The organism is Caballeronia sp. KNU42 (assembly GCF_053760385.1).
Map to the genome: position 1 here is coordinate 3,493,552 of NZ_CM132388.1, position 230,686 is coordinate 3,724,237.

Consider the following 230,686-nt stretch of genomic DNA (forward strand, 5'->3'; position numbering starts at 1 on the left):
CGAACATGGCGGGTGCGGGTCAGCAAGGTTTTGGCGGATTCGCCGACGCGTTCGGCGATATTTTCGGCGACATCTTCGGCCAGGCGGCCGGCGGTGGCGCGGGAGCCAGCCGCGGGCGCGCGGGTCCGCAGGTTTATCGCGGCGCGGATTTGCGCTACAGCATGGAAATCTCGCTGGAGCAGGCGGCGCACGGCTACGACACGCAAATTCGCGTGCCGAGCTGGGTGAATTGCGAGATCTGCAAGGGCTCGGGCGCGAAGCCCGGCACCAAGCCGGAAACCTGTCCGACGTGCCAGGGACAAGGCACCGTGCGCATGTCGCAGGGCTTTTTCAGCATCCAGCAGACTTGCCCGAAGTGTCATGGAACCGGCAGCCACATTCCTGATCCGTGTGGACACTGCCATGGCGCGGGCAAGGTGAAGGAAACGAAGACGCTGGAAGTGAAGATTCCGGCGGGTATCGACGACGGCATGCGGATTCGTTCGTCGGGTAACGGCGAGCCAGGTATCAACGGCGGTCCGAGCGGCGATTTGTACGTCGAGATTCACATCAAGCAGCATTCGGTGTTCGAACGCGACGGCGACGACCTGCATTGCCAGATGCCGATTCCATTCACCACGGCGGCGCTTGGCGGTGAGATCGAAGTACCTACGCTGGCCGGCCGCGCGAGTTTCACCGTGCCGGAAGGCACGCAGTCCGGCAAGACGTTCCGGCTGCGCAGCAAGGGTATCAAGGGGTTGCGCTCGAGCATCGCCGGGGACCTGTATGTCCATGTGCAAGTCGAAACGCCGGTCAAGCTCACCGACCAGCAACGCGATCTGCTCAAACAGTTCGAGCGTTCACTGACAGAAGGCGGCGCGCGTCATAGTCCGCAAAGCAAGAGCTGGTTCGATCGGGTGAAGAGTTTCTTCGATTGAGATTTCTTCGTTCAAGGAAATGCTGATGCAGCAACGCAGCGAGGTTTTCGCGCTGCTCGACGATTGCGACTCGACCGCCGAAAGGCGGTCGAGTCGCCTTTACGCCAGCTTTTCGCACGAATGCTCGTGTCGTGACCCCGCGCAACTCGACGAAGTGTGCGCGAGTGTTGAAGCAGACCTGCGCAACGGATTGCACGCCGTCGTGCTCGCAGACTATGAATTTGGCCGCAACCTCCAGTTAGCGCAGCCCGGCAATGCCGCGCTGCGCTTTTTGCTGTTCCGCGAGTGCACGTTGTTATCGCGTGAAGAGGCGAATCAATGGCTTGTCGCGCGTGATAACGGCCTGGCTGATCGGCCCTCAGTGGCGGGTGTAGCGAATATTGAAGCGAGTGTGTCGCGCGATGCATTCGAGCAAGCCATCGCGACCGTTCAGGACGCGTTGCAGGCCGGCGATTCGTATCAGATCAACTACACGTTCCGTCTCGCCTTCGATGTCTTCGGTTCGGCGGTCGGTTTGTATCGACGGCTGCGGGAGAGGCAGCCCGTGCAATACGGCGCGCTGATTGCGCTGCCCGATGGAGGCGATGTGCTCTCGTGCTCGCCCGAGTTGTTCATCCAGCGCGAGGGCGACGTGCTGAAAGCGCGACCCATGAAGGGTACGGCGCCCCGCAGCGCGGACCCGGAATGGCTGCGGCTCGATCCGAAGAATCGCGCCGAAAACGTGATGATCGTCGACCTGCTGCGTAACGATATGTCGCGTGTTGCGGTCACGGGAAGCGTGCAGGTGCCGCACTTGTTTTCGGTTGAGCCGTACAAGTCGGTTTGGCAGATGACATCGACGGTGGAAGCGCGGTTGCTTGCCGGCACCACGTTCGCCGATATCCTCCGCGCGCTGTTGCCCTGTGGCTCGATCACGGGTGCGCCGAAGCACAAGACGATGCAATTGATCGATGCGCTGGAAAGCACGCCGCGCGGCATTTATACGGGCGCGATCGGCTGGCTCGAAAAGAGCCGCGACTTCTGTTTGTCCGTGCCGATCCGGACACTGGAAATACAGCATCGCAGAGGCAAGATGGGTGTCGGTGGGGGCATTGTGCTGGATAGCGTTGCCGCCGATGAATTCGAGGAGTGCCAATTGAAGGCTCAATTCCTGACCGGCTCCGATCCTGGTTTCCAGCTCTTCGAGACAACTTTTGCGACGAAGGAAGAAGGGATTCGGCATTGGGATCGCCATCTTGCGCGGCTTGAGGCTAGTGCGCAGTGGTGCGGTTTTTCGCTCGACCGGACGCTGTTGCACAAGCGTATCGATGAAACCTGCGCGGGCTTCGAAGCGAAGGCGGGTTATCGGTTGCGGATTGCTTTAAGTAAAAGCGGCGAGATTATCGTAACGAGTGCGCCGCTCGCGCCGTTGGCGGCGTCAACGGTCGATGTTTTGCTGGCATCGGAATATGGCTTCGCCGCGCGATCGGCGGATGATCCGTTGCTCAGGCACAAGACGACGTCGCGTGAAGAGTATGACCGTGCGTGGCGCGAGGCCGAAACGCTGGGGGCGTTCGACATGCTGTTTTTTAACGAGCGTGCAGAGCTGACGGAAGGCGGGCGATCGAACGTCTTCGTAAAACGCAATGGCCGCTGGAGCACGCCGCCGCTCGACGCAGGATTGTTGCCGGGTGTGATGCGTGGCGTGTTGATCGAAGAACTGGACGCAGAGGAACGCACGCTGACGCGCGAGGATCTGGATCACGCGGAATCGCTGATGATTTGCAACGCGCTGCGTGGTGCGGTGCCGGCGCGATTGAGGCGGTTGGGCTAACGCCAAAAGAAGGTAAACGGCCAGATACGTTGCCGCGTAACGTAGACCTCCACGCAGCCTCTCGCGCCGCGCTGGCTAATCCGGGTAAAACGCTTGAGAGAGCGCCTGCTGCATGCTCCACGGACAGGCGTCCGGGAAGATCGCAAACCCGATTTCTGTTTCCTGGCTGGCCGTCTGGCGCGCGTCGGCCCACATATCCATGATCCACTCCGGATCCACCAGCATTGGCGCCAGGCTTGGCGTTTTCTTCAGCCGTAACTCGATGCGCTCGCGCTGAACCTCAATCGTGCGCCTCCAACTGCTGCCGCGCCTATCCGGTTGATATTGCCACTTGAGCAGATGGGCCAATAGCACAGCCATGCGGCTGGCCAACTCGCGTTGTTCGCTCTTGCCCACGTCCTCAATCTCCTCGGCGATGTGTTCGATGTCGATAGCCGACAGCTGTCCCGCACGCAGCAATGCCGCCTGCTCGCTCGCCCAGGCCACCACGTCTTCTTCGTAAGTCGTTCCCATGACATCCCCCGGCTTTCGGATGAACTTATGTTAGCTCGTAACGCGGAGTGGCTCAACGAAGCTAGATGCGAACACGAACGCCGCCTCGGCCCAGCCAACAACCCCCCCTTAAAACGTATGCTCCGGCCCCGGAAAAGTCTTTTCCCTGACCGCGCGAACATACGCCTCGACCGCTGCAAGAATACTCGGCTGCCCTTGCATGAAATCTTTGACGAAGCGCGGCCGTTTTCCTGGAAAAATCCCAAGCATGTCGTGCAGCACCAGCACCTGGCCCGAGCACTCGATGCCAGCGCCAATGCCAATCGTAGGGATGACCAACTGTTGCGTCACCTCGCTGGCCAGCAGCGTAGGCACCGCTTCGATCACGATCAATTGCGCGCCGGCATCCTGAACCGCCTGGGCATCGCGGCGCATCTGCTCTGCGCCGGCATCGGTTTTCCCTTGCACCTTGAAGCCGCCAAACGCGTGCACCGATTGCGGCGTCAATCCCACATGCCCGCAAACCGGAATTGACCGGTCGACGAGAAACTTGACGGTATCGGCGACCCATTCACCGCCTTCGATCTTCACCATCTGCGCGCCCGCACGCATCAACTGCACGGCGTTCGCATAGGTTTCCTCGCGCGAGCCGACCGTACCAAACGGCATATCGGCGACCACCAACGCGTTCTTGTTGCCTCGTGCCACTGCTGCAGTGTGATATGCAATATCGGCCAGCGTGACGGGCAGCGTCGTGCCATGTCCTTGCAGCACGTTTCCAAGTGAATCGCCAATCAGCAATACATCGACGCCCGCGCGATCCAGCAACGCGGAAAAGCTCGCATCGTAGCAAGTGAGCATCGCGATTTTTTCGCCGGCTTCGCGCATGGTCCGAAGCTTCGGGACGGTGATCGCGGAGCGGCTGGTTTCCTGCAAATAAGCCATGAGAATTTCCACATCGACTAGATATGAGACGGCACGCCTGCGCGCAAGCCGGACGGACTTAAAGTGACGTGCCCTTGACAAAGAATTCCTTGCGCCCACGCATGGTTTCAATGCGGTCTACCAGCAGCGCCAGATCGGCGTCCGATTCCAGCGGATTCAGGTGCTCGGCGTTCACCGTCAACAGCGGCGTGGCGTCGTAGTGATAAAAGAAGTCATTGTAGGCGTCGCAAAGGGCGCGCAGATACGCGTCCGGAATCTGCAGTTCCATGGGCAGCGCGCGCTTTTGAATGCGCGCGAACAATACCTCGGGACTGGCCTGCAAATACACGACCAGATCGGGTGCGGGAGCGGGGGTATCGAAGCGCCTGGCGACTTCACGAAACAACTCGAATTCGTCGTCGGGGAGCGTCAGGCGTGCAAACAGCGCCGTTTTTTCGGTGATGAAATCGGTGATCAGCGGAGCGTTTGCGACTTGTCCAGGAAGTCCCAGCCCTCCCAGCAGCGCCGCTCCGACTTCTTGCGATAGCTGTGCGCGCTGCAACGCGAACTGCAATTGCGTAGGCAGCGCGTAACGCGTGTTGTCGCGATAAAACCGCTCGAGAAACACGTTCTCCTGCGGGCGTTCGAACAGCGTGCGCATTGACCATCGTTCGGCGAGCAAGCGCGCAAGCGTAGTCTTGCCGACGCCAATGGGCCCTTCAATCGCGATGTACCGATGCGGCGGGCGCAACTGCGGCGCGGTGACGGTGAGGGGCGACATGCTCATGGGCTATTCACCTTTCAGGCTTCGCGTCGTGGAATTCCAGGCATCGCGTCGCAGATTTTCAGGCTTCGCGTCGCCAAATTCAGGCTTCGCGTCGCGAAGTACAGCGGGAAGCGAATAACGGGCACTGATGTGTCGCCACTTTTTCGATTCGTTGATCCTGAACCGAGGCGAGAAACGCATCGGCGCGGCCGCGTTGTGCGATGACCACATCGCGGTCGAGTTCGATCAGCGGCACGAGTGTAAACGCGCGCTCGGTGAGACGGGGATGGGGCACGACGAGATCGGCTTCCTCGATGCAGGAATCGCCGTAAAGCAGGATGTCGATATCGAGCGTGCGCGGTGCGTTCCGGTACGGGCGCTCGCGTCCGAAATGGCTTTCTATGCCGTGGCACAGCCGCAGCAACTGGCGTGCGGCAAGCGTGGTGTCGATCTTGACGACGCAATTGAAGTAGTCGTCGCCACCGGCGTCAACAGGCGCGGTGCGATAAAGGCTCGACTTCGCGAGCACGGAGATCGTGTGTTGCTGGGCAAGACACACCACTGTGTCTTTCAGGGTCTGGCGCGCGTCACCAAGGTTTGCGCCCAGGCCCAGATAAGCTACCGTCATGGCATGAATCCTACGACTGTCGTTTGGCGTTACAGGACTCAAACGCGTTGATCGAAACGATCAGAAAACGCGCTCGGTCCGTGTCAATCGTCGCGCTGGCCACCGCTTTCGTCGCCATACCGTACGTCACGTTCTTCGCGATTGTCGCGAGCTGCCCCTTCCACGGTGCTCGCGCCGCCTTCCATTCCGTCACCCGGCCTGCGGCTTTTGGCGTTGCTGCTACGCCGCCGTCGTTTCTTGGGTGCCCGGTCCTTCCCGCCTTGCGAAAGCAGTGACTCGCGCGCAGCAGCGTCTCCTTCTATGAAATCCGTCCACCACTGGCCAACTGATGCATCCAGTTCGCCGGATTCGCATCGCAGCAGGAGGAAATCATAACCCGCCCTAAACCTTTGGTGTTCCAGCAGCTTCATCGCGCTTCTGCCCGAACGTTTTTCGAGCCGATGTTGCAGGCCCCAAATCTCGCGCATATCCGATGAAAAGCGCTTATGGATAGCGAGCTTTTCGGTCTGCATGTCGAGCACGTCGTCCATGGCACGATGCAGCGCCGGCACCGGGAATTCACCGGCCGCCGTGTACTGCTCCCAGCGCGTCTGCATGTCGTTCCAGAGCAGCGTTGCAAACAGGAAGCCTGGCGATACCCCCTTGCCGGCGCGCACGCGTTCGTCGGTATTGGTCAGCGCGAGCGTGATGAATTTCTCGCCGTGTTGCGATTCGAAGATCACATCGAGCAGCGGCAATACGCCGTGATGCAAACCTTCCGCGCGCAGCCGCGTCAGGCACGCGAGCGCGTGGCCTGAGAGCAGCAGCTTGAGCATTTCATCGAAGAGACGGGCGGCCGGAACGTTGCTGATCAGGTCGGCAAGTTCCGCGATGGGCGCGCGCGTAGCGGGTTCGATCTCGAAGCCGAGCTTCGCGGCAAAACGCACGACGCGCAGCATGCGCACCGGATCTTCGCGATACCGTGTGGCAGGGTCGCCGATCATGCGCAGCAAACGTGCGCGGACGTCGGCCATGCCGTCGTGATAATCCAGCACAGTTTGCGTGGCCGGATCGTAATACATGGCGTTGATGGTGAAGTCGCGGCGCGTGGCGTCTTCGTGCTGCTCGCCCCACACGTTGTCGCGAAGGACGCGGCCGCTGGCATCGACTGCATGCGTGCGTGTGTCCATCTCGCCGCGCCGCAGACGAGGCGGAGGCGGTGAGGGTGGTGCATCGGCGGGGGTATCGACGAGCGCTCGAAAAGTCGATGTCTCGATGATGTCCTGCCCGAACTGCACGTGCACGATCTGGAACCGCCGGCCAATGATCCGTGCGCGGCGGAACAGCTTTTGCACCTGGTCGGGCGTGGCGTCCGTTGCAACGTCGAAATCCTTCGGCGCCACGTTCAGCAGCAGGTCGCGCACGGCGCCGCCCACGATAAACGCACGATGCCCGCCTTGCTGCAGCCCTTCGGTCACGCGAATCGCGTTCTTCGAGATCAGCGACGGGTCGATGCCATGCACGTCCGCCGCCAGGATCACCGGCACGTTGGGATCGCGTTTGGCCACAGCCACGGCGGGCGTGGCTTTCTTGCGCGTGCTCTTGCGGGCGGGTTTTACATCGTCGGAGAGCGGGGCGGTGGCCGGGGTCTCTTCTTTGGCGCTTTCCTGGCCGAACAGCTTGCGGATGAGTTTTTTAATCACGTGGGGAGAAGATTTCCAGGATGCGCCAGCCGCGGGCTTGCGCATGCGCGCGCAAGGTGTCGTCGGGATTGGTCGCGATCGGGTCGGTGACTTTCTCGAGTAGAGGAATGTCGTTGTGCGAGTCGCTGTAGAAGTAGCTGTGTTCGAAGTCGTTCAGGTTTTTTCCCATGGACGCGAGCCACGCTTCGGTACGCACGATCTTGCCCTCGCGATAGCTCGGCGTGCCCGTTGCGCGGCCGGTCAGCTCGCCGTTGGGGATATTGTCGACCGTTTCGACCTCGCACGCGATCAATGCTTCAATTCCGAACGCCCGGCCGATCGGCGCCGTAATGAACGCGTTCGTGGCGGTGACGAGGCAGCAGAGATCGCCGGCTTCCTGGTGCTTGCGCACGAGTTCCAGCGCGGCTGGAGCAATGGTCGGTGTGATGACCTCGCGCATGAATTGCGCGTGCCAGTCGTCCAGTTGAGCGCGCGGGTGCCGGGCGAGCGGTGAAAGCTGGGCTCTCAGGTACGCGTGGATATCGAGCGTACCGGCTTTGTAATCTTCGTAGAACGCGTCGTTTTGCTTCGCGAACTGGTCGGCGTCGACAATGCCGAGCTTCGCCATGAAGCGGCCCCATTCGTGGTCGCTATCCGTCGGGATGAGAGTGTGATCGAGATCAAAAAGGGCTAGGTTCATGGGAGCGCATTTTACTTGAAGCGGGTGGAAGCGTTCCGCTGGCTGCTCGCGGCGGGAAGATGGGCTTGAAAAGCGGCTAAAAAAGCTCGGTCTGCGGGCGCGGCGCATCGCCTTCTTTTGCGGCGAGCATCGTGCGCAATAAGGTCAGCGTCACGGCGCGCTTTTGTTCCAGCGAAAAGCGGTCGAGTTCATCGAGCAAGGTCATGAGGCTTGGCATGTCGCGTCGAAAATGCGTGAGCAGATAAGCGGGGACGTCGTCGGCCATCGCGAGGCCGCGCTCGTGCGCCGCGTGTTTCAGCGCGCTGGCCTTGCTTTCGTCGGAGAGGGGCGTGAGCTGGAACACCAGCCCCCAGCCAAGGCGCGTGCGCAAATCTTCCCTCACCGATAACCCCAGCGGCGCCACATCGCCCGTTGCCACCAGGGCGCTGGCCGGATGCGCGCGCACCTCGTTGAACAGGTTGAAGAGCGCGATTTGCTGCGCGCCCGAGAGCCGTTCGCAGTCGTCGATGGCGTAGATGCTCGCCTTGGGGTCAAACGTGAAGGCGGCCAGCGGCGCTTGCGGGCTCAGGAAGCGCGCCCGGCCGTTTGCTTCGTGCACCAGCGCCTGCAGCAGATGGCTGCGGCCGCTGCCGGCTTCGCCCCAGACGTAGAAGGTCCGGTCGGCCACCGGACCGGCTGCGAGCGCACCGTCGAGTTCGCGCAGACGGGTCACCAGTTCGTGGTTCCCGGCGGCAAAAAAATTATCGAAGGTGGCGAGCGGCGGCGTGCCGAGATCGAGCGTCAGTTGGCGTTGCACGGGCAATCGGTTCCGTCAGGGCGTATCTTGAAAAGCGGCACGCCCAGTATGCCGATGCCCGGATTAAACCGTAGCGAAAGGCGTTGAGCGCAGGGTCGAGTTTCCAGCCGGATGGGCGCGAGTCTCGAAAAGGGTTTGATGCGGTCTTTCGGAGTCAGGGCCGCGAACTGCGAGAAATCCGGCCGGGCGGCTGGCATCGGTTAAAATCTCATTTTACCGACCTTCTCGCCGATCCCCCATGAATCAACCGAAATCCGCCCCAGACGCCCAAGGTTTGTCCTATCGCGACGCGGGCGTGGACATCGATGCCGGCGACGCGCTCGTCGACCGGATCAAGCCCTTTGCCAAGAAAACCATGCGCGACGGCGTGCTGGGCGGGATTGGCGGATTCGGTGCGCTGTTTGAAGTACCTAAACGATACAAGGAGCCGGTGCTGGTATCCGGCACGGACGGCGTGGGTACGAAGCTGCGGCTGGCGTTTCAACTGAACAAGCATGACACGGTGGGCCAGGATCTGGTCGCGATGAGCGTCAACGACATCCTGGTGCAGGGTGCCGAGCCCTTGTTTTTCCTCGATTATTTCGCTTGCGGCAAGCTGGACGTGGATACGGCGGCGACCGTGGTGCAAGGAATTGCGCAGGGTTGCGAGCTGGCCGGTTGCGCGTTGATCGGCGGCGAGACTGCTGAGATGCCGGGCATGTATCCGGACGGTGAGTACGATCTGGCCGGGTTCGCGGTGGGCGCGGTGGAGAAGAGCAAGATTATCGATGGCTCGACCATTCAGCCGGGTGACGTCGTGTTGGGTCTTGCTTCTTCCGGTATCCATTCAAATGGCTATTCGCTGGTGCGCAAGATCATTGAGCGTGCGCAGCCTGACCTGAACGCCGATTTCGATGGCCGTTCGCTCGCCGACGCGCTGATGGCGCCTACGCATATCTACGTGAAGCCGTTGTTGTCGCTGATGTCGCAACTGCCTGTGAAGGGCATGGCGCATATCACGGGCGGCGGGCTGGTTGAGAACATTCCGCGGGTTCTGCGCGACGGATTGACCGTCGAACTCGATCATCGGGCGTGGCCGTTGCCGCCGTTGTTCTCCTGGCTGCAGAAACACGGCGGTGTGGCCGACGCGGAAATGCATCGCGTGTTCAACTGCGGGATCGGGATGGTCGTAGTGGTGGCCGCTGGCGACGCTGAAACCGCTACGGGGCTTTTGTCGGCGGCGGGTGAGCAGGTTTGGTCGATCGGCGTGGTGCGCGAATCCCTCGCTGGGGAAGCTCAGACTGTAGTTGTTTAGGTTTTCGCTCGCGGTTTGGGTTTTCGCTCGCGCCGGTGGACCGGATGGGATTGCCGGTGCGGGAGGTTAGAGGTTGTCGCTGGGCTGCCAAGTTCCTGCGTTAGCGGTCGGGGTCTATGCCGGGTTGCTGCTTTCGGCGTTTGTGGTCTGCTTGAGTTGGCTCATTTCTTTAGCACTATTAGCCACTGTGCGTGGCGGCACGTCATTTCTTTGTCCAAAGCGACAAAGAAACGAAGCAAAGAAAGCGCTTTCAAAACGTGGGCTCGTAAGTTGACCCAGCGTGCAGTCTCGAAGTTTTTGGCACCCCAAAAGCACGGTGCTCGCCAGAGCGACGGATGTGTGAAACCCTCCTTCTCCGAACACGGATACCCACACGCTTCGCCACCAGTGACTGAACCTGCCACAGGTGCACCCCGCGCTATCCGCGTGAACCACCCATCGAATTTGTACGGATGCCGAACCACGTCGCCAACCCACCTCGAAGCGAGGCCGCTAGAGGGGTGAGGCTGTAACCCAAAAAATAACAGCGCAGATCAAGAAGTTAACCCATCAAGAATGAAGCAGTAAATACGCGTGGGGCCGTGCGGGTTTCTTGGCAAGGGTGCTTGCCCGAGAGCGTACGGGGCGAAGCGTGTGCGTGTAAGAATTCGCGAGAAGGAGGGGTTCAAACATCCGTCGCTCTGGCGAGCACCGTGCTTTTGGGGTGCCAAAAACGCAAAAACTGCACGCTAGGTCAACTTACGAGCCCTCGTTTTGAAAGCGCTTTCTTTGCTTCGTTTCTTTGTCGCTTTGGACAAAGAAATGACGCGCCGCCACGCGCAGTGGCTAATAGTGATAAAGAAATAAGCTAACCTAAGCAAACCACCAACCTGGAGAGCAGCAACCCGGCATTGACCCAGACCGCTAACGCAAGAACTTAGCAACCCGGCATTGACCCAGACCGCTAACGCAAGAACTTAGCAACCCGGCATTGACCCAGACCGCTAACGCAAGAACTTAGCAACCCGGCGCCAACCCTGACCACTAACGCAAGCACCCAGCAACCCCTTCCCGTCCGCCGGCGCGAGCAACCTCACCCCACCGGCATTGGCGCCAGCAACGCCTCAATATCCTCGGCAGAAAACTTCGCTGCTCCGGCCGCGTCCTCGCGCAAGATGCTATCGGCGAGAGCGGCTTTTCGGCTCTGCATGGCCACAATCCGTTCTTCAATACTCCCCGCCACAATCAGCTTGTACACGAACACCGGCTTCAACTGCCCAATCCGATGCGCCCGGTCCGTCGCTTGATTTTCCGCCGCCGGATTCCACCACGGATCGTAGTGAATCACGGTGTCCGCAGCGGTCAGATTCAACCCTACGCCGCCCGCCTTCAGGCTGATCAGGAATAACGGCACCTCGCCGTCCTGAAAGCGCGTCACCGGCGTGATCCGGTCAGTCGTATCGCCCGTCAAAGTAACGTACGGAAGCCCGGCTTCATCGAGCGCGGCAGCAATGATCGCCAGCATCCCGGTGAACTGCGAAAACAGCAGCACCCGACGCCCTTCCTCAAGCAACTCCGGCAGCATATCGAGTAACAAATCGAGCTTCGCCGATTCCTCCACACGCCCAGCCCGCGCGAGCTTCACCAACGCCGGATCGCAGCAAACCTGGCGCAGCTTCAGCAACGCCTCGAGCACGACAATATGGCTGCGCGCCAAACCCTGGTCCGCGACCGCCATCCGCACTTTTTCCTGCATCGCGATCCGCACGGTCTCGTACAGATCGCGCTGTGCACCTTCGAGCGCCACGGTCCGCACGATGGTCGTTTTCTGCGGCAATTCCTTCGCGACCTCATCCTTCCTTCGACGCAGCATGAACGGCCGAATCCGGCGCACCAGCAAATCTCGGCGCACCGGGTCGTCGTATTTTTCGATCGGTGTGCGCCAACGCTTCGTGAAATCCTTCTGCGTCCCAAGGAAGCCAGGCAGCAGGAAATCGAATTGCGCCCACAACTCACCGAGGTGGTTTTCCAACGGCGTGCCAGTCAGGCACAACCGATGTCGCGCGCTTAAATCGCGGATACCCTTCGCGGCCTTGGTCGCGACGTTCTTCACGATCTGCGCTTCATCGAGGATCAGCAGGTGGTACTCGTGCAGCGACAGCATTGCCTGATCGCGCCACAGCAGCGGGTACGTGGTCAGCACGAGATCGTGCTCGCCAATCTGATCGAACCGTTCCTTGCGTTGCGGCCCATGCAGGTCGAGCACTCGCAGGTCGGGCGCAAATTTTTTAGCTTCCTCACGCCAGTTGTGAACCAGGGTGGTCGGCAACACCACCAGCACCGGCCGGTCCAGCCGTCCCGACTCCTTCTCGACCAGGATGTGCGCCAGCGCCTGCACGGTTTTGCCGAGACCCATGTCATCGGCGAGAACACCCGACAGATTGCGCTCGCGCAAATACTGCATCCAGTTCAGCCCTTCGCGCTGATACACCCGAAGTTCGGCGTGCAAACCAAGCGGCACGGGTACTTCCCGCAACCCCGGCCCTTCCTGCAAACGCTGCGCGAGCTCGCGAATGGAAAGGTCGCCGTGAAACTCCCAGCGCGCCGTGTTGCTGAGCGCTTCCAGCCGCCCCGCGTCCTGTTCGGAAACACGCAACGGATGCGTGCCGATGGTATCGAAGAGATCGATCAGTACGCGCACCACCGGCTTGATCCGTGCCGCCCGAACCCGCAGCCGCTCGCCGAGATCCGTCTTCAACTCGATGCCTTCTTCGTCCGGGATTGAATCGATGGCGCCTGCCAGCCAGCGCCGGTCACGCTGGAACAAATCGGCCAGAAGCGGTTCGAGCCGAACGCTCCGGTCGCCCACGGCAATGCCGAGTTCCAGGTCGAACCAGCCGTCGGTGCCTTGGCGCGCGCTGCCCTGGATATCGTCGATCTCAATGAAGTCGAAGCGAAATTCCGGCGACATGCTCACGCGCCAGCCGTCCTCGCGCAACGCGGGCAGCGCGTCGTTGGTGAACACGGCCCACGCGTCGGGCACGGGCAGGCCGAGCACGCCGCTCGGGATGGGCTTCGGTCCGAAGCGTTGATTCGACGGAATCTGGCGAAAGCCAAGATCGTAGAGCGCGGCCAGGTAACGCGCTTCCACGTCGTGACGGCGCCTGACCTGAACCATCTCGCCGGACGCGGCGCGCATGACCGTGGTGGCGCGCGTGGGGTCGATGTTGAAACCGTCGTAGTCGAAACTCACGATAGCGAAATCGAGCACGTTTGCGGCGGTGCGATCGTCGCGGGGACGCCAACTGCTGTTGACGGGCCGGGTGTCGAGCACGAGCACCGGCACCGGTTCCGTATCGATGATCCGCACGTTCAGCGTTTCCGGCTCCGGCGGCGGGGGCAGGTCGGAGTCGACTTCACGCAGCATGGCGCTGACCAGCGGCGCTTCGGCGAGCGAGATGGGCGGCATCGACAAATAATCGGCCAGTTGCCGCGCGGGTTGCGGCATATCGACGATGCCCGCTTCGCGCGTTTGCGCGTCGGCGAACCACAGCGGTTCGGTGGGAATGACCAGCGTGGCGGGCGGTTCGGTTTGCAGCACGGGGCGCACGCGATCGTCCGGGTCCGGCGTCCACTCGATGCGTCCCGGCCGTTGCTCGCCTTCGCGTAGCGGCCGGCGCGGCTCCGATGCATCGTGGTCGGCCGGCATGGCGCTGAACAATCGTCCCGTCGCCAGCATGCGCTGGAGCAGATCCGCGCCTTCTTCGCCGTGCAGCCCGAAGCCGCCGAAATCGTTACGGGATCGTCCAATGACGAGTCCTCGCACGATGCTCATATCATCGTCGCTGACGAACTTCGGCTGCTTGACAAGCGCGGCGTCCAGGTTGGTCCACGGCCGGTCGAGGCTCTGGAACGAACCGTCCGGACTGAGCCGCACCTTATGCAGCGCAACCTCGGCGGTGCGCATGATGCGCGACGTTCCCAGCACATAAACGAGTGCAAGCGCACCGGCCGTCTCACCGGGTTTTTTTGCGGAAGCGCTTCGAGTGGAGGCGAAACGCGAGCGGAATCCTTCAAGCCAGCCCGCCACTTCCGGGCGCACGGTTTCGGACTCACGCGGTCTGTCCGCGGCGCTCGCGAGCAAGACGGCGGCGGCGTGCTTGCAGCCGAATCCGACCGGGCACGAACAATGGCCTTGCGCGGAAAGCTTGCCGTGGTTCTCGCTGAACATCACCTCGACGGTATAAGGCTGGCGTTGCGTGCCTTGAACACTGGCGCGCAGTACGTCTTCGTCCCAGTGCAGGCGCTTGACTTCGTCCACGTAGCCGCGTGCCTTGGCAACGGTATGCGAGCCGAGCCATTTGATGATTTGAGCCGTGTCGTACACAAACGCCGGCATCAGCAACCCCGCCCGCGCACGGCTGTTCCTGTCTTACTCTGTCTAGCTCTTGCCGCCATCCGTTCGATCACCGTCTACTCACCGTTCCCTGCGTTCCAATAGTTCCAGCAAGCCGCGCAGCGCGTACGCCGCCGCCTGCGTGCGGATCTGTTCGCGATCGCCCTTGAATTGCTGCGTCTCCACCGCCGTGTGCAAGCGGTTGCTCCACGCAAACGACACCATGCCGACAGGCTTCGTTTCCGTACCGCCGCCCGGGCCGGCCACACCGGTAATCGACAGCGACACCTGCGCCCGGCTATTGCGCAGCGCGCCTTCCGCCATGGCTTTGGCGACCGGTTCGCTGACCGCGCCGTGGCGTTCGATCATGTCGGCGGGCACGCCGATCATCTCGGTTTTCGCCAGGTTCGAGTAGGTGACAAAACCGCGCTCGAACCACGCGCTGCTGCCGGAAATATCGGTCATGGCGGCGGCGACCATGCCGCCCGTGCACGATTCGGCGGTCGCGAGCATCAGCCGCTCGTCGCGCAATTTATTGCCGGCACGGATGGCGAGCTGGTGGACGACTTTATCGGTAGCCATGGCAAAGCCTCGGGTGGGGGCGGTCGGAAACGTGAGATGCAGGCACGGCGGGTGTCAGTACGGAAATCAGCACAGAAATCAAATGGTCATGCGCCATAGCGCGATCACGAGCAGCGTGAAGAACGCAGCGGCAATGTCGTCGAACATGATGCCGAAACCGCCTTTCAACCGGCGGTCGAAATAGCTGATGGGCGGCGGTTTCACCATGTCGAAGAAACGGAACACGATGAACGCCCACAACTGCCCGGTGAACGTGGCGGGCGTGACGAACAGCAACACCAGCCAGAACGCGATGATCTCGTCCCACACCACCGGCGACGGATCGGAAATGCCCATTTTCTTCGCCGTGAAACCGCAGAACCAGCAACCGGCCACGAAACCCACGCCGATCAGCACGGCCCATTCGGCGACCGTCAGGTGCGGGTTGAACACCACGAACGACGCCCACGCGAACAAGGTGCCGACCGTGCCGGGCGCGATGGGCGACAAGCCGCTGCCGAAGCCGAGCGACAGGATATGCAGCGGATGCGACAGCATGAAGCGCGCGCTTGTCCGGCGCGATGGTTTCGGGCGTGGTGTGTCGTCGATAGTGTCGATGATCGGATCAGTCTGCATGAAAATGGTCGAAGCCCGTGTCTGGCATGAAAACCGGACCAGTGTTGTCGCGCCAGTCGATGAGCGGCTGGTCTTGGGGCGTGCCGGACGTGCCGGAAGCCGCTCGTCCTTCAGCGGCCAGACCCTCGATTGTACCGATACGCGTCAACAAAACTTTCTGCGCCTTTCCGATCCGCTCGATGTCGGCCCTCACGGAGGCCGGCGCGGTGAAGCAGAGCTCGTAGTCGTCGCCACCCGCCACGATGCAATGCAGCTGCGCGGTGTCGGGCAGCGCGGCGAGCGTGCCGGAGCGCGGTATCTGATCGATATTCACCGTCGCCCGCACGTTCGAGCGCTTCAGGATATGGAGCAGGTCGCCGGCGAGACCGTCGGAGATATCGAGAGCCGCGTGCGCGATTCCCCGCAGCGCGATGCCCAACCCCACGCGCGGTTCCGGTTGTTCGAGCGCCTTGATCGCGATGGCTTCGTCGGCAGGATCTTTCATCGACCATTCGCCGCGGCGGATGCCGAGCCCGGCACGCGCGCCGCCGAGCACGCCAGACACCCATATGTCGTCGCCCGGGTGTGCCGCGTCGCGACGCAGCGCCTGCGCGGCCGGGACGTCGCCGAACACGGTAATGCTGATGCACACGTGAGGGCCGCCGGTTGTATCGCCGCCAATCAGCTCGCAGCCGTGCTGCTTCGCCATGTGGAAAAGACCGCTGCTGAATGCTTCGAGCCAGCTTTCATCGGCTTTCGGCATCGATAACGCAAGGGTGAACGCGCGCGGCTTCGCGCCCATGGCGGCCAAGTCCGAGAGGTTCACTGCCAGCGCCTTGTAACCCAGCGACCACGGCGAGACATCGGGGAAAAAATGGCGGCCCGACACGAGCATATCGGTGGAGATCGCCAGGTGCTCGCCGTGCTTCGGGGCGAGCAGCGCGCAGTCGTCGCCGATGCCGAGCGTCGCCTTCGGCTCGTCGTCCGTTGCCGGGAACGCGGCGGCGGGCTGGGAGAAATATCGGTCGATCAGGGAAAACTCTGAGAGCATCGGCGATCCGGCAATGTCGAGGAAGAGAGTAAGAGACGTATATGACGATGCGCGCCTGTTGACGCGCGTTTCATCTCAATAACGGAATTTTGCGGCGTGAACCCGCTGCCGGCGTGGCGGTCATGCTGCTTTTCCAGGCCTTGTCCGAATGGGCTATGCGCCGTGAATAGCCGGTATTGCCATCCGGAGAGCCCGTTGATTGGCGCTACAATGCGTTCGAACATCTATTCTAATCTCGCCTAAAGCCAGACGCCTCATGACCACTCCAGCCGATAACGCCAAAGCCAAACTCCGCGAAGCCGCGCTCGATTACCACGAGTTTCCGACCCCTGGCAAAATCGCGATTGCCCCCACCAAGCAGATGATCAACCAGCGCGATCTCGCGCTGGCCTATTCACCGGGCGTGGCTTTCGCGTGCGAGGAAATCGTCGCTGATCCGCTGAATGCCGCGCGTTTTACCGCGCGCAGCAACCTGGTCGGCGTCGTGACGAACGGCACCGCGGTGCTCGGGCTTGGCAATATCGGCCCTCTCGCGTCGAAGCCGGTCATGGAAGGCAAGGCAGTGCTGTTCAAGAAGTTCGCCGGTATCGACGTATTCGACATCGAGCTGAACGAGATGGACCCGCTGAAGCTCGTCGACGTGATCTGCGCTTTGGAGCCCACGTTCGGCGGGATCAACCTGGAAGACATCAAGGCGCCGGATTGCTTCATCGTGGAGCGGGAATGCCGCAAGCGCATGAAGATCCCGGTATTCCACGACGACCAGCACGGCACGGCTATCGTGGTCGCGGCGGCTCTTACCAACGGCCTGGTCGTGGTCGGCAAGAAGATTGAAGAAGTGAAGCTGGTTGCTTCGGGCGCGGGCGCGGCGGCCCTGGCCTGCCTGGACCTGCTGGTCGAACTCGGCATGAAGCTTGAAAACATATTCGTGACGGATCTGGCCGGCGTGGTCTACAAGGGCCGCGTGGAATTGATGGACCCGGACAAGGAACGTTTTGCGCGCGAAACCTCGGCGCGTACGCTCGCTGATGTCATGGAAGGCGCCGACGTGTTTCTCGGCCTGTCCGCCGGCGGCGTGTTGAAGCAGGACATGGTCAAGGGCATGGCGCAAAAGCCGCTGATTCTCGCGCTCGCCAACCCGACGCCGGAAATCCTGCCGGAACTCGCGCTGGAAGTGCGCCCCGACGCCGTGCTTGCTACGGGCCGCACCGACTATCCGAACCAGGTCAACAACGTGTTGTGCTTCCCGTTCATCTTCCGCGGCGCACTCGACGCAGGTGCGAGCACGATCACGCGCGAGATGGAAATTGCTGCGGTGAACGCGATTGCGGAACTGGCGCGGCAGGAACAAAGCGATATCGTGGCGACGGCTTACGGCATCCAGGACCTGTCGTTTGGTCCCGAGTACCTGATTCCGAAACCGTTCGACCCGCGCCTGATCGTGAAGATCGCGCCGGCCGTGGCCAAGGCCGCGATGGAGTCAGGCGTGGCCACGCGTCCCATTGAAGACATGGACGCCTACGAACAGCATTTGCAGCAGTTCGTCTATCACAGCGGCACGACCATGAAGCCCGTGTTCCAGCTCGCCCGCAGCGTGGAGCCGGACAAGAAGCGCATTGTGTTTGCCGAAGGCGAAGAGGAGCGCGTGCTGCGCGCCGTGCAGATCGCGGTAGACGAGAAGATCGCCAAGCCAATTCTGATCGGACGCCCGGCCGTGATCGCGCAGCGCATCACGAAGTACGGCTTGCGTTTGACGCCGGGCGTGGACTTCACCGTTGTGGATACGGATCACGACGAGCGTTATCGTGACTTCTGGCAGACGTATCACACCATGATGGCCAGGAAGGGCATCAGCGCGCAGATGGCGAAGCTGGAGATGCGCCGCCGCACCACGCTGATCGGCGCGATGCTGGTGAAGAAGGGCGAAGCGGACGGCATGATCTGCGGCACGATCAGCACGACGCACCGCCACCTGCATTTCGTCGATCAGGTGATCGGCAAGAAGGAGGGCTGCAGCGTCTACGCGGCAATGAATGCGCTGGTGCTGCCGGGCCGCCAGATTTTCATTGTCGACACGCACGTGAACGTGGACCCGACCCCCGAGCAGCTTTGCGAGATCACGATCATGGCGGCGGAAGAAGTGCGCCGCTTCGGTATCGTGCCTAAGATCGCGCTGCTGTCGCATTCGAACTTCGGCACCAGCAACGCGCCGACAGCCATCAAGATGCGCGACACGCTGGCATTGCTGCGCGAGCGTGCGCCGGACCTGGACGTAGACGGCGAAATGCACGGCGACGTGGCGCTGGATGCCAACCTGCGTCGCGAAGTTTTGCCGGAGTCTACGCTGGTGGGCGACGCGAATTTGCTCGTACTGCCGAATATCGATGCTGCGAATATTTCGTACAACCTGCTCAAGACGGCGGCCGGCAATAACATCGCCATTGGGCCAATGCTGTTGGGCGCGGCTCAGCCGGTGCATGTGCTGACGGCGTCGGCTACGGTTCGCCGGATCGTCAACATGACGGCGTTGCTGGTGGCGGACGCCACGGCGGTGGCGCGGTAGGGGTTCAAAACCCGCGCGGGAGCGGCGGGTGCGAGTAGAACGCCGGGAAGTGAGATGGCAGAAGAGGGATTGCGACGAGAGGGATTGCGACGACTAGCCGCAATCCCTCTTTCAATTTGTACTATCTTTGCCCAGCCTGGACGGAGCATCCGCTCGACTTCACTGTCCGAATCATCCGGCTGGCTGCGGTCCCCGGACGAAAAAAAGGCGTGCCGGCTGAACCGGCACGCCACGAGGCATGCAAGGGGATTTGCTTTCTCCTCCAAACAGCGATGATGCCGGCTTTGCGCCGTGGGAGCTTCGCGAGAGAGGCGACGCTGGTTCCACTCCCCAAATCACGCATGAAGTCATTATTCAACCAATCAGGATAAATGTATCTCAGTTTAGTCCTAATCATGATCGAGACCTATTTTTAAATCGTCATCGAAAAAGCGCTGGCGAGCCGCATATAACGGGCAGATACGAGGCGAAAAGCGCCTGAAAAACGGGCATCTTCCGAACCAACGTTGATTCCCGGTGTCATTAGCGATACCCTTACGTCTTTCATGGTCGTCATATTTTTGGGTTCAAAGCGGGGACAGGTTTCGTGAAGCGCGCGTGGTTTTGTGGATTTATCGTGGCGCTTTCCTGGGTGTTGAGCGGCTGCGGGAAAAGCGGGCCGGATTCCCAAAGCCCGGCTGCGAACGCCTCTGCAGTAGCGTCGCAGGCAGAACCGCCGCACGTGTTGCAAGACAAGGACAAGCTGAAAAGCGATCCGCGCGCAGAGAGCTGGCGCGATACCGCCTCAGCGGGTTCGGAGCCGTCGCAGACTACCGTCGACGCCGCGCAATTGCCGAAACAGGCCATTGTGACGCTGCGGCGGATCGAGGCTGGCGGGCCGTTTCCGTATGAGAAAGACGGCGTCGTGTTTGGCAACCGCGAGCGTATGCTGCCGCCGCATCCACGCGGCTTTTACCACGAGTACACCGTTCCTACGCCGCGCGCCCGCGATCGCGGCGCACGTCGGATCGTATGTGGCGGGCCCCGTCGGCAGATCGACAACTGCTTCTATACCGACGACCATTACGTGAGTTTTAAACGCATTGCGGGATCAACTTCGGGATGAACGGCATGAGCGACAACATCTACGCGCACGACAACGGTGTCGCGGGTGATCTTTTCGCCGGCGATGGCAACATGTTCCAGCGAGTTTTGCGACTCCGCACGACAGACGAAAATCGACCCGACGACGAACAGAGCACGGCGCTGTCATCATTGAACGAGGGGTCTATGAGTCTTTTCAAGACGGTGCGATCGAATATCGTGCAGTCGATCCGTGCTTTCAGGGTTCAGGATCTCGCCGACGAAGCGAGCAAGCTGGGCCAGCATTTCCTTTACGCGTACTGCGGCCAGGCTCAGAGCAAGCAGGAAGTGCTCGAGACCATCGCCACGTCGTTTCTGTTTCCCAAGCACTTTGGGAAGAACTACGACGCGCTGTACGACAGTCTCACCGACCTCGTGCACAAAGCCGGTTCCCAGCCGGGTTTCGTGATCGTGCTGGAAGCGTTGCCTGTTGCGCAGAAATTTGACAAGGAAGGGCGCGAGACCCTGCTCGACGTGTTTCGCGAAGCCGCGGAATTCTGGGCGGAACGGCGTGTGGCGTTCAGGGTGTTTTACTCGTTCGCCTGAGCCGTTCACGCCTGCGTTCCGGACCTCGTTCCGCACGCAAGGCTCTGCAGCTTTGGCAGCGCATAGTGGTTAGAAAGCCAGTTGTCGTCTGTTGAGCGCAGGCGTCGACTGGCTTTTTTGCGTTTTATTTCGAGACAGATCGGAGCGGGGGGGGGCTATTCCCTTCACCAGCCGCCCCAGCGTGCGGCGAGCGCCCCAAGGACTGCTATACCTGCCGTTTCGGTGCGCAGTACGCGAGGTCCGAGGCCGAGGGTGGCAAAACCGGCATCGACAATAGTTGCTTCCTCTGCCGGCGAAAACCCGGCTTCCGGCCCGATAGCGATGGTCACCGGCGCGCTAGGCGCGCTTGCAGGTAAAGACGCAAACCCAAGTTGAGCCCGTGGAGACAGCAGCAGCCGCAACTCGCCGGGTTCGGCGGGCGGCAGATTCCCGAGCCATTTATCCAGGTCCAGAGGCGCCGCGACATCCGGCACCCGATTTCGTCCGCATTGCTCACACGCGGCGCGCACCAGCGCTTGCCAATGCCCCTGCCGGCGCGCCGCGCGATCACCCGACAGCCGCACCACGCCACGCTCGGCCGTGAGAGGCACGACGGACAACACTCCCAGTTCCACCGCCTTCTCGATCAGCCAATCCATCTTGTCGCCGCCCGCCACACCTTGCGCCAGGGTGATTCGATACGGCGGCTCGGCTTCGCGGTCGATGAATTCATCGAGTTGCACGGTCGCGGTGCGCTTGCCGATTTCAACCAGACGTGCACGATATTCACCGCCCGAGCCGTTGAAGAGATGGACGGTGTCGTCCGATTGCAGGCGCAGGACGTGAACATGGCGGACGACATCGTCGGGAAGGGACAGGATTTCACCGGCGACAAGCGGTGCGGCAACAAAGAAACGTGGCATGAAGTAGTGACTCGCCCGGATGCTGCAAAGCGCGCGGGCAGGGAAGTGGCAGGTGTTTGGGTGCTATCCGTTCTGCGTTCGATAATCGACGCAGAACGCGACGGACCCAGCCTAATTCAAATGCCGGGCGATTGCCCAGCGATACCCGTCCGGGTCTTCGAACTGCGCAAAACGATCGCCCCAGTACTGGTCCTGCGGTTCGATCAGCGGCTTCGCGCCGACCGCGATTGCACGTGTGAACGCGGCGTCGACATCGTCGACATAAAGATAAAACGATTGCGGCGCCATCAGGCCCGTGCTTTTTGGCGTCTTCGCGTGCGAGCCATACGCGCCTTCAGGGGCGAACATCAGGATCAACTGGCCCCGATATGTCATTTCGACGTGGATCACGGCGCCGTCGTCGTTGACGCTGTCACGCACCGCAAAACCTAGCGCCTGTTCGTAGAAGCCGGTGGAGACACGGGCGTCGCGAACGGTCAGGTAAGGCGTGAGCCACGGCACATCGGCGGGGCGGGGGTCGGACATAAGGGCTTCTCCTCGAGCTCGGCTTGATCGATGCATTGTGCCATGGCGCCCCTTGGCACAAGGGCCGGGCCACGGAGGCTGCACGGGTTTCTGTTGCTGCGCTACGTCGCGTCGGCGCGATCGCTACGCGCAGTGTCGATGCAGGGAGCGTGCCCGCCGACAGCATTCGTTATGATTCATGTTTCCGACGGCCGATTCCCTTCGGCGCCCCCTGCTTCTGCGCTGCCCTCGCGCCAGCGTCTCAAAGTCGTCTGCTAGAATGACCGGCTTCCGATCCTCTTCGTTTCTCGTCGCTCCGGGTGTTGAAAACGTAGCTTCATCGTTCGCTCCGGTGCGTCGCCCAGAATCATCCCAGGATCTTTTCAGGACCTACCGGACTCGACATGACGACCCCGACTTCCAGCCAGACCACCCTGATGGCCAACGCAATCCGTGCGTTGGCAATGGACGCCGTTCAGCAAGCCAACTCCGGCCACCCGGGCATGCCAATGGGCATGGCGGAAATCGGCGTCGCGCTCTGGTCGCGTCACCTGAAGCACAACCCGGCCAACCCGCACTGGGCTGACCGCGATCGTTTTGTCCTGTCGAACGGTCATGGTTCCATGCTGCTGTACTCGTTGCTGCACCTGACCGGCTACGACCTGCCGATCAACGAACTCAAGAACTTCCGCCAACTGCATTCGAAGACGCCGGGACACCCGGAATACGGCATGACGCCGGGCGTTGAAACGACGACCGGCCCGCTTGGCCAGGGTCTGGCGAACGCGGTCGGCATGGCGCTCGCCGAAGCGCTGCTCGCGGCGGAGTTCAACAAGGACGGCACGAAGATCGTCGACCATCACACGTACGTGTTCCTTGGCGACGGCTGCATGATGGAAGGCATCTCGCACGAAGCCTGCTCGTTCGCCGGCACGCTCAAGCTGCACAAACTGATCGCGCTGTACGACGACAACGGTATTTCTATCGATGGTCACGTCGAACACTGGTTCCACGACGACACCCCGAAGCGCTTCGAAGCGTACGGCTGGAACGTGATCCGCGCGGTCGACGGCCACAACGTGGACGCGGTGGACGCGGCCATTGCGCAAGCCAAGAACTCCGATAAACCCACGCTGATCTGCTGCCGTACGACTATCGGCAAGGGAGCGCCGACCAAGCAAGGCAGCCACGATTCGCACGGCGCGCCGCTGGGCGCCAAGGAAATCGCCGACGCCCGTGCCGGTATGGGCTGGAGCTGGGAACCGTTCGTGATTCCGCAGGAAGTTTATGCCGCGTGGGACGCGAAGGAAGCGGGCGCGCACGCGGAAAGCGAATGGAACAAGCAATTCGATGCCTACCGCGCAAAGCATTCGGCCGAAGCCGCCGAGTTCGTGCGCCGGATGAACGGCGAACTGCCGGCTAAGTGGGTACAGGACGCGAAGGACATTATTGAAGCCGCGAACCAGAAGGGCGAAACCATTGCCACGCGCAAGGCGTCGCAGCAGACGCTGGACGGCTTGGCCGCCGCGCTGCCGGAACTGCTCGGCGGTTCCGCCGACCTGACGGGTTCCAACCTGACCAACTGGAAGGCATCGAAGCCGGTGCGTGCTGGTGAGAACACCAACGAGATCCAGTGGGGCAACCACATCAACTACGGTGTGCGCGAATTCGGCATGAGCGCGGCAATCAACGGTCTCGTGCTGCATGGCGGCTATCGTCCGTTTGGCGGCACGTTCCTGACCTTCTCTGACTACAGCCGCAACGCACTGCGCGTAGCTGCACTCATGAAGGCGCCGTCCATCTTCGTGTTTACGCACGATTCGATCGGCTTGGGCGAAGACGGTCCGACGCACCAGTCGGTCGAACAAACGTCGAGCTTGCGGCTGATTCCGCACCTGCAAGTGTGGCGTCCGGCAGATACCGTCGAGACCGCCGTCGCATGGACGCACGCCATTGAGCACAAGGGGCCGTCGGCGCTGATTTTCACGCGTCAGAACCTGCTGTTCTCGCCGCGTAACGACGTGCAGATCGCGAACATTTCGAAGGGCGGCTATGTGCTGCGTGACTGGAACGACGATATCCCCGCACGCAAGATCATCCTGATCGCGACGGGCTCGGAAGTCGAACTGGCGCTGAAGGCCGGCGAGAAACTGGCGCAGGAAGGCATCGGCGCGCGCATCGTGTCCATGCCGTGTACGAACGCGTTCGATCTGCAAGACCAGGAATATCGCGACCGCGTGTTGCCGAAGGGCGTCGTGCGCGTGGCGATCGAAGCCGGCGTGACCGATTTCTGGCGCAAGTATGTGGGACTCGAAGGCGGCGTGGTGGGTATCGATTCGTTCGGCGAATCAGCACCCGCCGGCGAGCTTTTCAAGTATTTCGGCTTCACCGTCGAGCATGTCGTGGAGACGGCAAAAGCCGCGCTCGCGGGCTGATATCGGGCGCTGGGCGAGGAGCTTTCACGGCTCTCACCCGGCGAACCGGCAGCAGCGAACTGGAACTTTTTTTCAGCCATCAGGAGATAGACCATGACGATTCGCGTTGCAATCAACGGCTACGGCCGGATCGGCCGCAATACGCTGCGCGCCTTCTATGAAAACGGCAAGAAGCACGACATTGAGATCGTTGCGATCAATGACCTCGGAGACGCCGCCACGAACGCGCACCTGACGCAGTACGACACAGCGCACGGCAAGTTCCCGGGCGAAGTCTCGGTGGATGGCGATTACCTCGTAGTGAACGGCGACCGCATCCGCGTGCTGGCCAATCGCAACCCGGCCGAATTGCCGTGGGGCGAACTGAACGTGGACATCGTGCTGGAATGCACGGGTTTTTTCACGACGAAAGAGAAGGCCAGCGCGCACATCAAGGGCGGCGCGAAGAAGGTCATCATCTCGGCGCCGGGCGGCAAGGACGTTGATGCGACCATCGTCTATGGCGTGAATCACCATGTGCTGAAGGCGTCGGATACGGTGATCTCGAATGCATCGTGCACGACGAACTGCCTGGCGCCGCTTGTCAAACCGTTGAACGACAAGATCGGCCTGGTGAATGGGTTGATGACGACGATCCACGCGTACACGAACGACCAGGTTCTGACGGACGTGTATCACGAGGACCTGCGCCGCGCGCGCTCGGCCACGCACAGCCAGATCCCGGCGAAGACGGGCGCTGCGTCGGCGGTGAGCCTGGTGCTGCCGGAACTGGCGGGCAAGCTGGACGGTTACGCCATTCGCGTGCCGACCATCAATGTGTCGATCGTCGACCTGTCGTTCATCGCTGCACGCGACACGACCGTGGACGAAGTGAATTCGATCATGAAGGAAGCATCGGAAGGCGCGTTGAAGGGCATCCTGGGCTACAACACGGCGCCGCTGGTGTCGATCGACTTCAACCACAACCCGGCTTCGTCCACGTTCGACGCCACGCTGACGAAGGTGTCGGGCCGTCTGGTGAAGGTCTCGAGCTGGTACGACAACGAGTGGGGCTTCTCGAACCGCATGCTGGACACGGCTGTGGCATTGGCGAATGCGAAGTAATAGCGCGCGATAGAGCCGCAAAGTAACGCGGTGAAATCAAGCCGAAAAAAAGCCGCCGGTTTGCAAGAACCGGCGGCTTTTTCACGCTTGGCGCGCAAACGTCACGAGCCAGGAACGGTCTTTCGAAATCAGTTCTTCCTGTGCGGGCAATGATCCTTCGTGCAGGTGCCATACAGCGCGAGCGCATGCTCATGCAGCTTGAAGCCGCGTTCTTTGGCGATATCCTGCTGACGGCTTTCAATCTCCGCGTCGAAGAACTCTTCCACCATGCCGCAGTCCAGACATACCAGATGGTCATGATGAGTGCCTTCGTTCAGCTCGAAGACAGCTTTGCCCGACTCGAAGTTGCTGCGGGAAAGCAGGCCTGCTTGTTCGAACTGCGTGAGCACGCGGTAAACGGTCGCCAGACCGATGTCGAGCTCCTCATGCAACAGGTTTCTATACACGTCTTCTGCAGTCAGGTGACGCACAGGACTATGCTGGAAAATCTCAAGTATCTTGAGCCGGGGCAAGGTTGCCTTCAGCCCGATATTTTTCAGATCGGCGGGATTGGTCATCGCTAGGCATCCCTAGAGTACAATTCAAGGTTCTCATAGTAATGCGTTTTTACCGTTCCGGTCACCATCCGAACGAAATGGCGCGATCTCCGAAAGACTCCGAAACTTCTTGCGCCCCCACGGGCGATGGGCCAGGCGAAGGGTGAAATGAAGGGTGAAATGTTTCTAAAATCTTTATTGAATAGCCGGGAGAGCCGTCGTATGCGCGGAACTTTGATCGCTGCCGCCACTATGACCATCCTGGCCGGTTGTTCCACTTACGATAGCGTTACGCAGAGCTTCGCGCAGCACATCACACCGTATCGGATCACGGTAGTGCAGGGGAACTTCGTTTCGGCGGAAGCGGCGAGCCAGATGAAAGTCGGCTTGACGCGTGACCAGGTGAAGGCGCTGCTCGGCACGCCGTTGCTGGCGGACATGTTCCATGCGGACCGCTGGGACTACGTCTTCTATTTCAAGCGCGGTTCCACGTCGGTCGTGCAGCAGCGTGATTTCGTCGTGCTGTTCGCGGGCAATACCGTCGCGAGCTGGTCGGGCGGCGAGAATTTGCCGTCGAATCTTGAGTTGCTGGCTGAAATTGACGGCGATAAGGGCGTCAAGCTGGCCGCCGCTACGGCTGCGGCCACGGCCGCGTCGGCCAAGGGCGCCAGCGCAGCAGACGCCGTTGCCGCAGCGGGTACGTCCGCCGGCGGGACGGGGCTCACCGCAGGGGCAAGTGCGCCGGGGCTCCAGCCGGATGCATCGAATGCGTCGAACGCATTTGCCGGCGACGCGAACCAGCAAGCCGCCCAGGCCGCCAATCGCGCGACCGACGCCGTGCAGACACCGACGGGCCGCACCCGCTCGTCGGCCATGCCGACCGTGCCGGGCAACCCGGGATTGCCGCCGAATGTCAGCGCCACGGGCAACTCGCAGATCCAGTTGCAGCGTCGCCCGAACCCCGTCACGATCCCGGACAGCAGCGCTGTAGGTCCGCAAGGTACGTCGCCTGTTCCTTCGAACACCGGCAACGGTCTGGGCGCGTCCTCCGTGCCCGCGACGACGACCAACTAAGCAGAAGGGCGGGCTTTGCCCGCCTGTTTCACGCGGTTGCGTCGAGCTCTTTCCTGTTCGGGTGGCCGCGTGCCAAGCGGCGGCGGCCGCAGCGCTTGCATGCTTCTGACTTCGTAGCCCTTCGTAGCACTTCGTAGCTTCAACTCACGCGAGACACGCCATGAAAATCGCCATTGCCGGCGCATCGGGCCGCATGGGCCGCATGCTGATCGAAACCGTTCTCAAGGACGCCAACACCACGCTGGCCGGTGCGCTCGACCGCACCGGAGCGCCGCAACTCGGCCAGGACGCAGGTGCGTTCCTCGGGCAAGAGACGGGCGTTTTGCTGACGGACGATATCGAACAGGTTTTCGCGAACGCGGACCTGCTGATCGACTTCACGCGTCCCGAAGGCACGCTAGTGCATCTGGAAGCGGCGTTGCGGCATAACGTGAAACTGGTCGTCGGTACGACCGGTTTCGACGATGAGCAGAAAGCCCAATTGCGCGCCGCCGGTGAAAAAATCGGTATCGTGTTTGCGCCGAACATGAGCGTGGGCGTGAACGTGACGCTCAAGCTGCTCGAGTTCGCGGCTCGGCATTTCGCCGAGGGCTATGACATCGAGATTATCGAGGCGCATCACCGGCACAAAATTGACGCGCCGTCAGGCACCGCGCTTGCGATGGGTGAAACCATTGCCCACGCGCTCGGCCGCGAGCTGAAGGACTGCGCCGTGTATGGCCGCGAAGGCGTGACCGGAGAACGCGATCCATCGACCATCGGTTTCGCGGCGATTCGCGGCGGCGATATTGTCGGCGATCACACCGTGCTGTTCGCGGGCATTGGCGAGCGGATCGAGATCACGCACAAATCGGCCAACCGGCTGTCATACGCGCAGGGCTCGTTGCGCGCCGTGCACTTTCTCGCGGGCCGCGAGCGCGGGTTCTTCGACATGCAGGACGTGCTCGGTTTGCGCTGAGCCTGAGGCTGCTTCTCAGTCTGCTTCTGAGCCAACAACATCCGGGGTTTTCGTCCGATGGCTACAACCGGCATCATCCATTACTTGCAGAGCAGCGACGGCATTACGCATGGCGTCGCGGGCGTGCTTCTGGCCATGTCGGTGGCGAGCTGGTGTTTTCTCATCGTGAAGGCCTGGGTCCTCGTGCGAGCAAAGCGTCAGGGGCCGCGCGCCGTGCAGCGTTTCTGGCAAGCACCGACGCTGGCCGAGGGCATCGCTGAATTGCGTAAGGTGGATCGGGAAGGCGTGTATTTACCGCTTGCGGTTGCTGCATGGCGAGCCACGGAAGCTGAGATGCCGGGCGCGCTGATCGCGCATGTGGAACCCGGCGAGCGCGTGTTGCGCGCGTTGCGGCATGCATTGCTGGCATCGCAAAGACGGCTTGAGTTTGGGCAGGTTCTGCTGGCGTCGGTGGGAAGTACTGCGCCGTTTGTCGGACTGCTCGGCACCGTGTGGGGCATTTATCACGCGCTCGGCAGCATTGCAGCGAGCGGGCAGGCGATGATCGAAAACGTCGCGGGCCCGGTGGGTGAGGCGCTCATCATGACAGCGTTTGGTCTGGTCGTGGCCATCCCGGCCGTGCTTGCCTACAACGTGCTGGGCCGGCTTGTACGGCAGATATCCGAGGAACTGGACGGTTTCGCGCACGATCTGCACGCTTACACGAGCGGCGTGGCGCCGCGCCGCGCCAAGAGCGCGCCGGTTCAAGACCGCGTGGTTTAACCAAGGTCCACGCACCAGCCGGCCCTTCAATACCCCGCACCCGGACGAGCACATCATCATGGCATTCGGCGGACTTGACAAGAAATCGAACGGCGCTCCCATGGCGGAGATCAACATGACGCCGTTGATCGATGTCATGTTGGTGCTGCTGGTGATTTTCATCATCACGGCACCGTTGTTCACGCACGCAATCCGGCTGGATTTGCCGAAGGTCGCGTCGCAAGTCGCGCGTGAGACGCCGGAGACGATCACGCTTTCCATCGACGATTCCGGCAAGCTCTACTGGAATGACAAGCCGATCAGCTTCGACCAGATGCGCCAGCAATTCGGCGACGCGGGTAAACAACCGACACCGCCGGAGATTCATCTGAGAGCATCGAAAGAAACGCGCTATGACGTAATCGCGCAAGTGATGGGCGCGGCGCAGGCTGCGGGTTTGAGCAAGATTGGCTTCGTGACGGAGCCAGGCAAACCGAGCCGCTGATTCTCGACCTAATGACCTATTGATATGACATCGTGAAGGTCGCCAGCGCCTTGACCGACCCCGGCGTCACCGCGCCGGTGCGAACGTATTGCGCCGATAGCGGTAGCGTCAGCAAGCCATCGGGAGACGCACCAATCAACCATTGGTTCTGGACGTTCGGACCGGCTGCGTCTGGGCCGAATAGCACGGTGGTGCGTTGATCCTTCAGGACTTGCACACCGATTCCCTTGGCCGTGGATTCGGCTCCGAGCGTCAGAACATCGGTTCGATTCGAGGGCGAGACGGCATCGGTGATCACGATCGATACCTTCGCGCCTTGCGCGCACATAAAGCTCAAGTTAAAGCCTGTCCGGCCTGCCGTCGCACCGATCCCGCTGCCGAACGCGTTTGTCGTCACATTGGGAAGGGTTACGGCCAAGCCGGGCGTCTGAACCGAGCAAGTGGCTGTACTGAGCGTGCCGCTTGCCACGCCTGTGTACAAAGCCGGCTTGCTCCAGGTAGTTCCGCCAACCGGGTCGAAAACGGTTGTTGCTACCACAGGAATGCTCGACAGCGTTGAGGCTCCGGATTGGATCGGGCCGGTCGTGACAAAGCTGACTGTCACCGACATGGGGACGGAGAAATAAACATTGATACCGGAACTGCTTTCGGTACATTTGATATTCAACGTCCCTTGTATGGTGGCGCTGACCGTGTCGCACCCTGGCCCGCCCCCAACCGTATAGCGCACTCCCAGACCGCTGACATTGGTTGGATAAACGTCGTTGAATCCCGCGGCCGGCGCCGTACTGATGGCCAATCTGACGCCGAACGTATCGGTCAGCGGTAGCTTCTGAAAGTAGCAGTATCCCGCGAAAGCGGCCGGTGCCAGCGTCATCACCGTCGTTCCGGGCGCAGCGTTCACGGGGACTGAAATTACGCCCGCTGCCGGGACTATGCCGGTGCCGTTCACTTCGCAAGCGATCGATATCGCGTGTGCGGGCGATGCGACAAGTGCAGCAAGCGTTGCAAGCAATGCGGCTAAAAAGAATCGCACACCCCGCACTTGCCAGCGCGTTCCCACCGGTAAATCCCTTGGACGCTTCAAAGCCCGCGCATAACTCAAGATCATGAAATCGTTGGCCCAGTGAGGTTTGCCCGGAAAAAGTCTGCCGTCGCCCACGACCGATCTTTCCTTCAGGGGACTCTCTGGGTCAATCTCCACTTCGTACATACTGAAATTCGTTTTGCGATTCCCGGGTCGCCCGTGTCAAGCCGATGCGTATTGCCAGCGCGCCCTGTTCAATTTCATCACGCGCAACGCGGCCCCCGCGCCGCGCCGCCCTTGCGTTCGCACCCGGTATAATCGTTTTTTGCCGTTGGCAAGCCTGTTGGCGCGCCCGTTTGCAAGCCCGGCCTGAGCCAGGTTTCCATCGTAATCACGGCAAGCAACCGCTGGCCAGTCCGCCGTCTGCCCAAGCCAAAATCATCCAAAGACCATGCAAGATAAATACGTACCCGCCGACGTCGAATCCGCAGCGCAAAGCGACTGGCGCGCGAAAGACGTCTACCGGTCGACTGAAACCAGCGACAAGCCCAAGTTCTATTGCGTGTCCATGCTGCCGTACCCGTCGGGCAAGCTCCACATGGGGCACGTGCGCAACTACACCATCAACGACGTGATGTACCGGTTCCTGCGCATGAACGGCCACAACGTGCTCATGCCCATGGGCTGGGACGCGTTCGGCATGCCGGCGGAAAACGCCGCCATGGCGAACAACGTGCCGCCGGCGAAGTGGACTTACGACAACATCGACTACATGAAGAAGCAGATGCAGTCGATGGGGCTGGCTATCGACTGGTCGCGGGAAATTGCGTCGTGCAAGCCTGAGTACTACAAGTGGAATCAGTGGCTGTTCCTGAAGATGCTGGAAAAGGGCATCGCGTATAAAAAAACCGGGACGGTGAACTGGGATCCTGAAGACCAGACGGTGCTCGCAAATGAACAGGTGATCGACGGGCGCGGCTGGCGCTCGGGCGCGCTGGTGGAAAAGCGCGAAATCCCGATGTACTACATGCGCATCACGGATTACGCGGATCAGTTGCTCGGCGACCTGGAAGGCCTCGGCTGGCCCGAACGCGTGAAGGTGATGCAGCAGAACTGGATCGGCAAGAGCTTCGGCGTGAATTTCGGCTTCCCGTATGAGATCGACGGCGAGAGCAAATTGCTGCGCGTGTTCACCACGCGCGCCGACACCATCATGGGCGTGACCTTCGCCGCCGTTGCCGCGGAACATCCGCTGGCCACACGCCTTGCGCGCGATAACGCTGACCTGCAAGCGTTCATCGAAGAATGCAAACGCGGCGGCGTGGCCGAAGCCGATGTCGCGACGATGGAAAAGAAGGGCATGCCCACGGGCTTCTTCGTCACGCACCCGCTGACGCAGGAAAAGGTCGAAGTGTGGGTCGGCAATTACGTGCTGATGAGCTATGGCGAAGGCGCCGTGATGGGCGTGCCGTCCCACGATGAACGCGATTTCGCGTTCGCGAAGAAATACGCGCTGCCGATCAAGCAAGTGGTGGCGGTGGAAGGCAAGACCTACAGCACCGACGCGTGGCAGGAGTGGTACGGCGAGAAGGGCACGGGCACGCTGATCAATAGCGGCAAGTACGACGGACTTGGCTTCGAAGCGGCTACTAGTGCAATCGCCGCCGATCTGAACGCGTTGAACCTGGGCGATAAACAAATCACCTGGCGTCTTCGCGACTGGGGCATTTCCCGCCAGCGTTACTGGGGCACGCCGATCCCGATCATCCACTGCGCGACCTGCGGCGACGTGCCGGTGCCGGAAGCGGATCTGCCGGTCGTGTTGCCGGAAGACCTCGTGCCGGATGGCACGGGCAATCCGCTCGCGAAGTCCGAAGCGTTCGTCAATTGCACGTGCCCGAAATGCGGCGCGCCGGCGAAGCGTGAAACCGACACCATGGACACGTTCGTCGATTCAGCCTGGTATTTCTCGCGTTATGCCGCGCCGGACGCGAAGACCATGGTCGACAAACGCACCGATTACTGGATGCCGATGGATCAGTACATCGGCGGAATCGAGCATGCGATTCTCCACTTGCTGTACTCGCGTTTCTGGACCAAGGTCATGCGCGATCTGGGCCTCGTCACGTTCGATGAACCCGCGAAGAACCTGCTCACGCAGGGCATGGTGCTGAACGAGACCTACTTCCGCGAGGACGCGGCGGGCAAGAAGACCTGGATCAATCCGGCCGACGTGACCGTGTCGCACGACGACAAAGGCCGCCCGGTCGGCGCGGTACTGAACGCCGATGGCAAGCCGGTAGTGATTGGCGGCGTGGAGAAGATGTCGAAGTCGAAGAACAATGGTGTCGATCCGCAATCGCTGATCGATGCTTATGGGGCGGACACCGCGCGCCTGTTCGTGATGTTCGCGGCGCCTCCGGAGCAATCGCTCGAATGGTCGGGCACGGGTGTGGAAGGCGCAAGCCGCTTCTTGCGCCGCGTGTGGCAATTGGCGCATGGTCGCGCCGACACGATCAAAACGCACGCGAAGCTGGATGCATCGAAGTTCAACGACGCCGACCGCACGCTGCGCCGCGAGATCTATACCATCCTGAAGCAAGCCGATTTCGACTACGGCCGCTTGCAGTACAACACGGTCGTCTCGGCGGCCATGAAGATGCTGAACGCGGTGGACAGCGCGAAAGATGCAACGCCCGGCGTTCTCAATGAGACCTTCGGCGTATTGCTGCGCGTGCTGTATCCGGTCGTGCCGCACATCACGTTCCAGTTGTGGCAGGAACTTGGTTACGCCAATTTGTACGGCGGTTTGCTCGACGCGTCCTGGCCGAAAGTGGACGAAGCCGCGCTCGAACAGGCTGAGATCGAACTCGTGCTGCAGGTCAACGGCAAGGTGCGCGGAACGCTCACCATGGCGAAGGACGCGTCGCGCGAGGACATCGAAAAGGCGGCGATTGCGCACGAGATGTTCGAGAAGTTTTCGGAAGGGCGGGCGCCGAAGAAGGTCGTCGTGGTGCCGGGCCGGCTGGTGAACGTGGTCGTATGAGCCGGAGATCGCGCGCCATGAAAATCCTGGAGGACGTTGTGAGCGGGAAAACTGTCAGCTTGAGTTCGACCAACACGAAGGCAACGCGCACAATCAGCCGGCGCTCCATCCTGACGCTGGCGTGCAGCGCGATGCTGCTTTCCGCATGCGGTTTCCAGTTGCGCGGGCAGCAGGACTATGCATTCAAGCGGCTCGCCATCAGCGGCGGCACGCCTGAAATGCTCGGGCGCCTCCAGCGTGTAGTGGAAGGCGGCAGCGACACCGTGATCGTCAAGGCGTCGGAAAAGCCCGACGCTATCCTCTCACTGGCCGGCGGTACTGGCATGAAGACTTTGAGCCTGAATGCGCAAGGCGTCGTGCAGGAGTACGAACTCGATTACAACCTGGGCTACTCGATGGTAGGCGCCGACGGCACCTTGCTGATTCCCCCGAGTACGATTTCGCTGAACCGGGCGCTGACGTATAGCGATCAGTTCACGCTGGCGAAGGGTATTGAAGCGCAAACGCTGTTCCGTGACATGCAATTCGATGCCGTTGACCAGTTGACGCGCCGCCTCGCGGTCGTGCGTTCGCTGCATCCATCGCCGAACGAAGCAGCCCCCGGCATCGTCCCGCGTGCGCCGTTGCCTGTACCGCCGCTGTAAGCGCGGGGACGCCGCTCAAAACCATGCAACTTCGACTCGACGCGCTCGATGCGCACCTCGCGAAAGGGCTGAAAGGCCTGTACGTCGTTTATGGCGACGAGCATTTGCTCGCCCAGGAAGCCTGCGACAAGATTCGCGCGAGCGCGCGGGCGCAGGGTTTCACGGATCGCTCGGTGTTCGTGGTCGACCGTTATTTCGACTGGAGCTCGTTGTTGGGCGCGAGCCAGTCGATGTCGCTCTTCGGCGACCGCCAACTGGTCGAGTTGCGGATTCCCACCGGCAAGCCCGGCAAGGAAGGCGGTGAGGCGCTGAAAACCCTCTCTGCAGCCGATAACCCAGACGTCCTCACCCTCATCACCTTGCCACGGCTCGATGCGGCCACGCAGAAGTCCGCGTGGTTCACCGCGCTGAGCGGCCCGGGCGTGATGATGAAGATTGATCCTGTTGAACGCGCGCAGTTGCCCATGTGGATCGGCCAGCGGCTGACTCTGCAAAACCAGCGTGTCGCGCCGGGCGAGGATGGACGACGGGCGCTGGTGTTTATCGCGGAACGGGTGGAGGGCAACCTGCTCGCCGCGCATCAGGAAATCCTCAAGCTAGGTTTGCTTTATCCCGCAGGCGTGCTCACCTTCGAACAGATCCACGAAGCTGTGCTGAACGTCGCGCGTTACGACGTGTTCAAGCTCAATGAAGCCATGCTGACCGGCGATGTCGGCCGGCTGACACGCATGCTCGACGGCCTGAAGGGCGAGGGCGAAGCCGGAACGCTCGTGATCTGGGCGCTGGTGGAGGAAATCCGCACGCTGCTGCGGATGAAACGCGGCGTCGCGGCGGGCAAACCGCTCGCCACGCTGCTGCGCGAGAACCGCGTCTGGGGGCCGCGTGAACGGCTGATCGGTCCGGCGCTCACGCGCGTCACGGAAGCGGCGCTCGAAAAGGCGTTGTCGCTGGCCGCGAAGCTGGATCGGCAAGTGAAAGGCTTGTCCGGCGGCACGGGTCCGAGAGGCAGCGCCAATCCGGGCGACCCGCCGCCCGATCCGTGGGACGGCATGTTCGAACTCGCGATGACCGTCGCGTCGTCGGGCGGGCCGCTCCAAGCCAAACCTCCGGCAAAGCGCCCGGCGTGACATCGGCTTAAAATTGATATTTTTCGGCTCCGACAAGCCGAAAGCCGCGCTCCACAAGCATCGAACGAATCCAAGAGAATGACGATGACCGACATCGACGACTACATGACCGAACTCGGCCGCCGCGCGCGCCGCGCTTCACGCGCGATGGCGCGGGCATCGACGGCGGCGAAGAACGCCGCGCTCGGTGCGATCGCGAACGCAATCGAACGGGAACGTGCTGCGTTGAAGAGCGCGAATGCGCGCGATCTCGCCCGCGCCAGGGATAAAGGTCATGACGCCGCGTTCATCGACCGCCTGACGCTCTCCGATAAAGCCCTGAACACCATGGTCGAAGGTTTGCGGCAAGTGGCGGCGCTGGCGGACCCCATCGGTGAAATCAGTGGTCTTAAATATCGTCCGAGCGGGATTCAGGTAGGGCAGATGCGCGTGCCGCTGGGCGTGATCGGGATCATTTACGAATCGCGGCCGAATGTGACTATCGACGCTGCCGCGCTATGTCTCAAGTCAGGGAACGCGGCTATCTTGCGTGGCGGTTCCGAGGCGCTGGAATGCAATACGGCGCTGGCTGCGTTGATCGGCGAAGGGCTGCAAGCGGCCGGCCTGCCGCAGGACGCGGTGCAAGTGGTCGGCACGGCGGACCGCGCGGCCGTCGGCAAGCTGATCACCATGACCGAATTCGTCGATGTGATCGTTCCCCGCGGCGGCAAGGGCCTGATCGCGCGCCTGATGGAAGAAGCGCGCGTGCCCATGATCAAGCACCTCGACGGCATCTGCCACGTTTATGTGGATGACCGCGCCGATCTCACCAAGGCGCTGAACGTCTGCGAGAACGCGAAGACGCATCGCTACGGAACCTGCAACACGATGGAAACGCTGCTGGTCGCCGAGGGTTTTGCTGCCGACGTATTGCCCGCGCTTGCCAAGGTGTTCCGTGCGAAAGACGTTGAACTGCGCGTGGACGCAGCGAGCCGCGCCGTGCTGAAAGACGCCGGCTACGACGGCCCGCTCACTGAGGCCACCGAAGCCGACTGGAGCACCGAATACCTGGCGCCGGTGTTGTCGGTGAAGCTGGTGAACGATCTGGACGAGGCTATCGATCACATCAACACCTACAGCTCGAATCACACCGACGCGATCATCACCGAAGACCACGACCGCGCGATGCGTTTCCTGCGCGAAGTCGATTCAGCGAGCGTGATGGTCAACGCATCAACGCGTTTTGCCGATGGCTTCGAATTCGGCCTCGGCGCGGAGATCGGCATTTCGAACGACAAACTGCATGCGCGTGGACCGGTAGGACTGGATGGGCTGACGTCGCTGAAATACGTCGTGCTCGGTCACGGCGAAACACGAGAATAAGCGAGACCGCCATTCCAATGCTCTGGATCAAATCGCTGCATATAGTATTAGTGGCTTCGTGGTTCGCAGGCCTGTTCTACTTGCCGCGCATCTTCGTCAATCTCGCGATGGAAACCGAGCCGGCGGCTACTGCGCGTCTGTTGCTGATGGCGCGCAAGCTGTTCCGCTTCATGACGTTCATCGCGGTGCCGGCGCTGGCGTGTGGATTGTGGCTGCTGCTGGTGATGGGCATTGGCCAAGGCCAGGGCTGGATGCACGCGAAACTGACTATTGTGGTCCTGATTATTATCTATCACGCGTATTGCGGCGTTTTGCTGAGGCGCTTTCAGCGCGGGGAAAACACCCGTTCCGATAAGTGGTACAGAATGTTTAACGAATTGCCGGTGCTCGGGCTGCTGGGTGCGACTTTGTTAGTGGTCGTCAAACCGTTCTAACCGTGTTGCAGTAGACGAAACGCCGGCTCGCCAAAGCCGGCGTTTCTGCATCTAAGCTCTACGAACCTGCGCGATGCAGTCGTTCCCAAGCTTCATTCGCCTCGGCGACCAACTGTCTCACCAGCTCAGCCGACGTCTCCACGATCGCGTATTCATCCTGCCCGGGGCCGCCCATCTTTACGCGCTCGTTGCGATAACGCATGCCGCTGGCAAAAGGTGCGCGGCCGGAAGTGTGATATTCGACGCAGCCCGTTTCAGAGACCAGCCGCGCAATATTGTTCAGCCGCACGCCTGCCCCGGGCATGACCACGAGCCGCTCCCCTGCGGCCGTGCGCAGTTCAGCGATGAGTGCGGCACCTTCGGGTGCGCTGGCTTCCTGCCCGGAGGTGAGGAGACGGTTGCAGCCTGTATCGATGATGTCTTCGAGCGCTTTGAACGGATCACGCGCTACGTCGAACGCCCGGTGGAAAGTGACCGGCATGGGCGCGGCCAGTTCAACCAGACGTCGGGTACGGGGTATATCGATATCACCGTCGGCGGTGAGCAGCCCGATCACCACGCCATCGACGCCCAGCTTCTTGCAGGCGATGACGTCGCGCTCCATGACGTCAAATTCGATATCGGAATACAGGAAATCACCCCCGCGTGGACGGATGATCACGTTCAACTGTATGGTCAATTTCGCTCGCGCGCTGGCGATGGCGCCATAAGAAGGCGTGGTGCCGCCTTCCAGCAGGTTGTCGCAAAATTCGACACGGCCCGCGCCGCCTTCCTGCGCCGCCAAGCACGAGGTGACAGAACCGGCACAGATTTCCAGCAGAACAGGTGGCTTGGACATGCAACTGAGTTTCCTGGTTAGTAAGGCCAGTAAGGCCTGATCTTGCAGCTTAAAGCAAGCGTCACCCGAATGGTCGTGAAAAGCCGCGCGGCTAATCTGCTAGATATAAGAATATATAAGGTGTTTCTCACGTTATCCGAGTTTGAACGCGGTTTTGCCTGATGACGTTTATTGGGAATCTGGTCCTTATCAAGCAATCCTGTTTGATTTTCTGAATTGCAATGATCAGCACGCTCACCGCAAGCGCTGCCGCTATCATCACTGTCTTGGCGCTTCACCCCTCCCCGCTGCCGCTGCTCGCATTCCCCCCGCGTAAGTCCCTGATCCAACTCGAAAGATACGCCTCCATTCGCACTGTTCGGCATCCGTTTAATTAGGACGTATCTCATGGTTCTCTGAGGCCTCGACGCCGAGAATCAACTCATCGCATTAATCCAGTGCGCAGAGTTGTAATTACGGATTCCTTTCTTGGTTTGTATTTAGGACGCTTCCGATTTTCCGCGTCAAGTGCCGTGCAGATAATGCACGCGCTGAAATAAATGCATTCCGCGACGAATCGTTTCGCGTTGATTACGAACGACGTATCCACCCGCCCGGTCGACAAGCGCAAGCCCTCCCACCGGACGCTAAAAAGTCAAAAGCCATGAAAAACGAAGTACCGGGCGCGGTAACGCCCATTCAGCCGGACGGCGGTGACGTGTTGACAGTGTCGCCCAAGGTAGACGACACGCTCTTGAAGAGTCTCGTATGGATGGCGGCGTATCACGGCAAGCCGACCAGCGAAGCGGCGATGCTGTCCGGCTTGCCGGCAGGACGTTTTATCTCCCCTAAGCAGGCACAGCTTGCCATGGAGCAGTCGGGTTTCAATGTAGGCGTAGTCGAGCGCCAGCCCAACGAAGTCTCGCCGATGCTGCTGCCGGTCATCTTGTTCCGCAAGGACCATGGCGGTTGCGTGCTGCTCGGCCGCGCGCCCAACGACGTCAAGGTCATCAAGCCAGCCGGCGAGATCAAGGAAGGGCAGCAACCAGAGCAGGACGAAATGGAAGCTGCCTATCTAGTAGTGCTGCCGGAGACGGGCTCGAAGGTTGTCGCTATCGGCGTTAGCCAGCTCAAAGCCAATTACACCGGTTATGCCATGCTGGTGAAACCGGTTGGCAAAGTCGACACACGAGCAGGCATGCCCGAAGAAGAGTCGGACGGGCATTGGCTGTTGAGCACGTTGTGGCGTTACAGGCGTTACTACTGGAGCGCTGCTCTCGGCGCGCTGCTGATCAATGTGCTTGCTCTTGCCGGCACCTTCTTCACGATGAACGTCTATGACCGGGTGGTTCCCAACCAGGCCTTTGTGACCTTGTGGTCGCTTGCTATCGGCGTAGCGATCGCCATGCTGTTCGAGTTCATTGCAAGGAACGTCCGGGCTCACGTGCTCGATGTCGCCGGCAAAAAAGCCGACCTGGTCATGGGCGCCATGCTGTTCAAGAAGGCGCTTGCGATTCGCCTGGAGCACAAGCCGGCATCGTCGGGCTCGTTTGCCAATCAGTTGCGCGAGTTCGAATCGGTGCGCGACTTTGTCGCTTCAGCCACGCTCGCCACGCTATCGGATTTGCCTTTCACGTTCTTGTACATCGCGGTGATCTTCATGATTGGCGGCATGCTCGGGTTCATCCCACTGCTGCTGGTTCCGGTGATCATTGGTGTGAGCGTGATGATCCAGTGGCCGCTCAAGAAGGTGATGAAGGAAAATCTGCGCGAATCTTCGCTCAAGCAAGGAATCCTGATTGAAACCGTGGAAGGCATTGAAACGCTGAAGGCCACGGGCGGCGAGCGTTACATGCAGGAGCGCTGGGAACTGTTTTCGGCCAAAGCGTCCGATACCTCGATGAAATCCAAGCGCCTCTCTGCACTCGCGATGAACTTCGTATCATGGATCACGCAGTTCGAGACCGTGATGATCGTGGTGGCCGGCGTGTATCTCATTTCGGACGGCAAGTTGACGCAGGGTGCGTTGATCGGCTCCGTGATCCTGGCCTCTCGCGCTCTCGCGCCTCTCGCGCAAGTCGCCGGTCTCGCCGTGCGCTTCCAGCAAGCCAAGGCCGCGCTGGACTCACTCAGCGGGTTGATGAAAAAACCGGTGGAACGCGATCCGGAAGTTCAGTACCTGGACAACCCGGGAATCAGCGGCGCGATCGAACTTCGTCAAGTGGGCTTTCACTATCCCGTTCAGAACGGCATGAAGCCGCCCGAATTCCTGAAGAACATCAACATCAATATCCGTGCTGGCGAACGCGTCGCGATCCTCGGCCGAGTGGGAAGTGGCAAGTCTTCGCTGCTGCGCGTCATGTCGAATCTTTATCGTCCCACGAGTGGGCAGGTGTTTATCGATGGCATTGATCTTACGCAAGTCGATCCGGCCGACTGGCGCGAAAATGTCGGCTATGTGTCGCAGGACAGTCGCCTGTTCTACGGATCGCTCCGCCAGAACGTGATGATTGGCCGTCCTGACGCAACGATCCACGAGTTGCTGCGCGTCGCCAAACTGACCGGGCTCGATTCCATTGCCGCCGGCAGTCCGCACGGCTGGAACATGCCGATCGGCGAAAACGGCGATGGTTTGTCGGGCGGTCAGAAGCAGCTCGTCGCGCTGGCTCGCTGCCTGATCGCGCGTCCTGCGCTCATCTTGATGGATGAGCCGACCAGCGCGATGGACACGCAGACCGAAACCGCATTTATCCGGGATCTGGCTGAAGCCACCCGCGGCACCACGCTCGTCGTGGTCACTCACCGGCCTTCACTGCTGCAACTGGTGGATCGCATTGTGATTCTCGACGCAGGGAAAATTATCACCGATGGCCCGAAGGAAGAAGTGCTCGCTGCGTTGCGTTCCCCTGCCGCCCCTGCCATAAGCGACACGCAGGGAACCGATACACAGGCGCACGGCGCCATCAAGGAAGCATCATGAAAATATTCAGCAAATTAGGATATTGGGCCCGCTCTCTGACGCCGGGTGGCCGCAGAAAGAACGCTGCGCCGTATGTCCATCCGGCTCACACGGCCTACATGAACGACTTGCGCGAGTCCATGCTTGCACAGTCTATTCCCGGCACTATGGTCGTGCTTTACCTGGTTGTCGCGGTGATCTTTGGCGGGTTGATGTGGGCGAAATTTGCCCGTGTCGAAGAAATTACGCAAGGGCAGGGCAAAGTGGTTCCGGTCATGCGCGAGCAGATTATCCAGAGCCTCGAGGGCGGGATTCTTGCCGACATGCACGTAAAAGAAGGTGATGTCGTAGAGAAGGGCCAGTTGCTACTGAATATTGACCCGAAGCGTGCTGATTCGTCGTACTCCGAAGGTCATTCCAAGCTGATCGGCCTCGAAGCGAAGGTGGCAAGGCTGCGTGCTGAAGCCAACGGTACAGCACTGGTTTTCCCGGCCGATGTCCAGAAAGACAAGGCTCTTGTACTGAGTGAGACGCAGACGTATCAATCTCGCCGCCATTCCCTTGACGACACCATCGCTTCGCTTCAACGAAGCTATGGGCTGGCAATGAACGAAATCAACATGACTGAACCGCTCGCGGCACGTGGCCTGATTTCGGAAACTGAAGTTTTGCGCATGAAGCGCAGCGCCAACGAGTTGCAATCGCAAATGGTAGATCGCCGCAACAAGTACAAGTCGGACGCCAACGACGAAATGTCGCGCCTCGACCTCGAGTTGTCGCAGACGAAGGAAAACCTGGTAGGGCGCGCCGATGTGCTCGAACGCACCACGCTGGTCGCGCCGGTCAAGGGCACGGTCAAGGATATCAAGATTACGACTATCGGCGGAGTGATCCAGCCGGGCGCGCAGATCATGAGCATCGTGCCTTATGCCGACCAGTTGATCGTAGAGGCGCGCATCCAGCCAAAGGACGTGGCTTTTCTCCATCCGGGGCTTCCGGCCATGGTGAAGATCTCCGCCTACGACTTCGGGATTTACGGTGGCTTGAAGGGACATGTCATTGACGTGAGCCCGGATACCTTCCAGGACGAGAAAGCAGCGCCCGGCAAACCCGATTCCATTTATTACCGGGTACAGGTCCTGACCGATAAAAGCGAACTGACGGCTGCCGGCAAGCATCTGCCAATCATTCCCGGCATGACCGGCAACGTCGAAATTCGCACTGGCGAAAAGACCGTGCTGTCGTACCTGTTGAAACCCATTTTCAAATCGCGTGAAGCGTTCCGCGAGAGATAAGCCAAAATGTCAACACACACAAATAAAGCGCGGTTGGTCCGCGCCGGAAACAAGCTCGATGGCGCGCTTCCGTATTGCATCACCCCAAGCCGCACTTTGTTCTCCGCAATGAGCGTGCTGGCCGGCAGCGGCGTTATCGTGTTGGCGTTCGGCGCGACGGACGCGAACGCGAGGTCGGCACTCGACGACATGGCGTGGGCGCCGCAGCAGTCACAAGCTACGCAGACGCAGGTTCCAGGCGCCAACAACATGGCGACCGCGGTCGCTCTGGCTCACGCTTTGGCGTCGGGCGCGGCACCGGCCTTGTCTGACCCGCCACAAGCCACGATGGCATCGCGGGCTATCGAAGCGAATTCCCTGGTCACGCAACCTTTGCAGTTGAGTGCCAATGACGTGGTGCTGCCCGAGTCTCCGCGTTCGAGCACAAGCGCGCCGCAGCTATCGGGCAGTTTCGCCAGCGCTTTTGCAGGCGCCGACGTGACGCAGGCCGTTGCGCCGCAAGCGGCTGTCGCTGTGTCCACTCCTCCTGCCGCGAGTACAGCGCGCATCGGCATTGCGGCGTCGCCCATCCGGACCGCCGGCTCAAGCCGGACGCCTGACGTTTTGGGAGATCTGCAGTCGCTAAGAGTCCCGACTCCACCGTCCGGGGACACTGGCACAGTCGTGGCGAGCAAGGTACCGGGGCCGGTCACGCTCGATGCGCGGTCGGCCATGGTGATGAACAACCCGCCTGCCGGCATTCGCCGGACTGTGCGCACCATGCGCTCGAATGACCAGACGTATTCTGACTGGCTGGACGATGGCGGCGCGTCGCGGGCCGTTATCGATACCGCCATCGTGCCCGAGCAGGCGGTGCGGGCGGCATTGCGCAACGCCGCAGACGCCGCTGCCGCGCGCAGCCCGGCGCTCAGGCAGGCACGCAATGACTGGGACGCGGCAAAGTTTGACGTCGATCAGGTGAAGGGTCAGCGATATCCGCAGGTCCAGGTTGGCGCGAACTCGCCTTCCATTACTGGCGACAGCGCGAGCTTTAACCAGTACAACCGTCCGACGGCGAGCGTCGCGATCACCACGCTGATCTATGACTTTGGCAAGACTAGCAAGAGCATCGACAGCCGCAAAAAATCAGCGGAGGCTGCAGAGCTCTATTACCAGGCCATGGCGCAACAGAACGCCTACGATACGTCGATGAACCTTGTTGATCTGGCCAAGTACCGCGCCGTATATGCGATTGGCGAGAACTACGTGAGGCGCATGTCGCAACTGGTTCAAATGCTGGAGGAGATTGTCAAGGCTGACCCGGGGCGCCTGAGCGAACTGACGCAGGCGAAGGCCCGCTTGCTGCAGGCCCAGACTTCACAGGAAATGGTGGCGGCCCAAGTCCGCACGCAGGAAATCGCGGTTCGCAAGCTGGTCGGTGAGGAGCCCACGCCAATGCCTCGCGGCGTTCACTGGCAGTTCATGCTCGATGGCGTTGATTCAGCGGTGAGCGCTGTAGCGCAGAACCCGGCAGTTGCCCAGGCCGATGCGGAAGCGCAAGCGGCGAAGTTGAACGCGCAGTCCGTGCGGGCGGATTCAATGCCCAAGCTGAACTGGGTGATCAACAAAAATACGGCTCCCGATGTGTTCGGCAACCGTCAGCCGTGGTCAACCATGCTGCAGATGACTTGGACGCCGTTCCAGGGCGGCAGTCAGCGCGCAGCCGAGCGGGCGGCGCTGTCGCGTGCTTCATCTAGCCTCGAAAAGCGCGACCAGGTGGCACTGGACTCGGAGTTCAAGGTTCGGGATGCGTACCACGACGCGCTGGCCATGAGCACGCGCGCTAAGCTCTATGACCAGCTCTCGACCGAATCTGATCTGATCCGCAAGCAGTTCTTCGAGCAGTGGTATCACCTGAACCGCCGGACGTTGCTGGACGTGTTGTCCGCTGAAAGCGATTTCTACAACAATCAAGTCAGCGCAACGACAACGCAGTTCGATGCCTATCAGGCGGTTCTTAAAGTTCATCTCAATAATGGCACGCTGGATTCCTGGTTGCGAGGCGCTTGACGGCCCGATGTCCCTGTAAGTCAAAACGTTGAATGCCCCATTTATAAAATGCTTGGGTGAATGAATTGATCTGTATTTAAAAGGCCAATTAACTTATTTTAGTTAATTGGCCTTTTTGTTTTAATTAGCAAACCGATAACAATGATCGATGATAATCGAGTTAATACATTTATTAGTAACTTATATTTTACAATTATCGTCAATTTATGACGAAATCGACGTTGTGTCGGTTGTCATCGTGCAACGCATCTGTTTTATAAGAATTATCCTAATTAATTCAAGATAGATCGAACGGGCTGCTGGTCTAGCACCTCAAAGCCTTTGCCCGCAATGGATTAGATCCAACCAACCGCGCGGTAGTTTTCCGGTACATGGCCGCAAGGATTCGTAAAAAATAGCGATTTAGTTTGCGAGACGCAAATTAGGAGTTTTCGCATTAAGTCGCTTCGCTTCCAAATCTATAGTTCGTTTGCGTTCACAAGACCGGGCCTCAGAAATAATCCCGGTTCCAGTGCTTCGGGATTAAAGAACCGCAAGTGGCATCGAACGCCGAGCGTTACGCGGAAGCTGCAAACGCATTGACCATTCGGAATATAGATGGCGATCGATCTCTGCCGAGTCGTAAGGCGATTTTCTATTTTTGTAAAAAGGTATTCATAGCATGAACAAGTCATACAAATCAGTCTGGAATGAGTCGACGGGATCATGGGTCGCGGTTTCGGAACTCGCAACTGGACGCAGCAAGAGCAAGCGCGCAAAAACAGCTATTTCCAAAGCCATTCTGACGCAGATCGCAGTAGGCGGCATGAGCCTGGCGGGCGTGAGCGTTGCAATGGCTGACGACACCGTCAAGTCGGGCACGAACGCGACGGTCAATATTGCCGACGGCGTGGCGATCGGTGTCGATTCGCAAGTGGATCCTGATGCACAGGCGCCGGCCAAGATTGGCGGCATCGCCGTTGGCGATTCAGCATATGCAGTCGGTTCAGGTGTTGCAGTCGGCCAGGCTAGCTCAGCCGCCTCAGACAGCGCCGCGTTCGGTTCGGCCGCAACTGCGGGCAACGGTGGCACGGCTATCGGGGCCAACGCATACACCATCAACAACGGCGGCGTCGCGCTTGGACAAAACGCTACGGCAACGGGCGGTGCCGGCGTGGCGTTGGGTCAGAACAGCCTGGCATCGGGCGCAGGTTCGGTAGCATTGGGCCAAGGTTCAGTCGCCACCGACATGAACACGGTATCGGTTGGTAACGCAACAACGCAGCGCCAGATCGCGAACGTGGCTGCCGGCACGCACGCTAACGACGCAGTGAACGTGGGCCAACTCGCCAAAGCAGGCTTGAACCTGGACACCAGCGGTAACGCAACGAACGCATTCGTGGCGTATGACAGTACGGCCAAAACCGGTGTGACGCTGGGCGCCGGCTCGGCGGGCGCGCAGATTCATAATCTCGTTGCAGGGTCCGCTGACACTGATGCAGCGAACGTTTCTCAATTGAAGGCCCTGGGTGCGACCATTGGCACGAGTGGCACGGTGACGAACTCGTTCGTCTCGTACACCGGAGGCAACCAGGACCTGATCAGCTTGTTGGGCGCATCGGGTACGAAGATCTCGAACGTAGCAGCGGGCGCAGTTGGAGCAGGAAGCAAGGATGCTATCAATGGTTCGCAACTGTATAACGCTGAAGCAAGCGTAGCTTCCGTGTTGGGCGGCTCGGCGGGCGTGAATGCTGACGGCACGATCAAGGCACCGGTCTATACGATCGACGGCAAGACTTACAGCAGCCTGGACAAGGCGCTGGAGGCTGCAGCAGCAACGGGCAGCTCGGGCGCAGGTCCGGTCAACGGCGTTGTGTATGACCAGGACGCTCATACTTCGTTGACCCTGGGTGCCACTGGCACGCCGGTCAAAATTTCGAACGTAGCGAATGGCGTTGCTCCCAATGACGCGGTCAACAAGTCACAGCTCGACGGCGTGTCGAATTCAATCGCTTCTGTTGCCCCCTCGTTGAAGTTCCTGCGCTTTGGCCCGAGTACAGCTCAAGTGGCGAACGCTGTCGGTAACGACTCCGTGGCAATTGGCGGTAACGCATTTGCTACGCAGACTCAAGCAGTGGCGATCGGCCTCTTTTCAAATGTGTCGGGTCTCGCTTCAGTCGCGATCGGCGCGCGAGCAACTGCGGACGGAAAAAATTCGGTGGCAATTGGGTCGGATTCCTCGGCAGAAGATGACAACGTGGTATCCGTTGGCGGTTTGGGTGTACAGCGCCGTATTACCAACGTTGCGACCGGAACATCTACAACAGACGCTGTGAATCTCGGTCAGGTTGAAGATTTGATCAAGAACACCAACACCGTGGCGTCGCAACAGCCTGTCAAGGCCACGCGTAACCTCTTGGGGGCAACAGTGCTGGGCGCGCAGGCCGCGCCGGTATTGTCGGACGTGGTCGCGATCGGTACCACGGACAAACTCGGCCAGGCTGAAGCAATCGGTACGGATGCGATCGCCATCGGCCTGGGTGCCCATGCAGCCAACGACAATACAGTCGCCATCGGTACGAACGTTGCCGCAGGTGGTGTCGGTAGTGTCGCAATCGGCAATATAAGCACTGCGGGTGGCGTGAACGCCACGTCGATCGGTGTCAACGCGCAAGCAATGGGTGACACCTCGGTCGCTGTCGGTACTGGGGTGAAGACCCAGGGAACGAATGGCGTTGCGCTCGGTAACGCCAGCTACGTTGGCGTGAACGCCACGAACTCGGTTGCAATCGGCTACAAGAACTCGGTAACAGCCGCAGGCACGGTCGTGCTCGGCAATCAGGTCACCGGAACCGGCGCAAACTCGGTCGTCCTGGGTACAGGCAGCGATGGTACGCAAAGCAACGTGGTGTCAGTGGGCGCGAAGGGTTCGGAACGCAAGATCGTGAACGTCGCAGCGGGTGCCACGGCTACGGACGCGGTGAATGTGAGCCAGTTGACCGCTGCAGGCCTGACTGTCGACACGACCGGCAAAGTCACCAATTCGTTCGTATCGTACACCGGCTCGACCAAGGATCTGGTCACGCTGGGTGGCACGGCAGGCACGACGATTTCTAACTTGAAGGCCGGTGTTGCGGCTACTGACGCAGTCAACGTAGGCCAGTTGACCGCAGCAGGTCTGTCGATCGACACGACGGGCAAGGCGACGAATTCGTTCGTGGCGTACAACGATGCAACGAAGGACAAGGTCACGCTGGGCGGCACGGCAGGCACGACGATCTCGAACGTGAAGGCCGGTACGACCGACATGGACGCGGTGAACTTCAAGCAATTGACGGACGCGGGCATTGTCGTGAATTCGAGCGGCGTGGTTCAGAACGCGTTCGTGGCGTACGACAACAACTCGTCGATGGACACGATCACGCTGAAGGGCAAGAGCGGTTCCACGAAGATCACGAACCTGACGGCCGGCACGCTGAGCGCAGCGAGCTCGGACGCAGTGAACGGTTCGCAGCTGTTCAACGTGGCATCGAGCGCGGCAGACGCAATTGGCGGCACGTCGAAGGTCGATCCGCTTACGGGCAAGATCAGCAAGCCGTCTATCGTGGTGGGTGGTACCACGTATAACGACTTGTCGGGTGCAATCGAGGCCGTCGCGAGCTTGCCAGCAGGTTCGCCTGATGGCGTGGTGTACGACACCTCGGCACATGCCAAGGTTACGCTGGGTGGTACGGGTTCAGCCACGCCAGTCGTGTTGACCAACGTTGCAACAGGTGTTGCGGCTACTGACGCAGTCAACGTAGGTCAGTTGACCGCAGCAGGCTTGGCATTCGACACGACGGGCAAAGCGACGAATTCGTTCGTGGCGTACAACGATGCAACGAAGGACAAGGTCACGCTGGGCGGCACGGCAGGCACGACGATCTCGAACGTGAAGGCCGGTACGACCGACATGGACGCGGTGAACTTCAAGCAATTGACGGACGCGGGCATTGTCGTGAATTCGAGCGGCGTGGTTCAGAACGCGTTCGTGGCGTACGACAACAACTCGTCGATGGACACGATCACGCTGAAGGGCAAGAGCGGTTCCACGAAGATCACGAACCTGACGGCCGGCACGCTGAGCGCAGCGAGCTCGGACGCAGTGAACGGTTCGCAGCTGTTCAACGTGGCATCGAGCGCGGCAGACGCAATTGGCGGCACGTCGAAGGTCGATCCGCTTACGGGCAAGATCAGCAAGCCGTCTATCGTGGTGGGTGGTACCACGTATAACGACTTGTCAGGTGCAATCGAGGCCGTCGCGAGCTTGCCAACAGGTTCGCCTGATGGTGTGGTGTACGACACCTCGGCACATGCCAAGGTTACGCTGGGTGGTACGGGTTCAGCCACGCCAGTCGTGTTGACCAACGTTGCAACAGGTGTTGCGGCTACTGACGCAGTCAACGTAGGCCAGTTGACCGCAGCAGGCTTGGCATTCGACACGACGGGCAAAGCGACGAATTCGTTCGTGGCGTACAACGATGCAACGAAGGACAAGGTCACGCTGGGTGGCACGGCAGGCACGACGATCTCGAACGTGAAGGCTGGTATCGCCGACATGGACGCGGTGAACGTCAAACAACTGGCGGACGCGGGCCTTGTCGTGAATTCGAGCGGTGTGGTTCAGAACGCGTTTGTGGCGTACGACAGCCTGGCCAAGACGGGCGTGACGCTGGGCGAAGGTACGGCCGGCGCGCAGATTCACCAGTTGGTGGCGGGTACATCAGCAACTGACGCAGTCAACGTAGGCCAGTTGACCGCAGCAGGTCTGTCGATCGACACGACGGGCAAGGCGACGAATTCGTTCGTGGCGTACAACGATGCAACGAAGGACAAGGTCACGCTGGGCGGCACGGCAGGCACGACGATCTCGAACGTGAAGGCCGGTACGACCGACATGGACGCGGTGAACTTCAAGCAATTGACGGACGCGGGCATTGTCGTGAATTCGAGCGGCGTGGTTCAGAACGCGTTCGTGGCGTACGACAACAACTCGTCGATGGACACGATCACGCTGAAGGGCAAGAGCGGTTCCACGAAGATCACGAACCTGACGGCCGGCACGCTGAGCGCCGCGAGCACGGACGCAGTGAATGGTTCACAACTGTTCAACGTGGCAACGAGCGCGGCAGACGCAATTGGCGGCACGTCGAAGGTCGATCCGCTTACGGGCAAGATCAGCAAGCCGTCTATCGTGGTGGGTGGTACCACGTATAACGACTTGTCAGGTGCGATCGAGGCCGTCGCGAGCTTGCCAACAGGTTCGCCTGATGGTGTGGTGTACGACACCTCGGCACATGTCAAGGTTACGCTGGGTGGTACGGCTGCAACCAAGCCGGTGTCCTTGACCAACGTCGCGGATGGCGTCGCTCCCACGGACGCGGTCAATAAGTCGCAGCTTGATGGTGTTACAAGCGGCATCGCGGGTCTTAATGCGAACTTGAAATACCTGCGCTTCGGCTCGACCACTGCTGCGACGGCGCTCGCTATTGGTACCGACTCGCTGGCGATTGGCGGTAACGCATTCGCAACGCAGAGCGGCGCCTTGGCGATCGGCGTAAATACAAACGTGTCGGGTGTCAATTCGACCGCTATCGGAAGAAATGCAACTGCGGACGGCGACAGCTCCCTGGCATTGGGAGCCTTCTCAGCAGCAAACGAATCCAACACGGTTTCCGTGGGTAGTGCGATCGACGGCATCACGCGTCGAATCGTCAACGTCGCAAACGGTACGTCCACGAACGACGCCGTGAACCTGGGCCAGGTCGAAAGCTTGATCACCGCCGCCACCGCTCAGCAGCCCGTCAAGGGCACGCGTAACCTGTTGGGCGCAACGGTGCTGGGTGCGCAGGCAGCGCCGGTGTTGTCGGATGTGGTCGCAGTCGGGACCACGGACAAGCTCGGCCAGGCTGAAGCAATCGGCACGGATGCTGTGGCCATCGGTCTCGGTGCCCATGCCGCCAACGACAATACAGTCGCAATCGGTACGAACGTTGCTGCAGGCGGTGTGGGCAGTGTCGCAATCGGCAATATAAGCACCGCGGGCGGTCTCAACGCAACGTCGATTGGCGTCAACGCGCAAGCGATGGGTGATACGTCGTTGGCTATCGGTACCGGCGTGAAGACCCAGGGAACGAATGGCGTCGCGCTCGGTAACGGAAGCTACGTCGGCGTGAACGCCACGAACTCGGTTGCTATCGGTTACAAGAACTCTGTAACGGCAGCGGGTACGATTGTCCTGGGTAATCAGGTCACTGCAAGCGGCGCAAACTCGGTAATCCTGGGTAGCGGCAGCGATGGTTCGCAAAGCAACGTAGTGTCAGTTGGCGCGAAGGGTTCGGAACGCAAGATTGTGAACGTGGCTGCTGGCACGACAGACACCGACGCAGTCAACCTCGGTCAGATGACCACCGCAATCTCGAAGGCTTCCGTTGGCGGCGGCGGTTCGACGCTGATCACGCAGGCGGCAGCAGGCGACGACCTTCTGGTGGGTGCTGCAACGCAAGGCACACATGTGAATTTCGCCGACAGCACGGGGACTGCCCGCGAACTGACCGGTGTAGCAGCAGGCACGAAGGATACGTCTGCGGTGAACCTGAGCCAGTTGAAGCCTGTGGTTGATGCTTTGGGCGGCGGTGCAAAGATCGACGCAGCGGGCAACGTAACTGGTCCGTCGTACACAATTGGTACCCATTCGGCAAAGAATAATGTTGGCGATGCTTTCAAGGACGTCAACACGGACCTGTCTACCCTGAATGCTTCAGTTGCAGCAATCTCGGCAGACGCGGGTGGCGCAGGACTGGTCGCTCAAGACTCCGTGAGCCGTAACCTCACCGTCGGCGCAATGACGGATGGAACCGTTGTCGACATGACGAACAAGTCGGGCGTTGCACGCACGATCACCGGTGTGGCCGCCGGTGCCGTGAACCCGAATAGCCTGGACGCGATCAACGGCTCGCAACTGGCTGGTGTTTCATCAAGCTTCGCAACTGCAATTGGTGGCGGCGCAATGGTGGATGGGAACGGTCTGATCACGCAGCCGGCGTTCACCGTGGGTGGCAAGACGGTGAATAACGTCGGCGATGCGATCAGCAGCCTCGACACCAATGTCACCAACAACTACACGAAGCTGCAGACCCAGATCACCAACATCAGCAACAATGGTGGTGTGGCTACGCCGAACGCAGTGGCGTACGACTCGGCAGCGAAGGACACGCTGACGTTGGGCACAGCTGATCAGAAGACCAAGCTGACGAACCTGCAAGACGGCGCTGTCGCAGCCGGCAGCACGGACGCGGTGACGGGTGGGCAGTTGTACGCAACGAACCAAGACGTCGCAGCGCTGCAAAACTCGGTGCAAAACATCGCAGCGAATGGTTCCGCGAGCATCGGCGTGAACGGTGCGAACGGTGCCGACGGTAAGCCAGGCACAGCAGGTCCGGCAGGAGCCACTGGCGCAGATGCAATCGCCATGGGTGACAAGGCATCGGCTTCTGGCGATCATTCGGTCGTGATTGGTGGTGGTGCAACGGCTTCAGGAGACGGCACGACCGTCATCGGTGGCAACGGCAGTGCGACGGGCGCGAACTCGACGGCAATCGGTAGCGGCTCAAACGCTACTGGCGCCAACTCTGTTGCAATCGGTGCGGGTTCGGTCGCAGATCGTGACAACAGCGTTTCGGTCGGTTCCGACGGTCACGAGCGTCAGATCACCAACGTGGCAGCTGGTACGCAGGGTACGGACGCAGTCAACCTGAACCAGATGAACTCGGCGGTGGGCGGCATTGCTCGCAAGGCGTACAGCGGTATCGCGGCAGCTACAGCGCTGACGATGATTCCGGACGTCGACGCGAACAAGACGTTGTCGATTGGTATCGGCGGCGGTACGTTCCAGGGCTATGCAGCAACGGCCATTGGCGGTACGGCTCGTATCACGCAGAACATCAAGGTGCGCGTAGGCGCAGGTTGGTCGGCAGCGGGTACGACGGTTGGTGCAGGTGCTTCGTACCAGTGGTAATCAGGGCTTGAGCTCACTGCCCGGTTCGTCAAGAACCGGGCAGGTACAAGGGCTTTTGCACTATAAGTTGTTCATGTTGTAGCAGTACCTGAGAGCAGTACTTTGAAGCGGGTTCTTCTTCGGAAGATCCCGCTTTTTTTTGCCTGCGCAAAACTCCTAATTACCCACGCGGCGTCGATCCAGCACGCCCTTCGCGTCGGCTAGTCTTTCTGCAAACTCTGGCCCTCTCGCCAGCGCTACTCCCACCGCGAGAATGTCGCCGATAGCCAGATGCGACACGCGCGATGTCATCGGGGAAAAGATGTCGGTGTCCTCATCGACGTTCGCGAAGAGGCCTACGCTTGCAAGCCGTGCCAGCGGCGAGCTGCCATGCGTGATCGCGATGACTTTCGCGCCGCCCTGGAGCGCGGACTTCACCGCATCGAGAATGTCGCGCGTGCGTCCCGTGTTCGATACCGCCACCACCACATCCCCCGCGCCAAGCAGCGCAGCAGAAGTCGTGTAGGTGTGCGGGTCCGAATAGGCCACACTGGGCACGCCGAGCCGGAAGAATTTGTGCTGGATATCGAGCGCGGCGATGCCGGAGCCCCCGGCGCCATAAAACTCGATACGTCGCGCTTCGGCCAACAAAGTGATGGCCGTGGCGACGCTATCCGATGACAAACTGTTGCGCACCTGCAGCAGCGCGCCAATCGTCCTGTCCAATACCTTTGCAGCGACGCCGGCCGCAGGTTCATCAGCGCGGACGTCGCGAAAGACGGCGGGGGCGGGGACATCGGAAGCAATGCTTTGGGCCAGCCGGATCTTGAACTCGCGGAAGCCCGAAAATCCCAACGCCTGGCAAAAGCGCGCAATGGTCGGCTGGCTAACGCCGGCGCGCTTGGCGAAATCGGTCATTGCAAGATCCAGCACCTCTCGCGGGGCGTCGATTACATAATCGGCAAGCTTGCGCTCGGAAGGGCGCAACTGCTCGCGCATTGCTTCGACTTGGGACAGCAACATCGTGAATCTCGCCTATGCTGGAATTGAACGGACTATAGCTGAACTGCCGTTATGTACAAAAACTACATAACTAAATCGTGTGTTCAATAACCCATGGTTGTACATCAATCCATGTGGGTGCTGCAAACAAAGCAGTTAGGGTTTTCCAGATGGTAAAAATGTAGTTTTTCTACTAAAATACGTTTGGTCCACTCGGTTGCCGACAGTCCTAAGAGCCGAGCTTCTACACGTCCCGGCACCCCCGGATGCTCGCCGACCCCAGGCGAAGGAGTTTCGATGGTTTCCCCGCATTCACATCTCAACAAAGTGACGAAGCGCGTGATCGAGCGCAGCAAGCCGACGCGCGCGGCTTATCTGGCGCGCATCGACGGCGCACAAGGACATTTCCCCGCTCGCGGCGCGTTATCGTGCGCCAATCTCGCGCACGGTTTCGCCGGGCTGGAAGGTCAGGAAAAGATCGCGATCAAGGCGGTCCGCGAGCCGAACATTGGCATTGTTTCGTCTTACAACGAGATGCTGTCGGCCCACGCGCCGTTCAAGAATTATCCCGACATCATCAAGCACGCGGCTCGTGAAGCGGGTGGCGTGGCCCAGTTCGCGGGTGGCGTGCCGGCGATGTGCGACGGTGTTACGCAAGGCAATGCGGGCATGGAGTTATCGCTGTTTTCGCGCGAAGTCATTGCCATGAGCACGGCGGTGGCGCTCACCCACAATATGTTCGACGCCGCCCTGTGCCTGGGCATCTGCGACAAGATCGTTCCTGGCTTGCTGATTGGCGCGTTGCAATTTGGTCACTTGCCGACCATTTTTGTGCCGGCTGGTCCCATGACGAGCGGCCTGACCAACGACGATAAGGCCAAAGTCCGCCAGCAGTTCGCCACGGGCGGCTGCGACCGCGAGGCGTTGCTCGAAGCTGAAGCCGCGGCGTACCACGGCCATGGCACATGCACGTTCTACGGCACGGCGAATAGCAATCAGATGCTGATGGAAGTCATGGGGCTTCACTTGCCGGGCTCGGCCTTCATTCATCCGCACACGCCGCTGCGGGATGCGCTCACCGCTGAGGCGGCGAAGCGCGTGCTGGAGCTGACCGTCGAGCGCGGACACTACACGCCTGTCGGTCACGTGGTCGACGAAAAAGCCATCGTGAATGGCATTGTTGCGTTGCTGGCAACAGGCGGTTCGACCAATCATACGTTGCACCTGGTGGCGATTGCGCGGGCGGCGGGGATTCTGATTGATTGGAATGACTTCGATGAACTGTCGCAGGCCGTGCCGCTCACGGCGCGGATTTATCCGAACGGCAAAGCCGATGTGAACCACTTCCACGCGGCCGGCGGCATTGCATTCCTGGTGCGTGATCTGCTCGAAGCCGGTTTGCTGCACGAAGACGTGCAAACGGTGGCGGGCCACGGGCTCAAGCATTACACCCGCGAACCCAAACTGATCGACGGCAAGTTGCAATGGATTGATGGTCCGGAAACCAGCCACGATACAAAAGTGCTGCGCAGCCACAAGGAGCCGTTCGCGCCCGATGGCGGCCTGCGCCTGATGCAAGGCAAGTTGGGCCGTGGCGTGATCAAGATCTCTGCGGTGGCTGATGCGCACCGGCACGTCAAGGCGCCGGCGATCGTTTTCGATTCGCAGGAACAGGTCCAGGAGGCATTCGACAACGGCGAGCTGAAGCGCGACTTCGTGGCTATCGTGCGATTTCAGGGAGCGCGGGCCAACGGCATGCCGGAGTTGCACCGGTTGACGCCGCTTCTCGGCGTGTTGCAGGATCAGGGTTTCCACGTTGCACTCGTCACGGACGGGCGCATGTCGGGCGCGTCGGGCAAAGTGCCCGCAGTGATCCATATCTCGCCGGAAGCCTTGTTGCAAGGGCCGTTGGGCAAGGTGCGAACCGGCGACATGATTGTTATCGATGCAAACAGGGGTGTGCTGGACATTGAGATCGATGCAAGCGAATGGAACGCTCGGGCGGTCGAACAACCCACGCATCAGGCGGAGAACGAGGTCGGATTCGGGCGCGAATTATTCGGCGTGTTCCGCAGCGCGGCCATGCCGGCGGAACTCGGCGCGTCGGTGTTCGGTCCCTTGGTCGGCGAAGCACGCTAATAGCACGCCAAAGACCAGAACCACAATCAGGAGCAGAAGATGAAATCAGTAAGTGACATTGTGCGTCTTGGGCCGGTCATTCCCGTCCTCGCGTTTGAATCGGCGGAGCAGGGTGAGAACGTGTCGCGCGCATTGCACGCGGGCGGCGTAAAGGTACTGGAAATCACGCTTCGCACGAAGGCGGGACTCGAGGCGATAGAACGCGCATGCGGCCTGGCCGATGACATCGTGGTCGGCGTAGGCACGATCACGCGGCCGGAACATTGTGCGCAGGCAAAAAAAGCGGGCGCGCAGTTCGGGGTGTCGCCGGGATTGACGAAGGACATTCACATGGCCGCTCTCGATGCCGGCTTACCGCTGCTGCCGGGCGTGATGACGCCGACCGACATCATTGTGGCCATTGAACTGGGTTACGAGATCGTGAAGCTATTCCCGGCGCAACAGGCGGGTGGCGTCGCGATGCTTCAGGCGCTCAACGGACCTTTCCCTGGCCTGAAGTTCTGCCCGACAGGCGGCATTACAGCCGAAACCGCGCCGAACTTCCTGGCATTGCCGAACGTGGTGTGCGTCGGCGGTTCATGGTTGACGCCGAAGGCGGCGCTGGCATCACACAACTGGGAAGAAGTCACGCGCCTGGCGCGCGCTGCGAGCACGCTGGCGCCCCCACAGTAAGGGCCAAGCTTCGCGGCACACAAGGAATGGCCTCAGGCCCCGGCGCTCAACCCGCCGGGGCTTTTCTTTTTCGCAATGGGACACGGTCGAAAGACACGTTTCCCTACCTGCAAGTAAAATCCTCGGGTTGAACCTCGACTGCGCCCAGGCTTTCGACTCAGAGCGCCGCAGCGCACCATATCCATAGAACAAACCGGAGGCGTTTCATGGAGCCAGTCCACGGCAGCATGCTGCTGGTGTACGCGGTCATCGCCATTGCATTGCTGATCCTGATGATCACACGGTTCAAGGTCTACCCGTTCCTTGTCCTGATCATCGTTTCGCTGTTGCTGGGCCTCGCGGTCGGGATGCCGATGGAAACCATCGTCAAGGCATTCGAGACCGGCAACGGCAACACACTTGGTCACATAGCAATCGTGGTCGGACTGGGAACCATGCTCGGCAAGATGATGGCCGAATCCGGCGGCGCCGAGCGAATCGCGAACACGCTGATAGACAAGTTTGGCGAAAAGCATATCCACTGGGCAATGATGTTCGTGGCGATCATCGTCGGTTTGCCAGTGTTTTTCGAAGTGGGCTTTGTGCTGCTGATTCCAATAGCGTTCAACGTCGCGAAACGAACCAACAAGTCGCTGCTGCTGATTGGATTGCCCATGGTCGCCGGGCTGTCGGTCGTGCACGGACTCATCCCTCCGCACCCCGCCGCGATGCTTGCGGTGCAGGCATACCACGCGGACATCGGTCGCACGATTGCATACGGGCTGATAATCGGCATTCCAACCGCGGTTGTCGCGGGTCCGCTGTTTGCGCTGCTGATCAGCAAACGCATCCAACTGCCCGAACACAATCCGCTCGCGGCGCAGTTTGTCGACTCGGGCAAGGAAAGCGAAGCGCGCGAGTTGCCGGGATTCGGAATCACGTTGCTGACCATCTTGCTCCCTGTGATCCTCATGCTGATTGGAAGCTGGGCGGATCTGGTTTTCACGCCCAAGTCGCTGCCGAATAGCTTGTTGAAGTTTGTAGGCAACGCAGACGTTGCATTGCTTATCGCCGTTTTGTTTAGTTTCTGGACCTTCGGCGCTTCGCGTGGCTTCAATCGGGAACAAATTCAGAAGTTTTGCGGCGATTGCCTCGCGCCCATTGCGGGCATCACGTTGATCGTGGGCGCCGGCGGCGGCTTTGGGAATGTGCTGCGCGAAAGCGGGATATCGCAGCAACTGATTGCGAGCGCGTCGGCTGCCCATTTGTCGCCGCTGCTGCTTGGCTGGTTCGTGGCGGCTCTGATCCGCCTGGCCACGGGCTCGGCCACCGTTGCAATGACCACGGCATGCGGGATTGTGGCGCCTATAGCGGCGGCGTCGCACGGCGCGGTCAGCGCTGAATTGCTGGTGCTTGCCACGGGTAGCGGATCGTTGATTTTCTCGCACGTGAACGACGGAGGCTTCTGGCTCGTCAAGGAGTATTTCGGCATGACCGTAGGTCAGACATTCAAGACGTGGTCGCTTTGCGAAACGATCATTTCCCTCATGGGTTTAGGCTTGACCTTCGCGCTTGCGACGGTCGTGTAAGGAGATTCTGATGATATTGATCGTGATGGGCGTGTCCGGAAGTGGCAAAACCACGATAGGCGAGATGCTGGCCGACCGGCTGAAGTGCGATTTCGCCGATGCCGACAGTTTTCATAGCCAGGCCAACAAGGACAAGATGCATCAGGGCATTCCCCTGACGGACGATGATCGCTGGCCGTGGCTGAACGCCATCCGGGCTTCAATTGTCGCGAAGCAGGCGGATGGCATAACGCACGTGTATGCATGCTCGGCTTTGAAGCGGGTCTATCGGGATATTCTTCGCGATGGCGACAAGGACGTGACATTTGTCTATTTGAAGGGGTCGGCGGAGTTACTGAAAGAGCGCATCAAGACCCGTAAGGGTCATTTCTTCGACCCCGCGTTGTTGCAGAGCCAACTCGATACATTAGAAGAACCGGGGCCCGACGAGGCCATTGAGGTGGACGTGGCGTGGGCGCCTGAAAAGATCGTGGACACGGTCGTCAATGAAATGAAAAACGGGCGTGCCTGATTTATGAGGGCGTGTGCTTTAGTCGTGTTTCAAAGCAACTCTGCGCGGCAATTCTGAAGCAAAACAGGCTCAGTGCAATGCTGAGCCTGCTTCCCGTGTCCGAAGTAATGAATTTTCGTTTGCTTCGGTTTGCTCTGCGTGAGGCAGTCAACTGCTGATTGTTTCAGCTTCGGTCCAATTCCACTCGTTTGCTACTAGAAAGTCATGACGCCGTCTTTGTATGCGGTTGCGTCGTTGCATGCCCGTATTTATTCAGGATGCCAAAATTCAAAAAGATTAATCCAGTGACTTGTCGCAAATCGATCATGACGGTGAGAAATTGAGCGTTTCAGCGTTGTGCTGGAACGTTGCACGCGGCTCCTATATCGTCGAACGCGACCAAGATATCAAGCATCCTAGATGATGAATATTCTGAAACTATTTTTTCAAAAATTGCAGAGGGGGCAAGGGTGTTGGATTGCCGCCTGCAGCACGCTGCATTTAGGACTATTCCTGTAGGTACACCTTGCCTAAGCAGTCAGAATCGCCCATTCGCGCGTTGGAAACCCCTTGCTATCCGGTTGTCCGACTCGTCTTTTTTGGGCGGTCAGTTTGTCTCGCGTCAAGTGGGTCAACGTCGGCCCTTCTTATTTCACTGTACTAAAAGGTAAGAATATGGCACTCCAAACAATGCAGCCATCTGCAGCCGTCATTTCGTCTGTCGGGTCGGCTATCAGCGGCGGCTCGATCACCAGCACCACGCCGGTTATCAAAGGTACGGCAGACGCTGGTGACATCGTCAGCGTGTATGACGGCGTCCGGCTGATTGGCACGGCGCTCGCCGACGCAAATGGCAACTGGACGTTGACGCCCACCGTGGCGCTGAAGGCCGGCGCGCATAACTTCGCGGCAATTCCACAAGACAGCCACGGCAACTTTGGTGCGTCGTCGAACGTCGTGGGTATCCAGATTGCCCCGAATTCCACGCCTGCACCGGTCATCACCGACGTGCTCGATACCAAGGGAACTTCTTCCGATCTCGTAAGCATTCCGTCTGGCAGCGCATCCAATGGCGCCCAGCCCACCGTTAGCGGCACGGGCGTGATTGGCGACACAGTCACCCTTTACCAGAACGGCACGGCATGCGGCAGCGCCGTGGTCGACGCCACCGGTCATTGGTCCATCAATGTCTCACCGGCACTGTCGAACGGCGCGCATGTAATGCAGGCAACCCAGGTTGGCAACGGACTGGCGCAAAGCGGGTCGTCGAATACCTGGTCGATCATTATCGACACCACCACGCCGGCTACGCCGAGCAACCCGTCCATGACGGACGACAATGGCAAGGCGATCCCTGCCGGCGGCACCACGAACGACCCGCATCCGCACATCGACGGCAAGGGCACGCCGGGCGACACCATCACGGTGTACGACAACGGCACGGTAATTGGCTCGACCACCATTGGCGGAGACGGCAATTGGTCGTTCACGCCGTCGCCGGACCTGGGCCCGGGCGCGCATGACATCGTGGTCGTCGAAACGAACCCGGCGGGTACGCCGAGCCCGGCGTCTGATCCCATTCATGTCGTGATCGACACGAGCACGCCGGCTACGCCCGCTGCACCTACCATGACGAACGACAGCGGCGTTGCAATTCCCGCTGGCAGCACCACAGCAGACGCGCATCCGCACATCGCGGGCACGGGCACGGCTGGCGACATCATCAAGGTGTACGACAATGGCGTGGTGATCGGTTCGACCACGGTGGGCGGTGACGGCAAGTGGTCGTTCACGCCGGCCACGGACCTGTCCAACGGTTCGCACAGCATCACTGTAGTGGACGTGAACGCGGCCGGTACGCCGAGCGCGGCTTCGGCACCCATCAACGTCGTGATCAATTCCACAACGCCGGCTACGCCTCCCGCGCCGACCATGACGAACGACAGCGGCGTTTCAATTCCGGCTGGCAGCACCACGGCCGACGCACACCCGCATATCAATGGTACGGGCACGGCAGGCGACACCATCAAGGTGTACGACAATGGCGTGGTGATCGGTTCGACCACGGTAGGCGCAGACGGCAAATGGTCGTTCACGCCGTCCACGGACTTGTCCAACGGCACGCACAGCATCACGGTGGTTGACGTGAACGCGGCGGGTACGCCGAGCGCGGCGTCGAGCCCGATCAACGTGGTCATCAACTCCAGCACGCCGGCGGCTCCTCCTGCCCCCATCCTGACTAACGACAGCGGCGTGACCATTCCGTCCGGCAGCACCACGGCCATCACCGTTCCGCACATCGGCGGCACGGGTGTTGCCGGTGACATCATCAAGGTGTACGACAACGGCACGGAAATCGGTTCGACCACGGTTGGCGGAAACGGCAAGTGGACGTTCTCACCGAGCACGGACCTGTCTGTGGGCACGCACAGCATCACGGTGGTAGACGTGAACGCAGCGGGTACGCCGAGCCCGGCTTCGCTCCCGACCACCATCACGGTCAACACGAGCGTTCCGGCAACCCCCGCGGCGCCGACCCTGACGGACGATCTCGGCGGAGCCATTCCGGCCGGCAGCACGACGGTTGACGGACATCCGCACATGAGCGGTACGGCCACCGCCGGTGACATCATCAAGATTTACGACAACGGCACGCTGATTGGCTCGACCACGGTGGACGGAACGGGCAAATGGACGTTTACACCGTCGACAGACCTGTCCAACGGCACGCACAGCATCACGGTGGTGGATGTGAACGTAGCGGGCACACCGAGCGCAGCTTCGAGCCCGATCAGCGTCACGATCAACTCCAGCACGCCGGCCACCCCGGCCACGCCTACCCTCACGAACGACAGCAGCGTGGCTATTCCGGCCGGCAGCACGACGGCAGACGCGCACCCGCACATCAATGGCGCGGGCGTTGCCGGCGACATCATCAAGGTGTACGACAACGGCACCCTGATCGGTTCGACCAAGGTGGCAGGAAACGGTACGTGGACATTTACGCCGACCACGGATCTCACCGATGGCGCGCACAGCATCACGGTGGTTGACGTGAACGCGGCGGGCACGTCGAGCGCGCCTTCGAACCCAATCAGCATCACGGTCAACACCAGCACGCCGGCTACGCCGTCCGCGCCGGTCATGACGAACGACAGCGGCGCTACCATTCCGGCTGGCGGCGCAACGAACGACCCGCATCCGCACATTGCGGGCACGGGCACGGCTGGCGACATCATCAAGGTGTACGACAACGGCGTGGTGATCGGTTCGACCACGGTGGGCGGTGACGGCAAGTGGTCGTTCACGCCGGCCACGGACCTGTCGAACGGTTCGCACAGCATTACCGTGGTGGACGTGAACGCGGCCGGTACGCCGAGCGCGGCTTCAACTCCCATCAACGTGGTGATCAACACCAGCGTACCGGCTACGCCAGCTGCGCCGAGCTTGACGAACGACCTCGGTGCAGCCATTCCGGCTGGCAGCGCGACCGCAGACGCACATCCGCACATCAACGGCTCGGGAGTCGCTGGTGACATTGTCAAGGTGTACGACAACGGCACGCTGATCGGATCGACCACGGTGGACGGAACCGGCAAATGGACGTACACGCCGGCTTCGAACCTGGCCGACGGCACGCATAGCATCACGGTGGTCGAAGTGAACGCGGTGGGTACGCCGAGCGCGGCTTCGAATGCAACCAGCGTGGTGATCAACACCAGCACGCCGTCTACGCCGAGCACCCCGTCCATGACGGACGACAGCGGCAAGGCGATTCCTGCCGGTGGCACCACGGCCGACCCGCATCCGCACATCAACGGCAATGGCACGGCGGGCGACACCATCACGGTATACGACAATGGCGTGCCAATCGGTTCGACCACGGTGGGCGGAGACGGCAAGTGGTCGTTCACGCCGTCGCCGGACCTGGGCCCGGGCGCGCATGACATCACGGTAATTGAGACGAACCCGGCGGGCACGCCGAGCCCGGCGTCCAATCCCATTCACGTGGTGATCGACACCAGCACGCCGGCTACGCCGTCCGCACCGGTCATGACGAACGACAGCGGCGTCACCATTCCTGCTGGCGGCGCGACGAATGACGCGCATCCGCACATCGCGGGCACGGGCACGGCTGGCGACATCATCAAGGTGTACGACAACGGCGTGGTGATCGGCTCGACCACGGTGGGCGATGACGGCAAGTGGTCGTTCACGCCTACCACGGATTTGGCTGACGGCATCCACAGCATCACGGCGGTAGAAGTGAATGCGGCCGGTACGTCGAGCGCGGCTTCGGCTGCGGTCAACGTGGTGATCAACACCAGCAAGCCTGCCACGCCAGCCGCACCCGTCTTTACGGACGACAACGGCCATACCATTCCCGCAGGCAGCGTCACGGCCGACGCTCATCCGCATATCTCGGGCACGGGCACGGTAGGCGACACGATCATGGTGTACGACGGCAGCACGCTGCTGGGCTCAACTGTGGTAGCCGCAAACGGCACGTGGACGTTCACACCGTCAACGGACCTGCCGGCCGGCACGCACAGCTTCAATGTGACGGAAACGAATGCAGCGGGCACGGCTAGCGACCATTCGGCTAGCGCAACCGTTATTGTCATGCCGATACCTGGTACGCCAGCGATTCCTTCCTTGACCGACGACATGGGGGGGGCAATTCCCGCGGGCAGCTCGACGACCGACGGTCATCCGCACATCAGCGGAACGGGAACTGCCGGCGATACCATCACTGTGTACGACGGTCAGACCGCAATTGGGTCGACCACGGTTGGTGCAAATGGTACCTGGACATTTACACCGTCTACCGATCTTGCCACCGGCGCGCATAGCATAAGCGTGGTCGAATCGAATCTGGCGGGGTCAAGCGCGCATTCGGGTAATTTTGCGTATACGCAAACAAGCTCGATTTTGCCGCCAGCGAATCTGTTTGGTCCTTCTTCCGCGCCCGCGTATAAGTCGTATGCTGTGGGTACCAGCTCGACCGGGTTGATGTTATATAACTCAAAAATCGCCGGTTCTTACTTTTTTCCATCAAGCGTTAACGGCAAGTCTGTTTTGTGGACATGTCAAGTGTATGATCCGAATGGGAATTACTTAACGACTCTGGTCCGTGACATATCATTGCAAAACGGATTTGTTGACATAAGCGTAGACAATGCACTCTTTAAAAGTGGACTCGCCAATGTGTTTGTTTTCACGTGCAGGCTGGCGGGCGAGACAACCACATATGTGGTCGCTATAGAGACTGCTGCCCAACTGCTTGCGGCGCCCCAGCCTGTGACCGCTGATACGAACCCAGCACTTTTACCGTCTGGCTATGCAGCAAATGCGTTGAAGGCGGTGTACGACCCGAACGCCAGTCATGACGTAGCCAACGGTACGCATACCGGCGAAGACGCGCTGCTGACTCCGGTTGCGGAACAAGCGGCTACGGAAACACCACTCGCTCATGTCACTGTCAATGACCATGACGCCGTCACGGGTAAAAGCGGTCATGACACATTTGACCTGAACGTGGATCCGACCTCGTACTTCCAGGAATCGACCGCGCACATTCAAGGCAGCACGGCGCACCCAACTGAACCCGCAGGCACGGCCCCTGCCGTCAACACCCTGCACCTGACGGGCGACCATCAAGTGCTGGATCTGACCTCGCTGACGGGCAAGACTGCGGCAGCGAAGATCTCGGGTATTGAAGTGATCGACCTCGGCGGTCACGAGAACCACCTGAAGCTGTCGCTCTCGGACGTGCTGAACCTGGGCGAACAGGACCTGTTCGTGAAGGATGGACACCAGCAAGTGATGGTGAACGGTTCGAATGGCGACACCGTGGACTTGTCGAATGCGCACATTGCCGGCGTGGCTGACGGTCAGTGGCAAGCTGAAGGCACCGCTGTAGTTGGCGGCGTGACGTACAACGTGTACGAGCATTCGGGCGCGCACACTGAGTTGCTGGTTCAACAAGGCGTGCAGATCGCATTGCATAACTAAGCCAAGTCTCAGACAGAACGGCCGGTTGATTCGAAACAAAAAACGGGCGCTCTGAAAGCTGATAAAGCACGAAGCCGTTGCGGGAGCAATCCCGCAACGGTTTTTTTACGTGCGTCGGGCGAGCGCTGTCCTGCAGACATAACTCATCCCGCGAGTCATGCCGGTCCAATCCGCTGAGTCCAAAACGGCACTTTGATGCTGTTAATAAACATCACACAGACCCCCCCTTGAGCCTTTGCGTCTGATCACTCTTTTTTGGCCAATGTATTTAGGAATGCTCTGGTATGTGATTTTTGCTGCGCCGCGCAAAATCTACCTCCAAAGGGCGACGTCACGCGTCGGCCTTTGACGTGGGCGGCGAGGGGCATCGCCGCTCCAGCGTTTCATCAGTGTTTCAAGCAGACAGGATCAACTAAATGGCGAATCAAGCACAAAACTCGAACCAGGCGACTATCAGGTCGGTCGGCACGGCAATCTTTGGCGGCACGGCGAACAGCGCGAAGCCCGCGATCGTGGGTACGGCGGAGCCCCACAGCAGTGTCGAGATCTTCGATGGCGTGCGCCTGATCGGTACTGCCGGCGCCGAGATGTACGGCAACTGGACGTTCGCGCCGCCCAGTAACATGAGCAGCGGTGTGCACCAGTTCACCGCTCTCGCGATTGACGCCACCGGTGCGTCCGGACAAATGTCCACGCCAGTTTCGGCATCCATTCCGGTGGTGGCTCCGGTGGTGCAGGCACCGCCGGTCATCGAAAGCGTCATTGGAACAGCCGGTACGGCGCAAGGCAATGTTCCATCGGGTGGCACGACCGAAGATGCGCGACCGACCATCTCCGGCACGGGCATTCCGGGCGACACGGTGTATGTGTTCCTGGCAAATTCGAGCAACTACGGCGGCCAGACTTACGGTGCGGGCGATACGGTTGTAGACGCCAGCGGCCACTGGTCTATCAGGTTGAACACGGGCATGCCGCTCGGACTCAACACGATCACCGCGACGCAGTTTGCACCGGGCGCGGCGCAAAGTGCAGCATCGGCGGCGTGGGCGGTCACGGTTGCAGCGAGCACGCCTGCGACGCCCGCCGCGCCGACCCTGACGGACGACAACTCCAACGCGATTCACGCAGGCAGCGCGACTTACGATGCGCACCCGCACATCAACGGCACGGGCGTAGCAGGCGACATCATCAAGGTGTACGACGGCAGCGCGGTGCTGGGTTCGACCACGATCGGCTCGAATGGCCAATGGACGTTCACGCCGGCGAATCTGCCAGCGGGTTCGCACAGCATCAACGTGACGGAAACGAACGCGGCGGGCACGTCGAGCGCGCATTCTGTGTCAACTGCTTTCTCGGTCGATCCGTCGTTGATTTTCCCCGCGATCACGTCGATAGCCGACTCGGTCGGGCCGATTCAAGGGAACATCGCGCAAGGCGGCGTAACGGATGATCCGCGCCCGGTGTTTCACGGCACAGGCGTACCCGGCGACGTGGTGACGGTAGGGGATGGCTGGTACACAATCCTCGGATCGGTGGTGATCAATGCGTCGGGGCAGTGGACGTTTCAGCCAGCTGCGAATCTGTCCAATGGCATCCATTCTGTCGTTGCCATAGGGAAACTTGCGGGCAGTTGGTCGGGCGTATGGAATTTCACAGTCGACACCACCACGCCGGCGACGCCTGCCGCACCAACTTTGACTGACGACAACGGCGCGGCGATTCCGGCAGGCACCACGACGAACGACAACCATCCGCGTATCAACGGCACGGGCAAGGCGGGCGACATCATCACGGTGTACGACGGCAGCACGTTGCTGGGTTCGACCACGATCGGCACAAATGGTAAATGGACGTTCACGCCGGGGAATCTGCCGGTCGGCTCGCACGCCATCAACGTGACGGAAACGAACGCGGCGGGTACGGCGAGCGCGCACTCGGGCAGCATCGGATTCACCTATTCGAACCTGGCGTTGCCGCCTGTGATCACCAACGTGGTGGACGCGGTCGGTCCTGTCCAGGGCACGATTCCAAACAACGGCGTAACGGACGACTCGCATCCTACGGTGAGCGGCACGGGTACGGCCGGTAACACGGTGTACATCTTTCAGAATGGCAGCAGTTGCGGTAGCGCGATCGTGGATGCAACAGGTCATTGGTCGGTGACGATTTCCGGCGCCTTGAGCAACGGCGTGCACGCCATGTCGGCAACTCAATTTGCCAGCGGACAAGACCAAAGCGCGTCATCGAACACGTGGACGATTACGATCGATACCACGACGCCGGCCGCGCCCGCCGCACCGACGCTGACGGACGACCACTCCAACGCGATCGCCGCAGGCAGCACGACTTACGATGCACATCCGCATATCAACGGCACGGGCGTAGCGGGCGACATCATCAAAGTGTACGACGGCAGCACGTTGCTGGGCTCGACCACGGTCGGCACGAATGGCCAATGGACGTTCACGCCGGCGAATCTGCCAGCGGGTTCGCACAGCATCAACGTGACGGAAACGAATGCCGCAGGCACGTCGAGCGCGCATTCTGCATCTACCGCTTTCTCGGTTGATCCGTCGTTGGCCATTCCCGCGATCACGTCAGCCGTTGACTCGGTCGGGCCGATTCAAGGGAACATCGCGCAAGGCGGCGTATCGGACGATTCGCGCCCGGTGTTTTACGGCACGGGTGTGCCGGGCGACGTGGTGACGGTATGGGACAACTGGACGAATCCTCTTGGTTCGGTGGTGGTCAATGCATCGGGGCGATGGGCGTTTCAGCCCGCTACGAATTTGTCCAACGGCGAACACTATGCTGTTGCGCTGGGGAAGCTTGTGCCTGGCTGGACCGTCGCATGGAACTTTACGGTTGACACCAGCACGCCCGCGACGCCTGCCGCACCGACCCTGACGAACGACAACGGCGCGATGATCTGGGCGGGCAGCGCGACAGCCGATGCGCATCCGCACATCAACGGCACGGGCAAGGCGGGCGATCTCATCAAGGTCTACGACAACGGTACGGCAATCGGCTCGGTCACGGTGGGTAGCGACGGCAAGTGGTCGTTCACGCCGTCCGCGGACCTGTCCGATGGTGCACACCGGATCACGGTGGTAGACGTGAATCTGGCTGGCACGTCGAGCGCGGCGTCGGCCGCAACCAGTGTGGTGATCATGACGGGCACGCCGGCAACGCCCGCCGCCCCAACTTTGACGGACGACAACTCCAACACGATTCCTACAGGCAGCACGACTTACGACGCACATCCGCACATCAACGGCACGGGCGTAGCGGGCGACATCATCAAGGTGTACGACGGCAGCGCGTTGCTGGGCTCGACCACGATCGGCTCGAATGGCCAATGGACATTCACGCCGGTGAATCTGCCAGCGGGTTCGCACAGCATCAACGTGACGGAAACGAATGCTGCGGGCACGTCGAGCGCGCATTCTGCGTCTGCTACCTTCTCCGTCGATTCATCGATGGGTATTCCCGCGATTACGTCAGTCTTCGACTCGGTCGGGCCGATTCAAGGGAACATCGCGCAAGGCGGCGTATCGGACGATCCGCGTCCGGTGTTTTATGGCACGGGCCTGCCGGGCGACGTGGTGACGGTATGGGACAACTATACCAATGCTCTCGGATCGGCAGTCGTCAATGCCTCGGGGCGATGGGCGTTTCAGTCAGCCACGAATCTCGCCGACAAGTCACACACGATTGTTGCGGTAGGGAAGCTCGTCTCCGGCTGGAACGCCGGCTGGAACTTCACGGTTGACACCAGCACGCCGGCGACGCCTGCCGCACCGACCCTGACGAACGACAACGGCGCGATGATCTGGGCGGGCAGCGCGACAGCCGATGCGCATCCGCACATCAACGGCACGGGCAAAGCGGGCGATCTCATCAAGGTCTACGACAACGGCACGGCAATCGGCTCGGTCACGGTGGGTAGCGACGGCAAGTGGTCGTTCACGCCGTCCGCGGACCTGTCCGATGGCGCACACCGGATCACGGTGGTAGACGTGAATCTGGCTGGCACGTCGAGCGCGGCGTCGGCCGCAACCAGTGTGGTGATCATGACGGGCACGCCGGCAACGCCCGCCGCCCCAACTTTGACGGACGACAACTCCAACACGATTCCTACAGGCAGCACGACTTACGACGCACATCCGCACATCAACGGCACGGGCGTAGCGGGCGACATCATCAAGGTGTACGACGGCAGCGCGTTGCTGGGCTCGACCACGATCGGCTCGAATGGCCAATGGACATTCACGCCGGTGAATCTGCCAGCGGGTTCGCACAGCATCAACGTGACGGAAACGAATGCGGCGGGAACCTCGAGCGCGCATTCTGCGTCGACTGCGTTCTCGGTTGATCCATCGTTGATTTTCCCCGCGATCACGTCGATAGCTGACTCGGTCGGGCCGATTCAAGGGAACATCGCGCATGACGGCGTAACGGACGATCCGCGTCCGGTGTTTCATGGCACGGGCGTGCCGGGTGATGTGGTGACGATCGCAGACGGCTGGTACGCAACCCTCGGATCGGTAGTGGTCAATGCATCAGGTCAGTGGACGTTGCAGCCAGCCGCGAATCTGTCCAACGGCATACATTCTGTCATTGCCTTGGGGAAACTTGCGGGCACTTGGTCGGGCGTATGGAATTTCACGGTCGACACCACCGTGCCGGTGACGCCTGCCGTACCGACCTTGACTGACGACAACGGCGCGGCGATTCCGGCAAGCACCACGACGACCGATGCGCATCCAAACATCAGCGGTAAAGGTGCGCCTAGCAACGTGATCAAGGTGTACGACGGATCAACGCTCATTGGGTCGACCACGGTCGATTCCAGCGGCCATTGGACCTTCAAGCCGTCGAGCGATCTGGCTAGCGGGTCGCACAGTATCTCGATAACCGAGATCGCTCCAAGCGGGACGAGTTCATCGTCGAGCGCCATTGCAATTGCGGTGGGTAAGGTTTTCGCGACCTTCGACCCGGCTGTCCACGCTAACGACTCATCGCAAGCGGCGTTGGTTGGTGATGCGAATCAATCCGCGACGCAAACCAATCACCATACGGTTGTCGGCGAGCACGACGCGTTCGTGGGTAAGCTTGCCAATGGCAATGAGACGGTGGACTTGAACGCGGACCCGGCTTCCTACTTCAAGGAAAGCACCGCGCATATTCAGGGTGCGGGTGGTAGCGCCATCGACACCTTGCACTTGTCGGGCGGTCACCAAGTGCTGGATCTGAGTTCGCTGACGGGTCAAACCGCAGCGGCAAAGATTTCAGGTATTGAAGCGGTGGATCTGGGTGGTCAGCACAACGCGCTGAAGCTGTCCCTGACGGACGTGCTCAATCTGGGCGAAACCGACCTGTTCCAGAAGGACGGCAAGCAGCAGATGATGGTTCAGGGAAAGGAAGGCGACACGGTGGACTTGTCGAACACGCATATCGCCGGTCTGGCTGACGGCGAATGGGCGGTGCACGGCACGGCAGTGGTTGGCGGTGCGACGTACAACGTCTACGAGCATTCGGGTGCGCATACCGAATTGCTGGTTCAGCAAGGCGTGCAGGTCGCATTGCATAACTAAGCAAAGTTTCAAACAGGGCTGCTGATTCGCAACAGGAATCGGCGGTCATGAAACCAACCGAAGCACAAAGCCGTTGCGGGAATGCCCCCGCAACGGCTTTTTTTATTGGTGCGCCTTGCCGGGCACGATCCTGGAGGTGCAAGTCTTTCCGCGAGTCCGGCACTTCGATTCTGCTGTTAAAACCGCTCGACTGCTGAATGAATAGAAATTTAACCTTCAGTGCGGTTGCCCTGCGGATTATCCCTGCGGCGGGCTGCATTTAGGAATTTTCGTGTAGGTACTCCTCGCCGTAATCGTCAAGATCGCGCGACGACGCGCCGGAAACTCACGGGTACTCAGTTGCCCTACTTGTCTTTCGGGGCGGTCGGTTTGTCTCGCATCAATTGGTTCAACGCTGGCTCCTCTCATTTCACTACACAAAAAGGGAAAAACATGGCACTCCAGACATTACCGCCATCCGCGGCCGTTATTTCGTCTGTTGGCTTGGCGGTGAGCGGTGGCTCGACCACCAGCACTACGCCGGTCATCAAAGGTACAGCGGACGCCGGGGACATCGTCAGTGTTTATGACGGCATCCGGCTTCTCGGTACGGCACTCGCGGGCGCAGATGGCAACTGGTCGTTCACGCCCACCGTCGCGCTGAAGGCCGGAACGCATAACTTCGCGGCGATTCCCCAGGACAGCCACGGCAACGTTGGCGCGTCGTCTAACGTAGTGAATATTCAGATCGTCCCGAATACCACGCCTGCACCGGTTATCACCAACGTACTCGATACAGTGGGGACTTCCGCCGACCTCGTGACAATCCCGTCCGGCAGCGCGACCAACGGCAACCAGCCCACGATCAGCGGCACGGGCGTGATCGGTGACACGGTCACTATCTACCAGAACGGCACGGCATGCGGCAGCACCGTAGTCGACGCCACCGGTCACTGGTCCATTAAAGCTTCACCGGCAATGTCGGACGGTACGCACGTCATGACGGCTACCCAGATCGGCAACGGACTGGCGCAAAGCGGATCGTCGAACGCCTGGTCGATCAATATCATCACCAACGCGCCAACCACGCCAGCTGCGCCGACCCTGACGGACGACAGCGGTGCGGCGATTCCGGCTGGCAGCACGACGGCCGACGCTCATCCGCACATCAACGGCACAGGCGTTGCGGGCGATGTCATCAAGGTGTACGACAACGGCACCGAAATCGGCTCGACCACGGTGGGTGGCGACGGCAAGTGGTCATTCACGCCGAGCACGGACCTGTCCAACGGCACGCACAGCATCACGGTGGTGGACGTGAACGCAGCAGGCACGCCGAGCGCGGCGTCGGGCGCAATCAGCGTGGTGATCGCCGCCGGCACGCCGGCCACGCCCGCCGCACCGAGCCTGACGGACGACAACGCCAACGCGATTCCCGCGGGAAGCGCGACCTACGATGCACATCCGCACATCAACGGCACGGGCGTAGCGGGCGACATCATCAAGGTGTACGACGGCAGTACGTTGCTCGGTTCGGTCAAGGTAGCAGGAAACGGCACCTGGACGTTCACGCCAACGACGGACCTGTCGGCGGGCTCGCACAGCATCAATGTGACGGAAACGAATGCGGCGGGCACGTCGAGCGCGCATTCCGCGTCGACTGCCTTCTCGGTCAATCCGTCGCTGGCGCTTCCCGTGATCACGTCGATAGTCGATTCGGTCGGGCCGATCCAGGGCAACATCGCGCAAGGTGGCGTAACGGACGATCCGCGTCCGGTGTTCCACGGCACGGGCGTGCCGGGCGATGTGGTGACGGTGGGAGACAACTGGAACAATTTTCTCGGATCGGTCGTCGTGAATGCATTGGGGCAGTGGACGTTTCAGTCAGCCACGAATTTGTCCAATGGCGCACATTCTGTCGTTGCGATGGGGAAACTTGTGTCCGGTTGGTCGCCCGTATGGAGCTTCACGGTCGACACCACCACGCCGGCTACACCTGCCGCACCTTTACTGACGGATGACAACGGCGCGACCATTCCGGCGGGCAGCACGACCAACGAGGGCCATCCGCACATCAGCGGCACAGGCAAGGCGGGCGACATCATCACAGTGTATGACGGCAGCACCGTGCTGGGCTCGACCACGGTAGGCTCGAATGGTCAATGGACGTTCACGCCGTCGTCGGATCTCTCGAAGGGCTCGCACAGCATCAACGTGACGGAGACGAACCTGGCGGGCACACAAAGCGCGCATTCGGCCAGCGTTTCGTTTACCTATGCTGTAGTCACCGCCCCCACGGAGACGGTCGTGATCACGAACCTGATCGACCATACGGGGGGCGGCAACGTTCCTTCGGGCGGCTCGACCAAGGACACCTCGCCTGGGGTTCAGGGCACGCTGTCTTCTGGCTTGCTGGCGGGAGAGACGGTGGTGATTTATCGCGACGGCGTGAAGGTGGGCAATGCGACGGTGTCAGGTACGGGCTGGACGTTCCAGGACTCGGGCCTGGCTGTGGGTAGCCACTACTACGAAGCGCGAGTGGAAAGCAGCGCGGGATACGGTCCGACGTCCAATCACTTCACCTTCAACGAGATCGCCCCAGCCCCCGTGGCCCCCACGGAGACGGTCGTGATCACGAACCTGATCGACCATGCGGGGGGCGGCAACGTTCCTTCGGGCGGCTCGACCAAGGACACGTCGCCTGGGGTTCAAGGCACGCTCTCTTCTGGCTTGCTGGCGGGAGAGACGGTGGTGATTTATCGCGACGGCGTGAAGGTGGGCAATGCGACAGTGTCAGGTACGAGCTGGACGTTCCAGGACGCGGGCCTGGCTGTGGGTAGCCATTTCTACGAAGCGCGGGTGGAGAGCGGCGCGGGATACGGTCCGACGTCCAATCACTTCACCTTCAACGAGATCGCCCCAGCCCCCGTGGCCCCCACGGAGACGGTCGTAATCACGAACCTGATCGACCATGCGGCAGGCGGCAACGTTCCTTCAGGCGGCTCGACCAAGGACACGTCGCCTGGGGTTCAAGGCACGCTGTCTTCTGGCTTGCTGGCGGGAGAGACGGTGGTGATTTATCGGGACAATGTGAAGGTGGGCACTGCAACAGTGTCAGGTACGGGCTGGACGTTCCAGGATTCGGGCCTGGCTGTGGGTAGCCATTACTACGAAGCGCGGGTGGAAAGCAGCGCGGGATACGGCCCGACGTCGAATCATTTCACCTTCAGCGAGATCGCCGTCCCCACGGATCCGATCGTGATCACGAACCTGGTCGACCATACGAGTGGCAGCAACGTATATTCGGGCGGCTCGACCTCGGACAAATCGCCTACAGTTCAGGGCACACTGGCTACCGGCTTGCAAGCGGGAGAGACGGTGGTTGTTTATCGGGACGGCAATAGGCTCGGTCAGGCGACGGTATCGGGTACGAGCTGGACGCTCCGGGATTCTGGCGTGGGTGCGGGAAGCCACTACTACAACGCGAGGGTGGAGACCACCAGCATTGTGGTGGCGACGTCCAGTACGTTCAACTTCACCGAGGCCGGCTCGGTTCCCGTGACTCCCACGGAGACGCTATCGATATCGTATCTGATCGATCATTTGACGGGCGGCGCCGTTTATTCGGGCGGCTCGACCAAGGACACGTCGCCTGGACTTTGGGGCACGCTGTCTTCTAGCTTGCTGGACGGCGAGAAGGTCTCGGTGTACAGGGACGGCAGCTACGTTGGGGTCGCGACGGTGTCGACTTCGGGCTGGTTGTTCCAGGACTCTGGCGTAGGGCAAGGCAGCCACTACTACGAAGCGCGAGTGACAAACAGCGTCGGAAGCGGCCCGATGTCTAGCCGTTTCTCGTTCAGCGAGGGTAGCGCGACCCTCCCGGCCCCTACGGAGACGGTCGTGATCACGAACCTGATCGATCATACGGGGGCTGGCAACGTTCCTTCGGGCGGCTCGACCAAGGACACCTCGCCTGGGGTTCAAGGCACGCTGTCTTCTGGCTTGCTGGCTGGAGAGACGGTGGTGATTTATCGCGACGGCGTGAAGGTGGGCAATGCAACAGTGTCAGGTACGGGCTGGACGTATCAGGACTCGGGTCTGGTTGTGGGCAGCCACTTCTACGAAGCGCGGGTGGAAAGCAGCGCGGGGAACGGCCCGACGTCCAATCACTTCACCTTCAATGAGATTGCCGCGGGCCCCGTGATCCCCACGGAAACCGTGCAGATCACAAGTCTGAATGATCACTCGTCGGGCGCGAATATTCCGGCGGGCGCCACGACGTCGGATACTGCACCAGTAGTTCATGGCTCGGTGAGTTCGACATTGCAGAGCGGCGAGACGTTGGTAGTCTATCGTGACGGCAATAAAGTCGGCAACGCGACCATGAGCGGAACAAGCTGGACGTTCAACGATTCTGGTGTGGGAGCTGGAAACCACACGTATACCGCGCGCGTGGAGAATAGCGCAGGAAACGGCGCGTATTCGTCGGGGTATGGTTTTACTGAGGCTCCTGTCGTTACCAACATTTCAGGGGTCCTACTGATTGATTGCCAGGGGATAAATCCGAGGGGAGATGTGTATACTACGGGGTATAGATTCTATTCAGGAGTCACCGGACCTTTTGGACAGTCATATCTTGAGGTGGTTGGCCGGCCCGGTGCGACTGTATACACTTACGATAACGGCCGGTTAATCGACACAAAAGTTATACCAGCGAACGGTACACCGTTAAATACTCCCCTTGGTAATGGTCTCTGTAGTTGGTTCGTCATGTTGAATAAATTATCCAATGGAACCCATGCGTTTACCACGAAGCAAGTACTGAACGGACAGACGCAGGATGGTTTATTTCCGTTCATAGTTAATTCAGGTGGCACCGTGACTTATGATACGAATGTTAACAGCAATTCCTTTTCAAATGGCACAACACCACCCGTTGTCCCTGTCCAAGCCACGCGAAACGTCGCGGCCAACGAGGCCGACGCGGCGTCAGTCGTAGCGGATCCAACGCAAACGGATTCCAATAAGGTTGCGCCTGTAACGTCGAATCAGGAGCCGTCTGAACAACCGCAACACGTCGCAGTTGGCGATCACCAGGCCTTCACCGGTACATCCGGACACGACACGGTGGACCTGAACATGGATCCGGGCTCCTACTTCAAGGAAACGATGGCTCACATTCAGGGCAGCACGGTTCATCCGGTAGACGCAGCGGGCATTGCACCGGTGGTTAACACCCTGCATCTGGCAGGCGATCATCAAGTGCTCGATCTGACATCGCTGACTGGCAAGACGGCGGCGGCAAAGATCTCGGGCATCGAGGTCATCGACTTGGGCGGCCATGAAAACAGCGTGAAGCTGTCGCTGACCGATGTGCTGAATCTGGGCGAACCGGACTTGTTCGTAAAGGACGGTAAGCAGCAGATGATGATCAACGGGTCGGATGGCGACACGGTGGATCTGTCGAACGCGCACATTGCGGGCGTGGCCGATGGTCAGTGGCAGCAGGAAGCCACCGCCGTGGTGGGTGGCGTCTCGTATAACGTCTACGAGCATTCGGGTGCGCATACCGAATTGCTGGTTCAGCAAGGCGTGCAGGTCGTAGTGCATTAACTGAGCAAAGTCGAAAAACAGGACAGCTGGTTCGTAACAGGAACCAGCTGTCCTGAAACCAGGCGAAGCACAAAGCCGTTGCAGGCATGATCCCGCAACGGCTTTTTTGTGTGCGTCGTTCAAAGGGCGGCTCTGGAGGTAGAAGTCATCCCGCGAGTTGTGACCGACCGGCGCGTCCAGTCCAGACGCAAGCTGTCAATTCCCTCATGCTTTTGCCGCGTACAAATGGCACTGTCTAAACAAGAAACTCATGAACACAGAGGAGGGGTTGGCCGAAGCGCGTGTGGAGCGAAAAAAATTGACATTCGGTCGTTGACGAAACGCGCCATATGTTTAAAGACGGTAGCAAAGGACGTTCAGTTGCTTCGGTCGCGTGCTTATGGAGTCAGTGCGCACCGGGTTTTGGACTGGCGTAAGCAACGCCATCTAGGGCTGGTGAGCCCTAATGTGACTGACACGTCGTCTCCGCCGGTTGGTGCGATACAAAAGCAACGGCCGTTCGAAAAACTCAGAACGGCCGTTGCTTTGCTGCTATTCAGTCGGCTTCGCCAAGCAAGCAAAAAGCCGACGTTCAACGCTTAGTGCACGACGAACTGCACGCCTTGCTGAACCAGCAGTTCCGTATGTGCGCCCGTATGTTCGTAGACGTTGTACGTCACGCCGGCAACCACCGCCGTGCCGTGCGCCTCCCAGTCACCGTCAGCCACATTGGCAATATGCGTATTCGACACGTCCACCGCGTCGCCGTCCTTGCCCTGAACCATCATCTGCTGCTTGCCGTCCTTCTGGAACAAGTCCGTTTCGCCGAGATTGAGGACGTCGATGAGCGACAATTTCAGCGTATTGTGCTGGCCACCAAGATCCACCACTTCAATGCCCGAGATCTTCGCTGCTGCAGTTTTACCCGTCAGCGAGGTCAGATCCAGTACTTGATGGTCGCCCGTCAAATGCAGCGTGTCGATCGTACCGCCCTTCGCACCTTCAATATGTGCTGTGGCTTCCTTGAAGTACGTTGAAGGATCGGCGTTCATGTCTACTGTCTCGTTGCCGTTAGCGGCTTTGCCAACGAATGCGTCGTGTTGGCTGACAACGGTGTGGTGCTCCGGTTGCGGCGAGGCAAGCGCGCTCGCATCACCGTGATCTGGAACAGCAACGTCAGACGCCATGACTTGCATGGTGGCGCTGACCCCTGACAGATTCGCGTAAACAGTCCAATCAACCGAAGGGGCCGAGGATGTACTGGCATACAGGTGCGCCGCCCCTGGCTGATTGACCGCAAAGTCGATAGTGAAGTTTCCGGACGTAGAGGTAAAGCCATGCCCACTCCAGAAATCCTTTGTCAAAGTAAAAGTGATCAGGCCATTTGTGACGACAGGGCGATCGGCGCCTAGCATATTTTCGCCTTTAAACCCGCCACCGGTAAGGTACACACCCACAAGGGAGCCATTAAACGATGGGTCGACATACGCCGTGAACGTCACCGGTCCGCTGCATGAGCCGCCTTTTGCAATAGCGTTTCCTCTGGAATCCTTGGCGCCGGTAATCACAACGTACTGCGTCGCGAAGCCGAAAACCGCAGATGCACTGCTTGTTTGTCCCGCACCGTTGGTGTCGGTAGCAGTCAAATTGTGGTTGCCGTTCGCCAGCATTGCAGACGGCTTGAAGGACCAGGTTCCATTCGTGGCGACTGTAGTCGAACCTAACAGCGTACTGCCGTCGTAGAGCTTGATGATGTCACCCGCGTGGCCCGTGCCTGTGACGGTCGGTTGGCCATCGGTGGTCATGGCGCCCGGTGCTACGTTGCCGGTCATAGGGCCCACCGCTCCTGCCACGGAGACAATCGCGGGCGCGAACGCGACCGTGCTGATCACAATGTTGACGGCACTCGACGCCGCGCTCGAAATTCCTGACGGGTTCACTTCAATGACATTCAAGCTATGCGACCCGCCGGACAAGTCGGTCGACGGCGTGAACGACCACTTGCCGTCCCCACCAATGGTTGTCGAGCCAATCAGATAACCGTTGTCGTAGACCTTTATTATGTCCCCTGCTTTGCCCGTGCCGTTGATATGCGGATGGCCGTCGTTCGTCGTCGAGCCTGCGGGAATCGCCGCACCACTGTCGTTGGTCAGGGTTGGCGTGGCAGGCGTGGCCGGCGTGCTCGTGTCAACCGTCAACACCCAAGCCGTCGATGCCGCGCTTTGCGCCGTGCCCGGTGCAAACTGTGTCGCGGTGATTGTGTTCAGGCCCGATGGCATGTCTTTGTTCAGCCTGATGGACCAGTGGCCGTTGGCGTCGACAACGGTATCGCCTGCACCGTACGGCTGGCCGTTGTAGTTACTCGAATTCGCCAGGTAGATGTACAAGGTGTCGCCCGGAATGCCGGTACCCGAGATGGTCGGACGCGTATCGTCGGTCGTGCCGCCCGACGGAACGTTACCTTGCACCGGACCGACTGCATCGACCACCGATGTAATCACCGGCGAGGGCGCCACGTTCGAGTATGTGAAGCCGATGCTGCCCGAATGTGCGCTCGACGTACCTGCCGCGTTCGTTTCCGTCACGTTGATGCTGTGCGGGCCAACCGACATGTTCGCCGGCGTGAACGTCCATTTACCGTTCGGGCCGATTGTGGTCGAGCCCAGCACCGTGCTGCCGTCATACACCGTGATGATGTCGCCTGTCGTGCCCGTGCCGTTGATGTGCGGATGATTATCGCTCGTCGTGCTGCCAGCCGGGATTGTCGTACCGCTGTCGTCTGTCAAAGTTGGCGTGGCAGGCGTCGCTGGCACGCTAGTATTGACCGTCACGACGATTCCATTGGAAAAGTTGCTGAACGTACCAGCCGCGTTCACCGCAACTGCCTGAAGGCCGTGCAGTCCGTCGCTCAAGTTCGATGGCGTGAACGTCCATTGGCCATTCGTACCGACCGTAGTCGAACCGATTACCTTGGCGCTGTCGAGCACCATGATGGTAGTGCCCGCGGCGCCTGTTCCGTTGATATGCGGATGATTATCGGCTGTCGTGCTGTTCGCGGGAATGATGGCGCCATTGTCGTCGGTCAGGTAGATGACAGGCGTTGCCGGTGCGCTCGTGGCAACCGTCACTACAATTCCATTGGAAAAGTTGCTGAACATCCCTGCCGCGTTCACTGCATATGCCTGGAGGCCATGCAAGCCGTCGTTCAAGCTCGACGGGGTGAACGTCCACTGGCCATTTGCACCGACCGTAGTCGAACCGATCAGCTTGGCGCTGTCGAGCACCATGATGATGTTGCCTGCAGTGCCCGTACCGTTGATGTGCGGATGATTGTCGCTCGTCGTGCTGTTCGCGGGAATGATGGCGCCGTTGTCGTCGGTCAGATAAATGACCGGTGTCGCCGGCGCGCTGATATTAACCGTCACATGAACGGGGTCGGACGCCAGGCTCGGCGTGCCTGCCGCATTCGTCTCGGTTACGCGGATGTCATGCACACCGGGTCCCAGGTCCTGCGACGGTGTGAACGACCATTTGCCGTCGCTGCCAATGATGGTCGAACCGATCATCGTGCTGCCGTCGTACACCTTGATGGTGTCGCCCGCCGTGCCGGTACCGTTGATGTGCGGGTGGGCGTCGGTGGTCGTGCCGCCTGCCGGAATTGTCGCGCCGTTGTCGTCGGTTAGAGTCGGACTTGGCGGCCTAGCCGGCGTGCTGGTGTCCACGATGAATTTGAAATGCGTGGATTGTCCGCTGGTTGTGCCGGCCGTGTTTGTGTCCGTGGCGTAGACATCGTGAATGCCGTTCGCCAACGCGCTGACCGGCTTGATCGACCATGTGCCGTTCGAATCCACCATCGCTGAACCAATCAGCGTGTTGCCGTCATACAACTTGACGATGTCTCCTTTCGCGCCCGTGCCCGCAAATGCCGGACGGGTGTCGTCGGTCGTGCCCCCAGCGGGAATCTGGCCTTGCACCGGACCGACCGAATCTGTCGCGCTGGTGATGACGGGTGGGACGGGAACACTGGCATCAATCACTACCGGATAGTGCCCCGACGGAACACTCGGAACACCCGCCGGGCTGGTTTCGATCACGTAAAAGTCGTGCGGACCGGAGGCCAGGTCCTTGTTCGGCATCACCACCCAATGTCCCGTGCCGTCGATGATCGCGGTGCCAACCGGCGTCACACCGTCGTACATGGTGATCGTGTCGCCCGGTGCGCCTGTGCCGTTCATTTTCGGATGCGGGTCATTGGTTGGATTGGAGAGCACGTGGCCCGCGTCGTCCGTCATGCCGCTGACTACCGGCGTCGCAGGCGTGACCGGCGTACCGCTCGGCACCGTGACCGACACTGGCGTGGAAGACGGACCGAATTCGCCGTCGCTGTTAACCGAAATCGCGGCGAACGCGTGCTTGCCTGCCTTGAGGTCGGCTGGCGGTGTGAACGACCATGTTCCGTTTGCCGCAACAACTGCCGTACCAATCATGCGTACGCCGTCGTAAATATCGACGATTGTGCCCGCATCCGCCGTGCCCGTGATGACCGGGCGTGTGCTGTTGGCAATGCCTCCGTCAACCGCAAGCCCAACCGATGTAATGACTGTTTTAGATGGGGTTTGAAGAATTGTAGTCATATATTTACCTGTTTCGATGAGAATCGATAAGGATTCCTGATCGCGCGTCATTCCATGCGCGCCCAGCCCGCGGAAGGGCCGATAGCGTAAACATCGACCCGGGAGCGGCGATTCTGACCGTGTCGACACCAAAGAAATACGAGAATTGTCCTAATTACTTCGGCTTGCTTGTGTGCTCCCACCGAAAAAATCGGACCAGCCAGTCCTGGTGTGACAATTGTTTGCAATCTGGAGAGTAATAGAGTGGGCGGCCTCAAAAGTGAACTGCAACACCTGTCTCGTATAAGGTGTCGCGATGTCCGAAAAAACTTCTTACCAACAACTGCAGCCTGAAGAACGCCTAACCATTGCAAGCATGCATCTGCAGGGTTCGAGTATGCGGGCCATGGCCCGCATACTCGGGCGCTCACCGGGAACTATTAGCCGCGAGTTAATGCGAAACAGCTCTTCTGTTGGCTACGCATCGGTGCCCGCTGCGGCGCTTTGCAGCGCACGCCGCAGTGCGTCGCGCCACCCCGCCAAGCTTTGCCCGCAAAGCGTCTGCTGGCGCATCGTGCTCACCTTGCTTGAGTGGAAATGGTCGCCCCAGCAGATATCGGGCACACTGAAGCGCATGTATCCAACCGACTCGACCCAGCACGTCTCGCACGAAACCATCTACACGGCGATCTATGCTCAGCCGCGCGGTGAACTTCGCCGCCAACTCATTGCCTGCCTGCGCCACGGCCACAGCACGCGCATGCCACGCACGCGGGGCACAGACCGGCGCGGACAGATTCCCGACATGGTCAGTATCCACGTGCGACCGCCCGAAATCGAAGACCGCCTGCTGCCCGGTCACTGGGAAGGAGACTTCATCAAGGGTGCGAACAACCAATCCTCTGTCGGCGTTCTGGTCGAGCGCACCAGCCGCCTGGTGCTGCTTGCCAAGATGGAGGACGCCACCGCTGCCTCAGCGCTAGCGGGCTTCTCCGCCAAACTCAATTCGATTGTTGCGCCGTTACGGCAAAGCTTTACTTACGACCAAGGCAAAGAAATGTCGCGCCATCAGGAACTCACCGCCGCCACCGGCGTGAATGTGTACTTCTGCGACCCGCACAGTCCCTGGCAACGCGGTACTTGCGAAAACACCAATGGGTTGCTGCGCCAGTATTTGCCTAAAGGCACGGACCTATCGGTCTACAGTCAGGACGAACTCGACGCGATCGCCGACAGCCTGAACAGCCGGCCGCGCGCCACTCACGCGTTCCATTCTCCGTTCGAAGTCTTCGCTGCAACCCTTGCTTCAGCAAGCCAATCTCCAAGCTCTAAACACTAAACCCACTGTTGCACTTCACCCTTGAAACCGCCGTGCGAAAAATCGACTTCGATAACCGTCTGCTATCAAAGCACTGCAGCAGTTTCATTGAAACACCACGGCACCTGCGAGGCAGAGTCATGGCGGTTGACCGGTTTTTGGCGGGTTCTGTTCGCACCTTGGCGGCGGGTTGTCGAAGCCGCAGCGCGCATATTTTTTTGAACCAAGACTTGCAACAGGCTATTTCACCGTTCTTCTGGCTTTGGCCGTCGCCTGCAAGTAACTTAGCCGTTCAATTGCGGTATGTCTCGCCAGGCGCGCGATCGATGAAACTTTGAAATCTCGACTCGAGACCTGGGTTATTGAGGCGAGGAAGATGCCCTTGACTTGCGCATCGTCGGGCAAGAGCGCTTTTCGCCGCTTCAAATGGATCACCGAGTAAGCAAAGCATCGATTTTCTTTCTATAAGGATTCATCCGATGGCTTCCGACTCAAGTGTTCGCGCATGGGCAGTTATCACAGACGTGCATGGTGTAACGAATGGCGGCACCATTGCCAGTGGGACACCCCTGATTAACGGCAAAGCTGAACCCTTTGCGACTATTGACGTGTACGACGGCGCAACGTTGCTCGGCGTGATTGCGGCGAACGGACAAGGCGGTTGGTCGCTGCAACTATCAACGCCGCTCTCTAGCGGTCTTCATCATCTTTCCGCGGTTCAGCTCAACGACTTTGGCGCCAGTCCGAGCACGAGTTATTTCGCTATTACCGTTGATGCACTAGAGAGTGCGGGAGTAGCCGAAACAGATGACGCATCGGTTGACCACGTGAACAGGGTTTTGAATAACCGAACGGGTAGCACCGTGCCATATTTTCCGCCGAACCTTTTCAAAATTCACTCAGCACCATCTAGCGCCGTTGTCAACGGTAGCGTTGCCGACAAGACCGCCTTTAAGTCTTGCTGATCCAACAGGTGAACGACGGTCGCTAGTCAGGCGAGCATCCACGTCTTCGGGAAGTGGCAAGGGCTGCAATGTGATTTTGCTTTTTGCAGATCACCAGGTTATCAATCCGAGCAACTTCACGGAACACTTCACCGTCGCAGCCAGTCAGGCCAGCAATAAAAAAGGCCGTTCAAAAAACTTGAACGGCCTTTCATGGTCGTCAAAGTCAAACGCGTTACTTAATGCGTTTCGCCAGTTCCACGGCTTTCCCAACATACGATCCCGGTGTCATGTCGAGAAGCAGTTTCTTCGCGTCATCGGGAATAGCCAGGCCGTTGATAAACGTCTGCAGACCTTCACGCGTGATGCCTTTACCGCGCGTCAGTTCCTTCAACTGCTCGTAGGGATTTTCCACGCCGTATCGGCGCATCACGGTTTGAATCGGTTCAGCCAGCACTTCCCAGCAATTATCCAGGTCTTCATTCAAGCGCGCGGCATTGACTTCAAGCTTGTCCAGTCCACGAATCAGCGAGTCATAAGACAGCAGCGAGTAACCCAGCGCCACGCCAATATTGCGCAACACGGTTGAGTCCGTGAGGTCGCGCTGCCAGCGGGAGATCGGGAGTTTATCGGCGAGATGGCGCAGTAGCGCATTCGCCATGCCGAGATTGCCTTCCGAATTCTCGAAGTCGATCGGATTGACCTTGTGCGGCATGGTCGATGATCCAATCTCGCCCGCCTTCGTGCGCTGCTTGAAATAGCCGACGGAGATATAACCCCAGATATCGCGGTCCAGATCGAGAAGGATCGTGTTGGCGCGCGAGATGGCGTCGAAAAGCTCGGCCATGTAGTCGTGCGGTTCAATCTGGATGGTGTACGGATTGAACGTCAGCTTCAGCCGGTCTTCCACGACTGCTTCCGAAAATGCTTCCCAATCGAATTCCGGATACGCCGATAAGTGTGCGTTGTAGTTCCCCACGGCGCCATTCATCTTCGCCAGAACCGGCACTTCGGCAATCCGTTCGATCGCCTGCTGAAGACGCGCCGCCACGTTCGCCATTTCCTTGCCGAGCGTGGTCGGACTCGCCGGCTGGCCGTGCGTACGCGAGAGCATGGGTTGCGCGGCGTGCGCATGAGCGAGCTTCACGAGGCGCTCATGCACCGAGCGCAGCGCAGGGAGGATCACGTGTTCACGCGCGCCGTCGAGCATCATGCCGTGCGACGTGTTGTTGATGTCTTCCGAGGTGCAGGCAAAGTGGATGAACTCGCTCGCGCGTTCAAGTTCCGCATTGCCTTTCACGGATTCCTTGAGCCAGTATTCGACGGCTTTCACATCGTGATTCGTGACCTTTTCGATGTCCTTGATGCGCGCGGCGTCGTGAGCGGTGAAGCGTTCGGCGAGCTGGAGCAGGAAGTCTTCGGCGGCGTCGGAGAAGCGCGGGATTTCATCGAAACCGGCTTGCGACAACGCGATCAGCCAATGAATTTCCACTTTCACGCGATGCTTCATGAACGCGGATTCGGACAGCCAGTCCCGCAGCGCTTCGGTTTTAGCGGCATATCGGCCGTCAAGAGGTGACAGCGCGGTGAGCGCGAAGAGGGTATCGGGACGGGTATCGGACATGGTGGGAGCCGCGGTAGGACCAAAGGAGGCATGGATTTTAACATTCGCAACGAAACGATCCGATCTGGAGCTGGCCGGGGATGTCCAATCTATATTTCATGCCGTTGTGCTATCATGCGACCATGCGATTCATACGTTTTCTCAAGCAATCGCGGGCGCGTGAAACTGCTACAAAGGTAGCTAGCCCTATAAAAACAAACTAACCAACTACGTCAACGTTTCGTAGGTACTCAATGAGAGCAACTCTGTCAGACCCTAAAACCAGCGTAAAGGTGGTCGGTGCCAGTGGGCAGATTTCGCTTGGAAAGGAATACGCCGGCCGGCAAGTGCTGGTAGAAGAGCGCGAACCCGGTGTGTGGCTGGTGCGTACTGCGCTCGTCATACCTGAAAATGAAGCATGGATGCACGCTGCAACTGCCCAGGAGGACTTGCAGGAGGCCTTCGCTTGGGCTCAAGCAAATCCGGCTCAAGAATCCAGTCCGGACACCATTTTCAAAGAGTTGGGAAATGCCGAAGAGAAACGATCCCGTAAAGGTGGATCTAAATAGTCCTGTTTTTCAGCGGAATTGGGTCGCGTTGGATAAAACGGAGGCATCGCGCGTTCTTGCAACGGTTAAAAAACTTCTGCAGATGACCTGGAGTCAGGTCTATCTGGATCAAGGGTTGAAGTGGGAAAAGATCACTAGCGTGCAGCCGCCGCGCGGCATTGACGCGGTGTATTCCCTTCGGATTACGCAAGCGCGTCGCGCGACTGTATTGCGCGACGGCGACTATCTGAGGTTTTTGACCATCGAGCGCGATCACGATGCAACCTATAAGTCCAAGTGATCAATAGCAGCAAGCCGCCGAGTTGCTCAACGGCGCCAACTTCAGCCTGCCGACAATCGACCGTCCGGTCCATTATGTGCTAGCATTGCAGTCAATGACAGCACTCGGAGTACTCTATGGCAACGCTGACAATTCGCAATCTGGACGAGCAAGTAAAGGCTTTGCTTCGTGTTGAAGCGGCGCGGCACGGCCGCTCCATGGAGGAGGAGGTACGAGTGATCCTGCAAAATGCGTTGGCTGGCAAGGCAAACTTGACGGGTTTCGGCAGCCGCGTGCATCAACGGTTTGCGAGCCTTGAAGACGAAGGGCTGACAATACCTGATCGCACTGAACAACCACGGGCCGCTGAGTTTCCGGAATGATCGTTCTCGATACGAACGTCTTGTCGGAACTCATGCGCGCCGACCCCGACGAAAACGTGCTGGCGTGGCTTGACGCCCAGAACATGCAGGATCTGCAAACCACGTCCATTACTGTTGCCGAACTGTTTTACGGCGTTGCGCGGCTTCCGCACGGTCGACGCAAATCGAGTCTGCGCGGCGCAATCGAATCGATGTTCGAGGGTGAACTCGCCGGTAAGGTTTTGCCTTTCGATGATCATTGCGCCCGCCAATACGCCTTGCTTGTAGCGGAGCGCGAGGCAAAAGGCCGGCCGATCAGTTCCCCCGATGCGCAGATCGCCGCGATCTGCCACAGCCGCGACGCGGCGCTCGCGACACGAAACGGCAAGGACTTCGAAGGAACGGGCGTCCACGTCATCGATCCCTGGACTGCAGCGTAACGCTCTCCGCTTACCTGTTCCGCAACACCCGATCCAGCGTCTCCAATTGCGCCGCGGTCCCAACGTTCTCCCATCGTCCTTCGAACAGCTCGCCTGTGGCGCGTCCGGCCGCAACGGTCTCCTGGTAATACGGCGTCAACGCTCGCCGCGTGTTGGGAGCGAGATCGCGAAACATGCGCGTATCGTACAAACCGATGTTGCCGAACGTGTAGCGCGCGGGGCCATCGAGCGAAAGCGTGCCATTGGGATTGAGCGCGAAGTCCCCAAGCGTATGAAACGGCGGATTCGGCACCATGACCAGATGCATCGCCGGCTCCGATGCAAGCGCCATCGACGGCGCGCGGGCGCGCAAACTCGCGTAGTCGAAATCGCAGAACACGTCGCCGCTGACCGCCAGGAAAATCGTCGGTTCGCCTTCGGTTTCCAGCAGCGGCAAAGCCTTGGCAATCCCGCCCGCCGTCTCCAGCGCGTGCATCTCGTGCGAATAGCGAATCTCGACGCCCCAGCGCGAACCGTTGCCAAGATTCGATTGCAGCATCCGCCCAAGCCACGCGTGATTAATCACGATCACTTCAAACCCCGCCGCCGCCAGACGTTCAATCTGCCAGACGATCAGCGCTTTGCCGCCGACCTTCAAAAGCGGTTTGGGACAGGTATCCGTCAACGGACGCATGCGTTCGCCGCGTCCGGCGGCGAAAATCATTGCAGTAGTCAAGGCACTCATCAAAACGTATATCCCACATCAACCGCGCGCCCTTCCAGCGTATCGAGCAGCCGCGCAAACGGCCGCAACGGCCTGTAGCGCTCGGACACCTTCCTCGCATAGCCAATAAACCGCGGCAAATCAGCCAGATACTGCGGCTTGCCATCGCGATGATAAATCCGCGCAAATAGCCCCAGCACCTTGATATGCCGCTGCAATCCCATCCATTCGATCTGCCGGTAGAACTCGCCGAAGTCCGCATCCACCGGCAAGCCGGCCTTGCGCGCGCCTTCCCAGTAGTACACGAAGCAGTCCAGTTCGAACTCTTCTTCCCAGCTAACGAACGCATCACGCAATAACGAAGCGATGTCGTACGTCAACGGCCCGAACACCGCGTCCTGGAAATCGAGCACGCCGGGATTCGGCTCGCTGATCATCAGGTTGCGCGGCATGAAGTCGCGCAGCATGAAACCCTGTGGCTGCGCCAATGCGCTTTGAACGAGCACGTTGAAGGTATCGTCGAGCACTTGCCGTTCGGTCGTGTCCAGCGTGTGGCCGAGATGCCGCGCCACGAACCACTCGGGCATCAGTTCCATTTCACGACGCAGGAACGCTTCGTCGAACGCGGGCAGAACGCCCTCACGCGACGTGAGCTGAAACTTGATCAATGTGTCGATAGCCGAGCGCATCAGCGGCCGGGCGTTCTTTTCATCAAGGACGGCAAGGTAGGTCGTCTTGCCCAGATCGGTCACCAGCATGAAGCCGGCATCGAAATCCGTTTCCAGGATCTGCGGCACATGCACGCCGGCTTCGCGCAGCAAGCCGGCCACTTGCACGAACTCGCGGCACTTCTCGGGCGGCGGGGCATCGACGGCAATCAGCGTCTTGCCATGCTGGCTGTCGGCAGCCAGCCGGAAATAGCGCCGGAAACTGGCATCGGTGGAGGCGGGGACAAGCGTGGAAAGATCCAGCCGATACCGCTCGGCGAAGGTTTCAAGCCAGTCATGGAGCTGGGTAAGGCGAAAATCCGGGGGATTGGGCGTCATAAACTCGAGGGGTGAAACGTCTTGCCATATAATACCCCACGACTTTTTTAAGCATTCCGTTTGCGCCCGGCGCGAAGCCTTTGGCAGGCCATGAAGGCTGCCGCTGGCCGAGATCATCGCCCGACCATCCATCGATCGATTCATTTTCGTTCGCAGCGAACCGTCAGCTCCGGTGGCGCGAGTTCCGGTGGCTGTGCCCGGATGCTCTCGTCGAGCGCGGGGCGCAGCGCGATTGAACAGCACTCAAACATGCCGCCACGACAGTTTTCCAAACCAGTTCTCTTGCGCGAAGCGCGGCCACGCAGGCGGCGGCTGTTCGCGGCATTGATCGCAGTGCCGGGTCTCATGCCCGCGCTTGCGCACGCCCAGCTAGCGGGCGCGGCAGCCGACACGCAGCCGCTCGGCGACCCCTGGAGCCTCAGGCTCGCGCCGCAGCTCGAAGAACGGCCGCTGAAGCAGGGCGACCAGCCGGCTACGTTTGTGCTGGGCGACCACACCACGGGCACGGCCGACCAGGACATGGCCGCGAAGGGTTCGGCCGAATTGCGCCGCAATGTATCGGTCATCAAGTCGGATGCGCTGCATTACGACCAGGACACCGACATGGCCGATGCTTACGGCCATGTCAGGATCTTCAGCAACGGCAATTCGTTCATCGGCCCGGAAGCGCACTTGAAGGTGGAGGCGAACGAGGGTTACATGACGAACCCGAAGTACCGCTTCAACCTTTCGAACGGCTCGGGCAGCGCGCAGCGCGCAAACCTGATCGATGACGAACAAACGAAGGTCGATCACGGCACCTACACGGCGTGTTCGTGCGAGACCGATCCGGCCTGGTACATCAAGGGCACGTCGTTCGACTTCGATACCGGCGCGAACGAAGGCGTCGCGCACAACGGCGTGCTGTTTTTCCAGGGCTTCCCGGTGTTCGCGAGCCCGTGGTTGTCGTTTCCGCTGACCAGCGAACGGCGCAGCGGCATATTGCCGCCCACGGTGTCAGTGAATTCGACCACTGGTTTTGAAGTCGAGTTGCCGTATTACTTCAATATCGCGCCGAATCGCGACCTGGTGGTCACGCCGCGCCTGATGACACGGCGCGGCATCCAGATTCAGTCGACGTTCCGGTATTTGTCGCCGACTTATTCGGGCACGATCACCGGTGAATTCCTGCCGCAGGACCTGCAGACGCATACGAACCGCTATGCGATCTACATCCAGCACCAGCAGAATTTCGGGGGCGGTTTCGGCGCGTATATCAACTACAACAAGGTCTCGGACAATCAGTATCCGGAAGACCTGGGCAACGCCGCGAACCAGATCATCAACGGTACGCAGGTGCTGTATCAGCAGGAAGTCGGGGTCACGTACAACAACGGGCCTTGGTCGATTCTCGCGCACGAACAGCGCTGGCAAGTGTTGCCGCCGGCGACCTCGCCGTACGCCCGCGAACCGCAGTTGAACGTCCTGTACAACAAGTACAACGTCGGCGGTTTCGACTACGGCGCGGAAGCGGATTACACGCGCTTTACGACGACCATTGCGGACTCCACGGAAGGCCAGCGCGTTGTTTTCAATCCGTACCTGAGCTACAGCGTCACCGGGCCGGGTTATTTCGTCACGCCGAAGATCCAGTATCACTTCGCGTCCTACGACCTGAACGAGATCGGCAGTGCGGCCAACGGCACCCCCGCAGGCCAGCCGAAGAACCTGACGGAATCCATTCCTACCGTCAGCTTCGATACCGGCCTCGTGTTCGACCGTTCGGTGCGCATTTTCGGGCAGGATTACATCCAGACGCTGGAGCCGCGCCTGTATTACGTGTACACGCCGTACCGCAACCAGGAATTCGCGCCGATCTTCGACACCGGCCAGTCGGACTTCAGCCTCGCTGAAATCTACACGCCGAATACTTACGCGGGTAACGACCGCATTGCCGACGCCAACCGTCTGACGGTGGGCCTGACTTCGCGTTTCATCAACCCGGCGACGGGCGACGAGCGCGCGCGTTTCGTCATCGCGCAGCAGTATTATTTCCAGCCGCAGCGCGTCACGATCACGGAAGGGCAGGCGCTCGACCAGGCGAAGCACTCGGACCTGATCCTGGGCGCGTCCTTCAAGCTGGGCGCTGGTTTTTCACAGGAAACTGCGTTCCAATATAATGCCGACAACAACCAGTTGGTGCGCTCCAGCATTGGTTTCGGGTTCAGCCCGGCGGCGCGCGAAGTCATCAATGTCGGGTATCGGTACACACGAGCGAACGAGACCACGCTGTCCACCTCGCCGATCAACCAGATCCTGGTTTCGGCACAATGGCCGCTTTCGCGACACATTTATAGCGTCGCCCGGGTGAACTACGATCTGGCAGGCCATCGTCTCGTCGACGGGCTGCTGGGCTTCCAGTACGATGCCGACTGCTGGACTTTCGGCATCGGCGTGCAGCGTTACGCAAACGGTGTCACTGAGACCGGAAGTAACACTGCCGGGACGCGCGTACTCGCTCAAATGACGTTCAAGGGCTTGTCGAACGTCGATAATGGACTGACCGCAGCGTTCCGCGCCGGCGTCAACGGTTACACGCCGCCACCGCCGCCGCCGGCGCCGCTCGCGCGTTACACGAATTACGAATGAGCGTGCGCAGCGTGTGTACGATACGCCGCAGGCAACAGGGCAAGGGCAATAGGGCAACAGGCAATAGGGTCGGTCACCGGCCGCAATCGATGGAGTATCTGTGTCAAACATGAACAAGTTGAAGTGCGCAATGTTCGCGGCAGGTGTTTTCGCCGCAGCTTTCCTGGCCGGCCCGGCCGCGCACGCTCAGGCGCTGTCGCCGTCTACCACGGCCGGCGGCGCGCAGATTGCGGATTCAGTGGTTGCGGTTGTGAACAACGACGTCATCACGGAGCGTGAACTCGCCGATCGCACGGGTCTTATCGTGCGCCGCCTGCAACAGCAGAACGCGCCGGTTCCCCCCGCGGATCAATTGCAACGCCAGGTGCTCGACCAGATGGTGATCGAGCGCATCCAGTTGCAGAAGGCGAAGGAAGACAACATCACCGTTGACGACGCCACTGTGCAACGCACGCTCGAGCGTCTCGCGCAGCAAAACAACATGACGTTCGACGTGTACCGCGCGCGCATCGAGTCGCAAGGGGTGCCCTGGACGACATTCCAGCGCGATGCACGCACCGAGCTGACGCTGTCGAAACTGCGTGAGAAAGAGGTGGACAGCAAGATCACAGTGTCGGACGGCGAAGTGGCCAACTACGTTGCCAGCCAGCGCGGACCGAACGCCCGCCAGTCCAACGACCTGCATCTCCAGCACATCATGTTCAAGGTGCCGGACAACGCCTCGCAGGCCGATATTGCCGCTATCCAGGCGAAGGCCGAAGCTGTGTTGAAAGATGCGCAAAGCGGAACGGACTTTACCAAGCTCGCGAAGAACAACACGCAGGATACCGACGCGGCCAAGGGCGGCGATCTCGGTTTCCGCACGCAGGCTTCGCTGCCGGCTGACGTGGTGAGCGCGGTTTCAACGCTGCGTCCGAACGAGGTGAATCCGCAACTGATCCGAACCGCCGGCGGCTTCGAGATCATCAAGCTGGTTGACCGCCGCGTGGGCCAGGGCCAGGCCGCCGATGCGCCGAAGCTCGTGCAAACCCACGTCCGGCACATCCTGCTGCGCGTAGCCGACGGTGTTTCCGAGGCGGCCGCTCGTCAGAAGCTGCTGGACATCAAGAGCGACGTTGCAAAGGGTGGCGACTTCGCCAACTTCGCGCGAACCTATTCGCAGGATGGTTCGGCGTCGCAAGGCGGGGATCTCGGCTGGATCAGCCCGGGTGAAACCGTGCCGGAATTCGAGCGCGCCATGAACAACCTGAAAGACGGCCAGGTCAGCGATCCGGTTCGCAGCGAGTACGGTTATCACTTGATCCAGGTGCTGGCACGCCGCGATGCGGAAGGCTCGGTGCAGCAGCAACTCGATACGGCACGTCAGGCGATCGGTCAGCGCAAGGCCGAGCAAGCGTATTCCGACTGGCTGCGTGAACTGCGCGACACCGCGTACGTGCAGTACAAGGGTGTTGCGGCTCAGCAAGCGCTGAACCAGTAACCAGTAAAGTAAAGGCCTTGGCCAGATGAACGCAGCGAACCGCCCACTCTCCTCAGTGTCAATTGCCATTACCACCGGGGAACCGGCGGGCGTGGGACCGGAGTTGACGGTGGCGGCGCTGGCTGAGGCGGCGCAGCGCTGGCCGTCGGTGCGGTTTACCGTGCTCGGCGACCGTGAGCTGATGGCTGAGAGGGCGGGTTCATCGCTGTGGCTGTCTAATGGCGCGGCAATCGAGGTTGAGCATCACGCGTTAAGCGTGCCCGTCACCGCAGGCAAGCTGAACGCCGCCAACGGGCGCTACGTGCTGGGTCTGCTCGATACAGCCATAGACGGAGCGGTGAGCGGGCGTTTCGACGCTATCGTCACCGCGCCGCTGCAGAAAAGCACCATCAACGACGCCGGCGTTCCGTTCACCGGCCACACCGAATATCTCGCTGAACGCACCCATACGCCGCGCGTCGTCATGATGCTCGCGGGCATGGGCGACAAGCCGTTGCGCGTCGCGCTGGCCACCACGCATCTGCCGCTGAAGGACGTCTCGGCGGCGTTGACGGTGGATGGGATTGTCGAGACGCTGAGCATTATCGATCGTGATCTCAAAGCGCTGTTCGGCTTGCCGAAGCCGCGCATCGTGGTCACCGGACTCAACCCGCACGCGGGCGAAAACGGTTACCTGGGCCGCGAGGAAATCGATGTCATCACGCCCGCGCTGCTGCAAGTGCGTGCCTTGGGTATCGACGCGCCCGGTCCCTATCCGGCAGACACGCTGTTCCAGCCGCGTTATCTCAAAGATGCCGATTGCGTGTTGGCCATGTTCCACGACCAGGGTTTGCCGGTCCTGAAATTCGCGACGTTCGGCGAAGGCATCAACATCACGCTTGGGCTGCCAATCATCCGCACGTCGGTCGATCACGGCACCGCGCTCGATCTGGCCGGCACCGGCCGGGCCGATCCGGGCAGCTTGATCGTGGCTATCGACACCGCCGTTGCCATGGCGCGCCATCGTCGCGCAGCCTGATTGCTTTTGCCTCATTCCCTGTCTCACTTCTTTTCATTGCGGTTTTAATCGGCTTCTCCGATGTCCATCAAGCACCAGGGCCACTTCGCGCGCAAGCGCTTCGGGCAGAACTTCCTCGTCGATCAAGGCGTGATCGATTCGATCGTCGATACCATTGCGCCCAAACGCGGCGAACGCATGGTCGAGATCGGGCCGGGTCTCGCCGCGCTCACCGCGCCGCTGATCGAACGGCTCTCCACGCCCGAGTCGCCCTTGCACGCGGTGGAGCTTGATCGTGACCTGATCGGGGGGCTTGAGAAGCGATTCGGCAATCTGCTGGCGCTGCATGCCGGCGATGCCCTCGCATTCGACTTTGGTTCGCTCGCGCTGGAAGGCGAGAAACCGTCGCTGCGGATTGTGGGGAATCTGCCGTACAACATTTCCAGCCCGCTGCTGTTTCACCTGACCGCGTTCGCCCCGAAGGTCATCGATCAGCATTTCATGCTGCAGGATGAAGTGGTGGACCGGATGATCGCCGAGCCGGGTAACAAGGATTTTGGGCGGCTGACGGTGATGCTCCAGTACCGGTATGCAATCGATAAACTCATCGATGTTCCTCCCGAATCGTTCAATCCGCCGCCGAAGGTGAACTCCGCGATCGTGCGGATGATTCCCTATGCACCGCACGAGTTGCCGGACGTCGACGACAAGGTACTCGGCGAAGTCGTGCTCGCGGCGTTCTCGCAGCGGCGCAAGATGATGCGCAATACGCTGGGCGTGTATCGCGATCGTGTGGATTTCGATGCACTCGGGTTCGACCTTTCGCGGCGTGCGGAAGAAGTGCCCGTGGCCGAATTTGTGAAACTCGCGCAGGTGGTGAAGGCGGCGCAATAGCTGCTTCGGAGGCTTCCAGGGCCGCAGGCGGGTTTCGATGGCGCGAGTCGGTGGGGCTTTTGGATAGCTGCGCCGCGCCGGTCGCGCCAGGGCGGTTCTACCGGGCTGCGATCGCGCTTGCGGCCACTGACCTCATCTTTTCTATCTCACTATTGCGGGTTCGCTTCAGCGAACCGCGCGACCTCAGTTCCGCTCCTGCTTTTTCCTTGTTCTCATGCGGCTCCTGCATTCTCTCGATGCAAGGAATGCACTGGAGTTAATCCCCTCGTTAGTCTCAAATTGGCAGCGCAAACGCGCGGGAGAACCTTATAAAGGTTACCGCTTCAGCGGCGTGACGCGGTTGCATTGGAGATGGGCAACGACTTCTTTGATTCGTGGCGATACGGGCGAGGCCTGATCGTCGCATGACGACATCACAAGGAGACGTATGAACAGGTCGGGACAACTTAAAAGAAAGGGAAATTGGTGGAGGATGAGTTGCGCACTGCTGCCCGCTGCGTTTGCCGGCGAAACAAGCCATGCGCAATCCAGCGTCACGCTCTACGGCATTGCCGACGTGAGCGTGCGCTATCTGTCCAACGCCGACACGCAGGGTAACGGCCGCTTCCTGATGGGACCCGGCGGCATGAGCGAGAGCCGTTGGGGAATCAAGGGCGTCGAAGACCTGGGCGGTGGCTGGTCGACTATCTTCAAGCTCGAAAACCGCTTTTTCCTGAACAACGGCCAGAGCGACCCCACCATGCCGTTTTTCAATGAAGCGCAAATCGGGTTGCAATCGTCGACGTATGGGCAGGTCGTGTTAGGCCGCCAGTACAACGTGATGATCGAAGGTATCACCATGGGCGGGTACTCCAGCAATCCATGGATTCCGTATGACTTCAACTTCCAGCCGGAAGTGACCATGACCGGCGGCATCTGGAGCAGCAACCAGATCCAGTATCACGGCAAGTACAAGGACTTGCGCATCTCGACCGCGTATTCGTTCAGCGGCAACGCCGGCCATATGGCATACGGCAGCCAGTATGGCGTGGCTGCAGCCTACGCGCCGGCCAATGGCCCATTCACGCTGGGCGGCGCATTCAAGGAGACGAAGGACTCTATCAACGGCAGCAACGCCAAGGCATGGACGGTCGGCGGCTCGTACACGTGGGACAAGACGCGTTTCGCGCTGGGTTATATCGTCAATCAGAACGACAAGGGGTTCTCCACTTTTGCCAATGGACCGTTCGCCGCGCCCGGACTCGCCGCACTGAAATACTCCGACTTCAAGAAGCGCAGGATGATTCTCGGCGGTATTACGCAGCAAGCCGGAGTGTGGCACTTCGCCGGAAATGTGTGGCGCACGCTGCAAGACGGCAAGACCCAGCCGATGGACGGTTCGGCGTGGCAATTCCAACTGGTCGCCGATTACGACCTGTCCAAGCGCACTGACGTGTATCTGGAAACCGATTATTCACTCTATAGAGGCGATCTGATCGGCACACAGTTGCAAGGCGTGAACGCCGTCGGCCTCGCGCAGAAAAGCACGCAGCTTGGCGTGATGGCCGGGATCCGGCATAGGTTCTGAATCAGGACCGGCGGTATGCGGTGCGCGATGCCGCCTTTCGCGGGCGTCCCGCGTCCGTATGCGCCGCCGGGTGGTGACGCAGATGGTATAACCACCCGCCTCCGAAACTAGCATTCAATTAATTAGGGTTCCGTTTTAAATGTTGCATGAGATCAATTCGCGGCGCCTCGCGCACCTCGTTGCGCTCGCTGAAGAGGGCAGTTTCGCGCGTGCGGCGGAGCGGGTTCATCTGAGTCAACCGGCGCTCAGCCGCAGCATCCAGGCGCTGGAAGACGAGTTCGATATCAAGCTCTTCGATCGCGCCGCACGTGGCGTGGTGACCACCGCTGCCGGCCGGATGCTGGTCGAGCGTGCCCGGCGGGTGCTGTTCGAAGCGCGCTGTCTTTTTCGCGATGTCGAGTTGATCCGCTCGGACGCTCTGGGCGAGGTGAGGATCGGCATGGGGCCTTATGCCGCTGCCATCCTGTTTCCGCATCTGCTGGTCGAATGTGCCCGGCAGTTTCCCGCCACTAAGGTATCCGTGCAAATAGACGAAGCCAGCGTGCTGATGCAAAGCCTGCGCTCGGAGAGCGCGGATTTCGTCGTGGTGGATCGCCGTGAGACGCCGGCCGCCCCCGATGTCACCACGCACCGCCTGATTAGTCACGACGGCGGCTGGTTCGTGCGCCCCGGTCATCCGTTGCTCGCGCGTGCGCCAGTGTCGCTTGCTGGCTTGCGCGAATTTCCGATGGTGTCCGTGCCGTTGTCCGCGTTCATGGAAGATGCGTTGCGGCGCCTTTTGAAGTTTCGCGCGCATGAGGCGGTTCCGGTGCAGTTGGAATGCAACGATGTCGCCGTGTTGAAGGATGTGGTCGCGAAATCGGATGCCGTGATGTTTTGCACGGCTTCAGTGTTGCGACGAGATCCCGATGGCCAGCGGCTCGTGCGCGTGCCGATTGTTCATCCCCGCAAACTTGGGCTTCAGTTTGCACTTGTTTGTCTGGCGGATCGGACGCAATCCGCCGCGGCCGACGTGGCGCTTGCGCTTGCGGGGCAGATCATGAACGACGCCAGCCGCGCCGCGCAAGCGGGTGGGCGAGATAGGCAGTGCGCTTAGCTCCGCTCAGACCGATGGATCGATCGTGCCCGCGAATGCTAATAAGTCAGGATGTCTGATGATAGTTCGCGAGAGGTAAGCATCAAGCGGAAATGAATGAGGCTCCCGAAGGAGCCTCAAACAGCGGGAGCTCTTGACTGGAAACCAGCATACCAGCACGGCTGGACCCTGCTTGCGCAGGAGGCAGATAGACGTCCTTGCGAACCCCGTTGACCTATCTGTGATCAGTATATAGAGAGCGAAAATTTCTTGGCTTCGAAGCGCAGCATTATTTGAGGCTGCACTACAACAAACGCAAATTCGAGCGTCGCACAAAGTTTGGAGATAACCGCCATTGCCGGCAAACCGTTACTCCCAAACCTGCTTAACTATGCTTCTCGATCAACTCGACCTTGTACCCGTCCGGATCTTCAACAAACGCGATCACTGTTGTTCCGCCTTTCACCGGACCGGCTTCGCGCGAGACCTTGCCGCCTGCTTCACGGATGCGGTTGCAAGCTGCCGCTGCATCGTCCACTTCCAGTGCGATGTGGCCGTAAGCCGAGCCCAGGTCGTACTTCTCGACACCCCAGTTGTAGGTCAGCTCAAGCACACTGGTTTCGCTTTCATCGCCATAACCGACGAACGCCAGCGTGTACTTGTACTCGGTGTTTTCGCTTTGACGCAGCACTTTCATGCCGAGTATGCGGGTGTAGAAATCGATGGATCGTTGCAAGTCGCCGACTCGCAGCATGGTGTGAAGAAGTCGCATGATGGGGTTCCTGTGGGGATTGTCGATTGACCGGGTGGTTCGCTTTATCGCGTCTTGTACTGAGTCTTCTGCTGAGTCTTTTACTGCGCTTCAGCGACCAGCACGCACGATTGAAAACGGCCACATCCAAAATTGTACTGCTCGCAGCAAAGGTCCGCAGCGCGCGGCGCACGCGTCAAAGCAGCGGCAGCAACTCTGGCGGATGATGCTTGAGCGTATGCCGAGCTTCGCGGAAGTCCGGAAAAATGGATTCGACCGTGGCCCAGAAGCGCGCGCTGTGATTCATCTCACGAAGGTGCGCGAGTTCATGCGCGACCACATAGTCGATCACATGCACCGGGAAATGAATCAGCCGCCAGTTTAGGCGGATCTTGCCTTCGCTTGAGCAACTGCCCCAGCGCGTCGCTGCTGACGACAACGCATAGGCCCGGAACTCCACGCCTAGTTTGGCCGCATACACCGGCAAGCGCTCGCCGAAAACCTGCAACGCCCGAACATGCAACCAGCGTTGCACACGCTCGCGAATGAGCTGGGCATCGGCCAATGCGGGAAGGCCGAGCCAGAGCACGCCACTGTCGGTATCGAAGGCCGGTTGAGTCGCGCTCTTGCCCGTCGTGCCCGGTGCAGCGCTCATCATGACGCTGATAGTCTGCCCGAGATACGGAAGCTGCGCGCCGTCCTTCCATTCAATCCGGGGTACCGCGCGTTGTTCCACGCGCGTTTGCCATTCGGTGAGCTTCTTGAAGATCCACTTTTCCTTCTCGGCAATCGCGCTTTCGATTGCCCCGATCGTCACCCAGCGCGGCGCGGTGATCGCGAGACCGGTGCCATCGATAGTGAAGCCAATCGTCCTGCGCGACGAACGTTTCAAGCGGTAATCGAGCATCTGGGAACCGAGCACGAGGTGCCGGCTGCGCGTGCCGTCCGGCGCACTGGGTCCGCTGGGTGCACGAAAAGGCGGCGCGGGAGGGGTTGCGATCTCGGTTGTATCGGTGGGTGCGATGTCGCCACGCAACGTTGCAGGCATGGCGGGGGCAAGAGGGCCCAATGTAGCAGGCGATGGTGCCGCACTCGACAGCCTTGGCTCACTGGGGAGGTTGAGCGGCAGGTCGAGTTGCGGGTTGTCGAGCGCGGCAGCGGGACGCTGTCGCGAGGGGGTCTTCTGCATCGGCTCAGCTTGGCGCACGCGGCGCAGGAATGACGGAAAGAACAACACTAACGATAGAAGCGAATGCAACGAACGTAACGATAACGACACCCGCGCCTACAGGCCGGTAGCCGCGCCCTGAGACTTGGACTCGGAATCAGACTCAGCGTCAGACTTGGAGTCGGAGTCAACATCAGGCTCAGCGGCGAAACGATCGGCGGGACCGTACGAGTCCGGATCAATCCGGCGCATTTCCGTTTCGATCCAGCGCTCCACGCGCAGGTTGACTTCTTCCGGCGTGAGTCCTGTCGTGTCGATCGGGCGACCGATTGACATAGTGACTATACCCGCATATTTGAGAAACGATTTCCGCGGCCATACGTGTCCGGCGTTGTGAGCAACGGGGACGACCGGTGCACCCGCCGCGCACGCGAAGCGCGCACCGCCCGACTTGTACTTGCCCTGCTTGCCCACGCGGGTACGCGTGCCTTCCGGGAACATGATGACCCACGCTCCCTCGGCCATGCGCTCGCGCCCTTGTCGCGCCACCGATGCAAACGCGTCCTTGCCCTGACGACGGTCAATATGCACCATCTTCAGCATGCCCATGGTCCAGCCGAAGAACGGCACGAACAGCAACTCGCGTTTGAATACGTAGCAGAGCGGTCGCGGCATCAACGCGGGGAATGCCAGCGTTTCCCAAGCCGACTGGTGCTTCGACAACAGCACGGCGGGACCATCGGGAAGATTCTCCATGCCTTCGATCTGATAGCGGATATCGTTCAGGTACTGCATCACCACGATGCACGACTTACACCAGTACGCCGCCATCCAGTAACGCTTTTCAGCGCGCATGAACGGGAACACGAGGAAGCACGCGCACGCGTACGGCACCGTATAAACGACGAAGAAAACCATCAGCAACAGTGAACGAATGAAGCGCATCGGCTTGAATAAGTCTTAGGTGATGTGACGAAAAAACCCGAACGCCAAGCAATCAAGTAATCAGGTCAATCGGGGGTCAGTCGTGATGGGCGGCGAGGAAGTCGAGCGCGAAGGTGCGCAGGTCGTCGTGCACTTTCGTATTCGGCGGCAGGTTGGCCCCTGCCAGCGTTTTACGTCCCTTGCCGGTCAGCACCAGATGCAGCTCGAAGCCGAGCGTCGCGCCTGCTTGCAGGTCACGCAGCGAATCGCCGACCATAGGCGTTTCAGTGGGATCGATCTCGAAGCGCTCGACGATCTGCTGCAACATGCCGGGCTTCGGCTTGCGGCACTCGCACTCGTCTTCCTGCGTGTGCGGACAGAAAAACACGGCGTCGATGCGGCCACCCACTGCCGCCGCCGCCCTGTTCATCTTTTCGTGCATTGCGTTGAGCGCGGCCATGTCGAAGAGCCCTCGGCCTATCCCCGATTGATTCGATGCAATCGCCACGCGATAGCCGGCCTGGTTCAAACGCGCGATCGCTTCCAGGCTGCCGGGGATGGCAACCCATTCGTCGGGCGACTTGATGAACGCGTCGGAGTCGACGTTGATCACGCCGTCACGATCGAGCACCACCAGTTTCTTGCTTGCGTTGGTCGGCATGGTGTGGCGCATCAGGCGGCAAGCTTCGAAATGTCCGCGACGCAATTCATCTGCAGATGCAGTGCGCCGAGAAGAGCGAGACGGTTGTTACGCAACGCCGGATCTTCTGCGTTCACCATCACGTCGTTGAAGAAAGTATCCACGGCGTCACGCAACGCGGACAGCGCGGACAGCGCTTCCGTGTAGTTGCGCTCGGCCAGTTGCGTTTGCACGCGTGGTGCGACTTGCTCGAGTTGTGCGTACAGCGCTTGTTCGGCAGTTTCTTGAAGCAAGGCCGGCTGCACGCTCGCCGGCACGCCTTCCGCCGACTTCTTCAGGATATTCGAGATGCGTTTGTTCGCCGCCGCAAGCGATGCCGCTTCAGGCAGCGACGCGAATTCGCGCACGGCGTCCAAACGCGCGACGATGTCATCCAGGCGCGTGGGGTTCAGGCTCAGCACGGCGTCAATTTCGATCGCATTGAAACCGCGCTCGCGCAGCACGCCGCGCAGCCGGTCCATGAAAAACGCGTAGATGGCGTCGGTTGAATCGACGACTTGCGGCATGTCGGCGAATTGCTTGTGTGCGGTGCGCAGCAAGTCGAACAGGTCGATGGCCAGGCGCTTTTCCAGCAGGATGCGCAACACGCCGAGCGCGTGACGGCGCAGCGCGAACGGATCTTTCTCGCCGGTTGGCTGCAAGCCGATGCCCCAGATGCCGACGAGCGTTTCCAGTTTGTCTGCCAGGGCAACTGCGCTGCTCACGCCGGTGGCCGGGGTTTCATCGCCGGAAAAACGCGGCTGATAATGTTCCGAACACGCAAGCGCGACTTCTTCCGGCTCGCCGTCGTGGCGCGCGTAGTACGTGCCCATGGTTCCCTGCAGTTCCGGGAATTCGCCGACCATGTCGGTGATCAGGTCGGCCTTCGCGAGCAGGGCGGCGCGCTTCGTGACGGTTGCATCCACGCCGATCATGGGCGCGATTTCACCGGCCAGCGCTTCAAGGCGCTGCACGCGTTGCAACTGCGAGCCGAGCTTGTTGTGATACACCACGTTCGCGAGCAGCGGCACGCGGTCGGCGAGACGTTTCTTCTTGTCCTGCTCGAAGAAGAACTTGGCGTCGGCCAGACGCGGGCGGACCACGCGTTCGTTGCCTTCCACAATATCGCCCGGCGTTTGCGTGTCGATGTTCGACACGATCAGGAAACGCGAACGCAGCTTGCCGTGTTCATCCGTCAGTGCGAAATACTTCTGGTTCGTCTGCATGGTGAGGATCAGGCATTCCTGCGGCACTTGCAGGAACGACTCGTCGAAACGGCATTGATACACGACCGGCCATTCGACCAGCGCGTTCACTTCGTCCAGCAACGACTCGGGCATCACCACGCGATCTTCGCCCGCGAACGCTTGCAACTGCGTGCGGATGGATTCACGGCGGTCATCGAAATTTGCCACGACCTTGCCCTTCGAGCGCAGCGTCTCGGCGTAGTCGTCGGCGCGCGCGATCGCGATAAACCCTTCCGACATGAATCGATGACCCAGCGTGGTATCGCCGGAGTCGATGCCGAGTGCGCTCACCGGCACGACACGACGGCCATGCAACGCGATCAGCCCATGTACCGGCCGCACGAACTGCACGCTGGTGCCATCTGGCCGCTGGTACGTCATCAGCTTTGGAATGGGCAGCTTGCCGAGCGTCTCTTGCAGAGCGGTCTGCAGTCCATCGGCAAGCGTTGCACCGGGCGCCGCGTAGCGCAGGAAAAACGCTTCGGCCTTGCCGTCCTGGGCGCGTTCGAGATCGCCGATGGCGAAGTCGGGGAAACCCAACGCCGCCAGTTTCTTCGCGAGCGGCGCGGTGGGCTGGCCGTCTTTATCCAGTGCCACGGAAACTGGCAGCACCTTCTCGCGCACTTGCCGTTCCGGCGCTACCGCGCGCACGTTCTTGATAAGCACGGCGAGACGTCGCGGCGTGGCGTATTTTTCGAAGCTCGCTTCGCCTTCAATCAGGTCGCGCGCGGCAAGCCGCTGCACGATGCCTTCGGCAAACGAGGTGCCCAGGCGCGCAAGCGCTTTCGGCGGAAGTTCTTCGGTCCGCAGCTCGACGAGCAGCGATGCAAGATTGGTTTCGGTCATTGTTATGTCGTGCTCTGCTCAGGCCTGATCGATATTGCGCTCGACCTTCAGCGCCGGCGCCCACGCGGGCTTGGCGGCTTCTTGTGCGTCGGTGACGAGTCCGGGTGCTGCGTGTACGGGATTGCCCAGCATGGGGAAACCGAGCGCTTCACGCGACTCGTAATAGCCCTTTGCGACCGCACGCGACAGATCGCGAATCCTGCCGATATACGCCGCGCGCTCCGTCACCGAAATCGCGCCGCGCGCGTCCAGCAGGTTGAACGTGTGGCCGGCTTTCAGCACGAGCTCATACGCGGGCAGCGAGAGCTTCGCTTCAATCATTTTCTGTGCTTCGGCTTCGTAGCTCTTGAAGAACGTGAACAGCAGGTCGACGTTCGCGTGCTCGAAGTTGTAGGTGGACTGCTCGACTTCGTTCTGGTGATACACGTCGCCATAAGTCAGGCGCCGGAGTTCGCGGCCGTTCGGGCCTTCTTCTTCCCATTCGGTCCACACGAGGTCGTAGACGTTCTCCACTTTCTGCAGATACATGGCGAGCCGTTCGAGACCGTAGGTGATCTCCCCCAGCACCGGCTTGCAGTCGATACCGCCGACCTGCTGGAAGTATGTGAACTGCGTCACTTCCATGCCGTTCAGCCAGACTTCCCAGCCGAGTCCCCATGCGCCGAGCGTTGGATTTTCCCAGTCGTCTTCCACGAAACGCACGTCGTTCTGCTTCAGGTCGAAGCCGAGCGCTTCAAGCGAGCCGAGGTACAAGTCGAGGATGTTTTCAGGCGCGGGTTTCAGCACCACTTGATACTGGTAGTAGTGCTGCAGACGGTTCGGGTTGTCGCCGTAACGGCCATCCTTCGGACGCCGCGACGGCTGGACGTACGCCGCACGCCACGGTTCCGGGCCGATGGCGCGCAGGAACGTGTGCACGTGCGAGGTGCCCGCGCCGACTTCCATGTCGATGGGTTGGAGAAGCGCGCAACCCTTGTTGTCCCAATAGGATTGCAGCGTCAGGATGATTTGCTGAAAAGTGAGCATGAATGCCTTTGAAGCGTGCCTTCGAGCTTAAGCCGGTGGGCCGGCGCGCGGTCGAAGCGGACCGGAAAAATGCGCCGGCCGGAGGGCTAAAACGTTGAATTTTAGCGGGAATGAGGGCCTTGTGCGACTTTCCGGGGGTGAACGGCGGACTCATCGGCCGTTTGGCCGGTAAAAACGGATGTTATACGCTAAGCCGTTTCGTCATGGGCACACAATCCATGATCAGGCCGCGCGGCGAATTATATGGCGCGATTTCATCGCCTTCGAAACCGAGCGCGCGATAAAACGGCGCGGCGTTCAGCGTGGAGTCGAGCTTGAGTTCACGCAGCCCCGCCGAGCGGGCGATCGACTCCAGATGACGCATCATTGCCGCGCCGATGCCGCGTTTCATATACGCCGGATGGACAAAAATCGCGTCGATTTTGCCAGTCGTGAGGTCGATCATGCCGGTGCCGGCTACGTGATCGCCGACGGTTGCCACCAGCAAACGCTCTTCCACGGCATCGGCGAACGCTCTCGAGGCCGCCCCGCCGGTCCATTGCTCCAGTTGGTCAAAGGAATACGCCCCCGCGCATTCGCTCATCACGGCCGCGCGGCGGATGTCCCACGCGGCGTCCGCGTCGGCTCTTACTGCTTTGCGGATCGCGAACAGCGCTGGTTCAGGATTTTCCCGGGCCATTGTCATCAGGTTTGTTGCGGCCATTTCTGCCCGGCGCGAACGCAAGTGCGAAGGCCAGCAGCAACAGCGACACCACGATCACCGTCATGTTGCCGCTTGTGACGTAGGGCGTACGGCCGGACGTGCCCTGGACGGTGGCATTGAGAGAACCGACTGTGTACACCGGCAACCGTGCCACCACCGCGCCATTCGCCGCAATCACCGCCGTCGTGCCGGTGTTGGTCGAGCGCAGCATCGGGCGGCCGGTTTCAATCGAACGCATGCGGGCCATTTGCAAATGCTGGTCCAGCGCGATGGTGTCGCCGAACCAGGCAAGATTCGTCGAGTTCACCAAGATGCCCGCGGGCGCTTCCTGTTCGCGGATCGTCCGCGCGATCTCTTCACCGAAAATATCTTCGTAGCAAATATCGACGGCAATCGGCTGGTTGTGCACGAAGAACGATTTCTGCACCGGCGGCCCGCGCCCGAGATCGCCGAGCGGAATGCCCATGAGCGCCACGAACCAGTGGAAACCGGTCGGCACGAATTCGCCGAATGGCACGAGATGATGTTTATCGTAGCGGAACACGTCCCGCTGATTCGGCGTGATGCCGAACAGGCTGTTCGTGTAGCCGGTCACGCGGCCTTCCGAAGCAGTCACACCGATAGCGCCAAACAGGATGGATGAATTCGTTGTATCGGAGAACGTGCGCAGCGCAAGCGCCAAGTCCGGCGGCACCTGGACGGCAAGAATCGGAAATGCCGTTTCCGGCGTGACGATGAGATCCGCCGGCTTTTCCGTGATCAGCTTTTTATACAACGCCAGCGATTGATCCACGCCTTCCTGCTCGAACTTCATCTCCTGCTTCACATCGCCTTGCAGTAGCCGGACGGTGAGCGGCGCGTTCGCCGGAGTCGTCCATTCGACCAGCGACAGCAACATGCCGGACGCAAGCAACGCCACCGCCATGATGAACGGCGCAAGACGCGCAGCCTTCGACATGCCAAGCGCCGAGTTCCGTTTGAAGCCGTAGAACCCCTGCACGAGCAACGCCGCCACGAGCCCCAGCACCCATCCCACGCCGTACACGCCCGCGACAGATCCGAACCCCGCCAAGGGGCCATCGACTTGCGCATAGCCGCTCGCAAGCCACGGGAAGCCGGTGAATACGAGACCGCGCAACCACTCGCCCAGCGCCCACGCGCTTGCGAATGCAAACGCGCCGTGCCAGGTCGGCACGAAGCGCGGTTCATCGATAGACACGGCTGCGGACGAGCCATTGTCGTCATACCGCGCACGGCCCGCGCACAGCGACCAGACCACGCCCGCCAACGCCGGATAGATCGCGAGATACATCGAGAACAACGCAACGGCTGCAGCCGCCAGCGGCGCGGCCATGCCGCCGTAGTCATGCATGCTGACGTACAGCCACCACACGCCCGTCACGAAGTTGCCAAATCCAAACGCCCAGCCCGTCAAGGCCGCGCCTTTCCAGCCACTCGTGCGCGTAAGCCAAGCGAAAAACAGCGTGAAGATCACCAGTTCCAGCCAGCCGCCGTGCGGCGTTGGCGCGAACGAAAGCGTATTGGCGGCGCCCAGCACAGCCGCGACGAGGTAATGCCAGAACGGCAAGGATTGAACCGTGCCAGCGCGGTTTTCAGCGGACATCGGCCGCGAGGCGATAGGAGACGAAGAGTCGGCCATGGATAACGAGGTCGGCAGAAAGTAAGCGAATGACGGAGCGTGACCGGCGCTCGTCATGTCACGAAAAAGGCGCAAAACGCCTGCATAGCCGGCACGCCGCCGGCAACTGACGCGTAGTGTGAACACGCAGTGTTACAGGCTTAAGCAGGTCAGGGCCGCTCAGTGGCGTACCAACGCGTTCTCTGTTGAGATCAAGCCGGATCAAACGCGTTCAATCGCGTTCGTCGTCGTTGTCATGGTGGTTGCGCGAATTGCCGTCGAGCACATTCGCATTCGGTGCTCGCCGTACGCGCAGCACGTGGATCTGGCGGGCGTCGCCGCGCAGAATCTCGAACGCGAATTCGTCAATACGCACCTTTTCTCCACGATGCGGCACACGCCCGAACCGGTGCGTGACCAAGCCCCCGATGGTGTCGACCTCGTCGTCGGAGTAATGCGTGCCGAATTGTTCGTTGAACTGTTCGATGCCAGTCAGCGCACGCACACGATGCGCGCCATCAGGCGTCGCAATGATGTTGCCTGCTTCTTCGTCGAAGTCGTACTCGTCTTCAATGTCGCCAACAATTTGTTCCAGCACGTCTTCAATCGTGATCAGTCCGGCCACGCCGCCGTATTCATCGACGACGATGGCAATGTGATTCCGGTTTACGCGAAAATCGTGCAGCAACACGTTCAGGCGTTTCGATTCGGGGATGAACACGGCGGGGCGAAGCATGCCGCGGACATCGAATTCTTCTTCGTGGTAATAGCGCAGCAAGTCTTTTGCAAGCAGCACGCCGATCACGTTGTCACGGTTGCTTTCGAATACCGGATAGCGCGAGTGCGCTTTTTCGAGCATGAACGGAATGAACTGCTCGGGCGTTTCGGAAATATTGATTGCGTCCATCTGGGCACGCGGAATCATGATGTCGCGCGCGCAGAGTTCCGACACCTGGAACACGCCTTCGATCATGGAGAGCGAATCCGCGTCGAGCAGATTGCGTTCGTGGGCGTCCTGAAGGACTTCCAGCAATTCGTCGCGCGATTCAGGTTCGTGCGAGATGAAATCGGTCAGGCGCTCGAGCAGCGTGCGCTTTTCCGGCGGTTTGTCGGTTTGTCGTCGACTGGGATAGGCGTCGTTCATAGTGGGGCGCCCGGATTGTTCCGGACGCGAAATTTCGGAAAGTTAAGAATACACCAAGGAAAATTCGCGCCAATTCGGACTGGCACGAAGACGTTCAAATCTTGTAGAAACATCGTAACTGATAAATATCGGCCGAGTATGTCGAGCGGGTGACGTTGGCCGATCGGTCGTAAAACGCTACGTTACCGTGTATTCAGAGCAGTTTTATGCGTGCTTTTAACGCATGCCGTCACGCTCATTCCTGCGACGAATTCGCATCTCGCCAGCATCGCTGCAACAGCGCTTCGAGCTGCCGGTCCGGCATGCCGCATTCGCGCAGCGCCTCGACCGTGCGGCTGACGTAATCGAGCGTGGTGCCGTACCGGCCGGTGGCGCAGCCGAGCACGTGGCGCACCATCTGGTCTGCCAGCTTGCCGGTGTAGGTGGAGACCTCGCGTCGCATTACGAATGCCAGCGCTTCCACGCGGCGGCCGTCCACCAGCGTGCACGGCAACCATGCCACGCGATAGGAATTCATCGCCATTTCGCGTCGCCACAGCACTTCCAGGTGCGGCTCCGCGCCCTCGGCGGCAAGCCGGAACGCCATGCCGGAGCATGAACCGCCGCGATCCAGCGCCAGCACAAGCCCGGGCTGTTCGGGCGTGCCGCGATTCACGCGCGACCACAAATACAGCCCGCGATGATAACCGTGCACCTTGCTGCGCACCGTTTCCACGGCGGGCAAACCCGGGTTCCAGATCAGCGAGCCATAGCCGAACAGCCAGAGATCGGTCTTGCGATCCCAGTGCGCCAACGCTTTTTCACGCGATGCCGCCAGTTCTTCATCGGTGAGGAGGCGAGACTCCTCGAACACCGGCGGATAGTGGTCGGGAATCTGTGAAGGCGGTTCCTTCATCAGTCCGGGCAGAGGGGAACGGGTGTCAGTCACGGCTTAGTCGGGCGGCAACGGCAAGTAAGGATCGGTGAAACCGAGCTTTTGCATGATGCCCGTTTCGATCGATTCCATCTCTTCCGCTTCCGCCGGATCTTCATGATCGTAGCCCTGAGCATGCAGCGTACCGTGCACGATCAGATGCGCGTAATGCGCGGCAAGCGGCTTGTTCTGCTCGCGCGCCTCGCGTTCCACTAGCGGGCAGCACAGCACCAGGTCGCTCGTGACCGGATCATCCTCCGACTCGGCGTACGCGAACGTCAGCACGTTAGTGGCGTAATCCTTCTGCCGATAAGACCGGTTCAGCGTCCGGCCTTCCTCGGTATCGACGAAACGCACGGTCAGTTCCGCGTCCGCGAACAACGACGCCTTGATCCAGCCGGCGACGGTTGCGCGCGGCAGCAACGCCTTGTGTTCAGGGAACGTTTTGGCGGCGGGAAACTGCAGCGTCAGGGCAAGTTTGGGCATGCTTAATTTGGGCTTGCTTATTCAGAGCGATATTTTGCGGCGGCAATCGCCGCGGCAGCGCTGTCCCGCTCCGACTGCGCGTCGTACGCTTCCACAATGCGCGCGACCAGCGGATGCCGCACCACGTCCACGCTGGTGAACTTCGTCATCGCGATACCGCGGACGTCAGCCAGGATGTGTTGCGCTTCAATCAGCCCGCTGCGATGACCGCGCGGCAAATCGACCTGCGTGGTGTCGCCGGTGACGACGGCCTTCGACCCGAAACCAATCCGCGTCAGGAACATCTTCATCTGCTCGGGCGTGGTGTTCTGTGCCTCGTCCAGAATGATGAACGCGTGATTCAGCGTCCGGCCGCGCATGTAAGCGAGCGGCGCGATTTCGATCATCTGGCGCTCGAACATTTTCGCGGTTTTATCGAAACCGAGGAGGTCGTAGAGCGCGTCGTACAACGGCCGCAAATACGGATCCACTTTTTGCGCGAGATCGCCCGGGAGGAAACCCAGCCGCTCGCCCGCTTCCACGGCCGGACGCGTCAGCACGATGCGCTTCACCTGATCGCGTTCGAGCGCATCGACCGCGCACGCCACCGCCAGATAGGTCTTCCCCGTACCCGCCGGGCCGATGCCGAACGTCACATCGTGCGCAATGATCTGCTTCAGGTATTCACGCTGCATGGGCGTGCGGCCGCGCAGATCGGCGCGTCGCGTGTACAGCTTCGGACCCGGATCTTCCTCTTCGCCGAGATCGATGGTCGCGCTGGGTTCATCGAACGGATGATCGGGGTCGCCACGAAAACGCGGATCGACGGGATCGGAATTCAGGTTATTCGATGGCTTGTTGACATTCAACGCGCGGCGCGCCGCGTTGCGCGCCTCCACGAGCGCTAGCTGGATGTCGTCCACCGACAACGTGTCCTTCGCGCGATTGTAGAAATTCTCGAGCGCCACCAGCGCAACCTTCGCGCCACGCCCGCGGATGCTGATCTTGTGCCCGCGACGCGTAAGCGTCACGTCGAGCGCCTGCTCGATCTGCCGCAGGTTTTCGTCGAGCGGGCCACACAGGTTGGCGAGCCGCGCGTTGTCGTCGTGCGGTGCGGTGAATTCCAGATGCTGCTGAGCGGTCTTCAAGGCGAGAGTCGGGTTCCTGTCGAAGCTGCAATTTAGTGAGTCGTTGCCGGCGTCATGATCAGCTCGCCGCGCAACGAATGCGGATACGCCACGTTGATTTCCACATCGACCATCTGGCCGATCAGCCGTTTATGCGATGAGATCGGCGCCGGGAAATTCACCACGCGATTATTCTCCGTGCGACCGGCGAGCTCGCTCGGGTCCTTGCGCGACGGGCCTTCCACGAGGATGCGTTGCACCGAGCCCAGCATGGAATTGCTGATCTTCGCCACGTTCGCCTCGATGGTCGCCTGCAAATGTTGCAAACGCTTGAGCTTCACTTCGCGCGGGGTGTCGTCGTGCAGGTTTGCAGCGGGCGTGCCGGGACGCGGGCTATAGATGAACGAGAAACTGGTGTCGTAACTCATTTCATCGATGAGCTTCATCATCTTCTGGAAGTCGTCTTCCGTCTCGCCCGGGAATCCGACGATCATGTCCGTGGACAGCGATAAATCCGGACGGATCGCGCGCAACTTGCGGATCACCGACTTGTATTCGAGCACCGTGTAACCGCGTTTCATCGCCATCAAAATGCGGTCGGAACCGTGCTGCACCGGCAAGTGCAAGTGGCTCACGAGCTTGGGCACCTTCGCGTACGTATCAATCAGCCGCTGCGTGAATTCCTTCGGATGCGACGTGGTGTAGCGAATCCGTTCAATGCCCGGAATCTCCGCCACGTATTCGATCAGCGTGGCGAAATCGGCGATGTCCGTGGAATGCTGTGTCACCGGTCCACGATACGCATTCACGTTCTGACCGAGCATGGTAACTTCGCGCACGCCCTGGTCGGCGAGGCCGGCGATTTCGGTGAGCACATCATCGAGCGGCCGCGACACTTCTTCACCGCGCGTGTAGGGCACCACGCAATAGCTGCAGTACTTGCTGCAGCCTTCCATGATCGATACAAACGCGCTCGGGCCATCGACACGCGCCGGCGGCAGGTGATCGAATTTTTCGATTTCCGGAAACGAGATGTCGACTTGCGAACGGCCGGTGGAACGCCGTTTCGCAATCATGTCCGGCAGACGATGCAGCGTCTGCGGGCCGAACACCAGGTCCACGTAGGGCGCGCGGGACACGATTGCCGCGCCTTCCTGGCTCGCCACGCAACCGCCTACGCCAATGATCAGGTCCGGATTCGCTTCCTTCAATTCGCGCACACGGCCGAGATCGGAGAAAACCTTTTCCTGCGCTTTTTCGCGTACTGAACACGTGTTGAAGAGAATGACGTCCGCGTCTTCCAGCGTTGTCGTCTGGATGAGGCCATTGGCTGCGCCGAGTACGTCGACCATTTTGTCGGAGTCGTACTCGTTCATCTGGCAGCCAAAGGTCTTTACATACACTTTCTTGGTCATGAATTTCGCCGGTCGCAGTGATTAGTCTGGGGGCGCGGTTTTTAATGCGTTAAAGGGATTTGCGTGTTTCGTTTCGTCGGCTTTTGTGGCCGCGTTTGTAGCCACTTTAGGGGCCGGTTTAGGCCTCTTTCGCGTGAAATGGCCCGAATTCGGGTGCCGCGAAGCTTGACGTTTAGCTCGTTATTATAGCGTCCGCTCGGCTTCGTGACCTTGATGGCCGGGCGGGTAAGCCAGGTCACCAAGTAATTCCGCCGTCGCGCGGTCGAAGCGTTCAATCAGGAAGTCGAGCAGCACGCGCACCCGCGGCGCCATATAGCGGTTGGAGTGGTACACGGCGTGGACTGCCGCCTCGTTCGAACACCAGTCTGCCAGCAAAATTTTCAGCGCGCCGGAGTGGACATCGGCGGCGATATCCCAGATCGATTTGTGGGCGATGCCCTGACCAGCCAGCGCCCACGCGCGGGACAACGCGCCGTCGTTGGTTTCCCAGGCGTTGTCGAGCGCCACGGTGTGGGTGAAACGCTCATCGCCACGGACGAACTGGAACTCGTTGAACGTCGCGGTGGATGTCACCAGCACCGTGAACACGTGCGTGGCGAGATCGGCGGGTGTCTTCGGTTCGCCGTGCCGCGCCAGGTATTCCGGCGATGCGCACAGCACACGCCGGTTCGGCGCCAGCCTTCGCGCAATCAGATGGCCTTCCGTCGGCCGGTTGAAGCGAATCGCCAGATCGATCTCTTCCAGCAGCAGGTTCGATACCGAATCCGACAGCGTCAGCGAAAAACTCACGTCCGGGTGCAGGCGGCTGAATTCATCGAGCCAATGGCACAGCAGGTTGCGGCCGAAATCCGATGTCGCCGAAATTCGCACCTTGCCGCGCACGAGATTCTGGCCGGCGTGCAGCGCGGCTTCGCCGTCGTCGATAGCCTGCAGCGCGATCCGGCAATGCTGCAGATAAAGGCGGCCTTCATCGGTCAGCCTGAGCTGGCGGGTGGTGCGCTCGAACAGCCGGGCCGTGAGCGATTTCTCCAGCTTGAGCAGCCGGGCGCTGGCCGCCGCCGGCGATAAACCCAGCTTCCGGCCCGCCGCGGTCAAGCTGCCGAGCGTTGCCGCTTCGGTGAAGAGACGCATATCGCCGAGTCGATCCATCGTGATTCTCAATCTGCTTTTGATAATGCTTCAAATGCTACGCCAATTATCAAAACGACTCTCCGCGCGCAGAATTTGGTGCATTGCAGCGTATGAGGTTGACCATGCCGCCCGAATTTCCTGGATGCGTCCGATGAAGCTCGATCACGTCACGATCGTCGCGCCCGATTGCGAGCCGATCCGCCATTTTCTCGTCGATATAGCCGGCATGAAAGTCGGCCCGCGCCCGCCGTTCGGTATAGGCGGGTACTGGCTTTATCTCGATGGCGCGCCAGCCGTGCATCTGATCGAGAACGGCTCGGTGCTGGCTTCGCCGAGCGGCGGCCGGGCAGCCACGCGCATCGATCATCTCGCGCTGCGGGTTCAAGGGGCGGCCGAATGGCGCGCGTTGCACGCACGCCTGCACGAATACGCCATCCCGTTTTCCGAAGCCGACGTTCCGCTCGCCCGCGAACAGCAAGTGTTCGTGCAGCTTGCGCCGGGCGTGGTTATCGAATTCGTGACGTCGCTTTCCGCATTCTCAAACTAAGGGGATTTCCATGCCTATTCCACTTCTGGCGCTCGCGATCAGCGCGTTCGCGATCGGGACGACCGAGTTCGTCATCATGGGGCTGCTGCCCGATGTGGCCCGCGATTTGGCTGTATCGATTCCATCGGCGGGGTTTCTCGTCACCGGCTACGCGCTGGGCGTGGCCGTGGGCGCGCCGCTGCTCGCCGTGCTGACCGCAAAAATGCCGCGCAAACTCGCGCTGCAATTACTAATGGGCGTGTTTATCGTCGGCAATGTGCTGTGCGCCGTTGCACCCGGTTATTCGATGCTCATGGTCGCCCGCGTCGTGACATCGTTCGCGCACGGCTCGTTTTTCGGTATTGGCGCGGTGGTCGCGGCGTCGCTGGTTCCGGCTGAAAAGCGGGCTAGCGCGATTGCGCTCATGTTCACCGGGCTCACGCTCGCGAACGTGCTCGGCGTGCCGTTCGGGACGTTTATCGGGCAGGAATTCGGCTGGCGAGCGACGTTCTGGGTCGTGGCGGCGCTCGGCGTGGTGTCGCTTGTCGGCGTGGCCGCGCTGGTTCCGAACAAGCATGATTCGGGGCCGTCGAATTTCGGCCACGAACTGCGCGTGCTGAAGGAGCCGCAAGTCTGGCTGGCATTGGCGATGACCGTGCTCGGCTTTGGCGGCGTGTTTGTCGTCTTCACCTACATTGCGCCGATCCTCGAACAGGTCAGCGGATTTTCGCCACATGGCGTCACGCTGGTGCTCGTGCTGTTCGGCGTTGGATTGACGATCGGCAATACGATCGGCGGCAAGCTGGCTGACCGGGCGCTGATGCCGTCGCTCATGGGCATTCTCGTCGCGCTCGGAATCATCATGGCGGTGTTCGCGAAGACCAGCCACAACCAGACGATGGCGGCGGTCACGATCTTCATCTGGGGCATCGCGGCGTTCGCCACCGTGCCGCCGCTGCAAACGCGCGTGGTCGAGAAGGCGAAACATGCGCCGAATCTGGCGTCGACGCTGAATATCGGTGCGTTCAACCTGGGTAATGCCGGTGGCGCGTGGCTCGGCGGCGTGGTGTTGACCCAAGGGCATCCGCTGGATTCGCTGCCGTGGGTCGCGGCCGTAGTGGCCGTGGTCGCGCTCGGCGTGACGTGGTACGCGGCCCGGCTCGATCGCGGCAGGCAGGGCGCGAGCGCGGCTGCGGTGGATGCGGTTTGAATCGGTGGGGCGGGCGGCATGGGGAAATATGTGCCGAACCAGCTTGCGGCATTGGAATGTATGCGCGCCGATCCAGCGTGCCGCCCAGGCAGACCCTCACGCCGATGTCCCCGCTGATGTTGACCCGGCGTCCTCAACCGACTAGCGTGTCGTGCGAGCTGCATCCGCGGCTTTATCGCTTCATCACGCTTTTCGACCGAGGTTTTATGGAAGACATCACGCTGCGCCAATGCCTGAAGGGCGCATGGCGCGACGCCGCCTCCGCCGTGCGGCACATGCCGATCGTATTTCTGGTGGCCTTCGTAGCCGTGCTCGCGACGGCAACCGCCGGATACAAGGCGCAATTCACCGGGATGGCGGCATCAAGCGGTTCGCTGACAGCGATGACCAGCAGCAGCGCAGGTCACAGCGACGGCTTCACTCAAGGGCTGATTTCTCTTGGCGTCACGTTCGTACAGACGCTGGTTCTGGCCGTGCTGGCCGTGTTCGTGGTCCGCTTCGCGATGAAACTGAGCGCGGAGCCCATCGCAGCTTCCGCCACGCCCACGCCGGTCCTCCCGGCGACACGCCTCTGGGACGCCGGTATCCGGCGCTATTTCCTGCTCTGCATCGCGCTGATTGCCGGGTACGTGGGCGCGACGCTCGCAGTCATGATCGTCTGGATCGGGTTGCGGCTGGCGGGATTGTCCAGCGGCACGTCAATGGCTGGCGCCGCCACGCTCGCGGTGCTGGTCGTATGCGGTGTGAGTTATGTATCGGCGCGGCTTTCCTTGCTGTTTCCGCATACTGCGGCTGGCGGCCGGATTCAATGGCGTGCCGCCTGGGAGGACACGCGCGGGCACTTCTGGTTTATCGCGACGGCTGCGTTGCTCGCGATCCTGCCTATCGTGGGAATTGCGACGGTGCTGACCGTGGTCGCGGAAATGCTGGCGGCGGCAGGGTCCATCGGCAGCCTGACCTTGGGTCTGATGATTGTGCAAAGCGTGGGCACGCTGCTTTATACGGCGACGGGAGCAACCTGCTCGGTCTGGCTTTACAGGAAGTTCGCGGCGATTTTGAGGACGGAACCCGCGTGATTTTTTGTGTCGCCGGTGTTTGGGTTTCGATGCCGCATGAGAGCGATTCGAAACGCGACGACCGGCGCGGCGGTGGTTGAGTTTTTGCCGAACGCGGCTGTTCCTCGGCTTTCTCACGATGCTCAAACGAAAACGCGACCCTTCAACTCAGGGCCGCGTTTTTCCTTTCTTTCATGGCCCGATTGAATGAACGGAGCCTCCAGCCGTTAAACCGTCTCTTCCGCCAATTCACGCGCGGCGGCGAGCGCCATCCGGAAATCGGCGAGTTCGGCGATCGTCAGCACCGGAATGTTGCGCTCTTTCACGAACGCATCGATCTGCGCGCCGCGCGCCATCGTGCCATCCGGGTTCATCAGTTCGCACAGCACGCCGGCCGGCTTCAACCCGGCGAGGATCGTCAGGTCGACGGTTCCTTCCGTATGGCCGCGCCGGGTCAGCACGCCGCCCGGCTGCGCGCGCAACGGGAACACGTGACCCGGGCTCACGATGTCGCCAGCTTTCGCGTTGTCGCCGATCGCGGCGCGGATCGTGGTCAGCCGGTCAATAGCTGATACGCCTGTCGTCACGCCCTCGCGTGCTTCGATAGAAACCGTGAACGCAGTGCCGTATTTGCTGCCGTTGTCGGCGACCATCGGTGGCAGGTGGAGCGCGCGAACGGTCTCGTCAGGAAGGCACAAGCACACGATGCCGCTGCACTCCCGGATCATCAGCGCCATGCCTTCAACGTCGAGCTTTTCAGCGGCGTAAATAAGGTCGGCTTCGTTCTCGCGATCATCGTCGTCGAGCAGGGCGACCGCGCGGCCTTCGCGCAACGCTTGCAGGGCAACGGCAATTCGGTGGGGGATAGCAACGGGTGCATCGCCTGCGCGAAGTTGCGCAAGATCAGCAAAGGCGGTAGCCGGGGAGGTGGAAGCTGAGTAGGACATGGATGAAACGCTCTCGCAAAGGAAATGGGGCGAAAAACGTTTCAGGGCATTGCAAACAGACAGAACGACACGCGTTTTCAGCGCCATTAATTCGACAGCGCCGGTTCAGCGCGGACGCAAATACGCCGCGGCAAACACGCGAAACGGACATGACCGTCTGCACATCTTCTTCCATCCGGACTATGACCGTCGGCTCTGGCATCTCACCAGATCTGCTGACCCCGTTACTTGTGACAGGTGGCTCGCAATTGCTTGCGAACCACGGCCACGTTCACGGGCGCTCGCGGGCTCGCGAGAGGCTGTCGCCGCTCGCATACCGCCGGTGGGGAATTGCACCCCGCCCTGAAGACGTACTGACTTGTCGCTAAACACTTAACAACGCGACTGATTTCAGGATACAACAGACTTGGCCATCTTGCAGCACTGCCTGTTTGAAGCTTGTACTTAAACGCGCCTAGCTGGCATCGTCGATACGACGTGAATCGGCCGGAACATGCCAGCGCGGCGGCGTTTCCGCGTTCACCGTCACCTGGTACGCACGCGCCTCAGTGTTACCGGGATTGCGCAGCGTGTGGGGCTGATCGGCATCGAACACAATGGCGTCGCCGGTGGCCAGCAACTGCGCCCGGTCATGCAAGCGGATTTCCAGTGTGCCGTCGCTCACGACCAGATTGATCGTGGTGCCGGGCGGGCGTGGGCTGCCGGATTCGGCGTGCAGCGGCGCAATCCGCAGTTCATGGAATTCCGCCGATGCCGGCGCACTCAGCGGAAACAGCGGCCGGGCCGAGAAGCGTCCGTTCGATGTCACGAGGCGCGTTGCCTGCTCAGCCGGCAAATATTCGATGCCATTGGTCGCGTGGCGTCGAAGGAAAGCGGCCACCGATACCTTCAGCGCGCTCGCAATCTTGTGCAGCACCTTGATGGACGGCACGCTGCGCCCCGATTCGATCTGCGCCAGCATGGCGCGCGATACGCCTGAGGCGCGAGCGAGGGCATCGAGCGAGAGCTGGCGTTCGGCGCGCAGCCGCGCCAGGTTCACGCCAACGAGATATTCGAGCGCGTCGCTCGCTTCCTGCGCGTCGGTCTGCTGCGCGTGATGTGCATGATGAGCGCTCGCCGACGCCGCCTTTGTTGCCTCGGCGAGTTCGGCCGGCGCGTGCGCATCGAACGACTCGCGCACGAGTTCCAGCGATGAATAAGCCGGTGCAACCATGATGAGCCTCCAGTCTTTCAGTCGTGCTTCCGAAAAGTCCCGCTCCGCGCAATGGCGCGCAAACGAGTGAAGGCAAGACTAGCATCGGCTTAACTGACGTCAAACGAAGATATCGTCACACCGTTATCAGGCGCGGCAGGGTAGCTATCCGCGGCAATGCCCGGTTAAACGACCGTGCGAGTGGGCGTTGTGGACGACGTCACTAGCGGCTCCGCTTCCTGCTGTCCCGACGCGAACCACGCGTCAATGCGGTGAATCACGTCATCCAGCGACCCCGGCTCCAGATGCAGGCCGAGTTTTGAGCGGCGCCAGAGCACGTCGTCCGCACAGGTCGCCCATTCGTTGTCTCGCATATAGCGGAGTTCGGCTTCGTAGAGACCCGGTGCCAACTCCTTGCCGAGACCGGCAAGGGAGCTTGCATCGCCCAGGAGCTTTTGCGCGCGCGTGCCGTAAGCCCGTGCGTAACGATGCGCGAGCTTTTCCGGCAGCCACCGATTGCGCTGCTTGAACGCGCTGAGGAACAGCGTGAAGTCGGCATTGGCAATGTCCCCGCCCGGCAGCGGCGCGCCTTCGGTCCAGGTTTTACTCCGTGCCGGCGATTGCAGCGCGGCGCCGAGTTTGTCGACGGCTTCTTCAGCCAGCTTGCGAAACGTGGTGATCTTCCCGCCGAACACCGATAGCAAAGGCGCTTCGTTCGCGGGCGTGTCGAGTTCGAGCAGGTAATCGCGCGTGACGGCCGATGCGTTCTCCGCGTTTTCGTCCTCGAGCAGGCCACGCACGCCGGCATAGGTCCAGCAGACGTCAGCCGGACTGATGTGCTTCTTGAAGTAGCGATTGATGGAGTCGCAGAGGTACGCGGTTTCTTCCGGGCTGATGGCGACTTTCGACGGGTCGCCGTGATACTCGAGGTCGGTGGTTCCGATCAGCGTGTAGTCGTGCTCATACGGAATCGCGAAGATGATGCGCTTGTCCGGGTTCTGGAAAATGTACGCGTGGTCATGCTCAAAGAGGCGCCGGGTGACTATGTGGCTACCCTTGACCAGCCGCACGGTGTGGCGCGTGTGTGTGTTGCTGTTGAGGGAATCCTTGAGCAGGTCGCTGACCCACGGCCCGGCAGCGTTCGCAATGGAGCGCGCTCGAATGTCAAAGGTCGCGCCGTGATTGTCGGCGAGCGTCGCATGCCAAACGCCTTCGCCACGCCGCGCACTCACCAGGCGCGTGCGCGTCTTGATTACCGCGCCGTGTTCCTGCGCGTCAACCGCGTTGAGCGCGACGAGCCGTGCGTCGTCCACCCAGCCATCGGAATAAACGAAACCGCGCTTGATTGAGTCGATAAGCGGAGCACCGGCGGCGTGCCGGCGCATGTTGATACCCCGGGAGCCGGGCAGCAATTCGCGGCGCGCGAGGTGATCGTAGAGAAACAGGCCGGCGCGGATCATCCAGGCGGGGCGCAGGTTGGGCATGTGCGGCATGACGAAACGCAACGGCCATATGATGTGCGGCGCCGCGCGCAGCAGCACCTCACGCTCCTGAAGCGCCTTGCGCACGAGCCGGTATTCACCGTATTCGAGATAACGGAGCCCGCCGTGAATGAGCTTCGTACTCGACGACGACGTGTGCGAAGCCAGATCGTCCTTTTCGCACAGCATGACGGAGAGGCCACGGCCTGCCGCGTCCCGCGCTATACCCGTGCCATTGACCCCGCCGCCCACCACGAGCACATCATAAAGATTGCCTTGCATCGCTTGTCCGCCCCATGGCCACCAACGGAAAACTCCGTCGGAACATAATAATGTTCGAATTCGAAATTTAACGAACAAAAACGAAAATGTAAAGTCGTCTGAACGGCTAACGCTCCGCTATTACGGCGTTTTGCCGGAAAACTGCAGATCGCGGTCGTATTTGCGCCCAATTTGGGCTCATAGGCCGTCCGGTCGAGTGGCGCGAAGCGGGCCGCCGACCGATACTCTAGCTACTGAAGATGAAGGAGTGAATGCAATGCGAAAGATGCTGGTGGCCGGCGCGCTAAGCGCGCTGATGCTGGGCGGATGTTTATCCGCGCCTGATGTGGCGGGGTCTGGTCGCGCGCCGTCCCTGGCCGCGCTTCAGTCCATGTGCGGTGGCAGCGCTGTGGATTACGGCACGGACGCACAGGGCGTGTATTCGGCGTTTCTCGATGCCTACATCGCGCAAAAGCGCGGCAAGTTGCCGAAGGAGCAGTACTGCGCGTTCCAGGCGGGAATCGCGAGTCAATATGCAACGTTTAATGCGAGCCGTACAGCGGCGGCGCAAAGCGCGTGGGCTTCGTTCTTCGCGGATCAGCGGGCGCAAGCGCTTAGCTGGCGCGCGACCGTCGACCCGACGTTGCGCGCTGGCTAAGTGGTCCGTTAAGTGGTTCGCTAATCGGCTCGCTAATTGATCCGCTCGCGGCCTGATTCACTCGCCGCGAGGGTGAACTGCCCGAACAGCGGATTTATGAATACCGTTTGATTGCTTTGATCGTGGAGTCGCCGGAAGCCGTCAGGCTCCACAGCTGGCGTCCAGACGCGAGATTTTCTAACTGGACAAGCTGGCGTTCGAGCAGGGCGTCGAGTTCATCGCGCACCATGTCCATCTGATGAGGGGCGTCTTGCAATAGCAGCAGTGTGGCAAATTCATGCGGACTGAGCATCGTGTTCTCCATGACGATCTAATGGCACTTTGTCCGGTCGGCGACCGGCACTCGTGCTTAGGAACGTTGTGCAAGGCTGGAACTTCGATCCGGCAGACGCATGATGCATAGCGTGTTTGGCGGCGCCGAAAAGCGGCGCTTCGTTGCCGGGATTTGATTGTAGGCAAGCGCCGGTTGAGTGCCAAACGATTGCGGAAAATATTGGGTTTGACTTTTTTGGGGCGCGAAAGCGGTTCGGCGGACAAGCGGAATCGTAGAATTTACTTGAGGTTCCTGCCGCAGTGCACACAGCCAGCGGGCACTGGAGGCGCAGGTTTGCGGGGCCGGATGTCAGTCCGCTACGAACACCTGCGTGTTTGCCTCGGCAAGCGTTTCGGCCATTTCGGGGGGCGCGGGGGCATCGGTGAAAAGCGCGTCGATCTGGCTCAGGTGACCGAGCCGGACGAGCGCCGGGCGGCCGAACTTCGAATGATCGGCGGCGAGGAATACCGTGCGGGCGTGTTTAATGATCGCGTCGGCCACGCGGACTTCGCGAGTATCGAAATCGCGCAACGTGCCGTCGGTTTCAATGCTCGACGCCCCGATGATCGCGAAGTCCACCTTGAACTGGCGGATGAAGTCGATAGCCAGCTCGCCCACAATCCCCTTGTCCCAGGGCCGCACAATGCCGCCGGTGATCAGCACCTCGCATTCCGGGTAACCGCTCATCATGCTCGCCACGTTGAGGTTGTTCGTGATCACGTGCAAGCCGCGATGCCGGTTCAGCGCCCGCGCAACTTCTTCGGTCGTGGTGCCCAGGTTGATGAAAAGCGATGCCTGATCGGGAATGTGCTGAGCGACCAGCGCGGCTATGCGACGCTTTTCATCGTGGAACATGCGCTGGCGCGCCGTGTATGAAACGTTCTCCGAACTGGTCGGGAGACTTGCACCACCGTGATAACGGCGCAGCAGGTTCATGTCGGAGAGCCAGTTGACGTCGCGGCGAATGGTTTGCGGCGTGACGTCAAAATGCGTGGCCAGGTCCTCTACCGTCACGAAGCCATCGCGTTGCACCCAGTCGAGCAGCTCTTGCTGCCGTGCATTCAAGGTGATGCGGGGATCTCGTGTCATGGCGTCGAAGAGTGCGCTTTATTGTCTTGAGGTGGCCCGTATTGTAAGGGAAAGGGCCGGCAGACCCGCAATGCTCGATCACCCGTCCCGGCCTTTGGGAATCGCTGTCCGGCGATACTCGTGCAAGCTCGCCGGCGAGGGCCTTGCCAAGGAAGAGTGCGGCTCACGCGGCACATTGAGAGCGACAAGTTCGTTACGACGCATTAAGTCGTGGGGCAAGTACGAATGGCCCGGAATGATGCCGCTCTCACGTGACCTAAACGTGTACATATCCGCATGTTCCCATGTCTACACCGAGCGTACGGATTGCATGCTTCGCGTCCTGCGCAACAACTCTTCAGGATGGCAAAATTGATGCTAGCGACTCTGCATGCGGCTTAGCGGCCGAACTCTTTCGCTGCATGCGAACTCAGTATAAAAAATCGCTTGGTGAAAACGCTATTGCCGAATCGTCGTTGAGCAGCTTGCCGAAATGTGACTGTAAGCGGGTGGGAATCAGTCGTGACATGCGTTATCGCAACGCCCTCCAGCCCGGTACGATTTATGCTGTTTTGTGCGGTATCCGGAACTGACGTGTGGTTCTGACGGTCTGTCCTGGGGCCTGCAGCTTAGTTGCAACCCGGCTAAGATGCAGAAACCAAGTCCTTAACCACATGAGGACGCCGCGACTTGCGTTCACGGCGTCGCCCGATTTTCGGCCGGTTTGGCTGACGGCGCGTTCAGTACAGCTTTGGGAGCGCGATTTTTATGCACACTGATAGTACCCATGTGATGCCCTGGCGAATCGAAGACATTGACCTGTCCCGGATCGACCGGCGCAAAGCGGCATCTAACGAACACCTTCTCCTGTTGCTTTGCGCGGCTTCGTTCATTGAGAGCGGGACCGATCTTTATACGAGCAACTTGAGCACCTATTTCAACGACGATCCCGAAGTTTCCGACTGGCTCAACAATGAGTGGGAACCGGAAGAAATGCAGCACGGTCGCGCGTTGAAAACGTATATCAATCACGTGTGGCCCGAGTTCGACTGGGATACGGCATTCAAGAACTTCTTCGCCGAATACTCGCTGACGTGTTCAGTCGAGGACTTCGAAAAAACGCGCGCGCTGGAAATGGTCGCGCGATGCGTGGTTGAAACCGGGACGGCCACGCTGTATCGGGCAATCAACGAGTGTTCGGATGACCCGGTGCTCAAGCAACTTACCGACAACATTCGCACCGATGAAGTCCGCCATTACAAGCACTTCTTCCGTTTTTTCAAGAAGTACAACAGGATCGAGGGCAACGGCCGCTTCGCTGTACTCGGCGCATTGCTGCGTCGTGTGATGGAAATCAAGAATGAGGATTCCGAGATCGCGTTGCGCCATGTATTTGCGATCCGCTATCCCGAGCGAACCCATGACACTGCGCATAACCGCGAGTTGGCGGCGCGGGTGAATGCGCTGGTCCGACGAAATTTGTCGGCCGATATGTGCGTGAAAATGCTGCTCAAGCCACTCGATCTGCCGGCCCGAATTCAGCCTAGCGTGCACTATCCGCTCGCGAAGATCACGCAGCACGTGTTCTTCCGATAGATCAGCCGGCGTTTGCGTTGAACGGTTCGGTACGCTTTAATCGATGGCCCGCTTTCGCGGGCCATCGTCTTTTCACGGAGATCCGCATGACTGATTCCACTGCGTCCGGCGATCATGGTATCGAGCACGGCACGTTCGACGAATGGCCGGCCGAATTGCGGACCTTGTTCGACGGCACATCGATCGAGACGAAAACGGGCTTCACGGCGTCGTTGCTCGCCGCCGATGAAGGCCGCGTTCGCACGTCACTATTGAGTGTTGGCGAGTTGTTCGCGCCGGATCCGGGCACGTTGTGTTTTTCGTTGTGGCCGCAGTCTCGGGCGGCACGATTGGTGTCGAAGACCGGTTGCGCCACACTGACTTTCGTCTTCGACGAAGCCTTCTTCCAGGTGCAACTCGAAGCGCAAATTGCGCCGCTGGAGGGTGCACCGGTCACGTGTTTTATCGCGACGATAGAAAGTGGGGAATGGCAGAAAGTGCCTTATGCACGGCTCGTGCAGGGCATTGGATTCGAGTTCGCTCAGGGTCAGGGGGACGCGGTGCTGGCGCGCTGGAAAAAACAGATCGATGTGCTGAAGCGTGCGGCGAGCGCCGCTGCTTGAAACGAAAAAGCGGAGCCGAGGCTCCGCTTCGAGTGCTATGCAGGGTGGATACGCCGCAGAGAGAGAAGGTTGGCACCTGGCTTTTCGCCAGCATGGCGAGGCTCGAAGCGTCAACGCCAGAAGCGTCAACGCTCGCATAACCTCCCCGCCTCGGCGCGGTCGTTACACGTAGAAGGCACAGGCGAGCCAACCTGCCCGCGCCCTCATCACGTTCCTTAACGCCCGCGTTGTCCCGTGCGCGGCGTATCGCGTCGACCTGCACCGCCGCTGCCTTCGCTGCGCGGCTTGCCGCCAAGCAGCGCAGCGCCAGTCGGACGTGAGCCTTCGGGTTTGCGCGGCGCGGCGCCATTGCCACCTGCTTTCGCCGCAACGGGCTTCGGCGAGCGGGAACCGTAGCCGCCACCGTTGCCACCATTACCGCCATTGCCACCACCACCGCCGTTACCGCCGTTAACAGCCGGCTTGGCCGATGGCCGTCCACCGCCGTTCGACTGTTTCGGCGCACCCTGACGAGGCGCGCCCTGACGCGGCGCCCCTTGCCCTTGACGCGCGCCGCCGCCGCCTTGGCCGCGTCGGAGAATCGGTTCAGGCTTTTGCGTCAGATCCGGTTCGAAACCCGCGATCACTTCCTGCGGAATCGGCCGCTTGATCAGGCGTTCGATGTCCTTGAGCAACTGATGTTCATCGACGCAAACCAGCGACAGCGCCTCACCAGTCGCCCCGGCACGCCCGGTACGTCCGATCCGGTGAACATAATCCTCCGGCACGTTCGGCAGATCGAAGTTGACGACGTGCGGCAACTGGTCGATATCGATACCGCGCGCCGCAATATCCGTCGCCACCAGCACTTGCAGCGTGTTGTCCTTGAACTCGGCCAACGCACGCGTACGTGCCGACTGGCTCTTGTTGCCGTGAATGGCCAGCGCGCTGATGCCGTCCTTCGTCAACTGCTCGGCGAGCCGGTTCGCGCCATGCTTCGTGCGCGTGAAGACCAGCACCTGGAACCAGTTGTTCTTTTGGATCAAATGCGTGAGCAACTCGCGCTTCTTGTCGCGATCAACCGGGTGAATCTTCTGCGCGATGGCTTCAACCGTCGAATTCCGACGCGCCACTTCAATCAATGCCGGGCGGTCGAGCAGGCCGTCCGCAAGCGTCTTGATCTCTTCGGAGAAGGTCGCCGAGAACAGCAGGTTCTGGCGCTTCGGCGGCAGCTTGGCGAGCACGCGCTTGATGTCGTGGATGAAACCCATGTCGAGCATGCGGTCGGCTTCATCGAGGACCAGAATTTCGAGCTTCGACAAGTCGATGGTCTTCTGCTGCATGTGATCGAGCAACCGGCCCGGCGTTGCCACGACGATATCCACACCGCGTCGCAGGGCATCGATTTGCGGATTGATGCCTACGCCGCCGAACATCACGGTCGATTTCAGTTTCAGATACTTACCGTACGCGCGCACGCTTTCTTCCACCTGGGCGGCGAGTTCGCGCGTCGGCGTGAGGATCAGCGCGCGGACCGGGCGCTTGGCGCCGGCCGCCGGCGCGGGTGTTTCGGACAGACGTTGCAGGATAGGCAGCGTAAAGCCCGCTGTCTTACCCGTACCGGTTTGGGCGCCTGCGAGCAGGTCGCCGCCGTTCAGCACGGCCGGGATGGCCTGCAACTGGATGGGAGTAGGGACGGTGTAGCCGAGTTCGTTGACAGCGCGAAGCAAGGGTTCGGACAAGCCGAGAGAATCAAAAGACATAAGTGTTCACAGATTCGGTATGACGACCGGCGCTATCGCTTAAAGCCCCAAAAGGCTTGATGCCCCAAAAAAAGGCGGCCCGCACAATCAGGTGCGTGCGTACGACGATCGAGGAAATCGGGCGGCATGTCGTTCGGGGCGCTTGCTCGAGGTACACGCTACGAGCGCCGGGAAAGATGCCGCGAAGATCAACGCGCTATCAAGACACGCTGACTGGCGTTAAGTTGCATTTGAAACGCCGTAAAACGCTTCGCGTCAGGCATTAGGTGCCGGTTAGGGCAGTCTCACGCAACGTACTCAAGCAACGTAGCGTGCAATGCTGACGAATTGACACAAGCTGCCGCCCAGTACGAACAGGTGCCAGATACCATGTCCGTGCCGGATGCGCTCGTCGTTGATGAAAAAGTAAATGCCTGCGCTGTAGATCAAACCGCCGGCCAGCAGCCACGCCGTGCCTGCGGGCGGTAATGCTGTAACGAGAGGACGGATGGCTACGAGCGCGAGCCAACCCATCAACACGTAAATCACCATCGATACGCTGCGGGTTCGACGCCCGAGCGTGAGTTCCTGAACGATGCCAAGAGCGGCGAGGCCCCAGCTTACGCCGAATAACGACCATCCCCACGGTCCACGCAGCGTGACGAGCGAGAACGGGGTGTAGCTTCCTGCGATCAGCAAGTAAATGGCCGAATGATCGCATTTTTGTAATACCGCCTTGGCCCGCGGGCTGCGGACCCAGTGGTACAGCGTGGAAATTGTGTACAGCACGAGCAACATGGCGCCGTACACCGCGAAGCTGACGATCTTGTACGGGTCGCGTTCCAATGCGGCCATGGTGACGAGCGTTGCGAGCCCTGCCACCGACAGCACGGTGCCGACGAGATGGGTAACGCTGTTGAACCGCTCACCAAAATGCATCGACCATCCTCATCGCGATATTGCGATCCTGTCTGCAACGCCGCGCTTTTCTGCTTTCAGAAATGCTGAGACCGGAGAGCAGAACCTACGCAATCCGCCAAACCAATCCGGGCATTTTACCTGCCCCGAGGTCCATCCAGCCTGCCTGCCCACGATCCAGCTTATTCGTGCTCAAAAAAGAAGAAGGGCGCAGCCCCGGTTTCGAGGCCTGCGCCCTGCTTGCGCCTTTCAGCGTATTTTACGCTACCTGCGGAAAACCCTTCTTTTATCAGTCGAGCGGTGCCGAACGCAGGTTGCTGACTTGTTGCGGCGACACCGGCGTACCGTGGTTACCCCACGACATACGAATGTACGTCACGACCGCAGCGACTTCCGTATCCGACAGCGCTTGAGCGAACGGCGGCATGCCATACGGATGCGGGTTGCCGTCCGTGCTCGGCGGATAACCGCCGTTGAGCACCATGCGGATCGGGTTCACGGCCGATGGCATCTGGATGGACTGGTTGGTGGCAAGCGGCGGATAGGCCGGCGGTTTGCCGAGCCCATTTTCCGCGTGACACTTCGCGCAGTTTTCCGTGTAGATCTTCTTGCCCTGTTGCAGCAACTCCGAACCGAATTGCGCCGATGTCTCGAACTGCATCGTTTCCGGCGCTTCACCCTTTTGCGGGATCGACTTCAGGAACGTCGACATGGCGTTGATATCCGCGTCCGACAAGTACTGCAAGCTGTTGTGGACCACTTCTGCCATCGGGCCGAACACAGCGCCGCGTTGCGACACACCGGTCTTCAACAGGTCGTTGATGTCCTTGATGTCCCAGTCGCCGAGGCCGGCTTCCTTATTCGACGTCAGCGACGGCGCATACCAGTTCTGCAACGGGATCAGGCCGCCGCCGAACGCCGCCGAGCTGACCGGGCCGCCCATTGCGTTGATCGATGTATGGCACATGCTGCAATGGCCAAGTCCTTCGATCAGGTAAGCACCGCGGTTCCACTCAACCGACTTGGTCGGATCCGGTTTGAATTCGCCTTCGCTGAAGAACAGCACGCGCCAGCCAATCAGCATGTTGCGCTGGTTGAACGGGAAGCGCAGTTCGTGCGGACGGCTGGGCACATTGACCGGCGGCACCGAGCGCATGTACGCGAACATGGCGTCCGAGTCGGCGCGCGTGACCTTGGTATAAGCCGTGAACGGCATGGCCGGGTACAGCAGGCTGCCGTCTTTCGAGCGGCCGAGATGGATTGACCGGTAGAAATCATCCGATGTCCACTTGCCAATACCGTACTGGTCATCCGGCGTGATGTTCGGCGTGTACAGCGTGCCGAACGGCGTGAGCATGGGCAGGCCGCCGGCAAACGTCTTGCCGCCGCGAACCGTGTGGCAGGCAATACAGTCACCGGCGCGCGCCAGATATTCACCGCGTTTGATCAACTCGGTCTGGTCGGCGGGCACGGCGGCTACGGCGCCGCCTGAACGGAAGGAATGGAAGGTGTCGCCACCCGACCAGAGTGCGGCGGCGGCTGCGGCGGCCGTAATGACAACAACAGCCGAAAGTGCGAACAGGGACTTGCGTTTCATATTCTTCTCGCTCCTCGCGCCTTATTGCGGTTCGCTGCCGCAGGCGAGCGGCGTTTTGCGCGAGCCTGCGGGCGCGGGTACCGGATTAGCCGGTGCGGTTTGCGTGGAGAGCCAGGCGGCGACAGCGGTCACGTCGTCGTCGGTCAGGCGGGTGGCGATCTGTTGCATGCAGTCAGGTGCGATTGCGTGGCGCGAGCCCGCACGCCAGGCGCCAAGCTGCGCGCTGATGTAGTCCGGGTGCAATCCCACGAGACCCGGAATAGCCGGTTGCATACCCGTCAGGTTCGTGCCGTGGCACGCCGCGCAGGCGGGAATGCCGCGTCCTGCGTCGCCGTTCAGCACGAGTTGCTGGCCTTTGGACAACGTTGTTCCCGATACAGTCGGCTTGGCCGGCTGCGGATACGGCGGACGTTGTTGCGAGAAATACGTGGCGATCTGATGAAGGTAGTCGTCCGAGAGATACGTGACGAGGTAGTTCATTGGCGGATACTTCCGGCGACCTTCGCGGAAGTTCTGCAACTGGTTGTACAGGTAGTCAGCCGGTTTGCCGGCAAGCCGCGGGAAATAGTCGTTGTCCGTGCCTTCGCCGTGGACGCCGTGACATGCCGTGCAACCCTGAACACGCGCTGCCATGGTGTCCGGCGCCATTGGCTGGGCGGCGGCTTGAGCGGGCGCCGGGGCTTCTGCTGCGCCGGCAATGCTGGTACCGGCGGTCAGCGCCAGAGCCATTAGCGGGGCGAGCAACGGACGAAAGATGCGTCTTGAAGACACGCGACACTCCATGAATTTCGAGGACCTGCCGAGCTTCGTTCGGCCCGGTGCGAATATGTGGTGAACCATTGCCACATTGGCTCTGCGAGCCCCTGATGCGACGCGGCATTCTATCATCGATGCCTGATGATGACTATTTGGGCATAGCCCTGTTTCATCGCACTTTCAACGTGTACGCGACAATTTGTCACGCGACCGATCGACAGGGGTTTTTGACTATGCGTGACAGTTAACGGTAGACGATGTTTGACGAAGCATCGGTGGAAATTGCGACGTTTAGCGGCGGTTTTGTGTCGCTTGGATGTCCTTGCGCTCCGGTGCATTCCATCTGCCCGTTCCGCTAGACTCGCGTTCCAGCGGTTTGTTTTGTTTTTGTTTCTTCCTCGACCCTTCATCGAACCTTCAATGCATTCCTTGTTTGCTTTCAGCCTGAATCGATCCGCTTCGTTGAGCCGCGGTCATGAGTGACGATCCGCTGTGGTTCGCTCAAGTCCTCATTGCCGCGCTCGCCGACATCGCGTTTGCCTGCTCGCTCGGCGGGGCGTTTCTGAGCGTGTGGTTATCGAAGGAAAACGCGGCTGCGCCCGTTTCGCCCGCGCGTCTCGGCTGGGTCAGGGCGCGGCGGGTGAGTACGGGCGGCGCGATCGTGCTCGCGTTGGCGGATCTTGTGCTGGTGTGGTTGCAGGCGGCATCGATGAGCGGCGCGCCTCTGTTTCAAGCCTTCGATGCCGTTGTCACCGTTGTGACGGGCACGCACGCCGGCATGGGCTGGGCGATCGCGTTCAGCGGAAGCGTGCTGCTGATCCTGGCTACGGTCTTGGGTAACCCGAAGGGCGGTCCCCGGCTCGGGCTGTTCGCGGTCGGGGCGCTCGTGGCCGCGGCGGGTAAGGCGTCGATTGGACATGCCGCCGATGCCGGCGCGTTTTCTTTGGCCGAAGGCGTGCAAACCGTTCATCTTTTGGCGACGGCCGTGTGGGGCGGGTTGGTTATCGCGAGTGCGTGGCGGGTGTTGCCGGCACTGGGGACATCGCTTGCGCGGGCGTTTTTGATTCGTATTGCCGGGAAGGTATCCACGGCGGCGGTGGTTGCCGTATCGCTGGTGATTCTCACCGGGATATACAACGCGTGGCGCGGGCTGGGCGGTTCGGCAGAAGCGCTCGAAACGAGCGGTTGGGGCCACGCGCTCGTCGTGAAAGGCGTGCTGATCGCGACCGCGTTGCTGCTCGGCGCGATGAACCGATGGTCCGTCATGCCGCGATTGCAACGCACCGCATCGACAGTCGATGCGCACACGTTCACCGGTGTCATGCGGATGGAGGCGTTGCTGATTGTTGCCGTGTTTGTCGCGGCCGCCGTGCTGTCGCACAGCGTGCCGGGTTTTTCTGCGATGGGTTGATTCAGGCTAAACGATGCCGATAATCACTCATAGCCCAGTCGATGACTCACGATCGGAGCGCAGAACAGTGCCAGCGCGCAGCCGATCGCCTTGCCTTGCAGTTCGATGAACGCGCGGTGCGACATGGGCGATGACGTGAGCACATCGAGGAGTTGCGGCAAGCAAAACAGCACCGCCGCGCCGATAAAACAGCGCGTCACGGTCGACATGCGCCAGCTGTGCTGGGCGCCCACGGCGGCACAGATCACGCGCAGCACGCCGAACAGCACCAACGCGCCGACCGCCATCTGCGTGCGGACGAATTCATCTGGAAGCGTGTAGTAAGACATGCTGGACTCTCTAACTTGGTCGTCGCGCTCTTCCCGGGCGCTGGGTCGAAACAAACACACGTACGCGAGATAATGCAAAACACGGGCCAGGCGTCGCCATCGCAGCAAATCCTTGCGGCACATAGGTTTCGTGAGACTTTATGTGCCACAAGGAAGCCGCTTCCGGCGCCGTAACCCGTTGGCCGATGAGAACCCGCCAGCATGTTACGCAACGCCATCGAGACGAAATTGCTGTCTCAATAAACGCTATTCTACGACGACCGCCGCTTCCGCATAGTGCGCTGCAGCGCAATTCTTCATATCACCACTCTGCAACGCTGCCATCCGCGTGGCGCCACACCGGATTGCGCCAGCGATGCCCAACCTTGGCCATCTCGCGCACTTTCTCCTCGTTCACCTCGATGCCCAAGCCCGGTCCTTGCGGAATCATCACCATGCCGTCTTCATATTTGAAGACTTCGGGGTTCTTGATGTAATCGAGCAGGTCGTTGCCCTTGTTGTAGTGAATGCCGAGGCTTTGCTCCTGGATGAAGGCGTTGTAGCTGACGGCATCGATTTGCAGGCAGGTCGCCAGCGCGATGGGCCCGAGCGGGCAATGCAGGGCGAGGGCGACGTCGTAGGCTTCGGCCATCGATGCAATCTTGCGGCACTCCGTAATCCCGCCCGCGTGCGACGCGTCCGGTTGGATGATGTCGACGTAACCGCCGGCCAGGATGTGCTTGAAGTCCCAGCGCGAGTACAAGCGCTCGCCGAGCGCGATCGGCGTGCTCGTCTGATTCACGATGTCGCGCAATGCTTCCACGTTCTCCGACAGCACCGGCTCTTCGATAAACAGCAGCTTGTACGGGTCGAGTTCCTTCGCAAGGACCTTCGCCATCGGCTTGTGCACGCGGCCGTGGAAGTCCACGCCGATGCCAATATTCGGTCCCACCGCCTCACGCACCGCCGCCACGTTGTTGATGACGGCCTGGACTTTGTCGAAGGTATCGATGATCTGAAGTTCTTCCGAACCGTTCATCTTCACCGCCTTGAAACCACGGTCCACGACGGCGCGCGCGTTGTTCGCGACATCGCTCGGGCGGTCCCCGCCGATCCACGAATACACCTTGATCCGGTCGCGGACCTGGCCGCCGAGCAGCGCGTGGATTGGCACGCCGTGATGCTTGCCCTTGATGTCCCAGAGCGCCTGGTCGACGCCCGCGATCGCGCTCATGCCGATCGGCCCGCCGCGATAAAACCCCGCGCGATACATGACTTGCCAGTGGTCTTCGATCAGCAACGGGTCTTTGCCGATCAGGTAGTCCGACAACTCATCGACAGCGGCTGCGACCGTGTGCGCGCGGCCTTCCACCACCGGTTCACCCCAGCCGACGATGCCTTCATCGGTGGTGATCTTCAGGAAACACCAGCGCGGCGGAACGATAAAAGTCTCAAGTTTGGTGATTTTCATGCTGGCGTCTCCTGATTTTTCCGGTGAGTGGGGAACGAGGGTTTCTATGCTATCAAAATTTGGTTTGTTGTGTATATTAATAGTACTATTCGACGAAAAAGCTTGTCGGGGAAGGGTTTGTATAATCGCGTCGGTTCTATATAGCGTTACGTTTCGGCGAAAAAGGGGAAAGTTATCCAGCACGATCTGCACGGACGCGTGGCGTACGAGCTTGGCACCGAGATTTTGCGCGGCGATTTTCCGCCCGCGTCCACTTTGCCGCGCGAAGCCGAATTGATGGAGCGTTTTGGCGTCAGCCGAACCGTGCTGCGGGAGGCGTTGCGGACGCTGACATCGAAGGGAATGATTGAATCGCGGCCGAAGATCGGGACGCGCGTGCGGCCGCAACACGCCTGGAATCTTCTCGATGCCGACGTTCTCGAGTGGTACTCGCGAGTCGCCAAGCCGTTGCAGTTTGCGATCAAGCTGCAGGAAATGCGCGAGATGATCGAGCCTTATGCCGCCGCGTTGGCCGCAGCGAATCATGATGACGATGCGTTAGCGCGTCTCGGCGATGCGCACCAGGCGATGCTGGACGCGCGCAATGTCGATGAATGGGTTCGTGCCGATTTGCGGTTTCATCTGAGCGTGTTGAATGCGTGCAGCAATGAATTGCTGGTGCCGCTCGGGACGCTGATTGAGCGCACGCTCGAGGCGCAGTTGCGGTTGAATGCGCGGCGGGCGGAGGTTTTCAACGCATCGATGGCGGAACATACGGCCGTTTTCGATGCCATCGTCGCGCGGAATTCGGCGGCGGCGAGGGATGCGATGGGCGGTTTGCTCGGCGTGACTCGAGCGCGGATTGAAGGGTAGATAGACGGGAGATAAACGACGTTCGGCACGCTCGGCGATAATTTCATTTTCGAGATAAAGTTGCGGGTCCGAGCGCTGTTTGGGATTGGTTTTAGCCGAGGTTCTTAGCTGTTCTATCCGACACGCGGCGCTCCGCATCCTTCCGAAGGAGCCCGATTTGCCGCACGTCCCGATCTCCGTCATGTCCTCGTGGGGCGCGTGGGCCGTGTTCGTCAGCGTGCTCGCCACCCAGCTCGGCGTCCCCATTCCCGCTGCACCCATGCTGGTGCTCGCCGGCACGTTAGTCGCGGCCGGGCTGGCTTCGTTCTGGCATATGTTGGCGGCCGCGGTCATCGCGGTGGTTATCGCCGATTCGCTCTGGTTTGCTGCCGGACGGTTGTATGGCCGGCGGTTCCTGACGTCGCTCGTGCGCTTTTCACTTTCCCTCGATACCACTTTGCGTACCGCCCGGCATTGGTTCGAGCGGTTCGGCGTGCCTTTGCTGGCGCTTTCTAAATTCGTTCCGGGATTGGGATTGGTGTCGTCGCCGTTGCTCGGGACGACGCAGATCGATGTGCGCGTTTTCGTGTTCTGGGACCTGGTGGGCGCTGCGTTGTGGGCGTCGTCGTGGATGCTTGGCGGCGCGATTTTGAAGACTGAGGTGGCGCATCTGCTGGTGTTCGTGAGGACGTATGGGCTCACCGCGCTCGATGTGCTCGGGATGGCCGCGGGTGCGTTTCTGGCGTACCGATGGGCGCGCCGCATCCAGTTCCGTCGATGGCTCGCGAAGTATCGGATCTCGCCCGAACAACTCGATGAAATGATGCGCTCCGATGCGCCGCCGGTTATTTTCGATGCCCGGCCGGAAGACGTGAGGAAGAAGGAGGCGCATCGCATCAAAGGCGCGATTCCGCTGGACCTGGAGTCGTCGAGGAAAATCGATCCGATGTTTCAGGAACACGAGGTCGTGGTGTATTGCGTGTGTCCGAATGAAGCGACGGCCAAGCATATCGTGCGGCAGTTGCAGGCGAAGGGGTTTCGGAACGTGCGGCCGCTGAAGGGCGGGTTGGACGCGTGGGAGAAGAAGGGGTTTCCGGTGGAGGCTATTCCTTTGGATTCGTTGCGGGCGGGTTCTGGGGGTTCTTCATCTTCTTCCTCTTCGCTCGACGACGACGATGATCGGAGCATCGGCGATATGGTGACCGTTCGGGCTACGGCGCCGGAGTGAGGTTCTTGTTGTTTTTCGCTAAGCGGAGTTGTGTCGGATGACGCTGTTGGATGGGGTGGATCCCTCGCAACTTTTTGGCCTGCCAGCGCCAGATATCGCCACGTTGGATGATGGTTTGCAAGTTCCCTTTGTACAGACCGGGCACGAGCATCACGAGGTGATGCTGTTCGTGCATGGGTCGCTTTGTGACTTTCGATACTGGAAGCCGCAGTTAGGGCCGCTTGCGAAGCAGTATCGATGTGTTGCGCCCAGTCTTTCGCATTATTGGCCTTCGGGGGTGTTGGGGTTTGGAGCTATGGCGGGTGGCACGCGGCAATTTAGCTGGGACGCGCATGTTGATGAATTGGGGCGGTTTATCGAGCGGCTGGGCGTTGGGGCGGTGAATGTTGTCGGGCATTCAAGAGGTGGGTGTGTTGCGTTTCATTTGGCCGTGAGGTATCCGGAGTTGGTGAAGTCGTTGGTGCTTGCTGATCCGGGTGGGGCGGTGGCTCGGCCGGGTGCTGATGGGCGAGCGCGGACGGTGCTGCCTGCGCCGATTAATGCGCTGCGGGCTAAGGCGGCGGAGTTGATTGGTAGCGGGGAGGTTGATGCGGGGTTGGAGCTTTTTGTCGATTCGGTGAGTCGGCCTGGGTTCTGGGCGAGGAGTCCGAAAGAGTTCAAGGCAATGGCGATGGATAACGCGAATACGTTGGCGTTGCAGTTTCGTGATCCGTTGCCGGCCTACGATGCGCATGCGGCGGGGCGGGTGCAATGCCCTACGCTGCTTATCGATGGGGAGAAGAGTCCGAGGATGTTTCGAGATGCTGCCAACGCGCTGGAACGTTGGATTGAGAACGTAAGCAGGGTCACGATTGAAGGCGCATCGCATGGGATGAATGTCACGCATGCGGGAGCCTTCAATCGTGTGGTTGCAAATCCTGACTGATTAGTGGATTCCGTTTGCGACTGGCCGGGTTCCGCGAAGCCACTCCCTAACCTCGAGCAAGTTCTCTAGGTCGACATCCTCTCCGAGAGTGCCGTTTTCGTTAACCCAGCGTAGCCGCTCGTGATCTTTCGTTAGAAACAATACTTTTCCATAGAAAGGGGGGATGTGCTTAGCTTTCCGCGCCGCGTCTTTAACGTTCTCTTTTGTCTCGACAAGCCGCATTATCGGTTCATCGCCCGGGTAATGGCGTAGACAGACCACAAAATCCGGGTAGAAGAAATTCTTATGTTCGCCTCGGACCAAAGCCACGGAGTATGGTTTTCGATCCGGATTTCGATGCCACCACTCGACGAAATCTGACCGGTCTAGTGCCTTAGCAAACACCCTCTCTTCACTATTAAGCGCGGACACGCCGTCATACTTGCCGGTTATAAATCGTCCTTGCTCCAAAGGCCACGTGCGTTCAGCCAGATAGGCCCTATCGCCAAGGAAAAGAACTTGCTCAATACGCGCCAACTCGTCGGTTGTCGGCGGCAGAACGCCGTATAGATTTTTTCGCGACGTACTCAATGATATATCGGACGGAAATAACATTGCGTTGGGAAGTGGCTCGGCGTCAACTGTTTTAGCCTGTGACGCAATTGCTTCGTGCAGTGCTTCGGCTAGCCGGTCGACCTGCCTGATTACTATCCAATGCGCCGCATCCCGAGCATATCGATGCATTATTTTTGTAGTGGGTTTTTGGTCTTCTTCGGTATTGTCAAATGCATCTTCTATCATTGGCATCATCCGTTGAGCGATGACGTCTGTAATCAAATGGCAATCAGCTTCCTCTACCTGCGGCAGATTTCTCAAGCACGCATACGCTGTTTTCCAGAGCGCATTTCTGTCCGTAACGATGTGAACCAGCTCGTCGTGCTGCGCTCTGGTCGTCAGTTCGGTGTGAATCTCATTTTCTTTCATGCGATTCAAGGCAACCTTTATCGCGTCCTCGATTAACTTGCCCGGAAAATCAAGCTTTGCGGCAACGCTCCGAGAAATCGCACTCATGTCGGTAAGTTCCGGCCGCACTTCACGCTTCAGCGACCTGGGCACATTTGCCAATGAACGACGCAACGGATACATGCGGATCCTGCGCTCCGCGAAAGCTGCTTCTAGATCCTTCTCCGATCTAACGGCGATCACGAATTTTGTTTTCGTTGGTTTTACTAGATCCGGTAGAACCTCATCCAGCCCATTCGGGGCTTCAGCAAACAGCTCGTCCTGTATTCTGTGGTTCGGCCATTTGGTGCTCGGAGGATCATCTTCGCGTGAAACGTTCAACGGCTTCGAATCTGGGAAGTGAAGATCGTAAAGTAACGGTGTCTGCGATGTCGGTTGGTTGCTGTATACAACAGCGCCCGAGATTGTTTGGCGCGTTATCAATTTTTCTGTATGACCTTCCAACTGGCTTTTAATCTGACCAGTTGCTGCAACCGCCGCCTCAAAGCCGCGCTGCACTTCCGCGTTAGCAAGGTAGACGTATGCAGTGTCAAGGTCCGCAGGGATGCGATCCGTTTTTACGTATCGTGAACGAATCGCCTTGGATACCCGCATAACCCGACCGATAAACTGAGTTGCGAAATCTGGATCGTTGACGGTTTTTGTTGATGCAAGCACGAACGCGCGCGGAGCATCAAAGCCCGTACCCGCTGACTGTTTAAAAATTAAAACCTCTTTCGAGGAGTCGTTGGCAATCGCGGCCATTAGCACGGGGTCCGGATCATCGGAGGAGTGCTTCCCAATTGCATGAGCTGGTACGTTGCATAGACCCATTAAGTCCTGTTCCGCTTCCTCCACCGATTTAGCACCGTTTGCAACTTGGACAAGCAGCAAAGGGACGAGCGGAATCCCTTCACTTTGGAGTAATTTTTTCAGTTTTTGATTTCTTTTCCACGCTTGGCGCAGAACAGTGCGTTTTAAGTCCGCGACTGTTTGAACGCTGGCTCGCATGTCGTAGATTATCGCTTCGATAAACCTCTTGTTGAGGCGCGCTGAGACGACTTCGTCGCGACTCACCGTAAATGATTCGAATTCCGATCGTCCAGCTCCAGCAAGGAAATCAAGGAGCCTTTGGTCCTTGGGCGTGGCAGTTGCCATGACAAGAAAGTCCGGGTTCAGCCACTGTGCGAATTTGCCGAACTCCGTGGTCTTATCTAAGGCAATATGAGCTTCATCTACGACCAACCCAATCGCAAGATTCTTCGCGATAGCCCGTGCACGTAGCTCCGCTAACGTCCGAGTCTCGTCATTCCCGTCAGCGTTGTAGCCCTGGGTTCTCCACTGCGCCCTTGAGACGGCCTGTGCTGTCGAGATCAGCACTTGACCTGGAGCCGCGTCTTGATTGCGTCCGTGGGGAAGAAGAAGCGGAGTTAGATCCGCTGCGTGACTTGCGACAGCATCTAGTGTTTGCGCTACTAAGTTCACAAAGGGGACAAACCAAAACCAGAGGACAGAGCGCTCGGCGCTTACATTTGATAAGACCTGCGCTAGCATGTAAGTTTTGCCCGATCCTGTAGGCGCCCGTAAGAGGCAAGGCGGTCGGCTTTCACGGAGCAACGCTTTGGTAATGCCGCGAATGATCGCAAACTGAAAAGGCTCCGGCTCGTTGATCTCAGCTTGCCCAGCCGTCAAGAGAGCATTCATCGGAACTTCAGTGTCGCCGTGGATTGTCATCGAATCTTGTCAGTTAGTTTGCGAACGTCGTTTGACCGCGCAGGAGCGCGTCAATCAGGGAATAGCTATTTATCTGAACGCCAAAAGCAGCAAGTCTTTCTAATACAGCATCCGGCCTTGTTGAGTAGACGGCCAGCCGGCGTGCCGGCCACGAAGCTATTTTCTCTACTGCTTCGACCGTCACATCGGTGCACATCAAAATGGCGAGTTCATGATTGCCAGCAATGCATTGTACAGACCCGTTTTCCACGGGCTGAATTGTTTGATTTTCCCGTAGGCTAAGTAGCTCGAACGCCTGGTGTGGCGCAACGTCAAATGCGAGGTCAGCCGGTTCGACCAGTTCGAGTTGCAGGTATGCAAAAGTACCGCCAAGGCCCTTAGTGGAGCCATATCCCTTAATAACGCGACGCACACGCTCGGCACACACATCCCGGCAGAGGTTCTTATTCCTTTCTTTTTTTGTCGCTTCTGTACTAGAGCACAAAATAAATTTCCTCTGACCTCCATCCTTCGCATTTAACTCCAAGACTGCCTGTGCTGTGGTGCCGGAACCAGCAAAAAAATCTAAAACAATGTCGTTCGGACCGGTCGCTTGTTCAAGAAGCCCCTTTATCAAAGATAACGGTTTGGCGTAGTTAAAAGCGCGATCGCCGAAGATCTCTGTTACTAGCCGAGCACCCTCTTGGTTAGTTCCGGAAACGAGATTTGCCTCAAGTTCATAGTCGCCTTCTTCGAACGTCGGTACGATCCAGCTTGACAAAGGTTGGGTCTGATTACGCAGATCTGCTTTATAACGCTTAAACTGTGGTCGTCCAAAGCCAACAGGTCGCCCGATCCAAAAATCCAGATTTGGTAGGTCTCGACGTAATAATGGAGTCTTTCCGCTTTTCGGCACATCACCAGTATCGATCGCCCTAAACAGCTCCGCCATATTTGACCAAGTTTCGACACGTTGATTTGACGGAAAAATTATTTGTCCAAGAGCGATAAATTCCTCCATCGTTCGCGTCTGGACCGTTTGACCTTCTTTTAATCGGTCTTGGCTAGCATAAACCCAGACCCGGTCAGGGTTTGAGGGGTACGATATTCCTTTATCTGGATCGATAAGCGGATAATATAAGTTCGGGCGCTCTTTATACGAAAAACCCAGTGTGAGATTGTCGGGCCGCCAATCACCTCGTGGGTCATTGTCGGAATTTCCATACATTTCATATGTTTTTTCAAATCCCTTAAAGCGGAATTCTGGATTGCCGTATACTAATATATGCTCATGATCAACGCTAAGGAAGCACTGCTGATCAGCATTTGATCCCTGCCTAGTCCTCCACGTAATCGTTCCTAAGCGTCTGCCCGGCATGACATCGTCCAAAAGCAATTCTAAACGCGCTCGGTTCTCGTCGTTAATCGAAACCATCATCACGCCAGTGGGCGTCAATAGATCTCTAGCGAGTTCAAGTCGACGATAAAGAAATTCCAACCACTGAGAGTGACGCCACCGATCATTTGCTCCGACATAGGAATCGTTATAGACCCAGTCTTTATTTCCTGTATTGTACGGAGGATCAATATAGATAGCTCCGATCTTTCCGCGATGGGTTGATCTGAGCATCCTGAGCGAATCGTAATTGTCGCCCTCAATAATGAGGTTGGCGCACGCGGCTCCTCTCGGCGCGAGCATCGACCATTCTTGCCGGAGGACTGGCATCACGAGGTTTGCGTTCAGCGCTTTGTCACGCTCTATCGCGTTAGCTTCCCAGTAGAGTCCTAACTTCTGTTTGGTGAGGTGCTCCACCAGGAGTCGGCGCAGTTGCTGCTCATTAAGGCTATCTAGTTGCGACAGTAAGCTTGCATTGCTCATTCCTTAGATTCCCATTTCGTTACTTGCCAATTGGAGTGACGCCGTTTTCGAGTCCACAAGTGGTCTTGGACGAATTTCGACGACATAGTCGATTGCCGTGCTTTTCCGTTGCACTATCCCAAAAGGCAGTTTTGAGCGATCGAATCGTAACTTTGCGTCGCCGTTCGGTTCGAAAAAGGGTCAACAGTTATATGTCAGCCTCAATCGACTCGATCATGCAAGCGGCTGTACAAAAGTATAGCTTGCTGACGCCGTTGGTCGTTACGGCTCCCGGGTTCAACAAGTGCATGTTTCTCGACGATGCTGCGGCCTGTCGGGTACAAGGCCGGGCGCGTGCGAACTAGCGCATGTGACGGTAGAATCCGAATCGTGCAGCGCTATCGAGTCAATAGTTCGTGCTACCGGAAAGGTACCTACTAAGCCAACCAACTCTCGGTGAGCCGGGCAGCCCTGGTTGTTTTTAACATTTCCGCGTGTGCAGTGGGTGGGCCATAGAGAGTCCTTCCGCCAACATAACCTCTTAGTTATGCTGCGGAATCGCGGCGCGCGGCGGGCGTCACAGCAGGAAGGAAGAGAGGTCTTCAGACATCCTCGGTGAAAAAAAGATCGTATAGGCCGCAGACCGATTTGTTGATGAGCATGCATGTCTACGCCTTTGTGCAAGGCCGTATAGGAGCCGAAATACGCAATGCGCTAAGCCTCAGAGTCGGCTAGAACACATCAATGATGGCAACCTCAGCGGCTGGCCTGTTGTCCGGTTTCACGCGGTGCCGAAGACAACTGTTTGCCTGTGACAGATCCACTGTTCCAAATGACAAAGGGTTACCAGCTCGCGCTGGTAACCCTTTGATTTTTACTGGTGGCGAATCAGGGATTCGAACCCCGGACCTGCGGATTATGATTCCGTCGCTCTAACCGGCTGAGCTAATTCGCCAAGAGATCGAGATTATGAAGAGGGTTGCGAAACCTGTCAACCCCTTCCAGGCTCATTCCTAGAGACAACGTAGCCCAGAAAGCGACCACCCCAAAAATCGCTCCCCGAACGACCCGAATATCAATCCGAGTCATAAACCGCCGTCCCTCTTGTCTCCTTGACAAACAGCATCCCGATCACGAACGCCGCCAAGGCGATCACTATCGGATACCACAGCCCCGAGAAAATATTCCCCTTTGCGGCCACGATAGCGAACGCCGTCGCCGGCAAGAACCCGCCGAACCAGCCATTGCCAATGTGATATGGCAGCGACATCGACGTGTACCGGATCCGCGCCGGGAACATCTCGACGAGCATCGCGGCGATAGGCCCATAAACCATCGTCACGAAGATCATCATGATGGTCAGGATCACAATAGCCATCGGCCAGTTGATCAGCGCCGGATCTGCCTTCGCCGGATAACCCGCCGACTTCAGCGTGCCAGCCAGCGTCTTGTCGAACGCGGCGCCCTTGGCCTTGGCATCGGCGGCCTTGCCGTCATACGTATCCACCACGGTGTCGCCCACCTTGACCTGCGCGATCGTTCCGGCCGGAGCCGCCACGTTCTCGTAGTTCAAACCGGCCTTCGACAATGCGCTCTTGGCAATATCGCAGGAGGTCGTGAACTTCGATGTCCCCACCGGGTTGAACTGGAATGAACACTCGTCCGGATTGGCAATCACGCTGATCGGCGCCTTCACCGTCGCGGCTTCCAGCGTCGGATTCGTGTAGTGAGCCAGCGCGTGGAAGAGCGGGAAGTACGACAGCGCGGCAATCAGGCACCCGGCCATGATGATCGGCTTGCGCCCGATCTTGTCCGACAGCGAACCGAAGAACAGGAAGAACGGCGTCCCGATCAACAACGCCACCGCCACCATGATGTTCGCGCTGGTGCCATCGACCTTCAGCGTTTGCGTCAGGAAAAACAGCGTGTAGAACTGGCCCGTGTACCAAACCACGGCCTGTCCCATCGTCAGCCCGAACAGCGCGAGCAGCACGATCTTCAGGTTCTTCCACTGCCCAAACGCTTCGGTCAGCGGCGCCTTCGACGTCTTGCCCTCCGACTTGATGCGCTCGAACACCGGCGATTCATGCAGCTTCATCCGGATCCACACAGACACAGCGAGCAGCAGGATCGACACCAGGAACGGAACACGCCAGCCCCACGCACCGAACGTTTCCTCACCGACAGAACTCCGCACCAGCAAGATCACGAGCAACGAGATGAAAAGCCCAAGCGTTGCCGTCGTCTGGATCCACGCCGTCCACGCGCCGCGCTTGTTGGCGGGCGCATGTTCAGCCACGTAAGTCGCAGCGCCCCCGTATTCCCCGCCGAGCGCCAGCCCCTGCAGCAGCCGCATCGCGATGAAGAGCACAGGCGCGGCTATCCCGATCGTGCCGTAACCAGGCAGTAGCCCGACCACGAACGTCGACAGACCCATGATCACGATGGTCACAAGGAAGGTGTACTTGCGCCCGACCATATCGCCGAGACGCCCGAACACAATCGCGCCGAACGGCCGCACGGCAAAACCCGCCGCAAAGCCGAGCAAGGTGAAGATGAAGGCAGCAGTCGGATTGACGCCGGAGAAGAACGTCCTGCTTATATAGATGGCAAGCGAGCCCGCCAGATAAAAGTCGTACCACTCGAATACCGTGCCTAGCGATGACGCGAAAATCACGCGCCGTTCTTCGCTCGTCATCGGTGCGTGGGAAATGCGCCCCTCGACCGTTGCCATGAAATCATCTCCTGTATTGATCTTTGAATGGCATCCGCGGATAGCGGCGCCGTGCAACGATTATTGGAGCGAAAACTTACGGCGTTCTGACGCGGAAGGGGCGGGCGCTTAGACGCTTTCCTATCTTCTTATTCATCCAAATGCTTCAAATCTGCGCTCTTCTATCTCAATAAGTTGGCTAACATCCGTCTAAATTCGATCATGCAAAAATGTTGGATGAGCTTCCATCAGGGTTTGTCCCGGGCAGGATAAACCCGCTGCAAGCCCACCCTGACAAGCGTTCCGGCTTGTCGCGGCGCTTCGCTGTACACGTGATCGTCTATATCGAGGGTGCCGCCGTGCATCAACGCGATCTCCCGGACGATGGCAAGACCCAGTCCGCTGCCATCGCCTTCACGCCCAAGAATTCGATAGAACCGTTCCACCACACGAGTGCGTTCCGCTTCAGGAATGCCCAATCCCGTATCTTCCACTTCGAGAAAGACGTGGCGCGTGTCGGACTCGTCGGTGCGCACTCGGACCGTGATCCGGCCTCCGGGCGGGGTATAGCGAATGGCGTTATCGATAAGATTCGACAGCATTTCGCGCAGCATCACCGCGTTGCCTTCAACCTCGACCGGATGCGGCGGCTCCTCGTAACCGATGTCCATCCGTTTCGCCAACGCCGCCTGCACCCAGTCGCGCACGGCAAGCCGTGCGAGGTCGGTCAACTCGACGCGCGAGAAAATCTGCCCCGACATCCGGTTCTCCGCCCGAGCCAGCGCGAGCAGTTGCGTCACCAGTCGCGCCGCGTGCTCCGAGCTCGTCGCTATCTGCTCGAGCGAGCGCTGCACTTCCGCCGATACATCCTGCCGCAGCGCCAACTCTGCCTGCGTCCTCAAGCCTGCGAGCGGCGTTTTCATCTGATGCGCGGCGTCCGCTATGAAACGCTTCTGCAACTGCATGTTCTGCTCGAGCCGATTGAGCAGATCGTTGAACGACGCCACCAATGGCGCAATTTCCGGAGGCGCGCGGCTGGCTTCTAGCGGCGAAAGATCATCGGGACGCCGGGCGCGAATATTCGCCTGCAGCGCATGCAGCGGCGCGAGTCCACGTGACAACCCAAACCAGACCAGCACGATAGCCAGCGGCAAAATCACGAACTGCGGCAGGATCACGCCCTTGATGATGTCGTTGGCCAACTGGCTGCGTTTATCGAGCGTCTCGGCCACCTGCACCAACACCGGGTGAGAGAGCGTCGGCGCTTCCACGGTCGTATAAGCGATGCGAATGTCGTTGCCGCGCAGCACGTCGTCACGAAACTCCACGATACCGGGCTGCGGCCGGTCATCGTCGTGAGGCAAGGGCATGTCGGCGTCGCCACCTACCAGTTCACCGCGCGTCCCCAGCACCTGGAAAAACACGCTGTCCACGTTATCCGCGCGCAGGAAGTCACGGGTAGCGTTCGGCAAGCGTAATTCCGCGACGCCGTTCACCGGCGCGATCTGCCGCGCGAGCACATACGCATCCGTTTCCAGCGCGCGGTCGAACGGCCCGTTGGCAATCGACTTGGCGACAAGATACGTGACTGCAATGCTCATCGGCCACAACAGCAGCAGCGGCGCGAGCATCCAGTCCAGGATCTCCCCGAATAGCGAACGCGGCGCGGGCTCGCCGTCGGGCTCGAGCTCGTCGGGCGGCGCGAACGGATTCGCATAACGCGCGTCGCGGGAAGCGTCGGGATCGGCTTCGGGCAAATCGGGCGAAATTGGCGATAGCTCGCGCAACGCCGGAGCGGCGCGCTCGGGGGACGCTGGCGAGCCCATGGCGTAATTACTCGTGGTTACTTGCTACTTGTACTGCGGGCTGGGCGAGGCAGGCTCGTCGGTATTTGCCGGGGCAGGCGCTACAGGAGTGGCCACCGCGGCAACGGCTTTTTCAAGGCTATAGCCTAACCCGCGAACGGTTATGATCCGCGCGCCGCCGGGCTCGATTTTTTTTCTTAGCCGATGGACATAGACTTCGATCGCATTGTTGCTGACCTCCTCGCCCCACTCGCAAAGGTGGTTGACGAGTTGTTCCTTCGACACCAGCCGGCCAACTCGCTGCAACAGGACTTCAAGCACGCCGAGTTCGCGCGCCGATAATTCGATGACCTGGTCGTTGATGGACGCAATGCGCCCGACCTGATCGAACGCGAGCGCGCCATGTTTGACGACGGTCGGGCCGCCTCCCGCGCCACGCCGGGTAAGGGCGCGCACGCGGGCTTCGAGCTCGTTCAGCGCGAACGGTTTGGCCATGTAGTCGTCCGCGCCGAGGTCGAGGCCCTTGACGCGCTCGTCGACACTGTCGGCGGCCGTCAGGATGAGCACGGGCATCTGGGAATTGCGGGCCCTGAGGCGTCTCAAGACTTCCAGGCCGGACATCATCGGCAGGCCCAGATCGAGGATCAGAAGGTCGAAAGTTTGTAGCGACAGCGCGTTGTCCGCATCCACGCCGTGCCGCACATGGTCCACGGCATAGCCCGATTGGCGGAGTGATCGAATGAGACCGTCCGCGAGTATGCTGTCGTCTTCGGCAATGAGGATTCGCATCGTAGTGTGCGCAAAAAGCATTGCCGGCACCGCAATTCGCCCGGCGCGGCGGTCTCCAGGTGTAGTGGTGTCCCGCATGGGTCGAACGTGGCGCTGAAACTACGCGCTTCGATCGGACTTGCAAAAACACCTGTTTTTTTATACAGTGTCTGCAGCAGTGCGCCCAACCGGAAAAAAGTCCCAAGGGCATGCGCCAGACGCCGTTCATCATAGCAAAGGACGATTCATGGAAGATAGCAAGAAAGGCCCGGGCGGGATGTCTGCAGAGAAGAGCAAGGCGCTTGCCGTCGCGCTCGCGCAGATCGAGAAGCAATTCGGCAAGGGGTCGATCATGCGGCTCGGCGCCGGCGAAGCCATTGAAGACATTCAAGTGGTGTCGACCGGTTCGCTCGGACTGGATATTGCACTGGGCGTCGGCGGTTTGCCGCGTGGGCGCGTAGTGGAAATCTACGGTCCGGAATCGTCGGGCAAGACCACGCTGGCGCTGCAAGTGATTGCGGAGATGCAGAAGGTTGGTGGCACGGCGGCATTTATCGACGCGGAACACGCGCTCGACATCGCTTACGCACAAAAGCTTGGCGTGAGTCCGTCGGACCTGCTGATCTCGCAACCGGACACGGGCGAGCAAGCGCTGGAAATCTGCGACGCACTCGTGCGCTCGGGTTCCATCGACATGATCGTGATCGACTCGGTCGCGGCACTGGTGCCGAAGGCTGAAATCGAAGGCGAAATGGGCGACTCGCTGCCTGGTTTGCAAGCACGTTTGATGTCGCAGGCGCTGCGCAAGCTGACCGGCACGATCAAGCGCACGAACTGCCTGGTGATCTTCATCAACCAGATCCGCATGAAGATTGGCGTGATGTTCGGCAATCCGGAAACCACCACGGGTGGTAACGCGCTGAAGTTCTATGCATCGGTGCGCCTGGACATTCGCCGTATCGGTTCGATCAAGAAGAACGACGAAGTGATCGGCAACGAAACCCGCGTGAAGGTGGTGAAGAACAAGGTTGCACCGCCGTTCCGCGAAGCCATCTTTGACATTCTCTACGGCGAAGGCATCTCGCGTCAGGGCGAAATTATCGACTTGGGCGTGCAGGCCAAGTTGGTCGATAAGGCCGGCGCCTGGTACAGCTATAACGGCGAACGGATTGGTCAAGGTAAGGACAACGCACGCGAATTCCTGCGTGAGAATCCTGAAATGGCGCGTGAAATCGAAAATCGGATTCGCGAATCGCTGGGCGTCAATGCAATGGCCGATGCAATTGCACCGGGTGTTGCCGAAGTGGCGGATGAAGAAGAATGAGTTTTAGGCGGTAAAGATGATGCGCAGCAAGAGCCGGTTCGGATCGAAGACCGGTCGCGATTCAAATCGTGACGCGGAGCAGGACGTAAAGGAAGATCCGGACGGCTCGAAGTCCATCGGCGACGAAGACGAAAGTCTCGGTGCCGAGGAAGAGGTTGATCGCTATGAACGTAGCAGCGATCGATACCGCGCAGCAGCAAGCGAACGCGTCGGTGCGGAGGGATCTGCGTCGGCGCGTCGTTCGTTTGGAAACAGCTTCTCGAAGAGTGGTGGGGTTTCCGGCGAGAAAAGTGGGGGCGGTGGGTTTAATAAGGGTGGTGGGTTTTCCAGCGGCAAGAGTGCTGGGAGTGGTAGTGGCAGTAGCGGTAACAGTAGCTTCGCCAGGAAAAGCAGCTTTGGGCGGGCGGGTGGTTCCAGTTTGTCATCGCGCGGCAGCAGCAAGGCTGAGGCGATCGCCGCAAGTCTGCAGGAAGCAGGCGAAACCACGCAGCAGGACAGCGAGCCGGTGTTCGAACGGTCGAGCGATCGTGCGTATCCGAAACGTGGATCGTTCGGCGGCGGAGTGTCGGCTCGGTCGTCTTCGAATAGTGCCTCCGCAGATACCTCGGCTGAGTACGAGCGATCCAGTGATCGCAGCAAATTTGGACGTGGCGGGTTGGGCGGACGCAAAGTGTCTGGTCAAGGTGCGCGTGGAAAATCTTCATCTCCGTCCGCTGACGGCGAGGATGTTTTCGAACGATCTACCGACCGGCAAACCAGCCGTCGCAATTCGCCGAAGTCAGCAAAACCCGCTGAAGAGAAAACGCCCCAACGTGCCGAAATCGCCGATATTGCAGCGTCGCCGCAAGTCGACCAGCACCAAAGCGAACCCGTGCAGCCTGATTCGCCGGCTGGTTTGGACGCGGTCAATGCCGAGGAGCGCTTAAAGTGCGCTCGAGCGGTGCTGGAACAGGCACAGGCACTTGTTCCATCACAAACCGCGCCTGAAAAAGCTGCCCGCAAATCGAAATCGAAACCCGCGGTTATTTCCCCGGGCATCCAGCAAGAAATTGGCATCGACATAGCCGATCCATTCGAGCCCTTCGAACAGTGCGCGCCACCGGCAACGGATGCGGTTAGCGAAAGCCAGAACACCGAACCGGTTTATTCACGCGGCTCTTCCGGACGCGGCAAAGCCTCCGCAACGGGCGATTCCAAGCGAAAAGGGCCGCAATTATCGTTACGCGGCCGTGCGCTGGGTTATTTATCGCGTCGTGAACATAGCCGCACTGAGTTGTCCCGCAAACTGACGCCGCATGTCGGTGAAGGCGAATCCCTCGACACCTTGCTCGACGCGCTTGAACGTGAAGGATGGTTATCGAACGAGAGATTTGTGGAGAGTGTCGTTCATCGACGGGGCACTCGTCTTGGCACAAGCCGGATCGTGCACGAGTTGAAGCGCAACGGTATCGACGAAACTCTGATTCAGGATGCCGGTGCTGAGTTGAACAAAACCGAACTCGCCCGAGCTCGCGAGGTCTGGAGCAAGAAATTCGGCGATCTGCCGACGACGCCGGCCGAACGCGCGAAACAAGCGCGCTTTCTCGCCACGCGAGGATTCAACGGCGGGACGATCGTGAAAGTGCTGAAAGCGGGCGACGACGAATTTATCGACGAATAGGCGCTGCCGTTTATTGGCAGCAGCTACGCGTGAAGGATGAATTTCAACCACCCCAAAAGCACAAACAAAAACTCCGACCTCGGCGCTGAGCAAGATCCCCCGCCGCCGCATACCTCTGCGAAACAAACTCCCGCCCAAGCCTCTGCATTGCCCCTCAAGCTTCCCCGCGGCAACTCGGTCCGGCTGAAAATGGCCAGTATGGTAAAATTTCGGCGTTTTCTCATTCCGGCCTTCCTCTGCACATGCCGCTTTCTCCGCCCGTTTCCCGACAGTTGCGCCATCGCCGCGCGATTCGAATGGAAGCGTTTGAGCGTGAAGATGGCTTGTGGGATATCGAAGCCTGTCTAACCGATGAAAAGCCGCGCGACGTCAAACTCGCGGCGGGCGTCCGGCCTCAAGGCCTGCCGATCCATGAACTCTGGCTGCGCATCACTATCGACCGCACGTTCAACATCGTCGACGCCGAAGCGGCTTCCGAGTGGGCTCCGTATGCGGGTCTGTGCGCAGCATCGAACACTGCGTATCGCGCGCTCATCGGCCTCAATCTTGTGCAAAATTTCCGTCGCGAATCCAGCCGTTTGCTGGCCGGAACGACCGGTTGCACGCATATCACCGAACTCTGCGCCGTGTTGCCAACAGCCGCTATCCAGGCATTTGCCGGCGAAGTGTGGAACACCGAAAAAGGCGGCGCGCCCGGCGAACCATCGGATAGTTCAGCAAGCACAGCAGCAAGCACAGAAGCCGAAAAAGAAACCGACAAACCCCCATTCCAGCTTGGCCGTTGCAACGCATTGCGTTTCGACGGTGAGGCCGTTCGGCAATACTATCCGCGCTGGTTTGGCCACGCGCCTCGCGGCGGGACAGACCGGATAGAGAATCAGGACAACTCCAGAAAGGCCGGAAGCGAAGTGGAGCCGGCTCAGCGAAATTAAGCGGAATCAAGCGGACTCAGCAGCAGACCCTAAGCGAATTTAGCAAGAGCAGGTTCCCAGAACTGGCCGACCAGGAAATATCAGCATAACGCCGTACGCGCGTACTTTGACGCGGAAAGCAACGCTGAACGTAACCCTAGCAATCCTTTAATCCACGTAATCGAAGTTCAATCCAACTCTCAGACTGAAGGAATCACGCATGAAGATTCACGAGTACCAGGGAAAGGAAATCCTGCGGAAGTTCGGCGTCGCGGTCCCGCGCGGCAAGCCCGTGTTCTCGGTGGACGATGCGGTCAAGGCCGCTGAAGAGCTGGGCGGCCCGGTATGGGTCGTCAAGGCTCAGATTCACGCTGGCGGCCGCGGTAAGGGCGGCGGCGTGAAGGTTGCAAAGACGCTGGACCAGGTTCGCGAATATTCGAACCAGATCCTCGGCATGCAACTCGTCACGCACCAGACCGGCCCTGAAGGCCAAAAGGTGAACCGCCTGCTGATCGAAGAAGGCGCGGACATCAAGAAGGAACTGTACATCGGCCTCGTGCTCGACCGTATCACGCAAAAAGTCGTGGTGATGGCATCGAGCGAAGGCGGCATGGACATTGAAGAAGTCGCGGAAAAGACGCCGGAACTGCTGCACAAGTTCGCCGTCGAGCCGTCGACGGGTCTGCAAGACGCAGACGCCGATGACCTCTCGCGCAAGATCGGCATTCCGGAAGGTTCGATCCCGCAAGCGCGCGCGATCCTGCAAGGCCTGTACAAGGCATTCTGGGAAACGGACGCATCGCTGGCGGAAATCAACCCGCTGATCGTCACGGGCGACGGCAAGGTGATCGCACTCGACGCCAAGTTCAACTTCGACGCCAACGCGCTGTTCCGTCACCCGGACATCGTCGCGTATCGCGATATCGACGAAGAAGATCCGGCTGAAGTGGAAGCGTCGAAGTTCGATCTGGCCTACATCTCGCTCGATGGCAACATCGGCTGCCTGGTGAACGGCGCCGGTCTGGCAATGGCCACCATGGACACGATCAAGCTGTTCGGCGGCGAGCCGGCCAACTTCCTCGACGTGGGCGGCGGTGCGACGACCGAAAAGGTCACGGAAGCCTTCAAGATCATGTTGAAGAACCCGGGCCTCAAGGCAATCCTCGTGAACATCTTCGGCGGCATCATGCGCTGCGATGTGATCGCGGAAGGCGTGATCGAAGCGTCGAAGGCCGTGTCGCTGAAGGTGCCTCTGGTCGTGCGCATGAAGGGCACGAACGAAGATCTCGGCAAGAAGATGCTGGCGGATTCAGGCTTGCCGATCATCGCGGCCGACAGCATGGAAGAAGCTGCGCAGAAGGTTGTTGCAGCAGCCGAGGGCAAGTAATCCAGGCCTAACAACCGGATTACGAGCGTTCCACCAGATACGAAAGGCGTCGGCTGTGCCCGAGTGCTCCATGAGCATTCGAGGCATGGGCGACGTCGACGAACAGAGGTCACACTATGTCGATTCTGATCAACAAAGACACCAAGGTCATCACCCAGGGTATTACCGGCAAGACCGGTCAGTTCCACACCCGCGCTTGCCGCGAGTATGCGAACGGCCGTGAAGCGTACGTGGCGGGCGTGAACCCGAAGCGCGCCGGCGAAGATTTCGAAGGCATCCCAATCTACGCAAGCGTCGCGGAAGCGAAGGCTGAAACGGGCGCAACCGTTTCGGTGATCTATGTACCGCCGGCTGGCGCCGCTGCTGCAATCTGGGAAGCGGTCGAAGCCGACCTGGATCTCGCCATTTGCATCACGGAAGGCATTCCCGTGCGCGACATGCTCGAGATCAAGGACCGTATGCGTCGCGAAAATCGCAAGACGCTGCTGCTCGGACCGAATTGCCCGGGCACGATCACGCCGGACGAACTGAAGATCGGCATCATGCCGGGTCATATCCACCGCAAGGGCCGTATTGGCGTGGTGTCGCGTTCGGGCACGCTCACGTACGAAGCGGTTGGCCAGTTGACGGCTATTGGCCTTGGCCAATCGTCGGCAGTCGGTATTGGAGGCGATCCGATCAACGGTCTGAAGCACATCGACGTCATGAAGATGTTCAACGACGATCCCGACACGGACGCCGTGATCATGATCGGCGAGATCGGCGGCCCGGACGAAGCGAACGCGGCTTACTGGATCAAGGACAACATGAAGAAGCCGGTGGTTGGCTTCATCGCGGGCGTCACGGCTCCGGCCGGCAAGCGCATGGGTCACGCGGGCGCGCTGATTTCGGGCGGCGCGGACACGGCCGATGCCAAGCTTGAAATCATGGAAGCGTGCGGTATCACCGTGACGAAGAACCCGTCGGAAATGGCGCGTCTGTTGAAGGCGATGCTTTAAGGGACCTTAGGGTCTAAGGAACGGCCGATCGACAGAAAACGCGGGGCTGCGTTATGCTTGCGTAAGCCTTTCGTAAAACGTCGGTTCTAAAAGCGGGGGAGCTCAGGCTTCCCCGCTTTTTTTATTGCGCGTACCTTTTGTCGCTGTCGTTCACCGGTTTTTTCATGCTCGAATTTTTCTCCACGCTCCATTGGGGCGCTGTTCTGCAAATCATCGTTATCGATATCCTCCTTGGCGGCGATAACGCCGTCGTCATTGCGCTCGCCTGCAGGAACTTGCCGGCGCAGCAACGCACGCGCGGCGTGCTGCTGGGTACGCTCGGCGCCATCGTGTTGCGGGTCGCGTTGATCGCGTTCGCCGTGGTGTTGCTCGATGTCCCGTTCCTCAAGTTCGTCGGCGGGCTGATGTTGTTGTGGATCGGCGTGAAGCTGATGATGCCGGATCACAGCGACCCGAATATCAAGCCGACCGACCAGCTTTGGGCCGCGATCAAGACGATCATCGTGGCCGACGCCGTGATGAGCCTCGACAACGTGATCGCGGTGGCCGGTGCGGCTGAAGCGGCCGATCCGCATCATCGGTTGGCGCTGGTTATCTTTGGCCTGCTGGTGAGTATTCCGTTGATCGTGTGGGGCAGCACGCTGGTGCTGAAGCTGCTCGACAAATTCCCGATCGTGATTGCGCTCGGCGCTGGTTTGCTCGGGTGGATCGCAGGCGGATTGATGATCGATGATCCGTTCTTTGACCGCTGGCCCGAATTGAACGTGCTGGGCGCCGAGTACACCGCGCACGTGGCGGGTGCGGTGCTGGTGCTAGCCGTCGGGTGGTACTTTCGGCGGCGCGTGTTGGCGAAGGAAGCGAAAGTCGCGCACTGATTTCGGGTCAAGGCATAGGCCGTCAGGCTGACTGTTGAGACCGGGCCGCACTCAATAAGATCGAAGCGTCTGGATTGCATTACGCAACCAGGCGCCTCGTCTTTTTGGGAGTTCAGCAATGGCAGCAGCAATGACAGCAGCGGTGTGCAGGGTAGATGAAGCGGGTAGCGGCAAAACGTGGTTTCGAAGGCTGATTACGCGCGGCAAGACAAAGCGATTCGGGATGGGCTTCACGTTGATCGAGTTGATGATCGTGCTGGCGATTGTCGGCGTGGTCGCGGCGTACGCCATTCCGGCCTATCAGGATTATCTGGCGCGCAGTCGGGTGGGCGAGGGCTTGTCGCTGGCATCGTCGGCACGGTTGGCGGTGGCGGAGAATGCCGCGAGCGGCTCCGACCTGGGCGGGGGATATTCGTCGCCGCCGGGGACCCGGAACGTGGAGTCGATTCACGTCGACGATACCAATGGGCAAGTCACCATCGCGTTTTCCACGCGCGTGGCGCCGGCCGGATCCAATACGCTGGTGCTTGTACCGTCAACTCCGGACAACGCCGAGGCGCCGACTGCACGTACGGTTCTGACGAAGGGTTCGGTTCAGGCCGGATCGATCACGTGGGAATGTTTCGCCGCCACGAAAACGGCGTCTTCGTTGCCGGCGCCGGGTGCGGGTCCCTCACCGACGGAAGCGCCAACATTACCGCCTAATCTTGCACCGCCGGAATGCAGGACTTGACGCGCCAATAAAGGACCTGAAAGGCCGGCCGCATGAAACCGTAATCGCTGTGAATCGTCGTCATGACGCTTGTGAGCGTGCACGTGGATTGCGGCCAGCCTCGGTATTTCGCCGAAACCGCCACGGAATTTTCAGGAATGACGGTGATTTCGGCGCATTTCATGCCAGGTGCCGCACAGCATGGGTAATTTTTTGTATAGTGCGCCGGTTGCCGACGTTCCCGACCCCACATGCCTTCAAACATAGCGCGCTACCTTTCTTTTGCTGTCCTCTGTCTGGCACTGACGATCCCGTACGCGGTCGTCAACCACACGTATCCCATTCCGACCTTCTACGCCGAGTTCAGCGCGCTTGCACTGTTCCTCATGCTTGGCGGGGGAATGGCGCTGATCGTGCGCTTGTCCGAGCCGCGCGTGCCGTTCGCGACGCCGGTCATCGCGTTGATGCCGCTTGTGCTTGGGCTTCTGCTCGTGGCGCAGACGGTGGTTTTGCCGGTGTCGCAGCCGTCGATGAACTGGCTCGGCGGCGGATATTTGCTGGCATCGTTTATCGCGGTGCATACGGGTTATGGCTTCGTGCGCGCGGGCCTGGCCGAGAAAGCATTCCGTTGGGGTGCGGCGGCGTTGATTGTGGGTGGCCTGTTCGCCGTGTTTTGCCAGGTCGTGCAGTTGTTCCACATGGAGCCGAGGTTTTCGCCGTTCGTGGTGGCCTACAACGTGGCGATCGAACGGCGGCCGTTCGGCAACATGGCGCAGGCGAATCATCTTGCGAGCTACATCGCGTTTGCGACGGCGGGTGCGCTGTATCTGGTGCAAACGCGACGCCTGCCCGTGATCGTGTGGCTTGTCTTGTCGGCAATCTTTTCAACCGGGCTCGCGTTGACCGTATCGAGGGGACCGTGGTTGCAGATGGGCGTGATCGTGGTCGGGGGATTCTGGATGGCCCTCATCCAGGGCCGCTCGACCGTTGCCGGCGACCCGGATGGACCCACCAGCCATGCCGCTCGCAGCAAAACGCGCGCGTGGGTGATTCCGATCGTGCTGCTCGTGTTGTTCTTCGCGGTGAACGCGGCGATTCGCTGGGCGAATTTGCGTTTTCAGCTTGAACTTGGCCAGTCGGCGGCGGAGCGGATGCAGGATGCGAACCAGATCGCGCCGCGGCTTGCGCTCTGGAAGTATGGCTGGACCATGTTCCTGACGCATCCGCTGCTGGGCGTAGGCTGGGGCGAGTTCCCGCTGCATCAGTACGAGTTTGTGCGGGAGCTTGGCGGGGTAGAGATCGCCAACAATTCGCACGATATCTTCATCGACTTGCTCGCGAAAACCGGTCTGCTTGGAATGGCGATCTTGTTGTTCAGCGTGGTGTGCTGGCTCGTGCGTGTGCTGCGTGCGCCGCATACGCCTGCGCGGATATTCGCGCTGTCGCTGCTGGGCGTGCTGATGATGCACGCGCTGGTCGAGTATCCGCAGCAGTACATGTTCTTCTTGATGCCCGCGATGCTGATTTTTGGCCTGTTGGAGACCCGGCCATTGCGATGGGTGTCGCGGTCGTTTTCTTATGGAATGTACGTTGTGCTGGTGGTGCTTGGGCTGGCTTCGCTTTATCCCATCTTGCGCGACTACAACCGGTCTGAAGTGCTCTATTACGGTTCGCAGCCGGCTGAGCAATATCGAGCGGATCCGTCGTTTTTATTTGGCGCTTGGGGGGAGTATGGCGCCGCGACATTGTTGCCGATGAATAGCCAGGACCTCGGAACGAAGCTCGTGATGCATCGCCAGGCGCTGGCGTTGTTGCCGGGGGAAACCGTGTTGAGGCGTTATGCGGTGTTGCAGGCGCTGGCCGGACAATCGCAGGACGCGCTCGATACCATCGCCCGATTGAAGATATTCTCCACCGAACTTCACGACTGGCCGCAACAACTGGCGGATGTTTATCAGTTATTGGACGATCAGGGTCAGCCTCTGGCCGGGTTCAAGGCCGAGCTGATGAAGATGTATGGCGTGCCCGCACCGTCCGCTACTGACGATGATAGTGATGATGAGGATGATTGAAGATAGAGCCATAGTCCACGCGGCTCCTTAGGTTCTTTCTAGAACAGAACTCTTTCAATCGATTTGGCCTCAGCCTCTACGGTTACCCGGTGCAACCGAGTGAGTGACACTTCGCTCAAGCGGGTTTCCCGCGGTGTGAAATAGCCAGTAACCTCGCGCCAATTTAAGCGCAAAGCGAGAGGCGACTTCATGAAAAGTTGGATATTTCAAGCGAACCCCGAAAGGTTCGATCTAGAAAGCTTTTTCGCGACACGCCCCAGCGTATTAACTTGGACCGTTTCCCGTCAAGCCGATCAAATGCGTATCGGCGACCGCGTCTATATCTGGCGGGCCGCAGCCGGGGAAAAAGACAAGGCTGGCGTCATTGCGGAAGCTGTCGTTTGCTCGTCGGTGGCGTTGATTGCATCCGATACTATCGGCGCTGGATTCTGGCTTGATGAAAGCGAAGCTCAGCTGGAATCTGAGCGCGTTTGGCTAAAAATTATTCGCGTGGCGAGTCCCCGCGAACAGATCCGACGCGAATGGTTGAAGGACGACCCCGTGCTCTCGGACATGCTGATTATGAAACAGCCAGCAGGTACGAATTTTCTAATGACTGACAGTGAAGCGGCGCGCATGGCTCAAATGTGGGCTTGCGTCGGCCAAGACTGGAATCGAAGCGAGTCGATCGCAGGATTGTGGGCTTACGTCAAAACACTCGGAATTCCCGTATCCAAGCTGCCGAAATCGCCGGTTGCGGTAGTTTCGCTGGTCACGGGGCGTGCAGTCGGCGGGGTCTATAACAAAGTGATGAACTTCCGCAGCATCGATCCGCGGGACCCTCGATTGGGAATGTCGGGAGGAGGTGAGATCGATAAAGCGGTTTGGGCCGAGTTTTTTGACGCGGAAACGATGGAACTGCGGACGGTCGCCGTTCATGCCGAATACGAACGGTTGTGGGGAAGCAGCGATGCACTGATTGACGTTGTGCCGGATGCAGCGGCGCTGGAAATGGCTGTAGATCGAGAGGCGGGAACGCTCGCCCAGCAGACGTACGAAAACTTGATATTAAAATACGCGACGCAGAAGATGCATTTGGCCCTCGCGGATAGGCCCGGTAGCCGACCCGCCCGACGCACCGTATTCGAACGCGATCCTCTCGTCATCGCTATCGCAAAGGTACGCGCTGGGTTTCAGTGCGAGGTGGTCGGCTGCGCGCATCCGAGTTTCAACGGTCGAGATCGCAAACCGTATTGCGAAGTTCATCACATCCAGCCGCTCGCTGACGGCGGGGTCGACACAATCGACAACGTCGTGTGTCTATGCCCGTCGCATCATCGAGAGGCTCACTTCGGCGAAAGCCGCGAGGCACTGAAATCTAGCTTTTTTGCTTTGAGGGCGCTCGTGTACAACTGAGCTTCTTTCGGTACGGCGCGGGGATAATCAACTCCCCACCACCCAATCCCCCGATTTCCCGCCGTGCTTCTCCAGCACCTTCACATTGGTAATCGTCATTCCGCGATCCACGGCTTTGCACATGTCATAAACCGTCAGCAGTCCGACCTGCACAGCGGTCAGCGCTTCCATCTCCACGCCTGTGCGCCCGACCGTTTCCACGCGGACTTCGCAAAACACGCCTGGCAGGCTTTCATCGATGGAAAAGTCCACCGCCACTCGCGTCAATGCCAGCGGATGGCATAACGGGATCAAATCGGAGGTTCGTTTCGCGCCCTGGATCGCTGCGATTCGCGCGACGCCGAGCACATCGCCCTTTTTCGCCTTGCCGTCGCGAATCAGCGCAAGCGTGGCGGGCAGCATGACGATCGAACCGCGCGCGATGGCTACGCGACGCGTCTCGCTCTTGTCGCCGACATCGACCATGTGCGCTTCGCCAGAAGCATCGAAATGTGTAAGTCCGGACATAAGCTCTCCTTGCAACGGGCGCTCATCATAACAGCGGCGCGCGGGTGGTCCGGGCGCGCGCACGCTGCTACGATAAGCCTTTCAAATCGTTTTCGCTTAGCCATTAACAGCGTTTCAGCCGCTGGCCGCGCGCCATCCCGGCGACCGTATAGCAGAGTTTGCCATGCGTCCAAATCGACTAGTTGCCGCCGTGTTGTGCCTGACCGTGGCCGTGCCGCCCGGCGCGTTCGCGCAAGCGGTTTCAGCCGCACAAAGTGCGAATGCGTCGAACGCGTCGCTCACCGCCAAGCCCCTCGCCGATCTCGCGCCAGCATCATCCCCATCCACCGCCTCAACGACTCCCACAACCACCATCGACGCCAACGTCTTCGGCCTCTACGGCGGCGCCGAAACCCGCTTCGCGAACCGCCCGGGTGAAAAAGCCGGTCTCCAGGCATCGATGAACGCGCTCCAACTGCCCGATCTCGGCGATGGTTCCGGCGGCACGCTGACCCTGCAAGCCGAGCGTCGCCTCGGCGAGCGTTTGATGCGCGATCTCCGCCGCGACCCCGATTACCTCGATGACTGGCTCATCCGCGATTACCTGAATTCGATTGCGGCGCGGTTATCGGCAGCGGCGGCGATGCAATACATCGGCAGCTATCTGCCCGACTTCGATCTTTTTCCCGTGCGCGATCCGCAGATCAACGCGTTCTCGATGCCTGGTGGTTTTATCGGCGTGAATACGGGCTTGATCGCGACGACGCAGACGGAGTCGGAGCTGGCATCCGTGGTTGGACACGAGATGGGGCACGTGCTGCAACGGCACATCGCCCGCATGATGAGCACGGGCGAGCGCAGCACGTATGCGGCGCTCGCGGCCATGTTGTTCGGCGTGCTGGCGGGCGTGGTCGCGCATAGCGGCGACCTGGGCATGGGCATCGCGATGGGCGGGCAGGCGTTCGCGCTCGACAGCCAGTTGCGCTTTTCGCGCGCGGCGGAACACGAGGCGGACCGCGTCGGCTTCCAGATGCTGAGCGCAGCCGGCTACGATCCCTACGCGATGGTCGCCTTTTTCGCGCGCCTTGACCGAACAGCGATGGGCGATAACGGCTTGCCGCCGTATCTGCGCACGCATCCGCTGACCGGCGAGCGCATGGCCGATATGGAGGACCGGGCACGCCAGGTATCGTATCGACAACCGCGCCAGGGGTCGGAGTACGGTTTCGTACGGGCACGAGCGCGCGTGCTGCAGGTGAAGTCGGCGAGTGAATATCGCGATATCGCCAGCCGCTTGCGCTCCGAAATCAACGATGAGACCGCGCTGAACGTATCGGCGAACTGGTATGGCGTCGCGCTCGCGCAGACGCTATTGGGCGACTATGGAGCCGCGACTGAAGCGCTAGACGAAGCGCGGCACGCGTTCGAGAGTCGCGAGGGCGCGGGGAATCCGGACGCGGGTGCAGCAAAACGCGGGCTTGGGGGTGAATCCGGCACGCGGTCTGTATCGGAGGGATCGGGCCGAACGAGGGCGAATGAGCCGGTAACACGGCCGGGATCAGCCGAAACGCACGCGATGAGGGCACATGACTCGGACTCTCAGTCGTTGTCGGTCGAAACGCGTCGGACGACGGCGAGTGAATCGGGCGCACGATCGGTTCCGCAGCAGCCTCGTCAACGCGTAACAAGCGACGCTGCCCCGCCGTCGCAATCGCTCGAACCACGCGAAAGCGCCGCACAACCCGTTGCAAAAAGCACCGCAATAGCCCCATCAACCAACACCCCCGCACCTTCCGTCAACGTCGCTTCGCTAGCCAGCACAGCCCTGGCATCGCTGAACGCCGCAAGTCCATCAGCCGCCACCACCGCGAACCCCGTCGCCGCCCCAACTCGCCAATCGCGCAGTTCCCCGAGCCTCGATGTCCTCGCCGCCGAGATCGCGCGCCTCTCCGGCCACGACGCCGAAGCCGTGCATCTTGCCGAAATCGCCCAGCAGCGCTGGCCCGATTCCCATGCCGCCGTCGAAACGCACTTGCAGGCGTTGTTATCCGCGCATCGTTTTACCGATGCCCAGGCGCTCGCCCGCCACGAAACGCGCGCCGATCCGGCTCAGCCCGACTGGTGGCGATATCTGGCGCAGGCGAGTGTCGGTGCGAACGATCCCATGCAACAACATCGCGCCATGGCGGAGAAGCTTGCGCTCGACGGCGCATGGCCGTCAGCGATCCGGCAATTGGAGGCTGCCCGCGATCTCAAGAGCGCGAGCTTCTACGATTTATCGACTATTTCTGCGCGTCTGCGCGACTTCCAGGCGCGCTACAAGGAAGAGCGCGAGTTGGAGAAGGACGATAGTTAGGAGGCTTTACGAGGCCGCTGCTTTCGCCGCCGGGCTCGCGACAAAACCAAACTTGCGCGGCACATCATCTCGTTCGATATGCCCCAATGGCAGATCCAGGCCGGCCGCGAAATGGAATACGCCGCCGTTATCGTCGAGATCGGCGTGCGTGGAAAACAGGTCGAGATCGTGATCGTGCAACGCGGCGATGCGCGAAGTGTGAGCGCCATCGCGGACATCAGGGCTGCCGGAGAACAGCACACCGCCTTCATCGTCGAGCCAAACCGCCGTCGGCTCAAACCGTCCGCCTGCGTGATCGGTCAGCCGCAGCTCGCCGTCTGCCGCATCGTCCACTGCGCCGTCAATTTCGCTCAGCCGCACGATCCACGGCGTGTAACCCAGCTCCACATACACGCGCTGCGGGCCGTTTTGAAAGAACCACTGACCGTCGGCATCGGCGGCGTAGTTGCGGTTGATGAAACCGAGCAACGCGTCGTGGCGGATGATATCGCCGGGAAGACCGGCCGCCTGCGTGGCGTCGTCGCGCATGCGCCACTGGCCGCGCCGGTCGAGCAGCAGCCAGCCGGTGCAATGCGGGACGTTGGGCCATTTGGCCAGCGCCTGTTTGACGATCTCATCCATGCTCGGAATCCGTTTGGTGTGCCGCGTGATGGCCGCGATGCACATGATGCACGTGAGTCTGCAAATAACCGAAAACCCTCTGCGACAACCAGTCGATCCTTCCCGGAAACGGCCCGGTCATGAAACCGACGTGGCCGCCATGCGCGGGTTGATCGAGGGTCACCGCCGCAGAAACTTCCGCCGCCGACGGCAACACGCGCCCAGGCAGGAACGGATCATTGCGGGCGTTCAGAACCAGCGTTGGAATGGCGATGCGCGGCAGAAAGGGCCGCGTGGTGGCGCTGGTCCAGTAGTCGTCGGTATCGCGGAAACCGTGCAGCGGCGCGGTCACGGCGTTATCGAAGGCGTGCAGGGTGCGGGCCGCGAGCATGGCGTCGCGGTCGAAGAGGCCAGGATACTGGTCGAGTTTCGCCTGCGCCTTGCGCTTGAGCGTCTTGAGGAAACTGCGCGTGTAGACCATGCCGAACCCCTGCGATATCGCGTGGCCACCGGCGTGGACATCCAGCGGTGCGGAAATCGCGGCGGCAGCGTCCAGAATGGCGGCGGCGTCCTGTTCCTGCTCGCACAACCATCGCAGCAACACGTTGCCGCCCAGCGATACCCCCGCCGCAATCACCGGGCCGGGATGTTGCGCCTTCAATCGACGCAAGACCCAGTCGACTTCGGCGCTGTCGGCGAGATGGTAGAAGCGCGGGAGGAGATTCATCGAGCCGCCGCAACTGCGGAAATGCGGCACGACGCCAAACCAGCCGCGCGCCTTCGCTTCAGCCATCAGCACGCGAGCGTAGTGGGAGTCCGAGCTGCCTTCAAGTCCGTGGAAGAGCACAAAGAGCGGTGCAGACCGGGCGGGAGGGGGATTCGCCGCTTGCGCCGCTATCGTTTCGCGGCCAACACCGTCATGCAAGGCCGCGGTTTCATCGAACGATGTGGCGGCTGGGTTTCGACGCTCGCGCGGTTCAGGGTGCGAGGCGTTGGTGGCGGCGGCGCCGGAATCGGCGCGTTGGTTGCCTTCACCGTCGACGTCATAAGCGTCATAAGCCAGCCAGTCGAGATCGATGAAATCGCCGTCCGGGGTCGCCCACCTTTCCCGTCGGTATTTCACGGCTGGCCGCTGTGCGAACAGCGCCGGCACGATGGTCTGCGCGTGCGCGGTAGGCAGCCATCGAGGCGCCCGGTACAGCCATTCGGACAGCGGTTCAAGCGTTGTCTGGCTCACCGCGTCGAGAGCGGCCGAAGCGGTCTGCTCAAAAGCCGAGCGGGATTGCAGCGCCGGAGCGTCAGGAATGAGATGAGCGTGATCGCGTTTCATGGCGCGTCTTCAAACGGGAAGCAGGATGCGAACGGATGCCGACGGCCTGCCGATCAAACTGACAGAGCTATCGTCGAATCGCGGACGCCAGCTACCCTGCCCAGCGTACCCGCAAAACCGATGTCAATGCAGCGGACCTTGTCCATGTCGCATTTTCGCCGCAATTTGGCCTGCGGCTTCGTCTGCTATCGCACTAGCGTGGATATGTGCAATGCGCCATTCACCACGTTCGTGGACCATCACATAGGTGCTGAACACCATGGCGGGCGAGCTGCCCGGTTCGGTAGGCTGATGCGCTTCCGCGATGGCGTAGACCACGGTGCCGAGACTGTCGTAGACGCGGATATCGAGCGGCTCGACGGTGACCGGCCGGTTCCCGAGTTGCGTCGCGAGGCCCGCGCGAATACTGTCCAGGCCGGCCAGATGCGAGCCGTCCGCGCGGATGAACGTGGCGAATTCCTCGTCGATCCAGAGCGCCATGATGCTGTCGATATTGCCCTCCGCGACAGCCTGGTAATAGGCGTTGAGGGTATCGGCGGCGGCTTCGAATAGACGGGCAAAACGTGGCATGGCTCGTGGGTCTCTAACAGTCGATGCATGGCGCCCGATGTTTTCGGACAAAAAGGCGCCACAGTTCGGTCAAGTTTCAAAAGCATGCCCCGGCTTAGGGACATTGGCATGTCAGGAAGCGCCGATACCGCAAACGCGCCGCCGATGATCCTGGCGTGGCAGACGCTGCTCTGGCGAAGTCACGAAGCGGTCTTCGAAGCTGAAGCGGTTTGGCCTTGCTCGCTCGATCAGCACGCGCCATGACGCCAAATCCGCTTCAGCCCAACCCGCTTTAATGACGCTGCATCATCAACATGCCGCGTAAATCGCCGAAAACCTGCTCGGCGCCGAGTTCACGCAAACAGTTCATATGACCCAGCGGACACTCGCGGGCAAAGCACGGACTGCATTCGAGGTGCAGCCATTGTACCTTTGCGAGATCGGACAGGGGCGGCGTGTGGCGCGGGTCGGTCGAGCCGAACACCGCCACCAGCGGGCGACGCAGGGCGGCAGCCACATGCATCAGGCCGGAATCGTTGGTAACCACGGCGCTCGCGCGCGAGATCAGCGCGCAGGCCTCGCCAAGCGACGTCTGCCCGCACAGGTTGCGCACGTTCGGCGCGCGATCGGCAATGGCTTGCGCAATCGGCGAATCCTTCGGCGAGCCGAGCGCGACGATCCGTGCATACGGGAACGATTGCGCGATGAACTGCGCGAGCGCCGCGAAATGCTCCGGTGGCCAGCGTTTTGCCGGACCGTATTCCGCACCCGGGCAAAACACGACGAGCGGCGCGCGCGTATCGAGATTGAAGCGGGCGGAGACGCGCGCCGCTTCGTTCAGGTCGGTATCGAGTCGCGGTACGGGCATGGGAACCGTGGCGTTTTCCTGCAGCCACGGCAGCTTCGCGCCCGGAGCATAGGCGAGAGCGGCGTACTGGCCCACCATGGGCGGGCGTTGACCCTTGGCCGGATTCGCGTGCCGAACGTTCAGCACGCCATAACGGCTCTCGCCCGTATAGCCGACCCGCAGGTTGATCTTCGCCATCCACGGGATCAGCGCCGATTTGAACGAGTTCGGCAGCACGTAAGCAGCGTCGTAACCCACGTCGCGCAGATCGCTCGCGAGTTGCCAGCGACGCAGCATCTGCAGCTTGCCGTGGGCGAGATCGGTGGCGTAGACATCGTGGATCTCGGGCATGCGTTCCAGCACGGGCGCGACCCAGGCGGGCGCGACAGCATCGATGACAATGCGCGGATGCAGCTTCTTCAGCAGCGAAAACAGCGGCTGAGCCATCAATGCGTCACCAATCCAGTTCGGTGCGATAACCAACGCGCGACGCATCTATTTAAGTTCCAGTCTCAAAAATAACGCAGCTCACACCATGTGGGTGGGCGCGTTGTGCAATTGGGGGTGAGGGCGCCCGGCTGCCAGCGTGTCCGGCGTCGGGGCGCGAGGTGTCGTGCTTTGAAAACATCGAGCGCGGCCGGAACGCTGTATTCAACGGGATCGGCGGCGTCAACGGCTACATACGGCACAGCATCGCTAGTGGTCGCGCAGACAGGCGGGCGGCGTGAGGCAAACCGCATGCCGCTTCTCTTCGCGAAGTCGACAATTCGCGAAGATTCAATGACCCTTGATGTGTTCACCGTCTTTCAGCTTGTAGCGTGTGCCGCAATACGGGCAACGCGCTTCGCCGTGGGAAATATCGAGGAAAACGCGCGGATGCGTGCTCCAGCGCGGCATGTTGGGGTTCGGACAGAACGCCGGCACATCTTTCGCCGACAACTGGACCAGCGGCATTTCCTTCAGTTCGCTCATGAGGAATCTCGTTCGTTCTAGTCTGGGGACGCGATGAGCCGGTTTTTCCTGGTCCGATATTCAAACTCAACGGCCAGGAAAAACTCGGCTCACCGCCGTACGTCATGCGTCCGATTCCGCGCTAAGTCACTTAACCTGCGCAAGCCAATCGGCGTACTTTTCGTTCTTGCCGGTCACGATATCGAAGAAAGCGCTTTGCAGCTTTTCCGTGATCGGACCACGCTTGCCTTCGCCGATGGTGCGATTGTCCAGCTCGCGGATCGGCGTGACTTCAGCGGCCGTACCGGTGAAGAAGGCTTCGTCGCAGGTATAAACCTCGTCGCGGGTGATGCGCTTTTCGATCACCGGAATGCCGAAGTCGCGTGCGAGCGTGATGACCGTGTCGCGCGTGATGCCGTCCAGGCACGACGCCAGGTCCGGCGTGTACAGCTTGCCGTTGTTCACCAGGAAGAAGTTTTCGCCGGAGCCTTCGGACACGTAGCCGTCGACGTCGAGCAGCAGCGCTTCGTCGTAGCCGTCGGTGATGGCTTCCTGATTCGCCAGGATCGAGTTCACGTACCAGCCCGACGCCTTCGCGCGAACCATGGACACATTCACATGATGGCGCGTGAACGATGACGTTTTCACGCGGATGCCCTTCGCAATGCCGTCGTCGCCGAGATAGGCGCCCCACGGCCACGCGGCGATCGCGACGTGAATGGTGTTGCCTTTCGCCGATACCCCCAGTTTCTCCGATCCCACCCAGACGATCGGGCGGATATAGCAGGATTCCAGTTTGTTCACGCTGACCACTTCGAGTTGCGCGGCTTCGAGCGTCGCGCGATCGAACGGCACTTCCATCTGGAAGATCTTGGCGGAGTTGAGCAGGCGCTTGGTGTGGTCTTTCAGGCGGAAGATCGACGTGCCGGTACCCGTCTTGTAGGCGCGCACGCCTTCAAAAACGCCCATGCCGTAGTGCAGCGTGTGGGTGAGCACGTGGATGTTGGCGTCGCGCCAGTCGATCAGCTTGCCATCCATCCAGATCTTGCCGTCGCGGTCGGCCATTGACATACGATTTCTCCTGGCGAGTAGTGTGCAGATAATGAGTGGTCCGCCGGTTTGCACCGGTTTGTCGCGTCCGCATCTTTCGCCCGCTTGACCGGCATGACGATGACAACGGACTTCATGCGCCTTTTTCCAAGCCGTGGCGCCTGTCCGGAGACAGCGCGCAGCATGGAATCCCAACGCAAAACCGGCAAACTGCCGGGCGGCCAAAGACCGTCATTTTAGCGTCTTTTCGATTAAAAAACGGGCGCTGTCGGCCAATTGGCGGCTTTCACGACGCTATAATTCCGCTTTCACCATCACACGACGCGTCCCAAGGTGCAGTCAACGTTGCGGTTCGAAAGCAAATCGTGAGGAATGCGCCAAAGGTCGCCATCCGCGTGGGTGGGACTGATACGGCGTGATTCAAGGCTCGTCGAAAGGCTTGCTGAAAGGCTCGCCGCAAGGCCCGGCGTCGCGGTTTCGGGTCGTTTTGACCGGCGATTCAGGTTCGATCCACGGCAAGTTCGCGCCAATCGTCCGGTTCCTTCCTGCTTCCTGCCTGCTTCCTGCCTGTTCTTCGCCGGATCAGTTGGATTCCGCCGCTCAACCGCACAAGTACACCGCGACTCGCACCAATCTCCATGTTCGACCGGCTGTCAGACCTCAACCGACGCGCGTTTCTCGATGGCGTCAAAACCCTCTCTCCGGCGGTTCCGGCCACATTCTCGTGGGGTCTGGTAACAGGCATCGCGATGGCCAAGTCCGTGCTGACCGTGCCGCAGGCGCTTGGCATGTCGCTCGCGGCCTACGCGGGATCGTCGCAACTCGCTGTGCTGCCATTGTTCGCCGCCAAATTGCCGCTCTGGACCATCCTGCTGACCGCTGCCATGGTGAACCTGCGGTTCGTCATTTTCAGCGCGGGGCTCGCGCCTCATTTCGCCTATCTGCCGCTGCGCCGCCGGCTGGTGCTGGGTTATTTCAACGGCGACATCATTTATCTGATGTTCCAGAAGCGTAATTTCCCGACCGGCTATCAGCCCGGCAAGGAGGCCTTTTTCTGGGGCATGGCGGCGACGAGCTGGTCCTCGTGGCAAGTGTCATCGATTGCGGGAATCCTGCTCGCGAGCCTCTTCCCCGATAACTGGGGCCTCGAACTCGCCGGCACGCTCGCGCTGATTCCGTTGATCGTCTCGGCGATTGCGACGCGCTCCACGCTTGCGGCCGTCGGCGTGGCGAGCGTGATCGCGCTGGTTGCGCTGGATTTGCCGTACCGGCTTTCATTACCGCTGGCCGTGGCGGCGGCATTGCTTGCGGGAACGTTTGTCGATGTCATGGCGGAGAAGCTGGGAGCAGGACGCAAAATCAGCGGCGCGCCTAAACGTGTGGAAATCCCCGCACCTCGTCTCGCCGACGCCGAACCGCTGACTCCTCCATCCGGTCTCGACAAAACGCCGGTCAGTCCCAAAAGCACACGGAGCGTCCCATGAGCGCCGCGCAAGTCTGGCTTGCCATAGCAGGCATGGGGCTGATCACGGGCATCACGCGCGCGTTGTTCCTGATGGGCGGCGAGCGCATGATCCTGCCCGAGCGTGTGCAGCGCGCGCTGCGGTACGCGCCGGCTGCGGCCCTAGTCGCGGTCGTCGTGCCCGATCTTCTGACTACGCCGGCCGGACTTTCGATCGCTTTCTCGAATCACGCGCTCTACGCTTCCCTGTGCGGTCTCGCCTGGTTTCTCTGGCGCCGCGGCATGCTCGGGACAATTGTCGTGGGCATGATTGTCTTCACGGTTCTGCGGCTGATCGCCTGACGCTGGTTTTGCTGCGGCGCGTCATGCGACGCTTCTTGTAAGCCATCGAAAACTCACCGATCCCGAATCCTGGGGATTTGCGTTTCCTGCGTCGGACGGGCATGGGTATCGGTTAAAATGGCGCTCTCGCTGTCGTATCGAATGAGGTCGAAACGTGTATCCGGCAGTCATCGCACATCAGCTTTACTCGCTCCATTCTTCGCTGCATCGCCTCGTCGGCTGGGCCTCCCGGTCGCGGACGAAAGGCGCTGCACGTCTCATTTCGTTGTCCCTTGCTTGTTCGAATCGTCCGCCTGAGCGCGGCCGCCTCGCGATGTTGAGCACTTCAATTTCCCCGTAGCGACCTTGTGAGCCCGCTGGTATAAATCCACGGCGCGCAGATTCAACTCGCCCGAACCGCTTTCCAATTACTCGCTCACCCGCTGACTCCCATGACGAAAGTATTGCGTTTCACCGATCTGATCGCCGAAGGCAAAGTGTCCGGCAAACGTGTTTTCATCCGCGCCGACCTCAACGTCCCGCAGGACGACCAGGGCAACATCACCGAAGACACGCGCGTGCGCGCCTCGGTGCCGGCCATTCAGCAAGCACTGGCAGCGGGCGCCGCCGTGATGGTCACGTCCCATCTCGGCCGCCCGACGGAAGGGCAGTTCAAGCCTGAAGACTCGCTTGCGCCGGTGGCCAAGCGCCTTGGCGAATTTCTCGGCCGCGATGTGCCGCTGGTCGCCGATTGGGTCGAAGGTGTGCAGGTTCAGCCGGGCCAGGTCGTGCTGCTCGAAAACTGCCGCTGCAACAAGGGTGAGAAGAAGAACGACGACGCGCTGTCACAGAAGCTCGCCAATCTCTGCGATATCTACGTGAACGACGCATTCGGCACCGCGCATCGGGCGGAAGCGACCACGCATGGCATCGCGAAATACGCGCCGGTGGCGTGCGCCGGTCCGTTGCTCGCGGCTGAACTCGATGCATTGGGCAAGGCGCTCGGCGAGCCGAAACGCCCGCTGGTCGCCATTGTCGCGGGATCGAAGGTATCGACGAAACTCACTATCCTCAAGTCGTTGGCGGAGAAAGTGGACCAGTTGATCGTGGGCGGCGGCATCGCCAATACGTTCATGCTCGCGTCGGGGTTGAAGATCGGCAAATCGCTGGCGGAGAAGGATCTTATCGATGAAGCCAAGACCATCATCAGCGAAGCGCGGGCGCGTGGGGCATCGGTGCCTATTCCGAGCGATGTCGTAACTGCGAAGGAATTCTCCGCGACCGCCAAGGCTGAAACGAAAGCCGTGGACCAGGTACAGGACGACGACCTGATCCTCGATATCGGCCCGGACACCGCCAAGGCGCTTGCCGCGCAGTTGGAGAAGGCGGGCACGATCGTGTGGAACGGGCCGGTTGGCGTGTTCGAATTCGACCAGTTCGGCAACGGCACGAAGACGTTGGCGGACGCGATCGCGAACTCATCGGCGTTTTCGATTGCAGGCGGCGGCGACACGCTCGCGGCCATCCAGAAGTACGGCATCCACGACAAGATCTCGTACATCTCGACGGGCGGCGGCGCATTCCTGGAGTTCCTGGAAGGCAAGACGTTGCCCGCGGTGGAAGTGCTCGAGTCGCGGGCCTGAGCCCATGAAAGGAGCCACGTCGAAGAGCGATCGTCCTGAGTCCGTAGTTGTTGCAGATAAAGAAGAGTTGGCCGCTGACGCGGGTTTGTCGGTGGCGGCTGAAATTGGATCGAGGGTGGCGGTCGGGGTCAAACCCGGTCCCGCTCACGCCCCGGCCAAGTCGAAGCGTTCCGCTGCGACGCCGGCCCGGCGTGGTTCGGACGTAAAGCAGGAAAGAAGGAAGGAAATACGCAAGGAAACCGCGGTCATGATTGGCGGCGCGAGCGCGTCGTTGATTCCGGCCGCCGGACAGATATCGAATAGTCATCACAAAGCGACGCCGGCCCGAGCCGGTGCGCGTTCGCAGGCGGAGACAGCTTCATCCCCGTCAGCACACCGTACTCGCAGCGCTGTTCCAGGCGATACCACCCAGACGAGGAATTCCATGCATCGCGCTACAAAGATTGTCGCCACTATCGGCCCCGCTTCCAGTACCCCTGAAGTCCTGCTGCAAATGATGCAGGCAGGCCTCGACGTGGTCCGCTTCAACTTCTCGCACGGCACCGCCGACGACCATCGCCAGCGCGCGCAATACGTTCGCGACGCCGCCAAGCAATGCGGTCGCGAAGTGGCGCTGATGGCCGATTTGCAAGGCCCGAAGATTCGCGTGGGCAAGTTCGAAAACGGCAAGGTCACGTTGATCGCGGGCAATGCGTTCATCCTCGATGCGCGTTGTGAGCTGGGCAATGACGAACGAGTCGGCCTGGATTACCCGGATTTGCCGCGCGACCTGCGCAACGGCGACGTGCTGTTGCTGAACGATGGTTTGATCGTGCTGGACGTGGTTCGTGTGATTGGCGAAGAGATCCATACCACGGTGAAAGTGGGTGGTGATCTCTCGAACAACAAGGGCATCAACCGGCAGGGCGGCGGGCTGACCGCGCCGGCGCTGACCGAGAAGGACATGGAGGACATCAAGACGGCGATGTCGCTTGGTGCCGACTTCGTGGCGGTGTCGTTTCCGAAGAACGCGACCGATATGGAAATGGCGCGGCAACTGGCGAACATCGCGGGCGCGCCGTACGGCATCAAGCCGAAGATGATCGCGAAGATCGAGCGCGCCGAAGCCATTCCGGCGTTGCAGGGCATTCTTGATGCGTCGGACGGCATCATGGTTGCACGTGGCGACCTGGCGGTGGAAGTCGGTAATGCCGCTGTGCCGGCGCTGCAGAAGCGCATGATCCGCATGGCGCGCGAGTCGAACAAGTTCGTGATTACGGCGACCCAGATGATGGAGTCGATGATCCATGCGCCCGTGCCGACGCGTGCTGAAGTATCGGACGTGGCGAATGCCGTGCTGGATGGCACCGATGCCGTGATGTTGTCGGCTGAGACGGCGGCGGGGAAGTATCCGGTGACGACCATCGAGACAATGGCGGCTATTTGTCTTGAAGCCGAAAAGTCCGAGCAGAGCGAGCTTGACAAGGATTTCCTCGATCGCACGTTCACGCGGATCGATCAATCGATTGCAATGGGCGCGTTGTTCACGGCTTACCACTTGGGCGCCAAGGCGATTGTCGCATTGACGGAGTCGGGTGCGACGGCGTTGTGGATGTCGCGGCACTGGTCGCATGTGCCTATTTTTGCGCTGACGCCGCGCATTGGCAGCGAGCGGACGATGGCGCTTTATCGGAACGTGACGTCGTTGCACCTGGATACGAACACCGATCGCGATATCGCGCTTCAGCAGGCGCTGGAAGTGGTGGTGTCGAAGGGCTACGCCGCTCGCGGCGATATGGTCGTGTTGACTGTGGGTGAGCCGATGGGGCAAGCCGGAGGGACCAACGCGATGAAGATCGTGCGGGTGGGAGATCCGTTTTAAGTTTGTTCGGAGGAAAAGGCGCGAGTACATCGCGCCTCGCGTCGCGGTGTTTCGGGACCTGGGTTAGCGGTACACAGCGAAAGATTGGGAAGGGTCGGTCAGCGGGATCCACTCACATGCACCGCGCAAGCGGTGGGTTAGTGAGTGGACAATCCGACATCGATTGTGGGTTCAGTAATCTGGAATATTTCCGGGCGCGCACAGGTTTGTCGACTTCATAGGGACTGCCCCCCGAATGTTCTCCCTTGGGATAAGGGCGAGTGCTGACCAGTCGGCTTCATTCACGTAGACCTCTCCGGATTTGCACCGCATATGTGCCTGTTTCGGATTGGTATCGCACCAGGCACCGTCTAACGCACATCGCTGCCATTGAGGGATGACGGAAAGCGGCGTCGCCATACCGCCAGCCGCCTTCGTGTATGCCTGCACGTCGCGCTTGGTTATGGTCATGTACATGAAGTCAAAATCTGACCGAACCGGACGTGCTACCTCAGCATCAGCATATCGCGTGCGAAGGTCCACGACATAAAAGCATGCTGCTCCGAAGAGTACGCTTGTTACCAAGAAAATGGAGAGCCCGGCTACTCTTCCGGGAGTTAGTCGCAGTCCACGTGTGAACGCCTGGCCCAACACTGGAAACCCAATAAGACACCCTCCGGTAATCGCGAACCAAATTCCAAACGAGCGGATGTCGCACTCATATCCGCAGACCGGCTTAAAGGCAAGCGCGATGCGCGCGGCAATGAGCCCGGCGCCCGCACCGATGACCGCAAAAAACACAAGCGCCGCGAGTCTTTTCACTTGATTTCCCAAAATAGGATCTCTTTCGATTTTCGCAAATCCGAGAATCCAAACGGTAAATCGGCCGCAAAGGAGTTAAAGCCGAATCTTCTGCTAATGGTTGCAATGGAGTCGATCGGGCCGCTTATAGTCAATCGTGTTCCGTTCCAGAGATCGATATGACCGCCGCTCAGATTGTCCGGCGAATCCCCGTCCTGTCGCCAGTACCCGTAGAAGAAAACGATGCCAGTTCGTCCTTTGACCTTTGACTCCCAATTCGCACCCGTAATGTCTTGAGCGTTAGGAAGTCCTGCTAACGGTTGCAACCGCAGCCATTCAGCCAACTCGTATGCACGCGTAGCCGTGGGCTTGCCGTCTAGCAGTATCCTCCCAAGGGTCGGCTTCCCCGGCATAGGCTTAACCAGCTTCTGCGAGAACGATTTCATCTCACTACCGACTCGATGGAACGTAACACTCATGCGTATTGCACATTGATTCTTGTACGCTCCGGTCGGATCGTCGTATGGATCGCCCGATGGGTAGTTATCCCACAGTTCCTGAAAAGTCAGCACCTTCAGTTCCACTACTTTAATGGAATCGGGTGTCGAATTCGTCTGCACTACAGTCCTCTTGTTCGGCATCCTCAGACTTCCTCGTGTTTGGCAAGGGCGTCGTCGCCCCAATAGATGGAGTAACTTTCCGAACACTCGGTGTTGATTCGCGGCAATAGCCGAGCCGAGTCGACGCGCCCCGAAAATACGCGCCCATCTGTCGTTTCAATGAAGTACGGATAGCCTTCGAATGATGCCGTTCGTCCTACTTGGACACGTTCATCGTATGAACCTATCGCAACGGAGGAGACGCCACCACTTGCAGTTCTGGCTGACGCCACAGTGCCCAGACGATCGCTCATGTCCTCATGACGGAAGGTGCTCTGCATCCGCGCAACCATATGTGGTGGTTCGGGGCATTTGCACAGCAAGATATCGCCATCCAGAGCGATTTCGTGCGGCGTGTGTTGGATCCTTCTCGGACCTCCCGCCTTCGCAATAAGCCCCATGCTTTTGCATGCGTTGCAGTAAGCGTGACCGCCGATAATCGCGGCCGGATGGCCTGAAACGCCGAATGGCCGCGTATTGCTGTTCACCGTATAGCCACCGGTTTGGGGTTCGTCACCCACGCAAAGAAGCAGACGCATCATGTGCCGTACTCCCATCGTGCGAGTGCATCGTCGCCCCAATGCACTGCGTATTCGTCGATCGCCGCCGTCGAGATGCGGGGTAATGATGCATCCGCGCCTATACGTCCCGAGTAGGTTCGACCTTCTCGCGTCTCAATGAAATACGGATACCCATCTAAGGCCGCAGCCGTGGCGGAAGCACGAATTTGCTCGTCAAAAATGACAATCGATGATGAAGAAATAGCCGCAGTGCCGAGAGCTGTCGTACCGGTTATTGATAAATCACGTTGTGGTTCCAGATTGCAGCCTGCGTCACCCCCAGCGATCACGCGGTTCATTCCGCACGGGCACAGCACTTTGTCTCCATGCACGACTGCAACGCGGCCTTGTTCAGAGACGCCTTCTCCGGTCCCGTAAATCGGATATGCGCCTTTACAGTTTCCGCATGTTGCCGTGTCACCGAACAGCGCGATTTTCTTTCCATCGTCGTGCATCGTTGACGAATAGGCGATCACGAAACCACGGGTAGTTGTCGGATCGCCATGTCGAACTAAATCGAGTCTCATGGAATGCAGCTCCGTTGGTCGATCAGTGAACGGAGCTATCCGCGCGCATTGGCACAAAGGCGGCAGCGCGGTGCTTACGGTCGGGGCTGTCGTTAATCACATCGCCGTTCGCAAGTACGCTACCCACAACAGCGAGGGCACGAAACTCGGGTGTGTCAGGTAAGCCGACACCAGTTATGATCTGCGAGCGAGTGCCGTCGTCGTACTCGATAAAATCTCCAACGGCGCCCGCCTTGCGATGAGTCCCGCCGACCTCGAAGTCGCTCGTCGCTTCGCGAAGTACACCGCCTAGCCGAGTCGTTGCTCCTTTCACTGCAAAGCGATACGTGGGGTCGGTGGCGGGCGGTGGCACATAGGCCGCATCGAAGAGCCCGTCGATAGTCTTACCGGCGCGCACGACTATGCCGTGTCCCTGCTGCAACGACTCGACAATACGGTCGCCGTTGCTCAAGCTACTCCCCACAAGTGCGGCAGGCTGGTTCGCAATGACTGTGGCTAGACCTGCCCCATCCACAATGACCGCTTCGCTGCCGTCGGGGTACGTCACCACGTCGCCGACGCGAGCAAGTCCCAGTCCTGCAACAGTGGCCCCTCCTGTTGCTAGCGTGACCCGTCCGCCGCGCGCGGTCAGCGAGCCGATGGTGGCGTACAAGTAGGTCGTTTCGTCGGTAGCGTGATTTTTCACGTGCCAGTCTCCTTCAGGGTTGGAAAATTTATCCTGCCTGGTAGGCTGGCTGAACCTCGTTGGATCGGTATATAGGACTTGTCCGAAACACTATGTGACGTTGATCCAACTCAACGACGTCATGCACCTATAAAAAATAGCCAACTCAGGCAGACCACTAACCGGGTCCCCTCCCCACCAGAGCCCCTAAAAAACGCCTGCCCCGGGGCGCGAGCGAGCATCTCCAGTGCGAACGAACACATAACGGCCTGCCGGCTCCAGCTAAAATATTACAAATCCGGCGATGCCCAAAACACCAAAAAAAACCGCAAACAGCCAAAAAAGACTTCGTTCCATCTCAAGGAGTTTTACCCATGCCTCTCGTATCAATGCGTCAACTGCTGGACCACGCGGCTGAAAACGGCTATGCGCTCCCAGCATTCAACGTCAACAACCTGGAGCAAGTACAAGCCATCATGTCGGCCGCCGACCAGGTCAACGCCCCGGTCATCATGCAGGCGTCCGCCGGTGCGCGGAAATACGCAGGCGAAGCGTTCCTGCGTCACCTGATCGAAGCCGCCGTCGAGTCATACCCGCATATCCCGGTCGTGATGCATCAGGACCACGGGCAATCCCCTGCGGTCTGCATGGCCGCCATCCGCAGCGGTTTCACCAGCGTCATGATGGATGGCTCGCTCGAAGCCGACGGCAAAAGCGTCGCATCGTATGAATACAACGTCGATGTATCGCGCAAAGTGGTCGAGGCAGCGCACTCCATCGGCGTGACGGTGGAGGCCGAGCTCGGCGTGCTCGGCTCCCTCGAAACCATGAAGGGCGACAAGGAAGACGGCCACGGCGCCGAAGGCACCATGACGCGCGAGCAACTGCTCACCGACGTCGAACAAGCCGCCGACTTCGTTAAGAAAACCCAGTGCGACGCGTTGGCTATTGCTATTGGCACATCGCACGGGGCGTATAAATTCACCAAGAAGCCAACCGGCGATATCCTCGCCATCCAGCGCATCAAGGAAATCCATCAACGCATCCCGAACACCCATCTGGTGATGCACGGATCGTCGTCGGTGCCGCAAAACCTGCTGGCTGAAATCCGTGAATTCGGCGGTGACATGAAGGAAACCTATGGCGTGCCGGTCGAGGAAATCCAGGAAGGAATTCGTCACGGCGTGCGCAAGGTGAACATCGATACCGACCTGCGTCTCGCAATAACGGGTGCAATTCGCCGCCATTTCGGCGAAAATCCGTCGAAATTCGATCCGCGCGACTATCTGAAACCTGCTCGCGAAGCAGCAAAGAAAATCTGCCTTGAACGCTACATGCAATTCGGCTGCGAAGGCCAGGCGAGCAAGATCAAACCGGTCCCGCTCGATAAAATCGCCGAGAAGTACAAGTCAGGCGAACTAGCTCAGATCGTCAGGTAAGCAGGTCGAAAAGCGTTGCAGCCCGGTGTAAGAAGGTCTGGCAAAGGGGGCACTGTCTTGGGCCATAAGCCGCAGTCAAGCTCCCGTCAGGCGTTTGAACGGCCCGCTGGACGGCCTTTTTTGAGATGGCCATCCTCGACGGGGCGGCGAGTGTTTCCACCCGGAGCCTCACAAAACCGGGTCATCCGCCCGACGCGTTTACAATAGCGGTGAGTCGCGCTTGTCGCCCGGTTTTGCGCCGGGCATCTTACGCCAATGAATGCCAAGGCTGTCCCCGGGCGCATGACAGGGCCAGCCGACACGAACCGCCGTTCCCGCAATTCCGGGGAACGGCGTGTTGGTTTTTTCTCTCAGCCTGATTTGCGGCACTTTTCCGGTAGATGACGATGTCCACCTCACATTCCCCGCTGTACGAATCCACGCTGAAATCGTTGCCCCTGCTCGGGCGCGGCAAGGTCCGCGACAACTACGCAGTTGGCAAGGACAAGCTCCTGATCGTCACGACCGATCGCCTCTCGGCGTTCGACGTGATCATGGGCGAGCCCATTCCGAACAAGGGTCGCGTCCTGAACCAGATGGCCGATTTCTGGTTCGCGAAGCTCTCGCACATCGTGCCGAACCACAATACGGGCATCGATCCGGCGACCGTCGTTGCCGCCGATGAAGCCGATCAGGTCAAGGGCCGCGCCGTCGTGGTGAAGCGCCTGGAGCCGATCCTGGTGGAAGCGGTCGTGCGCGGTTATCTGGCCGGCAGCGGCTGGAAGGACTATCAGGCAACGGGTTCGGTCTGCGGCGTGGAACTGCCGCCGGGCCTGAAGAACGCCGAAAAGCTGCCCGAGCCGATCTTCACGCCGGCAGCGAAGGCGGAAATGGGCCATCACGACGAAAACATCACCTACGATGAGATGGAACGCCGGATCGGCACGGAACTATCGGCGACCATCCGCGAGATTTCGATCAAGCTGTACAAGGAAGCGGCCGAGTACGCGGCGACGCGCGGCATCATCATCGCGGATACGAAGTTCGAATTCGGTCTCGATAACCACGGTGAACTGTTCCTGATGGACGAGGTGCTGACGGCGGATTCGTCGCGCTTCTGGCCGGCGGACGGGTATCAGGTGGGCACGAACCCGCCATCGTTCGATAAGCAATTCGTGCGCGACTGGCTCGAAACGCAATCGTGGGGCAAGACGCCCCCGGCGCCGAAACTGCCCGACGACGTAGTCGCGAAAACGGCTGAAAAGTACGAGGAAGCGCTGCAACGGTTGACCGGGCAGTCGCTGGCGTAGTTTTTCAGGCGGCCCCGGGCTGGCATAACGAATGCGCTCGCTCCCATGCGGGCGGTTCGAGCAGCCCGGCGGCTGTAAAAACAAAGGCATTTAACGCACGCGAGCGTCCGGCCCCGCAGCGCCGAGCCCCGAAAGCCATTCCATAATGGCCGGTAGCTTGAAATCCGCATTACCCGAAAAAGGCCGCCAAAGGCCTGTCCACCCCAAAGGAATGCAGCACGATGAGCGAAGTCCAGACCGCCGCCGCGGCCCACACGCATGACGCACCGTTGATCGGCGTGTTGATGGGTTCCAGTTCCGACTGGGACGTGATGAAAAACGCGGTCGCGATCCTTCAGGAATTCGGCGTCCCTTACGAGGCGAAGGTCGTGTCGGCGCACCGCATGCCCGACGAAATGTTCGCCTACGCCGAAAGCGCGCGCTCGCGCGGCCTCGTGGCGATCATCGCGGGCGCGGGCGGCGCGGCGCATTTGCCGGGCATGCTCGCTGCCAAGACCACGGTGCCCGTACTGGGCGTGCCGGCATCGAGTAAATATTTGAAGGGCGTGGATTCGCTGCACTCGATCGTGCAGATGCCCAAGGGCGTGCCGGTCGCGACGTTTGCTATCGGCGAAGCGGGTGCGGCGAACGCGGCGTTGTTCGCGGTCTCCATTCTCGCCGTCACCCAAACGGCCTACGCCGACAAACTTGCGGCATTCCGTGCACGCCAGAACGACGCGGCGCACGCCATGGTCCTTCCGCCGCTATAAACGCAACGGAACAGTTTTACGTAGCACATCCGGCACCATTTCCGGCCGAGACCGACTGACCGACCCCACAAGATGAACGCACAAACTCAACCCAGTTCTCCCATCCAGCCGGGCGCATGGCTCGGCATGGTCGGCGGCGGCCAGCTCGGCCGCATGTTTTGTTTCGCCGCGCAGTCCATGGGCTATCGCGTGGCGGTCCTCGATCCGGATGAGACGAGTCCGGCCGGTACCGTCGCGGATAAACACATCCGCGCCGCCTACGATGACCCCACCGCGCTCACCGAACTCGCGCGCTTGTGCGCGGCGGTATCGACGGAATTCGAGAACGTGCCGGCCGCCAGCCTCGATTTCCTCGCGAAAACCACCTTCGTCAGCCCCGCCGGCCGATGCGTCGCGATCGCGCAGGATCGCGTGGCCGAAAAACGGTTTATCGCGAGCACAGGCGTGCCGGTGGCGCCGCATGTGGTGATCGAGTCGCCCGAGGCGCTGGCCGCGTTGAGCGATGAACAAATCGCCGCCGTGCTGCCCGGCATTCTGAAGACAGCGCGTCTCGGCTACGACGGCAAAGGCCAGACAAGCGTGCGCAACGTCGAAGAAGTGCGCACCGCTTACGGCTCGCTCGCGGGCGTGCCTTGCGTGCTCGAAAAGCGTTTGCCGCTCAAGTTCGAGGTGTCCGTGCTGATCGCGCGGGCGGGCGATGGGAAGTCGGCAGTTTTTCCGCTCGCGCAGAACCAGCATGTGAACGGCATCCTGGCAAAAACCGTCGTGCCGGCGCCGGACGCGTCGCCTGCGCTCGTAGCCCAGGCTCAGGACGCCGCACTCACGATCGCCGCGAAGCTGGATTACGTGGGCGTGCTGTGCGTGGAGTTTTTCATCCTGGAAGACGGCACGCTGATCGCCAACGAAATGGCGCCGCGTCCGCACAATTCCGGTCATTACACCGTCGATGCCTGCGCCACCAGCCAGTTCGAGCAGCAAGTCCGCGCGATGACCGGCATGCCGCTCGGCGACACGCGCCAGCATTCGCCGGCCGCGATGCTCAATATCCTCGGCGATATCTGGTTCGAAGGCACGAAAGCGCGCACGCCGCCGTGGCATGACGTGGTCGCGTTGCCGACTGCGCGGCTGCATCTGTACGGCAAGGAAGAGGCGCGGCCCGGCCGCAAGATGGGCCACGTCAATTTCACCGGGGCCACGCTGGAAGAAGTGCGCACGGCGGCGCGCGACTGCGCCCGCATGCTGCACATTGCGCTGGGTTGACCTCGATGACTTTCGAAGCTCCGACCGTCGCGCAGATCCAGGATGCCGCCGCGTTGCTCGACGCCGGGCAACTCGTCGCGTTTCCGACTGAAACCGTCTACGGGCTGGGCGGCGATGCCGAGAATCCCGAGGCCATCGCGCGGATCTATGCGGCGAAAGGGCGGCCGTCGAATCATCCGGTGATCGTGCATCTCGCGCCCGGCGGCGACCCGGCGTACTGGGTCGAAGCGCTTTCCGACGATGCGCAGAAACTGATCGATGCCTTCTGGCCCGGCCCGCTCACGCTGATCCTGAAGCGCGCGGCGCATGTGCCGGCGGCGGTCAGCGGCGGGCAGGATTCCGTTGCCATTCGCTGCCCGTCGCATCCGGTCGCGCAGGCGCTTCTTACTGCCTTCAGCGCGTTGCGCGAGGGTCATGGCGGCGTGGCGGGGCCATCGGCGAACCGTTTCGGGCATGTCAGCCCGACCACGGCGCAACATGTCCGCGATGAATTCGGCGCAAGCGTGCACGTGCTGGATGGCGGGGCGGCGAAGGTGGGCATCGAATCGACGATTCTGGATTTATCGCGGGGCTTTCCTGCATTGCTCCGGCCGGGACATGTCAGTCCGCTGGAAATTGCGGACGTGCTTGGCGTGATGCCCCGTCTGCCTGATGGCACCGATGCCAGCGCACCGCGCGCCTCCGGCACGCTGAAAGCGCATTACGCGCCGCGCACGCCGCTCAGCTTGTTGCCGTTCGCGGCGCTGGAACCTTTGCTCGCGGCTCATCCGCTGGATGCCGGCAAGAAACTGGCGCTGGTTGCGCGAGTGTCGAGCGCCGGTCGATGGGTGGACGCGCCGAATGTGCATTTCATCGCTGCACCCGATGATCCGCAGAGCTACGCACGTGAGCTGTACGGCCTGCTGCGCGCGCTGGATTGTGCCGATGTCGAGCGGATTTTGATCGAGACGCTGCCGATATCGGCAGAATGGAGTGCGGTGAATGACAGGTTAGGGCGCGCGGCGGCGGCGTTTGAAGAGCAGGAGTAGGGGCGCCGCACGAGGCGCGATCAGCTAAAAAAATCTTTCGAATCATCGGCCTAGGCGACCTAAATAGTTTAGATACATAAAAGTATCTAAACCCGCGTGCCGACGCGCAGGGCACAAAGCCCACAGTCTGATGACAGCGAGAACCGCCTCCCAAAAGCAAAACGCCCAGTCTTCCGACCGGGCGTTTCACTTCATCGGCTCATCATGCAGCCGACCCTATTTCCCCAGCCCGCTCGCAGCAATCTGTTGTTCCACGAACGTGGAGAACAGGGCGTGCAGGTGCGTCGTCGGGTGAACCGTATCCGCGTACATGTACGACTGGTCCGCGCCGGCCACCGTGTAGGTTTGCGGTGAGCAGAACAGCGACGTTGCGAATGCCGACGGGTCCGGCTCGCCCAGCTTGGTCGCGGCGGCGGTCATCGCGGCGAGATTACAGGCTGTGCCCGTATTCGATACCGTGAACCCGTTCGCCTGGAAGTTCGCCTGGATGCCGTCGACCCAGGTGTAGGCATCGACGTAAATCACCTTCGACAACAAGCCGGACTGCTGCAGCGCGCCCTTCAGCGTGCCGTTGAACAACTGCGTCACTTGCGAGAAGGTCGCGCCTTTATCGGCGCTGGCCAAGCCCTGAGGTGCTCCACCAATATCAGGCACCGCCGATACCACCACGTGCGTCGCACCCGCTTGCAGCACCCGGCCAATCAACGTCGCCAGGTCGATTGCCGCCTGGCTGATCGCGGTCGTCGCGGCGGTCGTCGCGGCGGCTGCTGCTGCCTGCGCCTGCGCCGGCGTGATGGCGCCCGCGGCGAGCTCGGCCTGAATCCCGGCATCGGTCGCTTGCGCTACACCCAGGTTATAGAAGATGTCGTTGGCGCCGCCGTTTATCAGCACGAGCTGGTTGGCGTTGAACGAGCCATTCGACCCGATGAACTGGGTCACCTGGTCGTTGATCGGGATCGTCGTGGCCTGCGAGAAGTCGGCGTTCGCCGTGCCCGGCGTGGCGTGGCCAATCCCCGGCTGCAGCGTCACGCGTGAGCCGCCTTGTGCATAGCCCAAACCGCCGGCCGCCGAAAGCGGGATGCCGAAGCCGCCGGTGTTCGCCGCCGTCAGCGTGCCGCCGTAATACTGCGCCACGTTCTGGGTCCAGATCTGGCCGGGATTCGTCGTAAAGCGGCCGCCGCCGAAGTCCGCCGTCGCGACCGGCGCATACGTGCCGACGTCCGAGAGACTGTCGCCAAACGACACCACTTGCAGTTTCACGCCGCCCGCAGGCGTGTTGTTATTGTTGTTGTCGCTGCCGCCGCACGCGGCCAGCATCGCAATCGCGGCGCATGCTGTGGCCGTCTGCACGGCGAGCAGCCAGCGTTTTTGGCGCGCGGCGGGTTTCGTCAGGGCGGGTTTCATTGACTTCATCTCCTCGATTCTCGTTTATCTGGTCATGTGGTCTGCACGCCGCTTCGAGGTTGCTGTCGGCTGGCTTTCCGCTAGGGCGTCGGCTTCGAACGGCACGCACCGTGAGCGATGCGTGCCGTCGGCCAAGCGTGGCGATAGCTTACCGAATCTTTAAGAGGATTTGAGATTGTTTCCTACGAGGGTTTGCCTGTGCTTGCAGACTGCGCATCCTCGGGTTCTAAGTCGTGTTCCAAGTCGATCAGGCGCGCTTTCACTCGACCGACCCAGTGCGGCGCGCGCCTTCATACACCCACTCGAGCAACGCGTCATGCGCCGCCCGCGCCGCCTCGGCACGCGGATCGTTGATGAAACTCACCACCACGTAGCTCTCCCCGTTCTCCGCGCCCACGTAGCCGGCGATGGCCCGCACGTCACGCAGCGTGCCCGTCTTGATATGAGCGTTGCCGCCCGCGCCCGCGTTGGTGAGCCGGTTGCGCATGGTGCCGTCCACGCCCGCAATGGGCAGCGACTCCACGAAGACCTGCGCCACCGGGCTCGAATTCGCCGCCACCAGCAGATCGGCGAGCGATTGCGCCGTGATGTGTTCTTCGCGCGACAGACCCGAGCCGTTATCGAGGTAAAGGTTGGTCATGGGCAGCGCGCTGCGATGCAGGAACGCCTCGATCGCCGCCGCTGATTTCTGGGTGGTCGCCGGCGGTTTGCCCATCGCTGCGCCGATGGTCAGGAACAGGTTGCGCGCCATCACGTTATTGCTGAACTTGTTGATGTCGCGAACGATATCCGACAGAACCGGGCTGCGATGCGTGCCGACCAGCCGCGCGCTGACGGGCGTCGGGCCTTCGCGGGTGGCGCCGTTGAACGTGCCGCCCGCCTGTTTCCACAGCGCGAGGAAGCCGCCGGCAAAGAAAGTGGAGTGATCGAGCGCGGCGACGTTGATGGTGCGCGGCCCGCATCGAAGCGGATAGTCGCCGATAAACGACGCCTGCACAAAACCGCCCGTGGTTTGCGCCACGCTCGGCGACGCCGCCGGCAGCGAGCCCGCGCAAGCGCCGCGCGTGACCCTCAGTTCGTTGTCGATTTGCAACTGCGCGAGTTGCGGCAGCACATCGATTGCCACCTGGCCGTCCGAGCTGGGCGTCAGCGTGAACGACAGCGACTTGAACGCATACAGCAGCGGGTCCGGGCCGACGTTGTAGGGCGCGTTTTCGTCGGCGTCGAAGGCGGGGAGATCGCGGGTGGAGGTATCGAAGTAGCGTTTGTCCAGCACCAGCGCGCCGTCGATGCCCGTAATGCCGTTGCGGCGGATCTGGTCCACCAGGTCGATGAGTTCTTCCGGCACGAGTTTCGGGTCGCCCGTGCCCTGGATATACAGGTTGCCGTGGAGGATGCCATTCGTATCGACTTCACCGTCGGCGTAGGCCGTGGTTTTCCAGCGGTAATCCGGACCCAATAACGACAAGCCCGAATACGTGGTGACCAGCTTCATGGTGGAGGCCGGCATCATCGGCTCGTTGGCGTTGATCGCGACCAGCGGCACGCCGGCGCCGCCAATCCGCTCGACCACCACGCTCATCGATGAAAGCGGCACGTGGGCGCGTGCCAGCGCGGCCATGACGGTCGCTGGAAGCGGACCGGCCGGAACAACGACGCGTTCGAACTTCGACTTCTTCGCCGCCCGTTTCGGCGTTGTTTTTTGCGCTTCCGCCTTCGGGCCGCCACCGCCGCGGGCCTCGACGGGCGTGTTCACCGCAAAGGTGAAAGTGGCGGCGGCTATAACCAGGCTCGCGGCTGCGCGCCAACGTTTGGCAAGTGGATTTTTCCTGTGCAAAAAGGGTGCTCTATACATGTGGTCGGATTTTGATGGCGAGAGGTGGTGCGGATTTGCGGATTGCCGGGCGACGCTGCCCCAAGCGGTGCGGCTATTGTATGGGGGTTCTGCTTACGGTTTAAGGTTTGCGGGCTTTCAAGCGGCCGCTAGCTCGGCGATTTGGCAACACGGACTCAACGCGGCGCCAGCCGTTCGGGCAAGGAGTAACGCTGCATCGTGCGCTCCATGCCATCGAGGAAAGCCTGCTCAGCCGCGTTCATCTTGCGCCCGCGATGCCACAGCAGGTCGACATCGACATCGACCAGACCCTCTTCCGGCGGCAGACGCCAGAGGCGCTGCTGCGTGAGGTCGTCGCGGACAATATGCTCGGGCAGGCAGCCGATGCCATACCCCGCGAAGATCAGCCGCCTCACTTCGTCAAGACTCGGCGATGCCGCCACGATCCGCCCCGTGAACCCGCGCTGGTCGCGAAACACGGTCAGCGGCGACAAACTGTCGCCAATTTGATCACTCGTGAATGACACGAAGTTTTCCGCGAGCAGATCTTCCATGGTCAGCCCGTGCCGTCCAAACAGGCGGTGGTATCGGCCGCAAAAAATGGCGTAGCGCTGGCGCAGGAAACAGCGCTGCTCGAGTTTATCGATGGGCGTGCGGCACAAACTCAACCCCGCGGTCGCGGTCTTTTGCAGCAACGACGAAATGATGTCCGACGATCGCATCACTTCGATATGCAAATCGATACGCGGATAAGTCCGATGGAACTCGCCGAGAAACTCGTCGTACACGCCTGAATCGATGCGGCTTACCGTCAGCAGCCGGATGGAGCCGGTGATGTCTTCGCTGCGGTCATCGAGTTCGGTTTCGAGTCGGGACATGTGACCGTAGATGTCGCTGGCGATCCGGTACACCTCTTCGCCTGCGTGCGTGGGCTCGAAGTGCGGGCCGCGGCGCTGGATCAGGTTGCGCCCGAGCGTGTCTTCCAGGCGCTTCAGCGCCTGGCTCACCGCCGGCTGCGTGAGATGCAGACGCGCGGCGGCGCGACTCACGCTGCGTTCCTGCATGATGACCAGAAAGGTTCGCAGCAGATTCCAGTCGAGCCGGTCGTTCAGGAACCGCGCTATATCTACACGCCGCTGAATCATGGGTGAAAGTCCAAGGTATTAGCCAAACTTATACGCCGAATAATAAATCGAAATTGGACTAATGTTTTATGGCTGGCGATAAAACGCCCTGACCATCTGCAAAAATCCAGCGAATCAGGAGACACCGTGATGCCAACACCCAGCCCGACTCGCCAGCCCGTGCGCGCGGCGGCCGCTGCTTTCATCGGCACGATGATCGAGTGGTACGACTTCTACATCTACGCCACCGCCGCCGCGCTGGTGTTCGGCGAGCTGTATTTCCCGTCGCACGATCCGTTCATCAGCACGATGGCGTCATTTGCCACGTTCGCCGTCGGGTTCTTCGCGCGGCCGTTGGGCGGCGTGATCTTCGGTCATCTCGGCGACAAGATCGGCCGCAAGAAAGCGCTGATGACCACGCTGATGATGATGGGCGTCGCGACTGTCTGCGTCGGCTTGCTGCCCTCTTATTCCAAAGTCGGCCTGCTCGCGCCGGTGCTGCTCGTGCTGCTGCGCGTGGTGCAGGGCATCGCGGTCGGTGGTGAATGGGGCGGGGCAGTGTTGATGGCGGCCGAACATGCGCCCAAAGGCCGGCGCACGTTCTTCGCATCGTTCGCGCAACTCGGCAGTCCGGCGGGGTTGATCCTGTCGCTGATCGCGTTTCGCGCGGTGACATCGATGCCGCATGAGGAGTTCATCGCGTGGGGCTGGCGCCTGCCGTTTTTGGTGAGCGCGGTGCTGCTCGTGGTCGGCATCATGATTCGCATGGGCGTGAACGAATCGCCGGAATTCGAGCGCGAGAAGTTGTCCAAGCGCACGGTCGAGCTGCCGATTGCCGAAGTGTTCCGTTCGTCGGGTGCGCTGGTCGCGTTTTGTATCGGCGCGAATACGATTGGGATCGCCGGCGTGTATTTCACCAACACCTTCATGATTTCGTACACGACGCAATATGTGGGCGTGACGAAATCGCTGATCCTCGATTGCCTGTTCGCGGTCGCGATCATCCAGTTCCTCACGCAGCCGCTGGCCGCGTGGCTTGCCGAAAAGATCGGCGGTGCGCGCTTCCTGAAGCTGACGGCGCTGTGCGCGATGATCTCGCCGTATCCCATGTTTATCCTCGTGCAAAGCGGCAACATGGTGTCGATGATCATCGGCATCGCGATTGCCGTGGTCTGCATGGCGAGCTTTTATTCGGTGATCGCGGGGTTTGTCAGCGGCGTGTTTCCGGTGCGTGTGCGGTACTCGGCGATCTCGATTTCGTATCAGGTCTGCGGCGCGATTGCGGGCGGTTTGACGCCGCTTGTGGGCACTTGGCTCGCCCATAAATTTACTGGGCAATGGTGGCCGCTGGCCGTGTTTTATACGTGTCTCGCCGGGATTTCGCTGCTGTCGATTGTCGCGCTCGATGCGCTGAAACATCGTCGTGCCGATGCCCCGGAAGCGCTGGCTGCTCGCTGACTCTAGAGGATACCGAAGCATGTTGAAAATCGATGGCCCGCGCCTGTGGGCAACCTTGATGGCCATGGCAAAAATCGGCGCGACGCCCAAGGGCGGCGTACGTCGCCTTGCGTTGACGGAGGAGGACCGGCAAGGCCGCGAGTTGTTCGCCACGTGGTGCCGTGAAGCGGGAATGACGGTACGTACCGATGAGATAGGCAACCTGTTCGCCCACCGCGAAGGCTCGAATGCGAAGGCGAAACCCGTGCTGATCGGCAGTCATCTTGATACGCAGCCGGAAGGCGGTCGCTTCGATGGCGTCTATGGTGTTCTGGCCGCGCTCGAAGTGGTGCGCACGTTGAACGATCACGGCGTGGTGACGGAGAAGCCCATCGAGATTGTCTCGTGGACGAACGAAGAGGGCGCGCGATTTACACCGGCCATGCTTGGCTCGGCGGTGTTTGTCGGCGCGACGCCGTTGGAAACTGCGCTGCAGACCAAAGACGCAGAGGGCGTGACGTTGCGCGAGGCGTTGGATCAAATCGATTGCGCGGGACCACGCGGCCTCGGCGTGCAACACATCGATTCGTACTTCGAGGCGCATATCGAACAAGGGCCGATTCTGGAGAGCCATGGCAATCCGATTGGCGTGGTCACGGGCGGTCAGGCTATTCGCTGGCTCGATGTCGAAGTGACGGGCGTCGCCGCGCACGCCGGCACGACGCCCATGCCGTATAGAAAGGACGCGTTGTTCGCGAGCGCGGCGATGGCGCTTGAACTCGAAACTATCGCGCAACGTTTCGCGCCGCTGGGACTCGTCACGATCGGTCAGGTGGATGTGCAGAATTCATCGCGTAACACGATTGCTGGGCGCGTTGCGTTCACCGTCGACTTGCGTCATCCCGACGACAAGCAAATCGACGCGATGGAACGCGAACTGCGAGCGGCCTTCGGCAAGATCGCCGTGGATCGAGGGCTTGAGGCGAACATCGCGACGTACTGGAAAAGCCCTGCGACGCCGTTTGATTCCGCGTGCGTCGATCTCGTGGAAGCAGCCACGCAAAGCCTGGGATACGCGTACGAGCACATCGTCAGCGGCGCGGGACACGACGCCATCCACCTTGCGCGGCACGTACCCACGGCCATGGTTTTCATCCCGTGCGTGGACGGCCTGTCGCACAACGAAGCCGAGGATGCGCTTGCCGAAGACGTCACGTGCGGCGCGAACGTTTTGATCAATGCGGTGCTGGCGCGTGCGGTGGTTGCAGCGACGGTTGACGCATATTAAGGATTCTAAAATGCAGACTTACTTCCATCCTTCGCAACTCACGCATCACCCGCGGACGTACCTTTCGCGTGGCCAGATGCGCACGCCCCAAGAGATTCCCGAGCGCGCATTGCGGTTGGTCGAGGCATCGAAGGCAATGGGTTTCGATGTCCGCGAACCCGCCGACTTCGGCGCCGCGCCAATCGCCGCCGTGCACGGCATGAACTACTTGCGCTTCCTCGAGGAAGCGCATCGCGAGTGGAAGAAGATGCCCGCCGAATGGGGTGACGAAGTGATATCGAACGTGTACATCCGCGAGAACAATCCGTTGCGTGGCGTGCTTGGACAAGCGGCGCGTTATCTCGCCGATGGCAGCTGCCCAATCGGCCCCGACACTTACGAATCTGCATACTGGTCGGCACAAAGCGCACTGGCCGGCGCGAATGCGATTGTGGACGGCGCACGCGAGGCGTACGCATTGTGCCGGCCGCCGGGGCACCACGCGCGCGCCGAAGCGGCAGGCGGTTTCTGCTACCTGAACAACGCGGCAATCGCGGCGCAGGCGCTGCGTGCGAAATACGATCGCGTTGCAATCCTCGATACCGACATGCACCACGGGCAGGGTATACAGGAAATTTTCTACGACCGCAGCGACGTGCTGTATGTATCCATTCACGGCGACCCGACGAACTTCTACCCGGCGGTAGCCGGCTTCGATGACGAACGCGGCGTAGAGGCCGGCGAAGGTTACAACGTGAATCTGCCGATGCCGCATGGTTCATCGGAGGACGTGTTTTTCGATTCCCTCGATACCGCCGCGCGCGTGCTCAAGCGCTTCCAGCCGAACGCGTTGGTGCTGGCTTTAGGCTTCGACATCTACAAGGATGATCCGCAGTCGATGGTCGCGGTGACGACCGAAGGATTCGGCCGATTGGGCGGCGCGATCGGCGCGCTGCAATTGCCGACGCTGATCGTGCAGGAAGGCGGGTATCACATCGATACGCTGGAAGTGAATGCGCGGGCATTCTTCGAAGGGTTCAAGGCGGGGCGCTGAGGAACGCAGAATCAATCCCCAAGCTCCGGGGTTGATCGACCCGTGCCCGGTTTCGTGCCGCACCCCGGTCAATCGCTTTCAGTCGATGAATCGTCGCCCCGCATGGCAAGATCGAGCAGCCGCTGAATCTGGCTCTTGTTGTGCATTTCCAGTTTTTTATACGCGCAGCGCAAGTAGTGGCGCACGGTCGTCGGCGCGATGGCCATGCGCTGCGCAACCTCCTTGTGAGACAGCCCGTCGCCAAAAAGGCGGATGGCGATCAGCTCGCGCGGACTCAGACGATCGAGCGGCGAGCGAAGCTGCGCGTCGAGCTGAAACAGCCCGGCCACTGACACGCAACGAATGAGTATCGACTTCCCGGCATAGGCACGTACCGCATCTTTGCGCAGATGACGCACAAGCGGGTGCGGCAACCGGCCATCCTCGCAGTCCGGCCATTCGCGGCGCAGAAAAGCGAAAAATCCGGGGTCCCCCTCGTGCACGGTGCCGAATCGATCACACAGCGCGCGTCCCGCCAGGCTCACGCCGTGCGCACGTTCACGCGCGAGCTGAAATGAACGGTTGATCGTGAGCGCAGCGGCGAGATGCGGAATGACGTCCTCGATCTTGCGGGCGTCTTCTTTCGTGAACGGCTTGTCCAATGCTCGCCGATACACCGAGAGAAACGTGGTCAGGCCGAACCGATGGTCGAGCGTAAAGACGCACATCAGTTGCGCGAGGCCTTGTTTGATCGCCCAGTCACGAAAGCGCGGCGCAATGCCGGGGTCGACAATGGATATCGACATCGCTTTTCCGTAACGGCCCGACATGCGTTGCGCGAGCGGATCGCAGTCGCGAATGCCGGTCCAGCCCGTGAAAAAGTCTTCGTTCAGCGCGACCATGAAACTGTTGTGCATCACGGGGCCGCACGGAGCATGGGTCGCCACGCCGGTCCAGCCCGCATCGAAGGGCAAGTGCTCGGCGAGCAGCGCGAAAAAACCTTTCTCGAATTCGCCGATACCGCTGCGGCCGGCAAGCGCATACAGCTCCAGCAACAGCACGCTCAGGTCCCGTGACGACGTGCCGTCACGCGCGAAACGTCCTTCGAAATCGACACAGCGAGCAAGCCCGGACGGGACCTTGCACTGGTCAAGCGATATGGCTTCTGGCACGTCCTCGATCTGCACGGCCATCCCGCCAGGGTCAACGACGATTGTCATGCTCTCTCCTCATCCGGGCCAGGGATGCTCGTCGATCCGGTTAGCCTGATCAACATAAATCATAATCCAGACGATTTAAATAGTCCTGCGTATAAATCGAGCCGGTCCCCTCCATTTGAACGGGGTGCGCATCCTCTGCGCGACCCGCCGCAACACGGCGATTCATCTTCCCGTCAAGCGAAGCCGCCAGGTCTGGCTCCGAGGCCTGTCCAAGGGTTTGCCGCAGCGTCCAAGTGGACGGCTGTTCAACGCTCATGAGGATGCCGACACTGCTTCTGCGGCACATCCAAGGCAAACACCTGCAACCAAGAGACGGTCTGGAGTCTGACTGATGAAACGGAACTATCGAAGGCTTCGTGCCGCGTATTGCTGCCTGCTTGCATCGCAGGTTCTCATTTCCCGCGGGGCATTGGCGCAGTCGAGCTTGACGATGTACGGAATACTCGACGCGGGCGTGCAATATTTGACCAATGCCGACGGACGGCATGCGTCGGTGCGGCTGCAAAACTATGGAGTCCTGCCGTCTCAGATCGGGATCACGGGCGCGGAGGCCTTGGGCGGGGGTCTGCAGGCCTTCTTCAAACTCGAACAAGGGCTCAATCTTAATGACGGCACGCCGACGGTGCCCGGAATCGCGTTCTTCCGCGGCGCGTATGTCGGCCTCACGGGTGATTTCGGCACCGTGACCATCGGCCGTCAGTTCAGCGTGCTGTTCGACAAGACCGTTCTCTACGATCCGCTGCAATACGCGGCGTATGGCGGCCAGGGCGTACTCATGCCGCTGATGTCGAATTTCATCGATAACGCGTTCAAGTACAAGACCCGCGAATTCGGTGGGTTCAACGCAGAAGCACTGGCAGCGACCGGCGGTGTTGCCGGCAACTCGCGAAGCGGCCGGGTGCTGGAGATCGGCGGTGAATATGCAAGCAGGGGCTTGGGCGTGAGTGCGGTATTGCACCGCCGGCAAGGCACGCTTGCCGCTGCAACCGATACCTCCGGCCAGCAGTTGACGGCCGGGACGCTCGCCGGGCACTGGAGTATCGATCCGCTCACGTTGTATGGCGGCGTCGAGCGGCTGACCGGCTCGCTGGCGCCTTCCCGGACGGTCGGCTGGACCGGCGTTCGCTATCAGGCCGCTGCGGACCTCGGGTTTGCGGGCGGTGTCTATCAGACGTTTTCGAACACGGCGAGCATCGGCCGTCCAACGCTTTTTATCGCAAGCAGCACCTACAACCTGTCCAAGCGCTCGGTCGTCTACGCGAACCTCGGCTTCGCGCGTAACCACGGGCATAGCTCGCAGACGGTCTACGAATACGACCCGGCTGCGCTCGACGGCGCATCGCAGCTTGGCGCGATGGTCGGCATGTACCACTTGTTCTAGGACTGCGCTACTCATGAAAACTCATCTGGCTACTGTCGGTTCCAGCGCGCATCCCGCACGCGGGTTCACCCGCTCGACGCTCATCTCCCTCGTCGTTTTCGCCGCGATCACACCATTGCTCCTGCTGGTCGCACCGGCGGTCGCGGCGCAACTCGGCGGACCGATGGGCTTGAGCGCATCGCAGATCGGCACGTACTTTTTTGTCGAACTCGGTGCATTCAGCCTGGCCACCGTGCCTTCGTACTTATGGCTCGGCCGAGTGGACGCTCGCCGGGTGGCGGGATGGGCGACGGCCGTGTTTTGCACCGGCAACCTGATCACGGCGCTCGCGATGCCCGGTTTCGTCGCGTTGCTGGCGCTGCGCGCAGTCACGGCGCTCGGTGGCGGAACGCTGATGGTGCTATGCATGACGAGCGCCGCGACGAGCGGCGACCGCGACCGGGTCTATGGCTTGTGGGTCGTGGGGCAATTGGTGGCGGGCGCGCTTGGCCTGCTCTTGCTGCCGTATCTCTTCAATGCGTTTGGCTTGCGCGCGCTTTACGTCACGCTCGCGCTGCTGGCGCTGTGCGCCGCTCCGCTCACACGCGGCTTCGATCCCGCACTGGGCGGCAAGCGCCATCAGCGCGATCCGCATATCGGGCAGGGCGGGCAGACTGAGCACACGTCTGGCGCGAAGGCCGGCAACACCTCTGGTACGGCCAACGCCGCGTCGGCGGTTGCCGGCGTCCTGGCCTTCTACCTTGCCATTGGCGGCGTCTGGACCTTTGCGAGCGAGGCAGCCTCGCTTGCGGGACTCGATGCCGGCCGTAGCGGCAGCGTGCTGGCGATCGCCAGCGTGATGGGCATTGCCGGCGCAGGCACGGCGTCGCTGATCGGCGGCCGCGTTGCCCGTCGCGTGATGCTCGTGGCGGGGTACGGACTGCTCCTCGCTGCCTTGGCCGGACTCTGCGCCAATTCGGGCGTCGAGATTTACATGACGGCGATCTTCGCGTTCAAGTTCGCCTGGACCTTCGTGTTGCCCTTCATTCTCGCGGCCGCTGCGAAGAAGGATCACTCCGGACGCCTGATCGCTTCACTCAACTTCGTGATCGGTGCGGGTCTCGCGATTGGCCCGTTGATCGCCGGTGTTCTGCTCGACGCAGGCGCCGCCCTTCACACGCTGTTTGCCGGGGCGGCGGCAATTTGCACACTGTCACTCGGCTGCCTGCTTCGCGTCGAGCGAAGCTGAAAAGACGGCAGCACCTGCCCTTACACCGGACCATCCCAAATGAGCTGCACGATGACCACGATCCCCCACACCGCTTTTTTCACCGATGAACGCACGTTCTGGCACACGAGCGGCGCCCATGCCTTGTTTTTCCCCGTCGGCGGCTGGGTGCAGCCTCCTTCAAGCGGTGGCTACGCCGAATCACCCGACTCGAAACGGCGTCTTCTCTCGTTGATCCAGATGTCCGGGCTCGCCAGTCAGCTCGACGTGCGCAGCGCGCCCATTGCCACCGACGACGACCTCTTGCGGATTCACCCGCGCGAGTACCTCAGCCGCTTCAAGGCGCTGAGCGACGCGGCGGGCGGGGATCTCGGCGACCCGGGTGACCTTGCGCCGTTCGGCAAGGGCAGTTACGAGATTGCGGCGTTATCGGCCGGCCTGGCTATTGGCGCCATCGACCGCGTGCTTGGGCGCCGCGCGAGCAACGCGTTTTCGCTGTCGCGCCCGCCTGGCCACCACTGCCTGCGCGACAAGCCGATGGGATTCTGCCTGCTTGCCAACATTCCGGTCGCTATCGAGGCGGCGCGCACGAAGCATCGGGTGGAGCGTGTCGCGGTGATCGACTGGGATGTCCACCACGGCAACGGCACGCAGTCGATCTACTACGAAGACCCGCACACGCTGACCATCTCCCTGCATCAGGACCGATGCTTTCCGCCGGGTTATGGCGGTGCCGAGGATGGCGGCGCGGGGGCAGGGATTGGCGCGAATATCAACATTCCGTTGCTGCCGGGCGGCGGCCACGACGCGTACCTGTATGCCATGGAGCGCATTGTGATTCCCGCGCTCGACCGGTTTCGGCCCGAACTGATCGTAGTGGCGAGCGGGCTGGATGCGAGCGCCGTTGATCCCCTCGCCCGGATGCTGCTGCATACCGAAAGCTACCGCGCCATGACTCGCCTCATGCTCGACGCCGCCGGCCGGCATTGCGACGGACGCCTCGCGATCGTCCACGAAGGTGGTTATTCGGAGGCGTATGTGCCGTTTTGCGGTCACGCGATTGTCGAGACGCTTGCGGGCGTGCGCACCGAGGTAACCGATCCCATGCTCGAGCTTGCCATTGCGCAGCAGCCCAACGAGCGGTTCGTGCAGTTCCAGCGTCAGCTGATAGATGAATTGGCGGCCGGATTTTTACGGTAAGCAGTCTTGACGAAGCGACCAGCTTCAATCAAGCGATCGTACCCGCCACGTCCGGCAAGCAACGTCGGTAACAAGATGCGGCATGTGCCCGCCGGCCACAGCCGGCGCTTGTTCATCGAAGCCCGTCGAAGCTCGTCGTCCCATTTTCAAGGAGTTCGATTGTCATGACATCACAACCCGCTTTCATCCATGTCGGGGCGCTCGCCGAAGGCTTCGCGCCCAACAGCAACATCCTGCCTGCCACTGCGGATCTGGCCGGCCGCGACGTGCAACTGCAATTCAGCGACGGGTCCTCGCTCGCCCTGGAGTTTCTCACCATCGGCACCTTGCGTACGAAAAGCGGCGAACACGCCTACCGCGCAACTTCGGTGCGCGACGGCATTTATTTCATCGATTATTGCGGCGGCGAGGACGGCGCGTCATCGACGAGCCTCGTGCTCGACCTGCGTCGCGGACTGGCTACATCGGTCACCGGCAACTTGCCAGGCGAGCGCGAGACGCGCGTCGACGCGTTCACCCGCATCGAACGCGGCGACGAATTGACCGCCGTGCGCGCAAGCTTCCGGCACGGTGTGATCGCACACGGTGCGGCCACGGCGTCCACGGCCGACGCAACCGCGCTGCATGCCCCGACGACCGAGTTGATCGGCATGCGCAACCTCTACGTCTATAGCGAGACCGAGCGCTACGAGCATATCTACCTGAACGAGCACTTCTACGCGTGGCAATGCCTGGATGGCGCAGAGAAAGGACTGGCGGACGTTGACCGGTGTCACTGTTTTCGCATCGACGAGCAGCTCTATCTGTTTGTCTGGCGTGAAAAGGTCATCCCGACGCTTGGCGTACTGATGATCGATCTGGCACGCATGAAGACCGACGGCAAGATCATGGGCTATCAGGGGGATTCGTTCGACGCCGTATCGAATTTTCCGGTTGGTGCGCAGGCCGCGGTGCTCAACATCACGCGGTATCCACAATGACTGAAGTGCCGGTCATGCGCGTGCCGCGAGGCCGGTAAGTCGCCTTTGGTTCCGGCATCTTTACTATGGAAAACATGGCAATGCTTAACGATGACTTGGTCGATGGCCTGGTGGTAGTCAACAGCAACGTCCGCTCATTCCTGAAACGCGAACTGGGGATCTTTGTCGACGGAGCGTGGCAGCCTGCACATTCCCCACGCCGGCTCGATATCTTCGATCCCGCGTGCGGCGAACGGATTTCGAGCGTGCCGGACGCGGACGCAAGCGACGTCGACCGCGCGGTGAGAAGCGCCCGTGCGGCATTCGACGCCCGCGTGTGGAGCGGCCTGCGTCCTGCGCAGCGCGAGCGCATCCTGTTGCGTCTCGCCGATTTGCTGGAGGCCCACGGCGAAGACCTTGCACAACTGGAAACCCTCAACCAGGGTCAGTCGATCAACGTGGCGCGGGCGGTGGAGGTGGGCGCGAGCATCGAATATGTTCGATACATGGCGGGTTGGGCGACCAAGATCACGGGTGAGACGCTCGATGTATCGATCCCGTTTCCGCCCGGCACGAAATACACGGCCTTCACCCGCAAGGAGCCCATTGGCGTGGTGGCAGGGATCGTGCCGTGGAACTTCCCGCTGATGATCGCCGTCTGGAAACTCGTGCCGGCGCTGGCGGCGGGCTGTACGGTCGTCATCAAGCCTGCGGCGGAGACGCCGCTCACCGCGCTCAGGCTGGCGGAACTCGCACTCGAGGCGGGGGTGCCGCCTGGCGTTTTCAACGTGATCACGGGCGCTTCGACATGCGGCGCGGCGCTTGCGGCTCATCCCGGCGTCAGCAAGATCTCGTTCACGGGCTCGACCCCCACGGGCAAACTCGTGGGCGCTGCAGCCGTGGACAACATGACGCGCTTTTCGCTTGAACTCGGCGGCAAGAATCCAGCCGTGATGCTCGCCGATATCGACGTGGATCAAGCAGTCCAGGGCGTCGTCATGGGTGGTTTCTTCAACCAAGGGCAGGTCTGCGCGGGCGCCTCGCGGATCTATGTGCATCGCAGCCGATACCTGCAAGTGGCCGATGGCCTCGCCGACATCGCCAACGCGATGAAACTGGGCCCCGGCCTTGACCCGTCGGCACATATCAATCCGCTCGTATCGGCGCGGCACCGGGATCGGGTCGAAGCGCATATTGCCCGTGCGCATGCGGAGGGTTTGCGCTTCCTGGCGGGCGGGACGCCGGTTCCCGGCCGGGGTTATTACGTCCGGCCGACTGTGCTGGCGGACGTGCCGGCGCACGCGTCGATCGTGAGGGACGAAGTTTTTGGCCCCGTGCTTGCCGTCATGCCGTTCGACGATCCCGAGGAGGCCCTCCGTCTTGCGAACGACAGTCCTTATGGACTGGCTGCGAGCCTGTGGAGCAATGACCTCACGGCGGCGATGAACCTGATCCCCCGGCTGGAAGCCGGCACGGTATGGGTGAATTGCCACGTTCCGCTCGATCCGGGCATGCCGTTTGGGGGATACAAACAGTCGGGGATAGGCCGTGAATTCGGCAAATATGCGATCGAGGGCTTCACGGAAACAAAATCGGTGTGCATTGCTCACTAGCGCCGGCGCAGGGCCGCCGGGATGGGCGGAGCGAAGGCTACGCAAGGAGGTCAGCGGCAAAAACCCGCCTTAAGTCCCCTTTAAGCCCTGCTTGACCCGTCCCGGCTAAAATGAACGCCCGGGCCGCAAGGCCGCCAAGAGCCGCAGAGCGAAACATGCGAATCCTGCTAGTAGAAGACGACAGAATGATTGCGGAAGGCGTCCGCAAGGCGCTGCGCAGTGACGGATTTGCGGTGGACTGGGTCCAGGACGGCGAAACCGCCCTGACCGCGGTAGGCGGCGAACCTTACGATCTGATGCTGCTGGACCTGGGCTTGCCGAAACGCGACGGCCTCGACGTCCTCAAAAGCCTGAGAGCAAAAGGCAACGCGCTGCCTGTGCTGATCGTCACCGCCCGCGATTCCATAGCCGATCGCGTAAAAGGCCTGGACGCCGGCGCCGACGACTATCTCGTCAAACCCTTCGACCTCGACGAACTGGGCGCCCGCATGCGCGCCCTGATCCGCCGCCACGCCGGCCGCGGCGACTCCCTGATCCGCCACGGCGCATTGACGCTGGACCCGGTGGGCCACCAGGTCACGCTGGAGGGCAACGCCGTCGCGCTCTCCGCCCGCGAATTCGCGCTGCTCGAAGCCTTGATGGCCCGCCCGGGCGCGGTTTTATCGAAGAGCCAGCTCGAAGAAAAAATCTACGGCTGGGGTGAGGAAATCGGCAGCAATACGGTCGAGGTCTACATCCATTCGCTGCGCAAAAAGCTTGGGCCCGACCTTATCCGCAATGTCCGTGGACTCGGTTACATGGTGTCGAAGGAAGCCTGATGCATTCCATTCGACGCCAACTGCTGGTCTGGCTGCTGGCGCTGGTGATCGTCGGCGTGGGGTTTGCGGGCTGGCTGATCTATCGTCAGGCACTGGCCGAAGCAAACGAACTCTTCGATTACCAACTGGAGCAGATCGCGGCCGCGTTGCCGTCGGAGCCGTTTTCGTCGGTGCTGCAATCGCGCAGCGACAGCGACGAAGGCGTCGTGATCCAGATCTGGAATCGCAACGGCGTGCTCATGTACTACTCGCACCCGCGGGTGCCGCTTGCTCCCCACGCAGAACTGGGCTTCTCCACCGAAGCCACGCCGCGCGGCGTATGGCGCGTCTACAGCGCCATCGTTGGCGATAACGTCGTCCAGCTCGCGCAGCCGCTGTCCATCCGCAACCGGCTGGCAGCGGGTGTCGCGTGGCGAACCTTGTGGCCGCTCGTGGTGCTGCTGCCGCTGCTCGGCATGGCGATATGGATCATCGTCGGACGGGGGTTGAAGCCGCTGCAACGCGTCACGCGTGCGCTCGACACCCGTCATCCCGAAGCGCTGGAACCGTTGCCCGACAACCGCTTGCCCGAAGAGGTCGTGCCCGTCGTGCGCGCGTTGAACGCGCTGCTCTCCCGCCTCGCGACCGCGCTTGATACCCAAAAGGCTTTCGTCGCCGACGCCGCCCACGAGCTTCGCACGCCGCTCGCCGCCGTGCAGATCCAGTCGCAACTGGTGGCGCGCGCGAAAGACGATGAGTCGCGCAAGGAAGCGCTCGACGACCTGCAGGCGGGTATCACGCGCGCCACGCGGCTCGCCGAGCAACTGCTTGCGCTCGCGCGCTCGGAACCCGACGGCAAGAGTGAAAGCAAGCCGGTGGACCTGCACGCGCTGCTGGACGAATGTGTCGGCGGCTCCGTGCTGGTGGCGCAACAGCGGGGCGTTGACCTGGGCATCGAGGCGAGCGAGCCGGCGACCATTTACGGCGATGCCAACGCGTTGCGCGTCATGTTCAACAATCTCATCGATAACGCCACGAAATACACGCCGAGCGGCGGGCGCGTGGACGTCTGCCTGCAGGTGAAAGACGGCTATCCCACGGTGGAGCTGGCCGACACCGGCCCGGGCATTCCCGCCGATGAACGCGAGCGCGTGTTCGACCGGTTTTATCGGGCGGGAATGGGCGCGAGCCGCGCGCGCACGGACGTGGCCGGCAGTGGCCTGGGCCTGGCGATCGTGCGCCGGATAGCGGTGCAGCATGACGCGAAAGTTTCGCTCGCCGAATCGAAAAGCGGCGGTCTGCTCGTCTCCATTCAATTCAGCTCCGCTTTAAATACTTCGCTTTAAGTGCCCTTTAAGCGGCGCCTTTTACTCTTCGTTTCATCCTGAAGCGTATCCCCGAGGAGCACACGATGAATTCGAAGGTCATTTCCCGCAGCGCCGTTGCAGTAGCAGTTGTAGTCGCCTTGTCGGCGGGTTACGTGGCCGGAAACCGGAACGTCCCGGCACCGCAGGTCATCACGCCCGCACAAGCCGCCATGATGCCGGCCGAAGCCGCTGCGAAGACCGGTATTCCGGATTTCTCCGGTCTGGTCGAAACCTACGGCCCGGCGGTCGTCAACATCAGCGCGAAACACGTGGTGAAGACCGCGTCGCGCCGCAACGGCATGAACGGCGGGGCGAATGGCGGCAATCCACAATTGCCGATCGATCCGAACGATCCGTTCTATCAATTCTTCAAGCATTTCTACGGTAATGGCGTGCCGGGCATGGGCGGCAACGACGGCCAGAACGCTGCCGATACCCCCAGCGAAAGCCTGGGTTCGGGCTTTATCGTGAGCAGCGACGGTTACATCCTGACCAACGCGCACGTCGTCGACGGTGCGAACGTGGTGACGGTCAAGACTACCGACAAGCGCGAATATCGCGCGAAGGTGATCGGCTCGGACAAGCAGTCGGATGTCGCTGTGCTGAAGATCGATGCGAAGAACCTGCCGGTCGTCAAGATTGGAGACCCGAACGGCAGCAAGGTCGGCCAGTGGGTGGTCGCAATCGGCTCGCCTTACGGTTTCGATAACACCGTGACGTCAGGCATCATCAGCGCGAAATCGCGCTCGTTGCCGAACGAGAATTACACGCCGTTCATCCAGACCGATGTACCGGTGAATCCGGGTAACTCGGGTGGCCCGCTCTTCAACCTGCAAGGTGAAGTGATCGGCATCAACTCGATGATCTATTCGCAGACCGGCGGATTCCAGGGACTTTCGTTCGCAATCCCGATCAATGAAGCCATGAAGGTGAAAGACGCGCTGGTGAAGACCGGCCACGTGGATCGCGGCCGTCTCGGCGTGACCGTGCAGGGTATGGACCAGACGCTCGCGAAGTCGTTCGGCCTGCAAAGCCCGAATGGGGCGCTCGTGAGTTCGGTCGAAGCGGGCGGTCCGGCGGCGAAGGCGGGTATCCAGCCCGGCGACGTGATCCTCTCAGTCGACGGCCAGTCGGTTGCGGACTCGAACGCATTGCCGTCGCAGGTGGCAGCGCTCGCGCCGGGCACCACGACCAAGGTGCAGGTCTGGCGCGACAAGGCCACGAAAGACCTGAGCGTGACCGTGGGCACGTTGTCGGACGCCAAGACCGCAAGCACGGGCAAGGGTGCGGACCAAGCCAATTCGGCATCGCAGGATGCACGGCTGGGTGTCTCGGTGCGGCCGCTGACGGCTGACGAAAAGCAAAGCGCGTCGCTGTCGCGCGGTTTGCTCGTGCAGCAGGCGGGCGGCGCGGCTGAAAGCGCCGGCATCCAGGCCGGCGACGTGATCCTGGCGGTCAACGGCCAGCCGATCACGACCGTGGAGCAACTGAAGACGATGGTGGCTCACGCAGGCGACAGCATCGCGTTGCTGATCCAGCGCGACGATGCGCAGATCTTCGTGCCGGTGGATCTGGGTTGACCGTTGGTCAATTGAAATGTCGGCTGAACGCCGATGCAGGAACGGGGCGGCATGCGTTACCTGGCGCGCAACAATGCCGCCCTGAAAAATAGGGTGAATTGCAGGCATGAACCGTGCTGATAGTTTCTCTCCCGAAACGCTTTAGCCCGACTGCGCAAAACACAGCGTGCTGCACGTCGGGACACAAGCGCAACGCCGATGAAGGCGTCTGAAGTCCATAAGGAGCTGATCACGATGACCAAGACGACTAAAGCAGCGATTGAAGCACCTACCGAAGCAAACACCCGTACGTTAACTAAACATCGCCGGCCTGCCGCGAGAAAGGCGTCCATTGCCGTGCTGGCGGCCGTGATGACGTTCGGAATGGCTGGCGCCGCGTTCGCGCAGACCGTGGGCGGGGGAACGAGCGACACGAGCAGCGCCGGCAACACGAACGGCGGCGGCCTGCCGCAGGTCCAGACGCAGGGCAACGTGTCATTCACGTCCGGCGGCGTGGGCCTGGACGAATCGCACGCCCTGATTCGCGAGCAGGCGCATTGGCCGCTTTCGTTGCGTTTCACGGGGCCGACGTCGGACTATCTCGCTGACGTCCACGTACGGATTGCCGACGCAAAGGACTCGGAAGTGCTCAAGACCGACGCCATGGGCCCGTACATGCTGGTGAAGCTGCCCCCGGGTCATTACACGGTTTACGCCAAGTACAAAGACTCGGAAAAGAAGCAAGGGGTGACGGTGGCCGGCAACGGGAAGGCGAAGGCTGATTTCCACTGGTCCATGCAGTAAGCCGTCAGACACCATCAAACGCACTATCCGCCGTGGTGAGCCACCGTACGCAAAACCGCACACGAAGCAAAACACTGCGGCGATTCGTGAAGTGTGGCGCAGGCACCAAAGACGTTAGAGGAGGTTGCACAAGCACCCCGAAGTTGTCACATAATGAAAGCCACGGGTCCCGGAAAACCCGTGGCTTTTTTATGCCGCTGCTGCAAACGCGATGGCGGACGTTTGGTTTTTTGGTACCGGGAGCGCGCGATGAGCACCGACACCCATCACATCGAAATCTCGCTGAATCCGCGACGCCATCGCGTGATTCATCAGGGCGTGACGTATGCCGACACGCATTCGGCGTTGACGCTGACCGAAACTGGCCACGATCCCGTGCATTATTTTCCGCGTGCCGATGTCAACATGGCGCGCCTCTCGAAGTCCACGCATACCTCGCATTGCCCTTTCAAGGGCGAGGCCACGTACTACCATCTGCTGACGGAAGACGGTCCAGTGGACAACGCTGTCTGGAGTTACGAGCAGCCGAAAGAAGGCGTCGAGAAAATTAAAAGCTATCTGGCGTTTTATCCGTCGCGGGTCGATCGTATCGACGAGACGGCCGGAACCTGAGACGCCAGGTCAACATAAAAATGGGCGCCATGTATGGGGAGGGCCCAATGGAAGTCGCCGATGCCTTACGCATTCCGCTGGAACCCGCTCAGGTGCGCGAGGCGTTGGGAGATCTTGCGCTGGTGCGTGCGAGCATCGATAACTGCGAATCGCTGATACGTCTTGCCGGTGGCGAATACACATTGAGGTTGACGGTGCCGCTTGGCGCGTTGCGGGCGCACTACGCCATCCGGGCACACGTTGCCGATGCAACCCGTTTGCCGCGTCATGACGGCCAACCCGGCGAAGTCGACGCGCAGACCCTGAGTTTCAAGGCGTGTGGCGAAGGCGTGGGATCGTTGCGCGGACAAATCGCTGTGGCGCTGATTCCGGATGCCAACGGCTCATCCACCTGGATTGAATACACCGTCTGGGCGACGCTCACGGGGCCGCTGGCGGGTTTGCCGGCACGCCAGATCGAAAATTCACTGCGTGAAGTCGCCGACGATTTTTTTATCGAATTCTGCGAAGTCGTGCGGGCGAAGCATGGCCAGCAGCCTGCCGCCGCACCCAAGCCGGCTGTCTCGCGCCGGCATGTGTTCTTGCGGCCGATCTCCATGTCGGCAGCATTTGCGCGTCACGGTACCCCCGCGGCGCACAAATCCCGCGCGGCGGCGACGGCCGATGCTATTGGCGGCGTCTTGCGTCATCGGCTGCCCGGTCACGCGCCTCGCCATCCCCATCCGCACAGTTTGCCCGCCTGGGCGTGGGCCGCGTTGGTCTGCTGTGTCGCCGTGTTCCTGTTTCTCGCGCAGCGTTACGGTCTGCGATAGCACAGCGGCCGCACCCGGCTACGAGGGGTCGCCGGAACTCAGCAGCATATGAGGGCTGTAGCGCATGACGTCGAAACAGGAATCGATCAGGCGTTCCGCATCATTCTTGAGGTCGATGCTCTCGGGCACCATCAGCGAGTCGTAGAGAATGCCGGTGAAAAGCGCGTGCAGGATGGTGGTGGCATGGCGCGTATCGAGCATGGGCGGCAACTGGCCTTTATCAACCGCATTGCGCAGTCCGCGCTCGATCTTCTCTTTCCCCTCGCGCATGTTCGTCTGATGCCGCTCGCGCACCGGCCCCATGTCTTCCACGAACTCGCATTTCAGGAACAGGATGTCGAATACGCGCCGGCGCTGCTCATCGAGCGCGATATTGCGCATGCACCAGATGAAGATGTCGCGGATACGGCCAAGCGGATCGGCTTCTTTTGTGTCGAGCGTTGCTTCGACCAGTTCGTCAAGCGGTAACAGGCTCCGGTCGAACATGGCGGTGAACAGATCACCCTTGTTCGCAAAGTGCCAATAGATTGCGCCGCGCGTGACGCCGGCTTCCAGCGCGATGTCCGCCAGCGTGGTGCGCGAAACGCCTTTCTCGAAGAAAACACGTTCTGCCGCATCGAGAATACTATTGCGCGTCTCCGCCGCTTCTTCCTTGGTTCGTCTGACCATTATTTCGTGGGTTCCTGCTTGCCTGCCTGCGGCTAGTTTACTGCCGTCTTACATTGCACTGCAGCGACGTCATACATTTGTTCATCGCCTGCTAATCCTTCGAGACGATTCCCCTCGCACTGCTCTTGTTCACGTACGATCGTCTCTTTTACGTTCGTTCGTGAATGTATATACAATACCATCCGTCCAACGATAGCCCAAGTAGCACTGACCGGTTAATATCCGACACAGCTTTCAATCCGCCGTCCGTTAGCGTGCCCTTCCCAAGGGTGTTGTCAGCGGCAGCCGTACATAGAGACGGCTCGCGGCGCAGCGGACGAATGATGGTCGGGGCACTGGTTTTTGCGCCCACTGGCTACTGGTAAGCGTCTCCAGACGCTCGTAGCGGCCCGCCCGTAGAAGGCGGCCGCGCACTTATTTCAATCTCAGTCTTTGACAGAGGTCGCTCCATGCGCGTCGAACGGGTTCCATTCCGCTTAATCAGTGCCGCGACGGCTGCCGTGATTCTTGCAGCCTGCGGACAAAAACCAGCAGCACCGCCGCCCCAAACCCCCGAAGTCGGGGTCATCACTGTTCAGCCCACCACCGTTCCTGTCGTGAGCGAACTGCCTGGCCGCACGAGCGCATTTCTTGTCGCGCAGGTTCGTGCACGGGTCGACGGCATTGTGTTGCGTCGTGAATTCACGGAAGGCGCTGAAGTGAAGGCGGGCCAGCGGCTCTACAAGATCGATCCGGCACCGTACATCGCGGCCCTGAACACGGCCAAGGCAACACTCGCCAAGGCGCAGGCCAACGTGGTCACGCAAAACGCCCAGGCGGCGCGCTACAAGATCCTCGTCGCGGCAAACGCGGTCAGTAAGCAAGACTACGACAACGCCGTGGCGACTCAAGGCCAGGCCGTAGCCGACGTCGCGTCGGGCAAGGCGGCTGTCGACACCGCGCAGATCAACCTGGGTTATACGGACGTAGTGTCACCTATCACGGGCCGCACGGGTTTGTCGCAGGTCACGCCGGGCGCTTACGTGCAGGCTAGCGCCGCCACGTTGCTCACCACGATTCAACAACTCGATCCGGTTTATGTCGACCTGACGCAATCGAGCGTGGACGGCCTGAAGCTTCGCCGTGACATCCAGGAAGGCCGCTTGCAGACCGGCGGCGTCAACGCCGCCAAGGTCACGCTGATCCTGGAAGACGGCCGCACGTATTCGGAAGCGGGCAAGCTGCAATTCTCCGACGTGAGCGTGGACCAGGGCACCGGTTCGGTCACCGTGCGCGCAATTTTCCCGAACAAGGACCGCGTGCTGCTGCCGGGCATGTTCGTGCGCGCCCGTATTGACGAAGGCGTGAACGACAAGGCGCTGGTGGTCCCGCAAGTCGGCGTGACGCATGACCAGAAGGGCCAGCCGACGGCGCTCGTGGTCGGTCCGGACAACAAGGTGGCTTTGCGCCAGCTGGTGACATCGGGTACCTACGGCGACAAGTGGGTTGTGGATAGCGGCTTGACTGCAGGCGATCGCGTGATCGTGCAGGGCACGGAAAAAGCGCGGCCAGGTTCGACCGTGAAGCCTGTCGACGCACAGCTTCCGGCCCAGGCGGCTCAACCGGCATCCGGTGCGGCTCCAGGTGCAGCTTCGGGCGCGGCTCCGGCGGCAGCGGACGCTGGCGCAAGCGGTGCGGCGGCTTCGAGCAATCCGGCGGCCGCATCCGCGGCACCGGCTTCCGCGGCATCAGGCGCGTAATCAGGCGCAATAAAAGGGAGCCTGTTTCATGGCAAAGTTCTTTATCGATCGCCCGATTTTTGCATGGGTGATCGCCATTATTCTGATGCTGTCGGGGATCGCTTCGATCTTCACGTTGCCGGTCGCGCAGTATCCGACCATTGCACCGCCGGCCATTCAGATCAGTGCTACGTACCCGGGTGCGTCCGCCAGCACGGTGGAAAACACGGTGACGCAGGTGATCGAGCAGCAGATGAGCGGCCTCGATCACTTGCTGTACCTGTCTTCCACCAGTGATGACTCCGGCACAGCCACCATTACGTTGACGTTCGCGGCCGGAACGAATCCGGACATCGCGCAGGTGCAGGTGCAGAACAAGCTGCAACTCGCGACGCCGCTCTTGCCGCAAGCCGTTCAGCAACTCGGCTCCAAGGTGACGAAGTCGAGCAGCAGCTTCTTGATGGTGATGGCGTTCGTCTCTACAGACGGTTCCATGGGCCGTTACGACCTCGCGAACTACGTGGCGTCGAAGGTGGAAGACCCGATCAGCCGTATCGACGGGGTGGGCACGGTGACGTTGTTCGGCTCGCAATTCGCCATGCGGATCTGGCTGGATGCAACCAAGCTGAACAACTACGCGTTGACGCCGCTCGATGTGACCAACGCTGTTGCTGCGCAGAACGTGCAGGTGGCGGGCGGTGGTCTGGGCGGCACGCCGGCAGTGCCGGGCCAGATGCTGCAGGCGACCATCACGGAAGCGACGCTGCTGCAAACGCCTGAGCAGTTCGGCAATATCCTGCTGAAGGTGAATCAAGACGGCTCGCAAGTGCGCCTGAAGGACGTGTCGCGCATCGAGCTGGGCGGTGAGAACTACAACTTCGACACGAAGTACAACGGTCAGCCGACCGCCGGCTTCGGTATCCAGCTCGCGACAGGCGCCAACGCGCTGAACACGGCGAAGGCTGTGCGCGCGAAGATCGACGACCTGTCGAAGTATTTCCCGCCGGGTCTCGTCGTGAAGTATCCGTACGACACCACGCCGTTCGTGAAGCTGTCTATTGAAGAAGTGGTCAAGACGCTGATCGAAGGGATCGTGCTGGTGTTCCTGGTGATGTACCTGTTCCTGCAGAACCTGCGGGCCACGCTGATCCCGACCATCGCGGTGCCGGTCGTGCTGTTGGGTACCTTCGCGATCATGGGGCTGGTGGGTTTCTCCATCAATACGCTCTCCATGTTCGGGCTGGTGCTCGCCATCGGCTTGCTGGTGGACGATGCGATCGTGGTGGTGGAAAACGTCGAACGGGTGATGGCCGAGGAGGGTTTATCTCCACGAGACGCCACCCGCAAGGCGATGGACCAGATTACCGGCGCGCTGGTTGGCGTGGCGCTCGTGCTGTCGGCCGTGTTCGTGCCGGTGGCGTTCTCGGGCGGTTCGGTGGGCGCGATCTACCGGCAGTTTTCGCTGACGATCGTCGCGGCCATGATCTTGTCCGTGCTGACCGCGTTGATCCTGACGCCGGCCTTGTGCGCGACGCTGCTAAAGCCGATCGACAAGGATCATCACGTCGAGAAGAAGGGTTTCTTCGGCTGGTTCAACCGTACGTTCACGAAGAGCCAGGACAAGTATCACAGCGGCGTCGAGCACGTGATCAAGCGCTCAGGGCGCTGGCTCATCATCTATCTGGTGGTGATCGTCGCGGTGGGTTTCCTGTTCGTTCGCTTGCCGAAGTCGTTCTTGCCTGACGAAGACCAGGGCACGATGTTCGTGCTCGTCCAGGCGCCGGCGGGTTCCACGCAGGAACGCACGGCCAAGGTTCTCGCCGACGTCACCAACTGGCTGCTGACGGACCAGAAGGACATCGTCGAAGCGGTCTTTACGGTGAACGGCTTCAGCTTCGCGGGCCGCGGCCAGAACTCGGGCCTCGTGTTCGTGCGGATGAAGGACTACGGATTGCGGCAGCACGCGGACCAGAAGGTGGGCGCGCTGGTGGGCCGGATGTTCGGGCACTTCGCGAGCTACAAGGACGCGATGATCTTCCCGGTCAATCCGCCGTCCATTCCGGAACTGGGCACGGCTTCAGGCTTCGACTTCGAGTTGCAGGATCGCTCGGGTCTCGGTCACGCGAAGCTGATGGAAGCGCGCAACATGCTGCTCGGCATGGCGTCGAAGGATCCGACGCTTGCGCAGGTTCGTCCTAACGGCCTGAACGATACGCCGCAGTTCAAGGTGAACGTGGATCGCGAGAAGGCGAATGCGCTGGGCTTGTCGCCGGCGACGATCGACCAGGTGTTCTCGATCGCGTGGGCTTCGTCGTACGTGAACAACTTCCTGGACGTCGATAACCGGATCAAGAAGGTGTACGTACAGGGCGACGCGCAATTCCGCATGAACCCGGAAGACCTGAACAAGTGGTATGTGCGCAATACCTCCGGCGCGATGGTTCCGTTCGGTGCATTCGGTTCTGGCGAATGGATCTACGGTTCACCGAAGCTCGAACGCTACAACGGTATTTCCGCGGTGGAAATCCAGGGTGCGGCGGCTCCGGGTAAATCGACGGGTCAGGCCATGCAGGCCATCGAAGCGATCGCGGCGAAATTGCCGGCGGGGATCGGCTACGAATGGACGGGCTTGTCGCTGCAGGAACGCCAGTCGGGTTCGCAAGCGCCAATCTTGTACGGCATCTCGATTCTCGTCGTGTTCTTGTGTCTCGCGGCGTTGTATGAAAGCTGGTCGATTCCGTTCTCGGTGATCATGGTCGTGCCGCTCGGTATCTTGGGCGCATTGCTCGCGGCTACTTTGCGCGGGCTGGAAAACGACGTGTTCTTCCAGGTCGGCTTGCTGACCACGGTGGGGTTGTCGGCGAAGAACGCAATTTTGATCGTGGAATTCGCACGCGATTTGCGCAGTCAGGGCAGGACCACGGTGGAAGCGGCAATGGAAGCGGCCCGCCAGCGGTTGCGCCCGATTCTGATGACGTCGCTGGCGTTCATTCTCGGCGTGTTGCCGCTTGCAATCAGTAACGGCGCGGGTTCAGCCAGCCAGCACGCCATTGGTACCGGCGTGATCGGCGGGATGTTGACGGCGACCTTCCTGGCCATTTTCATGATCCCCATGTTCTTCGTGGTGATCAGCAAAATCAGCCACGACAAGGGTACGCCGCAGCACACCCACGGCGGCGATGGCAATGATGGTGGCCACGGTGGCACGCCTGCTCCGGCCAAGGAAGGACATTGAGATGCTAAAACACTCCTTGATAGCGGCAGCGGTCGCGCTTTTTGCGGCAGGCTGCACGATGGCGCCGAAGTACGAGCGCCCGGCGGCGCCCGTCGACCAGACGTTCCCGACGGGCGGCGTGTATGACAAGCAGCCGGACGCAACGTCGCCGGCGGCGCCAAGCGGTTCCGCTCAGGCGAAGCCGGCGGTGGACATCGGCTGGCGCGATTTCTTCGTCGATGCACGCTTGCAGCAGATCGTCGAAATCGCGCTGAAGAACAACCGTGACCTGCGCGTGTCCATGCTCAATGTGGCAGCGGCGCGCTCGCAGTATCAGATCACGCGTGCCGAGTTGTTGCCCACGCTCGACGCCGTCGGGTCGCAGACGAAGTCGCGCACGCCGAAGGATCTGTCGTTGTTCGGGCAGACCATCTCGAACCAGTATTCGGTCGGCGTGAATGCGTCCTGGGAAATCGACTTCTTCGGGCGGATCCAGAGCTTGAAGGACCAGGCGCTCGAGCAGTATTTCGCGCTTGCGGAAACACGCAAGGCGGCGGAAATCTCGCTGGTGTCGCAAGTCGCCGATCAGTATCTGACGATGCTCTCCGACGACGACCAGCTAACCGTCACGCGCAATACGTTGAAGACGGCGCAGGAGTCATATCGGATCACGAAGCTGCAATTCGATAACGGCGTAGGCACCGAACTCGACGTCACTCAGTCCGAGGGCATCCTGCAGCAGGCCGCCTCCAACCTGCAGTCGCAATTGCGTCTGCGGGCGCAGGCCGAGAATGCGCTGGTGTTGTTGATTGGTGAGCCGCTGCCGGCAGATTTGCCGCCGGGCCTGCCGCTCGACAGCCAGAACCTGCTCGCCGATATCCCCGCCGGACTGCCTTCGGACCTGCTTGTGCGGCGTCCGGATATCGCGTCGGCGGAGCATTCGCTGCTCGCGGCGAACGCGAATATCGGTGCGGCGCGTGCGGCGTTTTTCCCGAAGGTTTCGCTCACGGGCAGCTTCGGGACATTGGCGCCTTCGCTCGGCACATTGTTCAAGCCGGGCTCGGCGGCGTGGTCGTTCGCACCGCAAATCTCGATTCCGATTTTCGAAGGCGGCACGAACCTGGCCAACCTGGATCTGGCTCAGATCCAGAAGCGCATCGAGATCGCGAATTACGAGAAGGCGATCCAGACGGCGTTCCGCGAAGTGGCGGACGGGCTGGCCGCGCGCGGCACTTACGACGAGCAGATCAAGGCGCTCGAGCGGTTTGTGAAGTCGCAGGCTCGCGGGCTGGAGCTGTCGGATATGCGATATCGCAACGGCGTGGACAACTATCTGAGCGTGTTGACGGCCCAGACGAACCTGTACACCGCGCAGCAGTTGCTGATCACGGCGCGGCTGAACCGGGTGACGAACCTCGTCGATTTGTATCGTGAACTGGGTGGCGGCTGGATCGAGCATGCAGGCGACCAGCCACGTCCTTCGGATGCCATGCCGAATTACCGCGATATCGGTACGCCGACGGCGGCTGCCGCTCCAGCGGCTTCGGGCACGACGGTCAGTTCCGCTTCGACGGGCCCTGCGAAGCTGGTTCCTGTGCAGCATCTGGTGCCGGCTGCAAAGCCGCAGGTTGATGCCGACGGAAAAGCAGTGGGATCGGCAGGGTAAGGTATTACGTGGTTCAGATGTTGAAAAACCGCAGCCTTTCGGGGCTGCGGTTTTTTTATTTCGGCTTTTTATCTCTCAGTTCTGCGCGAACTCCTTCAGTGCTTGACCTTCGCCCTTCCATCAAAATCCCGTCCGGCACGATGGATCGCGCAGGTCGCATCGCGTTCTTTCTTCACCCCGTTGAAGACGATATTCAGCAACACCGCGGACACCGACGCCAGCAGGATCCCGCTATGAAGAATGGGTTCCAGGGCGTGCGGCAACTGCGAGAAGAACTTCGGCGCGACCACCGGCACGAGGCCGAGGCCAATACTCACCGCGACGATAAACAGGTTGTGGTGGTTCTTGACGAAGTCGACCTTCGACAGCACCTTGATCCCGTTCGCCGCGACCATGCCGAACATGACGATGCCCGCCCCGCCAAGCACGAACGGTGGTACCGACGCCACCACTTGCGCCATCTTCGGGAACAGCCCGAGCGCGACGAGGATCACACCGCCGGTCGCACAGACGAAGCGGCTTTTCACACCGGTAACGCCGATCAGCCCGACGTTCTGCGAGAACGATGTATGCGGAAACGAGTTGAAGATGCCGCCAATCAGCGTTCCCAAGCCATCCACTCGCAGTCCGCGCACCAGCGCGTTCTGATCGACGGGACGCTCGACCATGTCTCCGACGGCCAGGAACATGCCCGTCGATTCGATGAACGTGACGAACATGACGATGACCATCGTGGCAATGGAAAGCGGGTCGAAGTGCGGCAGGCCGAAGTGAAACGGCAGCACGATGCCGACCCATGGCGCGTTCGTCACGCCGTTGAGATCGACGCGCCCCAGCGACATGGCAATCCCGAACCCCGCCACGATGCCGAGCAGCACCGAAATATTCGCGATAAACCCGCGTGCAAACTTGTTGATCATCAGGATCAGCGTGAGCACGACTAGCGCCAGCAGCAGGTAAACCGGATTGCCATACTCCGGGTTCCCTACACCCCCGGCTGCCCAGTTGATGCCCACGCCCATCAGCGACAAACCGATCACCGCGATCACCGTGCCGACCACCACGGGCGGGAAAAACCGCAGCAGCTTTCCGATCATCGGCGCGAGGAAAATTCCGATGATGCCCGCCGCAATCGTCGCACCGAATATGTCGAGAATGCCGAGCCCCGGATTCGTGCCGATGGCGACCATCGGACCGACGGCGGCGAACGTGCAGCCCATGATGACCGGCAAGCGGATGCCGAAGATCCAAAGGCCTAATGTCTGGATTAGCGTCGCGACGCCGCACGAGAACAGATCGGCGCTGATGAGGAACGCGATCTGGTCTTTCGGCAGCTTGAGCGCCGCGCCGAGAATCAGCGGGACCGCGACGGCGCCTGCGTACATGACGAGTACGTGCTGAATGCCGAGTGTAAGCAACTGGGCGGCGGGTAAGCGTTCGTCGCAGGGGTGAACCGGGATTGTTGCCATGTTGTTTCTGTCTCCAAATTTTGATCCGAGCGTGCCCTCGAATTAGTGATTCAAGGTACGTGGCGCAAAAAGCGAGAACAAGTCGACGTTGGCGTATGGCCCCCTTAGCCGCGCTGATATGCCACGAGTGCCTTAATATCGTGTCTGGCGCGATGAAGCCACGGCTGGCGGGCGAAGGACGATTTACGTCGCGCCCGGCAAGGCGTCCGCATACGAGGCGTGGTTATGATGGTTATCTGCTCTTCAGCATAGTCAGTTTTTTCGAGGTGCGACGCGGGTAGCGGGTAAACCCGTCGCAACCCGTTTTTACCGCACGTTTTCGACCTCCGCTTACACTTACGCTCGCCCAGCCGAATTCACGAGAATCCACGAGACAGCACGCATAGCCTCATACGAAATATGTCCGATACAACCACGTCCTTGCCCCCCTATCCCGACTTTCGTTCGCGTGAGTTCCTGCTCGATCACGCGCTGCGGACCATGACCTTTTATCACCCGCACTGCATGGACCCGGCGGGCGGTTTCTATCATTTCTACAAGGATGACGGCACGCTCTATGACCGCAAGTCGCGGCATCTGGTGTCGAGCACCCGCTTCGTTTTCAACTACGCAATGGCGTACAAGCACTTCGGGCTCGATGAGTATCGCGGCGGCGTGCGGCATGGCATCGAGTACCTGCGCGAGTTTCATCGTAATGCGCAGACCGGCGGTTACGCGTGGACGCTCGACGGCCGTGATGTCACCGACGCCACGAATCATTGCTACGGCCTCGCGTTCGTCGTGCTGGCCTATGCGAAGGCGCTGGAAGCAGGCTTCGAAGAAGCGCGCGGGTATCTGGAAGAAACCTGGGACCTGATGGAAACGCACTTCTGGGACGCGGCGCACGGCTTGTACAAAGACGAGGCGAGCGCGGACTGGGTGGTGTCGGAGTATCGCGGACAGAACGCCAACATGCATGCCTGCGAAGCGATGCTCGCGGCTTTCGAGGCGTCGCAGGATGTGCGTTACCTGGACCGCGCCGCGCTGCTCGCGGACAACATGGTGAATCGTCAGGCCGCGCTTGCCGGCGGGCTGGTCTGGGAGCACTACAAGCCGGACTGGTCGGTCGACTGGGAATACAACAAGGGCGACAAGACCAACATCTTCAGGCCATGGGGATTTCAGCCGGGCCATCAGACCGAATGGGCGAAGCTGCTGCTGATTCTGGACCGGCATCGTCCGGATGCATGGCACGTCACGCGGGCTCGGGAACTGTTCGACCGTGCGCTGGATTTTTCGTGGGACCACGAGCATGGCGGGATGGTTTACGGCTTCGATATCAAAGGCGAGTTCTACGACGAGGACAAGTATTTCTGGGTCCAGGCAGAGTCGCTGGCCGCCGCCGCGTTGCTCGCCGATCAGGCCGCACAAGCGGGGGATTCGGCCATGGCCACGCGTTACTGGAACGATTACGACCGGTTGTGGACCTACAGCTGGGACCATTTTGTCGATCACAAATGGGGCGCGTGGTACCGCATACTCGCTCGCGACAACACGAAATACAGCAACGAAAAAAGCCCGGCCGGCAAGGTCGACTATCACACCATGGGCGCATGCTACGAAGTACTAAACGTCGTGTCTTGACGTAGTACGGGTATCGCCTGCCTGCCCACTCTGAATCAACGATCAACAAACGGAGCCAAATATGAAAACCAAAGCCGCCATTGCATGGGAAGCCGGAAAGCCGCTCACCATCGAGGAAGTCGATCTCGAAGGACCGCGCGCCGGTGAAGTGCTGATCGAAGTGAAGGCGACCGGCATTTGCCATACCGACTACTACACGCTGTCGGGCGCTGATCCGGAAGGCATCTTCCCCGCCATTCTCGGGCATGAAGGCGCGGGTATCGTGGTCGATGTCGGTCCGGGCGTAGGCACGTTGAGGAAAGGCGATCACGTCATTCCGCTCTATACGCCCGAGTGCCGCCAGTGCAAGTTCTGCCTGTCGCGCAAGACCAATCTGTGCCAGGCGATCCGTTCGACGCAAGGCCGTGGATTGATGCCGGATGCCACGTCACGTTTTTCCATCGACGGCAAGCCGTTGTTCCATTACATGGGGACTTCGACGTTTTCGAATTACATCGTCGTGCCGGAAATCGCGGTGGCGAAGGTGCGTGAAGATGCGCCCTTCGACAAGATTTGCTACATCGGTTGCGGCGTGACGACGGGCGTGGGCGCGGTCGTGTATTCGGCGAAGGTCGAAGCCGGCGCGAACGTGGTGGTGTTCGGGCTGGGCGGCATCGGCTTGAACGTGATCCAGGGCGCGAAGATGGTCGGGGCGGACAAGATCATTGGCGTCGACATCAACCCGCGCCGCGTCGAGCTTGCGAAGAAGTTCGGCATGACGCACTTCATCAACCCGAACGAGGTGCCGAATGTCGTCGATCACATCGTGCAGTTGACCGATGGCGGCGCGGACTATTCGTTCGAATGTATCGGCAACACGAAGGTGATGCGCCAGGCGCTGGAATGCACGCATAAAGGCTGGGGCCAGTCGTTCATCATCGGCGTGGCGGCAGCGGGCGAGGAGATCTCGACGCGGCCGTTCCAGTTGGTCACCGGCCGTGAATGGAAGGGTTCGGCATTCGGCGGCGCGCGTGGGCGTACCGATGTGCCGAAGATCGTCGACTGGTACATGGAAGGCAAGATCAATATCGATGACCTGATCACGCACACGCTGCCGCTGGAGCGCATCAATGAAGGTTTCGACCTGATGAAGAAGGGCGAATCGATCCGCTCGGTGGTGTTGTACTAAACGTATCAGGCGAAGCGTGAGCCGGGGTGGCGCGCTGCCTCGGCAAAAAAATCGAAGGGATGAGGCAATGCTAGAGCTTGTGGAAGAACATCGGTGCTGGGGTGGCGTGCAGCGAACCTATAAACACGATTCCGAATCGATCGGCTTGCCGATGCGGTTTTCGGTGTTTTTGCCCGCCGAGGCCTCCAAAGGAAAAGTGCCCGCGTTGTTCTATCTTGCGGGGCTGACTTGCACGGAAGAGACCTTCCCGATCAAGGCCGGCGCGCAGCGTTATGCGGCTGAGCATGGCATCGCGCTGATCGCACCGGATACCAGCCCGCGCGGTGCCGGCGTGCCGAATGAAAGCGCGGCGTGGGACTTCGGCGTGGGTGCGGGATTTTACGTCGATGCGACGCAGGAACCGTGGGCGCGTAACTATCGGATGTACTCGTATGTGACGCAGGATCTGCTTGCGGCGGTGCTTGCTGAATTGCCGGTACGTGAGGATCGGCTGGGAATTTTCGGGCACTCGATGGGCGGTCACGGCGCACTGGTTCTCGCGTTGAAGAACCCGGACATTTATAAGTCGGTGTCGGCACTCGCGCCAATCGCCGCGCCTTCGCAATCGCCTTGGGGCGTGAAGGCGTTTTCGGGTTATCTCGGCGAGGATCGGGAAACGTGGAAGCAGTATGACGCTAGTGAACTGGTGAAAACGGCGGCGTCGAAATTTGAAGGAGGGATCCTGATCGACCAGGGTCTCGCCGATAATTTCCTCGCGGCGCAGTTGCATCCGGATCTATTCGAAGCGGCGGCGAAGGCGGCAGGGCAGGCGGTGACCGTGCGCAAGCATGACGGCTACGACCACGGGTACTACTTCATCTCGACGTTTATCGGCGAGCATATTGCGTTTCATGCACGGACGCTGTGTGCTTGAGAGCGGTTCAGGCGGAAGCGCGTGATGCGCTCCCGCTTTCGATTCATTTCCGTCCCAGCAAACTCAACCCATAAACCCCTGCTGCCAGGATCGTGATCCAGAAGCTTGTCGGCCAGTCGGTGTAATACGCCAGCGTCAATCCCAACCACGCTTGCACCAACGCAAAAACCGCCGAGAGCAGTACGCCGGTCGACAGCCGCGTCGCCACGTTTTGCGCCGCCGCGGCTGGTCCCACCATTAACGCGAAGACCAGCAAAACACCCACTATCTGCGTCGATGCCGCCACCGCCAGTGCCGTGATCGCCAGAAACAGGATGGACACGAGTCGCAGCGATACGCCTTTCGCCTCGGCCAGTTCCGGTTGCAGCGATGCGAACAGCAACGGCCGCATGATGATCGCGAGCGCGCCGAGGCTGACCACCGCGAGCCCGGCGAGCACCACCAGCGTTTCATGGCTCACGCCGAGCACGTTGCCGAACAGCAGCGCAGTCGCCTGGCTGGCGTAGGCGGTAAAGAAGTGCAGGAACAGCAAGCCGAAGCCGAGCGACAACGTCAGGATCACGCCGATAGCGACATCGCGTCCGGTCAGCTTTTCGCCGAGCGCACCCATGCCGATACCGGCCACGAGCGTGAAGCCGATCATCCCCCAGAGCGGCGACATGCCGACCAGCACCGCGCCGGTCGCACCTGTGAAACCCACGTGCGATAACGCGTGACCCGCAAAGGTCTGACCGCGCAACACAAGAAAGTAGCCGACCACGCCCGCGAGCACCGCGACAATCCCCGACGCCGCGAAGGCGTTTTGCATGAACTCGTATTCAAACATCGTGGGAATGCTTTCCGGTGTGGTGGTGAGCGTGACCGTGCGCGTGGCCATGGTCGTGATCGTGGGAATGTCCTTCGGCGCCGTCTTCGTGCGCGTGGTCGAGCTTGTCGACTTCCACGTCGCCGGCCATCACGAAGATGCGGCCGTTCACACGCATCACGTCAATCGGCGATCCATATAGCTGCGATAAAACCGGCTTCGTGATGACTTCATCGATCGTACCGAGCGCCGCGCGCCCATTGCCGAGATACAGCACACGGTCGATGGAGTTGAGCAGCGGATTGAGTTCGTGCGCGGAGAACAGCACGGTAATGCCGAGTTCACGCTGCACGCTGCGCACGAGATCGACTACGCCGGTTTGATGACGCGGATCGAGGCTGATCAGCGGTTCATCGAGGAGCAGGAGTTTCGGGTCGCCGAGCAGGCATTGTGCGAGCAGCAAACGCTGCCGTTCGCCGCCCGACAGCTCGGACAACGGCCGTGTGGCAAGCGCCCGGGCGCCGACCAGATCGAGCACGCGATCGACATCGGCATGTGCTGCCGCGTTCCCGAGCGGCAGGCCCCAGCGATGACCATCGGCGGCCATGGCGACGAAGTCGCGGCCGCGCACATGCCGTCCGGCGAGACCGCTGCGCGTTTGCGGCATGTAGCCAATCGACGGATTGCCGCGCACGACCGGCGCGCCGTTCACGCGAATCACGCCCTTCGATAACGGCAGCAACCCCAGCATCGCGCGCATGAGCGTGGTCTTGCCGGCGCCGTTCGGACCCAGCACGCCGATAAACTCGCCCGCCGCGACGCTGAAGCTGGCGTCCTTGAGAATCGATCGTCCGCCGAGTTCGAGCGCAACATGCTCGACTTCAAGCGCGCCGGCTTTACCCCGCGTCGACTCCGCTTTCGGAACCGTCATTGCAACGCGCCCGAAAGCGCGACCGTTCTATTGCCACATCCCGTCATTGTGTCTTTCCCTGCAGCGCAACCGACAAAGCGTCGAGCTGCGACGTCATCCATGTCTGGAAGGTCTTGCCGGCGGGCAGCGTCTCGGTGACGCTGATGCTCGGCACGTGTGAATCGTGGGCCACTTTCAACATGCGTTTCGTGAGTGCTTCCGTTGCCTGGCTGTTATAGATCAGCACGTGCACGCGACGCTCGCGCAGATCCTTTTCGAACGCAGCGATATCCGTTGCGCTCGGTTCCGTATCGTTCATCGCGGCAAGCTGGAAGCTGTTGTTGCGCATGTCGAGGCCGATTGCGTCCGACATATAACCGAACACCGGTTCCGTCGCCGTCACGGGTACGCCCTTGTATTGACTTTTCAGCGCGGCGACCTTGTCGTCGATGGGTTTCACCGATGCCAGGAACGTCGCCAGACGCGCATCGTAGTCAGCCTTGTGCGCCGGGTCCGCCTGGACCAAATATTGACTCACCGCTTTCGCCACCGTCGGCATGGTCGCCGGGTCGTACCAGAGATGCGGATTATCGCCGGATTTCCTGCCCATCAGTTGCGCCGCGACGATGGTCGTGCGCCCCTTGCCCTTCGATGCCGACAGCAGCTTGTCCATCCACGGATCGTAGTCGGCGCCGTTATACACGACAAGCGTCGCATTCTGCAACGCGCGCGCGGTCTTCGGGCTGGCTTCAAACAGATGCGGATCTTCGTCGGGGTTGCTCAGGATGCTCGTCACCTGGACATGATTGCCGCCGAGCTGGCGCACGACATCACCATAGAAATTCTCGGCCGCGACCACCGGCACCACGCCCGTGGGCGACGTTTGCGCTGTGGCTGTGCCGCAAAAGCTCACCGATAAAAAGGCGGCGCAGGTCAGGATGGCGGTGGCAAGTTTGCTCATGGTGTTTCCTGGAATGAGGGTGGATAGAGGCTGATGATGTGCGTAGCGTTCTCGTTCTGCGTGCTCGCCGCAGAGGCATCGCGATCGTTCGAATCGACGGCGATGATATAACGTATCACTCCGTTTTGCATCCATTGGCGTATTACGAAAGCCTGTCCGCGACTCTTCCCAGGCGTTGTTCAATTCCCGCAAACCCGCGCCGGTTGGGGTTTTCCCGCAGTTTTGGGATGCTTTGCGCGCCGCACCATCGAAACATGGCGGCGTGCCTTGACACCGCCTCACGCGTCACCGATCATTCGACCAAACAGAGAGCAATTGATCGCGTGAAGAGCGTTCGCTCACCATCGACGCGTTTCAAGTGTTGGATTTTCAAGAAGTCGAATCAGAGACGAATCGGAGATAAGCCGTGAGACTGCAGGACAAGGTAGCGATCGTGACGGGTGCGGCAAGCGGAATTGGCGAAGCGGTCACGAAACGATTTCTGGACGAGGGCGCGAAGGTTGTCGTCGTCGATCTGAAGGACGAAGCCGAGTTGGCGCAGCGTTTCCCGGAAAGCGCCGGGCGTGTGCTTGCCTTGAAAGCCGACGTCACGAAGCGTGAAGACCTGGAGCGCATCGTCTCGTCCACCGTCGATAAATTCGGCGGCATCGACATCCTCTTCAACAACGCGGCGCTCTTCGACATGCGCCCGATCCTCGACGAATCCTGGGAAATCTTCGACCGCCTCTTCTCGGTCAACGTGAAGGGCATGTTCTTCCTGATGCAACTGGTGGCGCAACGCATGGTGGAGCAGGGCCGCGGCGGCAAGATCGTGAACATGTCGTCGCAAGCCGGGCGTCGCGGCGAGGCGCTGGTCTCCCACTATTGCGCGACCAAAGCCGCCGTGATCAGCTATACGCAATCAGCCGCGCTGGGCCTCGCCAAGCATGGCATCAACGTGAACAGCATCGCACCGGGTGTTGTCGATACCCCGATGTGGGAGACCGTCGACGCGCTCTTCGCGAAGTACGAGAACCGCCCGCTCGGCGAGAAGAAACGTCTGGTTGGAGAAGCTGTGCCGCTCGGCCGCATGGGCCTGCCGAACGACCTGACGGGCGCGGCGCTGTTCCTCGTATCGGCGGATTCGGACTACATCACGGCACAAACACTGAACGTGGATGGCGGTAACTGGATGAGTTGACAGCGGGCTTTGCAAGCGTGCAAACGCACGCAAGGCGTCGCAGTGAAAATGATTAGCGAAGTTGATTAAAGCAACACCTGTACTACCCGAGTATCGACTGCTGCAAGCAACGCAACGCAAGACCAGCGCCCGTGCTAACGATAAAGGAGACGAAACAACATGAAACGCGCCAACTTCACCCTCAAGAACCTGCCGATGCGCTCGCTCGCATTCGCTGCATTCGCCGTTGCCGCGATCGCGCCAATCGCCGCAAAAGCCGCAACCGTGACGATTGCCACGCTCAACAACCCGGACATGATCGAGTTGAAGAAGCTGTCGCCGGCATTCGAAAAAGCGAATCCGGACATCCAGCTGAAGTGGGTCATCCTCGAAGAAAACGTGCTGCGTCAGCGCGCCACGACCGACATCACCACGAACAGCGGCCAGTTCGACGTGATGGCGATCGGCACGTATGAAGCGCCGCAATGGGGCAAGCGCGGCTGGCTCGCGCCGATGACGAACCTGCCGGCCAGCTACGATCTCGACGACGTGGTGAAGACCGCTCGCGACGGTCTCTCGTATAACGGCCAGTTGTATGCGTTGCCGTTCTACGTCGAAAGCTCGATGACGTATTACCGCAAGGACTTGTTCGATGCCGCCGGCCTGAAGATGCCCGACCAGCCGACCTACGACCAGATCAAGCAGTTCGCCGACAAGCTCACCGACAAATCCAAAGGCCAGTACGGTATCTGCCTGCGCGGCAAGGCGGGTTGGGGCGAGAACATGGCATTTTTCTCGACGGTCGTGAATACGTACGGCGGCCGCTGGTTCGACGAAAAATGGGATGCCCAGCTCAATACCCCGGAATGGCACAAGGCCCTTACGTTCTACTCGGACCTGCTCAAGACCGATGGCCCTCCGGGAGCCAGCTCGAATGGTTTCAACGAGAACCTGACGTTGATGTCCTCGGGCAAGTGCGCAATGTGGATCGACGCGACGGTGGCGGCAGGCATGTTGTACAACAAGGCGCAATCGCAAGTGGCTGACAAGATCGGCTTCGCGGCAGCACCGATCGCGGTCACGCCGAAGGGCAACCACTGGTTGTGGTCGTGGTCGCTCGCGATTCCGAAGACCTCGAAGTCGCAGGAAGCCGCGAAGAAGTTCGCGACCTGGGCTACGTCGAAGGAATACATCGAACTGGCTGCGAAGGACGAAGGCTGGGCTTCGGTTCCCCCAGGCACGCGCAAGTCGACTTACGCCAATCCGGAATACAAGAAAGCGGCTCCGTTCGGTGACTTCGTGCTGAGCGCAATCGAATCGGCGAGCCCGACCGATGCAACGCTGCAAAAGGTGCCGTACACCGGTGTCCAGTTCGTCGGGATTCCTGAATTCCAGTCGTTCGGTACCGTGGTCGGCCAGTCGATCGCCGGTGTGGTCGCCGGACAGACGACTGTTGATGCCGCACTGACCGCGGGCAACGCCGCAGCCAATCGTGCCGTGAAACAGGCCGGGTACCAGAAGTAAGGACCCGAAAGCAGCAATCCATTTGCTGCGCCTAATGTAGGACAGCGGGCCGCGCCGCTTCTGTGAAGAAGCCGCGCGCGGCCTGCGCATCATCATCGAGAGGTGACACGATCATGAGTCAACTTAATCCCCCCCTCACAGACGGTTACGCGGAATCCGCCGCAGCGCGCGACAAGAAGCGCGCGAAGTCGGTCCGCTGGCTCATCATGCCGTCGACCGCCGTACTGTTCCTGTGGATGGCCATCCCGCTTGCGATGACCATCTGGTATTCGTTCTCCCGATACAACCTGCTTAATCCCGATGTCAAAGGGTTTGCCGGTATCGATAACTATGAATTCCTGGCAACTGATCCAGCCTTCCTGCCCTCAATCGTCCATACGCTTACGCTGATCGGATCGGTGTTGCTGATTACGGTGATTGGCGGCGTGCTGCTTGCCGTACTGTTTGACCGCAAGTTCATCGGCCAGGGTATTGCGCGGCTGCTTGTGATTGCACCGTTCTTCGTCATGCCTACAGTCAGCGCGCTGATCTGGAAGAACATGATCCTGCATCCGGTGTATGGCCTGATAGCGCAGTTGATGCGATCGCTGGGGCTCCAGCCGATCGACTGGTTCGGCGACTATCCGCTCTTTGCGGTGATCGTGATCGTTGCGTGGCAGTGGCTGCCGTTCGCGTTCCTGATTCTCTTCACGGCGATTCAATCGCTGGACCAGGAGCAGAAGGAAGCGGCTCGCATCGATGGTGCCGGTCCGTTCTCCATGTTCTTCTACATCACGCTGCCGCACTTGAAACGCGCGATTGCCGTGGTGGTGATGATGGAAACCATTTTCCTGCTCTCCATCTTCGCTGAAATCTATACGACGACCGGCGGCGGCCCAGGCACGGCGACCACCATCCTGTCGTACTTGATCTACGCGCTCGGCCTGCAGCAATTCGACGTCGGCCTGGCTTCTGCAGGCGGCATTCTGGCGGTCGTGCTGGCGAACGTCGTTGCGTTCTTCCTGGTGCGCATGCTCGCGAAGAACCTGAAAGGGGAGTACGAATCATGAGCCATCCCGTTACCGCAACAACGTCCGTGCCGATCCTCGACACGCTCAAGCGCGGCGTCCTGGGTGTGATCGCGTGGCTGTTCGCGCTGCTGCTGTTTTTCCCGATCTTCTGGATGACCATCACGGCATTCAAGACCGAGCAGCAGGCGTATTCGTCATCGCTGATCTTCTCGCCCACGCTGGACAGTTTTCGCGAGGTGTTCGCGCGCAGTAACTACTTTGCGTTTGCGTGGAACTCCATCCTGATCTCGGTCGGCGTCACGGTGATCTGCTTGTTGTTCGCCGTGCCGTGCGCTTACGCCATGGCGTTCTTCCCGACCAAGAAAACGCAGAAAGTGCTGCTGTGGATGCTCTCGACGAAGATGATGCCGTCAGTGGGCGTGCTCGTGCCGATCTACCTGCTGTGGAAAAACACCGGCATGCTCGACACAGTGTGGGGTCTGGTGATTGTCTATACGCTGATCAACTTGCCGATTGCCGTCTGGATGTCCTACACGTACTTCAACGAAATCCCGCGCGACATCCTGGAAGCGGGGCGGATAGATGGCGCGGCGACGTGGCAGGAAATCGTCTACCTGCTGATGCCGATGTCGCTGCCCGGGCTCGCCTCCACTGCGTTGCTGCTCGTGATCCTGTCGTGGAACGAAGCGTTCTGGAGCATCAACTTGTCGAGTTCCAACGCGGCGCCGCTGACGGTGTTCATCGCGTCGTATTCGAGTCCTGAGGGCTTGTTCTGGGCGAAGCTTTCGGCAGCTTCATTGCTCGCTGTGGCGCCGATCCTGATCGTCGGCTGGTTGTCGCAGAAGCAACTGGTGCGCGGCCTGACCTTCGGCGCGGTGAAATGAGTTGCAACGCGAGCTGCAACCCGAGCTTTAACCCGACGAGGCCGATCCAGTGAACCTGAACTTGTCCCAAGCCGGCGTACCCGGCGCGCTCGCGCCAGCCGATGCCCACGACGGGCATCTGCTGATCTGCGACTGCGACGGCGTATTGATCGACAGCGAAGCGATTGCGGGACGTGTGCTTGTGCAGGAGATGCAGGCGCTGTGGCCAGGCGTCGATGCCGAGCCGATTGTCACGCCGCTGCTCGGGCTGCGGATCGAGACGGTGCTGCTGCGCACGGCTGAAGCGCTTGGCCGGACGCTCGATGCAGACCAGATCGACGCAATTCGGGCGGTCGTGGAAGCCGCGGCCGTGGAAGGGCCGGCGGTCGACGGAATCGAGGCTGCGCTGGCCGCGATCAACTTGCGCAAAGCCTGCGCGAGTAACAGCTTTACGTCGTATGTGGAAGCCGTGCTGAACCGCACGGGTCTCGTGCGGTTTTTCGGTGAGCGTCTGTTTTGCGCCGATAAAGTGCCGAACCCGAAACCCGCGCCCGACGTGTACCTCGCGGCGGCGCGGACCATGCGGGTCGCGCCCGAACGCTGCGTGGTGGTTGAAGACAGTGTGACCGGTGTTACCGCAGCGGCGGCGGCGGGCATGACGGTGCTCGGCTTCCTGGGCGGTGGGCATGCAACTGAAGGACAAATTGATGCGCTGAAACGTGCTGGCGCAAGTGTCGTGTTCGATGAGATGGGACAGCTTCCCACGCTCGTCGGGCAGTGGCTGCAAAACGCAAGCTTCGAACTGCCGTGAGCCTCTTGCTCGCAGAAAACGAAGCCAAGTTAAAGACGGAGACTCCATCATGGCAAGCCTGAATCTGCGCAACATCAACAAGCGCTACGAAGAAACGGAAGTGATTCGCAGCGTGAACCTCGATATCGCCGATGGCGAGTTCGTCGTGTTCGTGGGCCCGAGCGGTTGCGGCAAATCCACGCTGATGCGAATGATCGCCGGGCTGGAAGATATCACCGGCGGCGACCTGACTATCGACGGCGTGCGTGTGAACGACCTGCAGCCGGCCAAGCGCGGGATTGCGATGGTGTTCCAGTCGTACGCGCTGTATCCGCACATGACGCTGTACGACAACATGGCGTTTGGGCTGAAGCTCGCCGGCACGAGCAAGCCGGAAATCGATGCAGCGGTGAAGCAGGCTGCGAAGATTCTGCACATCGATCATTTGCTTGATAGGAAGCCTAAGCAGTTGTCGGGTGGTCAGCGTCAGCGGGTGGCGATCGGCCGCGCTATCACGCGCAAGCCGAAGGTGTTTCTCTTCGATGAACCGCTGTCCAACCTTGACGCCGCGTTGCGCGTGAAGATGCGTCTGGAGTTTGCGCGGCTGCACGACGAGCTCAAGACCACGATGATCTATGTGACGCACGATCAGGTGGAAGCCATGACGCTGGCTGACAAGATCGTGGTGTTGTCGGCGGGGAATGTGGAGCAAGTCGGCTCGCCGAATCAGCTTTATCATGCGCCGCAGAACAAGTTCGTGGCGGGTTTTATCGGCTCGCCCAAGATGAATTTCTTTAACGCCGAAATTACGCAGGTGTTGAGCGATGGCGTGCTGGTGAAGTATGCGACGGGTGAGACGCAATTGACGGCGGTTGAGCCGGGGACTGCGAAGGTCGGCGAGTCGGTGACGGTGGGGATTCGTCCGGAGCATCTGCACGCGGGGACGGCGGCGACGGTGGAGCACGGGGTATCGGCGAAGACGATGGCCGTCGAGTCGCTTGGCGATGCCGCTTATCTGTACGCGGAATCGACGGTGGCGCCGGAAGGGATCATCGCCAGGATTCCGCCGCTGGAGCGGCATTCTCGTGGTGAAGTGTTGAAGCTTGGCGCGTTGCCGGAGCATTGCCATTTGTTCAACGCCGATGGGATTGCTTATCAGCGGAAGATTGTCGAGGTGTTGTCGGCAGCGTGAGGGGGTGTTTGCTCGCGCCGGTGGACGGAGGGGCTGGCGCGGGTTCTGGGGTTGGCGGTCGGGGTTGATGCCGGGTTGCCAGGTTCCTGCGTTAGCGGTCTGATTCGTTGCCGGGTTGCTGCTGCTTGGCTTGGCGGTCTGCTTGAGTTGGCTCATTTCTTTAGCACTATTAGCCACTGCGCGTGGCGGCGCGTCATTTCTTTGTCCAAAGCGACAAAGAAACGAAGCAAAGAAAGCGCTTTCAAAACGAGGGCTCATAAGTTGACCTAGCGTGCAGTTTCCACGTTTTTGGCACCCCAAAAGCACGGTGCTCGCAAGAGCGGCGGATGTGTGAAACCCTCCTTCTCCGAACACGGATACCCACACGCTTCGCCACCAGTGACTGAACCTGCCCAAAGGGCACCCCGCGCTATCCGCGGACAACCATCCACCAAATTTGTATGCATCCCGAACCACGTCGCCAACCCGCCTCGAAACGAGGCCGCATGATGGGTGAGGCCATACCCCAAAAATAGCGGTGCAGGTCAAGCATCCAGCCGATCAAGACGTGAAGCAGTAAAGGCGCGTGAGGCCGTGCGGGTTTTCTTGGCAATGGTGCTTGCCCGAGAGCGTACGGGGCGAAGCGTGTGCGTGTAAGAATTCGCGAGAAGGAGGGGTTCACACATCGGTGGTTCTGGCGAGCACCGTGCTTTTGGGGTGCCAAAAACGCACAAAGTGCACGCTGGGTCAACTTACGAGCCCTCGTTTTGAAAGCGCTTTCTTTGCTTCGTTTCTTTGTCGCTTTGGACAAAGAAATGACGCGCCGCCACGCGCAGTGGCTAATAGTGGCAAAAAAATGAGCCAACTCAAGCAGACCACTAACCTTGAAAGCAGCAACCCAGCATCAACCCCGACCGCTACTGCAGAACCCTAGCAACTCGCCCCAAACCGCTCTCAAGCGTCCAGCGCGGCCTGCGCGCACAACTCATCGGTCACGAGCCCCGACAGCCATTTACCCTGCAACGCCGCGATCACCGCTTCACGTTTCCTCAAGCCGCCCGCAAATCCTATTGTCGGCCGCTTCGGCGGAGCATCGAGCCGCAAACTCGTCACCCGCTCACCGGTAGTCGATAGCACCCTCACGCCTTGCGCATCAATCGGCAACCCGAGCAATTCAGCCACCGCCCCGGCCTGCATCATCTCTTCCACTTCGGCCGTCGTGATAAAACCGTCCTCATGCAACGGACAATTAATCCCGATATTTCCGATCCCGATAAACGCGACATCCGCGTTCCCGGACAGCGCATCGACAATCCGATACAGCCGGTGATTGCACCACTGCTCCCGCTCGGCGCGGCTATCGGCCATCAACGGCGCGGGCAACATGAAATGCTTCCCACCGGTCTTCTCGGAGAGATGCTGCGCGACGTCGTAGCGGTTCGAGGAGCCGTCCTGGGCAATAGCCCCGACCATCGACACCAAACGATGCTGCGGACGCTCCAGTTGCCCGATTTGCGCGACCACGGCTTTCAGCGTCCGGCCGGTGCTGATCGAGATCACCAGCGGTTTTTCATCGGTGAGATAGCGCTCCATCACTTGTGCGCCCGCGACCGCCAGCTTGCGATCCACTTGCTCGGGCGTATCGCCATCAATGGGCACGACTTCGCACATCGACAAGCCGTATCGCTTCGATAACTTCGCGGCCAGCGCGAGGCAGTCGGCAATCCGGTGATCCACACGCACGCGAATCAGGTTCTTTTCCACCGCGAACGCGACCAGCCGCTGGGCGACGGGCCGCGAGATCTGCAACTTCTCCGCTATTTCATTCTGCGTATTGCCCGCGACGTAATACAGCCACGCGGCGCGGGTGGCGAGATCGAGTTTTTCATTGGACTTGGGCACGGTGGCTCGATGTCTGGTCGTTCGTGTCGAATACAAAGAGAATCGCGCGCCATAAAGGCACGCGAAAGATCGACATTGTGCACGCTCGACGCCTGAGGGCAAAAACTCTTCGCGCGCCTTTTAAACCGTCATGCGAGCCGCGGACGCGCCGGATCGAACAACGGGCGCACGTGCTGATACAACTCGCGGAATCCCTTCAGCCGTTGCCGCAGGATTGCATGGCGTTGCGCGTTCGGGATGAACTCGTCCTTCACGGGCGGCTTGGCCAGCACCACGGCCGGATCGCCGCCCGCCGCGAGCCAGCCGAGCCGGGCCGCGCCGAGCGCCGCGCCAGTCTCGCCGCCGCCGTGAGTGCGCGTGCGGGTGTTGAGGGCATCGGCTAATAACTGGCCCCAGTACTTGCTGCGCGCACCGCCGCCCAACAACGACAACGCATGCACTTCCGTGCCGGCAGCTTGGAGCATGTCGAGGCCATCGGTCAGCGCGAGCGTCACGCCTTCGAGCACCGCATAGCCGAGCAGCGCGCGGTCGGTTGCGTGCGTCATGCCGAAGAACACACCTTGCGCGTACGGGTCGTTATGCGGCGTACGTTCGCCGCTGAGATACGGCAGGAAGAGCGGCGCGATTTCCAGCGCGGCGGGATCGAGCGCGGCGATTTCAGCGAGCAACGTGGGTTCATCGGTCGAGGTGAGCTTGCAGACCCAGCGCAGGCAGCTCGCAGCCGACAACACGACGCTCATCTGATGCCAGCGATCGGGGATGGCATGACAGAACGCATGCACCGCCGACGATGGATTCGGCCGGAAGCGGTCGCCGACCACGCACAGCACGCCCGATGTCCCGAGCGACAGGAAACCATCGCCTGGTTCCGTCGCGCCGATACCCACCGCGCTTGCCGCGTTGTCGCCGCCACCGGCCGCGACGACCACGCCATCGCGCAATCCGAGTTCGCGGGCGAGCGCGGGCAGCAGCGTGCCCGACGGTTCGCTGCCTTCGGCCAGCGCCGGCATCTGCGCGCGCGTCATGCTGCACGCGGCGAGCAGTTCATCGGACCAGTCGCGGCGCGCGACATCGAGCCATAACGTGCCGGCGGCGTCAGACGGATCGGAGACCTTCGTGCCCGTCAGATGCAGCCGCAGATAGTCCTTCGGCAACAACACGCACGCCGTCCGATTGAAAATGTCCGGCTCGTTGTGCTGCACCCACAGCAGCTTCGGCGCGGTGAAGCCGGGCATCGCGAGATTGCCGGCAATTTCATGCAAATGCGACGCGCGCTCCGTCAACTCGTCGCATTCCTTGTCGCTGCGCATGTCGTTCCAGAGGATCGCCGGCCGCAGCACGCGATCCTCGGAATCGAGCAGCACCGCGCCGTGCATCTGTCCCGACAAACCGATGCCGCGCACCTGCGCGAATTCTTGCGGGAATTTATCGCGTAAAGCGAAGAGCGCGGCGCGCGTACCGTCCCACCAGTCGAGCGGATTTTGCTCGGACCAGCGGGGTTTCGGACGCGATACGGTGAAGGGCGTGCCCGCTGTGCCGACGACACTGCCGTCGCTTGCGAGCAGGAGAACTTTTACTTCGGAGGTGCCGAGATCGATGCCTAAATACATGGACGAACCCTTGATGAAGGCGTGAAGCCGCGGGAAACCGGAGGCGCTAATGTAGCGCCGCTGCCGGCGTTACGCCATTGGCAATAACACCGGACGGGCATGAAGAACGGTGATTGAGCAGCTCAGGCTCGCTTGCCAAGCCATGTATCGACACGGCCCAGCGCCGCGCGCAGCACGCGTTCCAGATCGGCGCTTTGCGCGAGGCTGCCCCACAAGAGTTTATCGGCGACGAAAGCCTTCACCGGGTCATCCGCTTCGAAGAATGCGTGCGCGGTGGCGGGGTCCATCACGCCATCCTGGTACGCGTATGGCAGCTTGCCTTCGTGCCAGCGTTCGAGGAAGCGGAAGAACAGCGCGGGCAACATGGCCGTGGCGTTCGGATCGACGTGACGCGCAAAACATTCACGCAAAGTCGGCGCGATAAAACCAGGGATCTTGGAGAAGCCGTCGGCGGCCACGCGCTGATTCGTGTCCTGGATGTACGGATTGACGAAGCGATCGATCACGACATCGCGGTACTTGGCCAAATCGATAGGACTCGGCGACAGGCACGGAATCACGTCTTCGGTCACGTAGGCTTCGGCGAGCGCGCGGATATCGGCGTCTTGCGTGCCTTCGTGAATGTATTGATGCCCAACAAGCGTTCCCGCCCACGCGATACAGCTATGCGTTGCGTTGAGGATGCGGATCTTGGCTTCTTCGTACGGCAGCACCGAGTGGACCATTTCCGCGCCGACGTTCTCCCACGCCGGGCGCCCCGCAATAAATTCGTCTTCGATCACCCACTGGATAAACGCTTCGCCCATGACGGGCGCTTTATCGTCGATACCGGTTGCAGCCAGCACACGTTCGCGGACATCGGGCGTGGGGCGTGGCGTGATGCGGTCGACCATCGCGTTCGGGCACAACGTATTGGCGATCATCCAGTCGCGCAGCACGGTTTCGCCACGCAATTGCAGGAACTCAAGCATGCCGGCTTTGAAACGATCGCCGTTGCTGCGCAGGTTGTCGCAGTTCTGCAGCGTCACCTTTCCCGCGTTCTGCTTCATGCGGACGTCGAGAATAGCGGCGAGCGCGCCATAGATCGTCGTGCGGGCGCCTTTCAGGTCGGCGGCCAGATCGGGATTGGCCGTATCCAGCTTATGGTGTTCATCGAGGTAATAACCGCCTTCGGTCACCGTGAACGACACGATCTTGCACTCGGGCGCAGCACCCGCCGCGACCAGCGCGTCTAGGTCCGCCGCCCACGGCACGACCTTCGTGATCGAGCGGATGGTCTCATACGCTCGCTCGCCCTGCGGCGTGACCGTTTCCAGCGTGTAAGTGCCGTTCTGTGCGGCCAGCGCTTCCAGCACGGCATTCATGTCGCCGCGGATATTGCCGACCGTCAGCGACCAGCGCGTGTCTCCGGATTCAATCAGCTTGTGCAGGTACCACGCCTGATGCGCACGATGAAAAGAACCCGCGCCGATGTGCAGGATCACGTCGGCGGCTGCGTGGCTTTCGGTAGTCATGTCGTCTTCCTCTGATCTGGATGCGCCTTCTGCGGTGCCGGGCGCTGTGCTGTGTCTCGTTGTCGTCGAACGCGAAGTGGGCATAGGGCCAAATCCGTGTTGCGTCGATCATTTGCTCGTTCTGTGAGCGAATGATCGTATTCGATTCGATGAAAGTCAAGGCACTGCGCAGCATTTCCGTTTGTGTTTTTGCGTGGTTTTACGGGGCTGTCGTGTGGGAGTGTCGCTGCGACTGATGGCTATTGCATTGCACAATGCTCGTCGAGCCGCAGGGTTTGGCGATGAAGGAGGGCGCTCGGATGAAGACGCAGAATGTTGCGATGATTCCAGGCATCGTCATGCCTGTTGATGGCACGTTCACCGCCGGATGGTTTTTCGTTCGCGTACCAACGGGCCCTACCGTCCCCCCGGCACGATCGCATGCGCCTCGAACGCTGGCCCCTGCACGAAACTCACATCGAATTGCTGAAGCGCTTCGAACTGCGCTTCGTCGCCGACGTGATCAAAAATGAGCGGAATCTTCAGCCGGTGTGCATACCCCACCAACGGCTTCACCACGGAATCCCGTAACGCCATACCCGCATCCATCTTGATGAAATCCAGCCGGGCCATATCCGACACGGACATGATCTGCCCGGCATTGGGCAAGTTGCCGGCGACCTTGAACCCATACTTTTGATAACTCTTCACGAGATATCCGAGGAAAGTCCGATGCGCGACCGCCGCCGACGGCAACTCAATCACGATCCGCGCCGGGTTCAACCCAAACTCGATCAGCACGGACGAAAAGTGCTTGCCGTGATCGTATTTCACGCTCTTCAGCAGACGCTCGTGAACTCTTAAGAACAACAACCCCGGCCGCTGCGCGCCAAAAAAATTGAACGCGTGCAATGCGCGTGAGAGGCGGTCGAGTTCGACCAGCTTCGGGTCGTCGTCGAGTTGCCCGAACGGATCGAACGACGTGCCATCGCCGGTGAGCGTCAGCGCCTGGAATCCAAGTTCATCGCCGAATCGCTCAGCGCTTTCCACCGATGCCGTCAGCGATTGCGGCAACCCTCGCGTGGTGACATCGAAGATAGGTTCATAGGCGCTCGCCAGACAAAAGCCTTCGTAGATCGCGACGGCCGTGCCCGCGCTCGCCCCTTCGCCCATGACAATGCGCGCGCCGGGAAACGGGTAGTCCGAGGCGCGGGAAACAAGTTGCGGGACGGTTGGGGCAATCATGAAAGCGGATGTGTGAGAGGTGTAGCGTTGATGGTAGCAGTGCCGCGCGTGACGCCTTGCACAAAATCCACATATTCATATGAGCCGATACCAACGCGTCACACCTGACTAGGGTTAACATTAATTTCACTTAACGTAATTCGTTTTACTATGCGTAATTGAAGCCACAAACTATCGGGAGACACTCATGGCTAGCGAGAAGAAATTTGCGTCGCAGGCGGACCTGGCGGAAAAGAAGGTGACATTCGAGCAACTCTCCGAACACGCGTATGCGTATACGGCGGAGGGCGATCCGAATACGGGCATCGTGATTGGCGATGACGCGGTGCTCGTCGCCGACACGCAAGCCACGCCCGTCATGGCGCAGGACGTGATTCGCCGGATCCGTGAAGTCACCGACAAACCCATCAAATACGTCCTGCTCACGCACTATCACGCGGTGCGGGTGCTCGGTGCGTCGGCGTATGGCGCGCAACAGATCATCGCGAGCCAGGACACGTACGACCTGATCGTCGAGCGCGGCGAGCAGGACATGAAGAGCGAGATCGAGCGTTTTCCGCGCCTGTTCAATGCGGTGGAATCGGTGCCGGGGCTGACGTGGCCGACGCTCACGTTCGAGGGTGAGATGACGCTCTGGCTGGGCAAGCTCGAAGTGAATATCATGCAACTCGGCCGCGGCCACACCAAAGGCGATACGGTGCTGTGGCTGCCGCAAGACAAGGTGATGCTGTCGGGCGATCTGGTCGAATACGGCGCCACGCCTTATTGCGGCGATGCCTATTACCAGGACTGGCCGGCAACGCTCGACGCGCTCGCGGCGTTCAATCCGGAGAAGCTCGTACCGGGCCGCGGCGCGGCGCTGAAGACGCCGCAACAAGTGGCGGACGGTATCGCGGGGACGCGGGCTTTCGTGAGCGAACTGTTCAATCAGGTGAAGCTGGGCGCCGCAGCGGGCAAGGACCTGAACGAGATCTACAAGCTCACGTATGCCGCGCTCAAGCCGAAGTTCGGCGACTGGGTCATCTTCGATCACTGCATGCCGTTCGACGTCACGCGCGCCTTCGATGAAGCCACGCAGTATCGCGATCCGCGCATCTGGACGGCGCAGCGCGACAAGGAAATGTGGGAAACGCTCGAAAGCTGATTGGTGACGACAATGACCATGGCTATCGACTTTCAGGCGCTGACGTTCGAGTATCGCCGCGCGCCCGATCAGGACGCCCCCGCGCCGCTGCATCCGGTCGTCGTGATCGGCGCGGGGCCGGTGGGTCTAGCGACCGCTATCGACCTCGCGCAACAGGGCACGCCGATCGTGCTGCTCGACGATGACCACACGTTGTCGTCGGGATCGCGCGCCATTTGTTTTGCGAAACGTACGCTCGAGATATTTGATCGATTAGGCTGCGGCGAACCGATGGTCGCGAAGGGCGTGAGCTGGAATGTCGGCAAGGTGTTCCTGCAAAACGAGCTGCTCTACGCGTTCGACTTGTTGCCCGAAGCGGACCATGCGCGGCCCGCGTTTATCAATCTGCAGCAGTATTACGTCGAAGGGTATCTGGCTGAGCGGGCACGCGAGTTACCTTTGCTCGATGCGCGCTGGCATAACAAGGTCACGGGTATTACGCAGTCAGAAGAATGCGTTTCGCTGCAGATCGACACGCCCGACGGTCCGTACACCTTGCGCGCCAGTTACGTAGTCGCCGCCGATGGCGCTCGTAGCCCGGTGCGTGCTCTCATGCATCTCGATGCGCACGGCCGCACGTTCAAGGATCGCTTCCTGATCGCCGATGTGCGGATGAAAGCCGACTTCCCGACTGAGCGCTGGTTCTGGTTCGATCCACCGTTTCATCCAAATCAGTCGGTGCTGCTGCATCGGCAGCCGGACAACGTGTGGCGCATCGATTTCCAGTTGGGATGGGATGCTGACCCTATCGCGGAGAAAGCGCCGGAGCGTGTGATTCCGCGCGTGCGCGCGTTGCTCGGACCCGACGTCGAATTTGAACTGGAATGGGTGAGCGTCTATACGTTCCGATGCCAGCGCATGGACAAGTTTCGTCACGGCCGCGTGCTGTTTGCGGGCGATTCGGCGCATGGCGTATCTCCGTTTGGCGCGCGCGGCGCGAACAGCGGCGTGCAGGACGCGGACAATCTTGGCTGGAAATTAAAGTTGGTGATTGACGGCGATGCGCCCGATGCGTTGCTCGATACCTACGCCAGCGAACGCGAAGCCGCCGCCGATGAAAACATTCGCCACTCCACACGTTCGACCGATTTCATCACGCCCAAGAGCGATGTATCGCGTGTGTTCCGCGACGCCACTTTGCGGCTTGCAAAGGACTGCGAGTTTGCACGGCGGATAGTGAACAGCGGGCGGTTATCGACGGCATCGGTGCTGCATGACTCGCCGTTAAACACGCCGGATCGCGATGTCTTCCATTGCGCGCTTGTGCCAGGTGCGGTGGCGGCGGATGCGCCTGTGTTTTTTGCCGGTCGTGATGGATGGTTCTTGCAGCGCGTGGGATCGTCATTCGCGGGTGTGCTGTTTGGTGAGTCTGCGGAAGCGCTGGTCGCGTTGAAAGATATACACCCGCAAATGAAACTTATTTTGATCGCGCCGGCTGGCTCCGACGTTGAATCTCGCGAAGGCATCGAGGTGCTGGAAGACGTAAAAGGCCTTCTGGCTCAACGTTTCAATGCACATTGCGGCACCTTCTATTTGCTGCGCCCGGATCAACACATTGCAATGCGCGCCCGTCGCCTCGATCCTCACGCCGTTCGCGAAGCTCTCGCTCGCGCGACTTGCGCTCTGAACCAAACCCAGCCCGCATGATGAGGACCGCCATGCTCGACACCACCTTGCGCCTAGCCGATCCCGATGCCTTCTACGAAGCGCTGATCGATATGCATCGCGACCTCGGCAACGACGAAAGCCAACTGGTGAACGCGAAATTGATCCTGCTGTTGTCGAACCAGATTGGCGATATGGATGTGCTGCGCGAAGCGATGTCGATGGCGCGAAGCGGCGTCGCGGCTTCGACTGTCACTTCGACTGCCGGCATATGAAATTGTAGAAAAGGACAAGCCCATGAAACCAGAATCGCCTGGCGCATTCACGAGTCACACCGAAACTAGCCGCCACTATCAATCGGGCTTCGCCGCCGACTTCGCCACCGAGGCGTTGCCCGGCGCGCTGCCGCTCGGCCGCAATTCACCACAGCGTGTGGACTACGGCCTGTATGCCGAGCAGCTTTCGGGCTCTGCGTTTACCGCGCCGCGCGGGCACAACCGGCGCTCGTGGTTGTATCGGATACGGCCGGCGGCGGTGCATCAGCCGTTCACGCAGATCGAAGGCAATGACCTGCGCGCGAAGCTCGTTGCGAACTTCGCCGAGGTGCCACCCACGCCGCCGAATCAACTGCGCTGGGATCCGTTGCCGATGCCCGACGCGCCCACGGATTTCATCGATGGCTGGGTGACGATGGCCGGCAACGGCGCGGCCGAATCCATGCAAGGCTGCGCGATCCATGTCTACGCCGCGAACCGCTCGATGCAGGATCGTTTCTTCTACAGCGCCGATGGCGAACTGCTGATCGTGCCGCAGGAAGGTCGGTTATCGATTGCGACTGAACTTGGCCGGCTCGATGTTGAACCCTTCGAAATAGCGGTCATTCCACGCGGTGTGCGCTTTTCAGTCACACTGCCGGACAACACCGCACGCGGCTATATCTGCGAGAACTTCGGCGCTTTGTTGAGGCTGCCGGATCTTGGGCCTATCGGTTCGAATGGCCTTGCGAACCCGCGCGATTTCCTTACGCCGCACGCGGCTTATGAAGACCGCGAGGGTGCGTTCGAACTTGTCGCGAAGATGAACGGCGTGTTGTGGCGCGCGGATATTGGCCACTCGCCGCTCGACGTGGTCGCGTGGCACGGCAATTACGCGCCGTACAAATACGACTTGCGGCTCTTCAACACCATCGGTTCGATCAGCTTCGATCACCCTGATCCGTCGATCTTCCTCGTCCTGCAATCGCAGACGGATACGCCGGGAGTGGACGCCATTGACTTCGTGATTTTCCCGCCGCGCTGGCTCGCGAACGAAGATACGTTCCGGCCGCCCTGGTTTCATCGGAACGTCGCGAGTGAATTCATGGGCCTTGTGCATGGCGTCTACGACGCGAAAGCCGACGGGTTCATGCCTGGCGGTTCGAGCCTGCATAACTGCATGTCCGGACATGGGCCGGACGCAGCGACGTTCGAGAAGGCATCGAACGCGGATACATCGACGCCCGTCAAAGTAGGTGACACGATGGCGTTCATGTTCGAGACGCGCACGCTGATCAAGCCGACCCGTTTCGCTCTGGAAACCGCGCAATTGCAGGCGCATTACTACGAGTGCTGGCAGGGACTGACCAAACATTTCAACCCGGA

General features: G+C 60.4%; 176 protein-coding genes, 1 tRNA gene and 1 riboswitch (2 of these 178 running past the window's edge). Of the genes, 100 read left to right on the top strand and 77 right to left on the bottom strand.

Annotated elements, in window-relative coordinates; all coding sequences use genetic code 11:
* Both dnaJ and pabB read left to right on the top strand, forming a co-directional pair.
* Nucleotides 1-917: the 3' portion of a molecular chaperone DnaJ gene (dnaJ, locus tag ACSOSP_RS15785; RefSeq protein WP_031357458.1), read on the top strand. 226 nt of this gene lie to the left of the window's left edge; only the last 917 of its 1,143 coding nucleotides appear in the window; its start codon lies beyond the left edge, outside the window; the stop codon is at nucleotides 915-917.
* A 19-nt stretch (nucleotides 918-936) separates the two neighbouring features.
* Entirely contained in the window at nucleotides 937-2,730 is a 1,794-nt protein-coding gene (gene pabB, locus ACSOSP_RS15790) for an aminodeoxychorismate synthase component I (protein WP_455308117.1), read from the top strand.
* 75 nt (nucleotides 2,731-2,805) lie between these two features.
* Here pabB and ACSOSP_RS15795 read toward each other — a convergent pair whose 3' ends face one another.
* From ACSOSP_RS15795 to hda, 7 genes are all read right to left on the bottom strand, one after another.
* Nucleotides 2,806-3,243 (bottom strand): DUF29 domain-containing protein, encoded by a 438-nt coding sequence (locus ACSOSP_RS15795; protein ID WP_455308119.1) that lies wholly within the window; start codon nucleotides 3,241-3,243, stop codon nucleotides 2,806-2,808.
* Nucleotides 3,244-3,351: 108 nt separating this feature from the next.
* A complete protein-coding gene (gene panB, locus ACSOSP_RS15800; RefSeq protein ID WP_455308121.1) occupies nucleotides 3,352-4,167 on the bottom strand; it encodes a 3-methyl-2-oxobutanoate hydroxymethyltransferase in 816 nt (271 codons plus the stop codon).
* Nucleotides 4,168-4,225: 58 nt separating this feature from the next.
* Entirely contained in the window at nucleotides 4,226-4,933 is a 708-nt protein-coding gene (locus ACSOSP_RS15805; RefSeq protein ID WP_455308123.1) for a deoxynucleoside kinase, read from the bottom strand.
* A gap of 79 nt (nucleotides 4,934-5,012) precedes the next feature.
* Nucleotides 5,013-5,540, bottom strand: coding sequence for a 2-amino-4-hydroxy-6-hydroxymethyldihydropteridine diphosphokinase (folK, locus tag ACSOSP_RS15810; protein ID WP_455308125.1), 528 nt, complete (start codon nucleotides 5,538-5,540; stop codon nucleotides 5,013-5,015).
* An 83-nt stretch (nucleotides 5,541-5,623) separates the two neighbouring features.
* Nucleotides 5,624-7,222 carry a polynucleotide adenylyltransferase PcnB gene (gene pcnB / locus ACSOSP_RS15815; RefSeq protein ID WP_455308127.1) on the bottom strand — a complete coding sequence of 533 codons (1,599 nt, stop codon included), beginning with the start codon at nucleotides 7,220-7,222 and terminating at the stop codon, nucleotides 5,624-5,626.
* The gene (locus ACSOSP_RS15820; RefSeq protein WP_455308129.1) at nucleotides 7,215-7,901 is read right to left on the bottom strand and encodes a histidinol-phosphatase; all 687 of its coding nucleotides are present in this window, start codon (nucleotides 7,899-7,901) and stop codon (nucleotides 7,215-7,217) included. The genes pcnB and ACSOSP_RS15820 overlap by 8 nt, the downstream gene beginning before the upstream one ends.
* A 76-nt stretch (nucleotides 7,902-7,977) precedes the next feature.
* Nucleotides 7,978-8,703, bottom strand: a complete 726-nt coding sequence (gene hda, locus ACSOSP_RS15825; protein WP_455308131.1) for a DnaA regulatory inactivator Hda — start codon at nucleotides 8,701-8,703, stop codon at nucleotides 7,978-7,980.
* A 232-nt stretch (nucleotides 8,704-8,935) separates the two neighbouring features.
* On the opposite strand from hda, the gene purM reads away from it, so the two are divergent.
* On the top strand, nucleotides 8,936-9,991 hold the full coding sequence (purM, locus tag ACSOSP_RS15830; protein WP_455308133.1) for a phosphoribosylformylglycinamidine cyclo-ligase: 1,056 nt from the start codon (nucleotides 8,936-8,938) through the stop codon (nucleotides 9,989-9,991).
* A gap of 1,072 nt (nucleotides 9,992-11,063) precedes the next feature.
* On the opposite strand, the gene ACSOSP_RS15835 is transcribed toward purM, so the two are convergent.
* The 4 genes from ACSOSP_RS15835 to thiL form a co-directional block, all read right to left on the bottom strand.
* Nucleotides 11,064-14,369 carry a DEAD/DEAH box helicase gene (locus ACSOSP_RS15835; RefSeq protein WP_455308135.1) on the bottom strand — a complete coding sequence of 1,102 codons (3,306 nt, stop codon included), beginning with the start codon at nucleotides 14,367-14,369 and terminating at the stop codon, nucleotides 11,064-11,066.
* A gap of 78 nt (nucleotides 14,370-14,447) precedes the next feature.
* Nucleotides 14,448-14,948, bottom strand: a complete 501-nt coding sequence (locus tag ACSOSP_RS15840; RefSeq protein ID WP_455308136.1) for a CinA family protein — start codon at nucleotides 14,946-14,948, stop codon at nucleotides 14,448-14,450.
* A gap of 78 nt (nucleotides 14,949-15,026) precedes the next feature.
* Nucleotides 15,027-15,563, bottom strand: a complete 537-nt coding sequence (locus ACSOSP_RS15845; RefSeq protein ID WP_455308138.1) for a phosphatidylglycerophosphatase A family protein — start codon at nucleotides 15,561-15,563, stop codon at nucleotides 15,027-15,029.
* Nucleotides 15,553-16,593, bottom strand: a complete 1,041-nt coding sequence (thiL, locus tag ACSOSP_RS15850) for a thiamine-phosphate kinase (RefSeq protein WP_455308140.1) — start codon at nucleotides 16,591-16,593, stop codon at nucleotides 15,553-15,555. Before thiL ends, ACSOSP_RS15845 begins: the two co-directional genes overlap by 11 nt.
* A gap of 256 nt (nucleotides 16,594-16,849) precedes the next feature.
* On the opposite strand from thiL, the gene ACSOSP_RS15855 reads away from it, so the two are divergent.
* The 3 genes from ACSOSP_RS15855 (at nucleotide 16,850) to ACSOSP_RS15865 (ending at nucleotide 20,824) form a co-directional block, all read left to right on the top strand.
* Nucleotides 16,850-19,156 carry an NADP-dependent malic enzyme gene (locus ACSOSP_RS15855; RefSeq protein WP_455308142.1) on the top strand — a complete coding sequence of 769 codons (2,307 nt, stop codon included), beginning with the start codon at nucleotides 16,850-16,852 and terminating at the stop codon, nucleotides 19,154-19,156.
* Nucleotides 19,157-19,742: 586 nt separating this feature from the next.
* Nucleotides 19,743-20,261 (top strand): ribonuclease, encoded by a 519-nt coding sequence (locus ACSOSP_RS15860; protein ID WP_455308144.1) that lies wholly within the window; start codon nucleotides 19,743-19,745, stop codon nucleotides 20,259-20,261.
* A 5-nt stretch (nucleotides 20,262-20,266) separates the two neighbouring features.
* Complete coding sequence (locus tag ACSOSP_RS15865; protein ID WP_213768530.1) at nucleotides 20,267-20,824, top strand: barstar family protein; 558 nt, start codon at nucleotides 20,267-20,269, stop codon at nucleotides 20,822-20,824.
* 164 nt (nucleotides 20,825-20,988) lie between these two features.
* Here the strand turns inward: ACSOSP_RS15865 and ACSOSP_RS15870 are convergent, their stop codons facing one another.
* Nucleotides 20,989-21,726 (bottom strand): 16S rRNA (uracil(1498)-N(3))-methyltransferase, encoded by a 738-nt coding sequence (locus ACSOSP_RS15870; protein ID WP_455308146.1) that lies wholly within the window; start codon nucleotides 21,724-21,726, stop codon nucleotides 20,989-20,991.
* A 111-nt stretch (nucleotides 21,727-21,837) separates the two neighbouring features.
* A complete protein-coding gene (locus ACSOSP_RS15875) occupies nucleotides 21,838-22,251 on the bottom strand; it encodes a VOC family protein (protein ID WP_455308148.1) in 414 nt (137 codons plus the stop codon).
* Between the two features lie 383 nt (nucleotides 22,252-22,634).
* Between ACSOSP_RS15875 and tkt the strand changes: the two genes are divergently transcribed.
* Nucleotides 22,635-24,665, top strand: a complete 2,031-nt coding sequence (gene tkt / locus ACSOSP_RS15880) for a transketolase (protein ID WP_455308150.1) — start codon at nucleotides 22,635-22,637, stop codon at nucleotides 24,663-24,665.
* 93 nt (nucleotides 24,666-24,758) lie between these two features.
* Nucleotides 24,759-25,769 carry a type I glyceraldehyde-3-phosphate dehydrogenase gene (gap, locus tag ACSOSP_RS15885; protein ID WP_455308152.1) on the top strand — a complete coding sequence of 337 codons (1,011 nt, stop codon included), beginning with the start codon at nucleotides 24,759-24,761 and terminating at the stop codon, nucleotides 25,767-25,769.
* A 128-nt stretch (nucleotides 25,770-25,897) separates the two neighbouring features.
* Here the strand turns inward: gap and fur are convergent, their stop codons facing one another.
* The gene (gene fur, locus ACSOSP_RS15890) at nucleotides 25,898-26,326 is read right to left on the bottom strand and encodes a ferric iron uptake transcriptional regulator (RefSeq protein WP_455308154.1); all 429 of its coding nucleotides are present in this window, start codon (nucleotides 26,324-26,326) and stop codon (nucleotides 25,898-25,900) included.
* 201 nt (nucleotides 26,327-26,527) lie between these two features.
* On the opposite strand from fur, the gene ACSOSP_RS15895 reads away from it, so the two are divergent.
* The 4 genes from ACSOSP_RS15895 to ACSOSP_RS15910 all read left to right on the top strand — a co-directional run bounded on the left by ACSOSP_RS15895 (nucleotide 26,528) and on the right by ACSOSP_RS15910 (nucleotide 29,583).
* Entirely contained in the window at nucleotides 26,528-27,379 is an 852-nt protein-coding gene (locus ACSOSP_RS15895; RefSeq protein ID WP_455308156.1) for an outer membrane protein assembly factor BamE, read from the top strand.
* Between the two features lie 160 nt (nucleotides 27,380-27,539).
* Nucleotides 27,540-28,337, top strand: coding sequence for a 4-hydroxy-tetrahydrodipicolinate reductase (gene dapB / locus ACSOSP_RS15900; protein ID WP_455308158.1), 798 nt, complete (start codon nucleotides 27,540-27,542; stop codon nucleotides 28,335-28,337).
* A 57-nt stretch (nucleotides 28,338-28,394) separates the two neighbouring features.
* Nucleotides 28,395-29,099, top strand: coding sequence for a MotA/TolQ/ExbB proton channel family protein (locus ACSOSP_RS15905; protein ID WP_455308160.1), 705 nt, complete (start codon nucleotides 28,395-28,397; stop codon nucleotides 29,097-29,099).
* Between the two features lie 58 nt (nucleotides 29,100-29,157).
* Nucleotides 29,158-29,583 carry an ExbD/TolR family protein gene (locus ACSOSP_RS15910; RefSeq protein WP_455308162.1) on the top strand — a complete coding sequence of 142 codons (426 nt, stop codon included), beginning with the start codon at nucleotides 29,158-29,160 and terminating at the stop codon, nucleotides 29,581-29,583.
* A 16-nt stretch (nucleotides 29,584-29,599) separates the two neighbouring features.
* Here ACSOSP_RS15910 and ACSOSP_RS15915 read toward each other — a convergent pair whose 3' ends face one another.
* Nucleotides 29,600-30,745, bottom strand: a complete 1,146-nt coding sequence (locus ACSOSP_RS15915) for a fimbrial protein (protein WP_455308164.1) — start codon at nucleotides 30,743-30,745, stop codon at nucleotides 29,600-29,602.
* A 316-nt stretch (nucleotides 30,746-31,061) separates the two neighbouring features.
* Between ACSOSP_RS15915 and leuS the strand changes: the two genes are divergently transcribed.
* The 5 genes from leuS (at nucleotide 31,062) to ACSOSP_RS15940 (ending at nucleotide 37,223) form a co-directional block, all read left to right on the top strand.
* Nucleotides 31,062-33,656: a leucine--tRNA ligase gene (gene leuS, locus ACSOSP_RS15920; RefSeq protein WP_455308166.1), complete on the top strand. Its 2,595-nt coding sequence runs from the start codon at nucleotides 31,062-31,064 to the stop codon at nucleotides 33,654-33,656.
* A gap of 92 nt (nucleotides 33,657-33,748) precedes the next feature.
* Nucleotides 33,749-34,300, top strand: coding sequence for an LPS-assembly lipoprotein LptE (locus ACSOSP_RS15925; RefSeq protein ID WP_455310988.1), 552 nt, complete (start codon nucleotides 33,749-33,751; stop codon nucleotides 34,298-34,300).
* Nucleotides 34,301-34,323: 23 nt separating this feature from the next.
* Nucleotides 34,324-35,427, top strand: a complete 1,104-nt coding sequence (holA, locus tag ACSOSP_RS15930; RefSeq protein WP_455308168.1) for a DNA polymerase III subunit delta — start codon at nucleotides 34,324-34,326, stop codon at nucleotides 35,425-35,427.
* Between the two features lie 84 nt (nucleotides 35,428-35,511).
* Nucleotides 35,512-36,789 (top strand): glutamate-5-semialdehyde dehydrogenase, encoded by a 1,278-nt coding sequence (locus ACSOSP_RS15935; RefSeq protein WP_455308170.1) that lies wholly within the window; start codon nucleotides 35,512-35,514, stop codon nucleotides 36,787-36,789.
* Nucleotides 36,790-36,806: 17 nt separating this feature from the next.
* Nucleotides 36,807-37,223, top strand: a complete 417-nt coding sequence (locus ACSOSP_RS15940) for a CopD family protein (protein ID WP_455308172.1) — start codon at nucleotides 36,807-36,809, stop codon at nucleotides 37,221-37,223.
* Between the two features lie 58 nt (nucleotides 37,224-37,281).
* Here ACSOSP_RS15940 and ACSOSP_RS15945 read toward each other — a convergent pair whose 3' ends face one another.
* Nucleotides 37,282-38,061 carry a copper homeostasis protein CutC gene (locus tag ACSOSP_RS15945; protein WP_455308174.1) on the bottom strand — a complete coding sequence of 260 codons (780 nt, stop codon included), beginning with the start codon at nucleotides 38,059-38,061 and terminating at the stop codon, nucleotides 37,282-37,284.
* 643 nt (nucleotides 38,062-38,704) lie between these two features.
* Here ACSOSP_RS15945 and ACSOSP_RS15950 point away from each other — a divergent pair.
* The 4 genes from ACSOSP_RS15950 (at nucleotide 38,705) to ACSOSP_RS15965 (ending at nucleotide 52,378) form a co-directional block, all read left to right on the top strand.
* Nucleotides 38,705-41,020 (top strand): type I secretion system permease/ATPase, encoded by a 2,316-nt coding sequence (locus tag ACSOSP_RS15950; RefSeq protein ID WP_455308176.1) that lies wholly within the window; start codon nucleotides 38,705-38,707, stop codon nucleotides 41,018-41,020.
* Nucleotides 41,017-42,294, top strand: coding sequence for an HlyD family type I secretion periplasmic adaptor subunit (locus ACSOSP_RS15955; protein WP_455308178.1), 1,278 nt, complete (start codon nucleotides 41,017-41,019; stop codon nucleotides 42,292-42,294). The genes ACSOSP_RS15950 and ACSOSP_RS15955 overlap by 4 nt, the downstream gene beginning before the upstream one ends.
* Before the next feature lie 6 nt (nucleotides 42,295-42,300).
* Nucleotides 42,301-44,343: a TolC family protein gene (locus tag ACSOSP_RS15960; RefSeq protein ID WP_455308180.1), complete on the top strand. Its 2,043-nt coding sequence runs from the start codon at nucleotides 42,301-42,303 to the stop codon at nucleotides 44,341-44,343.
* A gap of 661 nt (nucleotides 44,344-45,004) precedes the next feature.
* Entirely contained in the window at nucleotides 45,005-52,378 is a 7,374-nt protein-coding gene (locus tag ACSOSP_RS15965) for a YadA-like family protein (protein ID WP_455308181.1), read from the top strand.
* 156 nt (nucleotides 52,379-52,534) lie between these two features.
* Here ACSOSP_RS15965 and ACSOSP_RS15970 read toward each other — a convergent pair whose 3' ends face one another.
* On the bottom strand, nucleotides 52,535-53,380 hold the full coding sequence (locus ACSOSP_RS15970; RefSeq protein ID WP_455308183.1) for a MurR/RpiR family transcriptional regulator: 846 nt from the start codon (nucleotides 53,378-53,380) through the stop codon (nucleotides 52,535-52,537).
* Nucleotides 53,381-53,656: 276 nt separating this feature from the next.
* Here ACSOSP_RS15970 and edd point away from each other — a divergent pair, with 276 nt between their 5' ends.
* From edd to ACSOSP_RS16005, 7 genes are all read left to right on the top strand, one after another.
* Nucleotides 53,657-55,498 carry a phosphogluconate dehydratase gene (edd, locus tag ACSOSP_RS15975; RefSeq protein ID WP_455308185.1) on the top strand — a complete coding sequence of 614 codons (1,842 nt, stop codon included), beginning with the start codon at nucleotides 53,657-53,659 and terminating at the stop codon, nucleotides 55,496-55,498.
* 39 nt (nucleotides 55,499-55,537) lie between these two features.
* The gene (eda, locus tag ACSOSP_RS15980; RefSeq protein ID WP_455308187.1) at nucleotides 55,538-56,170 is read left to right on the top strand and encodes a bifunctional 4-hydroxy-2-oxoglutarate aldolase/2-dehydro-3-deoxy-phosphogluconate aldolase; all 633 of its coding nucleotides are present in this window, start codon (nucleotides 55,538-55,540) and stop codon (nucleotides 56,168-56,170) included.
* Between the two features lie 206 nt (nucleotides 56,171-56,376).
* The gene (locus tag ACSOSP_RS15985; protein WP_455308188.1) at nucleotides 56,377-57,738 is read left to right on the top strand and encodes a GntP family permease; all 1,362 of its coding nucleotides are present in this window, start codon (nucleotides 56,377-56,379) and stop codon (nucleotides 57,736-57,738) included.
* Between the two features lie 10 nt (nucleotides 57,739-57,748).
* Entirely contained in the window at nucleotides 57,749-58,249 is a 501-nt protein-coding gene (locus ACSOSP_RS15990) for a gluconokinase (protein ID WP_455308190.1), read from the top strand.
* Between the two features lie 654 nt (nucleotides 58,250-58,903).
* A complete protein-coding gene (locus ACSOSP_RS15995) occupies nucleotides 58,904-64,243 on the top strand; it encodes an Ig-like domain-containing protein (RefSeq protein WP_455308192.1) in 5,340 nt (1,779 codons plus the stop codon).
* A 416-nt stretch (nucleotides 64,244-64,659) separates the two neighbouring features.
* A complete protein-coding gene (locus ACSOSP_RS16000) occupies nucleotides 64,660-69,840 on the top strand; it encodes an Ig-like domain-containing protein (RefSeq protein ID WP_455308194.1) in 5,181 nt (1,726 codons plus the stop codon).
* Nucleotides 69,841-70,272: 432 nt separating this feature from the next.
* Nucleotides 70,273-75,432 (top strand): Ig-like domain-containing protein, encoded by a 5,160-nt coding sequence (locus ACSOSP_RS16005; RefSeq protein WP_455308196.1) that lies wholly within the window; start codon nucleotides 70,273-70,275, stop codon nucleotides 75,430-75,432.
* A gap of 578 nt (nucleotides 75,433-76,010) precedes the next feature.
* Here ACSOSP_RS16005 and ACSOSP_RS16010 read toward each other — a convergent pair.
* The gene (locus tag ACSOSP_RS16010; RefSeq protein WP_455308198.1) at nucleotides 76,011-80,045 is read right to left on the bottom strand and encodes an Ig-like domain-containing protein; all 4,035 of its coding nucleotides are present in this window, start codon (nucleotides 80,043-80,045) and stop codon (nucleotides 76,011-76,013) included.
* 295 nt (nucleotides 80,046-80,340) lie between these two features.
* Between ACSOSP_RS16010 and ACSOSP_RS16015 the strand changes: the two genes are divergently transcribed.
* A complete protein-coding gene (locus ACSOSP_RS16015; protein WP_455308200.1) occupies nucleotides 80,341-81,363 on the top strand; it encodes an IS30 family transposase in 1,023 nt (340 codons plus the stop codon).
* Between the two features lie 458 nt (nucleotides 81,364-81,821).
* Nucleotides 81,822-82,307, top strand: a complete 486-nt coding sequence (locus ACSOSP_RS16020; protein WP_455308202.1) for an Ig-like domain-containing protein — start codon at nucleotides 81,822-81,824, stop codon at nucleotides 82,305-82,307.
* 214 nt (nucleotides 82,308-82,521) lie between these two features.
* On the opposite strand, the gene purB is transcribed toward ACSOSP_RS16020, so the two are convergent.
* The gene (purB, locus tag ACSOSP_RS16025; protein ID WP_455308204.1) at nucleotides 82,522-83,910 is read right to left on the bottom strand and encodes an adenylosuccinate lyase; all 1,389 of its coding nucleotides are present in this window, start codon (nucleotides 83,908-83,910) and stop codon (nucleotides 82,522-82,524) included.
* Between the two features lie 233 nt (nucleotides 83,911-84,143).
* On the opposite strand from purB, the gene ACSOSP_RS16030 reads away from it, so the two are divergent.
* The 4 genes from ACSOSP_RS16030 (at nucleotide 84,144) to ACSOSP_RS16045 (ending at nucleotide 85,519) form a co-directional block, all read left to right on the top strand.
* Nucleotides 84,144-84,458, top strand: coding sequence for a hypothetical protein (locus tag ACSOSP_RS16030; protein ID WP_455308205.1), 315 nt, complete (start codon nucleotides 84,144-84,146; stop codon nucleotides 84,456-84,458).
* Between the two features lie 82 nt (nucleotides 84,459-84,540).
* Nucleotides 84,541-84,738 carry a hypothetical protein gene (locus ACSOSP_RS16035; protein ID WP_455308207.1) on the top strand — a complete coding sequence of 66 codons (198 nt, stop codon included), beginning with the start codon at nucleotides 84,541-84,543 and terminating at the stop codon, nucleotides 84,736-84,738.
* A 116-nt stretch (nucleotides 84,739-84,854) separates the two neighbouring features.
* Complete coding sequence (locus tag ACSOSP_RS16040; protein ID WP_455308209.1) at nucleotides 84,855-85,100, top strand: FitA-like ribbon-helix-helix domain-containing protein; 246 nt, start codon at nucleotides 84,855-84,857, stop codon at nucleotides 85,098-85,100.
* A complete protein-coding gene (locus tag ACSOSP_RS16045; RefSeq protein WP_455308211.1) occupies nucleotides 85,097-85,519 on the top strand; it encodes a PIN domain-containing protein in 423 nt (140 codons plus the stop codon). Before ACSOSP_RS16040 ends, ACSOSP_RS16045 begins: the two co-directional genes overlap by 4 nt.
* Nucleotides 85,520-85,529: 10 nt before the next feature.
* Here the strand turns inward: ACSOSP_RS16045 and murU are convergent, their stop codons facing one another.
* Both murU and ACSOSP_RS16055 read right to left on the bottom strand, forming a co-directional pair.
* The gene (murU, locus tag ACSOSP_RS16050; RefSeq protein WP_455308213.1) at nucleotides 85,530-86,246 is read right to left on the bottom strand and encodes an N-acetylmuramate alpha-1-phosphate uridylyltransferase MurU; all 717 of its coding nucleotides are present in this window, start codon (nucleotides 86,244-86,246) and stop codon (nucleotides 85,530-85,532) included.
* The gene (locus ACSOSP_RS16055) at nucleotides 86,243-87,268 is read right to left on the bottom strand and encodes an aminoglycoside phosphotransferase family protein (RefSeq protein ID WP_455308215.1); all 1,026 of its coding nucleotides are present in this window, start codon (nucleotides 87,266-87,268) and stop codon (nucleotides 86,243-86,245) included. Before ACSOSP_RS16055 ends, murU begins: the two co-directional genes overlap by 4 nt.
* A gap of 249 nt (nucleotides 87,269-87,517) precedes the next feature.
* On the opposite strand from ACSOSP_RS16055, the gene ACSOSP_RS16060 reads away from it, so the two are divergent.
* From ACSOSP_RS16060 to ACSOSP_RS16085, 6 genes are all read left to right on the top strand, one after another.
* A complete protein-coding gene (locus ACSOSP_RS16060) occupies nucleotides 87,518-89,896 on the top strand; it encodes an LPS-assembly protein LptD (RefSeq protein WP_455308217.1) in 2,379 nt (792 codons plus the stop codon).
* 109 nt (nucleotides 89,897-90,005) lie between these two features.
* A complete protein-coding gene (locus tag ACSOSP_RS16065; protein WP_455308219.1) occupies nucleotides 90,006-91,376 on the top strand; it encodes a peptidylprolyl isomerase in 1,371 nt (456 codons plus the stop codon).
* A gap of 25 nt (nucleotides 91,377-91,401) precedes the next feature.
* Nucleotides 91,402-92,394 (top strand): 4-hydroxythreonine-4-phosphate dehydrogenase PdxA, encoded by a 993-nt coding sequence (pdxA, locus tag ACSOSP_RS16070; RefSeq protein WP_455308221.1) that lies wholly within the window; start codon nucleotides 91,402-91,404, stop codon nucleotides 92,392-92,394.
* 60 nt (nucleotides 92,395-92,454) lie between these two features.
* Entirely contained in the window at nucleotides 92,455-93,267 is an 813-nt protein-coding gene (gene rsmA / locus ACSOSP_RS16075; protein WP_455308223.1) for a 16S rRNA (adenine(1518)-N(6)/adenine(1519)-N(6))-dimethyltransferase RsmA, read from the top strand.
* A 472-nt stretch (nucleotides 93,268-93,739) separates the two neighbouring features.
* Nucleotides 93,740-94,834 (top strand): porin, encoded by a 1,095-nt coding sequence (locus ACSOSP_RS16080; protein ID WP_455308225.1) that lies wholly within the window; start codon nucleotides 93,740-93,742, stop codon nucleotides 94,832-94,834.
* Between the two features lie 139 nt (nucleotides 94,835-94,973).
* Nucleotides 94,974-95,930 carry a LysR family transcriptional regulator gene (locus tag ACSOSP_RS16085; protein ID WP_455308227.1) on the top strand — a complete coding sequence of 319 codons (957 nt, stop codon included), beginning with the start codon at nucleotides 94,974-94,976 and terminating at the stop codon, nucleotides 95,928-95,930.
* A gap of 364 nt (nucleotides 95,931-96,294) precedes the next feature.
* On the opposite strand, the gene gloA is transcribed toward ACSOSP_RS16085, so the two are convergent.
* The 14 genes from gloA to ACSOSP_RS16155 all read right to left on the bottom strand — a co-directional run bounded on the left by gloA (nucleotide 96,295) and on the right by ACSOSP_RS16155 (nucleotide 111,105).
* Nucleotides 96,295-96,681, bottom strand: coding sequence for a lactoylglutathione lyase (gene gloA, locus ACSOSP_RS16090; protein WP_455308229.1), 387 nt, complete (start codon nucleotides 96,679-96,681; stop codon nucleotides 96,295-96,297).
* Nucleotides 96,682-96,856: 175 nt separating this feature from the next.
* Nucleotides 96,857-97,849, bottom strand: a complete 993-nt coding sequence (locus tag ACSOSP_RS16095) for a M48 family metallopeptidase (RefSeq protein WP_455308231.1) — start codon at nucleotides 97,847-97,849, stop codon at nucleotides 96,857-96,859.
* 96 nt (nucleotides 97,850-97,945) lie between these two features.
* The gene (locus ACSOSP_RS16100) at nucleotides 97,946-98,773 is read right to left on the bottom strand and encodes a lysophospholipid acyltransferase family protein (RefSeq protein WP_455308233.1); all 828 of its coding nucleotides are present in this window, start codon (nucleotides 98,771-98,773) and stop codon (nucleotides 97,946-97,948) included.
* 76 nt (nucleotides 98,774-98,849) lie between these two features.
* Nucleotides 98,850-99,413 carry a D-glycero-beta-D-manno-heptose 1,7-bisphosphate 7-phosphatase gene (gene gmhB, locus ACSOSP_RS16105; protein WP_031359524.1) on the bottom strand — a complete coding sequence of 188 codons (564 nt, stop codon included), beginning with the start codon at nucleotides 99,411-99,413 and terminating at the stop codon, nucleotides 98,850-98,852.
* An 11-nt stretch (nucleotides 99,414-99,424) separates the two neighbouring features.
* Nucleotides 99,425-101,524: a glycine--tRNA ligase subunit beta gene (gene glyS / locus ACSOSP_RS16110; protein WP_455308235.1), complete on the bottom strand. Its 2,100-nt coding sequence runs from the start codon at nucleotides 101,522-101,524 to the stop codon at nucleotides 99,425-99,427.
* A gap of 18 nt (nucleotides 101,525-101,542) precedes the next feature.
* Nucleotides 101,543-102,550, bottom strand: a complete 1,008-nt coding sequence (gene glyQ / locus ACSOSP_RS16115) for a glycine--tRNA ligase subunit alpha (protein WP_455308237.1) — start codon at nucleotides 102,548-102,550, stop codon at nucleotides 101,543-101,545.
* Nucleotides 102,551-102,731: 181 nt separating this feature from the next.
* On the bottom strand, nucleotides 102,732-103,235 hold the full coding sequence (locus ACSOSP_RS16120; protein WP_455308239.1) for a GNAT family N-acetyltransferase: 504 nt from the start codon (nucleotides 103,233-103,235) through the stop codon (nucleotides 102,732-102,734).
* Nucleotides 103,210-104,913, bottom strand: coding sequence for an apolipoprotein N-acyltransferase (lnt, locus tag ACSOSP_RS16125; protein ID WP_455308241.1), 1,704 nt, complete (start codon nucleotides 104,911-104,913; stop codon nucleotides 103,210-103,212). The genes ACSOSP_RS16120 and lnt overlap by 26 nt, the downstream gene beginning before the upstream one ends.
* Before the next feature lie 211 nt (nucleotides 104,914-105,124).
* A complete protein-coding gene (locus ACSOSP_RS16130) occupies nucleotides 105,125-106,036 on the bottom strand; it encodes an HlyC/CorC family transporter (protein ID WP_455308243.1) in 912 nt (303 codons plus the stop codon).
* A gap of 235 nt (nucleotides 106,037-106,271) precedes the next feature.
* The gene (locus ACSOSP_RS16135) at nucleotides 106,272-106,931 is read right to left on the bottom strand and encodes a gamma-glutamylcyclotransferase (protein WP_455310989.1); all 660 of its coding nucleotides are present in this window, start codon (nucleotides 106,929-106,931) and stop codon (nucleotides 106,272-106,274) included.
* Nucleotides 106,932-106,967: 36 nt separating this feature from the next.
* Entirely contained in the window at nucleotides 106,968-107,435 is a 468-nt protein-coding gene (gene ybeY, locus ACSOSP_RS16140) for an rRNA maturation RNase YbeY (RefSeq protein ID WP_455308245.1), read from the bottom strand.
* A 17-nt stretch (nucleotides 107,436-107,452) separates the two neighbouring features.
* Nucleotides 107,453-108,562 (bottom strand): PhoH family protein, encoded by a 1,110-nt coding sequence (locus ACSOSP_RS16145; RefSeq protein WP_455308246.1) that lies wholly within the window; start codon nucleotides 108,560-108,562, stop codon nucleotides 107,453-107,455.
* 32 nt (nucleotides 108,563-108,594) lie between these two features.
* The gene (miaB, locus tag ACSOSP_RS16150) at nucleotides 108,595-109,956 is read right to left on the bottom strand and encodes a tRNA (N6-isopentenyl adenosine(37)-C2)-methylthiotransferase MiaB (RefSeq protein WP_455308248.1); all 1,362 of its coding nucleotides are present in this window, start codon (nucleotides 109,954-109,956) and stop codon (nucleotides 108,595-108,597) included.
* Between the two features lie 183 nt (nucleotides 109,957-110,139).
* Nucleotides 110,140-111,105 (bottom strand): LysR substrate-binding domain-containing protein, encoded by a 966-nt coding sequence (locus ACSOSP_RS16155; protein WP_455308250.1) that lies wholly within the window; start codon nucleotides 111,103-111,105, stop codon nucleotides 110,140-110,142.
* A 133-nt stretch (nucleotides 111,106-111,238) separates the two neighbouring features.
* On the opposite strand from ACSOSP_RS16155, the gene ACSOSP_RS16160 reads away from it, so the two are divergent.
* The 3 genes from ACSOSP_RS16160 to ACSOSP_RS16170 all read left to right on the top strand — a co-directional run bounded on the left by ACSOSP_RS16160 (nucleotide 111,239) and on the right by ACSOSP_RS16170 (nucleotide 113,899).
* On the top strand, nucleotides 111,239-111,634 hold the full coding sequence (locus tag ACSOSP_RS16160; RefSeq protein ID WP_455308252.1) for a VOC family protein: 396 nt from the start codon (nucleotides 111,239-111,241) through the stop codon (nucleotides 111,632-111,634).
* A gap of 10 nt (nucleotides 111,635-111,644) precedes the next feature.
* Entirely contained in the window at nucleotides 111,645-112,823 is a 1,179-nt protein-coding gene (locus ACSOSP_RS16165) for an MFS transporter (RefSeq protein ID WP_455308254.1), read from the top strand.
* Between the two features lie 206 nt (nucleotides 112,824-113,029).
* A complete protein-coding gene (locus tag ACSOSP_RS16170; protein ID WP_455308256.1) occupies nucleotides 113,030-113,899 on the top strand; it encodes a hypothetical protein in 870 nt (289 codons plus the stop codon).
* A 206-nt stretch (nucleotides 113,900-114,105) separates the two neighbouring features.
* On the opposite strand, the gene ribB is transcribed toward ACSOSP_RS16170, so the two are convergent.
* The 3 genes from ribB to glpD all read right to left on the bottom strand — a co-directional run bounded on the left by ribB (nucleotide 114,106) and on the right by glpD (nucleotide 117,780).
* Nucleotides 114,106-114,825, bottom strand: coding sequence for a 3,4-dihydroxy-2-butanone-4-phosphate synthase (ribB, locus tag ACSOSP_RS16175; protein WP_455308258.1), 720 nt, complete (start codon nucleotides 114,823-114,825; stop codon nucleotides 114,106-114,108).
* A gap of 159 nt (nucleotides 114,826-114,984) precedes the next feature.
* Nucleotides 114,985-115,179, bottom strand: a riboswitch (FMN riboswitch).
* A gap of 100 nt (nucleotides 115,180-115,279) precedes the next feature.
* Nucleotides 115,280-116,038 (bottom strand): helix-turn-helix domain-containing protein, encoded by a 759-nt coding sequence (locus ACSOSP_RS16180; protein ID WP_455308260.1) that lies wholly within the window; start codon nucleotides 116,036-116,038, stop codon nucleotides 115,280-115,282.
* Between the two features lie 164 nt (nucleotides 116,039-116,202).
* Nucleotides 116,203-117,780, bottom strand: coding sequence for a glycerol-3-phosphate dehydrogenase (glpD, locus tag ACSOSP_RS16185; RefSeq protein ID WP_455308261.1), 1,578 nt, complete (start codon nucleotides 117,778-117,780; stop codon nucleotides 116,203-116,205).
* Nucleotides 117,781-118,036: 256 nt separating this feature from the next.
* Here glpD and ACSOSP_RS16190 point away from each other — a divergent pair, with 256 nt between their 5' ends.
* Nucleotides 118,037-118,417 (top strand): hypothetical protein, encoded by a 381-nt coding sequence (locus ACSOSP_RS16190; RefSeq protein ID WP_455308263.1) that lies wholly within the window; start codon nucleotides 118,037-118,039, stop codon nucleotides 118,415-118,417.
* Nucleotides 118,418-118,511: 94 nt separating this feature from the next.
* Here the strand turns inward: ACSOSP_RS16190 and ACSOSP_RS16195 are convergent, their stop codons facing one another.
* Both ACSOSP_RS16195 and ACSOSP_RS16200 read right to left on the bottom strand, forming a co-directional pair.
* Entirely contained in the window at nucleotides 118,512-118,709 is a 198-nt protein-coding gene (locus ACSOSP_RS16195; RefSeq protein WP_031359543.1) for a hypothetical protein, read from the bottom strand.
* Between the two features lie 330 nt (nucleotides 118,710-119,039).
* Complete coding sequence (locus ACSOSP_RS16200; protein WP_455308265.1) at nucleotides 119,040-119,819, bottom strand: DeoR/GlpR family DNA-binding transcription regulator; 780 nt, start codon at nucleotides 119,817-119,819, stop codon at nucleotides 119,040-119,042.
* Nucleotides 119,820-120,566: 747 nt separating this feature from the next.
* Between ACSOSP_RS16200 and ACSOSP_RS16205 the strand changes: the two genes are divergently transcribed.
* A complete protein-coding gene (locus ACSOSP_RS16205; protein ID WP_455308267.1) occupies nucleotides 120,567-121,394 on the top strand; it encodes a ferritin-like domain-containing protein in 828 nt (275 codons plus the stop codon).
* Between the two features lie 86 nt (nucleotides 121,395-121,480).
* Nucleotides 121,481-121,996, top strand: a complete 516-nt coding sequence (locus tag ACSOSP_RS16210) for a hypothetical protein (RefSeq protein WP_455308269.1) — start codon at nucleotides 121,481-121,483, stop codon at nucleotides 121,994-121,996.
* A 215-nt stretch (nucleotides 121,997-122,211) separates the two neighbouring features.
* On the opposite strand, the gene ACSOSP_RS16215 is transcribed toward ACSOSP_RS16210, so the two are convergent.
* The 4 genes from ACSOSP_RS16215 to ACSOSP_RS16230 form a co-directional block, all read right to left on the bottom strand.
* Nucleotides 122,212-123,738, bottom strand: a complete 1,527-nt coding sequence (locus ACSOSP_RS16215; RefSeq protein WP_455308271.1) for a DEAD/DEAH box helicase — start codon at nucleotides 123,736-123,738, stop codon at nucleotides 122,212-122,214.
* Nucleotides 123,739-124,035: 297 nt separating this feature from the next.
* Entirely contained in the window at nucleotides 124,036-124,656 is a 621-nt protein-coding gene (gene trhA / locus ACSOSP_RS16220) for a PAQR family membrane homeostasis protein TrhA (protein WP_455308273.1), read from the bottom strand.
* 268 nt (nucleotides 124,657-124,924) lie between these two features.
* Nucleotides 124,925-126,232 carry a c-type cytochrome gene (locus ACSOSP_RS16225; RefSeq protein ID WP_455308275.1) on the bottom strand — a complete coding sequence of 436 codons (1,308 nt, stop codon included), beginning with the start codon at nucleotides 126,230-126,232 and terminating at the stop codon, nucleotides 124,925-124,927.
* 21 nt (nucleotides 126,233-126,253) lie between these two features.
* Entirely contained in the window at nucleotides 126,254-127,015 is a 762-nt protein-coding gene (locus ACSOSP_RS16230) for a c-type cytochrome (protein ID WP_455308277.1), read from the bottom strand.
* A gap of 448 nt (nucleotides 127,016-127,463) precedes the next feature.
* Here ACSOSP_RS16230 and ACSOSP_RS16235 point away from each other — a divergent pair, with 448 nt between their 5' ends.
* A complete protein-coding gene (locus ACSOSP_RS16235) occupies nucleotides 127,464-128,399 on the top strand; it encodes a CopD family protein (protein ID WP_455308279.1) in 936 nt (311 codons plus the stop codon).
* 23 nt (nucleotides 128,400-128,422) lie between these two features.
* Here ACSOSP_RS16235 and ACSOSP_RS16240 read toward each other — a convergent pair whose 3' ends face one another.
* Nucleotides 128,423-128,728 (bottom strand): hypothetical protein, encoded by a 306-nt coding sequence (locus tag ACSOSP_RS16240; protein WP_455308280.1) that lies wholly within the window; start codon nucleotides 128,726-128,728, stop codon nucleotides 128,423-128,425.
* Nucleotides 128,729-129,029: 301 nt separating this feature from the next.
* Nucleotides 129,030-130,178, bottom strand: a complete 1,149-nt coding sequence (gene dgoD, locus ACSOSP_RS16245; protein WP_047895817.1) for a galactonate dehydratase — start codon at nucleotides 130,176-130,178, stop codon at nucleotides 129,030-129,032.
* Between the two features lie 174 nt (nucleotides 130,179-130,352).
* On the opposite strand from dgoD, the gene ACSOSP_RS16250 reads away from it, so the two are divergent.
* The 3 genes from ACSOSP_RS16250 to ACSOSP_RS16260 all read left to right on the top strand — a co-directional run bounded on the left by ACSOSP_RS16250 (nucleotide 130,353) and on the right by ACSOSP_RS16260 (nucleotide 133,162).
* The gene (locus tag ACSOSP_RS16250) at nucleotides 130,353-131,030 is read left to right on the top strand and encodes a FadR/GntR family transcriptional regulator (protein ID WP_455310990.1); all 678 of its coding nucleotides are present in this window, start codon (nucleotides 130,353-130,355) and stop codon (nucleotides 131,028-131,030) included.
* Nucleotides 131,031-131,187: 157 nt separating this feature from the next.
* Nucleotides 131,188-132,237 (top strand): DedA family protein/thiosulfate sulfurtransferase GlpE, encoded by a 1,050-nt coding sequence (locus tag ACSOSP_RS16255; RefSeq protein ID WP_455308282.1) that lies wholly within the window; start codon nucleotides 131,188-131,190, stop codon nucleotides 132,235-132,237.
* A 37-nt stretch (nucleotides 132,238-132,274) separates the two neighbouring features.
* A complete protein-coding gene (locus ACSOSP_RS16260) occupies nucleotides 132,275-133,162 on the top strand; it encodes an alpha/beta fold hydrolase (RefSeq protein WP_455308284.1) in 888 nt (295 codons plus the stop codon).
* Here the strand turns inward: ACSOSP_RS16260 and ACSOSP_RS16265 are convergent, their stop codons facing one another.
* The 6 genes from ACSOSP_RS16265 to ACSOSP_RS16290 form a co-directional block, all read right to left on the bottom strand.
* Complete coding sequence (locus tag ACSOSP_RS16265) at nucleotides 133,163-135,877, bottom strand: DEAD/DEAH box helicase (RefSeq protein ID WP_455308285.1); 2,715 nt, start codon at nucleotides 135,875-135,877, stop codon at nucleotides 133,163-133,165.
* Between the two features lie 13 nt (nucleotides 135,878-135,890).
* Entirely contained in the window at nucleotides 135,891-137,735 is a 1,845-nt protein-coding gene (locus ACSOSP_RS16270; RefSeq protein ID WP_455308287.1) for a site-specific DNA-methyltransferase, read from the bottom strand.
* Between the two features lie 857 nt (nucleotides 137,736-138,592).
* Nucleotides 138,593-138,669: transfer RNA gene (locus tag ACSOSP_RS16275), tRNA-Met, on the bottom strand.
* Between the two features lie 120 nt (nucleotides 138,670-138,789).
* A complete protein-coding gene (locus ACSOSP_RS16280; protein WP_455308289.1) occupies nucleotides 138,790-140,448 on the bottom strand; it encodes an MFS transporter in 1,659 nt (552 codons plus the stop codon).
* A 227-nt stretch (nucleotides 140,449-140,675) separates the two neighbouring features.
* A complete protein-coding gene (locus ACSOSP_RS16285; protein ID WP_455308291.1) occupies nucleotides 140,676-142,253 on the bottom strand; it encodes a sensor histidine kinase N-terminal domain-containing protein in 1,578 nt (525 codons plus the stop codon).
* A 24-nt stretch (nucleotides 142,254-142,277) separates the two neighbouring features.
* Nucleotides 142,278-143,021 carry a response regulator gene (locus tag ACSOSP_RS16290; protein WP_455308293.1) on the bottom strand — a complete coding sequence of 248 codons (744 nt, stop codon included), beginning with the start codon at nucleotides 143,019-143,021 and terminating at the stop codon, nucleotides 142,278-142,280.
* 226 nt (nucleotides 143,022-143,247) lie between these two features.
* Between ACSOSP_RS16290 and recA the strand changes: the two genes are divergently transcribed.
* From recA to ACSOSP_RS16335, 9 genes are all read left to right on the top strand, one after another.
* On the top strand, nucleotides 143,248-144,324 hold the full coding sequence (recA, locus tag ACSOSP_RS16295; protein WP_455308294.1) for a recombinase RecA: 1,077 nt from the start codon (nucleotides 143,248-143,250) through the stop codon (nucleotides 144,322-144,324).
* A gap of 16 nt (nucleotides 144,325-144,340) precedes the next feature.
* Nucleotides 144,341-145,984: a recombination regulator RecX gene (recX, locus tag ACSOSP_RS16300; protein ID WP_455308296.1), complete on the top strand. Its 1,644-nt coding sequence runs from the start codon at nucleotides 144,341-144,343 to the stop codon at nucleotides 145,982-145,984.
* Between the two features lie 242 nt (nucleotides 145,985-146,226).
* Nucleotides 146,227-146,916, top strand: a complete 690-nt coding sequence (locus tag ACSOSP_RS16305; RefSeq protein WP_455308297.1) for a DUF2889 domain-containing protein — start codon at nucleotides 146,227-146,229, stop codon at nucleotides 146,914-146,916.
* Nucleotides 146,917-147,100: 184 nt separating this feature from the next.
* Nucleotides 147,101-148,282, top strand: coding sequence for an ADP-forming succinate--CoA ligase subunit beta (gene sucC / locus ACSOSP_RS16310; RefSeq protein WP_455310991.1), 1,182 nt, complete (start codon nucleotides 147,101-147,103; stop codon nucleotides 148,280-148,282).
* Between the two features lie 116 nt (nucleotides 148,283-148,398).
* Nucleotides 148,399-149,280, top strand: a complete 882-nt coding sequence (gene sucD, locus ACSOSP_RS16315) for a succinate--CoA ligase subunit alpha (protein WP_031359567.1) — start codon at nucleotides 148,399-148,401, stop codon at nucleotides 149,278-149,280.
* Nucleotides 149,281-149,444: 164 nt separating this feature from the next.
* Nucleotides 149,445-150,155 (top strand): TerC family protein, encoded by a 711-nt coding sequence (locus tag ACSOSP_RS16320; RefSeq protein WP_455308300.1) that lies wholly within the window; start codon nucleotides 149,445-149,447, stop codon nucleotides 150,153-150,155.
* A 118-nt stretch (nucleotides 150,156-150,273) separates the two neighbouring features.
* Nucleotides 150,274-150,888 carry a pilin gene (locus tag ACSOSP_RS16325; RefSeq protein ID WP_455308302.1) on the top strand — a complete coding sequence of 205 codons (615 nt, stop codon included), beginning with the start codon at nucleotides 150,274-150,276 and terminating at the stop codon, nucleotides 150,886-150,888.
* A gap of 230 nt (nucleotides 150,889-151,118) precedes the next feature.
* Nucleotides 151,119-152,939: a PglL family O-oligosaccharyltransferase gene (locus ACSOSP_RS16330; protein ID WP_455308303.1), complete on the top strand. Its 1,821-nt coding sequence runs from the start codon at nucleotides 151,119-151,121 to the stop codon at nucleotides 152,937-152,939.
* Nucleotides 152,940-153,128: 189 nt separating this feature from the next.
* Complete coding sequence (locus ACSOSP_RS16335; protein WP_455308305.1) at nucleotides 153,129-154,334, top strand: HNH endonuclease; 1,206 nt, start codon at nucleotides 153,129-153,131, stop codon at nucleotides 154,332-154,334.
* A gap of 27 nt (nucleotides 154,335-154,361) precedes the next feature.
* Here ACSOSP_RS16335 and moaC read toward each other — a convergent pair whose 3' ends face one another.
* A complete protein-coding gene (gene moaC, locus ACSOSP_RS16340; protein ID WP_455308307.1) occupies nucleotides 154,362-154,841 on the bottom strand; it encodes a cyclic pyranopterin monophosphate synthase MoaC in 480 nt (159 codons plus the stop codon).
* A gap of 163 nt (nucleotides 154,842-155,004) precedes the next feature.
* Between moaC and ACSOSP_RS16345 the strand changes: the two genes are divergently transcribed.
* Nucleotides 155,005-157,176: a M48 family metalloprotease gene (locus ACSOSP_RS16345; protein ID WP_455308309.1), complete on the top strand. Its 2,172-nt coding sequence runs from the start codon at nucleotides 155,005-155,007 to the stop codon at nucleotides 157,174-157,176.
* A 6-nt stretch (nucleotides 157,177-157,182) separates the two neighbouring features.
* Here ACSOSP_RS16345 and ACSOSP_RS16350 read toward each other — a convergent pair whose 3' ends face one another.
* From ACSOSP_RS16350 to ACSOSP_RS16360, 3 genes are all read right to left on the bottom strand, one after another.
* The gene (locus ACSOSP_RS16350; RefSeq protein WP_455308311.1) at nucleotides 157,183-157,797 is read right to left on the bottom strand and encodes a DUF2946 family protein; all 615 of its coding nucleotides are present in this window, start codon (nucleotides 157,795-157,797) and stop codon (nucleotides 157,183-157,185) included.
* On the bottom strand, nucleotides 157,790-159,106 hold the full coding sequence (locus ACSOSP_RS16355; RefSeq protein WP_455308313.1) for a YheT family hydrolase: 1,317 nt from the start codon (nucleotides 159,104-159,106) through the stop codon (nucleotides 157,790-157,792). Before ACSOSP_RS16355 ends, ACSOSP_RS16350 begins: the two co-directional genes overlap by 8 nt.
* Nucleotides 159,107-159,229: 123 nt before the next feature.
* Nucleotides 159,230-159,676: a nuclear transport factor 2 family protein gene (locus tag ACSOSP_RS16360; RefSeq protein WP_455308315.1), complete on the bottom strand. Its 447-nt coding sequence runs from the start codon at nucleotides 159,674-159,676 to the stop codon at nucleotides 159,230-159,232.
* Between the two features lie 108 nt (nucleotides 159,677-159,784).
* On the opposite strand from ACSOSP_RS16360, the gene ACSOSP_RS16365 reads away from it, so the two are divergent.
* Entirely contained in the window at nucleotides 159,785-159,919 is a 135-nt protein-coding gene (locus tag ACSOSP_RS16365) for a hypothetical protein (protein WP_455308316.1), read from the top strand.
* 28 nt (nucleotides 159,920-159,947) lie between these two features.
* Here ACSOSP_RS16365 and waaF read toward each other — a convergent pair whose 3' ends face one another.
* From waaF to ACSOSP_RS16380, 3 genes are all read right to left on the bottom strand, one after another.
* Nucleotides 159,948-160,997: a lipopolysaccharide heptosyltransferase II gene (waaF, locus tag ACSOSP_RS16370; protein ID WP_455308318.1), complete on the bottom strand. Its 1,050-nt coding sequence runs from the start codon at nucleotides 160,995-160,997 to the stop codon at nucleotides 159,948-159,950.
* 282 nt (nucleotides 160,998-161,279) lie between these two features.
* Nucleotides 161,280-161,474, bottom strand: coding sequence for a zinc-finger domain-containing protein (locus tag ACSOSP_RS16375; RefSeq protein WP_031359576.1), 195 nt, complete (start codon nucleotides 161,472-161,474; stop codon nucleotides 161,280-161,282).
* A gap of 126 nt (nucleotides 161,475-161,600) precedes the next feature.
* On the bottom strand, nucleotides 161,601-162,524 hold the full coding sequence (locus ACSOSP_RS16380) for a branched-chain amino acid transaminase (protein WP_455308320.1): 924 nt from the start codon (nucleotides 162,522-162,524) through the stop codon (nucleotides 161,601-161,603).
* A gap of 617 nt (nucleotides 162,525-163,141) precedes the next feature.
* Between ACSOSP_RS16380 and ACSOSP_RS16385 the strand changes: the two genes are divergently transcribed.
* From ACSOSP_RS16385 to pyk, 4 genes are all read left to right on the top strand, one after another.
* Entirely contained in the window at nucleotides 163,142-163,987 is an 846-nt protein-coding gene (locus ACSOSP_RS16385; protein WP_455308322.1) for an AzlC family ABC transporter permease, read from the top strand.
* Nucleotides 163,984-164,307, top strand: coding sequence for an AzlD domain-containing protein (locus tag ACSOSP_RS16390; protein ID WP_455308324.1), 324 nt, complete (start codon nucleotides 163,984-163,986; stop codon nucleotides 164,305-164,307). The genes ACSOSP_RS16385 and ACSOSP_RS16390 overlap by 4 nt, the downstream gene beginning before the upstream one ends.
* 431 nt (nucleotides 164,308-164,738) lie before the next feature.
* A complete protein-coding gene (locus tag ACSOSP_RS16395) occupies nucleotides 164,739-165,929 on the top strand; it encodes a phosphoglycerate kinase (RefSeq protein ID WP_455308326.1) in 1,191 nt (396 codons plus the stop codon).
* A 424-nt stretch (nucleotides 165,930-166,353) separates the two neighbouring features.
* Entirely contained in the window at nucleotides 166,354-167,790 is a 1,437-nt protein-coding gene (pyk, locus tag ACSOSP_RS16400) for a pyruvate kinase (protein ID WP_455310992.1), read from the top strand.
* 171 nt (nucleotides 167,791-167,961) lie between these two features.
* On the opposite strand, the gene ACSOSP_RS16405 is transcribed toward pyk, so the two are convergent.
* Genes ACSOSP_RS16405 through ACSOSP_RS16425 form a run of 5 tightly spaced genes read right to left on the bottom strand, consistent with a single transcriptional unit; the run spans nucleotide 167,962 to nucleotide 171,001 of the window.
* Nucleotides 167,962-168,591 (bottom strand): hypothetical protein, encoded by a 630-nt coding sequence (locus ACSOSP_RS16405; protein ID WP_455308328.1) that lies wholly within the window; start codon nucleotides 168,589-168,591, stop codon nucleotides 167,962-167,964.
* Complete coding sequence (locus ACSOSP_RS16410; protein WP_455308330.1) at nucleotides 168,588-169,211, bottom strand: type VI secretion system amidase effector protein Tae4; 624 nt, start codon at nucleotides 169,209-169,211, stop codon at nucleotides 168,588-168,590. Before ACSOSP_RS16410 ends, ACSOSP_RS16405 begins: the two co-directional genes overlap by 4 nt.
* Nucleotides 169,212-169,213: 2 nt before the next feature.
* Nucleotides 169,214-169,771, bottom strand: a complete 558-nt coding sequence (locus ACSOSP_RS16415) for a PAAR domain-containing protein (RefSeq protein ID WP_455308332.1) — start codon at nucleotides 169,769-169,771, stop codon at nucleotides 169,214-169,216.
* Entirely contained in the window at nucleotides 169,768-170,316 is a 549-nt protein-coding gene (locus tag ACSOSP_RS16420) for a PAAR domain-containing protein (RefSeq protein ID WP_455308334.1), read from the bottom strand. Before ACSOSP_RS16420 ends, ACSOSP_RS16415 begins: the two co-directional genes overlap by 4 nt.
* 22 nt (nucleotides 170,317-170,338) lie before the next feature.
* Nucleotides 170,339-171,001 carry a PAAR domain-containing protein gene (locus tag ACSOSP_RS16425; RefSeq protein ID WP_455308336.1) on the bottom strand — a complete coding sequence of 221 codons (663 nt, stop codon included), beginning with the start codon at nucleotides 170,999-171,001 and terminating at the stop codon, nucleotides 170,339-170,341.
* A 353-nt stretch (nucleotides 171,002-171,354) separates the two neighbouring features.
* Between ACSOSP_RS16425 and fba the strand changes: the two genes are divergently transcribed.
* The 5 genes from fba (at nucleotide 171,355) to ACSOSP_RS16450 (ending at nucleotide 176,745) form a co-directional block, all read left to right on the top strand.
* Nucleotides 171,355-172,419 carry a class II fructose-bisphosphate aldolase gene (fba, locus tag ACSOSP_RS16430; RefSeq protein WP_455308338.1) on the top strand — a complete coding sequence of 355 codons (1,065 nt, stop codon included), beginning with the start codon at nucleotides 171,355-171,357 and terminating at the stop codon, nucleotides 172,417-172,419.
* A gap of 386 nt (nucleotides 172,420-172,805) precedes the next feature.
* Nucleotides 172,806-173,708: a phosphoribosylaminoimidazolesuccinocarboxamide synthase gene (locus ACSOSP_RS16435; RefSeq protein ID WP_455308340.1), complete on the top strand. Its 903-nt coding sequence runs from the start codon at nucleotides 172,806-172,808 to the stop codon at nucleotides 173,706-173,708.
* A gap of 221 nt (nucleotides 173,709-173,929) precedes the next feature.
* Nucleotides 173,930-174,457 (top strand): 5-(carboxyamino)imidazole ribonucleotide mutase, encoded by a 528-nt coding sequence (gene purE, locus ACSOSP_RS16440; RefSeq protein ID WP_455308341.1) that lies wholly within the window; start codon nucleotides 173,930-173,932, stop codon nucleotides 174,455-174,457.
* A 72-nt stretch (nucleotides 174,458-174,529) separates the two neighbouring features.
* Nucleotides 174,530-175,717: a 5-(carboxyamino)imidazole ribonucleotide synthase gene (locus ACSOSP_RS16445; RefSeq protein ID WP_455308343.1), complete on the top strand. Its 1,188-nt coding sequence runs from the start codon at nucleotides 174,530-174,532 to the stop codon at nucleotides 175,715-175,717.
* Nucleotides 175,718-175,722: 5 nt separating this feature from the next.
* Complete coding sequence (locus ACSOSP_RS16450) at nucleotides 175,723-176,745, top strand: L-threonylcarbamoyladenylate synthase (RefSeq protein WP_455308344.1); 1,023 nt, start codon at nucleotides 175,723-175,725, stop codon at nucleotides 176,743-176,745.
* A gap of 216 nt (nucleotides 176,746-176,961) precedes the next feature.
* Here ACSOSP_RS16450 and ACSOSP_RS16455 read toward each other — a convergent pair whose 3' ends face one another.
* The 3 genes from ACSOSP_RS16455 to ACSOSP_RS16465 all read right to left on the bottom strand — a co-directional run bounded on the left by ACSOSP_RS16455 (nucleotide 176,962) and on the right by ACSOSP_RS16465 (nucleotide 181,128).
* Entirely contained in the window at nucleotides 176,962-178,158 is a 1,197-nt protein-coding gene (locus ACSOSP_RS16455) for an SGNH/GDSL hydrolase family protein (RefSeq protein WP_455308345.1), read from the bottom strand.
* 250 nt (nucleotides 178,159-178,408) lie between these two features.
* Nucleotides 178,409-180,004, bottom strand: coding sequence for a D-alanyl-D-alanine carboxypeptidase/D-alanyl-D-alanine endopeptidase (gene dacB / locus ACSOSP_RS16460; protein WP_455308346.1), 1,596 nt, complete (start codon nucleotides 180,002-180,004; stop codon nucleotides 178,409-178,411).
* A gap of 155 nt (nucleotides 180,005-180,159) precedes the next feature.
* Complete coding sequence (locus ACSOSP_RS16465; protein ID WP_455308348.1) at nucleotides 180,160-181,128, bottom strand: LysR family transcriptional regulator; 969 nt, start codon at nucleotides 181,126-181,128, stop codon at nucleotides 180,160-180,162.
* Nucleotides 181,129-181,257: 129 nt separating this feature from the next.
* Here ACSOSP_RS16465 and ACSOSP_RS16470 point away from each other — a divergent pair, with 129 nt between their 5' ends.
* Genes ACSOSP_RS16470 through ACSOSP_RS16480 form a run of 3 tightly spaced genes read left to right on the top strand, consistent with a single transcriptional unit; the run spans nucleotide 181,258 to nucleotide 184,865 of the window.
* Entirely contained in the window at nucleotides 181,258-182,565 is a 1,308-nt protein-coding gene (locus ACSOSP_RS16470; RefSeq protein ID WP_455308349.1) for an MFS transporter, read from the top strand.
* 19 nt (nucleotides 182,566-182,584) lie between these two features.
* A complete protein-coding gene (locus ACSOSP_RS16475; protein WP_455308351.1) occupies nucleotides 182,585-183,832 on the top strand; it encodes a Zn-dependent hydrolase in 1,248 nt (415 codons plus the stop codon).
* Nucleotides 183,833-183,842: 10 nt separating this feature from the next.
* On the top strand, nucleotides 183,843-184,865 hold the full coding sequence (locus ACSOSP_RS16480; protein ID WP_455308353.1) for a histone deacetylase family protein: 1,023 nt from the start codon (nucleotides 183,843-183,845) through the stop codon (nucleotides 184,863-184,865).
* Between the two features lie 68 nt (nucleotides 184,866-184,933).
* Here the strand turns inward: ACSOSP_RS16480 and ACSOSP_RS16485 are convergent, their stop codons facing one another.
* The gene (locus ACSOSP_RS16485) at nucleotides 184,934-186,064 is read right to left on the bottom strand and encodes a response regulator transcription factor (protein WP_455308354.1); all 1,131 of its coding nucleotides are present in this window, start codon (nucleotides 186,062-186,064) and stop codon (nucleotides 184,934-184,936) included.
* Nucleotides 186,065-186,395: 331 nt separating this feature from the next.
* Here ACSOSP_RS16485 and ACSOSP_RS16490 point away from each other — a divergent pair, with 331 nt between their 5' ends.
* The 11 genes from ACSOSP_RS16490 to ACSOSP_RS16540 all read left to right on the top strand — a co-directional run bounded on the left by ACSOSP_RS16490 (nucleotide 186,396) and on the right by ACSOSP_RS16540 (nucleotide 198,375).
* Nucleotides 186,396-187,445 carry a porin gene (locus tag ACSOSP_RS16490; RefSeq protein ID WP_455308356.1) on the top strand — a complete coding sequence of 350 codons (1,050 nt, stop codon included), beginning with the start codon at nucleotides 186,396-186,398 and terminating at the stop codon, nucleotides 187,443-187,445.
* 13 nt (nucleotides 187,446-187,458) lie between these two features.
* The gene (locus ACSOSP_RS16495; protein WP_455308358.1) at nucleotides 187,459-188,673 is read left to right on the top strand and encodes an MFS transporter; all 1,215 of its coding nucleotides are present in this window, start codon (nucleotides 187,459-187,461) and stop codon (nucleotides 188,671-188,673) included.
* 60 nt (nucleotides 188,674-188,733) lie between these two features.
* Nucleotides 188,734-189,852: a class II histone deacetylase gene (locus tag ACSOSP_RS16500; protein ID WP_455310993.1), complete on the top strand. Its 1,119-nt coding sequence runs from the start codon at nucleotides 188,734-188,736 to the stop codon at nucleotides 189,850-189,852.
* A 164-nt stretch (nucleotides 189,853-190,016) separates the two neighbouring features.
* Nucleotides 190,017-190,832, top strand: a complete 816-nt coding sequence (locus tag ACSOSP_RS16505; protein ID WP_455308359.1) for a molybdenum cofactor biosynthesis F family protein — start codon at nucleotides 190,017-190,019, stop codon at nucleotides 190,830-190,832.
* 80 nt (nucleotides 190,833-190,912) lie between these two features.
* Entirely contained in the window at nucleotides 190,913-192,424 is a 1,512-nt protein-coding gene (locus tag ACSOSP_RS16510) for an aldehyde dehydrogenase family protein (RefSeq protein WP_455308361.1), read from the top strand.
* A 155-nt stretch (nucleotides 192,425-192,579) separates the two neighbouring features.
* Nucleotides 192,580-193,242 (top strand): response regulator, encoded by a 663-nt coding sequence (locus ACSOSP_RS16515; RefSeq protein ID WP_455308363.1) that lies wholly within the window; start codon nucleotides 192,580-192,582, stop codon nucleotides 193,240-193,242.
* Nucleotides 193,242-194,567: an ATP-binding protein gene (locus tag ACSOSP_RS16520; RefSeq protein WP_455308364.1), complete on the top strand. Its 1,326-nt coding sequence runs from the start codon at nucleotides 193,242-193,244 to the stop codon at nucleotides 194,565-194,567. The genes ACSOSP_RS16515 and ACSOSP_RS16520 overlap by 1 nt, the downstream gene beginning before the upstream one ends.
* A gap of 65 nt (nucleotides 194,568-194,632) precedes the next feature.
* The gene (locus tag ACSOSP_RS16525; RefSeq protein ID WP_455308366.1) at nucleotides 194,633-196,168 is read left to right on the top strand and encodes a DegQ family serine endoprotease; all 1,536 of its coding nucleotides are present in this window, start codon (nucleotides 194,633-194,635) and stop codon (nucleotides 196,166-196,168) included.
* A gap of 351 nt (nucleotides 196,169-196,519) precedes the next feature.
* Complete coding sequence (locus ACSOSP_RS16530; RefSeq protein ID WP_455310994.1) at nucleotides 196,520-196,951, top strand: carboxypeptidase regulatory-like domain-containing protein; 432 nt, start codon at nucleotides 196,520-196,522, stop codon at nucleotides 196,949-196,951.
* A gap of 249 nt (nucleotides 196,952-197,200) precedes the next feature.
* The gene (locus tag ACSOSP_RS16535) at nucleotides 197,201-197,563 is read left to right on the top strand and encodes a DUF427 domain-containing protein (protein ID WP_455308368.1); all 363 of its coding nucleotides are present in this window, start codon (nucleotides 197,201-197,203) and stop codon (nucleotides 197,561-197,563) included.
* Between the two features lie 47 nt (nucleotides 197,564-197,610).
* Nucleotides 197,611-198,375 (top strand): CoxG family protein, encoded by a 765-nt coding sequence (locus tag ACSOSP_RS16540; RefSeq protein WP_455308370.1) that lies wholly within the window; start codon nucleotides 197,611-197,613, stop codon nucleotides 198,373-198,375.
* An 18-nt stretch (nucleotides 198,376-198,393) separates the two neighbouring features.
* On the opposite strand, the gene ACSOSP_RS16545 is transcribed toward ACSOSP_RS16540, so the two are convergent.
* The gene (locus tag ACSOSP_RS16545) at nucleotides 198,394-199,044 is read right to left on the bottom strand and encodes a TetR family transcriptional regulator (protein ID WP_455308371.1); all 651 of its coding nucleotides are present in this window, start codon (nucleotides 199,042-199,044) and stop codon (nucleotides 198,394-198,396) included.
* Nucleotides 199,045-199,493: 449 nt separating this feature from the next.
* Here ACSOSP_RS16545 and ACSOSP_RS16550 point away from each other — a divergent pair, with 449 nt between their 5' ends.
* From ACSOSP_RS16550 to ACSOSP_RS16560, 3 genes are read left to right on the top strand one after another with little or no spacing between them, the layout of a single operon-like run.
* Nucleotides 199,494-200,783 carry an efflux RND transporter periplasmic adaptor subunit gene (locus ACSOSP_RS16550; RefSeq protein WP_455308373.1) on the top strand — a complete coding sequence of 430 codons (1,290 nt, stop codon included), beginning with the start codon at nucleotides 199,494-199,496 and terminating at the stop codon, nucleotides 200,781-200,783.
* Between the two features lie 28 nt (nucleotides 200,784-200,811).
* On the top strand, nucleotides 200,812-203,997 hold the full coding sequence (locus tag ACSOSP_RS16555) for an efflux RND transporter permease subunit (protein WP_455308375.1): 3,186 nt from the start codon (nucleotides 200,812-200,814) through the stop codon (nucleotides 203,995-203,997).
* Between the two features lies 1 nt (nucleotide 203,998).
* The gene (locus ACSOSP_RS16560) at nucleotides 203,999-205,642 is read left to right on the top strand and encodes an efflux transporter outer membrane subunit (RefSeq protein WP_455308377.1); all 1,644 of its coding nucleotides are present in this window, start codon (nucleotides 203,999-204,001) and stop codon (nucleotides 205,640-205,642) included.
* Nucleotides 205,643-205,737: 95 nt separating this feature from the next.
* Here the strand turns inward: ACSOSP_RS16560 and ACSOSP_RS16565 are convergent, their stop codons facing one another.
* Nucleotides 205,738-207,111, bottom strand: a complete 1,374-nt coding sequence (locus ACSOSP_RS16565) for a nucleobase:cation symporter-2 family protein (protein WP_455308379.1) — start codon at nucleotides 207,109-207,111, stop codon at nucleotides 205,738-205,740.
* 399 nt (nucleotides 207,112-207,510) lie between these two features.
* Here ACSOSP_RS16565 and ACSOSP_RS16570 point away from each other — a divergent pair, with 399 nt between their 5' ends.
* The 3 genes from ACSOSP_RS16570 (at nucleotide 207,511) to fghA (ending at nucleotide 210,815) form a co-directional block, all read left to right on the top strand.
* Nucleotides 207,511-208,734 (top strand): AGE family epimerase/isomerase, encoded by a 1,224-nt coding sequence (locus ACSOSP_RS16570; RefSeq protein ID WP_455308381.1) that lies wholly within the window; start codon nucleotides 207,511-207,513, stop codon nucleotides 208,732-208,734.
* A gap of 61 nt (nucleotides 208,735-208,795) precedes the next feature.
* Nucleotides 208,796-209,902, top strand: a complete 1,107-nt coding sequence (locus ACSOSP_RS16575; RefSeq protein WP_031359612.1) for an S-(hydroxymethyl)glutathione dehydrogenase/class III alcohol dehydrogenase — start codon at nucleotides 208,796-208,798, stop codon at nucleotides 209,900-209,902.
* A gap of 67 nt (nucleotides 209,903-209,969) precedes the next feature.
* On the top strand, nucleotides 209,970-210,815 hold the full coding sequence (gene fghA / locus ACSOSP_RS16580) for an S-formylglutathione hydrolase (RefSeq protein ID WP_455308383.1): 846 nt from the start codon (nucleotides 209,970-209,972) through the stop codon (nucleotides 210,813-210,815).
* Between the two features lie 43 nt (nucleotides 210,816-210,858).
* Here the strand turns inward: fghA and ACSOSP_RS16585 are convergent, their stop codons facing one another.
* Genes ACSOSP_RS16585 through ACSOSP_RS16595 form a run of 3 tightly spaced genes read right to left on the bottom strand, consistent with a single transcriptional unit; the run spans nucleotide 210,859 to nucleotide 213,491 of the window.
* A complete protein-coding gene (locus ACSOSP_RS16585; RefSeq protein WP_455310995.1) occupies nucleotides 210,859-211,641 on the bottom strand; it encodes a metal ABC transporter permease in 783 nt (260 codons plus the stop codon).
* Nucleotides 211,634-212,551, bottom strand: a complete 918-nt coding sequence (locus tag ACSOSP_RS16590) for a metal ABC transporter ATP-binding protein (protein ID WP_455308385.1) — start codon at nucleotides 212,549-212,551, stop codon at nucleotides 211,634-211,636. Before ACSOSP_RS16590 ends, ACSOSP_RS16585 begins: the two co-directional genes overlap by 8 nt.
* Before the next feature lie 43 nt (nucleotides 212,552-212,594).
* Nucleotides 212,595-213,491 (bottom strand): metal ABC transporter solute-binding protein, encoded by an 897-nt coding sequence (locus tag ACSOSP_RS16595; protein WP_455308387.1) that lies wholly within the window; start codon nucleotides 213,489-213,491, stop codon nucleotides 212,595-212,597.
* A 406-nt stretch (nucleotides 213,492-213,897) separates the two neighbouring features.
* Here ACSOSP_RS16595 and ACSOSP_RS16600 point away from each other — a divergent pair, with 406 nt between their 5' ends.
* The 6 genes from ACSOSP_RS16600 (at nucleotide 213,898) to ACSOSP_RS16625 (ending at nucleotide 220,029) form a co-directional block, all read left to right on the top strand.
* On the top strand, nucleotides 213,898-214,671 hold the full coding sequence (locus ACSOSP_RS16600; protein ID WP_455308389.1) for an L-iditol 2-dehydrogenase: 774 nt from the start codon (nucleotides 213,898-213,900) through the stop codon (nucleotides 214,669-214,671).
* 195 nt (nucleotides 214,672-214,866) lie between these two features.
* The gene (locus tag ACSOSP_RS16605; RefSeq protein WP_455310996.1) at nucleotides 214,867-216,174 is read left to right on the top strand and encodes an ABC transporter substrate-binding protein; all 1,308 of its coding nucleotides are present in this window, start codon (nucleotides 214,867-214,869) and stop codon (nucleotides 216,172-216,174) included.
* A gap of 113 nt (nucleotides 216,175-216,287) precedes the next feature.
* Nucleotides 216,288-217,223, top strand: a complete 936-nt coding sequence (locus tag ACSOSP_RS16610) for a carbohydrate ABC transporter permease (protein WP_455308390.1) — start codon at nucleotides 216,288-216,290, stop codon at nucleotides 217,221-217,223.
* Nucleotides 217,220-218,068 carry a carbohydrate ABC transporter permease gene (locus ACSOSP_RS16615; protein ID WP_031359620.1) on the top strand — a complete coding sequence of 283 codons (849 nt, stop codon included), beginning with the start codon at nucleotides 217,220-217,222 and terminating at the stop codon, nucleotides 218,066-218,068. The genes ACSOSP_RS16610 and ACSOSP_RS16615 overlap by 4 nt, the downstream gene beginning before the upstream one ends.
* Before the next feature lie 61 nt (nucleotides 218,069-218,129).
* Complete coding sequence (locus tag ACSOSP_RS16620) at nucleotides 218,130-218,858, top strand: HAD family hydrolase (protein ID WP_455310997.1); 729 nt, start codon at nucleotides 218,130-218,132, stop codon at nucleotides 218,856-218,858.
* Between the two features lie 49 nt (nucleotides 218,859-218,907).
* Nucleotides 218,908-220,029, top strand: a complete 1,122-nt coding sequence (locus ACSOSP_RS16625; RefSeq protein ID WP_455308391.1) for an ABC transporter ATP-binding protein — start codon at nucleotides 218,908-218,910, stop codon at nucleotides 220,027-220,029.
* 933 nt (nucleotides 220,030-220,962) lie between these two features.
* Here ACSOSP_RS16625 and ACSOSP_RS16630 read toward each other — a convergent pair.
* The 4 genes from ACSOSP_RS16630 to ACSOSP_RS16645 all read right to left on the bottom strand — a co-directional run bounded on the left by ACSOSP_RS16630 (nucleotide 220,963) and on the right by ACSOSP_RS16645 (nucleotide 226,258).
* Nucleotides 220,963-221,910, bottom strand: coding sequence for a sugar-binding transcriptional regulator (locus ACSOSP_RS16630; RefSeq protein ID WP_455308392.1), 948 nt, complete (start codon nucleotides 221,908-221,910; stop codon nucleotides 220,963-220,965).
* Nucleotides 221,911-222,038: 128 nt separating this feature from the next.
* Nucleotides 222,039-223,520 carry a xylulokinase gene (gene xylB / locus ACSOSP_RS16635; protein ID WP_455308393.1) on the bottom strand — a complete coding sequence of 494 codons (1,482 nt, stop codon included), beginning with the start codon at nucleotides 223,518-223,520 and terminating at the stop codon, nucleotides 222,039-222,041.
* Between the two features lie 122 nt (nucleotides 223,521-223,642).
* Entirely contained in the window at nucleotides 223,643-225,034 is a 1,392-nt protein-coding gene (dalD, locus tag ACSOSP_RS16640) for a D-arabinitol 4-dehydrogenase (protein ID WP_455308395.1), read from the bottom strand.
* A 396-nt stretch (nucleotides 225,035-225,430) separates the two neighbouring features.
* On the bottom strand, nucleotides 225,431-226,258 hold the full coding sequence (locus ACSOSP_RS16645; RefSeq protein ID WP_455308397.1) for an EAL domain-containing protein: 828 nt from the start codon (nucleotides 226,256-226,258) through the stop codon (nucleotides 225,431-225,433).
* Nucleotides 226,259-226,445: 187 nt separating this feature from the next.
* Here ACSOSP_RS16645 and ACSOSP_RS16650 point away from each other — a divergent pair, with 187 nt between their 5' ends.
* The 4 genes in view from ACSOSP_RS16650 to hmgA are tightly spaced (at most 22 nt apart) and all read left to right on the top strand, a layout consistent with a single transcriptional unit that may run on beyond the window.
* The gene (locus ACSOSP_RS16650; protein WP_455308399.1) at nucleotides 226,446-227,402 is read left to right on the top strand and encodes an MBL fold metallo-hydrolase; all 957 of its coding nucleotides are present in this window, start codon (nucleotides 226,446-226,448) and stop codon (nucleotides 227,400-227,402) included.
* Nucleotides 227,403-227,420: 18 nt separating this feature from the next.
* Complete coding sequence (locus ACSOSP_RS16655; protein ID WP_455308401.1) at nucleotides 227,421-229,088, top strand: FAD-dependent oxidoreductase; 1,668 nt, start codon at nucleotides 227,421-227,423, stop codon at nucleotides 229,086-229,088.
* A gap of 11 nt (nucleotides 229,089-229,099) precedes the next feature.
* A complete protein-coding gene (locus ACSOSP_RS16660; RefSeq protein WP_455308403.1) occupies nucleotides 229,100-229,321 on the top strand; it encodes a DUF2783 domain-containing protein in 222 nt (73 codons plus the stop codon).
* 22 nt (nucleotides 229,322-229,343) lie between these two features.
* Nucleotides 229,344-230,686 carry the 5' portion of a homogentisate 1,2-dioxygenase gene (gene hmgA / locus ACSOSP_RS16665; protein WP_455308405.1) on the top strand. 10 nt of this gene lie beyond the right edge of the window, so the window shows 1,343 of its 1,353 coding nt (coding positions 1-1,343); it begins with the start codon at nucleotides 229,344-229,346; its stop codon lies beyond the right edge, outside the window.

Bases quoted from the DNA above. Each gene is read 5' to 3' on its own strand.
- pabB (WP_455308117.1), top strand. From the start codon at position 937: ATGCTGATGCAGCAACGCAGCGAGGTTTTCGCGCTGCTCGACGATTGC.
- ACSOSP_RS15795 (WP_455308119.1), bottom strand. From the start codon at position 3,243: ATGGGAACGACTTACGAAGAAGACGTGGTGGCCTGGGCGAGCGAGCAG.
- panB (WP_455308121.1), bottom strand. From the start codon at position 4,167: ATGGCTTATTTGCAGGAAACCAGCCGCTCCGCGATCACCGTCCCGAAG.
- ACSOSP_RS15805 (WP_455308123.1), bottom strand. From the start codon at position 4,933: ATGAGCATGTCGCCCCTCACCGTCACCGCGCCGCAGTTGCGCCCGCCG.
- folK (WP_455308125.1), bottom strand. From the start codon at position 5,540: ATGACGGTAGCTTATCTGGGCCTGGGCGCAAACCTTGGTGACGCGCGC.
- ACSOSP_RS15820 (WP_455308129.1), bottom strand. From the start codon at position 7,901: ATGAACCTAGCCCTTTTTGATCTCGATCACACTCTCATCCCGACGGAT.
- purM (WP_455308133.1), top strand. From the start codon at position 8,936: ATGAATCAACCGAAATCCGCCCCAGACGCCCAAGGTTTGTCCTATCGC.
- ACSOSP_RS15835 (WP_455308135.1), bottom strand. From the start codon at position 14,369: ATGCCGGCGTTTGTGTACGACACGGCTCAAATCATCAAATGGCTCGGC.
- ACSOSP_RS15840 (WP_455308136.1), bottom strand. From the start codon at position 14,948: ATGGCTACCGATAAAGTCGTCCACCAGCTCGCCATCCGTGCCGGCAAT.
- ACSOSP_RS15845 (WP_455308138.1), bottom strand. From the start codon at position 15,563: ATGCAGACTGATCCGATCATCGACACTATCGACGACACACCACGCCCG.
- thiL (WP_455308140.1), bottom strand. From the start codon at position 16,593: ATGCTCTCAGAGTTTTCCCTGATCGACCGATATTTCTCCCAGCCCGCC.
- ACSOSP_RS15855 (WP_455308142.1), top strand. From the start codon at position 16,850: ATGACCACTCCAGCCGATAACGCCAAAGCCAAACTCCGCGAAGCCGCG.
- ACSOSP_RS15865 (WP_213768530.1), top strand. From the start codon at position 20,267: ATGAGCGACAACATCTACGCGCACGACAACGGTGTCGCGGGTGATCTT.
- ACSOSP_RS15870 (WP_455308146.1), bottom strand. From the start codon at position 21,726: ATGCCACGTTTCTTTGTTGCCGCACCGCTTGTCGCCGGTGAAATCCTG.
- ACSOSP_RS15875 (WP_455308148.1), bottom strand. From the start codon at position 22,251: ATGTCCGACCCCCGCCCCGCCGATGTGCCGTGGCTCACGCCTTACCTG.
- tkt (WP_455308150.1), top strand. From the start codon at position 22,635: ATGACGACCCCGACTTCCAGCCAGACCACCCTGATGGCCAACGCAATC.
- gap (WP_455308152.1), top strand. From the start codon at position 24,759: ATGACGATTCGCGTTGCAATCAACGGCTACGGCCGGATCGGCCGCAAT.
- fur (WP_455308154.1), bottom strand. From the start codon at position 26,326: ATGACCAATCCCGCCGATCTGAAAAATATCGGGCTGAAGGCAACCTTG.
- ACSOSP_RS15895 (WP_455308156.1), top strand. From the start codon at position 26,528: ATGCGCGGAACTTTGATCGCTGCCGCCACTATGACCATCCTGGCCGGT.
- dapB (WP_455308158.1), top strand. From the start codon at position 27,540: ATGAAAATCGCCATTGCCGGCGCATCGGGCCGCATGGGCCGCATGCTG.
- ACSOSP_RS15905 (WP_455308160.1), top strand. From the start codon at position 28,395: ATGGCTACAACCGGCATCATCCATTACTTGCAGAGCAGCGACGGCATT.
- ACSOSP_RS15910 (WP_455308162.1), top strand. From the start codon at position 29,158: ATGGCATTCGGCGGACTTGACAAGAAATCGAACGGCGCTCCCATGGCG.
- leuS (WP_455308166.1), top strand. From the start codon at position 31,062: ATGCAAGATAAATACGTACCCGCCGACGTCGAATCCGCAGCGCAAAGC.
- holA (WP_455308168.1), top strand. From the start codon at position 34,324: ATGCAACTTCGACTCGACGCGCTCGATGCGCACCTCGCGAAAGGGCTG.
- ACSOSP_RS15935 (WP_455308170.1), top strand. From the start codon at position 35,512: ATGACCGACATCGACGACTACATGACCGAACTCGGCCGCCGCGCGCGC.
- ACSOSP_RS15940 (WP_455308172.1), top strand. From the start codon at position 36,807: ATGCTCTGGATCAAATCGCTGCATATAGTATTAGTGGCTTCGTGGTTC.
- ACSOSP_RS15945 (WP_455308174.1), bottom strand. From the start codon at position 38,061: ATGTCCAAGCCACCTGTTCTGCTGGAAATCTGTGCCGGTTCTGTCACC.
- ACSOSP_RS15950 (WP_455308176.1), top strand. From the start codon at position 38,705: ATGAAAAACGAAGTACCGGGCGCGGTAACGCCCATTCAGCCGGACGGC.
- ACSOSP_RS15955 (WP_455308178.1), top strand. From the start codon at position 41,017: ATGAAAATATTCAGCAAATTAGGATATTGGGCCCGCTCTCTGACGCCG.
- ACSOSP_RS15960 (WP_455308180.1), top strand. From the start codon at position 42,301: ATGTCAACACACACAAATAAAGCGCGGTTGGTCCGCGCCGGAAACAAG.
- ACSOSP_RS15965 (WP_455308181.1), top strand. From the start codon at position 45,005: ATGAACAAGTCATACAAATCAGTCTGGAATGAGTCGACGGGATCATGG.
- ACSOSP_RS15970 (WP_455308183.1), bottom strand. From the start codon at position 53,380: ATGTTGCTGTCCCAAGTCGAAGCAATGCGCGAGCAGTTGCGCCCTTCC.
- edd (WP_455308185.1), top strand. From the start codon at position 53,657: ATGGTTTCCCCGCATTCACATCTCAACAAAGTGACGAAGCGCGTGATC.
- eda (WP_455308187.1), top strand. From the start codon at position 55,538: ATGAAATCAGTAAGTGACATTGTGCGTCTTGGGCCGGTCATTCCCGTC.
- ACSOSP_RS15985 (WP_455308188.1), top strand. From the start codon at position 56,377: ATGGAGCCAGTCCACGGCAGCATGCTGCTGGTGTACGCGGTCATCGCC.
- ACSOSP_RS15990 (WP_455308190.1), top strand. From the start codon at position 57,749: ATGATATTGATCGTGATGGGCGTGTCCGGAAGTGGCAAAACCACGATA.
- ACSOSP_RS15995 (WP_455308192.1), top strand. From the start codon at position 58,904: ATGGCACTCCAAACAATGCAGCCATCTGCAGCCGTCATTTCGTCTGTC.
- ACSOSP_RS16000 (WP_455308194.1), top strand. From the start codon at position 64,660: ATGGCGAATCAAGCACAAAACTCGAACCAGGCGACTATCAGGTCGGTC.
- ACSOSP_RS16005 (WP_455308196.1), top strand. From the start codon at position 70,273: ATGGCACTCCAGACATTACCGCCATCCGCGGCCGTTATTTCGTCTGTT.
- ACSOSP_RS16010 (WP_455308198.1), bottom strand. From the start codon at position 80,045: ATGACTACAATTCTTCAAACCCCATCTAAAACAGTCATTACATCGGTT.
- ACSOSP_RS16015 (WP_455308200.1), top strand. From the start codon at position 80,341: ATGTCCGAAAAAACTTCTTACCAACAACTGCAGCCTGAAGAACGCCTA.
- ACSOSP_RS16020 (WP_455308202.1), top strand. From the start codon at position 81,822: ATGGCTTCCGACTCAAGTGTTCGCGCATGGGCAGTTATCACAGACGTG.
- purB (WP_455308204.1), bottom strand. From the start codon at position 83,910: ATGTCCGATACCCGTCCCGATACCCTCTTCGCGCTCACCGCGCTGTCA.
- ACSOSP_RS16030 (WP_455308205.1), top strand. From the start codon at position 84,144: ATGAGAGCAACTCTGTCAGACCCTAAAACCAGCGTAAAGGTGGTCGGT.
- ACSOSP_RS16035 (WP_455308207.1), top strand. From the start codon at position 84,541: ATGACCTGGAGTCAGGTCTATCTGGATCAAGGGTTGAAGTGGGAAAAG.
- ACSOSP_RS16040 (WP_455308209.1), top strand. From the start codon at position 84,855: ATGGCAACGCTGACAATTCGCAATCTGGACGAGCAAGTAAAGGCTTTG.
- ACSOSP_RS16045 (WP_455308211.1), top strand. From the start codon at position 85,097: ATGATCGTTCTCGATACGAACGTCTTGTCGGAACTCATGCGCGCCGAC.
- ACSOSP_RS16055 (WP_455308215.1), bottom strand. From the start codon at position 87,268: ATGACGCCCAATCCCCCGGATTTTCGCCTTACCCAGCTCCATGACTGG.
- ACSOSP_RS16060 (WP_455308217.1), top strand. From the start codon at position 87,518: ATGCCGCCACGACAGTTTTCCAAACCAGTTCTCTTGCGCGAAGCGCGG.
- ACSOSP_RS16065 (WP_455308219.1), top strand. From the start codon at position 90,006: ATGAACAAGTTGAAGTGCGCAATGTTCGCGGCAGGTGTTTTCGCCGCA.
- pdxA (WP_455308221.1), top strand. From the start codon at position 91,402: ATGAACGCAGCGAACCGCCCACTCTCCTCAGTGTCAATTGCCATTACC.
- rsmA (WP_455308223.1), top strand. From the start codon at position 92,455: ATGTCCATCAAGCACCAGGGCCACTTCGCGCGCAAGCGCTTCGGGCAG.
- ACSOSP_RS16080 (WP_455308225.1), top strand. From the start codon at position 93,740: ATGAGTTGCGCACTGCTGCCCGCTGCGTTTGCCGGCGAAACAAGCCAT.
- ACSOSP_RS16085 (WP_455308227.1), top strand. From the start codon at position 94,974: ATGTTGCATGAGATCAATTCGCGGCGCCTCGCGCACCTCGTTGCGCTC.
- gloA (WP_455308229.1), bottom strand. From the start codon at position 96,681: ATGCGACTTCTTCACACCATGCTGCGAGTCGGCGACTTGCAACGATCC.
- ACSOSP_RS16095 (WP_455308231.1), bottom strand. From the start codon at position 97,849: ATGCAGAAGACCCCCTCGCGACAGCGTCCCGCTGCCGCGCTCGACAAC.
- ACSOSP_RS16100 (WP_455308233.1), bottom strand. From the start codon at position 98,773: ATGCGCTTCATTCGTTCACTGTTGCTGATGGTTTTCTTCGTCGTTTAT.
- gmhB (WP_031359524.1), bottom strand. From the start codon at position 99,413: ATGCCGACCAACGCAAGCAAGAAACTGGTGGTGCTCGATCGTGACGGC.
- glyS (WP_455308235.1), bottom strand. From the start codon at position 101,524: ATGACCGAAACCAATCTTGCATCGCTGCTCGTCGAGCTGCGGACCGAA.
- glyQ (WP_455308237.1), bottom strand. From the start codon at position 102,550: ATGCTCACTTTTCAGCAAATCATCCTGACGCTGCAATCCTATTGGGAC.
- ACSOSP_RS16120 (WP_455308239.1), bottom strand. From the start codon at position 103,235: ATGACAATGGCCCGGGAAAATCCTGAACCAGCGCTGTTCGCGATCCGC.
- lnt (WP_455308241.1), bottom strand. From the start codon at position 104,913: ATGGCCGACTCTTCGTCTCCTATCGCCTCGCGGCCGATGTCCGCTGAA.
- ACSOSP_RS16130 (WP_455308243.1), bottom strand. From the start codon at position 106,036: ATGAACGACGCCTATCCCAGTCGACGACAAACCGACAAACCGCCGGAA.
- ACSOSP_RS16135 (WP_455310989.1), bottom strand. From the start codon at position 106,931: ATGAAGGAACCGCCTTCACAGATTCCCGACCACTATCCGCCGGTGTTC.
- ybeY (WP_455308245.1), bottom strand. From the start codon at position 107,435: ATGCCCAAACTTGCCCTGACGCTGCAGTTTCCCGCCGCCAAAACGTTC.
- miaB (WP_455308248.1), bottom strand. From the start codon at position 109,956: ATGACCAAGAAAGTGTATGTAAAGACCTTTGGCTGCCAGATGAACGAG.
- ACSOSP_RS16155 (WP_455308250.1), bottom strand. From the start codon at position 111,105: ATGGATCGACTCGGCGATATGCGTCTCTTCACCGAAGCGGCAACGCTC.
- ACSOSP_RS16160 (WP_455308252.1), top strand. From the start codon at position 111,239: ATGAAGCTCGATCACGTCACGATCGTCGCGCCCGATTGCGAGCCGATC.
- ACSOSP_RS16165 (WP_455308254.1), top strand. From the start codon at position 111,645: ATGCCTATTCCACTTCTGGCGCTCGCGATCAGCGCGTTCGCGATCGGG.
- ACSOSP_RS16170 (WP_455308256.1), top strand. From the start codon at position 113,030: ATGGAAGACATCACGCTGCGCCAATGCCTGAAGGGCGCATGGCGCGAC.
- ribB (WP_455308258.1), bottom strand. From the start codon at position 114,825: ATGTCCTACTCAGCTTCCACCTCCCCGGCTACCGCCTTTGCTGATCTT.
- ACSOSP_RS16180 (WP_455308260.1), bottom strand. From the start codon at position 116,038: ATGGTTGCACCGGCTTATTCATCGCTGGAACTCGTGCGCGAGTCGTTC.
- glpD (WP_455308261.1), bottom strand. From the start codon at position 117,780: ATGCAAGGCAATCTTTATGATGTGCTCGTGGTGGGCGGCGGGGTCAAT.
- ACSOSP_RS16190 (WP_455308263.1), top strand. From the start codon at position 118,037: ATGCGAAAGATGCTGGTGGCCGGCGCGCTAAGCGCGCTGATGCTGGGC.
- ACSOSP_RS16195 (WP_031359543.1), bottom strand. From the start codon at position 118,709: ATGCTCAGTCCGCATGAATTTGCCACACTGCTGCTATTGCAAGACGCC.
- ACSOSP_RS16200 (WP_455308265.1), bottom strand. From the start codon at position 119,819: ATGACACGAGATCCCCGCATCACCTTGAATGCACGGCAGCAAGAGCTG.
- ACSOSP_RS16205 (WP_455308267.1), top strand. From the start codon at position 120,567: ATGCACACTGATAGTACCCATGTGATGCCCTGGCGAATCGAAGACATT.
- ACSOSP_RS16210 (WP_455308269.1), top strand. From the start codon at position 121,481: ATGACTGATTCCACTGCGTCCGGCGATCATGGTATCGAGCACGGCACG.
- ACSOSP_RS16215 (WP_455308271.1), bottom strand. From the start codon at position 123,738: ATGTCTTTTGATTCTCTCGGCTTGTCCGAACCCTTGCTTCGCGCTGTC.
- trhA (WP_455308273.1), bottom strand. From the start codon at position 124,656: ATGCATTTTGGTGAGCGGTTCAACAGCGTTACCCATCTCGTCGGCACC.
- ACSOSP_RS16225 (WP_455308275.1), bottom strand. From the start codon at position 126,232: ATGAAACGCAAGTCCCTGTTCGCACTTTCGGCTGTTGTTGTCATTACG.
- ACSOSP_RS16230 (WP_455308277.1), bottom strand. From the start codon at position 127,015: ATGGAGTGTCGCGTGTCTTCAAGACGCATCTTTCGTCCGTTGCTCGCC.
- ACSOSP_RS16235 (WP_455308279.1), top strand. From the start codon at position 127,464: ATGAGTGACGATCCGCTGTGGTTCGCTCAAGTCCTCATTGCCGCGCTC.
- ACSOSP_RS16240 (WP_455308280.1), bottom strand. From the start codon at position 128,728: ATGTCTTACTACACGCTTCCAGATGAATTCGTCCGCACGCAGATGGCG.
- dgoD (WP_047895817.1), bottom strand. From the start codon at position 130,178: ATGAAAATCACCAAACTTGAGACTTTTATCGTTCCGCCGCGCTGGTGT.
- ACSOSP_RS16260 (WP_455308284.1), top strand. From the start codon at position 132,275: ATGACGCTGTTGGATGGGGTGGATCCCTCGCAACTTTTTGGCCTGCCA.
- ACSOSP_RS16265 (WP_455308285.1), bottom strand. From the start codon at position 135,877: ATGACAATCCACGGCGACACTGAAGTTCCGATGAATGCTCTCTTGACG.
- ACSOSP_RS16270 (WP_455308287.1), bottom strand. From the start codon at position 137,735: ATGAGCAATGCAAGCTTACTGTCGCAACTAGATAGCCTTAATGAGCAG.
- ACSOSP_RS16280 (WP_455308289.1), bottom strand. From the start codon at position 140,448: ATGGCAACGGTCGAGGGGCGCATTTCCCACGCACCGATGACGAGCGAA.
- ACSOSP_RS16285 (WP_455308291.1), bottom strand. From the start codon at position 142,253: ATGGGCTCGCCAGCGTCCCCCGAGCGCGCCGCTCCGGCGTTGCGCGAG.
- ACSOSP_RS16290 (WP_455308293.1), bottom strand. From the start codon at position 143,021: ATGCGAATCCTCATTGCCGAAGACGACAGCATACTCGCGGACGGTCTC.
- recA (WP_455308294.1), top strand. From the start codon at position 143,248: ATGGAAGATAGCAAGAAAGGCCCGGGCGGGATGTCTGCAGAGAAGAGC.
- recX (WP_455308296.1), top strand. From the start codon at position 144,341: ATGATGCGCAGCAAGAGCCGGTTCGGATCGAAGACCGGTCGCGATTCA.
- ACSOSP_RS16305 (WP_455308297.1), top strand. From the start codon at position 146,227: ATGCCGCTTTCTCCGCCCGTTTCCCGACAGTTGCGCCATCGCCGCGCG.
- sucD (WP_031359567.1), top strand. From the start codon at position 148,399: ATGTCGATTCTGATCAACAAAGACACCAAGGTCATCACCCAGGGTATT.
- ACSOSP_RS16320 (WP_455308300.1), top strand. From the start codon at position 149,445: ATGCTCGAATTTTTCTCCACGCTCCATTGGGGCGCTGTTCTGCAAATC.
- ACSOSP_RS16325 (WP_455308302.1), top strand. From the start codon at position 150,274: ATGGCAGCAGCAATGACAGCAGCGGTGTGCAGGGTAGATGAAGCGGGT.
- ACSOSP_RS16330 (WP_455308303.1), top strand. From the start codon at position 151,119: ATGCCTTCAAACATAGCGCGCTACCTTTCTTTTGCTGTCCTCTGTCTG.
- ACSOSP_RS16335 (WP_455308305.1), top strand. From the start codon at position 153,129: ATGAAAAGTTGGATATTTCAAGCGAACCCCGAAAGGTTCGATCTAGAA.
- moaC (WP_455308307.1), bottom strand. From the start codon at position 154,841: ATGTCCGGACTTACACATTTCGATGCTTCTGGCGAAGCGCACATGGTC.
- ACSOSP_RS16345 (WP_455308309.1), top strand. From the start codon at position 155,005: ATGCGTCCAAATCGACTAGTTGCCGCCGTGTTGTGCCTGACCGTGGCC.
- ACSOSP_RS16350 (WP_455308311.1), bottom strand. From the start codon at position 157,797: ATGGATGAGATCGTCAAACAGGCGCTGGCCAAATGGCCCAACGTCCCG.
- ACSOSP_RS16355 (WP_455308313.1), bottom strand. From the start codon at position 159,106: ATGAAACGCGATCACGCTCATCTCATTCCTGACGCTCCGGCGCTGCAA.
- ACSOSP_RS16360 (WP_455308315.1), bottom strand. From the start codon at position 159,676: ATGCCACGTTTTGCCCGTCTATTCGAAGCCGCCGCCGATACCCTCAAC.
- ACSOSP_RS16365 (WP_455308316.1), top strand. From the start codon at position 159,785: ATGTCAGGAAGCGCCGATACCGCAAACGCGCCGCCGATGATCCTGGCG.
- waaF (WP_455308318.1), bottom strand. From the start codon at position 160,997: ATGCGTCGCGCGTTGGTTATCGCACCGAACTGGATTGGTGACGCATTG.
- ACSOSP_RS16375 (WP_031359576.1), bottom strand. From the start codon at position 161,474: ATGAGCGAACTGAAGGAAATGCCGCTGGTCCAGTTGTCGGCGAAAGAT.
- ACSOSP_RS16380 (WP_455308320.1), bottom strand. From the start codon at position 162,524: ATGTCAATGGCCGACCGCGACGGCAAGATCTGGATGGATGGCAAGCTG.
- ACSOSP_RS16385 (WP_455308322.1), top strand. From the start codon at position 163,142: ATGTTCGACCGGCTGTCAGACCTCAACCGACGCGCGTTTCTCGATGGC.
- ACSOSP_RS16390 (WP_455308324.1), top strand. From the start codon at position 163,984: ATGAGCGCCGCGCAAGTCTGGCTTGCCATAGCAGGCATGGGGCTGATC.
- ACSOSP_RS16395 (WP_455308326.1), top strand. From the start codon at position 164,739: ATGACGAAAGTATTGCGTTTCACCGATCTGATCGCCGAAGGCAAAGTG.
- pyk (WP_455310992.1), top strand. From the start codon at position 166,354: ATGCATCGCGCTACAAAGATTGTCGCCACTATCGGCCCCGCTTCCAGT.
- ACSOSP_RS16410 (WP_455308330.1), bottom strand. From the start codon at position 169,211: ATGCCGAACAAGAGGACTGTAGTGCAGACGAATTCGACACCCGATTCC.
- ACSOSP_RS16415 (WP_455308332.1), bottom strand. From the start codon at position 169,771: ATGATGCGTCTGCTTCTTTGCGTGGGTGACGAACCCCAAACCGGTGGC.
- ACSOSP_RS16420 (WP_455308334.1), bottom strand. From the start codon at position 170,316: ATGAGACTCGATTTAGTTCGACATGGCGATCCGACAACTACCCGTGGT.
- fba (WP_455308338.1), top strand. From the start codon at position 171,355: ATGCCTCTCGTATCAATGCGTCAACTGCTGGACCACGCGGCTGAAAAC.
- ACSOSP_RS16435 (WP_455308340.1), top strand. From the start codon at position 172,806: ATGTCCACCTCACATTCCCCGCTGTACGAATCCACGCTGAAATCGTTG.
- purE (WP_455308341.1), top strand. From the start codon at position 173,930: ATGAGCGAAGTCCAGACCGCCGCCGCGGCCCACACGCATGACGCACCG.
- ACSOSP_RS16445 (WP_455308343.1), top strand. From the start codon at position 174,530: ATGAACGCACAAACTCAACCCAGTTCTCCCATCCAGCCGGGCGCATGG.
- ACSOSP_RS16450 (WP_455308344.1), top strand. From the start codon at position 175,723: ATGACTTTCGAAGCTCCGACCGTCGCGCAGATCCAGGATGCCGCCGCG.
- ACSOSP_RS16455 (WP_455308345.1), bottom strand. From the start codon at position 178,158: ATGAAGTCAATGAAACCCGCCCTGACGAAACCCGCCGCGCGCCAAAAA.
- dacB (WP_455308346.1), bottom strand. From the start codon at position 180,004: ATGTATAGAGCACCCTTTTTGCACAGGAAAAATCCACTTGCCAAACGT.
- ACSOSP_RS16465 (WP_455308348.1), bottom strand. From the start codon at position 181,128: ATGATTCAGCGGCGTGTAGATATAGCGCGGTTCCTGAACGACCGGCTC.
- ACSOSP_RS16470 (WP_455308349.1), top strand. From the start codon at position 181,258: ATGCCAACACCCAGCCCGACTCGCCAGCCCGTGCGCGCGGCGGCCGCT.
- ACSOSP_RS16475 (WP_455308351.1), top strand. From the start codon at position 182,585: ATGTTGAAAATCGATGGCCCGCGCCTGTGGGCAACCTTGATGGCCATG.
- ACSOSP_RS16480 (WP_455308353.1), top strand. From the start codon at position 183,843: ATGCAGACTTACTTCCATCCTTCGCAACTCACGCATCACCCGCGGACG.
- ACSOSP_RS16485 (WP_455308354.1), bottom strand. From the start codon at position 186,064: ATGACAATCGTCGTTGACCCTGGCGGGATGGCCGTGCAGATCGAGGAC.
- ACSOSP_RS16490 (WP_455308356.1), top strand. From the start codon at position 186,396: ATGAAACGGAACTATCGAAGGCTTCGTGCCGCGTATTGCTGCCTGCTT.
- ACSOSP_RS16495 (WP_455308358.1), top strand. From the start codon at position 187,459: ATGAAAACTCATCTGGCTACTGTCGGTTCCAGCGCGCATCCCGCACGC.
- ACSOSP_RS16505 (WP_455308359.1), top strand. From the start codon at position 190,017: ATGACATCACAACCCGCTTTCATCCATGTCGGGGCGCTCGCCGAAGGC.
- ACSOSP_RS16510 (WP_455308361.1), top strand. From the start codon at position 190,913: ATGCTTAACGATGACTTGGTCGATGGCCTGGTGGTAGTCAACAGCAAC.
- ACSOSP_RS16515 (WP_455308363.1), top strand. From the start codon at position 192,580: ATGCGAATCCTGCTAGTAGAAGACGACAGAATGATTGCGGAAGGCGTC.
- ACSOSP_RS16520 (WP_455308364.1), top strand. From the start codon at position 193,242: ATGCATTCCATTCGACGCCAACTGCTGGTCTGGCTGCTGGCGCTGGTG.
- ACSOSP_RS16525 (WP_455308366.1), top strand. From the start codon at position 194,633: ATGAATTCGAAGGTCATTTCCCGCAGCGCCGTTGCAGTAGCAGTTGTA.
- ACSOSP_RS16530 (WP_455310994.1), top strand. From the start codon at position 196,520: ATGACGTTCGGAATGGCTGGCGCCGCGTTCGCGCAGACCGTGGGCGGG.
- ACSOSP_RS16535 (WP_455308368.1), top strand. From the start codon at position 197,201: ATGAGCACCGACACCCATCACATCGAAATCTCGCTGAATCCGCGACGC.
- ACSOSP_RS16540 (WP_455308370.1), top strand. From the start codon at position 197,611: ATGGAAGTCGCCGATGCCTTACGCATTCCGCTGGAACCCGCTCAGGTG.
- ACSOSP_RS16545 (WP_455308371.1), bottom strand. From the start codon at position 199,044: ATGGTCAGACGAACCAAGGAAGAAGCGGCGGAGACGCGCAATAGTATT.
- ACSOSP_RS16550 (WP_455308373.1), top strand. From the start codon at position 199,494: ATGCGCGTCGAACGGGTTCCATTCCGCTTAATCAGTGCCGCGACGGCT.
- ACSOSP_RS16555 (WP_455308375.1), top strand. From the start codon at position 200,812: ATGGCAAAGTTCTTTATCGATCGCCCGATTTTTGCATGGGTGATCGCC.
- ACSOSP_RS16560 (WP_455308377.1), top strand. From the start codon at position 203,999: ATGCTAAAACACTCCTTGATAGCGGCAGCGGTCGCGCTTTTTGCGGCA.
- ACSOSP_RS16565 (WP_455308379.1), bottom strand. From the start codon at position 207,111: ATGGCAACAATCCCGGTTCACCCCTGCGACGAACGCTTACCCGCCGCC.
- ACSOSP_RS16570 (WP_455308381.1), top strand. From the start codon at position 207,511: ATGTCCGATACAACCACGTCCTTGCCCCCCTATCCCGACTTTCGTTCG.
- ACSOSP_RS16575 (WP_031359612.1), top strand. From the start codon at position 208,796: ATGAAAACCAAAGCCGCCATTGCATGGGAAGCCGGAAAGCCGCTCACC.
- fghA (WP_455308383.1), top strand. From the start codon at position 209,970: ATGCTAGAGCTTGTGGAAGAACATCGGTGCTGGGGTGGCGTGCAGCGA.
- ACSOSP_RS16585 (WP_455310995.1), bottom strand. From the start codon at position 211,641: ATGTTTGAATACGAGTTCATGCAAAACGCCTTCGCGGCGTCGGGGATT.
- ACSOSP_RS16590 (WP_455308385.1), bottom strand. From the start codon at position 212,551: ATGACGGTTCCGAAAGCGGAGTCGACGCGGGGTAAAGCCGGCGCGCTT.
- ACSOSP_RS16595 (WP_455308387.1), bottom strand. From the start codon at position 213,491: ATGAGCAAACTTGCCACCGCCATCCTGACCTGCGCCGCCTTTTTATCG.
- ACSOSP_RS16605 (WP_455310996.1), top strand. From the start codon at position 214,867: ATGCGCTCGCTCGCATTCGCTGCATTCGCCGTTGCCGCGATCGCGCCA.
- ACSOSP_RS16610 (WP_455308390.1), top strand. From the start codon at position 216,288: ATGAGTCAACTTAATCCCCCCCTCACAGACGGTTACGCGGAATCCGCC.
- ACSOSP_RS16615 (WP_031359620.1), top strand. From the start codon at position 217,220: ATGAGCCATCCCGTTACCGCAACAACGTCCGTGCCGATCCTCGACACG.
- ACSOSP_RS16625 (WP_455308391.1), top strand. From the start codon at position 218,908: ATGGCAAGCCTGAATCTGCGCAACATCAACAAGCGCTACGAAGAAACG.
- xylB (WP_455308393.1), bottom strand. From the start codon at position 223,520: ATGTATTTAGGCATCGATCTCGGCACCTCCGAAGTAAAAGTTCTCCTG.
- dalD (WP_455308395.1), bottom strand. From the start codon at position 225,034: ATGACTACCGAAAGCCACGCAGCCGCCGACGTGATCCTGCACATCGGC.
- ACSOSP_RS16645 (WP_455308397.1), bottom strand. From the start codon at position 226,258: ATGATTGCCCCAACCGTCCCGCAACTTGTTTCCCGCGCCTCGGACTAC.
- ACSOSP_RS16650 (WP_455308399.1), top strand. From the start codon at position 226,446: ATGGCTAGCGAGAAGAAATTTGCGTCGCAGGCGGACCTGGCGGAAAAG.
- ACSOSP_RS16655 (WP_455308401.1), top strand. From the start codon at position 227,421: ATGGCTATCGACTTTCAGGCGCTGACGTTCGAGTATCGCCGCGCGCCC.
- ACSOSP_RS16660 (WP_455308403.1), top strand. From the start codon at position 229,100: ATGCTCGACACCACCTTGCGCCTAGCCGATCCCGATGCCTTCTACGAA.